Here is a 227,976-nt window from a genome sequence, read left to right on the forward strand (position 1 = left end):
CGCCACCGCACCCCCTACAGCGAACACACCGCCTGGGCACACCGCCAAAACACCCAAGCCGCTTGACAACTTACGGACCTGGGATGTCTAGCCCGGCTCGATCGGCTCGCCGACAATCGCCGGGTGAGGAACCGTGACGTCACCAGTTCGTGGGTAGGTGTCGAACTCGCCATTGCCGGAACCGGGGCGATGTGGCCAGATCGAACAGTGTCCAGAGCGGTTCCACCGTGTCGGGATGCTCTGGGTTCTGCCACGGATCATCCGGTGGTGCGAACATGAGCTCGCTTGCCCAGTGCAGCCGAATCGTGCCGTCGGGCGAGCGCTTGAAGACGGTCAGCAGCGGTACCGGGTGGCCGGCAGCGCTGTCGCCGCCGTAGTCACTCCGAAAATTGGAGTTCGCCGCCGACAGCACCCGGGTGTGTCGCCACCCCCTGTCGTGTGCGAACGCCGCTACTCGCTCGATGGGGGCCTTGGCAACGATCGCCAAATTGCCGCCCAAACCGTCGAAGTGGGGCGTCGTGCTGTCCCACATGTCGATCAGCGCGGTGCACGACGGACACGGTCCTTCGTCTGTGGGCAGTTCCGAGAAGATCCCGCTTGTCGGTCTGGGCCGGGCATCTCCCGGGTGACGCGGGAACATGTAGTGATAAAGCATCAGTGTGTCGTTATCGCCGAACAGCTCGGACATACGCACTGTCGTTGCGGCACCGTCGTCGCCGATTCGATCGAACACGTAATCTTCGGGGACCTCGCCGCCGGGCGGAAGTGATTTCCGTTGCGCCGCAACGGACTCCATCAGCTGCTGGAGATCGGCCTCCCGCTGAAGCAGCGCCTCACGCGCCTCGCGATACTCCCGCGACTCATTCGGAAAAGCTGTAGACATACGGACCTCCTAGACCGGCATGCCATTGACTTCACCCTGCTCTGGACACTACTCGATGCCTCCTCGCTCCCTGCCGCGTGGCACCGCTCAGCGCGGCATCGGATGTTCCGGGGGCTGGGATAGCTGATCGCGGGCACAGCACTGCCCCGCCGATCACGATCGGCGGGGCAGTGCTGCGGAGGTGCTCGAGGGGCTCGAAACCGAAGGTTCAGTGGGGAATCGGGAAGTTGGCGCGGAATACGCCGTGTGGGTCGCGGGCCTGCTTGAGCTTTCGCAGCCGGTCCAAGGTGCCGGTGTCGAAAACCTCTGCGACACTGTCGCCGGCGGACAGGACGGTATACGGTTTGCGGCCGCTGACCCGCGCGCCCAGATCGGCGATGATGCGCTTCTGAGTGGCGTGTACCGCGGCAACCGTGTCGGGGTCCGAGCCGGTCGCCTGCAGAAACAGCGCGTAGGGCTCCGCGAACGGCGGAACCGCGCCTCGGGTGGGCTCGGCGAGCGCACCTCCCAGCTGCCGGATCTGGATGGCCATCATTGGATCGATCGGCTCGTGCAGCAGAATCTCGGCGGCGGTCTCGTCCAGTGCGGTCAGTAGCTCGGTCCGCAGCAGTCCGGGGCCTGGGGCGGTGGGCTCGTTGACGATGGCGCCCAACTCGGCCGGGGACAATTCCCGGCGCGTGTCCGCGAGGATGCCGTCGATCGTGTCCAGCCGTCGCAGCAGGTCCCGTCCACGTGCCGGCTCGCCCAGGTAGGCGGCGGCGATCGCGATTACCGGCGGAGCCTGCGGCAGCTCCAGCCGATTGAGCCAGACCGTGAGCTCGGCCGGTGCGTGATCGGTGATGTCCTGGAAGGCTGCACGGACCGCCTCGGTCTGCTCGGCCGGCCAGGCGATCAGGCCACCGAACAAGGCCGGCGCCGCGAACAGATCGAGCTCCATTGCCGTCACCAGTGCGAAATCCCCGCCGCCGCCACGCAATGCCCAGAACAAATCCGGGTCGGACTCCGCGGTGACCCGGGCCTGATGACCGTCGGCATCGACGATGTCGAAGGCCCGGACGCTGTCGGCCGCCCAACCGTATTTGCGGCCGAACCACGACAATCCGCCACCGAGGGTATAGCCGACAACGCTGACCACCGGGGAGCTTCCGGCCAGCCCGGTCAAGCCGTGCGGGGCGGCCGCCGCCTGCAGCTGGCCCCAATTGGTTCCCGCGCCGACGCGTGCACGTCGCCGCGCCGGATCCACCTCGACCCGATCGAGCCCGCGCGTGCGCACCAGGATGGTGCCGGCGGTATCACCGGAAGCGCCGTGGCCGTTGGGCTGCGCGGTCACCGACAGGCCCGCGTCACGCGCGTACCCGACCACGGCGGCCATATCCTCCGCGTCCTCGACGTGCACGACGGCCGCGACCGGCTGGTCGATATTCAGATTCCACGGTGTTCGTGCCGCATCGAACTCCTCGTCACCCGGCAGCAGTACCCGTCCGCGCACGGCAGATCGCAATGTGTTGTGGGACATTTGGATTCCTTTCGCTAAAAAATGGTCACCGCGTCGTGCCCGAGGCACTGGACGGAGCCTGGGCCCGGGTGGCCGGGTCGGTGGCAGGGGAGATGGGTGTGGGCATCGGAAAGGCCGCTTCGATATGGGCGGCCGCAGTCAGCGCGCGGCGCTCGGCGAATGGGGCGGTGATCAACTGGACCCCGATGGGAAGACCCTCGGCCGAGACGCCCGCGGGGACCGTGACGGCGGGCAGGGCCAGGTAGTCGGCGGCGATCGTGAGGCGGTGCGCCGCATACATGGTCGCGACCTGTGCGGTGCCGCCGAGGTCGTAGCCGACCGGCCAGGGCAGTTCGTCCGAGACCGGGCCGAGCACGATCGGATGCTCCGCGAGGAAGCGGGACCAGGCCACGCGGCGGGTGAGGCGCTCACCCAGCGCGGTCATGTAGCCCGCTAGATCCAGCGGCGGGAACAGGTCGATCGCCGCGTCCACGAAGGTGTTCAGTCCGGCGCTGCCGACTCGCCGCATGGCGTCGCGGCGCTGGACCACCACCTCGGTGGAGACCAATCGGCCGTAGTCGGCCGCCACCTCGCCCAAGTGCGGCGGATCCAGTTCGGCCACCGGATATCCCGCACGTTCGAGGGCGTCGGCGCAGCCGAGCAGCGCGGACCGCACCTGCGGATCGATATCGTCACCGAGCGTGACGGCGACCGCGGGCAGGGCGGTATCGGTCGCGTCACGCACCGGAATCCATCCGGGATCGCGCGGGTCAGCACTGTCGCTGAGGACCTCGAAGGCGGTCGTCAGATCGCGCACGGTGCGCGCCAACGGCCCTGGTGCCGCGAACAATTGGTTCGTCGGTGCGGGTGCGGCGCCGGGCAGGCTCGAGGCCACCGCCACCCGGCCGGGCGTGGTGCGCAGGGAGGCGACTCCACAGAACGCGGCGGGTATCCGCAGCGAACCGCCGAAGTCGGTGCCCAGGCCGAGGGGCGTCATGCCCGTGGCTACCGCGGCGGCGTCACCGCCGCTGGAACCGCCCGGGCTGCGGGTCGGGTACCACGGATTCACCGTCGGGCCCGCCCCGTCGTTGTCGGTGTGCCAGCGAGTGGCGAAGTCCGGCATGTTCGTTCGCCCGATGACAATCGCCCCGGCTCGCCGCAGTGCGGACACCGCGGGTGCGTCCGCCGTCGCGACCGCCTGTCCGAAGGCCGCCACGCCCCAGGTGGTCGGGCTGCCCGCGACATCGAGGTTGTTCTTGACGGTGACCGGAACCCCGTGCAGCGGCCCGGTCGGCACCCTGCGGTCGGCCGCGGCCGCCTCCGCGCGCGCGGTCTCCGCGAATACCGTAGTGAGCGCACCGATTTCGGAATCGACCTGCTCGATGCGTTCGAGATGCGCCTCGACGACCTGGGCCGCGGTGACCTCGCCCTCGGCGATCAGCGCCGCCAGCGAGACCGCGTCCCGCGTCCACAGCGCGTCGTCCCGGCCGGTCATCACGATGCCTCCCGTTCGGCGAATACCGCTGCGGTGCGCGGTGTTCGGCGGTCGCCGATGGATTTGCCGAGGGTGATGAAGAAGACGATCAGCCCGGCGGTCAGCAGGATGTGGCCCAGACCCGCGCAGAGCGCGATCGCCTCATTGCTGCTGCTGCCCAGCACGGTGAGGGTGCCGTGCAGCGTCATGACCGCGATGGTGATGGCCAGGCCGATGTTGTACAGCCAGAAGAACCAGGCGTACAGGCTTTTCCGGGCGCTGAGCGTGAACTGCTTCTCCAGGGGCAGCACGATGAGGAAGAACAGCATGCCCAGCGCCAGCACATGGGTGTGCACGACACCGAGCTCCGTCTGCCCGGTGAAATGTTCGGCCTTGGTGATCTCGCGGTAGTAGAACCCGGAGATCAGGCCGATGATCATGTATATGTGAGCGGTATTGACCAGCGTTTTCATCGGGTTCATCGGGCGCTCACCGGTTTTCACGGCGCAGCAGCAGCGCGCCGCTGGCGGCCACCAGGGCGGCGGTGAAGCCGTGCACCTTCAGGGCGGTGGCGGTGGAGCCGCGGCGCACCAGGATGGTGAGCATGTCGCCGGTCGGGATGAGGGCGAGGCTGAGCACGGTGACGCCGACGGCGCGGCGCTGCCCGGCCGCGAGCAGGGCGAGCGGAATCAAGCCGGTGACCACATCGCGGACGCCTTTGACGTTCAGGAAGCCGTCGGCCTCAACGTGCGGCCACTCGGTGAAGCCGAACCCCGAGGCCATTCGCTGCGGGGCGAGCAGATAACCGCCGCCGACGGACATGATGAACCCGGCGCCCAGTACGGCGCCGGCCGTGCCGAGACGTTCGCCGAGCCGGCGGGAACCACGCACGGAAACAGCTGATTCCGTGTTCGGGGGGACGGACATGAGCACTCCTGGATCGGTGGGATACGAGTCCCGAGCATCCAGTGCGGTCCGTACCGTTCGCTGACGGTCGTTGTCAGCGAACTGTGCGCAGCAGTTCGAGCACCGCCTCGTCCGGAAGCCGGGCGCCCGCCAGGAATTCCGCGCTCAGGCGCACGGGCCCGAGCGCCGCTTCCGCCTGGTCGAGCGCCCGCCGCCGGAACGGGCCGATGCGGATCACCCCGGCCCTCCGGTTGATCCGGTCGGTGGCACCGAGAATGCGGGCCGCGCGCCCCGGGGCGCCCTTCGCCAGGGCGACCAGGGCATAACCGATACCGACCTCGGCCAGCAGCGCCGCCGAGGTCTGGGCGGCCAGATCGCGGGGCAGGGCCAGCTCGCGCAGCGCGTCGTCCGGCCGCCCCGCCGCGACCAGGGTCGCCGCGTGCGCGGTGCTCACGAAGACCGGGTTCACGAAACGGACGGTGTCGTGGCGTCCGGCGGGCGGCGGGGCGGCGGGGAGCGGATGCTCGGACATCCGCCGGTACAGGTCCATCGCGCGGTCGTTGTCGCGGCGCAGATGGGCCAGGTGCGCCTGCGTCCCCACCAGGAAACGCCCGGGTGCGGGGATGATGTGCGGGGTGATCAGGGCCTCGGCCCGCTCGAGATATGTTGCCGCGCCGCCGGTATCGCCGCCGACCAGGTGCATCTCCGCCGCGAAGAGCAGCACGCCCATGCGCTCACCGGCGCCCAGGTCGGCACTGAGCAGTTCCAGCGCGCTCGCGATCAGCGGTCGGGCGCTGTCCAGGCCGAGCATCCGGGTCCGGTAGCTGGCCAGGGAGATCAGGGCGCGGCTGTGTGAGCGGGTGTCACCGTGCGCGCTCAGGCAGGTCAGCGCCGCCTCCAGGGTGGGCAGGGCGCGGGCCGGATGGTCGCCGCCGAGTTCATCGAAACCTTTTGCTATCAGCGCATTTCCGCGTAGCCATGGATCGCCGGAGGTGGTGCACGCGGTCAACAGGCTGTCGTCGTCGGCGAGCAGGTCACGCAGCGCCAGGATGAGCACGAACATCGGGTGCGGGGGCCGATCCTCGGTGAGGGCCGCGCGGGTCAGCCGCTCGAATTGCCCCGTGCTCTCCCGGATTTGGCCCCACCAGATGTTGGTGAAGTACGCGGGCAGCTCCTCGGCGTATCGGCAGGCCAGATAGGCCCCGGTGCACCCCGGCGGCGGTGTGTCGCCGAGCAGGGCGAGGACCTCGCGGCGGCGTTCGGAGATGTCGCCGTGCAACCCGCGTAGCAGCCAATACCAGACGAGATTCGCGTACAGGCGAACCGCACGCTCACCGTCACCGACGTCCAGCGCCCAGCGCAGCCCGCTTTCGCAATTGCCGTGTTCGGCGATCAGCCGCGCGAGCCAATCGGGCTGTGCGGCAGTGCGTAATCCGTGGGCGGCGGCGTCGGTGAATTCCAGGAAGCAGTCGGCGTGGACGCGGGCGACCTCGTCCGCCTCGCCGGCCGCGGTCAATTCCGCGGTCGCGTAGGCCCGGATGGTCTCGACCATTCGGTAGCGCTGTCCATCGAAGTCCACCAACGACTTCGTCACCAGTGAGGTGACCGTGTCGATGGCGTCCGGACCGCACACCCGGGTGATGGCGTCCAAGGTCGCGCCGCCCGCGAATATCGAAAAACGCCGGGCCGCAGCGGCTTCCGCAGCCGTGAGCAGTTCCCAGCTCCAAGCGACGGCCGCGTGCAAGGTGCGATGGCGCGGGACCGCATGGCGAGTGCTGTTGGTGAGCAGCCGGAAGCGATCGGTGAGCCGCGCGCTGAGGTCCGGCAGCGGCAGGGTCCGCAGGCGGGCGGCGGCCAGTTCGATGGCCAGCGGCATGCCGTCCAGGCTGCGCACGATGGCGCGGATATCCGCGGAATTGCTTTCGGACAGCGCGAAATCCGGCAGTGCCGCGGTGGCGCGGTCGATGAACAGCCGGACCGCGGGCGATGCGGTGGCCGTCAGGAAATCCGCGTCGGCTTCGGGCAGGTCCAAGGTCCGGACCGGATACAGTCGTTCGCCCTCCACGCCGATCGGCTCCCGGCTCGTGGTGAGCACCCGCAGCAGGGGCAGCCGCAGCAACAGATCGTCGATCAGGCGCGCGGTCGCCTCCACGACATGCTCACAGTTGTCGAGTACCAACAGCATTCGGCGGCCGGACAGCGTCCGCTCCAGTACTTCGGCCCACTCCGTGGACAGTTCGTCGGGTCGCTCGAACTGTGCGAGCGCGTTCGCGATCGCCACTCCGACCGCGGTCACGGCAGGCCGGTCGGCTCGTTCTCGCTCGAGTGCGGCCAGTTCGACGAAGGCGTAACCATCCGCCCAGTCCATGGCGTGCGCCCCAACCGTCTCGGCGGCCAACCGGGTCTTTCCCACGCCCCCGGTACCCGACAGTGTCACCAGTCGGGCCTCGCGCAACGCCTGCCGCACACCTTCCACGTCGCGTCCGCGTCCGACGAAGCTGGTGTACCGCCGGGGCAGCAGCCGCACGGACACCTTCGATGCCCCGGTGGTTCGGGATGCTGCCGCAACTCCCGTACGACCCGATCCGCGCGCCGTTTCGAAGGCAGGTCCGTCGACTGCGGGATCAGTGGTTGTCGTGTGAATTTCGGCCAGGGCCGAGCGCAGTACCTCGGCGGGCGGCGTGCCGAGCTCCTCACGTAACAGGGCCTCGGTTCGTTGAAACTGCTGTATCGCCTCGGACTTTCGTCCCGCTGCTGCCAGCGCCCGCACCAGTCGCGCGGCCAGCGTCTCCCGGAACGGATGTGCCGCGACTTCCGTGCGGAGCTCACCCAGTACCTCGCCGCCTCGACCCAAGGCTCGCAAGGCGTCCGCTCGCAGTTCGACTGCTTCGAGCCGCTGCTCGGTCAATCGCAGTGCCGCGGCGCGCAATACCTCCGATTCCCCCACATCGATCAACGGCTCCCCGCGCCACAACGCGAGCGCGGTATCGAAGCACGCGATGGCTCGTTCGGCCTCCCCGGCCGCGAGCAATGCCCGCCCCGCCACGACCTCACGCGTGAACCGATGCACATCGACGTCCTCTGGCGCCAGTTCGAGCACATACCCGCCCCCGTCACTCCGCACCACCCCCGGCGCCGCTGCGCGCAACCGACTCGCCAAGGTCTGCAACGCATTCCCGGTCCCCGCCGGCGGGTCCTCCCCCCACACCCCGTCCACCAGTCGCGCCACCGGCACCACTCGCCCGGCTTCGAGCGCCAGCAACCCCAGCAATGCCCGCACCCGCGGCCCCCCGACTGACGCCCTCGTCCCGTCCGTGGCCTCCACCACCACCGGACCCAATAGCCCTACCAGCATGAATCGTCCATCTCACGATCGATCCTGCGTGGCGTCGGGCCTCTCGTCAACCTGGGCCAACCCGGGTCCTTGCCGCATCGCGGCCATCGAACCAGCTCAGGCGGAAGCCGACGATGGCCGACGGTCGCGAGGACCGGATCGGTGTCGGCGCCGGGGATTTCGGGGCCGTTGCGGGAGGCGCGATTCACAATCGAAGTCCCTCACCGTGACTGCGCTGCCCGCCCCCGCCGGCAGCATGCCACAGAAGATCGACGAACCTGGCGGGTGTGGTCTGCTCGCCAGTTTGTCCGGAGGCAGCAGCTACCGACCAGCTGGATGACCGATCTCCATGGAGGACAGTAGCTTCCACTGCTCCACCGGGATGGTGAACGGCTCGGCGGGCAGAGCCTGCAGGCAGACGTGGTCGGCGCCGGCGGCGAGGTGGGCCGCGACCCGCCGGTCTACTTCGTCCTGGCCGACGGCGACCAGGGCGTCGAGAAGCCGATCGCTGCCGGTTCCGGCGAGATCGGCGTCGGTGAATCCGAGCCGGCGCCAGCTGTCACGGTATCCGGGATTGGACAGGTACGCACCGACATGCGCCCGGGCTCGGGTGCGGGCGCTGTCGTCGTCGATTCCGACCACGACAGCCTGCTCGACCACGAGTGCGCGCTCCGGACCGAGAATTTCGCGAGCCTGCGAAGTGTGTTCGGGCGGAACAAGATAGGTGATCGCACCGTTGGCGCGGTCCGCGGCCAACCGCAGGGCGCGCGGGCCGAGTGCGGCCAGCACCCGGGGCAGCGGGCCGGGGTCGGGTAGCCCGAGCCGACCCCGCAGGGCGTCGGGCTGGTCGAGCTCGTCGAGGTATTCGCCCAGTGCGGCCAGTGGTTTGCGGTACTCCAGCCCGAGGACTTCCTCCACCACAAGGGGATTCGACGTCCCGAGGCCGAAGAGGAATCGGCCGGGGTGCGCGTCGAGCACCGCCCGCGCCGAGGCGCGCATCCAGTGGGGATGCCGGCCGTAGATCACCGCGATCCCGGTACCCACCACCAGCGACCGGGTCGCGGCGAGCAGCCCGGCGGCGGTGACGAACGGGTCGTGCGCGAGCCCCTCGCTGAGCCAGATCGCGCCCAGTCCCGTCGCCTCGAGTTCGGCGGCCAGTTCGGCGACCATCGTGGGTGGTTGTAGATCGAGGCCGTTCACCCAGAGTCCGGTGCGCGGCATGTTCGGTGGAAGAGTCACGGTCAACCTCGGTGATCTATGATTTGGAATACCGTTCCGAATATATGGAATGGTATTCCGTTTGAGCAAGGAGTAGTTCGTGAGCGATGCTGACTCGCCCCCGCCGGGCGGTGTGCGGGCCGATGCCAGGCGCAGCCGGGCACGCGTGCTCGAGGCCGCGCGCGCCACCTTCGCTACCGAGGGTGTTGCGGTGTCGTTCAACGAGATCGCGCGCAGTGCCGGGGTCGGCGCGGCCACGCTGTACCGGCATTTCCCGAAGCGGGAGGACCTCATTGCCGCAGTGGTCGGCGAGAGCCTGGGTGAGGTGACTGCGCTGGCGGAATCCCTGTGTGCCGAAACCGATCTCGAGGACGTGCTGCGGCAATGGCTGGTCGCGCTGGTGTCACACATTCGTCGGGTCCGCGGGCTGTCGGAGGAGATCGTGCGCGCGCTCGAGACCCCAGGGAATCCGCTGGCGCCGCACTGTGAAGCGGCCATGGTTGCTGCGGAGGGCCTGTTGTCGAAGGCGCAGCGGGCGGGGTACGCGCGGGCGGGGGTCGCCGTCGACGACCTGGTCCGCATGGCGACGGCCATCGCATGGACCGGCGACCGATCGGCCGATGACGCGTCCGTCGACCGCCTGCTCGATCTGGTTCTGTGCGGAGTCCTCACCCGGCCGATCGCCCAGAACAATGCAGAGGTGGTGGGCTCCACGGAAACTCGTGACCGTGGAACCCGGGGATAGTGGTGCAGATGCCCGGGATCCGGCGGCCACGCCAACGCCGCTGATAATCCAGCAGTTCGAGCATTTCCGCAGATTCCGTCGCGCACTACCGCACGATGACGCCGGAATCCGCCGGGACCGGGCCTGCCGGTCTACGGTGCGCGTGGCCCGGTCATCGAACCAATCGGCGAGAGCTCTGGAGGATCTCACACATGCGCTGATCGAGTCTCTCTATCTTCATCCCGCAAAGCTCGAGCGTATGAAACCTGCATCGAAGAGGCCCAAGTCCTAACCGAAGTGGCTGGCCCGTTTCAACGACCATGACGGCGGTGAGCTCCCGCAGGAGTCGACCGCCGTCAGTGCTCGGGGCAGCCGTACATGCGGCCAGGGTCTACTTCTTCACCGCCGCCACCGCCTTGTAGTAGGCGGTGGCGGTGCCGCACATTGCCGAGCCGAGGGTGACGGCCAGATCCCAGTGGCCGCTGAGTTCACCCGTCACCAGGGTGACCAGGGCGGCGGCCAGCAGCACCGGCAGCGGGTACCGGGGCTCACCTTGAGGCTGGGCGGCGATCAAGACAATCACGGTGCGTTTCAAGGGATCTCCCCCTGTCGGTGGCCCCAGTGCCGGGTGGCGGTGGGACCTGAACGCCACGAACAGTCACAGCCGGAGATTTTCGTGTGGCAGATTCTTTCGAGCAGCCCAAATGCGTTCTGCAACAGGCTGATCAGCGTGCGCTACGGAATCCCAAAACGTCCGGTGTCGTCCTCGGCCGCCGCGGTCGCGAGGCCTTCGACAAGTTCAGGTGGCGCGCGAAATGGTGTGCGCCTCACCGTTGTGCGAAAGCGGCGGAGTCGGGTTCCAGTAGCGATCGCTGAAAATCCAACGGAGTCCACGTAGCGCCTGGTCGGATGGGGTGTGGTGACGTCATCGGGTCATCTTGCCGAGGTGCCGGTAGATGGTGGGGCGGGTGGCACCGAACTCGGCAGCAATCTGGCCGACGGTATAGCGACGCTTACCTTGCTCGTCGAGTTCGTCGTACATCTGCCGGGCTGGCGGTGGCCGAGTTTCGCTTTCTGGCCACCAGTACATTCTCGGGCGCGAGCGGCGGCCAGCCCGCCGCGAGTGCGTTCGGACATCAGGGCATGCTCGAACTTGGCTATCGCGCCGGGGATTTGGAAGAACATGCGGCCGACGGCGGTCGAGGTATCGATGCCCTGGCTGTGCGCCTGCAGGGGTTGAGGTGGTTCCCCAACAACACCCGTGCCTGCGAGCGGTGCAGAGCCGCGCTCGAGTGAACTGACGCACCCGGCGAATGAGACATGCTTGTCGGCGACGTCACTTTTCGCCGATATCAACGGATCTCGGCCGCACCGACCGACGTCACAGTTCGCCGATGGCTGACGTCGGAATTCACCGGCATAGCCGGATGCGACTTTCCCGCATCCAACGATGTTCGACGTAGCCGCTGATCAGGCCCGACGGAAGGTTGGCTCGGTCCGCTCTCATCAGGTGCGAGAGAGTCGCATCCAATGCGAACTCGTAGGTGCCATGTCCGCAGACCTTCGTTCGTGAGACAGCTTCGGGGGCAGCGGTTTTCCGCAGCAACGTCACGCGCTCGGGGGTTCGCGACACATCCCGTGGCCATGCTCACGACCAGGCCGAACCGTCATATCCGTTGTTTTCCCGCGATTACTACCGGAACCCCACTACGGGCGGTGACGGCGACCACGGTCAGGTCGGCGTGTGCTCGATCAATGCGGTGAGCGCGGCGCGCAGGTCGGGGCGGGCCGCATCGGAATACAGTTCGGTGAGCGCGATCTCGGCCACCATGGCGATGACCAGGTGCGCCACCGCGGGCGGGTCCGCCCAGCCCAGCTGCTCGATATCGGGCGCGATCGCCGCGGCGACCAGCTGATTGCGGGCGGTCACCTCGTCGAGCAGATCGGCCTCGGTGCGGGACTGGGCGAGAAAGGCTTTGGTGCCCCGGGTGGCGAGGCAGGCGTCGAGGCAGGCGGTGAGGCCGGCGCACAGTCGCTCGCGGCCGGGCGCGAGGTCGCCGACGGCGGCGAGGACGAGACCGGTCAGCTCGTCGTGATGCCGGCGGTGCAGGGCGATGACATAGCTGCGCCGATCCGGTCCCGACCGCAGCGGCGGGCGCCATGGCGAGCTTCAGCTGTGGTGGTTTGCCGTCTACCCAGATAGCCGGAGTGCCTGATCCGCGATCTCCGTTCGATGCTTCTTCGGGAGCATCGACGGTCCGCATCTACGTGGTCACAACGCGCCGCGACCGCACACCTGACTATCAGCGCCCACCCGATCCCATATCCTCCACACGATCGCGGCCCGCCGATGACGATGCCGCGCCTACCGCCGTTCCGAGTTGCCCATCATGACCCGCGTAGGAGGACCGAGCATGGGCGTTTTCAGGTATCGGGTAGCGCATGCGCTGGGATTTCGCCCATGGGAAGTAGCGGCCCGGCAGCGCGATGTATCCCACATACTGGCCGCCGAATTCGACCAGGAGCAGGCAGGAGCACAGCCGCCCTCCGGGACCGCCTTGGATCTCGGCTGCGGCACCGGCGGGCACGCCGTGGAACTGGCCCGCCGCGGCTGGCGGGTCACCGGGGTCGACATCGTGCCGAAGGCGATCCGGCTCGCTACCAGGCGCGCCCGCGCCGCCGGCGTCGATGCCCGCTTCCTGGAAGGCGATATCACCGCTCTCCCGGCCGAGGTCGGCACGGGATACCGGCTGATTCTGGACTTCGGTGTCTTCCACGGCCTCACCGACCCCGAACGGCACACCATGGCCCGGCAGGTGGACACCGTCGCCGCCGCAGACGCAACCCTGCTCATGGTCGCGTTCGAACTGGGCCGCCATGGCCCACTGCCCCGCGGCGCCGCACCGGCGGACATCACGGCCGCATTCCCAGGTTGGACAATCATCGACGACGTGCCCCTACTGAAGGTGGCGGCCAGGATGGTCCACCTCTATCGGCTGCGCCGCACCGAGGTTCCGGGGTGTCGGTAAGAATCGCCCCGCGAGCACCGTTGAAGTGCCCTGGCCAGCGCCCGCTCGGTGCTCTCCGGCATGTTCCGCTACGCCGTCCGCCGGGGCGCGCGGGAGGTCAATCCGGTTCGCGAGGTGGAACTGCCACAGAACCTGGAAGCCAAGGGGCGCACCGGGGGAGCGCGCGACATCACCGTGGATGAACTGCGGTTCATCCTCACCGCTGTCCGGGCGCGAAAACTCACCAAGAAGGAACGTGAGCGGGCAAAGCCACTCGAGGCTTACACCCCGCCCACCGTCGCCGACTATTGCGCCGGCGCAGACCTTGCCGACTGGGTGACCCTGTTGGCGGCCACCGGACTCCGCCGCAGCCAGGTGCTCGCACTCTTGTGGTCTGACATCGATCTCAACGACAAGACCTTGCGGACGACGGGGAAGGTCGTCCATGTCGCGGGGCAAGGACTGGCCCGGATCGTGCGGGAGGCCGACCCGAAAAACCGGAAGGGCCGAATTGCGTTGCCGGAGTTTGCGGTCGTCATTCTCACCAAGCGCAAGCAGGTGCTCGCGGAACGCAAGCGGACACGTCCGCCCGCCGAGCCTGCCGAATACGACCTGGTGTTTCCTCCACGCGATGGACGATGAGGGATCCGGACAACGTCCAAGACCAATGGCAGCGGGTTCGCGAAGCGCTCGGCATTCCCGATGACATCACCGTGCACAGCTTCCGCGGTGCCGTGGCGACGATCCTGGACGACGCCGGCCTGTCCACGCGCGTCGCAGCCGATGTTCTCGGGCACGCCGACCCGTTGATGACCCAGCGCCGGTACATGGCCCGGGGGCGGGTGCATCCGGCGGCGGCCGTCGCACTGCACAACGTGGTCAGCGACGAGTGAATTAGTTGGGAGTTTGTTGGGGGTACGGTCCCGGTTTGCGGGTCGTTCGATGCGGGTATTGGTGTAACTGCCAGCGTTGTCGCTGGTCAGTCACCCCTTGTGCGCCCCCGGCAGGAATCGAACCTGCGACCTAGGGATTAGAAGTTCCTAACCTCGAAACCCTGTGCTGAACTGCATTTTTGCGGCTCGTGTCGAAGTAAATCGCTACAGTTCCTAGCTGTAGTACGGTTCGTTGGACAGCGTTCGGGATCAGGTGAAGTACGGCCTACTTCCATCCCTGAGTCCTTCGCTGATTCGCAGCGCGATGGATGGGTGGATGTTCAGCTTTGGCAGCAGCTGAGGCTCGACCCACCTGACGTCCGTGGATTCACTGCTCGTGCGGAGTCCGCCGCCGATGGATTCGGCATTGAAGCAGATCGAGAACTCTTGCCTCACTTCGCCGTCGGTGTAGGCGATGACGTGACCAGGATTTGAGAACACTCCGATCAGTGCGGTCACCTGAACATCGATCCCGGTCTCTTCCCTAACTTCTCTCACGACAGCCTCGGAAATGGTCTCGCCGGCCTCAACCCCTCCGCCCGGAATCGAGTAGAGACCGTTGTCGGCTCTGCAGATCATCAGAACTCGGCCCCGATCGTCCCGTACGAGGGCGCTGACCGCTACCTTGATGCTGTTCGGGATAGGTGCATTGGGATCGTGGAAGTAGTCGGTCCTGGGCACTGATGAACCTCTTCGCTACTGGGAAGGTGCGACCGGGTCTTCGGGCCGCGGCTACCTCGACCCGGATACGCAGGATGTGCTCTTCAGACGCTCTGCAACTTACCCGTAGGCAACACGCGTGAATGCTGCTGCAGGGGCGGGTGCTTACTCGGGAAGCAGGCGGCGGCCGAACCCGGCGTCAACCAGTCGGCTGAATGATTTCCGCACCTCGTCGGGCATCTCCTGATCGATCGCCCATCCCTTAGCGGCATAAACCCAGATGCGCTGTGTGTCGCCGACGAGCATGTTGATCACGCGGTCGACGTCACCGATGCTCTTGATGTAGTCATCGAGGGGTAGCGGGCGCGATGCGCAGATCACATCGATTTTGGGCCAACGCTTCCTGCAGATGGCGTAGCTCCGGCGCTGTTGGTAAGGACGGCAAATTAGCACCGCGGATCGGACGGGGCCTAGGTCCGTGCGACCTTCAAGTAGTGCTCGGGTGAAGTCGATGTTCTCGCCCGTGTTGGTTGCTTCAGTCTCGATCAGGATCACATCGTCCGGAACGCCAAGTTCGACTGCCCGCTCGCGGAAGTGCACCGCCTCGCCGCGTGGAAACAGATCGATCGTGCCAGGGGCGTTGGCGCCAGTAAACACGATCAGCGGGAACATGCCCTGGTCGTACAGCTCCGCGGTGTAAGTGGCTACACCGGAGTCATGGCTGCCCAAGCCGATCCCGACGTCCACGGGTCGAAGCTCGTGGTGCATTTGGCTGTAGTCCCAGAGGGTCTCGACCTCGGATCGAAGTTCCTCTGGGAGTGTCGTCGTTGGCATTCCAATCCTCTAGTCGGGGAGCTTGAAGTCGTAAGTCCAGGCGAACCGAGACGCCGCGTGTACTCCGCGGGCAAACTCGATGAGAAGGTCATGCGCTGTGTACGTCCGTCGCTTCAGGATCATCACTGGTTCGCCTGAGGGCAATTCGAGGGTATCGATCTCATCGGGTGTTGGCATGCGTGCGAACACGGTCTCTGTCATGTGGTCGGGTTCGTAGCCTTGCAATGTAAGCACCGCAAATCCGCCGCCAGGGCCTGCTGGGCCAGGTGCCGGATCCACAAGTGGAGTGCCTGCGACATGCTCCGGGATGTAGTAGCTCGTGAGCGTGTGGGTCGGTTGACCTGAATCCCGAACCAGCCGGGAGCGCTCATAGACAGGCGATCCGGGTTCTAGCCCGAAGGCTTCGGCTACTTCGGCGTCAGCTTCGACCAAGGCAACCGTCTGGGTTTGGTCTGTCCGATTCCATGGTCGTCCGGAAGCTTCACGGTCGGCGATGAAGGCGACTGTGTCGCCGTACTTCCACTTCTTCTTCGAGTAGCGTTCCGCGCCGAGTCTGCGCATTGGCGGCCGCTCGCGAACTACGGTTCCGCGCCGGCGGATGGGCGTGACCAAGCCTTCGGCCTCAAGCATGCCGACTGCTTGCCGGATCGTTTTGATGTTGACGCCGTATCGCTCGGCCAACTCTTCTTGCTTGGGAAGCGTTGTGCCAGGCGAGTATTCGCCCTGGCTGATGGCATCGCGCAAGTTTGCCGCTACGTCTCGGTATCCGCTCATCCTTGGATCGCTCTCTAGTCGCTGAGTCGCGGTGGTGCTTCGTCATTAGAAGTAGCCATATTCTATCAATCCATATTTTCGGTCAAGTAAGACCGGCTCTATCGCGGACTCCGACCTGCTCTGCTCCAATAGAGGTGGTTCTAATGAACACCTACCGCTAGGTGCTTAGGCCATCCACAACGCGGAGATGGCATGCATTTCCGCTCTTTTCCACCAAGGAGTGAGTTCGTTGACTACAACCGACCGACCGTCGTTCGACCCCCGTCGTGTGCGGAACCTCATCAGCCTCAAGACGGCCGCTGAGCTTGTCGAAGTGGATTCCAAGACGATCAAGAATTGGATCAAGGCTGGTGTTCTGCAGGGCTTTCGAGTGAACGACCGCCTTTGGCGCGTCAACCGCGATGAGGTTCTTGCTCTGGCGCGGCCCGTGCTGCCCGAGTCGGCTGACGGTGTGGCATGAGCGCCCCGAACGACCGAGTGCTTCAGGCCCGGATCGCAGCTCACGTGTCGTGGGCGCAAACCGGGGATCGTACGGCACGTACTGCCAAAGCTCGGCAGGCCCTCGTGAGCAAGTTCGAGCGCGAGGTCGATCCGGATGGGGTGTTGCCTCCCGACGAACGCGCCCGGCGTGCTGAGCACGCCCGAAAGGCTCACTACACGCGGTTGGCGCTTCGCTCGGCGCAGGCGCGTCGGCGGCGGTGCCGCAACCGCCGGGAGGGGGAAGCATGATGCGCGATTTCTTGGGCAATCACGTGTCGCAGGTGGACGAGTACGGGTCCGCGGTCGATGTCGACGGGATTCGTGTGGGTACGTCGGTGTGGGGTTCGTTTCGGGTCGGCTACTTCGAGAACGTCGACAGGATCTGTGTCGACGTCTTGGACGGCCATCCCGGCCGGGGTCGCATGTCGATGCAGCTGACGCTGGAACAGGCGATGCTGCTGCGTGACCTGGTGGACGCCGGTATTGCCGATGCGCTGGCCGCGCAGGCGATTACGGAGCCTGTTTCGGTTGCGCCTGAGCATGATTCGGCGACCGATGCCGGGGCGGTGAAGTGATGAACCGGCTGACCTTGTTCCCGTTCGTTTTCGTCGGGATCGTGATCGCCTTCTACGCCGCGCCCGGATTCGTCTTCAGCGTGATCGTCAGCGCGTTTCTGATCGTGTTCGGCGTGCGGTGGTTCGTCCGCTCCGCGAGCGCGTCTCGCCGGCGGGGGGTGTGGCGATGATCGAGCCGGTTGTTCGTACGGATGTGGCGGTGGTGCGCGGCATCGGGTTTGGGATGGCGTTGCTGCCGTTGGGTTTTCGGTTGATGCTGCTGGCCGGCGCGCTGCTGGTGGCGATGGCCGGATGCACCGGTGCGTGGATCCAGCAGCAGCACTACGTGCCGTCGCCGAACGTCTGTCGCGCCGATGAGGTTGGTGTCCGCACCGACTGCATCCCCCGCGCGCAGCTCACCCTGGTGCCCGATCAGGCGGGGGCTCAGCGATGAGGCCCGTACCGCCGGAATTTGCCGAGCAGATCGCTGAACTCGACAAGGCGCGGGAAGCCGCATTCGCTGCACTGCGAGCGGCCAACGCCCGCGGCCTGACCGGGCGCGACGTCGACGCGATGGTCACCGCGATGGAGGAGATCGAAGCGCGGTGCGAAGAACTGCGCCGACGCTACTTTCCCCGCCGTCACAAGCTGGTCCTTACCTGCGGTGTCGCGATGCTCATGTCGAAGTCTTACCGGCGTGCCGAGATCGTGTGGGATCGCTCGCCCCGGGTTGCGGGGGCGCAGTGATGAGCGAGGGCATTCCGACCTACCAATGGCGCACCGCCCCAGCGCATCTGCGGACGCGTCGCCAGCTTGCTGCCGAGGGTTTGCGCCCGAATGGGCAGGACATCGCGGGCAAGCTGCCCTACCGGCGGCGAGGCCGCGAGTACGTGGCGCACCTGTTCGACGTCGGACTGGCCGCGCCGAAACGGCCGGCGACCGAGGCCCAGTTGACGGCACTGGCCAAAGCGACTCGCGAGCACCAGCTTCGGGCCGCCGAGCGCCACGGCGTCGACCGCAGCGAGTTCGAGCAGGACACCGAGCCGGGCTCGGCGTGGGAATCCACCAGCGCGCTGGCGGGATACGCGGGCTCGGGCAATGCCCTGGCCGATGCGGTGACCCGCAGTGCCGAGCGAGACGGGATGGACCGATGAGCATTCAACTTTTGCCGCGGGACATGGCTGGTTTGACGATCACTGCCGAGCAGTGGGGCGGCCCGCGGGATGTGATCGCCGAGATGTTGGGCGTGAGTCTCAACCGCGGCTACCGGATCACCGCGAAATGGGAAGCGGCGGGCATGATCAGCCCCAAGCGGGTGCGCCCGGTCCCGGGGCCGTCGTGGGTGTTTCCCACGAAAGGCGCCGCTTCAGCGCTGCTGGGCCGGTCGGTGCGGTATTGGGTGCCGACACCGAAAATGGCGGCCCATACCAAGGCGGCGTTCCAGTTGCGGCTGGCGTTGACCGGGATGGATCTGGAGCGCTGGATCTCCGAGCGCACCTTGCGCGCCGAGGCCCCGATCGTCGCGGCCGGGCAGCCGCGCCCGCATATCCACGATGGCCGCTACTACGACAGTGCGGGTGATCTGTGGGCGGTCGAGGTCGAGCTGACCGCGAAAAACATTGCCGAAGCCCGGTCTTCGGTCGTGCGGGCGCGGCTGACTGCCGAGCGGGCTGGTTGTGCCGGGCTGACCTACTACTGCCGCGGCGAGGCGGTGAAGACCGTGGTCCGCAGTGCGGCAGCGGGTCTGGATCTGTCCAGTGGCCCGAAGTTGACGCTGGTCGATCTGGACGAGTTCCTTGCCGCCAAGAAGGCCGAATCCTGCTCTGCCGCTGCGCGACCCGGGCTCCGGGTGATCGCGGGCGGAGCCGCTGATCACGAAACCACCCAGGTCACGAACCGGAACGAAGGAAAGGCGGTCGGATCATGACCTGCACTCCGATGATCACCCCGCAAGACTGCGGACCCACCACAACACCTACTACCGATCCCGTGCCGGCGTCGCCGACGACGGAGCAGCCCGGCATCCACGTGCATCCGGAGATGCCGCCGATCGGGATCAAGCATGATCCGCTGGGCTGGCTGCCGGATTTCTCGGCCTGGCATTGGGACAGCGTCGGCCAGCACGCCCTGCTGGGCGCGGCGTGCCTGGTGACCGTGCTGATCGGCATGGTCGCGATCGTGGCCCCGGCGACGCTGTTGGGCTGGAAACCGGCCCGGCTGCGGAACTGGATGTTCGCGTCGGTGTTGGCGATGCCCGGCGCTGCCGCGCTGTGGGCGTGGGACGTGTTCGCGCCGGTCCGCGATTTCGGTCAGGCCGCGCACGAATGGCTGGCCGGTCAGTTCGTGGGCGGGATGTTCGGGATGGCCCCGTTGCTGATCCCGGCGGCGTGGATGGTCGCGACCCTGTTCTACACCAACCGGCGGGTGCAGCTGGCCACGGTCGGGCTGAGGAGCCCGGCGCGGACCGAGCGGGCGTTGTATGTCCAGGCGCAGCGTGAGCAGGGTGCCGCGGCGCGGCTGTCGCGCCGGCGGCTGCCGTACACGACGGGTGGTTTGAACCCGGAGCTGGTGATCGGGCGGTTGTCGCTGGAAACCGATCAGGCGCCGCCGTCGAGCGTAATGCGGGCCCTGGTGGGCCGCAACGAGACTCGGCTGATTCTGCCGTGGATCAATGTGGCCGAGCACATGACCACGGTCGCTTCCAGCGGTTCGGGTAAGACGACGTTGATGCTGCGGGTGCTGTTCAGCTGGTTCGTGACCACGTGGACGCGGCATCGGCAGTGGTGGCGCCACGACCGGCCGGGTCGGCCGCTGGTGATCGTCGTGGACTGCAACGGCGGCCCGGAGTCGCGCAAGGTCGCCGCCCGGATGCAGAAGTGGTTCTCGGCGTTGGGTGTTCGTCCCGACCGGATCGGGACCTTCCCCTTCGACGTGGCGCTGCGCATGTGGCCGCGTGCGGACTTCGATGCGTTGCCGGTCAAGGTCCAGCGGGTGATCGTGGACGATCTGCGGTCGGTGTTGTCGGCGATGGTCTCTGGTGGTTCGACGCCGACGACCGACACCGAGAAGTACTTCCACGAGATCCGCGAGACCCTGATCCACCTGATCGTGGACGCCCCGGCTCGGGTCGATCTGATCAACGGTGTGCCGACACCGGTCGGGCACAACCCGCCGCGCAGCTGGCTGGAGTTCTTGTCCCGCTTCGATGTTGCGAAGCTGTCGAAGCTGTGGGGCGGCCAAGCCGGGGTGACGCCGTGGTCGGGCGTGATGGGCGTGGACATGGAGATCGCGTCCACGATCGACGGCAAGCAGCCGGTCATGAACTCGGCGCGCGCCGAATTCGCGAACCTGTACCGGTCACTGGGTTCGGCGTTCGACGGTGAGAAGGAGCTGACCGACTTCGATCTGATCTACATCGTGCTGGAGGGCGTGAAGACTCCCGACCGGGCTCGTGCCCAGTTCGGTGCTCTGGGAACGATGTTGGAGCAGTTGGCCGACAAGCAGCACGGCCGCACCTCGCTGATGGTCGTGGACGAGTTCTCGGCGGTCTCCGATGGCAAGACCCGCGCGGTGAAGTGGGTCGAGCGGCTGCGGAAGGCCGGGATCGGGTCGTGGTGGATCGCACAGTCCTGGCAGGGCCTGGGCCACGACGACGACAACCGCGCCGCATTGGTTGCCGCGGCGTCGGGCGGCAGCCTTCTGGGCCGTTCCACCGACCCGGAAACCCTGTCCAAGGTCTATGGCACCCGCCCGAAGTTCGAGCTGTCCCGCAAGCTGATCGGCGGCAACCAGCACGGTGACGAGGGCAACGTCCAGCCCTCGGACCAGTACCTGCTGCCCCCGAACCGGATGCGCGCCATGGCCAAAGGCGATGTCGTGCAGGTCTCCGGCGGTCGCGCCCGCTGGGGCCGGGTGAGCCCGCTCGATGACAACGAGCTCAAGAACGTGCGCGCGCTGCCGGGCATCGCCGACTTCGCCGAACTCGCCCCGGCCGGCGCGGATCAGCTGGCCGCGGTCATCGATCTGAACAAGCGCCGACCGGCCTGAAACCCACTACACGAGAAGGAGCTACGCAGATGTCTTCCCTGAACCCGATCGAGCCCGAGGACCACGGCGAGGAGCTGGGCGGGCGTAGCGCCGCCGAGCAGGCGCACGAGCAGCAGGTCCTCGAAGCGCTCACCGCCGACATGCAAGGCAGCACCGCCGCGCAGCTGGCCGCGCAGATGGTGCCGGTAGTCCCGGACGGCGGAACGGTCGGCCGCACCGTCGCCCCGCACGTCTCGCGGATCACGAAAACCCGTGAGAGCCTGCGGATCTGGGGCCCGGCCGTGGCGACCACGGTCACGGCGACCATGGCGGTGGCGGTGCTGCCGCTGCCGGGTCCGTTGTCGCTGTATGTGCTGGCGCTGGCCGCGTTCGCGTGGTGGCACTGCGCCGGGCGCCCCGGGCCCGTCGACTCGGTGCGCATGCTCGCGGGCGTCGCCGCCGGGAACTACGCCGGGCTGCGCGAGTGGGTGACCCGCCTGTCCGAGCGGCGTGGCGCCTACGAGGCCCGCCGCACCTCCACAGACCCCGGATCGCAGTAGCGGATCCGGTCCCTCAATAACACCGATTGGAAGGAAAACACCATGAACAACAACGACTTCCGCGCCGCCGCACTCGGCATCACGGGCGGGGTGATCGCGACCTTCGCGACCATCACGTTCCTCGACAACGACATGGATACCCGGATCCTCGACGCCATCGGCCGCTGGCGGATGACCCCGCGCGAGCGCGACGAATACGACCGGATCCGCCGCGGCCAGGCCGAGACGTACGCCGCCGAGGCCCGCAAGACCGAGGAGGAACAGGCCGAGATCCGCGCCAAGTTCCGCCCCGGCCTGCTCAGTCTGCAGGGCAAATTCGCCGTGCAGATGCCCTTGTCGGAGCTGTCGATCCGCGACCTGATCAGCGAAATCCGCTACGCCAAGACCCGCAAGCGCGAGGAGATCGCCGATGGCGACGGCACGTACGTGTTCGGCGAGGCCGAAGTATGGGGCCCGCAGGTCGATGCCCTGCGCAGCGAATTCCAGAGCCGCCACATCGAGGACATGTCGCTGCTGGACCGCACCCGTTACAACGCCGCCTACAAGTACGTGAGCAGCCACCGAGACGAATGGCCGCCTGTGCCGGCGCGCCGCACCACCACCGCCGGGATGGCACAGACCTCCGCCGCAGGCGAGCCGTCGACGTCGTACCCGTCGTACCCGGATTTCTCCGGCCCCGCTGCCCTGGCCGACGCCACCACTGAGGAGTAGAAACCCATGTCCGACAACGGGAATCCCGTCGACGAGATCGTCGGCGAGGCACGCAAATTCAGCGTCGCGATGATGGCCGCGATGAAGCGGCACACCCAGGCCGGCAACTGGCTCGAACGCCGCAGGGCGCGCAAGGAAATCAGCCGGGTGCTCCGGGCCGAGCAGCGCGAGCAGGCACAGGCCCGCACCGACAATCTGACCTGGACCAACCAGGCCGTGGACCGCTACCGCGCCCATGTGCAGGTTGTCGCGGCCCGTGCCGCGGATCCGAGTGTGGATCACGACCGGCGTGCTCGTGACGCCGTGGCTCTGGCCCGGCATCGTGATGAGCTGGCCGGGCAGTTCGTGAGCAACGGCCATTTGACCCGCACCGAGCAGGGCATCGCCCTCGACGGTCTGGACGCGGTGACGGTGTTCCCGGAGTACGAGACCGGTGACCTGTTCAGCCGTGCCCACAAGGTCAAGGGCGTGGAAGCGCTGCACTACCGGGCGCGGGTGGCCCGCGAGACGGTCAGCATGCGCGAGCGCGCCGAGACCGAGAGGGTCGCCTGGGAAGCGAGCGTGGACGCCGCGCGCCGCGCGAACTGGGAACAGTCCGAGCTTGCTCGTATCGAGAACGCTCAGCCGGATCAGCACCGCTACGCCGGAGAGCTGACCTGGACCGATGCGCAGGGCGGCGTGACCATGGCCGAGCGGCAGTGGTTCCCGACCGAGCATGTCGCCACCGAGTGGATCGGCCGCAGCATCGATCACTCGCTGTGGACCGAGGGCACCACCGTGCAGGTCCGGACCGTCGACAGGCACAACGCCGCAACGCAATACAGCGAGCGGGGTCGTCCCGAGGTCGTGGCCGATCAGCTGGCCGCCCGCGAGGCCATGTTGCGGGAGCGGACGCTGGCCGGGCAGGTTCACCGCGATCACGCGCCGGCGCGGGCCCGCGAGGCCGGGCAGGAGTCCGGCCGGCGGATCCACTCCATCGGCGAATCCGGCCGGGTGTGGACCGCCGACGAAGCTGGATGGTTCGGATCCCATGCACCGAACACCGTCGCCGGGTTCGAGGCGAAGTTCGCAGAGGTCCAGCGGCGCGCTTTTCACGACATCAGCGAGGGCTTGGGCTGGTCGGAAGAGATCGAGCACGCCCGTTTCGGTCTCGATCACAGCGACGCTCTCGACCCGCAGGCGCGTGCACGGGCTCGGGAGATCCTGACCGTCACCGAGACCGAAGCCAAGCTCGGGCAACGACCCGACCGGGATCTGTGGCAGGCCGTGATCGATCCCGCCGAGTTCGACCGCTGGAGCGGCCTGGGGGAGCGGGGCACCCGGGAAAAGCAGCACCAGCAGCCGAGCCAGCAGCAGGCCGCGCGTCCGGCGCCCGCGAACACGCGAGAGGTACCGGACTGGGCCGAGGGTGTGGCCGGGCAGATCAACGAGCTGGCAGACCAGCGAGACACCCTCCTGGAACAGACCAAGCAGCTCACCCAGATCACCGAGGACCTCACCGCCGAGCGTGACCGGCTGCGCGGAGAGCGTGACGAGGCGGTGCGCAAGCTCGCCGAGCGCACGCCGGCGTCCGAGCGGTTCGGCAGCCCGGAACGCCAGGCCGAGCAGGCCAAAGCGGCGGCGCGACAGTCGGCAGGCTCTGCGCTGGCCGACTACCAGCACGGTAGCGCCCTGGCCGATGCCCTCGCCCGCAACGGACACGACCGGGAAGGGATGGAGCGGTGAGCGCCGACGTCGCGGGGCCGACCATGCCGGGCGAGGCACCGCCCGACATGGACCCGGCGACGCGGCGCAGTCAGTCGCAGGCACGCGATCTGGCTGGCCACTACGGATGGCCCGACATCACCACAACAACCAATCGAGAGGACACCGAACCGATGAACGACACTACCCACCCCGACCACACCGCCGAGCCGAACGAGACCGAGTCCGAGACCGAGCAGCAGATGCGCGCGGACTTCATGCACGCCTGGGACAGCCTCTCGCGTGACCCGGAGGAGTACGACCCCGCCGACGCCGTCGACTACGCCGAGTACTCCGGTCCCTGGGTCAGCAATGAGCACTGGCGAGACGAGTGGGACTACCTGTGGGACGCAACGCATCGCTGGCGCGAGAACCCGGCCGCCGCGGTGACGGCGCTACGCGCGTCGCTCGACGACAAGCTGACGCCGAGCCAGCGTCGTAGCGAACTGCAAGCCTGCTACATCGCCGAGCACGGCATCGAGTGCAATGAGTCCGGGTTGTTGACCTCGCACTACGTGACCCGGGTCCAGGACCGCGCCGAATCGGCCGCGGGTGCGCCGTCGCCGCTGGCCGACTACCAGGCCGGTAACGCGCTGGCCGCGCACCTGGCGAACTCCGAGCGCGACGGGTTCGAGCGGTGAGCGTCCCGGCCATCGAGGCGACCATGCCCGCCGAGAGCTTCGGCGCGCACGATCTGGTCACGCGGCCGGCGGGTCCACGGTCCCCGGTCCGGACGGCCTGCACCACGGTGCCGACGTCCACGAGCACGGTCCGGCCGTCGCCGGAAGCTCTGGGCGCCACCGACCTCGAAGCGCGGCTGATCGCAGCGCACGAGCGGACCGCCGAGTTGGAGGAGCTGCTGGCCGCGGCGGTCGCGGGCCTCGACGCTGCCGAGCATCAGGCCGCGCAGCTGCAAGACCGTAACCGGGAGTTGGCCAGCGATCTGGACAACGCGCTGGATCAGCTGGCCGGGCATGCCCTGCACGCCGAGCAGGAACGACTGATCCGCCCGCCGGCGTGGAGCCCGTGGACCGCGTCGGCCGACCGGGAGGGATACGACCGATGAACTCGTCAACCACTGTCCAGCCTGTCCACCGGGTGTCCAGCGGGCGGTTCGACCTTGCCGAGCTGACCGCTTTGGCGATGACGATCGTCATCGGTGCGGGCGCGTTCGCGTGGTCGTTCGCCGCGCTGACCGAGCTGGCTGTGATGGCCGGAATCACGCCGCGTCTAGCGTGGGCCGGGCCGATTTTCGTCGACGGCGCGATTGTCCAGTCCGCGGTCGCGCTGGTTTCGTTGCAGCGCCGCGCCCGCCAGGCCGTTGTGATCCCGAAAGCTACGCGCTGGTTCTTCTGGGGTGAGTTGTTCTCCGCCGAGCTGATCAGCGTGGTCGGAAACGGCTTGCACGCTGCGGAATCCGGGCATCGAGTGCTGCCCGCGACCATCGCGGCATTCGTCGCGGGCGCGGCACCGCTGTTCGGATTGGCGGCCACGCACGGCCTGACCGCGCTGATCGAGGTTCCGCGCAACCCGCAACCGGAGCCCGAGCCGGAGTTGACGCCGGTTTACGCCGACTCCACACGGCTGGACAGCGACTGGACAGGACTGGACAGCGACCGGACAGCGCTGGACGGCGGGCAGACAGTGACCGCCGAGACGGTGGACACCGATCCGGTGGCCGAACGCGATGCGGAGATCCTGCGCCGGCATGCGGCGGGTGAATCGATGCGCGCGATCGGCGCCGCGGTCGGGCTGTCGCATTCCCGGGTCGGGCAGATCATCGCCGCCGCCGACGCGCCCGACGACGGTGGGGAGGTGCTGAGCCTGGTTCGCTGACCGATCGCCCGGTGGTGCGGGAGGGTGTGCGGCGGTCCCTCCCGCGTCCAGGGCACACCAGTGTCGCCGGGCGGCGATGGCCGAGACGGCCACCCCGGACCCGCGAGCCTCTACCGCCACACAGGCACAGCCCTACGGGGCAGGCAGCAAGCCCTGCCCTCCTCAGTTCCCTTCCACCTCACACTCTTTGGAGGACACCATGACCAATGCACTGACCGACCTGGACCAGATCAACGCCGAGCTGATGGGCGCGGGTGCCCGGAACCCGTTCGGCAAGGACGTGCAGCCCGGCGACGGGGTGACCGGCGAGATCGTCTCGGTCGTGCGCCGCCACCGCCACAACAGCGCGGGTCAGCCCCTGTTCTGGGTCAACCGGAAACCCACGGTCGCCACCGGCGGTGACCCGGTGGTCGATTCGCAGCTGATCGTCGAGACCGACGCCCGCGATGACGAGCAGGACGACGGCCTGCGCGCGATCACCCTCGACCGGGACGTGCAGCGCGCGATCAGCGCGGGTGTGCGCCGCGCCCGCGCCGGCGGATTGGCGATCGGCGGCCGGATCGAGGGCCTGCTCTACGTCGGCCCGGTCGAGGGCGGCGGCTACGGCCGCATCTACGACCTCGGCGCCTACATCGCACCCGCCGCCTAGCGAACCCAACCACCAGAGCCCCCGGCCCGTGATGAACGGACCGGGGGCTTCGTCGTGAGCACAACCTCTCAGCGTTTGGCTACAGCGTCGCAGGGCCGGTGGAGGCACTGTGCGCCGTCTGTACGCGGTGACGCACGGCGCGTGCAGACCGATGGCCCAGGGCCAGGGCCTATCGGCATCGAGAGTGACCACCTTGGCCCGTCTGGCCGCTATGTATTCGCTGAGTCGGTCAGATTTGTACTCGGGTCAGGCTACCGCTGAGCTGGGTCCGTACCCTATCGCCGAGTTTGAGGTATCTGTCGTCGATCGGGCTGTCTGCGATGCGTTCGCCCCAGACAATGTGTTGCTGCAATGTGATCGGGAATGGTGACGATGCCACATTGCGTCTCCAGCGTGCCAAGATCTCGATCGGGCTGCGTCCGAATCGCTGGGCGATTCCGGTGAGCAGATGCAGCTCGCTGATCGTGACGAGGGCAGGGGGAAGGACATTTTGGGTGCGTAGGCCTGGCACATTGCGCGCGCGGCGGACAACTTCGTAGTCGACGAGTGCCGTGTAGGGCAAACCAACATCGGGCACGGCGACAAGTGGGACGAACTGGGTCCGATCACCGACAGTGAAGCAGCCTGGAACTCCACCGTTGTCACGCAATCCGTTGATCGTCGCGGCGAGCTGCATGAATTTGGTGTGGCCAGCGTTTGGAACGTCGCCGATAAGGTTGAGTCCAAGGTCTCGCTTGAATTCTTCGGCTGTTCCAGTTCGTTCGGCGAAGGGCTGGTGCAGTGGGCGGTTGTTCGCGTCTATTAGGACGCAGGTTGCCCCATCTGAGATAGCCCAGTCGCAAGTGGATGGAGTCTCCGGCCCATCGCGCAGTGCTGCGCGGAGCGCGCGGGCATCCGCGACGGCGGGACGAGTGTTTCCCGGCGTGGCCGCGGCCATCCGCTTCAACTCGTCACCGACACGTACCTCGAAGACATCGGCGACCGCCTGCTCGAAGTGCAGCGCACCACGAGCTGGAGGGGTGCGGTGGCCGCCAAGTTTGGTGAACACATCCCAGAACAACAGGCCGCCGAAGATGCGCATCTTGACGAACTGAGGCTTGAGCAGCAGCAGCTGACCATCTTCGAGCCGTGCGAACGGAAACCGCTGCAGCGTATAGCGCAGCCAGTGTGTGACCTGCTGACGAGCCTGCGCGCGAGTGAGGTGCCGACGCAGACTCGGCAGATCTGCTGCTGCTTCTCGGACGATGAATTCAACGGCCGCGCGGTCGGCGCCGAGTGCAACCAAGTCGTCCGGATGGTGGGCAACACGGCCATTTCGAGCTCGGTCGAGAAGAAGGAGACCGAGGGCGAGCACGTCGTCGAAGTCGACGCCGAAGGCTGCGGTGAACACCGCTGCTGGATTGGGTTCGGTCACCAGTTCAGGGGGCGTCGTCGGCCATCCCCGGCGCCAGGTGTCGTGAGTGTGCGCGAGCAGCGCCGGCAGGCTGTCGCAGCGCTCGAATGACATGGTGGCGACCTCGTCCACTGTTGTCTCAATTCGCTCGGCGTCTACGGCTTCCTGGCCGATTCGCTCGAAGTACTCGTTGACGTTCTTGAACGCGTCAGGCCCGATCTCGTCGATGCGGCCCAAGTCGGGATGCCGGTCAGGCTGGTCGTGCTCCTGGTTGATGCCGAGAATGCAGCGAAGCAGATCATCGTTTGTAACCGGGCCCGCTGTCTCGTCCGACGAGCCGAATTCGACGATTTCGTTGATGCACTGCACAAGAGCGCGCTGGCTGAACACACCGTGCCCGGGATTCTGCAACTGAGCAAGAACTCGGTGCGCGAGTGGGGTATCGACCGCGCGGATCCAGGCCTTCTCCGCGTCCGAATGTTTGTTCCGCTCGGCGGCGAAGTCGATAGTCGCCTGCAAATCGGCGAGTCGTTTCAGCGTGGCTTCAGCCGCCGCGGCCGCCCAGATTGTGGTTCGTTCGTCGCGGTCGACGGTTGTATCGAGGACGTTGGTTGCTAGGACCGCGTGACCGGTCGCTGACATCGCTGCAACAAGGGTCTGCATCGGATGCATGCACATCCCCTTTCCCCTAGCCGATTTGGGTTGCTCGGCTCCGCGCCGAACAGCTCGCGGAGTCTAGTCGTGAGCCCCGACATCACCAACAGCCCTCCACCAGATGCGTGACAAGGCAACCGCTTTCGTCGGTCACTCATGCGAACGGATCACTCGGCATCTCGGTGGTTCAGCCGGATGCGTCTCGCCGATCAGCGTTAACGTGGCCAGCTGCTCGTGACCCCGGCGTGTCGGATCGTCCCCGATTGTTCCCCGGCCCCTTCCCTCGAAGGCTTTCTGTGCCCGGACTGCGGGTTGCTCAAGGGTGGCCGTAGGCCATCGCCGTAGGCGACGCGACGCAGGAGCGCCCTTGAACAACCTGCGGGCCGGGCACACACTGTCCGGCCGAGGAAGGGGTCCTCTCGTGTTACGGCATCGGCTGTCCGGCAGCCGATCCCGCAAGCTCGCAGGCGCGAAAAACCCGCGACTCCCGCGCACATCAGGCGCACCAAGATGGTGCGGGTTTTTCGCGCCCCCGAACCACTACACCAACCCTCCCTGAGCTGGGCGTTAAGGGCATGATTTCTGCTCACTCCCCACCCCACCCAGTTCCACATCTCATCGCCCACTTCGTGATCAACGAGATGTGGAACTGGGTGGGGTGGGGAGCAATCAGAAATCAAAAAGATCAAGTAGGGGAGGGTTGGTGTGGTGGTGAAGAGAGAAAAGACAAAGGAAGTGGTTGCGTTGGGGCAGGTATCGGAAAGTTTGCGAGTGGGTTGTGTTGGGAGACGGTGGTTGTGGTGGTGTCGTGTGCATCGGCTGCGGTCTAGGGCACGCGGCTGTGCGTGATGGGCGGCTGGTGTAGCGCGTGTGGCGGTGAGTGTGTGTGGATGCGCGGGCGGTGGCCCGCGGAAGGGCTCGCACAGCCTGGCGGCCGTGTGCCTCTGGGCGATGGCGCCGCATTGTGTTCCCACGCCCCTCACGCCTCAAAGGCGTTCCTACGTCGCGTCGGCAAGCCGATGGCTCAAGCGCCACCCCCAGGGGCAGACAAGAACGCCGGCGCTCCGGTCTACGCCCGCGCTGGGTATATCACCTCATCGGTTCGATCCTGCGGGCGCCAACTTATCTGGCACACGGGACATTGCACAGGTGCGACAATGAGATTCGGGTTCGGGTCGATGATTTCTACAGGTCCGGTGGACGCTGCGATATTTCCTCGGCGGGAGATGAGAGTCCGTCAGTGAGCGATGCCATCAACAGCGGATCCGGCACGCTCGGATATGTATGGTTTGTTCGCGTCAGATCTTCGAGGCGGGCCAGCGCGGTGGGTGGATCCTTCAGCACGTGTTGGTTGGCTTCCAGGGCACGGATTTCCGCCACCGAGAGGGAGCGGGCGATCATGCTGGTGGTGCCATCGCCAGCTGTGGTCTTGATGACCAGGATCGATCCGATCAGCAGTGCTGCGTTGTCGATGCCGCTGACCGCCTGGGCGAGTCGCAGCGTTGCATCAGCTTGGTTCACGTTCACCTGGCTCATCGGCCCCTGCAGGGTCTTGACCTCGATGGCCTGTTCGAGCTTCTGAAGCCGCTGCTGTACGTCGGGGTTGTTCATCGCGTCTTTGGACCGCACCTTGAAACGGGCGAACCACGATCCGTACAGCGGCGGTCCCTTCGGATCCAACTTGAGGCCGTAGGTGTCGAGCACGTCGATCACCGCGTCGAGCACGGACCGGATCTTCGACTCGTCGTTCGTGTCGAGATAGATGACACACTCACTCGCTGGGGGTGGTGAGTCGACCTCGAAATTTACGGCGGTGCGCCACCTGTCAGTTCCGTTTCCGTCATGCAGAATAAGGGGGCCGACGTTGTCGCCGCCGATGTTGATCTGTTTTTGGCGGTCAGTGTCGGGGAGGTCGACCTGGCCAGCAGTTGAATCCGGCAGCAGCACATCGCGACCCGCACTGCGGACTACGTTATAGTCACCGTGGACAACAACACTCTCACCGGGCGAAACGGTGATCTCTACATCGCCGTTTATTGTGCTGTCGACGGCCCGCAGTCCTTCCCCAGTGAACTTGACTTGGACGATATGCAGTGCCCCGGCCTCCACCCACTGCAGATCGACACCAGCCAGCATCTGAGGCGCGTGTTGCTGCACTTCTCGCAGGACGGCAATTGCGGCCTCCACTAGCTCCACATCAGAACCCGCGCCGGCATCATCGAGTTCCCCGGCCAACGCCTTCCGCTCAGTCGGCGAGTCTGGTCGCAGGTGCACGTTCTCCAGGTCCACGCTGCTGTATCTGCTGGAGATCAAGCGCATCAGCGCGAAATACGTCTCACGCACCGATTTGCGTACCGTGCCGGTATCAACGGCCAGCGTACCGGTGGTCACCGCCAGTGCCACTGCCGTCGTCCCCGTATTGTCCACCGGATCGATCCTCCCCATCGTCGCCGCGTTCCCCGCTGTCTGAACCCAGCGGGCACAACAGAATCTAGCCCCGATGCGCTGCTTAGGTGTGCCATCTCATGAGGTTGGTTCGTGGAGCGCAGGCTGGCGCCGTAGTCCGGTTGTGTAGTGCTGGCGGGGTATCGCGAGCTGCGCTCGCGTCTGCGTTCCGCTCGGCTTGTCGTGGTGGGGCACCTCTCCGCTCGGCCTGTTCTGGGGCTATCACACGGGTACCGGCCATCAAGGGCGCCTGCGGCGTCGGCAAGCCGATGGCGCAAGCGCCACCCTTGACGACCGGAACCCGTGTGATCGAGACGCCCCAGGCCGAGCGGAGAGGAACCCCACCACGACCGGCACGTGCTCCACTCCGGAGATCCGCAGCCTGACGGCTGCGCGCGGGGGCGCTGCCCACCGGACCCCCGCCCTCGCCGGGAGCAGGCCTTCACAGAGAGGGGAGGGGAGCGCATGCGCGAGCCGTGTGGTCTACCGCAGCATTCAGACAACCACGATCATTGCTACGGCGGAACGTCCGCTGATCAAGGGCAACTCGGTAGCATCGTGACAGCAACGCTGTGGCCGGGGTTCTCGTGGCAATGGCGATTGTTGCCCACACGGCCACCAATTCGCGGCGAAAAGTCCGCCACTCGACCCACTCAAAAGCGCTGATAGACATGCAGATTGGGCCGTACCGGTCGGCAGTGGTTTACAACGATACGTGGTCCCAATCGAACGGTGCGCCGGCGGGCGTGCCCGATTGATGGGTAGTCATCAACGTGCGTTGATCCATATGCATCAACGCATTGGTATTGCGAAATAGGTTGAAGCTCAGCCATTTTGATGAGTAATTCTCAAATTGGGCCGCTTCGAGCAACGGACAGGATCGGAAAGGCTGGGCGGGCTGGGAGCCGAGTCCGGTCGAATGTCCCTTTAGCCTGAACCGAATCAGCCGGCGCCCCAACCGCGGAGCCGGAATCGCTGACATCGGCAGCAGTCACCGCCAAACGAGCTGCCGCACAGCTTCGCCGCTTGCCGCGAAGATCCTGCTACCAGACTTCACGAGCCTTGGAGCCGACGTCGTTGTCGGCTCACTACCCCTTCAGCTGCTCCCACGCTCACCACAGCGGTGGGTCTCCCCGCCTCCTCATCGGCTCAATTGTCTCGCTCCAGGAATCCGTATCAAGGGCGCTCCTACGTCGCGTCGGCAAGCCGATGGGCCTTCGCCCACCCTTGACCCGACTTCCTTCCACAGAGGGCGGCCAGTATGAGGAAGCAGGGAGAAGAATAGCCGTGGATTGGACCTGCGCGGCCAGAATTACACACGCAAGCCATTGTTGAATCCGCCGAGATCTCCGTAGTGGAAATCGACTTTGAGCCAGCGTTGAGGTTAGCTGATAAGCGACTCCCAGGGCTCTCGGTACCTCCGAGCCCATGGGCCTCGGCTGGGATCAAGGGTGGCCATGAAATTACCGACTACCCGCTTTTCGAAATCGGCCAAATCTGGTTGGTCGCCCTCGTTGAAATGTGTCGAGACTCTTTGTCGAAGATAGTTCGGCAGCCACTTTCCTTTTAGGAGTGTGTGACTCTTCCCTTGTGCATAGATGCGATATACTCGGGATCGAATGTCGGACTCAAGCTTGGAAAATTCTGCATTATCTAAGCCGGAGCTTTGGTGTATCTGGTTTCGGACGGAGTCAATGTGCTTGATATCGTCACTCGATACCGTGCTCCTGGAGTAATTTGCCCTAGAGCCGATCCCCAGCATATGTGACAGCAGGCAGAGAATAATCCATTCGCGCCACTCCAGGGCTACATCGCGATGCCATTCGCCTAGGGCTTTCGACAGTGTTTCAGACTCTGCGGGGGTAATTCCTGCTGTTATGCAGAGCGCACTCTTCGGATCGCCGTTGATCAGGATGTCTGCTTCGACATCGTATGCGCGTGAATAGAATACGTGGCGATGTCTCTTCAGTCCTCCGCATATATTCTGTGCATCTCGATCCAGCATGAATACCGCCGCCTTGGGGCCGGTGGAAGTTATCTGAATCAAATGATTTCGAACCCTCATGCTCTCAAAGACTTGTAGGATACTGTCCTTGCCTCCGCCGGTATAGATCGATTCGATTTTTGCGACCTCGTAGTTGCCCGCCAAAACCTTGCTGGATTCAGCGATCAGTCCGTAGTACGCTTTATCGTGCCGTTTCCCCTCGACAACGATATACAAGGACTTCGGGCTCATGAGAACTAAGCGGCTAAATGCCTTCGGTGACCAAGCGGGCTTGCTCAGAGCTCTATTACGCAACGATCCTCCAGTTCAGCCATGATCTCCGGGGAGTGTGTCGCCATTATTAGCTGCGCCCCAGGGTTCACGGTCCTCATGCACTCGATAAGCTTGTTTTGCCATGCGACATGCATTGAGAGCTCGGGCTCATCGACAAGTATGCAATTGTCTCGCGCGTCAAGACACTCAAGCAGGATGACAAGTAGCTGGCGCTCACCACTTGAGAGGTGCCTCAGTGGAATATTGGATCCATTAACGGCGACGGTGATCCCCTCATCGCCGAACGTTACTTCGCGACCCTTGGTGAAGAACTCGCTAATCATCTTTTCAAGGCGCCGCTGAGGCTCAAGGAGCCCTGCAACTTCTTGCTCAACCTTCTGTAGCCGTTGAACGATATCCGGCAGAATGCTGTCCTCGTTGTATCTCCGTTGGAATTCGTTGAAATCCTTGAAAGCAAAACCGCCGATTCGAGGGTTGGTGCGCTCGCTAAAGAAGCTATTAACCAGGGAATAGGCTTGTCCGACATCGAGCGGCTCGATCGTCTTGTCGCGTTTCGTCACGCCGCGCAGAGCGACTTCCAACACGGCTGCTAGAGCATGATCCTGAGCCATCCGGATTTCTCTATTGGAGCGGTACCTCCAATCGGCCCACCGCTGCTCGATGCCTTCGACGAATGCCTCATCCATGTCCATATGCGGACCGTTTTTCGAGGGAACCCTCCTGCGGGGAGTGCGGGGCGGCGTACTCAGAATTCTTGAAATTGGAAGCCATCGGTGGCCGAAACGGTTAATCGAGCCTGGCAGCTCAGGTTTTGTCGTCCACTTTTTTGGCTGCGCTAGCGAAAGGTGATGGATTACGTCTCCCGTTTCCGGGTCGTAGTAGTCTTCGAGATCTTCGTTGTTGTCCCTCAGCTCTCTTTTGGTAATCTCTCGAACAATCGTCTTCGCGTGATTGTCGCTATAGAATTCTACTCGTGCCGACCTGAATGCGACGCCGCGTAAAGCGTCTGTATCGTTGTACAACGCGCTGTGAAGGATTTTCAGCATTGATGTCTTACCCGACCCATTTGGGCCCCAGAAAACATTGACATCTTCGTTCAGGTCATGGTGCACAACGTCGCGTCGGCCTGATAGACCCTTTATCGTGAACGAGGTAACCCGCGTCATGAAGCTCCATTCCAAACTCGGTGTATCGCTTGGCGCATTGGGATAGGCGTAGCGTGCAGCTACTGTAGCTGAATGAGAAGGGGTTACTATGACACCATGCCCATACCAGATAGGGGTGCGGCTGTGCCTGATCCTGTCTCAACTGTATTTTTGCGGCTGCAAAGGGAGTACTGCAAACTGCCTGTACCTCCTTCGGTCCCCTTGCGGACGCATGCTTGCCTGCCGTCTTGATGCATGACATAACGTAGATTCTGGGAGCCGTCAAGTGGTGTATGGTCAAGATGCGAGATATTGGCACGGTATGTCATAGAGGCACTGGCGCCTCTTGTTTTCGATCCCCGCAAAATTAATGGATTCGAACCGATATTATCGGGCTACGATGTCCGCGGAGATGGCCGATAGGGGCCGAGATCACTAAGATCTACGCAGGCTACCGGGTCAGCCCAACTAGTCGAGAATGTTCCTTCTTTAGGGCGTCGAAGGTATCAGCGACATCCTTGTCAAAATCACGTGGCCAATCGGTTCTTGAGTGCCAGCAGTATTCAATACCCTCGTCCTTCCAACGCTGATGCACAGTTCGCCAACTGTTGTAGTGCTCCATGAACCCCAGATACGACGGCGGCATGGTCTCACCAACGATGAGGTGGGTATGACTGGAAAGCAAGGTTTGAATCTTCAGGTTGCGAGGCATGAAATCGTTGTCAACCCAATACAGCCATGTAGCAAGCTCATCAGCACTCCATGGGTCATCATCTCGGAAGATGGCCCGTCGCCCGAGATTGGACTCAAGATCGCCAAGGCTTGACTTCCCCTCAAGCACCAAGAATGCCAAAGGTCCATATAGCTCTGCCAACTGCGTCTCAACGATGCTCAAATGGCTAGCTAGTCGCTGCTTCTCCGTTTCGGCACGCAGCGCGAGTACATGAGTGACGAACCATCCAATTCCTGTCACAGTCGCCGCAATCACCGCGACGAGGACTGTCACATTCAATCTGATGCCTCCCTCCAAGCGAGCGTCTCCAAATCTAAGCATCATCGAGGAACCCGCGAGCGAGGACAGGCCGACGACACCTCTGACGACAACGTTGACGACAGTCCGCTAACCACCGCAGCCGCAACGCCATCTGCCCGTGGACCAGATCGCGCCTGATCGCCCACCGAGCCCATGACTACGGATCGGATGGTCCCCGGACTCGGAGCGTGTGCCTCGATCAGCCCAGAGTCCGCAACCACTGCGCAGGAGTGTCTAGTACACCCAATCTTGCCGACGATGCCAGCGGCCATTCCTCCGCTCAGATGCCCTATCCCTTTGCGTGCCAACGCTGCTCGTCACGCGCAAAGATCGAGAATGGCGGACGAACTATCCGTTCGAGTTCCATTGCGGGGATGCGCTGGAATTCCTTGCCGCCCACGGTCACGAGTTCGACGCGATCCATTCCAGCCCGCCGTGTCAGGCGTCGTGCACCCTGACCGCCGACTTCCATCGTGGTTCCTGGAGAGGGTCAATAGCCACTAACTACTTCGACCTGAAGAACCCTATTGAGTAATAGGGCGGCTGGTTGGCGGGGTTGTTGTGGCCGGGTGTTGTTGGTTGACGGTCACGCCGCCAGGGCGGGTGATCTTGACCAGGTTTTGGGTGAAGATGCCGTGCCCGGTCCTGCATCGACACCGCCCGGAAGCTGCTGGAACTCACGGCCCTATACCGGTGGGTGTTCCATTTCGAGCAGCTGGAGTTCCCCCGAACAATTCCTCCACTGCCTCTAGATGATGTCGTCCGGCGGGGGCAGCAACGGGTACGGCCGGGTGCGGTTCTGCTCCTCGCGCTTCGCTCGGCACTGCGGGCACATCATGGACATGTAGCCCTCGCCGGCCGGGCGTTCGCCGCAGATCTGGCACATTGTCTGATCATCCGACACGCGCAGATCATAAGCGACCGCTCGGCTATTATTCGCACATGGGTTCGAATGACCGGCGTGTCTGGTATCTGCACCCGGACGGCTACGCCATCGACAACGACCACCTGGTCCAGACTCCGCACGGGTGGGTTCTCCCGACGCCGATCTTCTGCTCGGGCCCGGAACGCCACGTACTCGCGGCGAGCCGGTCGACATTCGGATGGACCGCGTGCCGCCTCGCGGGATGCTCCCGCGGTCATCTCGTCCATACCTGCGGCCGCTGCGGTGCCCATGTGTATCAGCCCGAACTCGGCCCGGGCTGTAGCCCGTTGGCGTTCGACGGCCGGGACGGTGTCAGCGATGGCATCTGACCACCTGCTCGCCGCGGTCCTGGACGTCCTCGCCGAGGTCGATCCGGCCGAGGTGTTCGACGGACGCGACGTGCTGCGTGCGGTCCGGCCGGCGGTCGACCCGGCGCCGGACCTGGACGAGGTCGACGAGGTGCTCGCGCTGCTCGCCCTGCCGATGCTCGGCGGCGTCGTCGCGGTGTGCGACGGCGTCTATCGGACCGGGGCGGCGGCCGAGATCGTGATCGCGAGGTTGCGGCGGCTCGCTGAGGCCGTGCGCGTGGTCGACGACGAGGATCTGGCCGACCGGTATTGAACGCGCCGAAAGGTATTGCGGCGCTGCCGACGCCGACCGGGCGGGGCCGGCCAGCGCTGTCCGCACCGAAGTCCGCCCGGCATGGTGGTGATGATCATGATCCGGATTTGATGGAATCGCCACTGGTGCACGGGGTCGGTCGGGTCGAGCCCCGCATGCTGCAGGCGCTGGCTCCGTTCGTCGTTCATGGTTGGTTTGACGTCTGTTAGAGCTGGTCGCCGAGTCTCGCCTTCCGATGTGCATCCTGTGCGCGGGTTTCAGCTGTCGCGCGGGCGTACCGTCCGATCATCTGCCGGGATCGCCAGCCCGCCAGCATCATGAGGTCCTGCTCTTGGCCGCCGTTGGCCAGCCAGTTGTGTGCGAAGAAATGCCGCAACTGATGGGGGTGGATGTGGCCGATACCGGCTTGTTCGGCCCGCCGATCGAGCATCTGCTGGATGCCCGAGCCGGTCATTCTGCCCCGCTTGCCCAGCCAGAGGGCGGGGTTGTCGTTGACGGCCTGGGGGTGTTGGGCGCGCGCACGAAGGTAGCGCCGCAGGGCGATCCGGGTCTTGTCGCCGAAGGGCAATGTCCGCGGGCGGCGGCCCTTGCCGGTGACCAGCGCGGTGTTTTCCTGGAAGTCGAGAGCGTCGAGGTCGAGCGGTGCGATTTCATTGATCCGGGGTCCGATGTCGGCCATGAGACGGATGATCGCGCTGTCACGGCGGGCCTCGAAATCGGTTCCCTCACATGCAGACAGCAGCTTCCGGAGCGACTCGATCGGCGGGACTGGGATCGGCTTCTCGGGGACGAGCGGCGGGTTCATTTTGTCGAACGGGTTGGCGGTGAGGATCGCCTCGATCTCGAGGTATCGGCAGAACTGCTGGAGACTGCGGTACTGCCGGTGGGCGTACTCGGGGGTGACCGGCCGGCCTGTCCGCTTGTTCGTGCGGTTCAGCGTGTCTTCGATATAGGCGCCGATGTTGTCGCGGGTCAGTGCCGCGGCCGTCGGGGCAATCGGCGGGTCCTGGGCACCGAGGAAGGCGACGAAGTATCCGACGTCGCGGCTGTAGGTGTCGATGGTGCCCTTGGACTTGTTGGTCCGGCGTAGTTCGGTCTTGAAGTCCTCGAGGAGTTCGGCGATGTCATCCAGATCCGGCCCCATGTCCGGATTCTACTCGGAAGAGTTCCTAGGTGTTTGAGCGTTGTGCGGGCTGGGAATCTCTGAACTCGGCGAAGTCTTCGCTGTTCAGAGCACCCAAGCGCCCCCGGCAGGAATCGAACCTGCGACCTAGGGATTAGAAGGCCCTTGCTCTATCCAACTGAGCTACGGAGGCAGTGCGGGCATCGGCGGTGATGCGGGCTCCAAACACCTTGACCGAAATCGATCTCGGTGTCCAGCGCGTTAAGTATAGCGAGCGTCCAGATCAGCAAAGCTGGGTCGCGTAGCAACTGTTCGGCGCGTCGGGGCGGTTGTGCAGACCGGAGGACCGGAAACCCCAGGGGAGTCTGGACGGGCGCTCCGAACTACGCTGGGCCCATGTCGTCAGTGCAGGACCCGCCCGCAGGATCGGATGTTTCGGCGAATCGGTCGGGTTCGGGGGTGACGTTCGCGGCGATCACGGCACTGGGTGGAGCGGCGACCGCGCTGGTGGCAGCGCTGGTCGTGGCGTTGTCCGCGGCGCAGGCGCTGACCCTGCTGGGCATTCCGGATCCGGGACCGCTGACCACCTACGGGCTGCCGGCGGTGCGGGCGGTCGCGGATTTCTCGGCGGCGCTGACCGTCGGGTCGCTGCTGTTCGCCGCGTTCTTCGTGCCGCCGCAGCGCAGCGGGCTGCTCGACGTGGGCGGGTATCGGGCGTTGCGGCGCGCCGGGAACGCGGCGCTGGCTTGGGCGGTCGCGGCGGCGTTGCTGGTGCCGTTGACCCTGTCGGACACCACCGGGCAACCGCTGCAGGATTCGCTGCGGCCCGAGGAGGTGTGGCGCGCCGCGGACAAGGTCGATGTGGCCGGGTCGTGGCGATTCACCGTGTTCATGGTGGTGGTGCTGGCCATCGGCTGCCGGGTGGCGCTGCGCTGGGGCTGGACGCCGGTACTGCTGTGGCTGTCGGTGCTGTCGCTGCTGCCGGTCGCCCTGACCGGGCATTCCTCGTCGGGCGGCGCGCACGATCTGGCCACCAACAGCCTGATCCTGCACCTGGTTTCGGCCTGCTTCTGGGTGGGCGGCCTGTTCGCGGTGCTGGCCTACGCACTGCGGGACGGCAGACACACCGCGCTCGCCGTGCGCCGGTTCTCGAAAGTGGCGACTGTCTCATTCGTGGTCATCGCGATCAGCGGTGTGATCAACGCCTATGTCCGGGTGCCGCTGTCGGATCTGTTCAGCACCACCTACGGCAAGCTTGTGCTGGCCAAGGCCGCCGCGCTGATCCTGCTCGGCATTGTGGGGTTCCTGCAGCGGCAGCGCGCCATCCCGGATCTGGAGAAGGATCCGCAGGATCGCGGCGCGCTCATTCGCTTCGCGGGCGTCGAGGCGCTGATCTTCGCGGCCACCGTCGGCCTGGCCGCGGGCCTGGGCCGCACTCCGCCGCCGGACCTGCGCACGGTGCCCACGCCGACCGAGGTGGAGATCGGCTACAACCTGGCCGGCCCGCCGAATATCGAGCGGCTGCTGTTCGACTGGCGTTTCGACCTCGTCTTCGGGACCCTCGCGCTCGTATTGGCCGTGGTCTACGTGCTGGGTGTGCTGCGGCTGCGCAAGCGCGGCGATTCCTGGCCGGTCGGCCGGACCATTGCCTGGCTCGCGGGTTGCGCCACCCTGCTGATCGCCACCAGTTCCGGTGTCGGCCGCTACGCCCCGGCCATGTTCAGCGTGCACATGGCCCAGCACATGATGCTGTCCATGCTGGCCCCGATCCTGTTCGCGCTGGGCGGCCCGGTGCTGCTGGCGCTGCGGGCGATTCAACCGGCCGGTCGGGACGCACCGCCCGGGCCGCGCGAGTGGATCCTGGCGGCCGTGCACAATCCGGTGTCGCGCTTCATGACGCAGCCCGTGGTGGCCTCGGTGTTCTTCGTGGCCGGTTTCTACGCGCTGTACCTGGGCGGCATCTTCGACAAGTTCGTCGGCACGCACGGCGCGCACCTGGTGATGAATGTGCACTTCCTGCTCAGCGGATACCTCTTCTACTGGGTGGTGATCGGCATCGATCCGAAGCCGCGCCCGGTGGAGCCGCTCACCAAGCTGGGCATGGTGTTCGGTTCGCTGCCGTTCCACGCCTTCTTCGGCATCGCGCTGATGAGCATGGATACCGTGATGGGCGGCTGGTTCTATCGCGGTCTGGGCCTGTCCTGGAACCATGATCTGCTCGCCGATCAGCACACCGGCGGTAGCCTCGCCTGGGCCAGCGGTGAAGTACCGCTGGTGGTGGTGATGCTGGCGCTGCTCATCCAGTGGTCGCGCAGCGACAAACGCCTGGCGAACCGGCTCGATCGCAAGGCCGAACGTGACGACGACGCGGACCTGACGGCGTACAACGCCATGTTCGCCGAGCTCGCCCGGCGTGACGGAGAGGTGCGCAAGTGAACGACGTCGCCATGGCGACCCGGAAAGTCAAGCGGCTCTACCGATCCGATGTGCGGCAGGCCCGCCGCCTGCTGCGCGGTCACACCCGCAAGACCCCCGTCTTCCACACCGACATCCTGGGCCCGCGCGGCCCGGTCCCGGTGACCCTCAAGCTGGAACACCTCCAGCACGGCGGCACCTTCAAGGTGCGCGGCTGTCTCAACGCGCTGTTGCAGGCGCGCGGCGACAAGACCCATGTGGTGCTGGCCTCGGCCGGCAATGCCGGGATCGCGGCGGCGCTGGCGAGCGCGTTGCGCGGAATGTCGTGCACCGTGGTGGTTCCCGAGTCGGCCTCGCACACCAAGGTGGCGGCCATGTGGTCGCACGGCGCCGAAGTGCTGTGGCACGGAACGACTTACGCCGAGGCGCACCGGTACGCCCGCCAGCTCGCCGCCGAGCGCGGCGCCATGCAGCTGCACGCCTACGATCTGCCCGAGATCGTGGCGGGCGCCGGTGTGGTCGGGCTCGAGATCGAGGAGCAGGTGCGGGGCAGGCCGCCCGTGCTGGTCGCGGTCGGTGGCGGCGGTCTGGTCGCCGGTGTCGCGGCGGCGCTGGGGCTGCGTGGCCGGGTGATCGGGGTCGAGCCGCAGGGCGCGCCGACCCTGCACTCGGCGCTGGCGGCCGGGCACCCGGTGGATGTCGAGGTCTCGAGCGTGGCCTCGGATTCCCTGGGCGCGAACCGGATCGGCGATATCGCCATGGAGGTGGCGCAGCGCTACGCGGTGCGTTCCATCCTGGTCAGCGACGATGCCATCGTGATGGCGCGCGAGTATCTGTGGCGCGAGTTCCGCATCGTGGTGGAGCCGGCCGGTGCCACGGCGGTGGCGGCGATCCAGAGCGGCGCGTACGTGCCGGCGCCGGGGGAACGGCCGGTGATCGTGCTGTGCGGGGCCAATACCGACCTGGCGACGCTGTAGCGCGCCGCGAACCTATCCACATCCCGCGAGTTGTCCACACTCGCCGATTCGGTCCTGTCGCCGCCCGCGCCCGCGCGGGAACCTTGAGGTCGACGGCAGGCACAGGCTCGAATCGACAAGGGGGAGTGCAATGTACGAGGCGAACACCGCGGTGATCGGCCGGATCGTCACCCATCCGGTGCGGCGCGCGCTGCAGAACGGTGAACAGCTGTTGAGTTTCCGGTTGGCCAGTACTGCTCGCCGCTACGATCAGGGCGCGGGGGACTGGGTGGACGGTGGCACCCTCTACCTCACCGTAAACTGTTGGCGACGGGGGATCATCGAAGGAGTCGAGGCGTCACTGCAGCGAGGTGATCCGATCATCGCGTACGGGCAGCTGCGCTCGAACGAGTACACCACCCGAGATGGCGCGGAGCGCACCGACCTCGAGATGCGGGCCCTGGCGTTGGGTCCCGACCTGGGTCGTTGCACCGCCCCGGTGGTGCGCAAAACCTTCGGTCGAACCGACCGGACCGAACCCGTGGAACGGCTGTCCGTGGATGCGGACACTGCCGGAGAACCCGCTACTACACACAGTTAGGCTTGCCGATATGGCTGAGTTCATTTACCAGATGGTGAAGGTGCGAAAGGCGCATGGCGACAAGGTCGTGCTCGACAATGTGACCTTGAACTTCCTTCCCGGCGCCAAGATCGGTGTCGTCGGCCCGAACGGCGCGGGTAAGTCCAGTGTGCTGAAGATCATGGCGGGACTGGACCAGCCGAACAACGGCGATGCCTGGCTCGCGCCGGGCGCGACGGTCGGCATCCTGCAGCAGGAGCCGCCGCTGAACGAAGAGAAGACCGTGCGCGGCAACGTCGAGGAGGGCCTCGGCGAGATCAAGGTGAAGCTGGACCGCTTCAACGAGATCGCCGAGCTCATGGCGACCGACTACTCCGATGAGCTGATGGAGGAGATGGGCAAGCTCCAGGAGGAGCTCGACCACGCCGACGCGTGGGATGTCGACTCCCAGCTCGAGCAGGCCATGGACGCGCTGCGCTGCCCGCCGCCGGACGAGCCGGTCACCAACCTCTCCGGTGGTGAGCGCCGTCGCGTCGCGCTGTGCAAGCTGCTGCTGAGCAAGCCCGACCTGCTGCTGCTCGACGAGCCCACCAACCACCTCGACGCCGAGTCGGTGCTGTGGCTGGAGCAGTTCCTCGCCAGCTACCCGGGCGCGGTGCTGGCCGTCACCCACGACCGGTACTTCCTGGACAATGTGGCGCAGTGGATCCTCGAGCTGGACCGCGGCCGCACCTTCCCCTACGAGGGCAACTACTCCACCTACCTGGAGAAGAAGGCCGAGCGCCTCGAGGTGCAGGGCAAGAAGGACCAGAAGCTGCAGAAGCGCCTGAAGGAGGAGCTGGCCTGGGTCCGCTCCGGCGCCAAGGCGCGGCAGGCCAAGAACAAGGCGCGTCTGGGCCGCTACGAGGAAATGGCCGCCGAGGCCGAGAAGATGCGCAAGTTGGACTTCGAGGAGATCCAGATCCCGGCCGGTCCGCGCCTGGGCAATGTGGTCGTCGAGGTCGACCACCTGGACAAGGGTTTCGGCGACCGGCAGCTGATCAAGGATCTGTCGTTCACCCTGCCGCGCAACGGCATTGTCGGCGTCATCGGCCCGAACGGTGTCGGTAAGTCGACGCTGTTCAAGACCATCGTCGGTCTGGAGCAGTCGGACAGCGGCGCGGTGCGGGTCGGCGAGACGGTCAAGCTGAGCTACGTCGACCAGGGCCGCTCCGGCATCGACCCGAACAAGACGGTCTGGCAGGTGGTCTCCGACGGGCTGGACTTCATCCAGGTCGGCAATCAGGAAATGCCTTCCCGCGCTTACGTTTCGGCGTTCGGCTTCAAGGGTCCGGATCAGCAGAAGCCGGCCGGTGTGCTCTCCGGTGGTGAGCGCAACCGCCTGAACCTGGCGCTGACCCTCAAGCAGGGCGGCAACCTGATCCTGCTCGACGAGCCCACCAACGACCTCGATGTCGAGACTCTGAGCTCGCTCGAGAACGCGCTGGAGAACTTCGCCGGCTGCTCGGTGGTCATCTCCCACGACCGCTGGTTCCTCGACCGCACCTGTACCCACATCCTGGCGTGGGAGGGCACCGAGGACAACCCGGCCTCCTGGTTCTGGTTCGAGGGCAACTTCGAGGCCTACGAGGCCAACAAGATCGAGCGCCTGGGTCCGGAAGCGGCGCGCCCGCACCGCGTAACCCACCGCAAGCTGACCCGCGGATAACGGGCCACCCCAACCGAATTCACCGCCGCCCTCACCCGCTGACCCGGGTGAGGTAGCCGGATCACGTCCGTCATCGGTCCGCTACCGAGCGCTGGATTCCGTACGGTCCATCGAAGAATGGCCGATTGATCACCGTTTCGTCGGGCCGAAGACGTTTGCCGGACGGTTCGCGGCCCGCTGGATGGCGGGCCGTGACCGGCCAGATGAACGGTTATCGAATAGCGAACTCAGCGGTTTCGCATTCGCAGTTGTGCGTGAAAACTGTTTTGGTGCAAGGTTTGTCGTATGCGACCTGGCGATATCGGACGAAGTCGGCGACGGCCGAACCGTCCGGTTCGTCCGTATGATTAGACGCGGCGCGGCATTGAGAGGAATTCAGCCCGGCAGTTCTTGCGCCCAGCTACTCTCGCATCGGCGTCACTTTGTTACGGAACCGAATCCGAGGAGTTGGCGAAATGACGGTCTCGTCCGAATTGTCCAGCGCGGCCTGGGCTGCAAGTTTGCCCGCGTCTCTGCGGGGCAATCTCGTATCCCTCGAGGAGGCGTACTTCCGCCACGTCGACGCCGGCGATGCTGACTGCGCGATCCCCGCGACATCCACTCACATCTTCCGCTGCCATCTGGATCTCGGCATCCAGCGCACCCCCGGCACCGCGAATGTTCGTGTGTACCATGCGGATGACGAGGCCGGGCTCGGCGTCGCCATCCAGCTCGTGACCGATGACATGCCACTGCTGGTCGAATCCGTGACCTCCTCGCTGAGCCGGATCGGCGTCAGTGTCAGTGAGGTCGTGCACCCCATCTTCGAGGTGACCCGAGACGCCGCGGGCCGCCTGAAGACGGCGGTGCCGCACGAGGTCGACGCCAATGGCGCCACGGGCCTGCCCGAGTCCTGGATGCACGTGCAGCTGCACCCCGCCACCAGCCGCGCCCAGCTCGAGCAGATCGAGACGGCACTGCCCGACGTGCTCACCGACGTGCGCCGGGTCATCGAGGACACCGAGGCCATGCGCGAGGCGCAGGAGCGGGTCGCCGCCGAGCTCGACACCGCGGCCACCGCGGGCAGATCCGCCTTTCCCACAACGGATCTCACCGACTGCGCCAATCTGTTGCGCTGGCTGGCCGACGGCCACTTCACCGTGCTGGGCTACGCCCGCTACGAGCGCAGCACCGTGGACGGTCAGGCCAAGTCCATCATCGTGCCGGAGACCAGCCTCGGCGTGCTGCGCCCCAATGTCGGTACCGACTTCCGGGTCCCCGACAACAGCGGCGACCAGCCGCTGCTCATGCTGACCCAGGGCCTCGTCCCGGCCACCGTGCACCGCGCGGTCTACCCGTACTTCGTCGGCGTGGCCGAGATCGACGACTCCGGTGTCGTCACGGGCGAGCACCTGTTCATCGGCGTCTTCACCGTCACCGCCCTGCACGCGAACGTGCTCGACATCCCCGTCATCGACCGCCGGGTGCGCTCCATCATCGAGTCCAGCGGCTTCGACCTGGACTCCTTCTCCGGCCAGGAGATGCTGGAGGTCATCCAGGCCTTCCCGCGCACCGAGCTGTTCTCCTCCGAAGGCGAGGCACTGCGCCGCACCGCCAGCGCGGTGCTGAATGTCGGTATGCGCCGCCAGGTTCGGCTGTTCATGCGCATGGACGGCTACGGCCGCTTCGTGGCCTGCATGGTGTATCTGCCGCGTGACCGCTACACCACCCGCGTCCGCCTGGAGATGCAGGACATCCTGGTGCGCGAGCTGGGCGGCGTATCCATCGACTATTCGGCACGCGTGTCCGAAAGTGACCTCGCCAGTGTGTATTTCACGGTCCGGCTGCCCGATCAGGGCATCGTGGCCGATACCGGCGAGCCCAACCGGCTGCGCATCCAGCACCTGCTCGCCGAGGCCAGCCGCACCTGGGACGACCACCTGCGCGATGTGGTGGCCAACTCCACCGTGCTCGACCCGGCGGTGGCGCAGCGCTACGCCGAGTCGCTGCCGGAGAGCTACAAGGAGGACTTCGAGCCCACCCGTGCCGTGGCCGACATCCTGCGGCTGCAGCGGCTGCCCGACGGGGGCATCGACCAGCACCTGTACCGCTGGTCCGACTCCGACCCGGGCTCTTGGCGTTTCACGCTCTACATCGGTGGTGGCGGCGGCATCTCGCTGAGCCAGGTGCTCCCGCTGCTGCAGAGCCTCGGCGTGGAGGTGATCGACGAGCGCCCGCACCACGTCGAGCGCGATCAGGGTCCGGAGCAGTGGATCTACGACTTCGGCCTGCTGGCCCGTCCCGAGCTGCTGCGCAGCGCCCTGGACCGGAACATGGACGCCGAACTGGTGGAGTCCGTGAGCCGGCTCGACGTGCTCGACGCCCAGGTGCGCGGTTTACGCGAACGCTTCACCGAGGCGTTCGCAGCGCTCTGGTACGGCCGCGCCGAGGCCGACGGCCTCAATGAGCTGGTGCTGCGCGCCGGCCTGCACTGGCGCGGCGTCGCGATCCTGCGCGCCTACTCGAAGTACCTGCAGCAGGCCGGATTCCAGTACAGCCAGGCCGCCATCACGCGCGTGCTGCTGGCCTATCCGGAGGCGGCGAGCATGTTCGTCGAGCTGTTCACCGCGCTCTTCGATCCGGACTCGGCCAATCCCGACCACGCCACCGAGCTGGAGGCCGCGGTCCGCCACCGCATCGACGAGGTGGTGAGCATGGACGCCGACCGCATCCTGCGCGCCATCCTCGGCCTGATCAAGGCCACCCTGCGCACCAACTACTACGTCACCGACGCCGAGGGCACTGTGCGGGACTACCTGTCGTTCAAGGTGGAACCGCAGGAGATCACCGAATTGCCCAAGCCCAGGCCGCAATTCGAGATCTTCGTCTACTCCCCGCGGGTGGAGGGCGTGCACCTGCGCTTCGGCCCGGTGGCGCGCGGCGGCCTGCGCTGGTCGGACCGCCTGGAGGACTTCCGCACCGAGGTCCTGGGTCTGGTCAAGGCGCAGGCGGTGAAGAACGCGGTGATCGTGCCGGTCGGCGCCAAGGGCGGTTTCGTGGTCAAGCAGCCGCCGGCCGCGACCGCCGATCCGGTCGCCGATCGGCAGGCGCTGCAGGCCGAGGGCATCGCCTGCTACCGCACCTTCATTTCCGGCCTGCTCGACGTCACCGACAATGTCGATCGCGCCACCGGCGCGGTGCTGCCGCCCGAGCGGGTGCTGCGCCGTGACGCCGACGACACCTACCTCGTGGTCGCCGCCGACAAGGGCACCGCTTCCTTCTCCGATATCGCCAATGATGTTGCCCTGCAGTATGGTTTCTGGCTCGGCGACGCCTTCGCCTCCGGCGGTTCGGTGGGCTACGACCACAAGGCCATGGGCATCACCGCCAAGGGCGCGTGGGAGAGCGTGAAGCGGCACTTCGCCGAGATGGATATCGACACCCAGTCGCAGGACTTCACGGTGGTCGGCATCGGCGACATGTCCGGTGACGTGTTCGGCAACGGCATGCTGCTCTCGCGCCACATCCGGCTGGTCGCGGCCTTCGACCACCGCCACATCTTCCTGGACCCGAACCCCGATGCCGCAACGTCTTTCGCCGAGCGAGAGCGCATGTTCGCGCTGCCGCGCTCGTCCTGGGCCGACTACGACCGGTCCCTGATCAGCGAGGGCGGCGGGGTCTACGACCGCACGGTGAAGGCCATCCCGGTCAGCGACCAGGTCCGCGAGGTGCTCGGCCTGGCCGCCGACGTCGTCTCGCTGTCGCCGCCGGAGATGATCCGCGCCATCCTGCAGTCCCCCGTGCAACTGCTGTGGAACGGCGGCATCGGTACCTACATCAAGGCCAGCACCGAGACCAATGCCGAGGTGGGCGACAAGTCCAATGACGCGGTCCGGGTGAACGCGAACGCCTTGCGGGTCAAGGTGATCGGCGAGGGCGGCAACCTCGGCGTCACCGCCCTGGGCCGCATCGAGTTCTGCCGCCACGACGGCAAGATGAACACCGACGCGCTGGACAATTCCGCCGGTGTGGACTGCTCCGACCACGAGGTCAATATCAAGGTCCTGCTCGACGGCGTGGTCTCCTCCGGCGAGCTGCCCGAGGTCGAGCGCAATCCGCTGCTGGCCTCCATGACCGACGAGGTTTCCGCACTCGTGCTGCAGGACAACGTCTCCCAGAACATCCTTATGGGTATGTCCCGGGCCGAGGCCCCGCACATGCTCAATGTGCACCAGCGCGTCATCGAGGATCTCGAGGAACGCCGTGGCCTGGACCGCGAGCTCGAGGCGCTGCCGAGCGACGCGCAGATGAAGTATCGCGCCGAGGAGGGCACCGGCCTCACCTCGCCGGAGCTGTCGAATCTCATGGCGCACGTGAAGCTTTCGTTCAAGGCCGATCTGCTGGCCAGCGATCTGCCCGATATGGCGTACTTCTCCGCACGGTTGCCGCTGTACTTCCCGACCCCGCTGCGCACCCGCTTCGGTGTGGCCATCAAGCGTCATCGCCTGCGCCGGGAGATCACCGCCACGATGCTGGTGAACGAGGTGGTCGACCTGGGCGGCATCACCTATGCCTTCCGCCTGGGCGAGGAGATCGGGGCCTCGGCCTCCGACGCGGTCCGCGCCTTCACCGCGGCGACCCAGATCTTCGATCTGCACTCGGTGTGGGGTCGTATTCGCGCCGCGGAGATCTCCACGGGGATGAAAGACGTGCTGGAGCTGGAGACCAAGCGCACCCTGGACCGGGCGTCGCGCTGGTTGCTCAACAACCGCCCGCAGCCGGTCGCGGTGGGCGCGGAGATCCATCGTTACGCGCAGGGTGTGCGTACGCTCTCGCCCAAGGTGCCGGGCTGGCTGCGCGGTCACCATATCGACAGTCTCAATGCGCAGTCCCAGGCGATCGTCGAGCAGGGCGCGCCCTCGGAGCTGGCCACCGAGGTGTTCGGCCTGCTGAACCAGTTCCCGCTGCTGGATGTGCTCGATATCGCCGACATCACCGATCGCAGCGGTGAGGAGGTGGGCGCGCTGTACTACGCGCTCAACGATCACCTCAAGATCGACTGGCTGTTGCAGGCGGTCAGCCACCTCGAGCGCGGTGATCGCTGGCACGCGCTGGCCCGGCTCGCGCTGCGCGATGACATGTACGGCTCGCTGCGCTCGCTCACCCTCGACGTGCTCTCCGGCGGTGACCCGGAGGAGACGGCCGAGGAGAAGATTGCATACTGGGAGTCCAAGAACCAGTCCCGGCTGGGCCGTGCGCGCTCTGCCCTGTCGGAACTGTTCGAGTCCGGAACCCACGATCTGGCCACGCTGTCGGTTGCGGCGCGGCAGGTGCGCAGCATGGTGAGTGGGGTGGGTGCGCAATCGGAGGTACCGCGTTGACGAGTGTCGGTTCGCTGAACGGCCAGGCGAAGACGGCAGCACCGAGTCCGGGGGAGTCCCCGGTCTCGGCCGAGCCGAAGCGTTTCCACACCACGGTGGAGGTGCGCTGGTCGGATATGGACGCCTTCCAGCACATCAACCATGCCCGCATGGTCACCCTGCTGGAGGAGGCCCGCATCCCGTGGCTGTTCCTGGATGAGCGACCGACGGTTGCGCTGCGGTCCGGCTGTGTGCTGGCCGATCTGCGGGTGCAGTACAAGGGCCAGCTCCGCCACGAGGATTCGCCGCTGGACGTGTCCATGTGGATCGACCGGTTGCGCGCGGTGGACTTCACCGTCGGCTACGAGGTGCGCGCGGCCGGTGCCGCCCCGGACTCCCCGCCGGCGGTGATCGCCTCCACCCAGCTGGCCGCCTTCGACATCGACACCCAGCGCCTACGCCGCCTCACCGCCGAGGAACGCAACTACCTCGCGCAGTGGCTGGCCGACTGACCGAGAACGACCGTTGTCGGGACAGTTGACCCTGCACGTTCCGGATCCCGCGGAACGCGAGAACCTGGCCACCTTCATCACGCACGCCCTTCGGCTCGACCCGGCGGCCGTCATCCGGCTGCGCCGGCGCGGGGACCGCTACGTCTCCGCCTGGGCGACCACCGGATTCGAGGCGCTGGCGGTGCGCACGGTGGTGGCCGACCTCGGGATGGACGATGTGTCCGTCGGCGCGGACGCCGTCCTCGCCGGGCTGCGCGGGCCGGACGCGGGCGCCGCGTTCGGGCTCGGCTATGCCATGGACTCCGCCTGGCGCGCCGCGCTGCCGCCGGAGGTGGGCTTCGTCCATGTGGAGGACGTGCCCGCCCGCAAACTCGTCGAATTGGCCGAGCGCGGAGCCGAATTGGCGCAGGAGCACGGCAGCCAGCACGGCCCGCCGGCCGCCCTGCTGGATCAGACGGTGCTGACCGTGTCCGGTGGCGGCGAGCAGGTCGAGGTGCCCATGCGGGTGGTGTTCGCCCTCGCCGCCATGGATTTCATTCCGCACGGCGGCGAGAAGACCGACTCCCGCCGCATCCCGGTGGACGAGATCGTGCGGGTGCGTGCGGCTCGTACCTGGCTGCGCCTGGACGCCCGCTACGGTTCGGTGGCCCGCCGTCGTGGCCCCGCCCTGCCGTTGCTCCCGCGCTGAGGCTCTGCCGTTGCTCCGGCACTGGGGCTCTGCCGTTGCTCCGGCACTGAGGCTCTGCCGCCCTTCCGGCACCGAGTCCCGGCCCGAACCCGCCCCCAATGCGCGGGGCACTGAATATCCTGGCTCGTAAGGTTTTTCGAGCCCGGATACGTTCGAGTCGGGCCGAACGCAACCAGGGAGGGGCCATCATCATGACGATCCTGAGGTGCATTCTCGCGGGTGTGGCGCTGGGCATCGCCCTGCTGGCTCCGGCCTTCGCGCCCGCCGTGGGCGGCTGACGCGACAGCCGGTCCGCCGGCCATCGGAATCGCGATGGCCGGCATAGCCGCAATGATTGGTCGCTCCGCCCCGTGCCGATTACCTTGGCGGCATGAGCGATGCCGCGATCGTGACCGAGTGGATCGACCTGAAGGTCGGCGACGCCGTGATGAGCGCCTATGTGGCCCGTCCGGCGGAACCGGGTGAGTATCCCGGAGTCGTTGTGGGACACGAGATCTACGGCCAGCACGCCACGGCGCGAGCGGCCGCCGACCGCCTGGCGTCTCTGGGCGTCATTGCCGTCCTGCCGGACCTGTTCCACCGCGTCGCGCCACGCGCTGAGCTGGAATTGCACGTCGACCGGGAACGCGGCCTGGAACTGCTGCGCACCCTGACCCGTCCCGGGGTGGTCGACGATGTCTCGGCCTGTCTCGACGAATTGCGCGGCCGCGGCGCGGTCTCGCTGAACATGGTCGGCTTCAGTGCGGGCGGGCACGTCGCCTACTACGCCGCCACTCAACTCCCGCTGGCCGCCACCGCCGCGTTCTACCCGGGTTGGCTCACCAATACCGATATCCCGCTGTCCACACCCGAACCCACCATCGAAGCCACCCCCGGCATCACGGGCCGGGTCGTGTTGTTCTTCGGCGGTGAGGATCCGCTGATCGACGCCGAGGCTCGCGACGAACTCGAAGAGGCGCTGAGCACGGCCAATATCCAGCACGAGATCGTGGTCTACGACGACGCCCCGCACGGCTTCCTTTTCCCCGGCCGCGATTGGTACCGGCCCGAGGTCGCCGAGGATTCCTGGGCCCGGCTCGCGGACCTGCTGCGCGGCTAGCGGATTCGGCGCATCGAAGGTTCGCTCCTCACCAGACACCGAGGACTCGCTCCTCAGTGCACGCCGAGCATCCGCAGCCCCGCCGTGACCACCGCCGCGGAGAGGATCACCACCAGCAGCGGCGCGCGCTTCCACGCCAGCCCCGCCGCGACCAGCACACCCGCGGGCAGCGCCCACCCGAATTGGCCGCTGCCCGTGGGCACCAGCGTGGTGACCGCCAGTGCGGTGAGCAGCACGACCGACGCGATCTCCAGCAGCCGGATGGTGCGCGGCGAAATCTTGACTCGGCTGCGCAACAGCGGCCCGGCGAACCGGAATGCGAAGGTGCCCATGGCCAATGCCATGGCACCCACCAGGAGAGTCTTGGTCATCGGCGCGCGCTCCTGGAGCCGAGCCGTCGAAAGATCGCCCGCATCATACGGTTCCAGCCGCAGCGGTGGTGCTCTCGGTCCTCGCCGCCTGATCCGCGTTCGCGGTGGTGGTGGCTTCGCCCGCGCCCGCGCGGCGCACGACCAGCAGTACCGCGGTCAGCGCGAGCAGTACCGGCAGCCCCGCGCCCAGGAACGGCGTGGTCGCCGCGGCGACCACCGCGCCGGCCAGAGCTGCTGTGCGGGTGAGAGGTTCGCGCAGGGCGGGCAGCACCAGCGAGAACAGTACGGCCGGGAAGACGGCGTCCAGACCGAACGCATTGGGGTCGGGCACCACCGCGCCGAGCATGGCGCCGAGCGCCGCGCCCAGCGGCCACGCGGCCAGCACCGAGAGCCCGCACACCCAGTAGGCGGCGCGCCGCCGATCCCGATCCGGCTGGGCCAGGGCCATGGCCACCGATTCGTCGTTCATGACGTGGGTGCCCAGCAGCCGCCGCCAGCCGGTGCCGACCACATCGGGCACGGACAGTCCATAGGGCAGGTGCCGGGCGTTGACCAGCAGTCCCGCCAGCACGGCGGCGACCAGCCCGCCGCCGGCGGTGAGAATGCCGATGAAGACGAATTCCGAGCCGCCGGCCACGACGGCGACGCTCATGAGCACCGGCAGCCAGCCGGGCAGTCCGGAGGTCACCGCGGTAGCGCCGTAGGATACGCCGATCATGGCGACTGCCAGGCAGATCGCCGCGATACCTGTGAGCACACCCCGATCGAGTGTTCGCCATGTCGAACGCATGTTTTCTATAATGAACACAAACGGCCAGGTTCGTCAAAGGGACGTGCCGACATCCCGGTACTGTGAACGCCACCATGACCCAGCAGTCCGACCGCTCCGAGCCCGTGTCTGCCCAGCAGGTGCCCGAGTCTGCCCCGCAGGCGCCGACGTCCCCGCAGCAGGCGCCCGCGTCGCCGCAGGAGGCGATCGCCGCCGCTCTGCGCCGGGAGCGGGCTCGCTCCGGACTCTCGCTGACCGAGGTCGCCCGTCGCGCCGGGATCGCCAAATCCACACTGTCCCAACTGGAATCGGGCTCCGGCAACCCCAGCATCGAAACGCTGTGGGCGCTCTGCCTCGCCCTCGACATCCAGTTCTCGCGGCTGCTGGATCCTCCGACCCCGCAGGTTCAGGTGATCCGCGCGGGTGAGGGCCCGGTCCTCGCCTCGGCGCGGTCCGAGTACCGGACCACCCTGCTCGCGGCCTCCCCGCCTGCGGCTCGCCGTGACGTCTACCGCGTCACCGCCGAACCCGGCCACCCCCGTGACTCCGCCCCGCACTCCCGCGGCGTCGTTGAGCACATCGTGCTGTGCGCCGGTCGCGCCAAGGTCGGGCTCGCCGAGGATCCGGTGGAACTCGGGCCCGGCGACTACATCTGCTACCCCGGCGATCTGCCGCACGTCTTCGAGGCCCTCGAGCCGGGCACCTGGGCCCTGCTGGTCAGCGAATACAGCTGATCCGCGAATCCGGCTGCGGCGCAGCTGATCTCACTGACCGGCCACCCACCAGGCGGACAGCAGATGCACGGCCGCCAATCCGACGCAGGTGGCCGCCATCGGCCAGTTGCGCCGTCCCGCACCGATAACCGCGTCGCCGATCTGAGCCAGTCCGGCGACCACCAGAATCGGCGCCAGTCCGCTACGGGCCCGACCGCGAGCAGGATCAGCATCACGATACTCAGCGGCACCGCCCGCGCCCCGTACGCATACGCGAAAAACAGTGTGCCCGTATTGATCTGGCCACCGTCCGGCACCGCCATCGCGGGCCGTGCCATGCCCACCACGCTGGAGACTCCCGAGATCAAGGCGACCGCCGCGTTGGCGATGGCGATTCCGGTGTACGCGTCCATTTCCTTCACTCCCTAAATCATTCAGAGTCTGAATGTTTCGAGGGAAGTATCATCTGACCCGTGAACGATGTCAAGAAGCCGACCGGACTCCCGAAGACCGTCTCATTCCGGCTGGGCACGGTGGGTTCGGTGGTCGCCGACCGCTTTGCCGCGCGCATCGAAACCCTCGATCTCAAGCCCAAGCACGCGGGGCTGATGACCGCGCTGAGCCACGGCGAGGCCGCGTCACAGCAGGAATTGGCGGGCCGGCTCGGCGTCGCGCCGAGCCTGGTGGTGGCGCTGGCCGATCATCTGGAACGACTCGGCGCGATCGAGCGCGTGCGTGATCCCGGGGACCGGCGCCGGCAGGTGCTGACGCTCACCGGGCACGGCTACGCGCTACTGGCGGAATGCGAAAAGGCCGCGCGAGAACTCGACGAGGAACTCACCGCCGGGCTGACCGCGAAGGAGCGCACGGCCTTCCTGCGCGCGCTCGGCGTACTGGCCGCCGAAGCCGGTCTGCCCACGGGGGAGTGACGCGTCAGGCCGCGCCCTCGCCGAGGTACTGCAACCACATCGGATCCAGTTCCGAGCTGGCCGACAGCAACCGCCAGTGCGGACCCTTCGGCGCGACCATCGGATGGTGCAGCGTCCAGCCCAGTTCGCTCAGGAGCTTGTCGGCCTTGCGGTGATTGCAGGGGGCGCAGGACGCGACGCAGTTCTCCCACGAGTGGGCGCCGCCGCGGCTGCGCGGAATGACGTGATCGATGGTTTCGGCCTTGCCGCCGCAATAGGCGCAGCGGTAGCGGTCGCGATGCATGAGGGCGGCTCGGGTCATGGGTACCCGTGCCCGGTAGGGTACGCGCACGTAGTTGCGTAGTCGGATGACCGAGGGGAGCGCCACCGAGGTGCCGGCGGAATGCACGACCGGACCCTCCGGATTGTCGTGCACGGTGTCGGCCTTGTCGCAGATCAGCAGCACGATGGCGCGACGTGCAGACAGGGCGGTGAGCGGCTCGTACGTGGCGTTCAGCAGCAGCACGCGGCGTTTGGCCCAGGCGGGAACGGGTGCTGCGGTGGGCGGATGATGCGCGTGCTCGCGGTGGTCGCCCGGATGGGCGGGCTCGGGATGAGCGCCCAGGTGATGCTCGGAATGAGAATGTTCGGACAGCAAGTGCAGCGGAGTAGCCCCCGACCCACGATTGTGGACGTCGGCGGGCTGGAGTTGTCGATGGGTCCGCGCCTCGTGTCGGGCGCCGTGCCGCTGCTTCATGGGCCATACCCCGGTTTCGTATTCGTCCGATTGTGTGGTATCTCGGCAGACTGCCACCCAGTTGACCATGACTTGCCGCATATTGCACGGTGATTTCGCACATTGTCGGGCACATTCGGATGAACGGGACGTGACAATCGTGCACGCGGGCCGGCCGGGCGTCGAGAAACGCTGTTCCGAGCTGCGAACGGTGTGCTGAGGGGGCGTCGATCGGCCGTATCGAGGGTGCACCCGGGCCGGACGTCGCGGGAGTGGGCACAATGGGGACGTGACTTCCGGCGAGCAGACTGCAACCTCCTTCTATCAAGCCGTGGGCGGCGAGAAGACGTTCCATCGGATCGTCGCGGCGTTCTACCGCGAGGTGGCGCAGGACGAGGTGTTGCGGCCGCTGTATCCGGAGCAGGATCTGGGCCCGGCCGAGCGACGCCTGCGGATGTTCCTGGAGCAGTACTGGGGCGGGCCGCGGACCTACTCCGACGAGCGCGGGCATCCGCGCCTGCGGATGCGGCACATGCCGTTCAAGGTCGGGCCGATCGAGCGGGACGCGTGGCTGCGGGCCATGCGCATCGCGGTGGCGGAGATCGAGCCGGAGGTGCTCGACGATGCGCACCGGCAGCAGCTGCTCGACTACTTCGAGATGGCCGCGAATTCGCTGATTAACTCGCCTTTTTGAGTTCGATCCGCAGAAATACCAGCGCCTCACAGTGTTTCCGGGCGCCCGCAGCTGTCCGCTGATCATTTGCTGAAACTGGACAAGTCCATTCGACGTGACCGCGAAAGTCACTGTGCTTTGGCACCATTACGGCTGTGACTGATTTTTCCGCCGCAGCCGGGGGCGGGGCCGGTCCGGCTCCGTGGTGGCGATCGGCTGTGTTCTACCAGGTGTACCCGCGTTCCTTCGCCGATTCCGGCGGTGACGGTGTCGGTGATCTGGGTGGACTGCGTGACCGTTTGGGCTATCTCGAGCTACTCGGGGTGGACGCGCTGTGGATCTGCCCGGTGATGCGCTCGCCCATGGCCGACGGCGGCTACGACGTGTCGGACCCGCGCGATATCGACCCGCTGTTCGGCGGCCTCGGGGCGCTGGACGAGATCATCGCCGAGGCGCACGACCGGGCCATGCGGGTGACCATGGACCTGGTGCCCAACCACACCAGCGATCAGCATCCGTGGTTCCAGGCGGCGCTGGCGACGGGGCCGGGGAGTCCGGAGCGGGCGCGGTACTTCTTCCGCGACGGCCGCGGGCCGGACGGCGCTGTGCCGCCGAACAACTGGCCGAGCATCTTCGGTGGTCCGGCCTGGACCCGGGTGATCGAACCGGACGGTAGACCGGGGCAGTGGTACCTGCACATCTTCGCCGCCGAACAACCCGACCTGAATTGGGAAAACCCTGAGGTCGCAGCCGATTTCGAACAAACCCTGAGGTTCTGGCTGGACCGCGGCGTCGACGGTTTCCGGATCGACGTGGCGCACGGCATGGCCAAACCCCCGGGCCTGCCCGATATGGAGCGCGTCGACACACGGATGCTCCACCTCGAGGACGACGATCCGCGTTTCAACAACCCCGGTGCGCACGACATCCACCGGCGGATCCGGAAGGTGATGGACGAGTATCCGCACGCGGTCGCCATCGGCGAGGTGTGGGTCGACGACAACAGCCGCTTCGGCGAATACGTCCGGCCCGACGAACTGCACCTGGCCTTCAATTTCCGGCTCGCCCAGACGCCCTTCCGGCCGGATCGGATCCGCGCGGCCGTGGACAATTCGCTGCGCGCGGTGGCCGGGGTCGGCGCGACGCCCACCTGGACGCTGTCCAACCACGACATCGAGCGCGAGGTCACCCGCTACGGCGGCGGGCCCGTCGGGCAGGCGCGGGCGCGGGCCATGATCCTGCTGGAGCTGGCGCTGCCGGGCAGCGTATTCGTCTACAACGGAGCCGAATTGGGGCTGGCCAATGTGGACGACCTCCCCGAGTGGGCGCTGCAGGACCCCACCTGGGAACGCTCCGGGCACACCGAGCGCGGCCGGGACGGCTGCCGGGTGCCGCTGCCGTGGGAGGGGGAGTCGCCGCCGTTCGGGTTCACGACGGGAGTGCCGTGGCTGCCCATGCCGCCGGAGTGGGCGGCGCTGACCGTGGAGGCGCAGCTGGAGCGACTGGATTCCATGCTGTCGCTGTACCGGATGGCGATCGAATTGCGGGCCGTCCGGCCGGAATTCGGGGGGTTCGAGCTGGAGTGGTACGCGAGTCCGCCCGGCTGCCTCGCATTCCGGCGCGAGGGCGGTCTGCTATGCGTGCTCAATGCCACCGATGCGCCGATCCTGCTCCCCGCGGGTGAGGTGCTGCTGGCGAGCGCGGCGATCAATCCGCGGCGGGAACTTCCGGCGAACTCGACGGCCTGGCTGGTCTGAAAGGGGTTTGTTACGACACGGCCGCACTAACCCTTACCGGTCGTAGTAGGCACACGGGCATCGACTACCGTTGGGCCGTGAGCATTCTCCAGACAGTGCTGATCTACGTCGGCATCCCGGTCGCGATCTATCTGGTGATCGCCGGATTGTCGTTCCTCGGCAAGCCGCTGCCCGGCAAGAAGCCGGCACACTACGAACTCGGTGCGAAGTGGACCCAGCCCCCGGTGCTGTGGAGCGCGACCGACGAGGTGACCGGATCCGGCCACCACGACACTGCTGATTCGCATGGTGACCATGCGGCTATCGAATCCGCCCACGCGGAGCTGATCGGAGGCCGGGCAAGTGGCAAGTTCTAATTGGCCCGTGGTGGACGAGGCCGACCTACCCCACGGTTACGCGATCACCACGAGTGGACGCGTCTCCGGTGTGCACGAGGCCGGCGACGTCTTCAAGGAAGCGCCGTTCAACGACCGCGAGCGGCTGCTCATGGACAATGCGCTCACCGACGCCACCCGTGCCACCAAGGTGCGCTTCAACGTCTACATCGGTGACCTGGGCTCCGACTCGGCGGCCGGCGTGGACGCCCTGTTCCCCTCCACCCCCGAGGCCGCCCGCTCGGTGCTCATCGCGGTGGACCCGAACACCAACTCTGTCGAGGTGCGCTCCGGCCGCGATGTCGCCGAACGCGCCAACGACCGCGTCTGCCAGCTCGGCGCCACCGCCGCCACCAGCTCCTTCCGCCAGGGCGAGCTGATCGACGGCCTGGTCTCGGCCGTGCGTGTGATGGCCGCCGCCATCGGGCGGGTCTAGCCGACTCTCGGCTCTTCTCGGGGGCTTCGCCCCCTGAAACCCCAAGGGACGTTTGGGGGCTCAGCCCCCAAACCCCGAGGGGTGAAGATCGCGCACCGACCCCCGCACGCCCCGACCGACATTTCGCCCTGAGCAGATCGGGGCGCGGGGGCGGGGTGGGGGAATTTACGCTCGGGAGATGGCCGAGCATCCGCGTTTGCAAGCAATTCCCGGTGGTCTCGACGAAGGGGCCGGGGTGGTGCGACGTGCGGCGTGTTCGGCGCCGGTGCGCGAGCCGCTGTGGCGGGAGGCACTCGGCGGTCAGTTGCGCTCACTTCGGCTGGAGCGGGGGGAGAAGCTGACGGAAACGGCTGGGCGAGCCGGTATTTCGCCGCAGTATCTGTCCGAGGTCGAACGGGGGCGCAAGGAGCCGTCCAGCGAGATGATCGCGGCCTTGGCGGGGGCTCTGGGCACCAGCTTGGGTTCGCTCACACGGCAGGTGGCCGAGGACCTGCTTCGCGCCCGTCCCGCCCCGGCCCGGCACCCGGCCATCTCGCCGCTGGCGATCTCCCCCGTTCTGCTGGCCGCCTGATCCACGAGCATGCGTTGGCGCACCTGCCTTTTCGGCGTTGTGCGTGTACCAGCGCATGCTCGCCGGCGTTCAGGCGCGGGGGCCGAGGAGATGGTCGGCCAGGCCGTAGTCGAGCGCCGTTTGCGCGGTGAAGACCCGGTCCCGGTCGGTGTCGCGGCGCAGGGTTTCCGCGGACTGGCCGGTGTGGGTGGCGAGGATGGTTTCGATCTGGGCGCGCATGCGGACGATTTCGTCGGCCTGCAGGATCAGGTCGGGGATGGTGCCCTGACCTCGAATCGCGGGCTGGTGCAGGACGATTCGAGAGTGCGGGAGGACATTGCGGCGGCCCTTCGCGCCGCCGGCCAGCAGCACGGCGCCCACCGCGATCGCCTGGCCGACGCAGGTGGTCACCACAGGGGACTGAATGTGCTGCATGGTGTCGTAGACCGCGAGCATGGCCGGCAGGTCGCCGCCCTCGCAGTTGATGTAGAGGTTGATGTCCTGGCCGGGGCTTTCCGCGTCCAGGTGGAGGAGCTGGGCGATCAGGGCATTCGCGACACCGGAGTCGATGGGCGTGCCGAGATAGACGATGCGTTCGGTGAGCAGATGCGAGTAGACGTCCATGATCCGCTCGCCGCGCGGGTCGCGGGCGATCACATTCGGAATCGTGTAGCTGCTCATGCCGAGATCCCCAGCTTCTGGCGTTGCGGGACGACCTGGTGGAAGGAGTCCACGATGCCGTCGATGAAGCCGTACTCGCGGGCCTGCGTCGCGGTGAACCAGCGGTCGTGCAGGGAGTCCTCGAAGACCTGGGCGTAGGGCTGGCCGGTGTCGGCGGCGATCAGGCCGAGGACGGTCTGCACGGTGTAGCGCAGGTCGTCGGCCTGCACCTCCACCTCGACGGCACTGCCGCCGATGCCCGCCGAACCCTGGTGCATGAGGATGCGGGCGTGCGGCAGGGCGTAGCGGTGCCCGGGTGTCCCCGCCGACAGCAGGAATTGTCCCGCGCTGCAGGCCAATCCGAGGGCCAGTGTGGACACCGTGCCCGGCACCAGCCGCATGACGTCGCGGATGGCGAGCATGGCGGGCACGGACCCGCCGGGCGAGTGGATCCACAGCGAGATGTCGGCCTCGGGATCCTCGGCCGCCAGCGTGAGCAGCTGGGTCATGAGCAGCGTGCCGTTGTCGTCGTCGAGCGGCCCGTCCAGTACGAGCACCCGGCGGGCGAAGAGCTGTTCCCTGGTGTGCCAGTTGAACATCGGAGTCTTGTTCTCTGCCATGCCTTCACGGTGCCGCAGCGGATCGCCGGAAGTCCTGCCGCGCTGCTGTGGGCGGATCCGCCCACAGCAGCGTCTGCCGGGCTAGTGCCGGTGGCAGGTATCGGCGACGCGGTCGAACTTGGCGCGCACGGGTTCGCTGCCGGGGGCGTGGTCGTGGCGGATCTGTTCGATGCGGTCCTCGACGTCGGGGTACTGGGACACGATGCGGAAGAAGGACTCGGGCCGGGCCTCGGGCGGCAGCTGGTACATCACGGCGAGCCCGGAGGTGAGTTCCGGGTGGCCGTCGATGAGCCGGGCCAGCACCGGATCCTGATCGTTGAGAGTGGTGTCGATCTGGGCCCAGCTGCAGGTGGAACGGGTGAGCGAGTCATCGTCGTCGGCGGCCGCCACGCCGGTGCCGGAAAGCACTGCGGCGGAGCAGATTCCGGTGACGGCGAGAGCGGCGGCGGCGTGACGGGTCCAGGATGTCATGGTGGGTGGCCTCATTCGGTCGGGATGGCTTGCGGCACCGATCATGTCGGACTCCGGGCCCGCGGACCCCGTCCGGCGGGGGTTCTTCAGCGACTCTTCAGTCGCGGCCCCGCACCGCCGACAGCCCCTCCCGAATGGATTCGGGAGGGGCTGTCGGCGGTCGAAATATGCTGCCGTGCAGTGCTTTCTAGCTGCGGTCGAAGGCCCGGGCGCGCAGCGAGCGCTCGATGCCCGCCTTGCCCTCCACCACCAGGCGGCGCAGCGCCGGCGGGTGTTCACCGGCGAGGAACTTGTCGGCCACCGCGACGGCCTCCTCGGTGACGGCCCAGTGCGGGTACAGCCCCACCACGACCGTCTGGGCGACCTCGCTGGAGCGCCGCTCCCACACCGACGCGATCTCGGCGAAGTAGCGCTCCACGTACGGGGCCAGCAGCGCGCCCTGGCCCGCCGGGGCGAAACCGGTGACGATGGCACGCGCGGTGATGTTCGGCACCGTGTCGTCGACCATGACGGTGTCCCACGCCGATTCCTTGACCGCCGCCTGCGGGCGGGCGGTGGCCGCGGCCGCGGCCTGGCGGCGGCCCGCGGCGGTGTCGTCGCGCGTGAGTTCCGCGTCGATGACCGGGGTTTCGATGCCGTCGGCGTCGATGGCCCCCGCGGCCGCGAGCGCCTGGGTGATGCGCCAGCGCAGGTCGGTGTCGACGGTCAGGCCCGGCAGGCCGACACCCTCCGGGGCATCGGCGTGCAGCCGGCGCAGCACCTCGATGTGCTGTGGCGAGAGCAGCGCGCCGGTCAGCGCGTTGACGAACGCCAGTTGGTGGTCCGAACCCGCACCGGCGGCGCGGGCCAGTTCCAGCAGGCGGTCGGCGTAGGCGGGCCAGCCCTCGGCGCGCGCCCACTCGGGGTTGGCGTAGGCGCCGAGCGCGGTGCCGGCCTGCATGAGCAGCCGCTGGACGACACCGATCTCGGTTTCCGCGCCGACGCCGCGCTGCACCAGCGCCACGAAGTCGCGGGCCTTCATCTCGGCCTGCCGGGTCATCTCCCAGGCGGCCGACCAGGCCAGCGTGCGGGGCAGCGGCTCGGCGATATCGGCGATGCGCGCCACCACCGTGTCGAGTGAGCCGGCGTCCAGGCGGACCGAGCAGTAGGTGAGGTCGTCGTCGTTGACCAGCACCAGCTTGCCGCGGCCGACGCCGACCAGCTCGGGCACCTCGGTGCGCTCGGCCGGATCGATGTCGAGCTCGACGCGCTTGGTGCGCACCAGCTTTCCGTCCTGGTCGTCGTAGACGCCGATGGCCAGGCGGTGCACGCGGCGCTCACCGGCGCCGGGCTCCGCGCCCTGCTGGACGACCGCGAAGGACGCGAAGTTGCCGTCCGAGTCCACGGTGAAGTCCGGGCGCACGATGTTCAGGCCGGTGGTCTTGAGCCACTGCGCGCCCCAGTCGGACAGGTCGCGGCCGGACGCCTTCTCCAGCGCGCCCACCAGGTCGTCGAAGGTGGCGTTGCCGTAGGCGTGTTCGGTGAAGTAGTCGCGCAGACCGGCCAGGAACGGCTCCTCACCGACGTAGGCCACCAGCTGCTTGAGCACGGAAGCGCCCTTGGCGTAGGTGATGCCGTCGAAGTTCACCTCGACCGCGGCCAGGTCCGGGATGTCGGCGGCGATCGGGTGGGTCGAGGGCAGCTGGTCCTGCCGGTACGCCCACGACTTCTCGACATTGGCGAAAGTGGTCCAGGCATTGGTGTATTCGGTCGCGCCGACCTGGCACAACACCGAGGCGAAGGTGGCGAACGACTCGTTCAGCCACAGGTCGTCCCACCACTTCATGGTGACCAGGTCGCCGAACCACATGTGCGCCATCTCGTGCAGCACGGTCTCGCAGCGGCGCTCGTAGGAGGCGCGAGTCACCTTGGAGCGGAAGACGTAGTCCTCGAGGAAGGTGACCGCGCCCGCGTTCTCCATGGCGCCCGCGTTGAATTCGGGCACGAACAGCTGGTCGTACTTGCCGAAGGCATAGGGCACACCGAAATTGGTGTGGTAGAAGCCGAAGCCCTGCTTGGTCTCGGTGAAAAGCCGTTCGGCGTCCATGAATTCGGCCAGCGAGGCGCGGCAGTAGATGCCGAGCGGGATCTCGCCGTGCGAATCGCTGTAGGAGTCGGTCCACTTGGCGTACGGACCGGCGATGAGCGCGACCAGGTAGGTGCTCATGCGCGGGGTGGTGGCGAAGGTGTGGCGGACCACGGTGCCGATGGTGTGGGTGTCGGCGACCGCGCCGTTGGAGATGACCTCCCAGTCCTCGGGCGCGGTGACGATCACGTCGTAGGTGGCCTTGAGGTCGGGCTGGTCGAAGCAGGCGAACATGCGCTTGCAGTCGGCGGTTTCGAACTGCGAGTACAGGTAGACCTTGTTGTCGGTGGGGTCGACGAAGCGGTGCAGGCCCTCACCGGTGTTCGAGTACTGGCCGTCGGCCTCGATGACGAGCTCGTTGTTCGCGGCCAGGTTCGGCAGGGTGAGGCCCTGCTCCTCGTCGTAGCCGCTCACATCCAGGGCCACGCCGTTGAGCACGGCCGAGCGCACACCCGCGCCCACGAAGTCGATGAAGGTCTGCGCACCCGGGGTCGCGGTGAAGGTCACGGTGGACTTCGAGTGGAAGGTCTCACGGCGCGGCTCTTCGGCACCGGTGGGCTGTCCGGTCAGGTCCAGTTCGACCCGATAGTTCTCCACCTGGACCGTCGCGGCGCGTTCGATCGCCTGCTCGCGGGTGAGATTCGGTGCGGACAAGGGGGCTCCTTAGCTCTCGGAGAACTTCTGCCGTGCAGGTGCACCCGGCTCGCTGAGCGGCGCTGCCCAGGGCTCGGTGCGGGATGCGATGCGCCCGCGCGAGGCATCGAGCGGACCGAACAATTCTCCACTCGCGACCCGGCGCGGACACGACGTTCCCCACAATGCCACGTCCCGCCTACCCGTGGCGTGGGCCCGCGCGGGCCGGTCGTTCCCGGCCCGTGCGGGCCGGTTGCTCCAGGTCGACTGCGATCGGGCGTTCGACCGGGCGTCGAGGCGGACGGTGCCCGTCGGTAAGCTCTGCGGCGGCAGCAATCGCCCAGCACGAGGAGGACCGTTGAAGCACATCCACGCCGGTAAGGTGCGCGACCTGTACGAGGACGGCGATTCGCTGATCCTGGTCGCATCCGACCGGGTGTCGGTGTACGACGTGGTGCTGCCGACCCGGATTCCGGACAAGGGCGCGCTGCTCACCCAGCTGTCCAACTGGTGGTTCGGGTTCTTCTCCGACGTGCCGAACCACATTCTGTCCACCACCGACGTGCCCGCCGAGTTCGCGGGCCGCGGGGTGCGGGTCAAGCCGCTGAAGATGCTGAAGGTGGAGTGCATCGCGCGCGGCTACCTGACCGGCGGCGGCCTGGCCGAATACCAGCGCTCCGGAACCGTGTCCGGTATCGCGCTGCCGCCCGGCCTGCGTGACGGCGACAAGCTGCCCGAACCGATCTTCACCCCCACCACCAAGGCCGACGCCGGGCACGACGAGCCCATCAGCTTCGCGGACGTGGTGAACCAGGAGGGCAAGGAGGTCGCCGAGCAGCTGCGCGACCTGACCCTGGAGATCTATGCCCGGGGCGCCGAGCACGCCGCCGCGCGCGGGGTCATCATCGCCGACACGAAGATCGAACTCGGCTGGGACGGCGACGTTCTCACCGTCGGCGACGAGGTGCTGACCTCGGACTCCTCCCGCTTCTGGCCCGCCGACGACTACGAGCCCGGCCGCCCGCAGAAGTCGTTCGACAAGCAGTTCGTGCGCGACTGGTCCACCTCCACCGGGTGGAACAAGGAGTACCCGGGCCCGGAGATTCCGGCCGAGGTGATCGAGGTGACCCGCCAGAAGTACGTCGCGGCCTACGAGCTCATCACCGGCAATACCTGGAGCGGCGTTCAAGGCTAGGCCGGAACCGCTTCGGCGGCAAGGAAGTTCGTGACGAATGCGTCGGCCCGGCCCTCCAGCTCGGCGCACTGGGTCACGCGTTCCGCGCCGACGGTGGCCGCGTCGATGAGGAGCTGCCCGTCGGCGTCGAGGCGCTGGCGGCGCTCCTCCGCATCGGGGAGCAGACCGACGGCGGAGTACGAGAATCCGCAGTAGTTGGCGATTCCCATATTGAGCTGGCCCTCCAGCGCCTGCTGCATGAAGTCGACGGTCGGATCGCCGGCGGCGACGCCGCCCAGGCCGAGCCACAGCATGCGCTTGCCCGCCAGGCGAGGCTTGCTGCGGCCGTACGAGAATCCGTAGTTCCACACCCGATCGATCCAGCCCTTGAGCAGCGCGGGGACGCTCGCCCAGTAGACGGGGAAGACGGCGATCACGACGTCGGCGGCCAGGATGCGGTCCATGTGTTCGTGGACCTCGGGGGAGTAGGTCTTCTCGCGGTTGCCCCAGTCGGGCTGGTCGGCCTCGGTCATCCGCGGGTCGAAGCCCTCGGCCCGCAGATCCAGCAGGTCGACGCGGTATCCGGCGGACTCCAGCCGGGCGACGGTCCGGCGGGCGATATACGCAGTGAGGGAATCGGATCGGTGGTGAGCGATCACCACGAGGGCGGTCTGCTGACGGGTATCGTTGTGCGACAAGGGATTTCCTCCTGGATCGGCGTCGATGTCGCGTTCCGGTGTTCCCAGTACACCCGCCTCGGCGTGGACGATCCATAGACAAAGCGCTCCGCTGGATAGGAATTCGTCTAGCCTCGATCGGGTGGATCCCATGAGCAAGCTGCTGAGCGGTATTCGCGCCGAGGGTTCGGTCGTGACGCACGCCGTGATGCCCGCGCCCTGGACCATCTGCTTCGCTGACCACGCTCCGTTGACCATGATCACGGTCCTGCGCGGCGGCGGCACCCTGCGCACGCCCGACGGCGGCAGCAGGCCGCTCGCGGTCGGCGATACCGCGCTGGTGCGTGGACCGCAGACCTTCCACCTGGTGTCGGAGGGGTTCCAGGCCCCGAAGGACGCCGCGGGACTGGAGACTCCGGAGGATTGCCGGGACGGGAAGCCCGCCGAATACGAGATCTCCTGCTTCACCGGCGATTCCGCGTGCACCGCCGAGGAGCTGTCCGGAATCCATTGGGGCAGTGCGGCGAATGCCACCGCCCTGATGGTCGGTGCCTACCGCACCTCGGCTCGCCGGCACGAACGCCTGCTGCATTCGCTCCCGCCCGTCCTGGTCGTCACCGACGACTTCGACACATGCGGCTGGATCGAATCCGCCGCGGCCTCCGCCGTCGATCAGAGCGCCGGTTCGCAGGCCATGGTGGACCGCCTCCTCGACTGGAGCCTGGTCTGCACCCTCCGCAGCTGGTTCGACCAGGCCGGGCCCGCCGCCCCGGGCTGGTTCCGCGGCCTGTCCGACCCGATCGTGGGACCGGCCCTGACCGCCATCCACACCACCCCCGGCGCACCCTGGACCGTGGCCGGCCTCGCCGCCGAATCCCGGGTCTCCCGTTCACTTTTCGCCAAGCGCTTCACGGCCGTCGTGGGCCGGCCGCCGCTGGCCTACCTGACCGAATCCCGCATGCACGAGGCCGAGGAACTCCTCACCGCCACCGATCTCACCATCGCGCAGATCGCCAAATCCCTCGGCTACGCCGACCCTTTCGGCTTCTCCGCCGCCTTCAAACGCCACCGCGGCCAGAGCCCCACCGCCTTCCGCGCCACCGCCGCCTGACCTGCCGCCGGTCGGTCACTGGCGGCGGAGGCGGGCGGCGCGGATGGTGAGGTAGTCGCGTTCGGGGAGGCTGGTGGTGTGGCGGGCGGCGGCGGTGTAGGCGGCGATGGCTTCGTCGGGGTCGCCGGCCATTTCGTGGAGGTGGCCGCGGACGGCGTCGAGGCGGTGGTTGCCCGCGAGCGAGTCGGTGAGGGTGTCGGTGAGGTCCAGGCCCGCCTGGGGGCCGTGGACCATGGCGGTGGCGACCGCGCGGTTGAGGGTCACCATCGGGTTGGCGGACTGGCGTTCGAGGGCGTTGTACAGCAGCAGGATCCGGGGCCAGTCGGTGTCCTCGGGGCGCAGCGCCTGGGCGTGCAGGGCGGCGATGGCGGCCTGGATCTGGTACGGGCCGATGAGGCCGCTGCGCACCGCCGCGGTCGCCAGCCGCACGCCCTCGATGATCATTTCGCGATCCCAGAGGCCGCGATCCTGTTCGGCGAGCGGGATCAGCTCGCCGCGGCTTCCGGTGCGCGCCGCCCGCCGGGCATCGGTCAGCAGCAGCAATGCGAGCAACCCGGTGACCTCCGGATCATCCGGCAGGACGCGGGACAGGGCCCGCGCCAACCGAATCGCCTCGCTCGACAGATCGCCCCGCCGCAGTCGCTCGCCACCGCTGGTGTGCCCCTCGGTGTAGATCAGATAGAGCACCCGCAGCACACTGCCGAGCCGCTCATTCCATTCTTCCCGTTGCCCGTTCGACCCCGCGGGCATGGCGAAGGGCCGCTCCTCGGCTGCCAGACGCTTCTTGGCGCGCGTAATCCGCTGCGCCATGGTCCTTTCCGGTAGCAGGAAGGCGCGCGCGATCTCCTCGGTGGTGAGCCCGCCCACCGCCCGCAGCGTCAGTGCGATCGCACTCGCCGGCGACAGGGCCGGATGGCAGCACAGGAAGAACAGCGTCAGCGTGTCGTCGCGATCCTCGGCGATGACCGCGTCGGCCGGATCAGGGGCGGCGGCACCGAGTCGTTCGGGATCGCGGATGGCGTTGGCGGCCTCGCGGTTTCGGCGGGCCGACTCGGCGCGGATGGTGTCGATGAGACGCCGCGCGCCGACCTGGATGAGCCAGCCGCGCGGGTTGTCGGGCAGGCCGTCGGCAGGCCACTGGGTGGCGGCGGCGAGCAGGGCCTCCTGGAGGGCGTCCTCGGCGGCGTCGAAGTCGCCGTAGCGGCGGATCAGGGTGCCGAGGACCTGCGGCGCGAGGTCGCGCAGCAGGTCCTCGATCACGGTGTCCGGCATCAGAGATCGGCGGCGGGGGCGCTCATGATCGGGCGGATCTCGATGTACTCGCCGATCGGCTTGCCGCCGGGGCCGGGCGCGGCCGATGCCTTGGCCGCGATCTCGAGCGCGCGGTCCGGGCTGTCGACATCGACGATCCAGAACCCGGCCAGGAACTCCTTGGTCTCGGGGAAGGGGCCGTCGGTGACCACCGGCGCGGAACGGCCGTCGGACGTGACGGTGCGCGCCTGGCCCGGGTCGGCGAGGCCCTGGGCGTCGACGAGTTCGCCGGACTTGGCCAGCTCCTCGCCTAGGGCGCGCTGGAAGTCGATGTGGGCCTGGATCTCCTCGGGCGCCCACTCGTTGATCGGGGTGTCGCAGTAGGCGGCGGCGGAGTAGGTCTTGATCAGGATGTACTTCACGATCGGCTCCTTTCGTCGGTGCACCCTTGCGGGTGCTCTCGTCCAGAGGTCGGAGCCCAGTACGCCGGGACGACGTACTCCGTACTCCGGATTATGTGAGGGTCGTCACAGCTCCTCGGGGTTCACGGCCTCGCCGCTCAGGATCAGCTTCTTGATCTTGTCCTGTACATCCCAGATGTTCACGTTCATCCCGGCCAGCACCCGGTTTCCCGAGTCCAGCCAGTACGCCACGAACTCGCGCTTGCCGAGGTCGCCGCGCACCACCACGCGCGCCTGCTGCCCTCGCGCCACGTACCCGGTGTACTCCATGCCGAGGTCGTATTGGTCGGTGAAGAAGTAGGGCAGCCGGTCGTACACGGCGGGCTTGCCCAGCATGGTCAGGGCTGCCACCGCGGGCTGGTTGAGCGCATTCGCCCAGTGCTCCACCCGGATTCGCTGCCCCAGCACCGGATGCTGCTGATCGGCGATGTCACCGACCGCGACGATATCCGGGTCGCTGGTCGCCAGGCTCTCGTCGACCAGGACACCGCCGCCGACCGCCAGTCCGGCATCGGCGGCCAGCTCGATATTGGGCCGCGCACCCACCGCGACCAGCACCGCGTCCGCCTCGATGGGGGTGCCGTCGTCGAGCCGCACCCCGGTGGCCCGGCCGTCGGCGGTGGTGATCTCGCCGACCTTCACCCCGAGCCGCAGATCCACCCCGTGCGCGCGGTGCAGATCGGCGAACACCGCGCCCATCTCGGCCCCGAGCGCGGCCTGTAACGGTACCGATTCCGCCTCCAGCACAGTCACTTCCACGCCAGCGGCGCGTGCGGCGGCGGTCACCTCGAGCCCGATCCACCCCCCGCCGATGACGGCGAGCCGCCGCGCGGAGCCGAACATCGCGAGCAGGGCGTCGGACTCCTCGATGGTGCGCAGCACGTGCACCCCCTCGGCGTCCGCGCCGGGCATCCGCAGCAGCCGCGGCCGCGAACCGGTGGCCAGCGCCAGCTTGTCGTAGGGCAGTGTCGTACCGTCCGGCAGCGCAATGGTTTTGGTGCCGCGATCCAGCGCGGTGACGGTGGTGCCGGGCATCATCTCGATATGGTGGTCGCGATACCACTGCGCCGGATCCACGGTGAAGTCGCTGAGTGCCTGCTTGCCCAGCAGATGGTCCTTGGACAGCGGCGGCCGCTCGTACGGCAGATGATCCTCCGCGCTGACGAGCGTGACCGAACCATCGAAATCATTGGCCCGCAAGGCTTCCGCGAGCTTTGCGGCGGCCAGGCCACCGCCCGCGATGACGAACCTGGATGTGGTCATGCCGAAACCTCCCTGCTAGTACGGTCGGGACCGCCGTCGATGAGGCCGATAGTCCGACCCTAGCCCGGGTGGAGTCGGGCGGAGCGGAAATATCGGCAACAATCGGGGTTGTTGCGCATTGAGTACGGCCCTGCCCTCGGCCGTCGATCGACTGCGAAAGGATTTCCCTGTGAGCGACACCAAGAAGGACCGGGTCGACTTCTGGTTCGACCCGCTGTGCCCGTGGTGCTGGATCACCTCCCGCTGGATCCTCGAGGTCGAGCAGGTACGCGATATCGAGACGCACTTCCACGTGATGAGCCTGTCCGTGCTGAACGAAGGCCGCGAGGGCCTGCCCCCGCAGTACGAGGAGCTGCTCGCGACCGGTTGGGGCCCGGTGCGGGTCGCCATCGCGGCGGCCCAGGCGCACGGCGACAAGGTGCTGGCCCCGCTCTACACCGCCATGGGCACCCGCCTGCACAACCGCCGCGCCGAGTACGAGCGCGAGGACGGCTCCCGCGCGGACCTGCTCGCCCAGATCATCGCCGAGTCGCTGGCCGAGGTGGGCCTGCCTGCCGACCTGGCCGAGGCCGCCAAGGGCACCGACTTCGACGAGGCCCTGCGCGCCTCGCACCACGCCGGCATGGACAAGGTCGGCCCGGATGTCGGCACGCCGACCATCCACATCAATGACGTCGCCTTCTTCGGGCCGGTGCTGTCGCGCATCCCGCGCGGGGAGGAGGCGGGCAAGCTGTGGGACGGCGCGGTCGCGCTGGCTGCTTACCCGCACTTCTTCGAGCTCAAGCGGACCCGCACCGAGGATCCCGTCTTCGACTGAGCTCACCCGCCTCCCCGGGTCTTCAGCGCACGGCTGGGAGCCGTTCACCCGCGGGCACGCGTGCCTGTGGCAGAGCAGCAAGCCGATTCCGGCGGTACCCGGGGAGGTGCCCTCGCCTCACGAAATCAGTTGTGCCGTCACCTATTTGGAGACGTCGCCCGATCTTCGCTGTCGCGAGACATCATTGCGGCCGGTACTCGTGATATGTGGTGGTATCGCCGTATCCGGGCGGCGGACCGCCGTATCCGCCCGGGTACGGCGGCTGGTACCCGCCATAGGGCGGGGCCGCGACCGGACGCTGCGGCACGTCGGGCCGCCAGAACAGCTTGCCGTGGCGGCTGCGGTCGCGCAGCGCCCACATGCGCCAGGTCAGTACCGGATGACTGGACATGGCGTTCACGATCCAGACGAAGAAGCCCTTCTCCTGGGCCGCCCGGTCGGCCATCTCGTCGAAACCGACCAGATTGTTCAGGTACTTGCCGCCCGCGAGCGTCTGCATGGCCGGGGGCGCACCCTGCGGCCGGTTGCAGAAGCCGTGATTGTCGGCGGTGTACTCCTGGGAGCGGATCAGCGAGCTGCCCAGGATCGGCAGGAACGGCGCCATGAACATGCCCAGCTGCCGCCAGTACGAGACGTGCCCGGCCGCGATGTGCCCGACCTCGTGGCCGACGATGAAGGCCAGCGCCTCGGGATTGCGTGCCGCGCCGCCGATTTCGAACAGATCGCTGTACACCACCACGTAGCGGCGGAAGCCGTGCCCGGAGGCGAACGCATTGATCTGGCCGTTGCCCAGCACCACGTAGGCATCGGGCACCTTCGGCATGCCGAACCGGGCCGCGGCCTCCTGCACCATGCGATAGCCCTCGGGGAACTGGGTCGGCGACATCTTCACGCCGTTCACCCGCTGGGTCGCGTAGTTCAGGCCACGGCCCAGGTAGACGAGCAGCGGCGCGAACACCAGGGCCAGCACCAGCTGACCGGCATAGCCGGACACCAGCAGCAGTAGCGCGAACAGATACGCCAGCACGGTGGCCAGGATCACGATCACCAGCAGCGGGATCTCCCAGCTGTGCCGTGCCGGCATCCCGAACGGGGACAGGCCCCGGGTCTGCTGCACCACCGGCGGCGGGGGCGGCGAATACGGTTGCTGCGGAGCCCATCCCGGCGGGCCGAGCCGCGGATCCCATCCGGTCGTGCCGGTTACGGGGTTCCAGGCCGGAGCGCTTCCGGGTCCCGGTAGGCCGCCAGCGGATTGCCCCCCGTAGGCGTTCGGCGTTTGTGAACTGTCGTCGGACGTCATGCCTGGATAGTACGTTTCACCGGCGTCGACGCGCGGTCGTCGCTGCGGGGCCGCGCACGCGACGGGCTGCCCGGGTGAGAGCCCCGTGCGGACCGGGGGCGGGCGTGCTGACAGAATCGCAGCCATGCGCGTATACCTGGGTGCCGACCATGCCGGCTTCGAACTGAAGAACCACGTCAAGGCTCACCTCGAGGGCCAGGGCCACGATGTCGTCGATTGTGGCGCGCTGGAATACGACGCCCTCGACGACTACCCGGCCTTCTGCATCGAGGCCGCCCGCCGCGTGGTCGCCGAGCCGGGTTCGCTGGGCTTCGTCTTCGGCGGCTCCGGCAATGGCGAGCAGATCGCCGCCAACAAGGTGCCCGGCGCCCGCTGCGCCCTGGGCTGGAGTGTGGAGACCGCGCAGCTCGCCCGCCAGCACAACAACGCCCAGCTGCTGGGCATCGGCGGCCGCATGCACAGCACCGAGGAAGCCCTCGCCATCGTGGACGCCTTCATGACCACCCCGTGGTCCAACGAGGAGCGCCACCAGCGTCGCATCGACATCCTCGCCGAGTACGAGAAGACCGGCGTGCCCCCGGCCCTCCCGAACTGACCTGTGCCCGAAGGTCATACGCTGCACCGCCTGGCGAAGCTGCACCACAAGCGCTTCGCCGGCGGTCAGGTCCGAGTCTCCAGCCCGCAGGGGCGATTCGCCGAAGGCGCGGCGCTGATCGACGGCCGGGTGCTGACCCGCGCCGAGGCGTGGGGCAAACACCTGCTCCACCACTATGATTCGGGCGTCACCCTGCACATCCACCTGGGGCTGTACGGCAAGTTCACCGAATCCGCTGTGCCCATGGACGATCCGGTCGGCGAGGTCCGCATGCGCCTGATCGGTGGCGGCCGCACCGGCGACCTGCACGGCACCGACCTGCGCGGCCCCACCGCGTGCGAGATCCTGCTCGACCCCGAGGTCGAAGCGCTCACCTCCCGCCTGGGTCCCGACCCGCTGCGCCGAGACGCCGAACCCGACCGCGCCTGGGACCGCATCCGCCGCTCCCAGCGGCCGATCGGCGCGCTGCTCATGGATCAGAAGATCCTGGCCGGGGTCGGCAATGTCTACCGCGCGGAAGTCCTCTTCCGCCACGGCATCTCGCCCGATCGTCCGGGAACCCAGCTCTCTTACGAAGAGTGGCAGGCGATCTGGTCCGACCTGGTCGACCTGATGAAGGTGGGCGTGCGCCGCGGCAAGATCGTGGTGGTCCGCCCCGAAGACGACCACGGCGCACCGGCTTACGCCAAGGACAAGCCGCGAACCTACGTTTACCGGAGGGCGGGAGACCCGTGCCGTCTGTGTGGCACCACCGTCCTGCACTCGGTGCTGGATGCTCGAAACCTGTTCTGGTGCCCCACCTGTCAGCCCCGCTGAACCCGTCGCGGACCGGAGCGGCACGACCGTCTCGGGTTGGATCCGAATTGGCGTGCCCGCAGACGCACGCTCATGCCGAGATCCCTGCAGTTCGTGGTTATGCGCCGATCGCCGGCGCGAGGATCTGTTCGCACCATTCGCGGAAGGTTGTCGGGCTCGTGGTTGCGGCGGTACGGGGCACGGCGTCGTCGAGGCCGTTGTTCTTGGCGTGCATCATGTCGACGTAGGCGGTCGCGATCGGGTCGCCGATGCCGCGCGCGCTCAGGGTGGCGCGGAAGTCGTCGAGAGATTGCTGCTGGTAACGGATTCGGCGGCCGAATACCTCGGACATGGTGTGCGCCATCTCGTTCGGTGTCAGGTCCTGCGGACCCAGTACCGGGACCTCGCCGGTTCCCGTCCAGGAGCGGTCGAGCAGCAGGCGGGCGGCCGCCGCGGCGATATCGCGGGTGGCGACCATCCGCGTCGGGCGGTCGGCGGCCTCGGTGCCGGTGAACACGCCGTCGTCCCGGATCGAAACCGCCTGCCACAGTAGGTTGTCCATGAACGACGGGTTCGCCAGTGCGCGGTAGGCCACGCCCGTGCTCGCGATGAGATCGTCCAGCGCCAGCGATGCCGTCACGTGGCCGGCCCGACCCGCGAGGGGAGTGCCCCGCCCGAGCGACGAGACGCCGACGACGTGCCCGACCCCGTGGGTGGTGAATGCCTTCGCGGCGGCGTGCGTGAATCCGGTGAACACGTCGTCCAGGCTCGCCGCGTACAGGTCGGGCGGGGCCAGCCAGAACACCGCGTCCGCGCCGGCGAAGGCCCGGTCCACGACATCGGCATCGCCGTGCGATCCGGTGACGATGTCGACGCGGGTGCGGATCGCCTCCGGGAGCTTCCCGGGATCGCGCACGATGACGCGCAATTCTTCACTGCGAGTGGATGTTTCGAGGAGGCGGTCCAGCAGCTGGCGGCCGATCTGGCCGGTGGGGGAGGTGATGACGATCATGCTTCGAGTCTGGTGACGGTTCGTCGCGGCGTCCAAGACCCTTTCCGCGGATTGATACCGTGAGGGTATGGATCTGGATCTGCGCAAGCTCCGCTACTTCGCCGCGGTGGCCGAGCATCGGCACTTCGGCCGGGCGGCGGAGAAGCTCTACATCGCCCAGCCCGTGCTGAGCCGTCAGATCAAGGCTTTCGAGCAGGAATTGGATTGCGCGCTGCTCGTGCGGACCACCCGCACCGTGGAGTTGACCGCCGCCGGACAGCAGCTCTACGAGGAGGCGCAGGGGATTCTCGCCGCCGTGGACGCGGCGGTGCGGCGAGTACACGACGCCGACCACGGCGTGCGACGCCTGGTGGTCGCCTTCTCGGCCGGACTGTACGTCTCGGAGGCGATCCGGGAATTCGCGACACGGCACCCGGAGGTCGAAACCGATGTCGTGCCCGCGCGCTGGTGGGAGCCGGACGCGCCGCTACGGGACGGCCGAGCCCAGATCGGTTACCTCCGAAGGCCTTTCAACGAATCCGGACTGCGCACCATCCCCGTCGGCCACGACCCCCGGGTCGCCTGCATGCCCGCCACCCATCCGCTGGCTGCGCGCCGGGAACTCACCCTGGCCGATCTCGACGGCGAGCGAATGCTCGACACCCCGAAACGCCGCACCGCCTCACTGGAAGAAAAGTTCGAGCTGATCGCCTCCGGCCACGGCATGGCCCTCGTCCCCCGCAGTGTCGCCCGTGCCTACGTCCGCCCCGACCTCGTCCACCGCCCCGTCACCGACGCCCCCAGCGCCGAAACCTGCCTGGCAGTCGCCTCGGGCCATCACGACAAGCTCCTCCGCGAATTCCTCGACATCGCCACCGCAACCCTGCGGTCCTGAACCACAGACGAATGACCTTGGGATCGGGAGTGTGAAGAATGAATATTTCAATCCGCGTGGCTATCTGCGTACAGTACTGTTCGTAGAGTTTGCCGGCGGGTCAATTGGAGTTCCAGCATGAGCGCGTACATCACGGCCACCGGCCGGTTCCTTCCGGGAGATCCGGTGCCCAACAACGAGATCGAGGATTATCTCGGGTCCGTGGGCCGGGCGTCCTCCGCGCTGCGGGAACGGACCCTGGAGAACTGCGGTATCAAGACGCGCTACTACGCGATCGACAAGAAGCAGCAGACGGTCGTCTCGAACGCGGAGATGGCGGCCGCGGCCGTGCGCGCCGCGGTCGAGCGCGCCGGACTGGGCGGCGACGATATCGAACTGCTCACGGCCGCGACCACCGTCGGGGATGTGATCGCTCCCGGGTTCGCCAGCATGGTGCACGGCGAGCTGGGCTACGGGCCGCTGGAAATCGCGACCGCCCAGGGCATCTGCAGCTCCGGGATGATGGCGCTCAAGAATGCCTACCTCCAGGTGGCGATCGGCGAGAAGCGCACGGCGGTCACCGTCGCCAGTGAACTCGCCTCCCGCGGCCTGAAGAGCTCCCGGTACCAGGAGCTCGATTCCGACCGCGGGGCCATCCCGATGGAGGCCGCCTTCCTGCGGTACATGCTCTCCGATGGCGCCGGCGCGGCGGTCATCCAGGACCGGCCCGCGGCTTCCGGGGTCAGCCTGCGCATCGACTGGATCACGCTGACCTCGTACGCCAATACCGAGAAGACGTGCATGTTCATCGGCACCGGCGACAGCACGGTCGTCAAGAGCTGGATGGACTATCCGGCCACCGCGGACGCCGCCGCCGACGGCGCGCTGCATCTGCGGCAGCGGCTCACCATGCTGCCGCACCTGGTGCGGGTCGGCGTGGACGAGTACGAACGCCTCTGTGACATGGGCAAATTCGATCCCGAGCAGGTGACGTGGTTCCCCGCGCACTACTCGAGCGAACGGATGAAGACCATCCTGCTGGACGAGCTCGAGCGCCGCGGCATCTGGGCCGGCCGCCCCGAAATGTGGTTCAGCAACCTGACCCGGGTCGGAAACATCGGCAGCGCTTCCATTTTCGTCATACTCGACGAGATGATGACCGAGGGCATGATCGAGCCGGGCGACACCCTGCTGTGCATGGTGCCCGAATCCGGCCGGTTCGCGGTCTCTTTCATGCATCTGACCGCGGTGTCGGCGCCGGACGCCGGATAGCGGCGGCTATGCGGTCCGATCGAGGGCGGCGCTGGCCCGCACGGCCCGCAGCCTGAGCAGCTGGCCGACACCGACGGCGAGCAGGGCTGCGGTGGCGATGATGTAGATGTCGCCCGGAATGTGCTGCCACCACGACCACGCGAGTTCCTGATGCTTGCCATTGGGGACGATGCCCGGGCCGATCAGGAAGAACAGTGCGAAGGCGCTGGTCACCGCGAACGGGGTGACACGTGGATTCGTGGTGGTCCAGACGGCGGCCGTGATCAGGGCGGGCGCCACCCAGACCCAGTGATGGGTCCAGGACACCGGCGAGATCAGCAGCAGGACCGCGGCATTCACGAGCAACGCGGTCACCGAGAGAATGGTTACCGGGCCCGCCGGACCAGCCGAGTCCGCGGTGCGGCGTTCGAGGCCGACCAGGTGGTGCATCAGGGCGGCGCCCGCGCCGACCGCCACCACGGCCAGGCCCAGCCAGACCGCGGTGGCCGCGGGATTCGTCAGTCCGAGACGGAAGACCATGCCCTTGAGGGATTGGTTGCCGACATAGTCGGGGGAGCCGATGCGGTTGGTGTCGGCGATGGCGTGCAGCCAGTAGTCGCGCGATTCCCTTGGGAACAGTACGAATCCGGCCCCGATCACGCCCGCCGCGGTGGCGGCCGCCGTGCCTGCGGCCTTCCAGTCGCGGCGGATGAGGAAGTACAGGACGAAGGCGGCAGGCGTCAGCTTGGTGACCGCGGCGACGCCGATCAGGACGCCCCGCGGCCAGCGGGGCTTCTCGGTCAGGCAGTCGAGGGCGACAGCGGCCATGAGAACGAGGTTGATCTGCCCGAACCACAGTGTGGTGCGGACGGGTTCGACCGCCAGCATGAGTACGACCGCGGTCACACTGAGCGTCAGTTTCGTGCGCGGGTCCAGGTCCGGGCGGACGCGGGAGAGCACCAGCCAGATGGTGGCGCCCAGGCAGGCCAGCGAACTGGCGGTCACCATGAATTCGGCCAGCCACAGCGGCATGACGGCGAGCGGGATCATCAGCACCGCCGCGGACGGCGGATAGGTGAACGGCAGGTCGGTGTGGCCCGCTACCGGCAGGGTGGGGCCGTACAGGGTGCCGTGCTCCAGCCAGCCCCGGGTGTCGACCCGGTACACCTGCAGGTCGAGGAAACCGTGCATGGCGGAGAAGATCGCCGTGATCGCCACCGACACCAGGATTCCGATCACGATCGGAATGCGGGGCAGGCCCGGGCGGCCCTCCGACTTCAGATTGCGCAGCAAGCTACGTTGCCCCGCCCGCGTAGTGATCATCAGGGAGACAGTAACCCTTTCGGCTGGTGCGCAGGATGTCCGGATTGCATTGGGAGACTGGTTAATCGATGGCAAATCCATCGATCGGGGTTCGGCCGCCCCAGTGCGCCAACCGGCTGCCCGGACGCGCGAACCAGGTCGCGTAGAAGAGGAAGGATACGGCGGCCAGTGCGCCCAGCACGACGCCCCCTGCGGGTACCGGATACTGCGCCATGGTCGCCGCCAGGAACCGATAGGACAGTAATAGACCGGCGAGCACCGCCGTGCCGAGCGACACGATCCGGGCCCGGGACAGGTCCCAGCCGCGCTCCGGATCCCGCAGCGCCGACTCCACCGTCAGGCACAGCACCGCGCCGGCCACCAGATCGCTGCCGTAGTGGTAGCCGAAGCCGAGCGTCGCGAGCAGCGTGCACACCAGCCAGAAGGCGCCGGCCCAGCGCAGCCAGCGCGGCGCGGTGCGGGAGTGGATGAACAGGGCCGTGGCCCAGGCGGTGTGCATGGAGGGCATGCAGTTGCGGGCGGTCTCGGAGTCGAACAGCATCGGCTGCGGATCGTGGGTCAGCGCGGGCCAGACCTGCGGCCAGTCGCCGATCTCCAGGCCGTGGCCGAGCGGGCCGTAGGCGAAGACCGGACCGACGACGGGGAAGAGCACATAGCCGAGTGGGCCGATCACGCCCAGCACCAGGAAGGTTCGCACCAGGTGGTGCCGCGGCCACGCACTCGTCGAGACATGGCGCAGCTGCCAGACCGCGACGACCACCGCCGCCACCGGCAGCTGGATGTAGACCACGTGCAGCACGTGCGAGGGCACCGGGCCCAACGCCTCGAGCGCGCGGCCGACCAGCCACGCCGGTTCGCCCAGCGCCTGGTCGGCCAGCTGGACGTACTGATCGAGCACGCGGGGTCCGGCGACGATGCTGACCATCAGCCAGGTGTCGGCGAGCTTGGAGGCCATGACCAGCAGCACGCCGAAGGCGATGGCCTGCAGGGCGGTTCGGCGACGCTCGCCCTCCCAGCGGAGCACGACCACGGTCAGGGCGGTCAGGGCCAGCGTCGGTCCGGTGCCGATCGATATGTGCCAGCCGCAGGCCGCTTGCAGGGCCAAGGTCAACAGGTCCAGCACCGCGGCGGCAACCAGGCTGACGACCCGGACCCGGGTGGGCACCCCGATGCACGCCAGCCCCAGTCCGGCCCATGACACGGCCGCCGACTGCGGGTTCGCGAAGTAGTCGTCGATCAGGCTGCGGAGCGGGCCCATCACCCCGTGCGCCGACGCCCATACCTGCGCGACGGTCAGCAACACCACCGCCACGCCCAGCCCGGCGGCCGGGAGGAGCCGAGAACGAGTCCCGGTGCCGGACAGCACCGAGCTGGAAACGTTCATCTTGTGGTCGACCAGCACTGTAAATCGATAACACAGCGCAAACGGAGGCACAACATCCGGTTACCGGAATCCCATTTTCCGGCGGGTCCGGCGTGTGCGATGCCATAGTGTCGCCCGCCGATCGCGCGGCGCGTGATCGGGGAGTTCGCCGCCGGTTCGGGCGACGCCACGGGTTGATCGGCAGGGCTGCCCGTTCACCCGGGACGGGTCCGGATGCAGCAGCATCGTGGATCGATCGCCGGTGAACGGATTCCGGCGAACATCGAGGTGGCGCTGACCACGCAGGGCGCGAGGGCCGTAACGCGCTGCGCCGCACGGCCATTGCCCGCAGTGAGCGGTGACATCCATGGTGGTGCGAATCGAAAGATGGTCGGGGTGACAGGATTTGAACCTGCGACCCTCCGCTCCCAAAGCGGGCACATCTTCCCAGGTCGGAGCCTTTTCGCGCATGACCCGTGCGATCCATGTGCAACAAGTCCCGCTGTCAGCGCATGAAAATGCCCGGTGGCAGAATCGCGGCATCGCCGTGGGCCGCTAGCTCACTGAGCCGTTTGGCGATCTCCCGATCTCGCCCAGCGACCGCGTGCATGTACCGCGAGGCCGCTGCGTCGGATGCGTGGCCGGCGCGCTTCTTCAGATCGGCGAGGGTCGCGCCTGATGCGGCCGACAGCGACTGCCCAGTGTGCCGGAGATCATGGAACGAGCCAGCAAACCCGACCCGCTTCTTGGCTCTGCCGAACGCTTGCGAGATCGCGTTGCCACGCATGGGCAGACCATCGCGGCCGACGAAGAACCGCTCGGATCCGGCCCACTTCTCGCTGTGCTCGCGCAGATACGGCGTCAGGTGCGGCGGGACAGCGATCGGCCGCACCCCGGCGGAAGTCTTCGGCGGCTTGTCGAACTTGACCGGGCTCTCCAGCAACTCCACCCGGTTCTGGAAGACCCACACGATTCCGGCGGCCACATCCACATCGGTGGTCCGCAGCGCGCACAGTTCTCCGCGCCGGATCTCGCACCAGGCAGCCAGCAACACAGCCGCCCGGTACCGCGGGGCGATCGCGTCGACCAGCTCCTCCACCTTGCCCGGGGTCGCGATCGGCCGCTCCTTTGCCCGGTCCGAGCCCGCACCCCGGATCTTGCATGGGTTCTCCCGAATCGCTTTCTCCCGCAGCGCGTTGTTCATCACCGCGCGCAGGAAGCGGTAGGACTGCGCAATCGAGGTCCGGCCGCCGGAACCCGCCATCGCTTCGGCGTACCACTGCCGAACAACCGCCGGCGTGATCGCGATCAACGGCATGCTCTGAAGCATCGCCATGTGCAGGCGCAGATTGCGCAGGCACGTCTCCTCCCAGCGCGGTCCGATATCCGGGCTGTCGCGCAGATACGCCTTCGCGTAGTCCTGGAACCTCTGGCGCCCGAGCGCCTCATCGAGCCAGGTACCCCGACTGATGTCGTTCTCCACCTGCACCAGCCACCGATCCGCATCGGTGCGTGTGCGGAACGTATGGGGCGCATTCTGACGCTCACCATTCGGGGCAGGGAAGGACGCCTGGAAGCGCCCCGAAGGCAACTTGCGGATGGAACCGAACCGGCGCCGCCCCATCAGGCCACCACCCGTCCACCACTCCAGCGCACCCGTATCGGTTCGACGCACCCGACTTGTGCGTACGCGTCGAGATCTGCCAGCTTGAACCGCAGATGTCCACCGATCTTGTAGAAGCGCACTCGCCGCTCAGCAACCAGTCGACGGATGAACCGAACCCCGGTCCCGAGATATGCGGCCGCCCCCTCCACGTCCACATAGCCTTCGTCCTTGATCATGCTGCTTCCTCCCCGCCACCGAAGTCCGGTCCGCCGTCGACGTCCACCACAACCGGAGGACTGAAAGATGGTTGGAGCCCAGGTGATTCGGTTACGGCCATCCGGGCTTCCAGGTATTCCTTCTGCCACGCCGAGCGGCGCGAGATCTCGCCGAGGATGAGGTGCTCACGTGGTGGGACGTCCAGATCGCCCGGTTCGACGAGGCGGATCACCCAGTTCTTGGAGCGTTCGGCCTTGGCGATGCCGACCGCGGCGAGCAGTTGCCGAACGAATTCGATCCTGTCGGCTTTGTGATCGGGCAGGGTCTTGTTGGACCAGTACCGCGAGACCAGCACCCGACGACCGCGCAGGCCGAGGGTGTCCCGTCGGTGGGCCTTGCCCTTGCAGCGACCGGGCTGGGTCTTGGCGCTGGCGCCGCGGGGCGCGATGCCGTAGCGCAGCCACACACCGCACTTCTCCGAGCACGGAGTCCGCTGCATCTCCTCATGCAGACGCTCGTAGTGGCGGCGGGTCCGTTCGTTCGGGGGCTCCAGGACTTCGGCGATGGACTTGGTCAGGTACTTGGTCAGGTAGCCGATCAGCTTGTTCGCGTCATCACCGCCGATGACGCCCTTGGCCTTGCCTGGGCGGACCGGGCCTTGTTCGCCGTCCGGGTCGGTGTCGCCGATGTCTTTGCGGTCGACCTGGACACCCCAGCGGACGACGTGCGCGGGTTCGAGTTCGTCCATCTCGTCCATGAGCGCTTGCGCGTCGTCGAAGGTGGGCAGCACGTACCCGTTGTCCGGGTCGACAAAAGCGCCGGCGGTCGGATCCCAGACCGGCATCCGGTCATCGGAGTACTGCTCATGGTCGAAGTGCGGCCACCACTGGCTGTGGTACGTCGCAGCGATCACCTGATTGATCAAGGCGTGCGGGTCAGTGCCACGCACGGCGATATGGGCGTGCGGGGCACCACGACGCTGAGGCTCGATCGCCGCGTAGTACTGCACATCCCTGCCAGCGGCACGGCGCCAGTTCTGGATGAAGCGATCGAACAGCTTGGGGAAGAACATCGCGTCCCGCGCGGCCCGGCGGTAGTCGTAGGTCTCCGGGTCCACCGGAGAACCATCTCCCACCACCTCACCACGCTTGTTCAGCGTGCCGTCACGATGGCAGTGGCCATAAGAGGGCATGGTGACCGTGAGGAAGATAGATGGCTGATGCTTGCCCGCGAACTTGCGGCCGAGGGTGGTCTTCTCGATCTTCTTGCGGGGCAGGTTCGGAACGTCCTGGCGCCGCTTGGTCGAACGGGTCCGGCGAGCCTTGGGCATGGCATCGATGGGCTTGATCCGGCCGGAGATGCCCGAAGCTCTCAGCTCACGATCCAGATCAGCGATCACCTCGCGGAAACCTTCAGCTTCCTCCTCGTTACCCTTTTCGCGTGCTGCCTGGTAGTAGCTGAGGAGGTCGGCGCGGGCGGTCACCAGCTCTTGCTGATACTCGCTGGGGGTGTTGCGCTCGCGGATCGGCTCCTCTGGCAGGTGCCAGCCTTCTTTGCACTGGGTGAACCGCAGCGCGCGAGCCTTGGCGGCACAGCTGGGGCAGTCCGAGGCGCGAGTCGATTTGCACGCTCCGCCAACGTATGTCGACTGTCCCGTGTCGGGATCGAAGGCGCGCATGGGGATCGGGCGTTTGCACACGCCGTACTTCTCCGCAGCCGCTTCGGCGATATCGACCATGTTCGGCAGGGCGCGCCGTTCCGCAGCCGTCTGACGGACGGGGGCGGATTCGGCCGGCGCGGTCGTGGGCTGTTCGGTGGTGGTCATCAGGCCACGTCCTTCCAGCCGAGGGCGGTCCGGTCGATGGGCAGCGGAATCGGGGCGGCGAGCGAATCGCGATGGCGGAATACCAGTTCCACGACCGCGGGACCGACGTCGACGGGTCGGCATTCCAGGGCGCCGAACGCATGAGCCAGCCGGACCGCGCGGAGGTGGTAGTCCTCCGGGGACTGACCCGGCAGCATCCGGACTTGGACACGATCGATGTACGCGCCGATCGCGACGTTGCGGATGCTGGGCACGTACAGGGCGTCCGCGTCCCCGTCTGTGAGCTTGCATGCGGTCATCAGGCGAGTCCAGCGACGCCGGTAGCGGAACCAGCGCAGGAACCGTGTCCGAGCCCGAGCAGTGATGCAATGCCGGAAAGAGTTGGGCCACTTCATTTTCCAGGCTGTCAGTGCGATTAGTCCGGCGACGGCGACCGCTACGCCCGCAGGCCAGCCGAGCAGGATCGCGGCAGCGATGGCCAGGGCGATCGGGGCGGAGACCATCGGGAACAGCACCGCCCACCAGGCGATGACGAAGGCCCCGGTGAGTACCCACAGGATCAGGTGGCCGAGGGCGGTGAGAACGGCGTCGGTGAGGTCGGTTTCGCCGGAGTGGCGGGCATGGCGAGCGGGCTGGGCGGTCATTTGCGGGTCTCCTGTTCGGCCGGCGCGGTCAGTTCGGCGTAGACGCGGACACCGCCGTGCCGATTCGGGTACTTGTGGTCGTCCACGACCAGGCGGAAGGCGTGGGAGCCGATCAGGTCGGCGAGGACGCGGGTGATGTCGGCGAGGTCGCCGGACAGGCGCAGCTGCACGGTGTTCATGCCGCGTCCTGTCCGCCGAAGTCGTCGGTGTCGCGGATCTCGAAGTCGGCCAGGTTGATCGGGCGCGGACGCGGGCGGTAGCGCTGGGCGATCCACTCGCAGTCCGCTTCGGTCACCTCGTAGACACGGGCGCGGCGGAAACCGGCCTTGCCGTCCTCCTGCACGTAGCAGACACCCGGAGTGGTGTGGGGAATCTCGTCGCAGAACGAGCCCCGGTCCTTGGCGCCCTGGCCGTGGATCATGGTCACCTGGGTCGGTTCGGCCATCCGCAGCCCGATCCGGTAGGGCAGCAACTGCCGTTGCGGCACATTCTCTTTCGACGGATCGATGACCGTCTCGATCACCGAGAACAGCGGCGCGCGACCCTGCGACAGCAACAGCCCGTGAGCACGCTTGAACTTGGCCATCAACTCCGGTTCGGAGAACGCCGACAAGGTCGCCGCCTCATCGATGATCGTCACGACCAGCGGGTTATCCGGCGTCGGAACCGGTTTGGACTGCTTGGCAGCCCGGTAGCCCAGTGCCGCCTCCTGCATGTCGCGGACAGTGCCCTCCAGCTGGGCGATCATGTCCTCGGGAGTGGTGCACTGGAAGTCGACGCACAGGTCTTCGAGCCAGCCCAGGCCCATGCCGCCCTTGGGATCGATCGCGCGCAGTTCGACACGGCCGGATTCGATGGCAGGACCCATGCCATTGATCAGGGCACCGAGGAAACCCGTCTTACCCGACCCGGTCTCGCCACCGACCAGCACATGCCGTCCCTGCACGGGCACCGTCCAGGGGGTCAGGTCTTCGAAGACGCCGACGGGTACGGCTGTGAGGTCCACATCATCGGGGACCGCCAACGGCATCGTTGCCGAGGCAGCGAGAGTGTCGAACACCCTCACCTCCAGCCGTATCCACCCCTGATGGGGCTGGGACGCGGTGACTTTCGCGCCCATCATTTGCGAGAACCGGTCGAGGGTGTCCTCGTTCATCCAGTCCCGCCGGGTCTGGCCAGGCAGCATCAGGAAATCTGCCTCGATGCCGTAGAGGGTGTAATCCCAGCCGTCCAGCGTGGGAATGCCCGTTTCCGGGGAGCCGAGTCCGGCCGCGGTGAACATGACCGTGCGCTGATCGCCATCGGCGAGCATGAGCACCGCGGGCCGCAGCTCCACCGGGGCAGCGTCGAGAACCTCGGCCAACGACATCGGTCGCGGACTCGGCTTGCCGTGCCAGGGACCGGGAGTGATCCACGCGGCGACACCGAGAGCGCTCACGGCGGGGACAGCGATCTGGGCGAATGAGGACAGCAACATGACAACCCCCTACGGGAACAAGGACTTGAAAGATGGAGTGAGAGAGGCGATTACGCGGGGCGGACCGGGACGACCGGGCGGGCGACCGGCATCGTGACCGGCATCGGCCGGACTTGTATCGGGCGTGGCGGAGGTGGAGCCACGGCCACCGAGACCGCGACCATGGGTGGATCGGCCGGTGCGTATTCGATCGCCGCCGGTTCCTCGATGACGACCGCCGTGGCCGGAACCATGGGCGTCGCAGCCGATTCGGCCGGCGGAACCTTGGAGACCAGAGCCGCGGGCTGCTCAGCCGGGGCGCGGAACATGGAGCCGATGAGCAGGACCAGGCCGTGGACGTCGGCGAACACGGCGATCGGGGCGACCGCGACCACCAACACGCTGCCCCAGGTCGGCAAGGGATGATCCCGCAGGACCGAGTGCAGGCCGTTCCCGGCGATACTCACCACGGTGCCGACGATCAGGACGCGGGAGAACCATCGCCGCACAGCGTCATCGGTGGCAGCCAGCGCCAACGCCGCAGCGATGGCCGTAGTGATGTCGATGACCACCGGGAACAGCCAGGCATCCCCGGCAGGGATCGCGGCCGTCACCGCGAGTTCACGCAGGCCGACGAAGGAGAGACGGAAGGCCGCCAACCCCACGGCGAGGATGGCGGCCACGGCCAGCCCGAGAACGAGCAGGTTGGCCGTGACCTTGGTGAGCATCAGTGATCACCACCGCTCGAACTCGCAGAACGGCGGGCACAGGGTCGCCGGGTCCGGTGTCGGCATCGGAGTATCCGAGGTCCGGGCCGGTTCATCGCAGAACATGACGCACGGCTTGCCGGTCGGGTCCGACACCAACACCGCTGTCGGCGCAGGCCCATCCGGGTCGGAGTGATGGCCGAAGACCAGCAGCACCACCGCAGCCGGGGCGATCATCACCGGAGCCACCAGCGCGACGCCGATCCCGAACGCACCGCGGGCGAACCTGGTCCGCGTGGCCGAAGGCTGGGCAATAGTGTTGTGCGCCATCACTATTCACCATCCTCGACCGTGTCGTAGGGCGGCGGGACCTCGCAGCCGCAGGGCTCCAAGGTGATGTCGCGGAACGGAATCGGCTCCAGCGGAGCACCCTGGGCAATACGACCGTCGACGACCGCAGCAGCAAGCATGTCGGAGAGCTCCTGCGCCATGTTCAGGCTCATCAGCAGGGTCGGCATGGTCCCGTCGCAGTGATGACCACCGAAGGTCAGCACCACGTCGTTGCAGCGCGCGCCCTCACGACAGCCGAACCGGACGCCGGGAGAACCCCACGCCTGCAACCGGATCGGATCCAGCGCACCATGTCTGCACGCTCCCGGATGATCCACGAAATCCAGGACCAGGGAGTCATCGCGGGGAACCCAGTAGTTCTCGCGCTTCACCATCGAATCCAGCACCGGGCGAGAAGGCTCGACCGGGTGACCTTCGTGACGGACGTAGTCCTCCACAGTCAGCTTGGTGTACCGCGAAACAATCGCTTGCCACAGCCTCATCACGCCGCCTCCTGTCCGGGCTGTGCCCCCTGATACATCGAGGCCAACCCGGTGGAGGCCACGAACTCCAGGCGCTTCCAAGCAGTGCGCTTGGTCGGCAGGGTCGCCTTCGACGAGGGCAGCCACACCGAGGCCACCACGCCATCGGTCATGTCCTGACGCAGCGCCCATGCCGCACAACTGGCCAGCACCGGGCAGTGCTCACACACCCGCTGAGCCGCGAGTGCCTGATTGCGCGAGTTGGGGAAGAACAGTTCCGTCTCCAGCCCGGCGCATGCACGATCCGGCGACAGGCGAGGGTCGGAGAGGCTGCCGGCCACGGACTTTCGCGTCATCACAGCTCCCCCTCCAGCGCGTCGAACAGCTCCATCTGGCCCTCACAGACCCAGGTGGACGGAACGGTCCGACCGATCTTCTTGTCGCGACGGCCGCGCGAGGGCTTCACACCCTGATCGGCCGGGACGTTCTCCGCCTTGCGGGTCTTCTTGGCGCGCACACGCTGTTCCGAGGTGGTCATCACTGCACCGCCTTCGGATCGAAGGACGTACCCGCCTGCACCTGCGCAACATGCTCGGCCAAAGCCTGAGCCAAACCCTGAATCAGCGATTCAACGTCCTCGATGAACATCCGCACGAACATGGCGTTCTCGCCGAACCGCACCCAGATCTCCGGGCGGTACCCGTGCAAATCCCCGGCGGGGTCAACGCCCAGAACCTTCAGAGCTTCCAGCGGAACGCCGGGCCGGTACTCGACCTTGGTGAACTCGGCCACGTAATCGAAGTTGACGAACGGCATCACGCCACCGCCTTCGAGTCGGTCGCCGAATCCTTCAGTGCCACAGCGTGTTCGACCAGCGCGACCGCCAAGCCCTCCATCAGGGCGCAAGCGTCGGCGATCTCCAGCCGGAGCGAGCCGTTGTTGAAATCGACCGCCACCGTTGCGGGAAGCTCGATCCCATGCTTGTCGTTCGAGCCGTAGAGGAAGGTGTAGCTGGGCTTGTATCGGACGCCCTCGAACTCGTCCTCACGCTGATTGGCGTAGACGGTCACCGACATCACGCAACCGCCTTATCGGCACGGGTCGGGCGCGAGGCCGGAACGTCGGCCGGCGGCATCTTCGACCCCGAGTTGTCGCCCTTGATCCCGGTCGCGCGGTAGATGTAGCCGAGGTACTTGAACTCGCCCTGACCCATCACCCGCGGTTCGCAGGTCAAGCCCTCCAACTCGATGAAGCGGATGCCCGTGTTCGGGGCGATCTCCTCCGTCGAGGGAACCGGCTGCACCGGAGCCCGGAAGATGACCTCGAAGCTCGCGCGCTTGCCCTTCTCCTCACTCGGATCCGACACGGTGACCTTCCACAGCGGCAGCATCGTGCCCTTGCCCGTCTTCGGGTCGTAGTCGATCGCCTGCTCCGGCACCGCGGTTCGGTCCGGGTTGTACTTGATGACCTGCGTGACCTGACTCAGCATCAACAGCTGGTTCGGGAACACGTCGTTGTGCTGTGCCGGGAACTCGTGACCCTTGGAAACACCCACGTTAATCGCTCCTATTGTTCTGCTGTCCTCCATAGGACAACTCCTATATAGAACAGCAGATCTCATGCTCGGGGTCAAGACCTACAGAGGACATGAGATGATGAGTTCAACAGGCGAGAGAGGAGCGGTCATGCCCGCTAAGTACGAGCTAATTGCAGACGAGCTTCGGCGACACATTCAGACCGGCGAGCTACGTCCTGGCGATCGAGTCCCCGGTGAAGCTGCGCTGATCGAGCAGTACAAGGTCAGCATCCCCACCGTTCGCCAAGCTCTCGCCGTCCTGCGCACCGAAGGGCTGATCGAGGCCAAACATGGAGTCGGGACCTTCGTTCGAGCGCCGCGCGTCAAGGTCCGTCGAACTGATGAGCGATATCAGTGGGAGAAGAACCGGGTACGTGAGCCCGAGTCGGTCCGGCGCACGAATGGTGCGACCGAGCAGGACTCCGGCTTGTCAATGCCTGGTCTCGTGTTCGATGCTCACTACGAAGTGATCTACGCCGATGACGGACTCGCGGATGCATTCGAAGTGCCGGCGGGCACGAAAGTCCTGCAACGGGACTACCGAACCCGCCCGCGAGCCGAAGAAGCCCCGCTGAATATGAGCCGCTCCTACCTCCTGTACGACCTCGCCTCTGCCAATCCGGACCTGCTTGATGTCGACAACGAACCCTGGCCAGGAGGCACACAACACCAGCTCTTCACCCTGGGGATCGAAGTGGACCACATCACCGAAGAGATCGAGACCCGCCCGCCAACCGCTCTTGAAGCGGACGAACTGGGTATGGCGCGAGAAGGAACCGCAGTCTTCTCGATTCGGAAGCGAACACTCGACGTGACCGGGCGAGTGGTCGAAGTTGTAGACGTCATTCTTCCTGGAGACCGGAGCCAACTGGTCTTCACCACCTACCTCACAAGATGGCAAAAATGAACCGTGAAGCCTCGAATCGTGAATCGGAGAACCGTCTAATGCTGATTTCAGTCATTACGCCCTGCTATCAGTCCCGGGAAGACTTCCTCGCGGCTGCCTACAAATCCCTTGTGTCGCAAGAACTTCCTGCAGGCTGGGACTGGGAATGGCTGGTGCAGGCCGACGGCGAAAACGAACCGCTGCCCTTGCCTGATGTGGCTCTCGCCGACCCGCGCGTCAAACCAGCTCGCGGCCTATCTGGCGGTCCAGCGGTGGCGCGAAACCTCGCCTTGGCCCGATCTGTAGGCGAACTGATTGCCGTTCTCGATGCTGACGACACTCTTACCCCGGGAGCCCTCGCCCGCAACATCGACGCCCTTACCGATCGCCCAGCGTGCGGGTGGGCCGTCAGTCGTGCACTGGACCTCCTGCCAGATGGAAGCCTGGTTCGCCCGGCGGGTGAGCCGACCAACGTAAGCCCGTTCATTCCCCGCGGATGGATTTTCGAGTACTGGTCGGAACATGACTATGACCTGCCCGTCCACCCTGCAACGCTGTGCATCCGACGAGAGTGGCTGATGGCGATGGGCGGTTGGATGGCCATGCCGCATGCCGAGGACGCAGGTCTTCTTCTTGCTGTCCAGGCAGTTGTTCCCGGTCTCTATATCCGGGAAGTTGGCCTGCACTACCGGAAGCATGAAGACCAGATCACCAAGTCGTTGACACGAGAGACGAGGCCCGAGCGGCTGGGCATCATTGCCGAGCGTGTTCACGCCATCGGGAAACTGCTCGTCCGCCCTGTTCCCAAGTGGGAGCCAGGTGACCGCGTGGGCGGTGACCGCTACATCCCGTAGTGTCGTCTTGCCTTCATGGCAAAGGCTGGGAATCCCGGTTCGATCATCGAATTCGGTTGATTCCCAGCCTTTTTCATGAGGACATCTAAGGTGAAGACCTCGAAGGCAAACACAGGATCCCGCCAGGATCAATCTGGTGGACAGCGTATCCGGCCCGGCAGCGTAGAAGTTCCTCCGTGCCATCGGTGTTCACCAGAAGGTAGTCCCGGCTGGTGCCATTGGGCGCGAGGACGTAGTAGCCCGGTCGCAGACGGTTTGCCATCTTCGGAGTGTCGCACGACTGGAATCGGCTGTCCTGAGATCGATTTCAGCCGAATCGCTGTCCGCGAACTCGATCGCACGATCGATCCGGTGCCGAGGCGATCGGCATCCCACCGTCCCCGGCTTCGTGGGTTCGCCAGCGTTCGCGTCGCGTCTCGTTGCCGAATTTGCCTCTATGGTCTCAAGAGGCGGCGCTTCGCGCCGCCCAGCGGCGCCGCCACGCGGCGCCGCACAACCGCCTGCTCCGCAGGCTGCGCAGGCGGGTGCGTCGGGCGCGTCGGCGCCGCTTTGGCGACGGGGTATCACCGCCACCTCAGCCTCTTTGCCTGATCTCTGCATCGACGAAGCAGTGTGGTCGTTCCCGGAGCCGTACCCGACTGGCTCTCCCGCGACCTCGAATCCGATCCGCCGGCACCAGCTCTCGGCCTGGCTGTGGTCCGGTCTACCGAACCGCGGTGCAGGGGGCCCACTTCCTCATGCCGAAATCGTCTCGCTCCACTCGCCCGAGTCAAGGACCACCTCCGGTGTCCGCTACGCGGTGGCTTCGCCATCCTGGACACGACCGAGCTCCACTGAGGGCGGCAGGTATGAGGATGAGGGAGAAGAGCAGTCAGGGCGGATAGCCGACCTGGCCAAGGCGCAGGTCAACGCTGTCAGCAGCCGCTACAACCAGTGGTGAAGGTGCGCATAGATCGAAATGCCCACCCCGGCAACAGTCGTCACCAATCCTCCGATTACGGTGGAGCCGAGTGGATGGCGGAGGATGCTCAGCCGCTGCCGAACTATCGGTTCAGCGCTCGGTGGCACCGAGGGCAGTCCCGATACCGGCACGGCAGGCACGCTCGCCCAATTTGCGGCCTCGCACTTCCCCAGCTCGAGGTCAAGCCGGTTCTTCACGCGCTCCATAAATCCGAAGGTCGCGTCCTTGTCAGGCCCCGTAACCCGTACGCTGAAATGTTGCTTCCCCCTGGCCTGGAGCTGTGTCGTGAGGTAGACGCCCACCGACGTGCCTGAGCCAAAACTGTCGCCGTACCGCCACGAAATCGTGTGGGGCTGCTCGCCCACACGCCCAGCAGCCGCTTCAATGTCGTCTGCGCTCAACGTAGTCGTATCAGTCTGGAGTCTGTAGCCATCGCTGCGTTTGAGCTTCGGCTCTGCCTCCATCAAGCGGCCAAGGGCAGAGTCCATCGCCCGCGACAGCACGATCAAATCTGGCGCGTGCGTGGTCCACACCATGCTGCGCTCAACCGACACCGTTCCTCCGAACTACCAGCGGTCATCATCCGTGCGATCTATGTGCGACTAGCTACGGCAACGAGCGGTAAATCCCGGTCAGTTGCGGGCACGCCTGACGTGCGCGTCGCCCTACTGGCCAGGGGATATCCTCTTTGCCCCAGTCGGGGTGACAGGATTTGAACCTGCGACCCTCCGCTCCCAAAGCGGATGCGCTACCAAGCTGCGCTACACCCCGTTGCGCGTCGGACTCGACGCTCCCGCTGAACGGGAAAGAGCGGGTGACGGGAATCGAACCCGCACCATCAGCTTGGAAGGCTGAGGTTCTACCATTGAACTACACCCGCAGCGACCGCATCCATGGATGCTGTGTGCGTTGAGCACTGTACCGAACCTCACTCCTGGAATGCCAATCAGGTGCCGTTGCCGCATGTCGCGGCCCGTAGGGCGAGTCGTTCGGCGAGTCGCCGAAACCCGCCGAAATTGGGTGTAACACCGGGGCCTCACCAGCGATGAGACATCCGATCGCCATTCGCGAGGCACCGGGAACCTGTTCTGAATCAGGGGTTTTCGATGTCGGGTGGCTTGCTAGGATCCTTTTTGTCCGGACGGGGGTATCTGGAAAGGGGGCGGTGAGCATGCACCACTGGTGTGGCCGACCGCGTAGTAGTGAGTTCGATCCGAAGGGCGTGACCGGCGTGGCGGCCGGTCCTGGCATCTCGTACGTCGGGTGAGCGCGCATGTCCATCCGTCTCGACACCCGAACCTCCGCCATTGTGGCGGCGACCATCCGCGAATGGGTGCGGGCAGTGCACCCCGGCGCGAGCAGTTCCGCGCTGGGCCAGGCGCCCGCGGTTCCCTCCGATGAACTCGAGCGCATCTTCGGCCGGATCATCGACGATCTGCTGGAATTGGCCGGGTCCGAACCGTTTCCGGTACAGGCCGCCCGCCGCATCGGCCGCAGTCTGGCCGAATCGCCGTTCGACCGCACCCGCATGCTCGCCCCCGCCAGCCGCGCGCTGCTGGGGCTCTCGCCGGGCCAGCGCGGTTCGCTGATCGCCACCCGCTGGTCGTTCATCGCCAGCCAGGCCATCGACGCCTACGCCGAGGCGCTGCAGCAGCGCGCCCTGGCCCAGCAGGAACGCAGTCTCTCGGAGGCGGTGTCGGTGCGGGTGCAGGAGATCGCGGCACTGCAGACCCGGCTGCGGCACGAGGCCACGCACGACGCTCTCACCGATCTGGCCAATCGCTCACTGCTGCAGGAGCGGGTCCGGGTGATGTCCACCGATCCGGCGCGCGGGGTGGGTCTGCTGCTCATCGATCTGGACGACTTCAAGGTGATCAACGACACCTACGGCCACACGGTCGGCGACGAGGTACTGGTCACCATCGCCCAGCGGCTGCGCTCGACCTGCCCGCCCGACACCGTGATCTCGCGCTACGGCGGCGACGAATTCGTGGTCGCGCTGCCGTCCCGCCGCAATACCCTGGGCGAGCTGGCCATGCGGGTGCTGGCCGCGCTGTGCGAGCCGGTGCCCACGGCGGCCGGTTCGGTCCCGGCGTCGGCGAGTGTGGGTACGGCGTTCTGTCCACCCGGACGGGAGTGCGACTTCTCGGATCTGCTGCGCAGCGCCGACCGAGCCATGTATTCGGCGAAAACGGCGGGCAAACGTCAGTTCGCGGTGTCGGAGCTAGACGAAGAGGAGGTTGATCCAGGTCGCCGCAACTCGCATTTTGCCGCGGTGGCTGGATAATTCGGGGTTTAGGGAAGCTCACAGCGAGTAGCAACAGTTCGGCGAATTCTGCCGCGTAGGCTGGTCGCGTGGCTACGGTCGTCGTTCTGCTCATCGTCATGGTGGTTGTCCTGCTTGCTGTGGTGGCAGTCAACCGCGCGCAGCAATCGCGTTCCAACACCCTGCTCGAGGATGCCAAGGCCGATGCGCGCCGGGTGATCGAGCGTCTCGGCGGGCAGGTATACAACCTCGTCGGCACCGACGACGCGTCGAAGCAGGCCCTCGCCGATGCGGGGGAGCGGTTCAATGCCGCGGGCTCGCAGATCGAGCAGGCCACCACGCCCGCGCAGGCCCGGCTCGCGAAAGAGACGGCGCTCGAAGGGCTTTACTACGTGGGGGCCGCGCGGTCGGCCATGGGCCTGGACCCCGGTCCGGCCGTTCCGGAGCTCGACGGCCAGCGCAGTGCCGGCCGGGTCACCGAGGACCGCGCCATCGAATACGACGGGCGGCGCGTCGAGGCCTCGCCCACGCCGTCGGCCTCCACTCCGAACTATTACCCGGGCGGTCGCGTCGCCGGCCGTCCCGTTCCGGCCGGTTGGTACTCCGAGCCGTGGTGGAAGACCGCGCTGGTCGTCGGTGCCTGGGGCGTCGGCTCGGCGGTGCTGTTCAACGCCCTCTTCAGCGGCATGTCCGGGGTCGGGTACGACTCGGCCGCCTTCGAAAGCGGTTACGGCGACGGCTATCAGGCCGGGCTGGACGCCGCCGACGGCGGATATGCCGACGGCGGCTACGACCAGAACGCCTCGGACCCCGGCTACGACCAGGGCGGCTATGACCAGGGTGGCTACGACCCCGGGGCCGACCTGGGCGGCCAGGACTTCGGCGACTACGGCAATTTCGGCGGCTTCGACAGCGACTTCTGACGCCTCGGGACCGGAATCAGTGCCGGGTCTCGGCCCGGGTCGCGTCCAGGAAGACGCGGATCGCGCTGGTCAGCTGTTCGGGCTGATCCTCGGGGGAGAAGGTGCGCGAATCGTGGATCCATTCGATGCGGGCGTCGGGGAATTCGGCGGCCAGGCGTTCGGCGTAGCGGTCCGGGAAGAAGCGGTCGCCCGCCGACCAGGCCAGTAGCACCGGCTTCTTGAAATCGGCGAAAGTCTTTGCGGCGGCGAGGGTGTACTGGCTGTCCAGGCCGCCGATGGCGCGGCGGACGTCCGCACGGATGGCCTTGGTGCCGACCGGCAGGGCGTACGAGTCGCTGACCGCGCGGTCGATCGGGCCGCGGGCCAGCCAGCCGTAGGCGATGGGCAGGCGGCGAACGGCGCGGATGCGCAGACTCAGGGCCAGCGAGGCGAGCGCCCCCGGAGTGCGGGCGGCCAGGCCGACGTAGTCGAAGAACGGCGGCGGGAAGTTCTCGTAGGCGTCGCAGGAGGTCAGCACCAGGCGGGCGACGAGGTCCGGGCGGGCGGCCACGACCAGCTGGCTCACCGCGCCGCCGGAGTCGTTGCCCACCAGGGTGACCGGGCCGAGGTCGAGTTTCTCGATGGCCTGGATGACCAGCTGGGCCAGGCCGGGGGCGCTCAGGTCGGCGCCGGGCATGGCGGTGGTGTGCGAACCGAAGGGCAGATCGATTGCCACGCAGCGGAATTCGCCGGCCAGCGCCGGAACGACCCGGCGCCACAGGTTGGCATTGACCAGCAGTCCGTGCACGAAGACGACGGGATCGCCGCTGCCGCTGTCGAAGACGGTCAGCGTGCCCTGCGGCAGGGTGAGCTCGCGGCGGGCGCCGAGGGCGGGGTCGCGCCAGGCGGCGCGGGATTCGGGGGAGATGGTGTGCGTCATCTGGATGACTCCTCTAGGAGCAGTGACGGTGAAGACGGTTTCAAACTAACAAACAGGCTGCCTGTTTTCAATGGTTTCGCGTTACGATCCAGGCACCGAGCCAGAAAGGTGTCGATGATCAGGCAAGCCGAACGATCCGAGTCGACCCGCGCGAATCTGATGGCCGCCGCGCGCGAGCTCTTCGCCGAGCGCGGCTACGCGGCGGTCAGCACCCCCGAGATCGTGGAGCGCGCCGGCAGCTCCCGCGGCGCGCTGTATCACCAGTTCAAGGACAAGAAGGACCTGTTCCGCGCCGTCTACGAACAGGTGCAGCAGGAGATCCTCCAGCAGGTCGCCGAGACCATGGCCGAGGCCCCGCCGACGGACACCATGGCCGTTCTCGAAGCCGGGCTGCACAACTTCCTGCTCTCCTGCGTCGACCCCGAACGCGTCCGCATCACCCTCATCGACGCGCCGTCGGTGCTCGGCTGGCAGGAGTGGCGCGCGGTCGACGAGAAGTACGGCCTGGGCCTGGTCGTCGCGGGCCTCGAATCCGGTATCCAGGCCGGCATCCTGCGCGCCGACCTCGACGTCCGTCCCCTGGCCCTGATGATCCTCTCCGCCCTCGGCGAGGCCGCCATGTTCATCGCCAATGCCGACGATCCCGAAACCGCCCGCGCGCAAACCGAACCCGCGGTGCTGGCCTTGATCAACGGTCTACGGGTCTAGACGCCGAATCGCGCGACACGCCCCGGGATCCGAGCCTGCGGCCCCAGAATCGATGGGATGACGGACCTGGCGCTCACCCCGCAACGCCGAGCCGAACTGGTCGCCCTGCTCGGCGACGAGCCGCGGCTGCGCACCGAATTCCCCAGGGTCGCAGACTATCTCGACACCGCCTCCCGCCTGCCCGGCACCGGCGACGAACGCGCCGACGCGGCCTTCGACCTCCGACTGGTCCACCACCTGACCGGCGACAGCTCGGCAAACCCGTACTGGGACATAGTCGGACCGTCCGTCTCCACGGTCGCGGGCCGCCGCGTGGTCGACGGCGGCCGCGCCACCGGCAGCACCAGACTCGGCTTCGCTCAGACGATCCTGCAATCCGCCTACGCCTACGCCATCCCCGCCCCGGAAACCATCGCCTGGATCACCACCCTCTGCGCCGGCCGCCCACTGACCGAAATCGGTGCCGGCCGCGGCTATTGGGCCGCCCAACCGCCGGCCGCGAACACCACACCCTGCTCCTGTGCTGGCCCCCCGGCTGGGGCAATCACATGGCCTCCACGGCTCTCGCCGACTTCACGACCGCCGGCGGCACCCACCTCATCTACCTGGGCGAACCCCGAGGCGGCAGAACGGCCGACACCGCCTTCTTCGACACCCTCGCCTCCACCTGGCACCTGGATTCCGAAGACCCCCACTACGTCTCATGGTGGAACCTCACCGACACCGCCCAATCCTGGACCCGCCCCTGACCCACCACTCCGAGATCGGAGCCTCATGCTCTTCCCGTAGGCGATCCGCCGCTTCAAGGGGAGGCAGACCCGGCAATCCCTGCGGTGGCAGCATTGGAGGGCAGTAGGGCTGGAATTGGGCCGCGCTGCTTCGAATCTTCGCCGTCGTAGGGCGTGGCGACGATAGGCACGTCGAACCGCTGTGGGACCTGGATCCGACCGAAGGAGGGGCAGGAAGATGAGAACCATGCAGTCTGTGGTCGCCGACACGGTGGGCGAACCGTCCGAGGTTCTGCACCTGCAGACCCGCCCCGTTCCGGAGCCTGGTCCCGGCGAGGTCCGGATCCGGGTGGCGGCTGCACCCGTTCATGCCAGCGACCTGCATACCGTCCGCGGCAGATACGGATTCGCGCCGGAATTCCCCACCGTGCCCGGAATCGAATCCGTGGGTGTGATCGACGAACTCGGTAGCGGCACAGACGGTCTGACCGTCGGGCAACGCGTCATTACGGTCGGAGTCAGGGGAACGTGGCAGGAGTATGTCGTTGCCGATGCCGAGCGGGTCTTGCCCGTTCCCGTCGGCATGAGTGATTCCACGGCCGCCCAGATTCTCAGCAATCCGCTCACCGCCGTGATCCTGACCGGTGATGAACTCGATGTTCGACCGGGTGAATGGCTCTTGCAGACGGCGGCCGGTTCAACCGTGGGCCAGTCGGTCATCCAGCTCGGCGTGCACATCGGCTTCAAGACCCTCAATGTGGTCCGCCGCCGATCCGCGGTCGAGGACATCCTCGCGTTGGGCGGCACCGCGGTGATCTGCACGGAGGACGAGGACCTGCGCGAACGGGTGGCCGACATAGCGGGCCACGACGGGGTGTCCAAGGCGATCGACTGTGTCAGTGGTCAGGTGGGTGCGGACGTGTCGCGCGCGCTGGCACCGCACGGTGAGCTGGTCGTCTTCGGTGCGCTGTCCACGCACCGCCAAACCGATCCCGACAAACTCACCATCCCCGTCCTCGCGCGCTCGCTGATCTACGAAACCAAGACCGTTCGGGGGTTCTGGCTCTTCCGCTGGTTCACCGAGACCCCGAAGGATCGGATGGCCGCAACGATCGACCGGACACTTCGACTCGCCGGCAGCGGCGCGCTGCGGGTGCCGGAGGGCCGGCCGATTCTCGTCGAAAAGTTCAGCGAAGCTGTCTATCTGGCCGAAGCTCCCGCACACGGGGGCAAACCGCTGCTGGTGTTCGAACCGTAGTTCACCTTCCTGGCGTCTGCGTGTTCTTTCCACTCGCGCCGCCGCTGCGAGCTTCGATGGCCTTGATGGACTTCTCGAACGGCTTTCCCAGGACGCGGGTGCCGAACAGTCCGAGCACCATCGCGAGCAGCCGTCCCTTGAGGTTCTTGCCGTCGCGGACCACGACGGCGTCCACGTCGGTCATGCCGGTGGGCAGCTGCGTGATGGTGTAGGTGTGGCCCGAGGCGCCACCCCACAGGTTGGAGTCGGTGGTCGTCATCACCACGTGATGGGGGTCGCTCCAGTCGTAGTGCAGGCGTTCCCAGATGCCGCTCGAGCCCTCCGTGACATCAGCGTCATGGGGGCCTTCGTGATGCACCTCGAGGTAGCTGTCCGCGCTGTTGCCGAAGAGTTCGTGCCGGCCCGGCCCGAAGTCTGTGAGGCCGGCCAGGAACTGCTCAGGCGTCGCGGTGGTCGTCTTGTGGAGATGGATCGTGGTCATGGCGCACGCCTTCCTTGACACTCGAATGATCCGCTCCGGTTCTGAAGACCGGGGTCGGTGACCCACATCCAGAACACCACTCGTTCGAGCGTCACGGAAGAGGTCTGCTCGACCCGATCCTGCGAGTCCACCATCACCCGGTGATGACGACTGTCCCCCGGGTGGCTGCAGTGCGATCGCGGGAAGCGTGGATAAGCCTGTGCCCCAGTCGCTCTCATAGCGACTGCGGCTTTGTCTCCTCGGTCCGAAAGGTCTGATTTCATCAGTTCTTCTCGGCGACACCCGGCCCGAGAGACAAATATCCTCAGGTTGCCGGTGGGTAGCCTGTGCCACATGTCCGATGAGCTGTGGGGTGTCGTACCGGACGAGCTGCGTGAACTGACGGCCTCGCGAGAACGGCTACACGATCTGGTCGAGGCGGTGTACACGGTGGTCTCGGACCTGGATGTGGATCTGGTGCTGCGGCAGCTGGTGACCGCGGCGGTCCGGCTGGTCGGTGCCCAGTACGGCGCACTGGGTTTGCTCGAACCCGAGAACGGGAGCGGTGAACGGCAGCTGGCGCAATTCGTCCCGGTCGGTATGGACGAGGAGACGATTCGCCGGATCGGGCACTGGCCGCACGGCCGGGGCGTGCTCGACGCGATGCTGTCCGGGGAGCACCCGGTCCGGCTGGCCGACCTCACCAAGAGTCCCGCCTTCGAGGGCTGGCCCGACGGGCATCCGCCCATGCGCAGCTTCCTCGGGGTGCCCGTGCGCTATCGCGGCACGGTCCTGGGCGACCTGTACCTGACGAACAAACGCGGCGGCGCGTTCAGTGACGAGGACGAACGGATCATCGAGGCGCTGGCCGTCATCGCGGCGGTGAAGATCGTCAATGTGCGCATGTACGACCAGGTGCAGCGCGACACCGTACGCCGCCGGCATGACTCGGCCAGGATCGCCGTGCTGGCGGAGCGCGATCGCATCGCCCGCGACCTGCACGACTCCGTGATCCAGCGCATCCACGCCTCGGGCCAGGCCCTGCAGGGCGCGCTCCGGATGAACCCGGCGCCCGAGATCGGGGAGCGGCTCGCCCGCGTGGCGGCCGACCTGGACGGCACCATCCAGGACATCCGCGCCACCCTCTTCGCGCTGCCTCCGACCACCGGTGGGCAGGGTGGATTGCGCAGCGAGATCACCGAATTGGTGTCCACCGCCGCCCGCCACCTCGGCTGCACACCGAGCCTGCGGCAGGACGGTCCCCTCGACACCCGGGTGCCGCCGGAGACCGGGCGGCAGGCGCTGGCCGTACTGCGTGAGTCACTGTCGAATGTGGCGCGCCACGCCGAGGCCACCCGCATCGACGTGGACGTCACCGCAGCCCGGGGTGAACTGCGAATCTCGGTGGCGGACAACGGTATCGGCGTGGGCGACGCGCCCCGGCGGGGCGGGCTGCGCAAGATCGCCGAACGCGCCACCGATCTCGCCGGCGCGCTCGAACTCGGGCCGGGTCTGGACGGGTACGGCACCACGCTGGTCTGGCGGGTGCCGATTCCACAGGTCTGAGCCGGCGGCAGCTTCCGGCCGGGTGCGTCAGTTACCAGGCTGCGCAGCCGCCGGGGTCGTGGTCTTGTCCGCCCACTTGGTGGTGCCGTCGGCGGCCTGCAGGGTGGACAGCAGATCGATGCCCGAGGCGATGAGGGTCGGGCCGCCGAGGACGATGGTGCCGATGATGCCGCCCGCCGCGGCGCCGGTGGTCAGGCCCGGGAGACAGCCCGCCACCAGGGTGACGATGCAGCCGATGGTCGCGCCGATGGCGGTGCCCACGAAGGTGCCGATGGTGGTGGCCAGGCTGAACTGGGTGGTGAAGCTGCTCAGCGCGCGGTCGTTCTCCACCTGCGAGGCAACCGGTTTCACGACCAGCGGCTGCGACACCGACACCCCGGCCGGTTTGTCGGGAGTGAGGGCCAGCACGGTGCCGTTCTTCTGCACCTCGGACTTGACCGGAATATCGATGGGTCCCAGATGGAATTTCAGCGGCAGCGTGAGCAGCACCTTGCCGTCGGCGTCCTTCACGTTCACCACGTCGGCGGGCTTGGCCGCCGGGTCCGAATCGGGGGCCGCCGGCGCGGAATCCTCGGCCGCCTGCGACAGCTCGAAGGTGCCGCCCTCGAGCGTGGTGACGACGGTCTTGTCCACCAGCTTCGCCGAGTACACCAGGCCGGGGGCCGCGGGCTCGGCGTTCGCCGCGCCGGTTGCCACCGAAAGTGCGGTGGCCTGGGTCACGAGTGCGCCGATCACCAGAGTGGCAGTCGCGCAGGTGTTGCGGAACTCCATGCGGTATCCAATCCGTCAACGGGTGTGGGCCGTCCGAACCCAGGAGCTTAATGGAATTCGATGGTGCCGAACAGGTTTCGGGCGCAGGACACCGCGCGGGAAATATTCGTCCGTTATCGGGAAAATATCCCTAACGTCCGGATTGCCGCAGTGTCGCTCACAGTAACGCCCGCGGTGTGCGCCCGCGCGCCGATTCGGCAAACTCCTTGCCATGAGCCTCAGATTCAGCGCCGGAGTCCTGCTGTTCCGCCGCACCACCGGCCTCGAAGTTCTGATCGGGCACATGGGCGGACCGTTGTGGGCGAAGAAGGACGCCGCCGCCTGGTCCATCCCGAAGGGCGAGTACGAGCCCACCGAGGAGCAGCCCCGCGACGCCGCCCGCCGCGAATTCGGCGAAGAACTCGGCCTGCCCGTGCCCGATGGCGAATGGATTCCGCTCGGCGACGTCCAGTACGGCAGCGGAAGCAGCAAGAAGCAGGTCACGGTCTGGGCTGTCGAGGGCGACCTGGATCCGGAACAGGTGGTGCCGGGCACGTTCGAAATGGAATGGCCGCCACGATCCGGGCGAATCGCCGAATTCCCCGAAATCGACCGGGTCGCCTGGTTCGACCTGGACACCGCCCACGAGAAACTCGGCAAGGGCCAGCGCCCCTACCTCGACCGCCTGCGCGAGCACCTCGCCGGCGCGTAGCCCGGCATACCGCGTTCGCGGTATGCCGAAAGTCCACGTCCGGACGACGACGGCTACCCGGTCCCGGCGGCAGGGTGGTTGTTACTGCGAACAGCTAATCGCCACCGTTCGGAAAGGACGTCGATGACCCATACACAGCTCGCCGGGAGCCAGCCCGTGGTCCGGACCTGTCCGTTCAGCCCGCCCGGGGAATACCGGGAATTGCGCGAGCAGGATCCGGTCGCGCACGTCACCCTGCCGGACGGCATCGACGGCTGGCTGATCACGCGATACGCCGACGTGCGGGCCGTGCTGTCCGACCCGCGTTTCAGCTCGAGGCGCCGCGGTGTCACCGGCAATCACCGCGGCTCGCAAGAGATTCCGCCGCCTCCGCCGGGCTGGTTCATCTTCATGGACGCGCCGGAGCACAGCCGCCTGCGCAAGATGCTCACCGGCCAGTTCACCGTGCGGCGCATGCGTGAGCTGGCCCCGGCGGTGGAGCGGATCGTCGCCGATCACCTGGACGCCATGGCGGCGGCCACCGGTCCGGTCGACCTCGTGCAGGACTTCGCGCTGCCGATTCCCTCGCTGGTCATCTGCGAGCTGCTCGGGGTGCCGTACGCCGATCGTGCGGAGTTCCAGCACAATTCGGCCACGCTGCTGCGGCTCGGCGCACCCGCCGAGGAGGTGGCGCAGGCCCAGCTGGAACTGAACCAGCTGATCCATCGCCTCGCCGTCCAGAAGCGGACCGAGCCCGCCGACGACATCCTCAGCGCCCTGGTCCGGGACGGGGACCTCACCGATGAGGAGCTGGCGGGCATCGGCGTGCTGTTGCTGGTCGCCGGGCACGAGACCACGGCCAACATGATCGCCCTGAGCACCCTGTGCCTGCTGCGCGACCCCGCCCAGCTGGCCCTGCTGCGCGCCGAGCCCGAGCATGCCGACGCCGTGGTGGAGGAGCTGCTGCGCTTCCTGAGTGTCATCCAATTCGGTATCCGCCGAACGGCTCTGGAGGATGTCGAGGTGGGCGGTCAGCTGATCCCGGCGGGCGGCACGGTGGTCGCGCACCTGCCCGCGGCCAACCGCGACCCGGAGCTGTTCCCCGACGATCCGGAAAGCCTGGACCTGCTGCGCCCCCATCGGCCGCACGTGGCGTTCGGCTTCGGTATCCATCAGTGCATCGGCCAGCAGCTGGCCCGGCTGGAGCTGCGCATCGCGCTGACCGCCCTGTTCGAACGCTTCCCGGAGCTGCGGCTCGCGGTGCCGCTGGAGGCGGTTCCGATGCGCGACGAGATGGTCGTCTACGGCGTCCACGAGCTGCCGGTGGCCTGGTAGGAGCGGGGATATTCCATGAAGATCCACATCGACGAGAACAGATGCTGTGGTGGCGGTCAGTGCGTGGTGGCCGCACCGGAGGTGTTCGATCAGCGCGACGAGGACGGCGTTGTCCTGCTGCTCGATCCCCGCCCGGCCGAGGAGCTGCTGCCGCAGGTGCTCGATGCCGCCGCGCGCTGCCCGGCCCTGGCCATCCGGGTGGAGCAGTAGTGCCCGGCCCCGATCACCTTGTGGTGGTGGGCGCTTCGGCCGCCGGTCTGAGCGCGGCCGAGGCCCTGCGGCGCGAGGGCTTCACCGGCACGCTCACCCTGATCGGTGAGGAGACCCACGCGCCCTATGATCGGCCGCCGCTGTCGAAACAGCTGCTCACCGGTGACCGGCAGCCGCCGGAGATCGAGCTCCGCGACGATGCGGCGCTCGAGCGGCTCGATCTGGAACTGCGATCGGGTTGCCGCGCAACAGGTCTGGACACCGATGCGCGCACCGTCACCCTCGCCGGCGGCGACCGGGTGCGCTACGACGGCCTGATCATCGCGACCGGCCTGCGCCCCCGGCGCCTGCCCTTCGGGCACGACCTGGCCGGAATGCACGTGCTGCGGACCCTCGACGACGCCCTCGCCCTGCGCGCGGAACTGGCGGCGGGGCCGCGGGTGGTGGTGCTCGGCGCGGGCTTTCTCGGCAGCGAGATCGCCGCGTCCGCACGGGAACTCGGGGTGGACGTCACCCTCGTGGACGCCGAGCCCGCGCCGCTGATCCGCCAGTTCGGTGCCGAGGTCGCGGACCTGGTGGCTGCTACGCATCGCGACCACGGCGTGCGAATGCGGATGGGCCGCAAGGTTTCCGATATCGAGGGCGCGGACGGCCGGGTCACCGCCGTGGTGCTCGACGACGGGACCCGGCTGGCGGCCGATGTCGTGGTGGTCGCCATCGGCTCGGTGCCCGCTGTCGACTGGCTGGCCGGATCCGGTGTTCCGGTCGGCGACGGGGTGCTCTGCGACGAATACTGCCGGGCCGCGCCGGGCGTGTACGCCGCCGGTGATGTCGCCAACTGGCCGCATCCGGGCCTCGGCGCGCGGGTCCGGTTCGAGCAGCGCACCAACGCGGGCGAGCAGGCCATGGCCGCGGCTTGCAATCTGCTCGCCGAACCGGTGCGGGAAACACCCTATGCGCCAACACCTTTCGGCTGGACCGACCACTACGACAGCAAGATCCAGATCCACGGCTGGTGTCCCGCCGGCGCCCGGACCGAGATCGTCGCGGGAGACCCCCGCGAGCGCAAGTTCGTCGCGCTCTACCGCATCGGCGACCGGGTCGTCGGGGCGGTGGGCTGGAACAGCGCCCGCACCCTGCGGGAATACCGTGGCCGCGTCACCGCGCCGGGTCACGCCGATGCGTGCGGCGGGTAGGTACCTTGACGACGTGCGGATGATCGCCCGGCTGCGGTGCTGGCTGCGAGTCCGGCCGTGGGCGGCCGACCTCGCGGTCGCGATCGGATGCTTCCTGGTCGCCACCCCCGTGGCCGCGAGCATGGCGTATCTGCGGCACAGCCCGATGGACCGGGCGGTCAGCGGGCTCGCGCTCACCTGTGTGCCGCTGCTGGTCCGCAGCCGGTGGCCGATCCCGGTGGTCGCCGCCACCGTGCTCGTGGAAGTCACTCGCTACCTGGTGATTCCGTACTCCACTCCGCCGCCCGCGGCTACCGCGGTTGCGCTGTTCACGGTGGCGAACCGGATGGATCGGCGCACCGCCTGGCTGGCCGGCGTGTGTGCCGCGGTGCCGCTGGTCGCCGCCATCCTCATTTCACAGCCGAGTCCGGCGGATCTGCCCCAGGCGCTGTCCCAGATCGCCTGGACCCTGCTCGGTGTCGCCGCGGGTGATGCGGTGCGCAGCCATCGGAAGCTGCTGGCGGCGGCCCTCGAACGGGCCGAAACCGCCGAACGTGACCGGGAGGCGGAGGCCGCCCGCCGGGTCGCCGAGGAACGCCTGCGGATCGCCCGGGAGCTGCACGACGTGGTCGCCCACCACATCACGCTGGTGAACGCGCAGGCCACTGTCGCGCACCATCTGATGCGCACCGATCCGGACCACGCCTACGAGGCGCTGGAACGCATTCGCGACACCAGCCGGACCGCCCTCGACGACCTCCGCGCGACCGTCGGAGTGCTGCGCGCGGAGGACGATTCGGGGCATCCGCGCGCCCCCTCACCCGGCCTCGGGGAGCTGACCGAGCTGGTGGAGTCCTTCCGGCACGCCGGGCTGGACGTCACCGTCGAGCGTTCCGGGGATCCGTTCGAGCTGTCCTCGCTGACCGACCTCACCGCCTACCGAATCATTCAGGAGGCGTTGACCAATACCCGCAAGCACGCCGGGGTGCGGACCGCGCGGGTGCGGCTGGACTATCGACCCGACCGGGTGCGGATCACCGTCGAGGACGACGGCCGCCGGCACGCGGAGACCGGCACCGGCTACGGGATGATCGGCATGCGGGAACGCGTGAAGGCCGTGGGCGGCACGCTCGATGCGGGCCCGGGCCCGCACGGTGGTTTCCGGGTGGACGCCCAACTGCCGCATCGCAACGGCCGAAAGGGCGGGTCATGACGATTCGGGTAGTGCTGGCCGACGACCAGGCGCTCCTGCGCGACACCTTCCGCATGCTCATCGACTCCACCGAGGACATGCGGGTGGTCGGCGAGGCCGCCACCGGCCGCGAAGCGGTCGAACTCGCCCGCACCCACCGGGCCGACGTCGTGCTCATGGACATTCGCATGCCCGAGCTGGACGGCCTGGCCGCGACCCGGCTGATCAGTGCGGACGAGGACCTCGCCGGCGTGAAGGTGCTGGTGCTCACCACGTTCGAGTACGAGGAGCACGTCGTCGAGGCCCTGCACGCCGGGGCGAGCGGATTCCTCGGCAAGGGGATGAACGCCGACGAACTGCTCGCCGCGATCCGCACGGTCGTCGCCGGCGACGCCCTGCTGTCGCCCACCGCGACCAAGGCGCTGATCGGCCGCTTCCTGGCCCAGCCGGACCCGGTGCGCTGGGAGCCGCCGCCCGCACTGGCGGCACTCACCCCGCGCGAACGCGAGGTGGTCACGCTGGTCGCGCTGGGCCTGTCCAACGACGAGATCGCCGAACGACTGTTCATCACCGCCCTCACCGCCAAGACCCACGTCAATCGCGCCATGGCCAAACTCGATGCGCGCGACCGGGCCCAGCTCGTCGTCATCGCCTACCGCACCGGCCTGGTGCGCCCCGACACTCCGAGCTGAACCGGGCAGTCTTCCAGTCGGCTACAGCCGAGGGTCGACCGGCTCGGTCTCCAGGGCCAGGATCGCGAATACCGCCTCGTGGACGCGCCACAGCGGCTCCCGGGCCACGAAGCGGTCCAGGGCCTCCAGGCCCAGGGCGTACTCGCGCAGCGCCATGGAGCGCTTGCCGCCGAGGCCGCGGGAGCGGAGGCGGTGCAGCTGGTCGGGGCGCAGGTACTCCGGGCCGTAGATGATCCGGAGGTATTCCGGGCCACGGCATTTCACGCCCGGCTGCACCGGCCGCCCGCTGCGGGTGCCGGTGCCGGACACCAGCGAGCCGAGCGGCTTCACCACCATGCCCTCGCCGCCGGCCGCGGTGAGCTCGGTCCACCACGCCGTCGCGGCAGCCTCGGCCTCCGGAGAGGCGAGGTCGACCGGGCGGCGGCCGGTCGGGGTGAAGAACTCCGGGTCCGCGGCGACCAGGCGGTCGATGCGCTCCAGGTGCCAGTTGTGCTCGCGCCCTGCGTAATTCGCGCCGGAGGCGGCCAGCAACTGGAACGGGGCCAGGCGCACGCCGTCGAGGCCGTCGGTGGGCCAGCAGTAGCGGCCGTAGGCGGCGGTGAAGGCGTCGGCGTCGGCCCGGCGAGCTCCGGTCCGCGCGGCGAGATCGCCTGCGTCCAAACCTCGTTCGACCGCGGCCGCCAGCACCTCGCCGGCCCGGCCGAGCGAGGCCCGGGCTGCCGCGCCGACCGCGGCGTACTGGTTGCGCAGCAGCCCCAGCGCCTTGGCCGACCACGGCAGCAGCTCGGTGTCCAGCAGCAGCCAGTCGGTGCCCAGTTCCTCGAACAGCCCGGCGGTTTCGGCCGCCGCCCGCACCCGGGCCAGCAGCGATTCGGTGCGCGCCGGATCGTCGAAGAACGGGCGGCCGGTGCGGGTGTACACCGCGCCGGTGCTGCCGTCCTCGACGCCGAACCGGTCCCGCGCCGCCTCGGCCGACCGCGAAACCACCACGACCGCACGCGAACCCATGTGTTTCTCTTCGCACACCACGGTGTCCACGCCCTCGGAGCGGTAGTACTCGAAGGCCTGGGCCGGGTGCTCGAGATAGCCGTCCAGGGTGGAGGTGGCGCACGGCGACATGGTCGGCGGCAGGTACACCAGCCAGCGCGGGTCCACGGCGAAGCGGCTCATCACCTCGAGCGCGGCGCTCGCGGCGTTCTCCTGCACGGTGACCCGGCCGAGATGGCGGGTCTCCACCACCCGCCGGCCCAGCACGTCGTCCAGGTCGAGCACGCCCGGATCCCGCTGCACCACCGCCTCCCCGGTGGCGAAGGTGGCCGCCGCGAGCGGGCGCACCGGCTCGAACCAGACCTGTTCGGCCGGCACCGACACCGGCTCCCGCTCCGGGTAGCGCAGCGCGGTCAGACGGCCGCCGAACACCGCGCCGGTATCCAGGCACAGGGTGTTGTTCACCCACACCAGTTCGGTCATCGGCGTGTGGCCGTAGAGCACCAGCGCCTGGCCGCGGTAGTCGTTGGCCCACGGGTACCGCACCGGCAGCCCGTATTCGTCTGTCTCGCCGGTGGATTCGCCGTACATGGCGAACTCGCGTACCCGGCCCGAGGTACGGCCCTGGTACTGCTCCTTCAGACCGGCATGCGCGACCACCAGCTTGCCGCCGTCGAGCACATAGTGGCTCACCAGGCCGCGCATGAATTCCTGTGCGGTCTTGCGGAATTCGGCGTCCTCGGCCTCCAGCTGCGCGAGCGACTCGGCCAGGCCGTGCGCCACCGTGACGCGGCGGCCGTCGAGCGCGCGCACCAGCTTGAACTCGTGGTTTCCGGTGACGCACAGGGCGTTTCCCGATCCTGCCATGCCCATCACCAGCCGCAGCACGCCGGGCGTATCCGGCCCGCGATCGACCAGGTCGCCGACGAACACCGCGGTGCGACCCTCGGGGTGCCGCGCGTCGACCGCCCGTCCCTCCGTGTCCCGGGCGATGACATAGCCGAGTTCGCCCAGCAGCGTCTCCAGCTCGCTCCGGCAGCCGTGCACGTCACCGATCACATCGAAAGGCCCGGTGAGATCGGTCTTGTCGTTCCACAGGCGCTCGTCCGCGATGGTGGCGGCCTCGATCTCCTCGACGCCCCTCAGCACGTGCACCTTGCGGAAACCCTCGCGCTCCAGGAACTTCAGCGAACGCCGCAGATCGCGCTGGTGGCGCCCCACCACGTGCGGCCCCAGATCCGCGCGATCCACCCGCAGCGCATTGCGCTGCACGCACACCGCCTCCGGCACGTCCAGCACGATCGCCACCGGCAGGACATCGTGCGCCCGCGCCAGCTCCACCAGCGCCTGCCGCGCCTTGGGCTGCACATTGGTGGCGTCGATGACGGTGCGCAGCCCGCGCCGCAGGCGCACGCCCGCCACGTGGTGCAGCAGCTCGAACGCCTCGGCCGTCACCGACTGATCGGCCTCGTCATCGCTCACCAGCCCCCGGTAGGCGTCCGATGACAGCACCGCCGTCGACCGGAAGTGCTTGTGCGCGAACGTGGATTTCCCGGAGCCGCTGCTGCCGACCAACACGACCAGCGACAGCACCGGAACCGACAGCTCTGCCATCACGCGACTCCTTTCTCATCGCCGTTCTTCCCGTCCTGTTTGGTGAACACAGCCATCTGCGTCGACGCCCCCACTTCCGCATCCTCGGGCCCGATCGGCTCGAACCGCACGGCATACCCGTACGTCCCACCGACCCGGTCCGCCCAGTCCGCGAATTCTGCCCGGCTCCACTCGAATCGGTGATCCGAATGCCGGAACGCGCCCGCGTCGAGCCCGTCGTAGCGTACGTTGTACTCGCTGTTCGGCGTCGTCACGACCACGGCGCCCGGAGCGGCAGCCCCGAACACCGCGTGCTCCAGCGCCTGCAACCGCGGCGCGTCCACATGCTCGATCACCTCCATGAGCACCGCCGCGTCATAACCCCGCAAAGCGGCGTCGGTATACGTCAGCGCCCCCTGCCGCAGCGTCACCCGCCGCGACTGCCACTCCGGCACCCGCCGCAGCCGCCGCGCCGCGATCTTCAACTCGCGCATCGACACGTCGATCCCGACGATCTCCGTGAACGCCCGGTCCGCCACCAGCTCCAGCAGCAACGCCCCCTGCCCGCACCCGAGATCGAGCACCCGGCTCGCCCCGGCCGACAGCAGCGCCCGATGCACGGCCGCCCGCCGCAATACCGCCAGCGATGGGCCGCGTTCGCCGGCCTCCGCGGAACAGGAAGCCTCCGCCCGCGGATCGGTCGCCGGAACCGGATCACCGGTCCCACCGGAGGCCAGGCCGAGGTCGGTTGCCTGCGCTGATATCAGCTCCGTTGCGGCCGAGGAGACTTCGCCGCCGAGGTCGGGCGCGGGCGGCGTGGTCTCGATACCGGCCCCCTCGTCGTCGGTATCGTGCTCGATCGCGCCGAGTTCCTCCGGGTCGGCGTCGTCCAGCTCGGCGAGGCGGGCGAGGGCGGCGCGGACCAGGATGTGGCGGCGGGTGAGGTAGCGGCGGGTGATCCACTCGCGTTCGGGGTGGGTGGTGAGCCAGCCCTCGCCGAAGCGGAGGAGTTTGTCGATTTCGGCGGAGTCGAGCCAGTAGTGCTTGCTGCCGTCGAGGACGGGCAGCAGGACATAGAGGTGCGACAGCGCGTCGGACAGGCGCTGCGTTCCGGTGAGTTCGAGCCGCAGGTAATGGGAATCGCCCCAGTCCGGGAAGGCCGGGTCCAGGGGGAGGGGAGTGGCCACGACGGTCCAGCCCAGGGGCGCGAAGACCCGCTCGGCGTACTCGGCCCCGCCCTTGCAGGGGACGGCCGGGAGCTCGATGCGCAGCGGGAGCGCGGTCTCGGCCAGCTCGGGACGCTGCTTGCAGCGGCCGTGCAAGGCGGTGCCGAACACCGTCGAAATGGCCACGGACACCAGCGAAGACGCCGCGTACGGGCGATCGTTCACATACTGCCCCAGGCTGAATTCGGGGGTGCCCTTGGACTTTCCCCGCACCAGCCGGACCGGATCGATCTCCAGCAGCAGCGCGGCCGTGCACCGGTCGTCGCCCGCCTCCGGGTAGAGCACGTGCGCGATGCCGTAGGACTGCTCGAAAGTCTGTATGCGCGAAGGATTCTTGTGCAGCAGGTACCCCAGATCGGAGGCCGGCCAGGCGGCGCCCTCGGGTCGCGTACAAGAAATCGTCAACAGCATCCTGAGATGCTCCCGTAGGCCGAGAGCGCCCGCAAATACATTTCCGTCTCGACCTGCGCCGATAGTCGCGACGGGGGCGGACCCCTCAGTGTAGGGGGCTTGCTGGGGAGCGCGATCGCGCTCACACTCGAAAACAGGTGTCCGGGGGAGGTTTTCGTCGGCGATCCGAGGGGCCGGGACGAAACACCATTCGGGCTCACCGTGATCGGAGAGCTGGGACCCGGGCGGGGAGCTGTGCGACAGGCGGTGGCGGCATGCACCGATTCGATTCGACCCGTCGGCGTGTCCACGCCGGATCGCTCGTGGCGGTCGCGGCACTGGTCAGTGCCTGCGCGATCGCCGGGGCACCACGGGCGGCGACGCCGCAGGTGGGGGCACTGGATCTCGGCGGCTACAGCGGGCGGCCGCTCGTCGCGCCGGCGGTGGCCGGGGAAGCCTATGGGCGGCTGATGGAATCGGTGCGGATGGCGGACGCCGTCATCGCGCCGAGCGCCGTCGATCCGACCCTCGCACAGACCGCGGCCATCCCGGTACCCACCCCGGAGGACGCCGTCGGAATCCTCGCCGACGCCACCCGCGCCACCCTGGCCGCACACGGCATGCTGGCCGGATTCAGCATCGGCGGCACCGACGATCCGACCGGCATCCCGGAGATCGGCACGGCCCGTTCGGTGCGGCTCACCGTCCTGCGCATGCGGGACAATATGGCGGCCATCGACGCGGCCCGCGAGATAGATGGGCGCGACTTCGACGTCAACCACGACAATGTCGTCGTCCCATTCTCCGAATACTTTGCGACACATGGTCATTGGCGCACCTTCGTGCCGACGATGGCGGTCACCCTCGCCCACGGCCCGTTCGTGGTGACGCTGTTCGTCACCCATCCGGCCACGGATCTGGCGGCCCTGAAGCAGCTGGCCGAGGCCACCTTCGACGCCGAACTGCCGAAGCTGGACGCCTTCACGCCGACACCGGCCGAGGAACTGTCAGCGCTCCCACTGGATCCCGGCGGCATGCTGAGCCGCCTGCTGCCCGCCGACCCCGGGAAATGGCCCTATCCCGAGCTCTTTCACGACGTGCAGCAACCCATCGCCGGTTGGGGCGGACACCGCAGCGCACGCGGCATCGTCTACGGCCCCGTCCTCGCCGAGCTGTGGGTCGACAGGTCCGGCGCGGACCCGCGCATCCCGGTCGAGAGCATCGCCGTCACGGATTCGGCCCGGCTGCTGCGCTTCCCCGACGCCGTGGCCGCCCGGCACGCGCTGAACCGACTGTCCGAGCCCAGTGCCGGCGGGTCCGTCACGACCCCGCCGGCCGGCGTCCCGGACGCGGTCTGCCTGCGGGGTCCCGGCTCGAATCCCGCAGCGCGCGAGAGCGAATACACCTGCCTCGTCCTGGACGGCCGCTACTTGGCGCAGGTCTCGGCCCTGACCGAGCAACTCGTCCACCGCATGGCCGTGGCACAGTACGCGCTGCTGGTCGCCGATCGCTGAGCCCGCGGATCGCCGATTCGGCATCCGCTCGGCCGCGTCCTCCCCGGCGAAGAACGATCCCGGCGTGTAGGTTCGGCGCGGCGTCGCAATCCGTGCGGCAATCCGGACTGACGGACAGGAGCGGGAATGCGCTTGGTGGGCAAGGTCGGTGTGATCGGTGCGGTCGCGGCCGCCACGGTGCTGGCCGCGGGGTGCGGCAGCAGCAGTGACAACAAGGCGGCGTCGACCACCACTGCCAAGGCCACGCCCAGCGCGGCCGTCGCCACCACGACCCAGAGCAAGGGCCGCGAGTGCACGGCCGACGACATCAAGGTCGACGGCGGCTTCGGGCAGGCTCCCAAGATCACCATCCCGGACGACTGCGACCCGCCCAAGCAGCTCATCGTCAAGGATCTGGTCGCGGGCAGCGGCCCGGCCGCCAAGGCCGGGGATCAGCTGACCATGAACTACACGCTGGTCACCTGGTCCGACAAGAAGGTCCTCGACTCGTCCTTCACCCGCGGTGAGCCCTTCGAGCTGCCGCTGGGCGCTGGCGAGGTCATCAAGGGCTGGGACCAGGGCCTGGTCGGCGTCCAGCAGGGCGCCCGCCGGCTGCTCATCGTCCCGCCGGACCTCGGCTACGGCGCGGGCGGCCACGGCATGAAACCGTACGAGACGCTGGTCTTCGTCACCGACGCCGTCAAGGTCGGTAGCTAGACCCGAACCCCGGGTACCAGGGCGACCGGTCGACCGACCGGCGTCGCGATGCCCCGTGCAGCGACCGGTTACACGGCCCGAGGGGCCGTCAACTAACCTGGTCGGGATGCGTTCGGGGGGAACCTAGACGTCAACCATGAACTACGAACAAGGAGCATGTCCGTGAAGAGCACCGTCGAGCAGCTGAGCCCGACTCGGGTCCGCATCAATGTCGAGGTGCCCTTCGAGGAGCTGAAGCCGGACTTCGACCGCGCCTACAAGGCTCTCGCGCAGCAGGTCCGGATCCCGGGCTTCCGTCCGGGCAAGGCGCCGGCCAAGCTTCTCGAGGCCCGTATCGGCCGCGGCGCCGTGCTGGAGCAGGTCGTCAACGATGTGCTGCCCAAGCGCTACAGCGAGGCTGTCATCGCCACCGAGGCCAAGGTCATCGGCCAGCCGGAAATCGAGATCACCAAGATCGAGGACGGCGAGGAGCTGGCCTTCACCGCCGAGGTCGACATCCGCCCGGAGATCACCCTGCCGGAGTTCTCCTCCATCGCCGTCTCGGTCGACCCGATCGAGATCACCGACGAGGACATCGACGAGCAGCTGCAGTCGCTGCGTCAGCGCTTCGGCACCCTGAAGTCGGTCGAGCGCGCCATCGAGAACGGCGACTTCGTCTCCATCGACCTGTCCGCCACCGTCGACGGCGAGACCGTCGAGGAGGCCTCCACCACCGGCCTGTCCCACGAGGTCGGCTCCGGCCAGCTCATCGAGGGCCTGGACGAGGCCCTGATCGGCCTGAAGGAGGGCGAGTCCAAGGACTTCACCTCCACGCTGGTCGCCGGTGAGCACGCCGGCAAGGAATCCGTCATCACCGTGACCGTGCAGTCGGTCAAGGAGCGCGAGCTGCCCGAGGCCGACGACGAGTTCGCCCAGCTGGCAAGCGAATTCGACACCATCGACGAGCTGAAGGAAGACCTGAAGACCCGCGTCGAGCGCGTCAAGAAGGTCCAGCAGGCCGGCGAGATCCGCGACAAGGTGCTCGAGCAGCTGCTCGAGACCGTCGAGATCCCGCTGCCCGAGGGTGTCGTCAAGGCCGAGGTCGACGCCGTCGAGCACGACGCCGTCCACGGCTTCGACCACGACGAGGCCAAGCTGGCCGAGGCCCTCGAGGCCCAGGGCTCCTCCCTCGAGGAGTTCAAGAAGGACACCAAGGAAGCCGCCGAGAAGTCGGTCAAGACCCAGCTGCTGCTGGACGCTGTCGCCGAGGCCGAGAACACCCAGGTCGGCCAGGACGAGCTGTACGAGCGGATCATCTTCCAGGCGCAGCGCTACGGCATGTCGCCGGATCAGTTCATCCAGCAGATCCAGCAGGCCGGTCAGCTGGGCGCGGTCTTCGCCGACGTGCGCCGCGGCAAGGCCCTCGCCGGTGTCGTGGTCCAGGCCGTCGTCACCGACACCGCCGGCAACGTCGTGGACACCGCCGAGATGTTCGGCAACCCGGCCGAGGAGGCCGAGGAGGTTTCCGCCGAGGAGCTCGCCACCGTCGCCGACGCGACCGAGGCCGCCGAGGCCGAGGCCGAGTAAACAAATGCCGGCGCCCCGGTGTCCGGGGTCTCGGGTGACACCCCGAGAACCCCGAACGCGGGAACGTGAGGTGTTGACGTAAGTTTGCGCTGTGAGCGAAGCAGGGCGGTACCGGGAGTTCGGTGCCGCCCTGCTTCGTTAGGGTTTGTGTCAGCGAATCAGTAGGGGCTTGTTAACCGAGCCATTGAGAGAGGGCAGGTATCCGTGACAAATCATCAGGCAGGGGTGCGCATGACATCCGCGACTGCTGGTCTGAACCTCAGTGATTCGGTGTACGAGCGCCTGCTGCGCGAGCGCATCATCTTCCTGGGAACTCAGGTCGACGACGACATCGCCAACAAGCTGTGCGCGCAGATTCTTCTGCTGTCGGCCGAGGATCCGACCAAGGACATCTCGCTCTACATCAACTCCCCGGGCGGTTCGGTGACCGCGGGCATGGCCATCTACGACACCATGCAGTTCGCCGAATGCGACATCCGCACGGTCGGTATGGGCCTGGCCGCCTCCATGGGGCAGTTCCTGCTCGCCGCCGGCACCAAGGGCAAGCGCTACGCGCTGCCGCACGCGCGGATCATGATGCACCAGCCCTCCGCTGGACTGGGTGGTTCGGCCGCTGACATCGCCATCCAGGCCGAGCAGTTCGCCTACACCAAGCGCGAACTCAACGAGCTGCAGGCTCAGCACACCGGCAAGTCCATCGAGCAGGTGACCGCCGACGCCGACCGCGACCGCTGGTTCACCGCCGCCGAGGCGCTCGACTACGGGTTCATCGACCACGTGGTCACCCACGCGAGCCAGACGAACGGCAGCAGCAGCAAATAGTTCCGCAGCCCATTACACAGACTTTGGAGTGACGCGTATGTCCAACATGATCGATCCGCGGGCCGCGGGCATCACCTTCGCCGCCGCCGGCAACCTGCCTCAGTCGCGCTACATCCTGCCGCAGTTCACCGAGCAGACCAGCTTCGGCCAGAAGGTCTCGGACCCGTACAACAAGCTCTTCGAGGAGCGGATCATCTTCCTGGGCAACCAGGTTGACGATGTGTCGGCCAACGACATCATGGCCCAGCTGCTGGTGCTCGAGTCGATGGATCCGGACCGCGACATCACCATGTACATCAACTCGCCCGGTGGTTCCTTCACCGCGCTGATGGCCATCTACGACACCATGCAGTACGTGCGCGCCGACGTCGCCACCGTCTGCCTGGGCCAGGCCGCCTCGGCCGCGGCCGTGCTGCTCGCCGCCGGTGCCCCCGGCAAGCGTGCCGCGCTGCCCAACGCCCGCGTCCTGATCCACCAGCCGTCCACCTCGGGCGGCATCCAGGGCCAGGTCTCCGACCTCGAGATCCAGGCCGCCGAGATCGAGCGCATGCGTCGCCTCATGGAGACCACCCTGGCGCGCCACACCGGCAAGGACGCGGACACCATCCGCAAGGACACCGACCGGGACAAGATCCTGACCGCCGACGAGGCGCAGGAGTACGGGATCGTCGACCAGGTTTTCCAGTACCGCAAGCTCAGCGCCCAGAAGTGAGCTGGGCGGGTGGCGGGGTTCTGTGTGTCCCAGGGCGTCCCCGCCACCCCGGCAGGGGTGAGCCCACGCACATGTCCGACGAGAAACGTGCCCAAGTTGTCGACCTCGGTCAGCCGAAGCGGGTACGGTCACTCTAGGGACCTTTGCTCGTGGTTGTCGGCTCTGCCTCTGCATCCAACACAGGTGCTCGTAATGGGCACTGTGGATACACACAGCCGAATTGCCGGATCCGCAAACTCAGGGGTCACGGCTTACGCTCGAAGAAGGCAGCTCGCCGGCAGCCGGGGACAGACGGTTGCACGCGGACAAGGAAGTAGGGACCCAGGAGATGGCGCGCATCGGTGATGGCGGCGATCTGTTGAAGTGCTCGTTCTGCGGAAAGAGCCAGAAGCAGGTCAAGAAGCTCATTGCGGGACCGGGGGTGTACATCTGCGACGAGTGCATCGACCTCTGCAATGAGATCATCGAGGAAGAGCTCGCCGAATCCAGCGAGGTCAAGCTCGACGAATTGCCCAAACCCGCGGAAATCCGGGATTTCCTGGAGCAGTACGTGATCGGGCAGGACGCCGCGAAGCGAACCCTCGCAGTGGCGGTCTACAACCACTACAAGCGGATTCAGGCCGGCGACAAGGGCCGCGACTCCCGGGGTGAACCGGTCGAGCTGGCCAAGTCCAACATCCTCATGCTCGGCCCGACGGGCTGTGGCAAGACCTACCTGGCGCAGACGCTGGCCAAGATGCTGAACGTGCCGTTCGCCATCGCGGACGCCACCGCGCTCACCGAGGCCGGTTATGTCGGTGAGGATGTCGAGAACATCCTGCTGAAGCTGATCCAGGCCGCCGACTACGACGTGAAGCGCGCCGAGACCGGCATCATCTACATCGACGAGGTCGACAAGATCGCCCGCAAGTCGGAGAATCCGTCCATCACCCGTGACGTGTCCGGTGAGGGCGTGCAGCAGGCGCTGCTGAAGATCCTGGAGGGCACGCAGGCGTCGGTGCCGCCGCAGGGCGGCCGCAAGCACCCGCACCAGGAGTTCATCCAGATCGACACCACCAATGTGCTGTTCATCGTGGCGGGCGCGTTCGCCGGTCTGGAGAAGATCGTCCAGGATCGAGTCGGCAAGCGCGGCATCGGTTTCGGCGCGGAGGTCCGGTCCAAGGCCGAGATCGACACCGCCGACCACTTCGCCGACGTGATGCCCGAGGACCTGATCAAGTTCGGTCTGATCCCCGAGTTCATCGGCCGCCTCCCCGTCGTCGCCTCGGTCACCAACCTGGACAAGGAATCCCTGGTCCGCATCCTGGCCGAGCCGAAGAACGCCCTGGTGAAGCAGTACGTGCGCCTGTTCGAAATGGATGGCGTGGACCTGGAGTTCACCCAGGACGCCCTGGAAGCCGTTGCGGATCAGGCGATCCTGCGCGGCACCGGCGCCCGCGGCCTGCGCGCCATCATGGAGGAGGTACTCCTCCCGGTCATGTACGACATCCCCAGCCGCGACGATGTCGCCAAGGTGGTCGTCACTGCCGACACGGTGAACGACAACGTCCTCCCGACCATCGTCCCGCGCAAGCGCCAGACCCCGGAGCGCCGCGAGAAGTCGGCGTAAGGCCCTTCCACAAGCAAAGAAACCGGCTCCGCGAGAATCCCTCTCGCGGAGCCGGTTTCGTTCTCTCGCCACGCGGCCGCGCAGGAGTTACCTGCTCGAGCTGATCAGCGTGGAAGGTAGACGCGCGGACAACCTTGTGGCACCGAGTGCTTGATAGACCCTGCCGAGGGTGACGAACTGGGTGACCGACAGTCCCATGTGCGTTCTCCTGTGGGCTGTCCGTTACCGGAAAGCCAGGGAGTCGGTGACGGTCGGTGGAGCCGATCGCGCCCGTCGCGAGGATCGCCGTTGATCCCCCGTGGTTCGCCGTTGAACCTTTACTCCGTTACTTCAGAAATCGGTGTGGCTGGGTCACCTGTTACGACGGGGTGACGTCGCTGATTTCATCGGCATCGGGGGAAGGGAATTTCGCGGCGGGCGGGGTCAGCGGCGGGGGAATTTGAAGGTGAAGGGGGCGGGCTCGGGGACCGGGAAACGCTCGCGCGGGGCGACGAGCAGAATGGCCAGGCCGAGGGCGGGCATGGCCAGGGCCGCCAGCAGTTCGAGGGTGAAGTTGAGTCCGCTCAGTGTCGCCGGGCGGTGGAAGGCGTGGTAGATGAAGTGCGGCACGCCGAAGACCAGCCACGCCAGCCCGGTGACTCGGGCGATGACGCTGTCGCGGTAGTAGAGCGCGGCGCCGGAGATGGCGCCCAGGGCCAGGAAGAAGGCGCCCACGTCACTGGCCAGGTGATGGTTGTACGGGCCGTCGGCGCGCACCCAGTGCAGGCCGAATCCGGGGAAGCTGGTGTAGAACGATTCGGGCGCCACGACGGCCCACAGGCCGGTGATCACCCCCGTGGCGGTGAGCACGCCGAGCATGATGAGCAGGGCGATCCAGCGCCGCCGGTTGATCTCCAGCCGCATGCTGACCCGCACCCCGTCACCGGTGCCGCGCAACGAGATCCGCACAGGCCCTCCCGCCCTCGCCGAATCACTGTGCTGCCACCGTAATTCGGGGAGCGGGAGGGGACAACCCCGTGGGTCAGATCTGCTCCATCTTCATGTCGTCCGGACCCCAGTAGGCCTTCATGCTGATGATCTTGCCCTCGTCGTTCAGCTCCATCACATCGATGGGCGAGAGGGTCATGCGGTGCCCGTTGGCCACGGTGACGAGGGTGAAGGACGCCGCCACCTTGTTGCCCGCCACCTTGACGGTGTGCAGTTCGGTCTCGCGGTCGAGGTTCTCCAGGGCCTTGTACATCTCGCCGATGGCTTCGTGGCCGCGGCGCTCCGGCGTCCCGATCGGATCCTCGATCACCGCGTCCTCGGCGTACAGGTCCACGATCGCCGACGTGGGCCCGGTGGCCACCAGCTTCACGTACTGCTCGACCACATCGCGGGGCTGCGCTGCCATGGATGACTCCCATCAAGAATTGAAACGTGTTCTATTGCGGAGAGTAACAGCCGGAACGCGCAAAAGAACCCCGCTGCCTCACCCTGCGGAACGGGCGACGATCACATCGCCAGACGGTCCTCACCGGTGTACACATTCATGGTTTCGCCGCGCAGGAAGCCGACCAGGGTGAGGCCGGCGTCGGCGGCGAGATCCACGGCCAGCGAGCTGGGGGCGGACACCGCGCCCATGACCGGAATGCCCGCCATGATGGCCTTCTGCACCAGCTCGAAGGAGGCTCGGCCGCTGACAATGAGGACGAGATCGTGTGCGGGGAGCCGATTCTCGCGGATCGCCCAGCCGACCAGCTTGTCCACGGCATTGTGCCGGCCGATGTCCTCGCGCACGGCCAGCGCTTCGCCCTCGGGGGTGAACAGGCCTGCGGCGTGCAGCCCGCCGGTGGCGTCGAAAACCTGCTGGCGGGAACGCAGTTCGTCGGGCAGCTTGGCGAGGGTGTGCACGTCGACGCGGGGCGAATCCGCGGGCATGGCGTGCCGGATCCGGGTGCGCACCTCGTCGAGGGCGGTCTTGCCGCACAATCCGCAGGAACTGTTGGTCAGAAAGGGCCTGGGCTGCACCGGGACCGGGGTCCGGAGCTGGATGTCCAGCACGTTGTAGGTGTTCTGCCCGTTCTCGTCGGTGCCGGCGCAGTAGCGGGCGCTGACGATGTCCTCGGCCGAGTCGATGATGCCCTCGGCGTACAGGAAGCCGTGCACGAGGTCGATATCCGCGCCGGGGGTGCGCATGGTGATCGTCAGCGACTGCCCGCCCGTGCGGATTTCGAGCGGTTCCTCCACGGCCAGGGTGTCGGGCCGGGTGACGGTGCCGCTGGGCGAGATGCGCAGGGTGCGGCGGCGCGCGGTGACCCTGCTCATGCGACCGTGTGGGTGTGGCGTTCCAGGCGGATGGTGACCGCCTTGGAAACGGGCGTATTGGAGCGCCGGGCGACGTGGTCCAGCGGGATCAGGGGGTTGGTCTCCGGGTAGTAGGCGGCGGCATTGCCGCGCGGCGTCGGGTAGGCGACCAGGCGGAAGGCGGTGACGCTGCGCTCGGTGCCGTCGTCGAACTCGGAGATGACGTCCACCAGATCGTCCTCGGCGAAACCGAGGGCGGCGATGTCCTCCGGATGGACCAGCACCACGCGCCGCCCGTTGTGGATGCCGCGGTAGCGGTCGTCGAGGCCGTAGATGGTGGTGTTGTACTGGTCGTGGCTGCGCAGGGTCTGCAGGATGAGCCGGCCCTCGGGGACCGGCAGCCAGTGCAGGTCGTTGACCGCGAAATTGGCCTTGCCGGTGGCGGTCCGGAATTCGCGGGCGTCGCGTGGCGGGTGCGGGAGCTGGAAGCCGTTGCGGCCGCGCACTTTCCGGTTGTAGTCGGCGCAACCGGGTACCACCCGGGCGATGGCGTCGCGGATCTTGTCGTAGTCGCGCCGGAACTCGCCCCACGGCACGGAGTGGCCCGGACCGAACACGGCCTCGCCCAGCTCGCACACGATGGCGACCTCGCTGCGCAGCTGGTCGCTCACCGGGTCCAGCCGGCCGGTGGACAGGTGCACCATGGACATCGAGTCCTCGACCGAAACCTGCTGGCGCACACCGTCCTGCAGGTCCGCGTCGGTGCGGCCCAGGGTGGGCAGGATCAGGGCGGTGCGCCCGTGCACCACGTGGCTGCGGTTGAGTTTGGTCGACACCTGCACGGTCAGTGCGCAATTGCGCAGGGCGGCCTCGGTGACCTCGGTGTCGGGGGTGGCGGAGACGAAGTTGCCGCCCATGCCGAAGAACACCGTGCCGCGGCCGTCGCGCATGGCCCGGATGGCATTGACGGTGTCCCAGCCGTGTTCGCGCGGGCTGGTGATGCCGAATTCACGGTCCAGGGCGTCGAGGAAGGCGTCGGGCATCTTCTCCCAGATGCCCATGGTGCGGTCGCCCTGCACATTGGAGTGGCCGCGCACCGGGCACACGCCCGCGCCGGGCTTGCCGATCATGCCGCGCAGCAACAGCAGGTTGGTGGCCTCCTCGATGGTGGCGACGCCGTGCACCTGCTGGGTGAGGCCCATGGCCCAGCAGATGATGGTGGCCTTCGATTCGGCCAGCAGCTTCGCGGTGCGGTCCAGGTCTGCGCGGCGCAGGCCGGTGGCCTGCTCGACGATGCCGAGATCGACCGCGCGCATCTGTTTTTCGTATTCGGCGAAGCTCGCGGTGTGCGTATCGACGAAGGCGCGGTCCACGACCGTGCCGGGCGCGCGGTCCTCGGCCTCGAACAGCAGCTTGGCCAGGCCCTGGAACAGGGCCATATCGCCGCCGAGGCGGATCTGCAGGAGATCGTCGGCGATGGTGATGCCGCCGGTGAAGCCCTTGACGGTCTGCGGGTCCTTGAAGCCGATGAGCCCGGTCTCCGGCAACGGGTTGACCGCGATCACGGTGGCCCCGTGCGCCTTCGCCTCGCCGAGCGCGGACAGCATGCGCGGATGGTTGGTGCCGGGGTTCTGCCCGGCCACGATGATGAGGTCGGCCTTCGAGAAGTCGTCGATGGTGACCGAGCCCTTGCCGATGCCGATCGAGGCGGTGAGCGCGGTGCCCGAGGATTCATGGCACATGTTGGAGCAGTCGGGCAGGTTGTTGGTGCCGAAGCTGCGGACCAGCAACTGGTAGAGGAATGCGGTCTCGTTGGCGGTGCGGCCGGAGGTGTAGAAGACGGCCTCGTCGGGGGAGTCCAGGCCGCGCAGGGTGTCGGCGATGAGCCGGTAGGCCTCGTCCCAGCCGATCGGGGAGTAGTGGGTGTCGCCCTCGCGCAGCACCATCGGGTGGGTGAGGCGGCCCTGCCGGCCGAGCCAGTAGCCGGACTTGCCGGCCAGGTCCTCGAGGGAGTGCTGGGCGAAGAACGCCGGGGTGACGGTGCGCAGGGTCGCCTCCTCGGCGACGGCCTTGGCGCCGTTCTCGCAGAACTCCGCGGGGCGACGCCGACCGGTTGGTTCCGGCCAGGCACAGCCCGGACAGTCGAACCCGTGCCGCTGATTCACCCGGGCCAGCGTGCGCGCGGTGCGCACCACGCCCATCTCCTCGACGGCGCGCTCCAGTGCGACGGTGACCGCCTTGACGCCCGCGGCCTCGGTCTTCGGTGCGGTGACGGTCAGCGCGGACTCGTCGATGTCGCTCTTCGGCGCGGCACGATACATGGTCCCGATTGTCCTCTCCAGCGCGATGGGGCGTCCCAGTCGGTACCCGCATCGTAGGGCGCGAAACGCGCGAGCCAGCGGACTGGTCGGTCTCGGGTGTGAACGCGGGTGATCACTACCGCGATAGACAAGGCAGCGGGCACGTGGATGGCCTTACCATCGAACAAGCGAGGTCACGCCGAATGAAGACATGTGCGCATTCTGCTCGGCGTGCCGGTGGGGACCGGCATGCGAAACTGGCCCGCGCGGTGAGACTTTCACCCCGGACCCTACACCTTGTTCTGCTGTTCGTGGCGGCCATCGCGCTCGCACTGCCGGCCGGCATCGGCTGGGCGAATCCGGGTGCCACCCAACCCGTTCCGCTCACCACCGTCTCCGTCCCGGCGCCGCAGGAGCGCGCACCGGTGAAAGTTCCTCCCAGCACGCCGAATCCGCCGCCGGTCATCACCCAGCAGCCGGGCAACGACTGCACCTACACCGATTGCACCGGCACCCACGATGGCCCGCCCGGCCACGGCAACGGCAAGACGAATCCCGGCGGTCAGTGCGGCGACTCGTGCGACAGCGGCGGCGACCCCGGCTGTGGCTGGACCACCTGCACCCAGCCGCAGTACTGCCCAGACGGGTCGGTGAAACCCTCCAGCGGGGTGTGCCCGTCGGCGCAACCGCAGTATTGCCCGGATGGCTCGGTGAAACCCGCGAGCGGAGTCTGTCCGTCCGCTCAGCCGCAGTACTGTCCGGATGGTTCGGTCAAGCCTGCGGGCGGGGTGTGTCCTTCGGCGCAGCCGCAGTACTGTCCGGATGGTTCGGTGAAACCTGCGAGCGGAGTCTGTCCGTCCGCTCAGCCGCAGTATTGCCCGGATGGTTCGGTCAAGCCTGCGGGCGGGGTGTGTCCTTCGGCGCAGCCGCAGTACTGCCCCGACGGCTCGGTGAAACCCTCCAGCGGGGTGTGCCCCTCCGCGCAGCCGCAGTATTGCCCCGATGGTTCGGTCGAGCCGTCGAGCGGGGTGTGTCCGTCTGCGCAGCCGCAGTATTGTCCGGACGGTTCGGTCAAGCCTGCGAACGGAGCTTGCGTCACTGCCGTCATACCTCCTGGCACCACGCCGGGCGGGAATCAGCCGCAGCCGCAACCCAATCCGGTGCCGACCACGCCGGTGCTGACGACCGCCGCGCCGCCACCGGCCACCACCGAGGCGGTTCCGCCGAGTTCGGAAGCCAAGCCGCCCGCCTCGACCACTCCCGTTCCCGCGCAGACCTCCGGGCTTTCCCTCGAGCCGCCCGCGGTGGCGCCCGGGGCGCCGGTGCAGGCCAGCGGCACCGGCTGTGATCCCGGTGCCAACGTGACGCTGTCGATCGGCGGGACCACCGCCGCCGACACCACGGCGCGGGCCGACGGCGGCTTCGCGGCCACCCTCGCCACCGGCGGCACCGATATCGGCCAGCACGAGGTGACCGCCGAGTGCGGGCGAAAGCTGGCCGCGCCCTTGGACATCGTGCTGGTCAGCCAGGTCGGCGGCGGCGCGGCGACGATGACGGTGCTGCTGTTCTTCCTGCTCGTCGGCGGCTGGTTCTACGGCCACCGCCTGATCTCCCATCTCCCGGCACGGAGGCTCCGATGACCAGTCGCACACCCGCGCCGCACCAGGTGCAGCCGCCCAGCTTGCCGGAATTCCGGTGCGCGAGTGACCGATGCGTCCGGTGGGAACGCGATACCGGATGGGACGACGGCCGGCCGGCCGCCGAGCGACCCGCCGAACCTGTTGGCGCCGAGGGGGAATCGCGGCCGGCCGCGCGTGCCCGCAGCCACCGGGCGATCGGCGGGACCGTGCTCGGCGCCCTGCTCATGGTCGCCCTCGTGGTCGTGGCGGTCGTCTTCGTGGCCGGACCAGCCCGCGCCGCCACCGGGGTGAGCGCGACCGCGACCCTCGACGGCCGGGCCATTGCCGGTGCCGATGCCGGGAATCCGGTGCGCCTGGATCCCAAGCGGGTGGCGCAGGTCGTCGTCGAGGTGACCAATGGGACCGCGAATCCGGTGTCGGTCCGGCGGGTCGATCTCGCCGGGCACGTGCTCGGCCTGAACTTCTATTCGTATTCCACGACAGTCGAATTGACGGTCGCGGCGGGCAAGACCGAGAAGCTCACCTACCGTTTGGATCCGGCCGGGCTGGACGGGCAGGCGACCGGGCTCATCGGCTCCGACCTCACGCTCATCGGTGCGGACGGCAAGCCGCTCACCGCGGTGCACACCGTCGTCGATGTGCGGGGTTCGCTCGCGTCGGTGTACGGGCTGTTCGGCATCATCATCGCGGTCCTGACCGCCCTGGCCATTGCCGACGCGGCACTGACCGTTGCGCGCCACCGCCTCTCGGCCAATCGCTGGCAGCGCGGCCTGCGCCTGCTCGCGCCCGCCCTTGGCATCGGCCTGATGATCGGGTTCACCGGTTCGGTGGCGCGCTGGTGGGTGCCGGGCACCGCCCTGTGGCTCGCCCTGGCGGGTGCCACCGCCGCCCTCTTCTTCGTGGCCGGTTACCTCTCGCCGACCCCGCGGCAGTCCGACGATCTCGGCCTCGACCCCGAAGATCTCGCCGCCGCGAAGGAACTCGATGCCAATGCCGGCGCGGCAGGCCCCAATCCGCCCTATGGCGGCACCTTCCGCGACCTCGGTGCGGTAGGAATCCCGGGCGGCACCTACCCGGACCTGGACGTTCGTGCTCAATCAGACTCTGGCGCAACGGAGTTCGTGCCGTATCACCCGCCCGGCGGACCAGGCTCGGAAGAGGCCGTGGCGCAGGCCGGTCCCGCCGGGACCCCGGGTGCGATGCGGGTCTTCCCGGGCGGACCCGCTTCCGATCCGATTCCCGGCGGTTACCCGAGCGGTGAGACGACCCGGATCGCGCGTCCGGGAATCGGGGGCGGCCGATATCCGGGCGGTGGGCCGCTGGCGTCGGCCATGCAGCCCGACGCAGCTGAAAGCGCTACTGCGGCAACGAATTCGCCGGGCTCGGCGAGCCTGCCCGAGATGCAAGACGGAAGCGGTCCACATGCCACGGGGTCGGGCGGGCTGCCGACAGTCAGTAGACCGGGCGGCGAAGGATTCCGGTACTCGGCGGCGGGCGTGGATGATTCGACGGTCGGATATCCCGGCGGGGTGCAGCGGCCGCGGTCCGGGGCCGGGCTCGGGGAGACGACGATCGGGCGGGATCCCGCCGGTGGAAAGGACGACCCGGGACCGGCAGTCCGGGCGGCGGATCCGGGGGACGAGCCGACACTGCGCAGCGGGCCCGGCGCACCGGGCTTCCGGCCGGAGGGGGCGGGCCGATGAGCGTGGGGAATACCGGCACCGCCGAGCTGGCCCGGGTGCGGGCGGCGCTGCCGGGGTACGAGGTCGGCGGGCAGATCGGGCGTGGCGGCTGCGGGGTGGTGCTGGCCGGCGTGCATCGCGGATTGCACCGGCGGGTCGCGATCAAGCAGATTCCGCCGCAGTTCGCCGACGATATGCAGGTGCGGCGGCGGTTCGTCGACGAGGCGCGGATGATGGCGGCGCTCGACCACCCGCACGTGGTGCCGGTCTACGACTACATCGAGCACGACGACCTGTGCCTGCTGGTGCTGGAGTACCTGCCCGGCGGCACCGTCGAGAACCGTTTCATCACAGCGGGATTCGAGGCGACCGCGGCGGTGGCGGTGGCACTGTCGTGCGCGGCCGGGCTCGATGCCGCGCATCGCAGCGGCATCCTGCACCGGGATGTGAAGCCGTCCAACCTCATGTTCGCGGCCAATGGCGCGCTCAAACTCACCGACTTCGGGATCGCCAAGATCGTCGGCGGCGCGGACACACTGGTGACGCGGGCGGGCGAGATCATCGGCACGCCCTCGTACATCGCGCCGGAACAGGTGCGCGGCCAAGGGCTTTCACCCGCGACCGACGTCTACGCCCTCGCCACCATGCTCTACCAGCTGCTCTCCGGCGTACTGCCCTTCCCGCCCGGACCCGACGCCCTGTCCCTGCTGTTCGCCCACGCCTACGGCGAGCCGATCCCCCTGACCGAGGTGGCCCCGTTCGTCCCCCAGCCCATCGCGGAGGCGGTCATGCGCGGCCTGGCCTCCGACCCCGCCGACCGCTACGACACCGCCGAAACCTTCGGCGTCGCCATCGCCGAGCCCGCCGCCCACTTCTGGGGCGCGAATTGGCTCACCCCCGTGGGCATTCCGGTCATCGGCGCGGACACCATCGTGGCCGCCGCCACCGGCAGCGCCCGCGGCCCGCGCACCCCCGGCCCCTTCACTCCACAGACCCCACCCCCGAGACCCGGCCCCAACGATCCCTACACCCCGCCGCCCGGCGCGATGGCCCCACCGCCCGGCGCGGTGATCCACGACCGTGGCTCCGGGTCGATAACACCTCCGCCACAACCGATTCGCCCGCAACGCCCGCCGAACGCACCCACTGCCGACTCGGTGTTACGGGAAGACCTGCGGCGGACCCCCGGCGGGTCCGCCACCCCGCAAGGATCGCCGTCAGACCCGAGCGCGGGGCAGGGTAGCGCTGTGCCGCCACCCGCCGACCCCCGCTCGGAACCGACACGGCGAGCCGACCGAGGCGTGTCGGCAGCCGCCTCGCGCGGCGGGGCCGCTGCACCCCAGCGACAGGGTGGAGCCGGAATGCCCGCCGGACACGGGTTCGGCAGTGGCTCAGCTGGATTCGGTCATGGAAGCGGTCCGCGACCGGGCGGCGGGTTCGGGCCGGGTGGAGGTCCAGGACCACGTGGAGGTTCCGGGGTGGTTGGCGGTTTCGAGCCGAGGCAGGATCCCGGACCGGGTGGGGGTTTCGGGCCCGGGGCTTCCGCGCCGATGGAGCGGATACGGCCGCGTGAGCCGATTCAGCGTGGTGGGGTGCGGCTGGCGGAGGTGGATCGGGCGGATCTGGTGCCGGTGCAGCGGGTGGTCACGCTGCCGTCGCCTCGGGTGCCGTTGCTGGTGGCGGCGTTGTTGGTGGTGGTGACGGGGGTGGTTGCGGTGCTCGGGGTGGGTGGGCCGGGGCGGAATGTGCCGCCTGCGGGGATGATTCGGATCGGCGGGATGGATCCCGCCTCGGGGATTGTGGATCTCGATCTGTCCAAGCCGGTGCCGATCACGGTCAGCGGGGTGGACGCAGATGAGGCGAAGCTGTCGGTGGATGTGCTGGGTGTGCGGGCCGGGGGACAGGGTGCGGCTTTGCCGGGCGGGTCGGGGGAGTTGTCCGCGCCGGTGAACCAGTACGTGCTCGCGGGTCGGCTGACCGGTGAATTGTCGCTGTCCCGTGCGGGTTCCGAGACGGCCACCTATCGGTTCGGGGTGCGGACGCGGCAGCGGGCCACGACCACAGCGACGGCCGTCGGAATCCTGCTGCTCCTGCTGTTCGCCGCCGCATACGCCGAATCGAACGCCCGCACGCTGCGGCGCGGCAGTGCCCGCTTCGCCGCGACCGTCGGGCTGGCGATCAGCGCGGGACTGCTCGGGATCGCGGCGGCCGGGGCGGCGTGGGTGCTGCTCGGCCGCGAACCCACCCTGCCGGGCGTGATCGTGTGCGCCGCAGGCGGTGTCGCGGCCGGACTGGTCCTGGCCGTCGGCTGCCGCCGGGTCGGCAAGCGGTACCGCTATCTGCGGGTGCAACTGCTCCGGGAGCGCGCCTGACCTCGAGGCAGCGCGGCGGTAATGGTTAACCGGGATTCCGGCGATATACGCACGAGCGCAGCGAGATCGACGACTGCGCCGGAGAAGGGGCGCGAACATGGCGGGGCGGCCGGTCATCGAGATTCGGGAATGGGGACGGCCCGCACGGCGGCGGCTGCTGGACGGGCCCATCGTCTTCGGGCGCGACGGTAGTCACGAGGTGCTGGCCGACGGCGGGGTCTCGCGGCAGCACCTGCGGCTGGTGCCCACCCCGACGGCCCTGTCCGTGGTCGACCTGGGCAGCCGCAACGGCACCACCGTCAACGGCGTGGCCCTGACCGGTCGGCGCGAACTCGTCACCGGTGACGTGGTGCGCCTGGGCCGCAGCGAGATCCTGGTGCTGCACACCCCGACCGGCGAACCGGACGAGCAAGTCCCCTCCGAGACCGTGCTCGGTCCGTCGGGCGCGATACCCCGCCCGCCCGGCGGCGAGCCGACACCCGCGCGCTGGGTGGCCCTCGCCAACCGGATCCTCGGCCTCGACCCGACCGGCGAGCGAAACCTGTTCCCCGCCTTCACCGAACTGCCGAGCCGGATACCGCTGCCGGTCTGGCAGGCGGCGCGCTTCCTGAGCATCACCGCCTACCTGGCGCTCATCGTCACGCTGTTCGTGCGGCCCGCGGGCGGCCTGTTCGTCTTCTTCAGAATCGTCGTCCCGCTGCTGCCCGGACTGTTCCTCATCGCACCGGGCCTGTGGCGCAACACCTGTCCGCTGGCCGCCACCAATCAGCTGCCGCGGCTGTTACGCTTCACCCGCGCGCTCACGCCGCCGGCCTGGCTGCAGCAGCGCGGCTATCTGATCGCGGTCGCCCTGTTCTTCGGCATCGCCGGATCGCGCCTCGCGGGCCTGGACCGCAGCGGCGTCGCCACGGGTCTCGTGCTGTCCGCGGTCCTGCTGGCCGCATTCACCGGAGGTGTCGTGTTCAAGGGCAAGAGCGGCTGGTGCAGCAGCATCTGCCCGCTGTTCCCGCTGCAGCGCGCCTACGGGCAGACGCCGTTCGTCACCATCGCCAACAATCACTGCCGCCCGTGCGTGGGCTGCGCCAAGAACTGCTTCGACTTCAAGCCGCGCGCCGCCTACCAGGCCGATATGGCCGATCCGGACCGTGGCTGGAGCGCGCCGCGCAAGCTGTTCGCCGCCGCGCTGCCCGGATTCGTGCTCGGGTTCATGGTGCTGGCCGGATATCCGGGAGTGCCGGTGCCGCAACGGTATCTGACGCTGGGCCTGGTCCTGCTGGTCGCGGTGGGCGTCTACTTCGCCGTCGAGGCGCTGACCGGGGTGAGCCCGGCCATGCTGTCGTCGGTGTACGCGGTGGTGGCCCTCAACGGCTTCTACTGGTTCGCGGGACCGGTGCTGCTCGGCTCGTTCACCACCATCACCGGTGTCGGCGGCGTGGCCTGGCTGCGCTGGCCGATCAGCTTTTTCGTACTGGCCGCGACCCTGCTGTTCCTGGCCCGCACCCGGGTCAGCGAACTCCAGTACGCGCTCAGCACCGGCGCCCGCACCGAACCCGTCCTGCTGCCCTTCCCGCGGCCGCGCACCGACGACGACAATGCCACCGCCCCAGCGGCTTCGGTGGACTTCGACGGCCGGACCGTGGCCGCCGAACTCGGCGTGAGCCTCCTCGACCTCGCCGAGCAGGCGAACCTGCCCCTGGAGTCGGGCTGCCGCATGGGCGTCTGCGGCGCCGACCCGGTCGCAGTCCTCGCGGGTGGCGAGCAGCTCTGCGAACCGACGGGCGATGAACGGAACACCCTGCGCCGGTTGGGATTCGCCGACAACACCCGCATGGCGTGCTGTGCCCGCCTGAACGGCGACGGTGTCCGGGTCTCGCTCACCCCCGAGCCCGGGCGCGGCACCGGCGACCGCCCCGCCCACTTCGATCGCTCCCTGATGAGCCTGGTCGTCATCGGCACCGGCATCGCGGGCGTCACCGCCGCCGACTTCCTGCGCCGCGGCCATCCCGACTGCGAAATCCACCTGGTCGGCCGGGAATCCCACGACTTCTACAACCGCATGGGCATCTCCCGCCTCATACCCGGCCGGTCCGCCATGCAGGGCCTGCACCTGCTGCCCGAACAGTGGTACGAGGACCACCGCATCACGCCATGGCTCAATACCCTTGCCACACACCTGGATCCGCGGACACAGCGGGTCCACCTCGGCACCGGCGACGTCCTGCCCTACGACCGGCTCATCCTCGCGACGGGTGCGTCCGCCGCGCTGCCCGAGATCGCCGGACTGCACCGGCCCGGCAGCTTCGTGCTGCGCGAGGCGGGGGACGCCATGACCATTCGCGCCTACGCCCAGCAGCGATCCTGCGTCCGCGCCGTGGTCGCCGGCGGTGGTCTGCTCGGTCTCGAGGCCGCATATGCCCTGCACCAGTTGGGATTACGCGTCACCGTGCTGGAGCGCGGCCCGCGGCTGCTCGGCAAGCAGCTCGATCCGCGGGCATCGGCCATCGTGCTGGACCACTTCACCCGGGCCGGGATCGAGGTCCGGCACCGGGCCGAGACCACTGCGCTGACAGCCGATTCCAGGGCGGTCGCACCCGGCAGTCCGCGCGGGCCCGGCCGGGACTCCGATCCGGTCCGGTCCGTGGTCCTGAAGGACGGGACGGTGCTGCCGTGCGAGGTATTCCTCACCGCCACCGGCATCCGCCCCAATACCGACCTGGCCGCCCGCGCCGGAATCCCGGTCCGGCGGGGCATTCTCGTGGACGACCGCATGCGCACCGCCGTGCCGCACGTGTACGCGGCCGGAGACGTGGCCGAACACCGCGACCGCGTGCTCGGCCTGTGGCCCATCGCCGCCGAACAGGCGCAGGCCGCGGCGGTGAACGCGCTCGGCGGCGATCAGGTGCTGACCGCGGAGACGCCCGCCACCATCCTCAAGGGAGTCGGCCTGGAGCTGTTCAGCATCGGGCAGGTCGAGCCGGGACAGCGCGACGAGGTGATCGTGGTGGACGAATCACCCCGGCGGTCCTATCGGCGGCTGGTCATTTCCGGCGACCGCGTGGTCGGGGCGATCGTGCTCGGCCATCACCCCACCGATGTGGCCGCCGCGCAGCAGGCCGTCCGCGCCCGGAAGGCGATACCGGGGGCGGCCCGGAATGCCCTACAGCGAGGGGACTGGTCCGCATTGCAGTAGTGCGGGATGTCCTGCGCAGTAGCAACCTGGTCGGCACTGCGACCTACGGGGCCGCCTGCGCCGTGCGATAGGTGAGGATCCGCTCGCCGATGCGCAGGCTCCACCCGGCCTTCAACTCCGTCGGCCGCTGCCCCACCCGAACCCAGTCCGCCGCACCGGGAGCCGCCACGAAGGTACCGCCCGGCGTCCCCGCGTCCCGCACGTACACCAGGCCGTTCTCGACGAACACCCGCGCGTGCACCCGCGACACGTGCCGATCCCGCGCGATCACGATGGGTGAGGCCACCGCCCGCCGCACCGCCTCGTCGATCATCGGGTCCCGCCCGATCACATACGGGCGATCCAGCGGATACACCGCGCCCTCGGTGCTGGTGAGCGCCCCACCTGCCGCAGCCATGGCAGAGGTCGTGGGCGGCTGCGGCCCGGCGGTGGCGCGGGTTCCGGGCTCGCCGATGTCTTCGGCGCCCGGGCTGTACGCCGCGGTCGGTGGTTGATCCTCCGGGGCGGGGCGATCCTTTCGCCCGGCCGGACGGCCGGAATCGGGTCCGGAGTCGGCCTGTGCCTCGATCCGCACCCGCTTGTCGAGCGCCGGCGCAGGCTGATCCGGACCGGAGTCACCCGCGAGCCGTGAGCCCGGAGCCGGAGTCGTGGCGGCATTGCGGGGATTCACGGGTTCGGCGGCGGGCTCCGGCGGATTCGGAGAAACCTGCTGTCCGGCAGCAGATTCCGCGCTCGGGGCCGGGATGGGTCCTGAGAAACGCGTATGGGAGGGCGTCGGGGTCGGGGCCCGGCGGGTGAGGTCGGCGACCGGAGGGGACTCCGGCGCGGCTTTCGGCGGGGTCTCGCCGGCGCGCGGGGCCGTCAGTCCCGAGACCGGGGCGTGCAGGACGAAACCGCCGCCCACCACGACTCCGGCACGCAGATCGGTGTGCGGCAGTTCGCTGCCCGCGCCGTCGGCGACCACGGTGAGCCGCCGGATCGGATCGCGCACGATTTCGTCGGCCCAGGTCAGGGCGCGTTCCCCGGACAGCAGGCGGGCGCCCTCGGGCCCGTCGACCGCGGCGGTCACCGCGCCGCGCAGCAGGATCAGGATCCCGCCCGCCGTCGGCGCGACCACCCCGAAGGCCGGCGGCTGTGCGGAACTGCTGGTGAACACGGTCGCCGCCAGCCGCTGCGCGATCGCCACACCGGGATCCGCGGCGCTCGCCGCGGTCTCAGCGGCACCGATAATCCGTTCCGTGGACGGACTTTCACCGTGCAGGAAAATGACCACATTCCCGAAGCGGGCGACCAGTCCTGCCCCAGGTATCAACCCGACCGTCGTCGGAATCCGACCCATCCGCGCCTCCCTCTCCCGGCGCCCACAACATCGCAGCCAAGCATAGGACCGTTCCGCGGCGCGGGCATACGGCCGATCCCGACGGGGCGACCGGCGACACGCGTCGACCGGTTTGCGGGAATGCCGCCCCTGGCCGGGATCCGGGCGCGAGGATCGAGGCATCGTGCCGGTGCATCCGGCTCCGGCGTCACCGATGAGGACCGAACCATGAGGGGCACGATCATCAGGACCACCACCGCCGCCGCGATCGGCTGCGCCACGCTCGCGACCGTCGCCGGACTGGCCGCGCCCGCCGGCGCGACCGCGACCCGGGTCGGCATCGACCCGGGCATCAGCTTCGGCTCGGCCACCAACTACGGCACCGGCTGCAGCTACGACATCGACGGCATCGTCGACGACCCGGTCACCCCGGTCGTCTTCTACGACAACGGGATTCCCTTCGCCTACGCCACTCCCTCCGGCGCGCTGGCCCAGACCCGGTGGACGCCCGTCACCGCCGGACCGCACCGCCTGCAGGTCTGGCAGCACCGCCCCGACGGGCAGGACGTCTTCCCGTACGTCGACATCCAGGTCGGCAACGGCCTGCCGACCGGCTCCGGCTGCGGCGTCGCCAACTAGGCACCACCGAACGGAACAATTCTCTCGGCGGTGGGCTGCCCGGCCCTACTCGAAGGCGGCCTGTGCGGCCGGTTCCGCGGCCTTGCGATCCTCGGCGACCAGGCCGATCCGGGTGCGCCGGTCGAGCAGGTCGGAGACGTCCAGCGCGCCCTCGGCCGCGACCGCGAAGGCGAATTCGGCTGCTGTGACGTCCATGCCGGGCGCCACCTCGGCCGCCAGGGCCGAATCCTGTTCCGCTAGCGCGAGCACCTCGGCGGCCTCGCTGCCGTAGCGCTCGACCAGGCGCGGCGGGGCCTGGATGGCATCGCGGGCCGCGCCGGACACCGCGCCCACCAGGGGCAGGCTGCGGGTGCGGCACGGTGCGGCGGCCAGGTGCGCATGCGCCACCGCGGCATCCACCGCGTCCTCGGCCATCTTCCGGTAGGTGGTGAGCTTGCCGCCCACCACGGTGATGACGCCGGTGGGGGAGGTGAGCACGGCGTGCTCACGCGAGATGTCGGCGGTGCTGTCGTCGCCGGTGCGCAGCAGCGGCCGCAGGCCAGCGAAGCTGCCGCGAATATCGCTGCGGCGCAACGGCTCCCGCAGCACCGTGTTCACGGTGTCGAGCAGGAAGTCGATCTCGCCGTCGGTGGCGTGCGGGACGTCCGGCACCGGGCCGGGGGCCTCCTCGTCGGTGAGACCCAGATAGACCCGGTTGTGCGCGGCCGGGAACGCGAAGATGAAACGACTGGTGCTGCCCGGAATCGGCACGGTCAGCGAGGCGGTGAGGCCGCCGAACGCGGCGGCGTCGAACACCAGGTGCGTGCCGCGCGAGGGCCGCAGTTCGATGCTCGGATCCACCTGATCGGCCCACACCCCGGTGGCGTTCACGACGGAACGCGCTGTCACGTCCAGGGTTTCGCCGGTGAGTGTGTCGGTCAGCGTGGCCTTCCCGCCGGTGACATTCATGGCCTCGACCCGGGTCAGTACCGTCGCACCCTCCCGGGCGGCCGTGCGGGCGATGGCCACCACCAGCCGCGCGTCGTCCACCAGCTGCCCGTCCCAGGCCAGCAGTCCACCGCGCAGCCCGGCCCGGCGAACGGTCGGGGCCAGCCGCAGCGCCTCGGCGGCCGCCACCCGCCGCGACCGCGGCAGCACCGAAGCCGGGGTCCCCGCCGCCCGGCGCAGCACGTCGCCGGCCAGGAAGCCGGTGCGCACCAGCATCTTCTGCGCCGCACCGATACTCGGAAGCAAGGGCACCACCTGCGGTAGCGCCCGGGTCAGATGCGGCGCGGTGCGGGTGAGCAGGATGTCGCGCTCGACCGCGCTCTCGTGCGCGATCCCGACCCCGCCGCTGGCCAGATACCGCAGCCCGCCGTGCACCAGCTTGGAACTCCAGCGGCTGGTGCCGAACGCGAAGTCGTGCTTCTCCACCAGTACCGTCCGCAACCCGCGCGCAGCGGCATCGAGCGCGACACCCACACCGGTGATGCCGCCACCGATCACCAGCACGTCGATGGTCGCGTCGTCACCGAGTGCCGACAGCTCCCGCCGCCGCCGTGCCGCGTTGAGCGACGAGCCGGGCCGAGCCGTATTCGAAGTCATGGGAAGGCCTTTCGATCAGTGCCGCTGTCGGTTGTCGTGAATGTGGAGCTACTCGGTCCCCGGCGAGGTGCCGGTGGGGGTCAGGTAGCCGTGCAGGGCGTAGGCGAGTTCGGTGTCGAGGTGGTCGCCGTCCAGAACCGGCGCGAAGGCGGTCGCCGACTGGACCGCGGACTGGGCCATCAGCAGCAGCATGGCGGCCAGCTGCCCGGGATCCCCGGCGCGAATCGAGTTGTCGGCCTGGCCTTCTCGGATGGCGTCGGCGAACAGGTCGATGAGGGCGCGCTGATTGCGGCCCAGCCGCTCGAACACGTAGGTCAGCATGATGTCGGTGTCGGCGCGGAAGATCTTGGCGAACAGGGGATTCCGGCGCATCACCGCGCCGCCGCCGACAATGGCCCCGACCAGCCGCTCGCGCGCGCTGCCCGTGCTGGGCGCGGTGTCGGTGATGATCTCGCGCAGTTCCCGCACCAGCAGGTCCGCCACCAGGGACCCGGTATCGGGCCAGCGGCGGTACACCGTCGGCCGGCTGACGCCGGCGCGGCGGGCCACCTCGGTCAGGGTGGTGCGCCGGACGCCGAATTCGGCCACGCAGGCGCGTGCCGCGTCGAGGATGGCCCGATCGACGGCGGAGGATGGTTCGGTCGAACTCATGGTTGCCACCACCGGAGAGTAGTTGTCGTTACTGCTTGACATTCTATGTCAGACTGTAACGCATGGTCGACACACAAGCAGCTGCCGCGTCCACGGAAAACCCGGGCGAGCCGCAGGTTCGCGCGAGTATGGTGTGGGACGCCTGGGGCTCCCCGTCCGGACACAAACCACTGTCCGAGCAGATTCGGGGACTGCTCGCACAGGTTTTCGGGGTGTCCGGTGAGCCGGTGACCCGTCGCGATGAGGGCGACGTGCCGCTGCGCGCCTCGGCGCTCACGCCGGAACAGCACGCCGGGCTCGTCGCGGTGGTCGGAGCCGAGCACCTGTCGATCGACCATCGCGACCGCCTGCTGCACGCCGGCGGCAAATCCACTCCCGACCTGCTGCGCCGCCGCGCCGCCGGCGAACAGGACGCGCCCGACGCCGTCGTCTTCCCCGCCGATCACGACCAGGTCCTCGCGCTGCTGAAGTACTGCTCCGCCACGGGCATCGCGGTCGTGCCCTTCGGTGGCGGCACCAGCGTGGTCGGCGGCCTGGATCCCGCGCGCGGCCGCTTCCCGGCCGTCGTCGCCCTCGATCTGCGCCGCCTCGACAGCCTCACCGACGTCGATCCGGTCAGCGGCACCGCCACCCTGGGGGCGGGCCTGTCCGGCCCGCAGGCCGAGGAACTGCTTGCCCGCCAGGGCCTTTCGCTCGGCCACTTCCCGCAGAGCTTCGAATACGCCACCATCGGCGGCTTCGCGGCCACCCGCTCCTCGGGCCAGGCCTCGGCCGGCTACGGCCGCTTCGACGACATGATCCAGCGGCTCCGGATCGCCACGCCCGCAGGCGATCTCGACCTCGGCCGCGCGCCCGCCTCGGCCGCCGGGCCCGACCTGCGCGAACTGTTCTCCGGTTCGGAGGGCACCCTCGGCATCATCACCGGCGTCACCCTGTGCGTGCACCCGGTCCCGGAGACCACCGGCTACCAGGCCTGGTCGTTCCCCGACTTCGCCACCGGCGCCAATGCGCTGCGCACCGTCATCCAGGCCGGCGCCGCCCCCACCGTCATGCGCCTGTCCGACGAGGCCGAGACCGGCCTGAACCTGGCCCGCGCCGGGGACATCGGCGGCGCGCCCGTCGGCGGCTGCCTCGCGGTCACCACCTTCGAGGGCACGGCCGCGCACGTGGCCGCCCGCAGTGCCGAGGCCGCCGCCCTGCTGGCCGCCGCCGGCGGCACCGCGCTCGGCGAAACAGCCGCACGGGAATGGGAACACGGCCGCTTCGCCGCGCCCTACCTGCGCGATGCGCTGCTGGACGTGGGCGTGCTCTGCGAGACCCTCGAAACCGCCACCAGCTGGGCCGATCTCGCCAACCTCAAGGCGAAGGTGACCTCGGCGCTGACCGATTCGCTCACCGCCCAGGGCACCCCCGCGCTGGTCATGTGCCACATCTCGCACACCTACCCGACCGGCGCGTCGCTGTACTTCACCGTCGTCGGCAAGCAGGCCGCGGACCCGATCGCGCAGTGGGCCGTCGCCAAGCGTGCCGCGGGCGACGCCATCGTGGCCGCGGGCGGCACCATCACCCACCACCACGCGGTGGGCGCCGACCATCGGCCGTGGATGACCGACGAGATCGGCGATCTGGGTGTGCAGGTGCTGCGCGCGGTGAAGAACGCCGTCGACCCCGCCGGAATCCTCAACCCTGGGAAGCTGATTCCGTGACAACGATCCGCTCCATCGCCCTGGTGACCAATCCGCTGTCCGGTCACGGCAAGGGCGCGCTGGTCGCCGTGGAGGCGGCCAACCGCTTCGCCGCCCGCGGCGTCCAGGTCACCGAGATCCGCGGCGAGTCGGCCGCCGAGAGCGAACGGCTGGTGCGCAAGGCGCTGGCCGACCCGGACGCCCGCCCCGACGCCGTGGTGGCGGCGGGCGGCGACGGACTGGTCGGCGTGGTGCTGCAGGCCCTGGTCGGCACCGGCGTCCCCCTCGGCCTGATCCCCGGCGGCACCGGCAACGACCTCGCCCGCGAACTCGGCGTCCCCGACGACACCGACGCCGCGGTGGCCACGGTCGTGGGCGGGCGGACCCGCGCCATCGATCTCGGCACCGTGGAAACCGAGGAGTCGGGCCGCGCCCTCTGGTTCGCCACCGTCACCGGCACCGGCCTCGACGCGCGAGTCACTCTGCGCGCCAACGCTCTCCGCTGGCCCAACGGCCCGCTGCGCTACACCGTCGCCGCCCTGCTCGAACTCGCGGGCAAGCTGGCCGTGCCCTATCGCATCGAACTGACCGGCTCACCCGACCATCCGGACGGCACCGTCCTGGAACTGGACGCGGTCATGGTCGCCGTCGGCAATACCCGCACCTACGGCGGCGGCATGCTCATCTGCCCCGACGCGCTCATCGACGACGGCCTGCTGGACCTGACCGTGGTCGGGGCCATGTCCCGGCTGGAGATGCTGCGCCTGCTCCCGACCCTGTCCTCCGGCAAGCCCATCGACCATCCCGCCGCGGCCCGGTACCAGGCCCGGGAGATCCGCCTGACCGCTCCCGGTGCGCCCGCCACCGCCGACGGCGACCCGGCCGGACTGCTCCCCGCGCACTTCCGCGCCGCCCGGGGCGCCCTGGACGTGCTGGTCCCCTGACCCCTGCCGTACCGCCCGACCCCGTCCGGTCGATCCGGCAAAAGCAGTGCGCCCCATGTCTTTCGGCATGGGGCGCATTTGTCATATGGGGTCGGAGGAAGGCGGGCTGGAATTGTCACCAGACCTGAAAGACGCCCAAACCTTTCGGGCTCAGCACCACATCCACCGAGCCGTCGGGATGCGCCGCGGCCTCACCGACGACCGCGGGCATATCCGCGAACACGGCATGGCCGTTCTCTATGAGAGTCGAATCGGGTTGCAGCCCCAAGATCACGGCATTATGCGGCGCATACCGGTCGATCAGCGCCGGAATCGGGCTCTCGGCCAGGGCCTGCGTCTCACCGTGATCGAGCTCCACCCCCGCCGCGCTGCTCTGCGGAATCACGAACGGGGTTGCGGCGGAAGCGGTTCCGGCCCCGGCCGATCCGGCCAGACCGAGCCCCGCGCAGGCGGCCGCGGCAAGAGCAAAGGTTCGAACACGCATGATGACTCGCTTTCCAGCGGCGGGAGAGATGTCCTGCGGAGCTGTATCGATTACTGCGGTGAACTGTGACGGCTGGATTCAGCCGGGTAGCCAGAACACATCACCGCAGGTAACCATGGCAAGGCTCGAGTGATTTATGCCACTCCAGCTTGCAAAAGTGATTCAGCTCACATGCGCTGACCGGGCAAATGCGACAGGCGGTCGGAGCGCCGACTAGGACGGGCGTGCGATGAGCAGGTGTCCAGAAATCGGCTTCCGCGGCAGCAACTGGTGATCAACGGTCAGCCCGGCCCGCTCCAGCGCATCCTGCACCTCGGCGACCGGGCGGAGGGTGAATCCGTATGGGGCGAAAGGCATTTTCGCCATGGCGTCCGGGTCGCCGATGCCGATCACCAAGCGGCCCTCGGGGGCGAGGACACGTGCCAGCTCGGTGCAGGCGCGATCCAGATCCGGCACGAAATAGATGGTGTTGCAGGTGATCACGGCATCCAGGGCGGCGTCCGGGAACGGGAGCTCGGTGAGGGAGCCCTCGGCCAGGCGCAGACGGTCGGACGAGACGTCGGCCGCGAACTCCGATCGGGCCCGCGCCAGCATGTCGGGAGAGAGCTCGACACCGGTCACCGTGCCGGACCCGATCCGGCCCAGTAGCAGGGTCAGCCCGATGCCCCCGCCGAATCCGATATCGGCGGCCGCGTCACCGGCGGCCACCTCGGTCGCCGCCACCGCGGCCTCGATCATCGGCCGGTTACCGCGATTGAGAAGGCGCGCCAAGCCCTTGCCCAGCACTCCGTGCGGATTTCCCAGCTGCCCGGCGACCGTCGACATCACCCGCGAGACAATCGGATTCATGCTCGACAGGTTACCCGCCGGTCGCTCCGCCGGGACCTCGCAATGCGCTTGTCACGACGCGAAAACAATGCGGCGGACGCAACGTCGATGCAACGAAATCTGGTCTACCCTGGCCCATTTGGGCCAGAACCTGAGAATTGCCTTTGGATCCGGGAAGGAGGCCCGAAACGGCGGTAGGCTGACCACCGAGGGCGAGGCTTCCGGTGTCCCTCATCCGTCGGAAGCCTCGCCCTTCGGCTATCCATCCGGGCTCCCTGCGGCGGTAAATCAGGCCTAGGAAAAACCCGGTCGTTCGGCGATAATCCCAGCCCTTAGAATCGACCGGTGACCAGCGCAGCCTCTGAGAACCCGCGTAATCGTGCCGATGCCCTCCCCAAGAGCTGGAACCCCAGCGATGTCGAGGCCGACCTGTACGAGCGCTGGGTAGCCGCCGGTTACTTCACCGCCGACCCGGGCAGCGCCAAGCCCGCCTACTCGATCGTGCTGCCCCCGCCGAACGTCACCGGCACCCTGCACATGGGCCACGCTCTCGACCACACCCTCATGGACCTGCTCACCCGCCGCAAGCGCATGCAGGGCTTCGAGGTGCTGTGGCTGCCCGGCATGGACCACGCGGGCATCGCCACGCAGACCGTGGTTGAGAAGCAGCTCGCCGTCGACGGCAAGACCAAGGAAGATTTCGGCCGCGAACTGTTCGTCGACAAGGTCTGGGACTGGAAGCGCGAATCCGGCGGCCAGATCCAGGGCCAGATGCGTCGCCTCGGCGACGGCGTGGACTGGAGCCGCGACCGCTTCACCATGGACGACGGGCTCTCCCGCGCCGTGCAGACCATCTTCAAGCGCCTCTACGACGCGGGCCTCATCTACCGCGCCGAGCGCCTGGTGAACTGGTCGCCGGTGCTGCAGACCGGCATCTCCGACCTCGAGGTGGACCACAAGGAGGTCGAGGGCGAACTCGTCTCCCTGCGCTACGGCTCGCTGAACGACGATGAGCCGCACGTGATCGTGGCCACCACCCGGGTGGAGACGATGCTGGGTGACACGGCCGTCGCGGTGCATCCGGACGACGAGCGGTACCAGGCCCTCATCGGCACCACGGTCTACCACCCGATCACCGGCCGCCAGATCCCCATCGTCGCCGACGACTACGTGGACCCCGAATTCGGTTCCGGCGCGGTCAAGATCACCCCGGCGCACGACCCCAACGACTTCGAGCTCGGCCTGCGCCACAACCTGCCCATGCCCACCATCATGGACAAGACCGGCAAGATCGCCGACAGCGGAACCGAATTCGACGGCATGGACCGCTTCGAGGCCCGGCTCAAGATCCGCGAGCGGCTCGAGGCCGAGGGCCGCGTGGTCGGGCGCAAGTATCCCTACATCCACCAGGTCGGCCACTCCGAGCGCTCCGGCGAACCCATCGAACCCCGCCTGTCCATGCAGTGGTGGGTGAAGGTCGAGGGCATCGCCAAGGCCGCCGGTGACGCGGTCCGCAACGGCGACGTCAAGATCCACCCCGCCAGCCAGGAACCGCGCTGGTTCGAGTGGGTCGACAACATGCACGACTGGAACATCTCGCGCCAGCTGTGGTGGGGTCACCGCATCCCGATCTGGTACGGCCCCGAGGGCGAGATCGTCTGCGTCGGACCCGACGAGCAGGCCCCCGAGGGCTACGTCCAGGACCCGGACGTGCTCGACACCTGGTTCTCCTCGGGCCTGTGGCCCTTCTCCACCATGGGCTGGCCGGACGCGACGACCGAGCTGAGCAAGTTCTATCCGACCAGCGTGCTGGTCACCGGCTACGACATCCTCTTCTTCTGGGTCGCCCGGATGATGATGTTCGGCATGTTCGTCTCCGACGACTCGGTGCTCACCGTCGGCAAGGACCCGAACCAGAAGCAGGTCCCGTTCCAGGACGTGTTCCTGCACGGCCTGATTCGCGACGAGTTCGGCAAGAAGATGTCCAAGTCGCGCGGCAACGGCATCGACCCGCTGGACTGGATCAACGAATACGGCGCCGACGCAACCCGATTCACCCTCGCCCGCGGCGCGCAGCCCGGTGGCGACCTCTCGGTCGGCACCCCGCACGTGACGGCCTCGCGCAGCTTCATCACCAAGCTGTTCAACGCCACCAAGTTCGCGCTCATGAACGGCGCGCAGCCGGGCGAACTGCCCGCGCGCGAGAGCCTCACCGACACCGACCGCTGGATCCTGGACCGCCTCGACGAGGTCGTCACCGAAGTCGATGCGGCCCTGGACCGTTACGAGTTCAGCAAGGCCCTCGAAGGTCTGTACCACTTCGCGTGGGACGAATTCTGCAGCTGGTACCTGGAATTGGCGAAGGTGCAGTTCGCCGAGTCCGAGGAGCGCGCGGCGAGCACCCGCCTGGTGCTCGGCACCGTCCTGGACGCCGTGCTGCGCCTGCTGCATCCCGCCGTCCCGTTCGTCACCGAGACGCTGTGGCAGGCCCTCACCGACGGCGCCGAGGGCGAGTCCATCGTCATCTCCGCCTGGCCGGCCGTCTCCGGCGCCACCGCCGACGCGGTTGCGGCCCGCCGGGTTTCGGACACCCAGAAGCTGATCACCGAGATCCGCCGCTTCCGCTCCGACCAGGGCCTGGCCGACAGCCAGAAGGTGGCCGCCAAGCTCAACGGCATCGACACCGCCGACCTGCTCGCCCAGGAGGCCGGTATCGCCAACCTGGCCAAGCTCACCCCGGCCGGTGACGGCTTCGCCGCCACCGCCTCGCTCGAGGTGCGCCTGAGCACCGCCACGGTGACCGTCGAGATCGACACCTCCGGCACGGTCGACCTCGACGCCGAGCGCCGCCGTCTGGAGAAGGACCTCGCCGCCGCCCAGAAGGAACTGGCCGGCACCACCGGCAAGCTCGGCAACGAGGCGTTCCTGGCCAAGGCCCCCGAGGACGTGGTCGCGAAGATCAAGGCGCGCAAGGAGATCGCCGAGGGCGACGTCGAGCGGATCACCGCCCGCCTCGCCGAGATCGCCAAGCTGGCGGCCCAGTGAACGACGAACCGGAGCGTCAGTACGCCGAGGGAGCCCCGCTGAGCAGCGGCACCTCGCCGGTGGACCTGGCCGAGATGGCGCTGGTCGAGGCCGAACTCGACCAGCGCTGGCCGGAAACCAAGATCGAGCCGTCGCTCACCCGCATCGCGACGCTGATGGACCTGCTGGGCTCGCCCCAGCAGTCCTATCCGGCCATCCACGTCGCCGGCACCAACGGCAAGACGTCGGTCACCCGCATGATCGACTCGCTGCTCACCGCGCTGCACCGGCGCACCGGGCGCATCACCAGCCCGCACCTGCAGCTGGCCACCGAGCGCATCGCCATCGACAACGCGCCCATCACGCCCGGGCGCTATGTCGAGATCTACCGCGAACTGCTGCCGTACGTGGAGATGATCGACGCGCAGTCGAAAGCCGTAGGCGGCCCGGCCATGTCGAAGTTCGAGGTGCTGACCGGAATGGCCTACGCGGCCTTCGCCGAAGCGCCCGTGGACGTGGCCGTGGTGGAAACCGGGATGGGCGGTCGCTGGGACGCCACCAATGTGATCGACGGCCAGGTCGCAGTCATCACCCCGATCGGGTTGGACCACATCGACTATCTCGGCCCCGACCTCACCTCCATCGCGGGGGAGAAGGCCGGGATCATCAAGCAGGCCCCCGCCGACGAACTCGTCCCGCGCGACACCGTCGCCGTCATCGCCCAGCAGGAACCCGAGGCCATGGAGGTGCTGCTGCGCCGCGCGGTCGAGGTCGACGCGGCGGTCGCCCGCGAGGGCGCGGAGTTCCAGGTGCTGTCGCGTCGCGTCGCCATCGGCGGCCAGATGCTGGAGCTGCAGGGGCTCGGCGGCGTCTACGACGAGATCTTCCTGCCCATGCACGGCGAGCACCAGGCCCGCAACGCGGTGCTGGCGCTGGCCGCGGTCGAGGCGTTCTTCGGCGCGGGCGCGTCCCGGCAGCTCGACATCGACTCCGTACGAGCCGGATTCGCGGCCGCCGTCAGCCCCGGCCGGATGGAGCGCATGCGCAGTGCGCCCACCATCTTCATCGACGCCGCCCACAACCCGCACGGTGCCGCGGCCCTGGCGGCCACGCTGACCAGTGAATTCGAGTTCCGCAAACTGGTCGGCGTGATCGCGGTGCTGGGCGACAAGGACGCCGGCGGCATCCTCGACGCCCTGGAACCGGTCTTCGACGAGATCGTCGTCACCGAGAACGGCTCCCCGCGCGCCCTGCCCGTCGACGACCTGGCCAACCTCGCGGTCCAGCGCTTCGGCGACGAACGCGTGGCCGTCGCCCACGACCTGGCCGACGCCATCGAGACCGCCATCGCCCTAGCCGAGGGTGGGGAGGACGGCGAACTGGTCTCCGGTGCGGGCATAGTCATCACCGGCTCGGTCGTCACCGCCGGGGCCGCCCGCAGCCTGTTCGGAAAGGATCCCGCATGACCTCCGACGCCACGCCCGACGTCCCGCCGCCCGCCACCGACCCGTGGAAGGGCCTGCGCGGCGTCATGGCCGGCACCCTGGTCCTCGAGGCCATCACCGTGCTGCTGGCGCTGCCGGTGATCGGCGCGGTCGGCGGCGGCCTGCGCTGGTGGTCCGTCCTCTACGTGGTCGGCCTGGCCGTGGTCATGTTCCTGGGCGCCGGCCTGCAGCGCCGGCCCTGGGCCATCCCGTTCAACCTGACCCTGCAGGCGGCACTGCTGCTCGGCGGCTTCATCCACCTGTCGATCCTGGTGATCGGCGTGGTCTTCGTCGCCGTCTGGGCCTTCATCCTGTTCCTGCGCTCCGATGTGCAGAAACGGATGAACGCGGGCCAGCTGCCCAGCCAGCGCATGTCCGGAGCCTGAATACTTCCCGACAATCCACGCAGACCGGGGCCTCCACCCGGTCTGCGTTTTTCCTGCTGAGTGGCCGCCGGTTAAGGTTGCGGCGTGACTGAGCAGACGTTGGTACTCATCAAGCCCGACGGCGTGGCCCGCGGCCTCGTCGGGGAGATCATCACCCGGATCGAGCGCAAGGGTCTGAAGATCGCGGCGCTGAAGCTCGTGAACGTCTCGCCCGAGCTGGCCGCCGTGCACTACGCCGAGCATGCCGAGCGCCCGTTCTTCGGATCGCTCATCGAATTCATCACTTCCGGCCCGGTGGTCGCGGCCGTGCTCGAGGGCCCGCGCGCCATCACCGCGTTCCGTCAGATCGCGGGTGGCACCGACCCGGTCGAGAAGGCCGTCCCCGGCAGCATCCGCGGCGACTACGCTCTCGAGACCCAGTACAACCTCGTGCACGGCTCCGACTCGCCCGAGTCCGCCAAGCGCGAGATCTCGCTCTGGTTCCCGGAATTCGCGCTCTGAACCCGTGCGGGGCACCGCTCCCCGCACACACTCGATAGGTCTGGGGGAGACCCCGAAGGCAGAGGCAGCCGTCCGCCCCTGCGCCCCGGAAGGCAGGCGCGGGCGGGCGGCCCTCCGCCGCACACCGGTCGGATGCGGCGCGGTCCGCGTGAGGCTCGCGAGACCCGCTCCGGGCCGCGCGGGCACGACGCCCCGGCGTGGTGTGGGATACTGGCTCTGGAAGTGACCGACGCCGGCCGTTTGCGGCAGGTGCCGATCACCTTCGAATTGACACCGCGGAGCGACGGACGATCATCGCTGCCGCCGACGGCTTCCAAGACTCGGCCGCCGGGCAGGCACGCTGGATGAACGCTCGTGACACGGAGTTGAGCCAAACCAAACCAGGCGCCACGTGACCTGTTAGCCCGAACGACGAGATATTGGTGATAACGGGGCACGCGGCGCGAAGACTTACGATCTCGCGCCCCTGGGCGTGAGGCCAACAAGACAGCGCCCCCGCGTCGGCCGCGTCGCTCCTCGGAGGAACGCGCCCGGGGGCCCCGAGGAGATTTCGTGGCCGATCAAGAGCCGCTGGAAGCATCGCAGAGCAACGGTCAAGGGGAGGGCGCTCAGATCACCCCGGCTGCCGAACAATTGCCGGAACGGATCCGAGTGCACGCACTGGCGAAGCTGCTGGGCACTACCAGCAAACGTATTCTGGCCCACCTGACCGAGATGGGCGCGCAGGCGCGAAGCCCGCAATCGAGTCTGGACCGCACCGTCGCCGAAACCGTCCGCGACGCCTTCGGCCCGCGTGACGTCGAGCTCGTCGAACCTGCCCCGGCCGGGCCCGAGCCGATCGCCGAGGCCACCGTCGACGCGGCCATCGCCGCCGGCGACGACCGGGCGGCCGACGAGATCGCCGCCGAGGAGGTGGAGGCCGTCGAGGACACCGCGGGCGCCGCGCCCGCGGTCAAGCAGACCACCCTGTTCGCGAGCCCGTTCCAGGCCAAGCCGCTGCTCGAGGAGCCGGTCCAGTACCAGCCGTCCGCCGTGGTGGCCGCGCCGCTGTTCCAGGCGCCGGATGCCGCGGCGGCCGAGGACGCCCGCCGCCAGCGCCGCGCCGAGCGCGCCGGTCGCAAGGCCCGGGCCGAGGAGCAGGTCGCCGAGGAGCAGGAGCTCGAGGCCAAGGCCGTCACCGAGGAAGCCGCGTCCGAGGACACCGAGGACGAGGGCGAGTGGGACGGCGACCAGGACCGCGACCAGCGCGGTGAAGGCACCTCGCGGCGTCGCCGCCGGGGTCGCCGGGGTCGCGGCCGCGGTCGTGGCGAACAGCACGGCGACAACGACACCGATGAGGCCGAGGGCGACGAGCAGCCCGAGGGCGAGGCCGACGAGTCGGCCGAATCCGCCGACACCGACGTCGCCGAGGACGAGGACGAGGGCGCGGCCGTGCCCGAGGGCTCGAGCAGCCGTCGCCGCCGTCGCCGTCGCCGCCGCAAGGGCGGAGACGACAACGAGCCCGAGGCCGCCGACGACGATCCGCCGAACACCGTCGTGCACGAGCGCGAGCCGCGCAGCAAGCGCCGCGCCGCGCAGGTGGACGAGGTGCAGGGCATCAGCGGTTCGACCCGCCTGGAGGCCAAGCGCCAGCGCCGCCGGGACGGTCGCGAGGCCGGCCGCCGGCGTCCGCCCATCCTGACCGAGTCGGAGTTCCTGGCCCGCCGCGAAGCGGTGGACCGGGTGATGGTGGTGCGCGAGAAGCACTTCTCCGAGCACCCCACCTCCACTACCCAGGTCGCCGTGCTCGAGGACAACATCCTGGTCGAGCACTTCGTGACCTCCACGGGGTCGGCGTCCATGGTCGGCAATGTGTACCTGGGCAAGGTGCAGAACGTGCTGCCGTCGATGGAGGCGGCGTTCGTCGACATCGGCCGCGGCCGCAACGGCGTGCTGTACGCGGGTGAGGTGAACTGGGAGGCCGCCGGTCTGGGCGGCAAGGAGCGCAAGATCGAGCAGGCGCTGCGGCCCGGTGACACCGTGCTGGTGCAGGTCTCGAAGGATCCGGTGGGCCACAAGGGCGCCCGCCTGACCACGCAGATCAGCCTGGCCGGTCGCTTCCTGGTGTACGTGCCGGGCGGTACCTCGACCGGTATCTCCCGCAAGCTGCCCGACACCGAGCGCAAGCGGCTCAAGGAGATCCTCCGCGACATCGTGCCGCAGGACGCGGGCGTCATCATCCGCACCGCGTCGGAGGGTGTCTCCGAGGCCGAGCTGGCCCGCGACGTGGAACGGCTGCAGGCGACCTGGCGCACCATCGAGGAGCAGTCCAAGAACGGCTCGGGCGCGCCCAAGACCCTGTACGAAGAGCCGGACCTGCTGGTCAAGGTGGTCCGCGACCTGTTCAACGAGGACTTCTCCAAGCTGGTCATCGAGGGCGAGCGCGCCTGGACCACAGTGGAGAACTACGTCCGCACGGTCGCCCCGGACATGCTGGCCCGGGTCGAGCGCCACGAGAACAACGGCGTGGACGTGTTCGGTTCCCTGCGCATCGACGAGCAGTTGGCCAAGGCGCTCGACCGCAAGGTGTGGCTGCCCTCCGGCGGCACCCTGGTGATCGACCGCACCGAGGCCATGACCGTCATCGACGTCAACACCGGCAAGTTCACCGGGTCGGGCGGGTCGAATCTCGAAGAGACCGTGACCCGCAACAACCTGGAGGCGGCCGAGGAGATCGTGCGCCAGATGCGGCTGCGCGATATCGGCGGCATGATCGTCGTCGACTTCATCGACATGGTCCTGGAGTCGAACCGGGATCTGGTGCTGCGCCGCCTCACCGAGGCGCTGGGCCGGGACCGCACCCGCCACCAGGTGTCCGAGGTCACCTCGCTGGGCCTGGTCCAGATGACCCGCAAGAAGCTGGGCACCGGCCTGGTCGAGGCGTTCTCCACCACCTGCGAGACCTGCCACGGCCGCGGCATCCTGGTGCACAACTACCCCGTCGAGTCGTCGGCTCCGGCCGGGGATAGCGGCGAGGGTGTGAGCCGTCGCGAGGGTTCGCGCCGTCGCCGCAAGGACCGCAGCGCGGCCGCCGCCGAGGCCCCGGCCGTCGAGCCGGTGGTCGAGGAGAAGGCCGAGGAGCACGAGGTCAAGGCCGAGCAGGCCGCGGCCAAGCGCGCCCACCCGGTCGCCGTGGCCATGGCCGCGCACGCCGCCGAGGAGGCCGTGCACGCGGCGGACGAGGACGCCCTCGCGGCCGCCGATGCCGCGAATGTGGTGCTGGCCGAGGGTGAATCGGTGAGCGTGGCCGATGTCGCGGCCGCCGAGTCCGTCATCGTCCGCGAGGCCGAGAACGCCGCCGCCGAGGCCGCCCTGGCCGAACGCGCGGTGTCCGAGATCGAGACCGCCACCGAGGAGGCGGCGGTCGAGACCGCGCCGGCCACCAACGGCACCGCGCCCGCGGTGGACACCAGCGTGGTCGAGTCCGAGCCCGTGGCAACGGAATCGCCGATCGCAGAGGCCCACGCGGCCGTCGCCGCCGTGGCCGCCGCGGAAGCGCAGCCCGGTCGTCGTCCCACCCGTCGCCGGGTGGCGCGCACGGCCTCGGCCCCGGCCGCCGACAGCCAGGGCGCGGTGTTCGTGCTCTCCAGCGCGGATCAGTCCGACAAGCCGGGCTTCAACCTGGACGACCTGGCTCCCGCCGCGGTGCCGCCGCGGTCCCGCCCGCGTCGCCGGGCCGCGGGCCGTCCCGCCGGTGCGCCGGAGGGTGAGAACTAGCCGGCTCCCGTCAGCCGACCCGTGGCCCCGCCGAATTCCGGCGGGGCCACGGCCTTTTCGGGCGGTGACGAACACCATCGGTGGTGGGCGGCGGCCCGGTTTGGAGGGGGTCGGCGGTGTCCTGTAGTCTTGGTCAGTCGCTGCCCCCTGCGACGGCACTCTGTTGTGACTAGTGCTGTGAGTGGGCCAGGTTCGGTTCGGTAGAACCAAAGGCCCGAGGCGGCGGTGAAAACCACCAGACCAGTCTGCGGCGGTTTCCGGTGCGAACCGGACGACCGGCCGTGTGAGCAGAGTGCCGAGCAACTCGCGCACTTGTAAAGAAAGAAGGGCAGCCGACCGATGGCAACGTACGCAATCGTCAAGACCGGCGGAAAGCAGTACAAGGTCGCGGTCGGTGACCTGGTGAAGGTCGAGAAGATCGAGGGTGAGCCGGGCACTGCGGTGTCCCTGGCGCCGGTGCTGGTCGTTGACGGCGCCGAGCTGACCACCGATGCTGACAAGCTGGCGAAGGTTTCCGTGTCCGCCGAGGTCGTCGAACAGACCAAGGGCCCGAAGATCCGCATCCACAAGTTCAAGAACAAGACCGGCTACCACAAGCGTCAGGGCCACCGTCAGAAGCTGACGGTCCTGAAGGTCACCGGCATCAAGTAATCCGACTTGGGGTTCGCACCCCGGCACGAGGAGTTCTGAAATGGCACATAAGAAGGGTGCATCCAGCTCGCGCAATGGTCGCGATTCGAATGCCCAGCGGCTCGGTGTGAAGCGCTTCGGCGGTCAGACCGTCAAGGCCGGCGAGATCCTGGTTCGTCAGCGCGGCACGCACTTCCACCCCGGCGTCAACGTCGGCCGTGGCGGCGACGACACGCTGTTCGCCCTCGAGGCGGGCGCGGTGCAGTTCGGCACCAAGCGTGGCCGCAAGACCGTCAACATCGTGGTTCCGGAGCCGGTGAACGCCTGACCGGCGCACCGGAGTTCTCTCCATACACTTCCGAAGCGGGTCAGGGTTTGGATTAACCCTGGCCCGCTTTGCTGTTTACAGCAGCACCACACCGCCGATGCTCACAGGTTCGCGGCGCGTCTCGTTCTGGACTGACGGAGCGGGGGAGCGAAGCGGAGGAGCGGAGGAGCGAAGAACGAGACCTTCAGCGCCGCGAACCAGCCCGGAGCGCAGCGGAGGGCAAATTAGACAGAGTCGACTAGTCCTGAAGGAGGATGATCACCGATATGTCCAAATTCATCGACCGTGTCGTTTTGCACGTGCGCGCGGGCAAGGGTGGGCACGGGTGTGCCTCGGTGCGGCGTGAGAAGTTCATGCCCCTGGGTGGCCCGGATGGCGGCAATGGGGGCAATGGCGGGGACGTGATCCTCGAGGTCGACCCCAATGTGCACACGCTGCTCGACTTCCACTTCCACCCGCATGCCAAGGGCGGCAACGGCAAGCCCGGTGAGGGCGGCAACCGCAATGGCAAGCAGGGCGAGGGGCTGCTGCTGAAGGTGCCGGACGGCACCGTCGTCATGAGCACCGACGGTGAGGTGCTGGCCGACCTGATCGGGGTGGGTTCGACGTACGTGGCGGCCCGGGGCGGCCGCGGCGGGCTGGGCAATGCCGCGCTGGTGTCCAAGTCGCGCAAGGCGCCCGGGTTCGCGCTGCTCGGCGAGGACGGCCAGGAGCGCGAGCTGGTGCTCGAGCTGAAGTCGGTGGCGGATGTGGGCCTGGTGGGCTTCCCGTCGGCCGGCAAGTCGTCGCTGGTGTCGGTGCTGTCGGCGGCCAAGCCGAAGATCGCGGACTACCCGTTCACCACGCTGGTGCCGAACCTCGGTGTGGTGCTGTCGGGTGACACCACTTTCACCGTGGCCGATGTGCCCGGCCTGATCCCGGGCGCGAGCGAGGGCCGCGGCCTGGGCCTGGATTTCCTGCGGCATCTGGAGCGCTGCGCGGTGCTGGCCCACGTGGTGGACTGCGCGACGCTGGAGCCGGGCCGTGACCCGGTGTCGGATGTGGACGCGCTGGAGGCCGAGCTGGCCGCGTATCAGCCCGCGCTGGTGGGCGACGCCGGTCTGGGTGATCTGGCGGATCGCCCGCGCGTGGTCATCCTGAACAAGGCCGATATCCCGGATGCCGACGAGCTGGCCGAGTTCGTGCTGCCGGAGTTCGAGAAGCGCGGCTGGCCGGTCTACAAGATCTCGGCGGTGAGCCGGGAAGGCTTGCGGCCGTTGACCTTCGCGCTCGCGGAGATGGTCGCCGAGTACCGGGCGGCGCATCCGAAGGCGGAGCCGAAGCGGCAGATCATCCGACCGGTCGCCAAGGGCGACAGCGGTTTCCGGGTCATTCAGGATCCCGAGGTCGAGGGCGGCTTCATCGTCATCGGCGAGCGGCCCGAGCGGTGGGTGCACCAGACCCAGTTCGACAATGACGAGGCCGTGGGCTACCTGGCCGACCGGCTGGCCCGCCTCGGTGTCGAGGACGAGTTGGTCAAGCTCGGCGCGGAGCCGGGTGCGTCGGTCACCATCGCGGATTACTGCTTCGATTGGGAGCCTTCGATTTCCGCCGGTGTGGAGACCCTGATGACCCGCCGCGGCGTGGACCCGCGCCTGGATCAGACCGAACGCATCGGCGCCGCCGAGCGCAAGCACGCCTCGCGTGTGCGCCGCGGCCTGGTGACCGAGGACGACGAGTAATACAGTGCCGCAGGGCCGTTCGCGACGGAGCGGGCGGCCGGTGCGGGCGGGCAACGGATTCGGGTGCGACGGCGCTGCGGCGCCGCGGGCGAATTGAGGTGTGGTGCAAGTGGGTTCGAGCGGCACTCAGGTGACGGGACAGGGCGCTGGACTCGGGGAGCGCAGTGCTGGATCTGGAGAGCGCAGTGCTGGATCCGGAGAGCTCAGTGCGGCGCGGCAGGCGATCGCGTCGGCGCGCAGTGTAGTGGTGAAGATCGGCTCGTCGGCGCTTACCTCCCTGGAGGGCGGCCTCGATACCGGCCGGCTGGACCGGCTGGCCGATGCGGTCGAGGCCCGTATGCGCGCGGGATCGGATCTGGTGGTGGTGTCCTCGGGCGCCATCGGCGCGGGCATGGCTCCGCTCGGATTGTCCAAGCGCCCAAGGGATCTCGCCACCAAGCAGGCCGCCGCGAGTGTCGGGCAGCTGGCACTGGCGCACGCCTGGGGCACCTCCTTCGCCCGCTACGATCGCGTCGTCGGCCAGGTGCTGTTGAGCGCGGGCGACTTCGGCCGCCGTGAACCGCATCGCAATGCCCAGCGCACCCTGGACCGCCTGCGCTCACTGCACGCCATCGCGGTGGTGAACGAGAACGACACTGTCGCAACGGAAGAGATCCGGTTCGGCGACAATGACCGGCTGGCGGCGCTGGTGGCCCACCTGGTCGGCGCGGATGCCCTGATCCTGCTGTCGGATGTCGACGGCCTCTACGACGGCGATCCGCGTAAGGGTTCGGCGAACTTCATTCCCGAGGTGCGCAGCAGCGCCGATCTGGACGGCGTCATCGCCGGATCCGGTGGCGCGCTGGGCACCGGCGGTATGGCCTCGAAGCTGTCGGCGGCCCGCCTGGCCGCGGACGCCGGCGTGCCGGTGCTGCTGGCCGCGGCTTCGGATGCGGCGGCGGCGCTTTCGGGCGCGACCGTGGGCACCGCCTTCGCCGCGCGTCCGGTGCGGCTCTCGGCTCGCAAGTTCTGGGTCCGGCACGCGGCCGACGCCCGGGGTGCGGTGCATCTGGACGCGGGTGCGGTCGCGGCCGTGTCGGAGCGCCGCCACTCGCTGCTGGCGGCGGGCATCACCGAGGTGGCGGGTCACTTCTATGCCGGTGACGTCGTCGATCTGATCGCGCCCGACGGCCGGCTCGTCGCCCGCGGCGTGGCCGCCTATGACAGCGACGAATTGGAGACCATGAAGGGCCGTTCCACGACCGCCCTCCCCGACAGCATGCAGCGCCCGGTCGTGCATGCCGACGATCTGGTGAAGGTCTAGCCACGGTCCTGGTGAAGGTCTGGTTTCGCCCGCGGCACACGAAGGCGAAGTGCCGGTTACGGGCGAATTGCATTGGGGGAGAGGCGAAGTAACGCCACGAACCGGTCGGTTGGTCGCTCGGGCGAGGGGCAGGGGGAGGGCGGGGGAAGGGCAGTGGGCGGGACGGCCCGGAGGTTCATGCTTGAGGAGCACCCGGTGCCGCATCGAGATGTGCCCTTCGCCGATAGCGGTCGCCTGGATCCGGCGCGGTCCGCCCTTGCCGCGCCGGGCTCGCGGTCCGGTGATCGCCCGCGGCTCCGGGTGCGCCGCACCGCCCGTGGAGGTAGGTATGTACGTAACGCAACCTGATAGCACAGAGCTGTGGCGGGCGAGCGGACGTGACACGAGTTTCGAGGAGAGGTTCGCCGAACGCCCACTACTGCCCGATTGGCATGAACTGCTGGCCGCCTTCTGCGGCCACATCGGTGATCAGCCCGAGGACCACGCGGTCACCCGCTGGGCCCGGGCGCTGGCCGAACTGCACCTGCAGCGGCGGGAACAGTCCGGCGATGCGGGCGGGATCGACGAGTTACGCGCTCAACTGGTCTCGTTCATCGACGAGTGGGTGACGAGCCGGGCGCTGCCGAGGGGTGCAGCGCGGGCCGAATCCCTCGGGGCCGTGGTGGATGCCATGGCGGCCGCCCATGTGCGCGCCGTGCATCTGCTCCGGACGGCCGAGAACGTATCGGACGAACAAGTACACGCCGCCTGGTTCCTACTGGCGCAGATGGCGGACGGCTGGACCGATCGGGCCGCAGGGGTTGTCGGCCCGAGAATCCGCCGCTCCGCCTGAAGTGCCGGTGCGGCAACCGCATCCGGGTGGCGGGAGGCCCGCGCCGGGCGTGTGACCTTGCACCGCACACGCCGCGCGGGTGCCTCACTGATCGGGCGGGCAGGCCCGATCACCACGCCGGATGGGCCTCGATCACGCAGTCGGGGGCGGCGGTCGCGGTCACCCCGGTGAGCACGAATCCGCTGCGGGAGAGCAGGTTTCCGAATTCGGTCTGGGTGCGTTCCCGGCCGCCCGGGGTCTGGATCAGCATCTCCAGGTCGATGATCTTGCCCGGGTGGGGGCGGTGGTGTTGCGGCATGACCATTTCGATGATGAGCAGGCGCGCCTCGGATTCCATGGCGACGCGGATGGTGCGCAGGATGCGTTCGGCATCCTCGTCCGACCAGTCGTGCAGGATGTGTTTGAGCAGGTAGGCGTCGGCGCCCTTGGGGACCGAGTCGAAGAAGCTGCCCGGCTCGAAGGTCAGACGGCCGGTCAGGCCCGGCATCCGGAGCTTTTCCTCGAGGCCTTCCTGCACGCGGGGCAGGTCGAAGACGGTGCCGCGCATGGACGGGTGGCGTTGCAGGATGTCGACGAGCAGGCTGCCGCGCCCGCCGCCGACATCCACGATCGAGCCGAATCGGCCGAAGTCGAAGGCGGCCTGCAACGGCTCGTTGGACAGACTGCTGACACTGGTCATGGCGCGGTCGAAGATCTCCCCGGCCTCGGGGTGTTTGTCGGCGAACTCGAAGAACTCCATGCCTTCCAGCTCGGGCCAGAGTGATCCGCCGGACCGGACCGAGCCGCTGAGGTGCGTCCAGTGCTTGCGATGCAGATCGGCCCCGAAGAACAGGAGCAGATCCCGCAGCGTGACCGGCGCATCCGAGCACAGCGCCTGCGACATGCCGGTCAGCTCGTACGCGCCGTCCCGGCGCTGGGCGAACACGCCCGCACTGATCAGCAGGCGCATGAGCCGCCGCAGCGCGTCCTCGTTCGCGCCGACCGCCGCCGCGAGGTCGGCAGGCTGCCTGGGGCCCTCGGCGAGCGCGTCGGCGATGCCCAGCTCGGCCGCCGCGCAGGTGGCCTGACTGAGATATCCGGCCGTGGCCAGTTCCAGGAGCGCGATATGCCCGGGAACCAGCCGCCGATGCAGGGCATACATGCCGTCGCGGAGCCAGGTGATGGCGCGCAGCAACGGCAAAGGTGGAGCTTTGAGTGATGCGGACGCCATGTTGAACTCCCCAGGATCGTTCGGCGACTGCGGGATTTGCCTGAGCCTACGCGCTGCGTCCCTGGTGGGCAGTGGTTTCCGTGACGGCCGGGCAATCGGCCCGGCGTGGCGCGGGTCAGGCGGCGGTGAAGGCGGCGGCGTTCTCGCGGGCCCACTGCGCGAAGGTGCGGCCCGGGACGCCCAGCAGGGTGTCGGTGGTGTCGGCCGGGGTCTCGGGCTGCTCGGTGGTGAGCGCCCAGATGGTCAGCAGGGCGTCCACGATGTACGGCGGCATGGTTTGCGACAGCTGTGCCTGCGCCTGCTCCGGGGTGATGGTGACGATCGGGATCTCCCGGCCGATGGCCTCCGACAGCGCGGCGATCTGCGCGCGGAAGCTGATCGCCTCGGGGCCGGTGAGACTGACTGTGCGGCCGCGCAATTCGGGGCCGGTGAGGGCGGCGACGGCGATATCGGCGATATCCAGCGGGTGGATCATGGCCAGGGCGGCGTCCGGGTAGGCGTGCTCGATGGGCTGTCCCGCCGAGACGGCCGGGATCCAGCCGAAGGCATTGCTGTCGAATCCGCCCGGTCGCAGCGTGGTGGTGGCGAGAGTCGAAGCGGCGAGCGCCTTTTCGACCGCCAGGTGGCTGGCGCCGATTGGGTTGGAAGCGGCGTCGGGGGAGTCGACCGCGGAGGACGACAGCAGTACGACATGCTCGATCCCGGCCTGCTCGGCAGCCCGCACGAAGGTGGTCGCGGTGCCGGGGTCGGCGTAGAGGAAGACCTGGCGCACGTTTTCCAGTGCGGCGGTGAGGCTTTCGGGATCGTCGCCGCGCAGTGCGACGACCTCGATTCCGGCGGGGAGGTCGAGGGCGGACGGGTCCTTGCTGGCCGCGCGGACGGGCAGACCCCGGGCGTGCAGGGTGGTGAGGACGGCGCGGCCGATCTGGCCGCGGGCGCCGGTAATGAGGATGGTCATGGCGTACTCCGATCGAGTGAGAATCCATGCAGATGGGCAAATGCATGCTGTCATGCACACATTTGCGAGTCAACACATATGTTCGCGAATGCATGCAGATACGATGTGCCCATGACCCAGGACGACCGCACCCCCGACGAGCTGCTCGATGCCATCGGACCGGCATTCGGCAAGCTCCGCCGCGGTGTCCTCCAGGAGGTCGAAGACCCCATCAGCACCAAGGATTCGACCCGCGCCCTGCTGCTGGGCATGGTGCTCGGCTGCCCTCAGGGCATCGGCCAGGACCCCCGCGAGCCCGGGCAGGAGATAACGGTCGGCGGTATCGCCGCGGGTATGTGCGTCGATCCCTCGGTGGCCAGCCGCATGGTCACTGACAGCATCAAGGCGGGCTACCTGCGGCGCGTCCCCTCCCAGCTGGACGGCCGCCGCGCGGTCCTCGAGCTGAGCGAGCAGGGCCTCGAGTTCATGCGCACCTTCCGTCGCCGGCAGCGTGCCGCGTACGAATACATCACCGCCGAATGGCCCGAACAGGACCGCCTCGAATTCGCCCGCTTGATGCTCCGCTATGTCGACGCCATCGACGACCTCAAGAACCGCCGCCCGCCCGCCGACGCCTGAGCTCGCGGGGTGATCAGGACGGGGTGGCCAGCGCGAAGGGGAGGACGGCGGCGGCGCCCGCGGCGCGGAGCATACGGGCGGCCATGGTGAAGGTCCAGCCGGTGTCGGTCAGGGTGTCGACCAGCAGGATGCGCTCCGCCTCCCCGCGCTTGCCATCGACCGCGCTGAGATCCGGTGTCTCCCAGGCATTGTGGAGGGCGGCCACGCGGTGGGCCGAGTTGGCGGCGGAGACCGGTGGCAGGTCGGGGCGCAGGTGGAGGACGCCGAGGTCCGCTAGGCGGCCGACCTCGGCGAGGCGGGCGGCCAGTGAGCGGGTCAGGATCGGGTGCGCGCCGGAGTCCAGAGCCATGACGGCGGTGGGGCGCTGGGCCCAATTCCATTCGCGCAGCACGGTGGTGCAGGCGCGGAAGACCTCGTCGGGGATCGGGGCGTCGGGGCCGTCGAGGAGTGGGCGCAGGCGCTGACCCCAGCCGAGGTTGCTGAGGCGGCCCAGGACGCGGCCGGTCTCGGGACCGTCGGTGATCTTGCCGGACAACGGGATTCCGAGTTTGGCCAGGCCGGTGGGCCACTGCTTGCGGGGCGCGAGATCGATGCCGGGGCGGTCCAGGCGGGTGCGGATATCGGCCAGGTCGGCGGCGTCGACGGCGATGTCCAGGCGGGTGCCGGTGCAGTTGTCGCAGCGGCCGCAGCGGGCGTCCGCGGTGAGGCCGGGATCGTCGAGTTGCCTGCGCAGGAACGTCATCCGGCACTCGGCGGTGGACTCGTAGTCGATCATGGCCTGCTGCTCGGCCTCGCGCGCCACACTGAGCCGCTCGTAGCGTTCGGTGTCGTAGGCCCAGGGCTGACCGGTGCCCAGCCAGCCGCCGCGCACCCGGCGCACCGCGCCGTCCACGTCCAGCACCTTGAGCACCATCTCCAGGCGGGAGCGGTTGAGCTCGACCAGCGGTTCCAGGGCGGCGGTGGACAGCGGCCGGTCGGTGTCGAGGGCGGCGAGCACGGAGCGCACGATGTGCTCGCGCGGGAAGGCCACCGACGCGAAGTAACTCCAGATCTGCCGGTCCTCGTGGCCGGGCAGCAGCACCACCTCGGCCCGCTCGGTGCCGCGGCCCGCACGGCCCACCTGCTGGTAGTAGGAGATGGGGGAGGAGGGCGCGCCGAGGTGCACGACGAAGCCGAGATCAGGCTTGTCGAAACCCATTCCGAGCGCGGAGGTGGCGATGAGCGCCTTCACCTCGTTGTTCAGCAGCGCGGCCTCGAGGGCTTCCCGTTCGGTGGGGTCGGTCTGCCCGGTATAGGCGGCGACGTGGTGTCCGTGCGAGTTGAGAACGTCGGCGAGATCGTGGGCCGCGGCCACCGTGAGCGTGTAGACGATGCCGGAGCCCGGCAGTTCGTGCAGCCGCCGGCTGAGCCAGGCCGTGCGCTGCACCGCATCGGGGATGCGCACCACCGACAGATGCAGGGACTCCCGGTCCAGACTGCCGCGCAAAACCAATGTGTCCGTGCCGATCTGGGTCGCCACATCGGTCACCACCCGGTCGTTGGCGGTGGCCGTGGTCGCCAGGACCGGCACCTCGGACCCGAGATCGGCGATGAGCGTGCGGATCCGCCGATAGTCCGGCCGGAAGTCGTGGCCCCAGTCGGACACACAGTGCGCCTCGTCGATCACCACCAGCCCCGCGTCCGCGGCCAGCTTCGGCAGCACGGAATCGCGGAAGTCCGGGTTGTTCAAGCGCTCCGGACTCACCAGCAGCACATCGACATCCCGGGCCGCCACCCGCGCGTGGATCTCGTCCCACTCGGTGACATTCCCCGAATTGATGGTCGCCGCGACGACTCCCGCGCGTTCGGCCGCCGCGACCTGGTTGCGCATCAGGGCCAGCAGCGGCGACACGATCACCGTCGGCCCCCGCCCCTGCGCCCGCAGCAGCTTCGCGGAGATGAAGTACACCGCCGACTTGCCCCACCCGGTGCGCTGCACCACCAGTGCCCGCCGCCGCTGCACTACGAGCGCCTCGATCGCGATCCACTGATCCTCGCGCAGCCGCGCCTGCGGCCCGGCCAGCTCCCGCAGCAGCGACTCGGCGTCCTCCCGCAGGCCGCCCGCGCGAACCGGCTCCGAGGCCGCCGATCGGGGGTCGGCGGTATCGGGCGACGGCCGGGACGTGCCGGTCGTCGCTGAGGCCGAAGGGTCGGTGGCGGGCGAGGCGGCTGGGTCGGTCGAGGTCACGCGCTCCATGGTGCCCCACCGCACCGACACCACCTGCCCCCTGCCCGAATTTTCGACCGACTTCGCACCCCTTGCGTGCCACCCGCGCGCGCGACCCGTGCAAATACTCCGAACCGGACAAACGTCTGCCCTGTACGACACCGGTGGAGACCGCCTTGGTTGCGGTGGGGTCAAGATCGCGCGGAATCCCGTGCGCGGACGGACAATAGGATTCCGGGCACGAAGGGCGTCCGGGGGTGCGCAGGGAGACGCAGATGCCGGAGAAGTTTCCGTCGCCCGCGGGGTGGACTCCGCCGGGTACAGAGTTTCGCAGTAGTGGAGGTGTTTCGCGGACGGTGACCGGAGCGCTGGTGGGGTTGATCCTGACCCCCGTCGGCATCGTCCTCGCCGCCCGCGGCGCGGCCGGGACCAGGCAGTGGACGATCCTCGGGGACTTCGCCGACCGCGTCGGCTCGACCGTCGAGATCCTCATTGCCGCGGTGGTGTTCCTGCTGGTGGCGGCCCTGGCCGCCTATTCGCCGGCGGGCACCATCATCGCCGGGCTGGTGTGGGGGGTGCTGCCCGGGATCATCCATTTCATCTTCCCGGACGACACCTTCCGCCTGATCGGCGATCTGCCGGTGTCCGACGACATGCACATCGCGCTGTTCCAGTGGCTGCAAACGGGATTCCCGCTCATCGTGGGCATCCTGCTGGTGGGTGCGGGTGCAGCGGCGACCTTCCGCCGCCGCTGACCCCGGTCAACCCTTCACGCACAGCACCTGCCGCAGCGTGGCGACAATGTCGACCAGGTCGGACTGGGCCGCGATGACCTGGTCGATGTCCTTGTAGGCCGCGGGGATCTCGTCGATCACCCCGGCGTCCTTGCGGGACTCCACGCCCTCGGTCTGTGCGACCAGGTCGGCCACGGTGAACTGGCGCTTGGCCGCATTGCGGCTCATCCGCCGGCCCGCGCCGTGCGACGCCGACTGGAACGAGGCCGGATTCCCCTTGCCTCGCACCACATATGAGCGCGTACCCATAGATCCCGGAATCAGCGCCAGGTCGCCCGCGCCCGCGCGCACCGCGCCCTTGCGGGTGACCAGCATGGGGATCCCGTCGATGACCTCCTCCGCCACATAGTTGTGGTGGCAGGAGATCGGATCGTCGAATCGCACGTCCAGACCGTGGAATTCGTCGCGTACTGCCTTGCAGACGAGGGCGAGCATGACGGCGCGGTTGCGCGCCGCGTACTCCTGCGCCCAGGTCAGGTCATGGCGGTAGGCGTCCATTTCCGGTGTCCCGGACAGGAATACCGCCAGGTCGCGATCCGGCAGATCCGCATTGTGCGGCAGTCTGCGGGCCACGGTCATGTGTCGCTCGGCGAGTTCCTTGCCGATATTGCGGCTTCCGGAGTGCAGCAGGATCCACACGCGCTGCTCGGTGTCGATGCACAGCTCCTGGAAGTGGTTGCCGCCGCCCAGCGTTCCCATCTGCTTGTGTGCCTTGGACTCGCGTGCCTGCACGGCCGGATCCAGTGAATCGAACGCCTTCCAGAAGCGGTCCCACCCCGCGCGCAGGGTGGTGCCCGCCGCGCGCTGACCGAAAACCTCTGCGTTCAACCGGTTCACGTTCACCGGGTCGTGGTGGGCCGCGAATCCCACCGGCAGCACCGCCTCGATTCGTGATCGCAGCGAGTGCAGGTTGTCGGGCAGGTCGGCCGCGGTCAGCGAAGTGAGCACGGCCTCCATTCCACAACCGATGTCCACCCCGACCGCCGCGGGCGCGACCGCGTCCTTCATGGCGATGACCGAGCCGACCGTCGCGCCCTTGCCCAGGTGCACGTCCGGCATCACCCGTACCCCGTACACCCACTTCAGTTGCGCGATATTCCGCAGCTGCTGCAGCGCGGCCGGTTCGACCTCGTGCTCGTGGGCCCACATGAGCGTCTGCGCCCGAGTACCGCGCAGCTCGACGGGAAACATGGGACTTTCCTTCCTCTCGACTGCCGTCCACGGTAGGTCCACCGCCCGTCCCGGTGCACCGTATTTATCCGGCGGTCAGGGTTCGACGAAATCCGCGGCGAGGCCGCACAGCTTCCAGGCGCCGTTGCGCCGGACCATGGTGCCGGTGTAATCGATGTCCTTGAAGTAGCTGCGGTATTTCTCGGGGACGTTTGTGAAGGTTTCGTGGAATGCGAAGGTGGCGGAGTTCGGGTCGTTTTGGGTGACTCCGGTGACGGTGTTCGTGTAGCCGGCGTTCTTCACTTCCGCACCGAGTGATTTGTCGAATTGCGGGGTGTATTGGAAGACGATCTGGTCGATGGTGTCGGCTGTTTCGGGGCAGACCAGGGAACGGAAGCCCTCCCAGTCGCGAGCATTGGAGGTGGCCGCGACGGCCGTGGCCGCATTCACCAATTCCGGGTCGAGGGTGGTTGGATCGCCGGGAGTGACCGTTTTGTCCGGCGCATTGAACACCACCGGCGCGGGCAGCGGCGTGTATCCACTTGCGGTGAGATCGGCGTCCATGGCGCGCCGCCAGCTGCCGTCGTCGATCATCATGCGGATGACCGTGGTGATGCGGCTCTGCAATTCGAGATCACCCTTGCGCACGCCGACCCCGTAGCGCTCGCGGGTGAAGCGGTGCCCGACCACGCGCAGCACGCCCGGGTGTTCGTGGGCGTATCCGGCCAGAATGACGTCGTCGGTGGTGACGGCGTCGATGGTGCCCGCGATCAGGTCGGCGACGCACTCCGCGTAGGTGTCGCGGGTGGCGAGCTTCACGTTCTGGGCGAAGCTGCGCCGGATCTTGTCCGCGGAGGTCGAGCCCTCGGCGGTGCAGACGGTGCGTCCGTCCAGGTCCTCGGGCTGGTCGATGGCGCGTTCGCTCTGCCGCACCAGCAGGTCCTGCCCGGCCAGCAGGTAGGGCCCGGCGAAGGAGACCAGTTGCTGGCGGGCGGCGGTGATGGAGTAGGAGGCGACGATGAAATCGACTGCGCCCGAGTTCAACAGGTCCTCGCGCTGATCGGTGCGGGCCTCGCGCCAGGTGATGTGGTCGGGGGTGACGCCGAGCTTGTCGGCGATGTAGACGGCGGTGTCGACATCGAAGCCGTGGGGTTTGCCGTCGGGTCCCTCGACCGACAGCCCGGGTTGATCGAATTTGATGCCGATGGTCAGCGTCCGCGGTGGCGCCGACCGCGGCGCGTCGTCGGGTTTCGGAGTGTTACCGCAGGCTGCGAGTGCCAGTCCGGTCATAACCGCGACGGCGCGGATCGCACGCTTCATCGAATCCGATCTCCTGTCGTCAACTCGTGCGGATGAACGTCGAAGAACAGCCCCGGGCCGAGGTGCCGGAGAGGCAACCGGTCAGCACATGGTGCATCAAATCATCCGAGTTGAGAAAACGTGCGGACATCGCCGAACTGGACGCGCGATTCGCCCGCGCTTCAGGCAATTCCGCAATATTTCAGCGATTATTGCCCCAGGTTTGCGAACGGCTGGACGGGCTGGTCTCCGTTTGTTCCGGCCGGTCAGCGCGAGGTGCGTAATCCGTCGGTCATCACGGCGAAGGTGCGCTCGCGCAGTCCCGGGGTCGCGCTCGTGTCGTGTGCGGCGAGGAAGATGCCCTTGATGATGGTGAGCAGGTCACCGACGCTGATGTCGGGCCGCACCGCGCCCGCCTGCTGGGCGCGGGAGAGCAGGGTCCCCAGTGCTGTTTCGAGGTCGCGCGAGACCGTGCGCGGGTATTCACCGCCGTTGGCGCGCAACGCGTCCGCGAGGTCGCGTTTGACGCCGCCCTGCAGGACCAGCTTCTCCAGGAATTCGAAGAACGCCGTCCCCGGATCGTCGGCGATGGTCAGGTCGCGGGCGTGTGCGGTGATCTTCTCGACCTGATCCAGGATGGCGGCCTCGAAAAGCGCCTCCTTGGTGGGGAAGTGGCGGTACACCGTGCCCGCCCCGACGCCGGCCCGCCGGGCGATCTCGTCGAGCGGCACCGAAAGGCCTTCGGCGGCAAAGGCTTCCTGGGCGGCGGCCAGCACCCGCTCGCGATTGCGGCGCGCATCGGCGCGCAGGGGTCGATCCGTCACTCCGACAGCCTACCCACCCGTTGACAAACGGGGCGCACGCCCCGAATACTAACCGGGTCCAACGTTCCGTTTTTGGAGGCAGTCGTGTCCACTTCCGTCGAAACCCCTCGTGACCTTGTTGAACAGCTGTTTCAGAGCCTGCCCTCGCGCGATGCCGACCGGTTCGTCGCGCTCTTCGATCCGGATGCCGTATTCGAGATCCCGTTCCTGATTCCCGGTGAGCCCACCCGCATCGAGGGCCGGGAGGCGATCCGCGAGTACCTGGCCTCCCGCTGGTCGGGAATGCCGAGTCTGGAGCTGCACGGCATCCGTCCGGTCGTTCACGAGACCGGCGATCCGGAACTGTTCATCACCGAGGTCGATATCGACATCACCCGCCCGGGGCAGCCGCGCGCCTGGATCCGCAGCTCTGTCAATGTGATTCGCGTGCAGAACGGCCTGGTCACGCTCTTCCGTGACTACATGGACACCGGTCGGATCCTGACCATGCGGCAGGCGCTGCAGGGTTGAGCGTGTGATATCGATTACCCACCCGATCGTCGACGAACAGTTAGCGCATTAACTATTATTGCCCTAACCAAGACGATCGAGGAGGGCTGACCGGTGGAGTTGGAGGTCGAGGACCCGCTGCGGCTGGACCGGCAGGTGTGCTTCGCGCTGGCGGTGGCCAATCGGGCGGTGCTGGCGGTGTATCGGCCGCTGCTCGAGCCCATGGGCCTGACGCACCCGCAGTATCTGGTGATGCTGGCCCTGTGGGGTGAGGCGCCGATGTCGGTCAAGGACATCGGCGAGGCCATCCAACTCGACTCACCGACGCTCTCGCCGCTGCTGAAGCGGCTGGAGACGGCCGGGCTCATCACTCGCCGGCGCGACAGTCACGACGAGCGCAATCTGGTCGTGGATCTGACCGAGGCCGGGCGCGAACTGCGCAGGGAGGCGGAGCGGATTCCGCCGGCGGTGGTGGCGCGGCTGGGGGTGAGCCTGGCGGATCTCGAGGAGCTGCGCGAGGTGCTGAACCGGGTCAACGCCGCGGCGCGGCGGTCGGTCTTGGCGGATGGCGAGCAGGCCGGATCGACGAAGGGAAACCGGAAATGAAGCGCCCCAACCCTGTTCAGTGGCTCGGCTACTCGTGCGGGCGCGTGCTGCCCGAGGATCTGCACGAGTGGGTGCGCAACGACCTCACCGGACCCTGGGCGGTGCCGCGGCACCTCGTGCGGCAGCTGGTGCCGCTGGTCCCGGTGTTCGCGCTGGCATTCCTGCTGCCGGGTGAGCTGTGGCTGAAGCTGGCGGTGATCCTGCTGGGTCTGCTGCTGGCGCTGTTCTACATCGTGGCCTACATGCCGATGAACCGGGCGCACCGCCTGGTGAAGCACGGCTTCCCCGAGGACCTGGAGAATCCGGCGCGGGCGGCTCGCCGGGCCGCCGAACGCGCGGCCTACGAGGCCCAGTACCCGCACTGAGCCTCGAAAACCGGTGCTACTGCCCGCTTTCGGTGCAGGTGCTCGCAACGACGTGGGCGGCGCGGGGTTGCGCGCTGCCCAGGTCGGGGAACTGGGGAGCGCTCTGGCCGAGCCCGTTCACCGCGTTCTGTTCGGCCTCGTCGAGGCTCGCGCCCTGGGCCCAGCCCCAGGTGCCGTCCGCGCCCTGGGCGACCACGCCGCAGCCGCCGGTGAAGCGGAGCACGATCTCGCAGTCGTAGTTGGCGCAGTCGCGGATGGCGGCGGCGTCGGCGGTCACCTTGGTGGTGCCGATGTCGGCCACCGCGGCGTTCTTCAACCGGGACAGCGCCAGCGTGCCGAAGGACTGGGGTGCGGCCCCGGCGGATCCCGCCAGGGTCGCGGTGAGGGTGATGGCCGCGGTGAGAGCGGCTGCCCCCGTGGCGAATCGGGCGTGATTCGTCGCCGAGGGAGTGAGGCGTGCGACCGGCAAGAGAATTCCTGACGTTTCAGATGTGTGAACGCAGGTGATGCTAACCGGTCGGCCCGTGAACCCGAGGGGAATTTCAGACGACGGGTGTGCGGGCCAGCGCCCGGCGCAGCGCGCTGAACGCGGTCGCATTGGCGCGCTGGGTTTCTCGCAGATGGAAGGCCATCGACATGAACCCGTGCACGGTGCCGTTCCAGCGGTGGATCTCGGTCTCGACGCCCGCCTCGCGCAGCCGCTGCCCGTAGGCCTCGCCCTCGTCGCGCAGCGGATCGAATTCGGCGGTGGCGATGTGGGCGGGCGGGAGTCCGGTCAGGTCCGCGATGGTGGGATTGGCGTAGGGGTCGGACTTGTCGGTGTCCGAGAACAGGTACTGCTCCCAGTACCACCGAATGTGGGCCGCGGTGGTGAAGTAGCCCTCGGCGTTCTCGGTGTGCGACGGGCGGTCGCAGTTCGGGTCCAGCAGCGGGTACATGAGCAGCTGGAAGGCGATGTCGGGACCGCCGTTGTCGCGGGCGGTGATGGCGGCGACGGTGGCGAGGTTGCCGCCCGCGCTGTCCCCGGCCACCGCGATGCGATCGGGATCCCCGCCCAGGGATTCGGCGTGGTCGGCGACCCAGCGCAGGACGGCGTAGGCATCGTCGGCCGCGGCCGGGAAGCGGGCCTCCGGGGCGCGGCGGTAGTCGACCGAGACCACGATGACCCCGGCCTCATTGGCCATGGTGCGGCAGAACCGATCGTGGGAGTCCAGGCTGCACAGCACGAATCCGCCGCCGTGGTAGAAGACCACCACGGCCGGAACGGGTTCGGCGTCCAGCGGCCGGTACAGGCGCACCGGCACCTCCGGCGCGTTCTCGGGCCCCGGCACCAGCCATTCCTCCACTCCCGCAACGGGAATCGGCTCGACGGCGGCGGCGGGGCGGGCGGCCAGGAAGGCCCGCGCTTCGGCGGCGTCGAGCACCTCGGTGCCCAGCGCCGGGAACGCCGCGGTGGCGGCGTCGACGAAGGTCTGCCATTCGGGGGACAGGGTCATTGCGGGCCTTCCTGGATCGCGCTGTCTTACTGCATGTTCCGCGGGATGAACTTGCCCGCGGCGAGACCGCCGTCGACGGTCACCTCGGCGCCGGTGACGTAGGCGGAGGCGTCGGAGGCGAGGAAGGCGACCAGTTCGGCGACCTCCTCGGGCAGGCCGGTGCGCTCCAGCGGCAGGGTCGGGAAGCTGCCGGGGCCGGTGGTCAGGTAGGGCACCATCGGGGTGGCGATCGGGCCGGGATGCACGGAGTTGACCCGGATCTGGGCCGGACCCAGCTCCAGGGCGGCGATCTTGGACAGGCCGCGCAGACCCCACTTGGAGGAACCGTAGGCGCTGTGGTTCATCAGGCCCTCGAGCCCGGCCTGCGAGGAGATGTTCACGATGGAGCCGCCGCCGGCCGCGGTCATGGCGGGCAGCACGGCCTTGATGCCGTGGAAGGCGCCGATCAGGTTGACCTTCAGGATGCGTTCCAGCTCTTCGGCGGTGGTCTCGGTGAGCGGCTTCATGATGTAGATGGCCGCATTGTTCACCAGCACATCCAGCTTGCCGAAGGTGTCCACGGCGACCTTGACCGCGGCGTCCCAGCTCTCGGCGTCGGTGACGTCGTGGCGCACGAAACGTGCGGCGTCGCCGAGGGATTCGGCGAGTTCCTTGCCTTCGGTCTCGAGCACGTCGGTGATGACCACCTTGGCGCCGCGCTCCACGAACAGTCGCGCCTCGGCCGCACCCTGGCCGCGGGCGGCGCCGGTGATCAGGGCGACTTTGCCTGTCAGATCAGCCATTTCGACTTCTTTCTGTGTCATCTACTTGTCGGTCGTCTATCGGTTACGACGGTGTTATCGGGTACGGAAGTGGGGGATGACCTTCTCGCCCCACTGGCGGATGGTTTCCAGGCATGCGTCCTGGGGCACGGTGCCCATCTGGATCAGGCACAGGATCTCGTCGGCCCCGGCCGCCTGCAGCCGTTCGACGTAGGCGATGGCGTCGTCGGCGGTGCCGTAGGCGTGCTCGGTGTTGAAGATGGCGGTGGATCCGGTCTTCACCGGGATCTTGGCCTCGTGCAGGTAGGCGACGTGTTCGTCGGCGACCTGCCGCATCTTGGCGATCTCGTCGACGGCCGGGTCCACGGCCTCGTCGGGGACCGGGCCCGCGCCGTAGTAGTACTTGATGGACTGGGCGAAGAAGCGCTGGCCGCGCGCGCCGATCTGCTGTGCCTGCTCCCGATCGTCGAGGACGATGGTCGGGCACAGCGCCGCGAAATGATCGTTGACAACGGTGGAGACGAAGCGGTCGCCGGTGCGGGCCGCGATGGCCTCGTCGTAGATGCCGCGCAGTTCGGCGATCTCCTCGATGCCCGCGAAACCCAGGACCAGTGCGCCGATTCCGTACTCGGCGGCCAGCTTCAGGGTGTCCTTCTTGGTGCAGGCCATGAACAGCGGCGGATGCGGGCGCTGCACCGGGCGCGGCAGCAGGTGGTGGGGGTCGATGTCCAAAAGCTCGCCGTGGTACTCGAATTCGCCTTCGGGGTCCTGCCAGGCGGCCGCGATCATGCGCAGCGATTCCTCGACCTCCTGATAGGTGCGGTCGGGATCGACTCCGCACATGGAGGTTTCGACGGCGGTCGCGCCGCGACCGGCGCCCAGGTTCAGGCGGCCGCCGGAGAGCACGTCGAGCATGGCCGCGCGTTCAGCGGTGCGTACCGGATGATTGAAGCCGAACGGCATGCACACCACGCCGTGCCCGATGCGCACCCGCGAGGTCTTGGCGGCCACCCAGGTCAGGAAGATCTCCGGCGCGCTCATGTGCGCGTACCACTTGAGCCCGTGATGCTCGACCGCCCACACCGCGTCGAAGCCGACCTGATCCGCGAGCAGGGCCTGCTCGACGCAATCGCGCAGGACCTGGGCCTCGTGCGCGGCGGTGGGGTCGGTCATCTGCGCTTCGAAGATCATCGAGAACTTCATCCGGGGCTCCTTGCCGCGACGCTGCCTCACCCGTCCGGGCGCTTATGCCTAACCGGAATACAACTGCACCCATAGCCTCAGGTCATGGGTCTGTCTCAGTGGCCGGGACCACATCGTGCCGGGGTTCCGCATCGGGACTTAGCGTCGGTTGACGAGCAGAGGAAGGGATGGAATCGGTGGGACAGCTGGACGGCAAGGTGGCACTGGTGACGGGTGGTGCCCGGGGCATGGGAGCGGAGCACGTGCGCCGCTTCGTGGCCGAGGGCGCCAAGGTCGTGTTCGGTGATGTGCTGGACGACGAGGGCAAGGCGCTGGCCGCCGAGCTGGGTGCCGCCGTCCACTACGTGCACCACGACATCACCAGCGAAAGCGACTGGCAGGCAGCGGTTTCCGCGGCCATCACCACGTTCGGCAAGCTGGATGTGCTGATCAACAATGCCGGCATCCTGCGGTTCAAGCGCATCGTGGAGATGAGCCTGGACGAGTTCAACACCATCATGAACATCAACGTCACCGGCGCTTTCCTCGGCATCAAGACGGCCGCGCCCGCGCTCACCGCCGCCGGCGGCGGGTCCATCGTGAACGTCTCCTCGGTCGAGGGCTTCGTCGGTGCGGCCGGTCTCTCCGCCTACAGCGCGAGCAAATTCGCGCTGCGCGGGCTCACCAAGTCCGCCGCCCGGGAACTGGGGCACTCGGGTATCCGGGTGAACTCGATTCATCCCGGCGGCATCGCCACCCCTATGACCGCGTCCGTCGCGGGCGCGTCCGGGGTGGACGGCAACACCTTCTTCTCCGAATTGCCCATTCCGCGCTGGGGTCAGCCGGTCGAGGTCTCCGAGGTGGCGTTGTTCCTGGCCTCGGACGCCTCGAGCTATTGCACCGGAGGCGAATTCGTCGTCGACGGCGGCATGCTGACCAGCTGCGGCTACTAAGGAACGAGATTCATGGAATTCGAATTCGACGTCGTTGTGGTGGGTTCCGGCGCGGCGGGCATGACCGCCGCGCTGACCGCCGCCTACCGGGGCCTGTCGGTGACCCTCATCGAGAAGAGCCGCCTGTTCGGCGGCTCGACCGCGCGCTCCGGCGGCGGTATCTGGGTGCCCAACAACCCGGTGCTGCAGGCCGCGGGCGTGCCGGACAGCCCGGAGCTGGCCCGCACCTACCTGAAAGCCGTTGTCGGCGACCGGGTTCCGGAGGCCAAGCAGCGGGCGTTCCTGGAGCAGGGCCCGGAGATGTTCCGCTACATCGGCGCTCGCTCCAAGCACTGGGACTTCGCCTACGACCGCGGCTACTCCGACTACCACCCGGAGTTCCCGGGCGGTCTCGCGCAGGGCCGCAGCATCGAGCCCAAGCCGATCGACGGCCGCCTGCTCGGCGGGGATCTGCACAAGATCAACCAGCCGACCATGTCCGCGCCCAAGGGCATCGCCATCACGGTCAAGGATTTCCACGACCTGAACATGATCGCGCGCACCTGGACCGGCAAGAAGACCGCCATGAAGGTCGGCGCGCAGACCGCGCTCAACCTGATCAAGGGCGCCAAGCCGCTCAGCCTGGGCAAGGCCCTCGCCGCCCGGCTGTGGCTGTCGCTGCGCGACGCGGGCGTGCCGGTGTGGCTGAACACGCCGCTCACCGACCTGATCGTCGAGGGCGACGCCGTGGTCGGCATTCGCGCCGAGCACGAGGGCCGGCCGGTCACCATCAAGGCGCGCCGCGGCGTGGTGCTGGCCGCGGGCGGCTTCGAGCACAACCTGGAGATGCGCAAGCAGTACATCGACGGGCCGCAGAACACCGGCTGGACCGTCGGCGCGACCGAGAATGTCGGCGAGGGCATCGTGGCGGGCCAGAAGGCGGGCGCCGCAGTGGATCTCATGGACGACGCCTGGTGGGGTCCGTCCGTGCGCAACCCCGGGGGCCCGCCGTTCTTCATGCTGGCCGAGCGCTCGCAGCCGGGCGCCATCGTGGTCAATGCCAAGGGTGAGCGCTTCGTCAACGAGTCCGCGCCGTATGTGAACGTCGTGCACACCATGTACGAGGAGGAGAAGAAGGTGCCGGGCAGCATTCCGGCGCACTTCATCTTCGATCAGAACTTCCGCGACCGGTACCTGTTCCTGGGTAACTTCCCCAAGCGGCCGCTGCCCCAGAAGTACTTCGACGCGGGAATCATCAAGCAGGCCGACACCCTGGCCGAGTTGGCGGACAAGCTGGGTATCCCGGCGAACAAGCTGGCGGCCACCGTCGAGCGCTTCAACGTCTTCGCCCGCAAGGGCCGCGACGAGGACTTCCTGCGCGGCGACTCGGCCTACGACCGCTACTACGGCGACCCGACCGTCAAGCCCAACCCGACCCTGGCCCCGCTCGAGCGCGGCCCGTTCTACGCGGTCGAGATGGTGCCGGGCGACCTGGGCACCAAGGGCGGCCTGGTCACCGACGAGCACGCCCGCGTGCTGAACGACCAGGGCGAGGTCATCCACGGCCTGTACGCGGCGGGCAACAACTCCGCCGCCGTCATGGGCAACGACTACGCCGGCGCGGGCGCCACCATCGGACCCGCCATGGTGTTCGGCTACATTGCGGCCAACCACCTGGCCGACGCGGAATCCGAAGCGGCACAGGAGAACTGACATGGGACGGGTTGATTCGAAGGTCGTCGTCGTCACCGGCGGTGCGCGCGGCATGGGCGCGGCCTTCGCCCGCAAGCTCGCGGCCGAGGGCGCGCGGGTGGTGATCACCGACGTGCTCACCGAGGCCGGCCAGGCCGTCGCGGCCGAAATCGGTGACGCCGCACGGTTCCTCCCGCTCGACGTGACCGACGAGACGGCCTGGAACGACGTGGTCGCGCAGACCGAGGCCGCGTTCGGCCCGGTCTCGGGCCTGGTCAACAATGCGGGCATCGTGCACGTCGACCCGATCGAGAAGCTCTCGGAGGCCGACTACCGCAAGGTGATCGACGTCAACCAGGTCGGCGTGTTCCTGGGCATGAAGGCCGTGATCGGGTCCATGCGCCGGGCCGGTGTGGGTTCCATCGTGAACATCTCCTCGACCGGTGGGCTCATCGGTTACTCCAACATCCTGGGTTACGTGGCCTCCAAGTGGGCCGTGCGCGGCATGACCAAAACGGCCGCACAGGAATTCGCGGCCGACAATGTCCGCGTCAACTCCGTGCACCCGGGCATCGTGGCGACCGAGATGGTCGCGGCCTCCGAGCGATCGGCGAACATCGCGGCCAATCAGCCCATCGCCCGCCCGGCCACCCCCGAGGAACTCGCCAACATGGTGCTGTTCCTCATCTCCGACGACTCCTCCTACAGCACCGGCGCGGAATTCATCGCCGACGGCGGCTTCACCACCCAGTAACAACTCCGCTGCGAGACAAGGAAACACCCATGAAGGACTTCCACGGCAAAGTCGCCGTAATCACCGGTGCGGGAGCGGGCATCGGCCGGGCGCTGGCCCTGGAGCTGGCCCGGAACGGCGCGCAGCTGGCGCTGTCCGGGCGCAATCTCGACAATGTCGCGGAGACCGTGGCGCTGTGCGAGAAGGAGGGCGCCAAGGCCCGCGCCTACAAGCTGGACGTGACCGATCGGGCGGCCGTGTACGCGCACGCCGACGAGGTGGTCGCGGATTTCGGCAAGGTCAATGTCGTCGTCAACAATGCGGGCGTCTCGCTGACCGCCAATATCGAGGAAGTCTCCTGGGAAGACCTGGAGTGGATCTTCGGCATCAACTACTGGGGCACCCTGCACGGCGTGAAGGCGTTCCTGCCGCACGTGATCGCCTCCGGTGACGGGCACATCGCCAATGTCTCCAGCATGTTCGGCCTGGTGGCCTGCCCCAGCCAGGGCGGCTACAGCTCCTCCAAGTACGCCATGCACGCCATCAGCGACGCACTGCGCCAGGAGATGATCATCGCCGGCTACAACGTGGGCGTCTCCAGCATCCACCCCGGCATGATCAAGACCGAGATCGCCTGGAAGGCCCGCGCCGCCGCCACCCGCGACCGCGACGACCTGGCCGCCAACTTCGACCGCCTGGCCCAGACCAGCCCCGAGGACTGCGCCAAGACCATCGTCAACGGCATCCGGAAGAACAAGCCGCTCATCCTGATCGGCAAGGATGCCAAGGCCATGAACATCATGCGCCGCCTGCTCGGCTCGGGCTACATGAAGCCCCTCACCGCCCAGATGCGCAAGGAGATCTGAGGTAGCTCTCGCGGCTCCCATGCCCCGGTGCGTTCCGCACCGGGGCACGGACCGAGGGGTGCTGAGTAGTGCCCTGGTGAGCTGTCCGGTTGGGCTCGGACCGAGCCGATCGAGTTGCCGGGGCATCCAGGCTGTCCACACCCATTGCTGCCCAGGCACATTGGCGCTCGAGCGCAGTGGCGCTCAAGCATATTGGCGCCGACCGCTGCCGATCGGCCCGGCTGCTCGGCAGGCGGTCTACCGCCGACCTTTCAGTGATAACGGTGAACAAGTCGTCATCGCCGCGGCGGCTCGCCTTGTCCGGCCGCGCCCGCGTCAGCCCTGCACCGTACGGTGCGGGGCCAGCTGTCGTTGCGTGAATTGACTGCTCTGACCTGGGATTTCGTTGGTCTCGGTGAGCGGGACCGGGGCGATTTGTGACCCCGCTAACACGCCACGATCGGAGGGTGGCCCAGTGGCGGGTCGTACCCGGAAGGACGGAGGCGGCCGATGCGCATCGGCATGCTCATGCCATATCTCGAGGGTCTGGTGACCTCGGGCGGATTTCTGCGGGAGTTCGCGGCGGCGGCGGAGGAATGCGGGCTGGATTCGATCTGGACCGTGGAACACGTTGTGGTGGCACAGGATTACGAGCCGCTGTACCCGTATTCGCCCGACGGACGGATGCCGGGCGGGGATCTCGGGGTGCCGATGACGGATCCGCTGGAGACGCTGGCGTTCGTGGCGGCGGCGTCGAGCACCCTGAAGCTGGGCACCGCCATGGTGGTGGCGCCGCTGCACAGCCCGGTGGTGCTGGCCAAGCGGGCCGCCACCATCGATCGGCAGTCGGGCGGGCGGTTGCTGCTCGGGCTCGGAATCGGCTGGCAGAAAGAGGAATACGCGGCGATCGGGGTGCCGTTCGAGGATCGTGGCGGACGCCTGGACGACTGCATCGGGGCCATGCGGGCGCTGTGGACGGAGTCCCCGGCCACCTATCAGGGCAAGCACGTGTCGTTCGAGAAGCAGTTCTGCCTGCCGCAGCCCGAACGGTCGATTCCGATCGTGCTGGGCGGCAACAGCGCTCCGGCGGTACGGCGCGCGGCCCGGGTCGGGGACGGCTGGTTCCCGTACACCATCTCGTCCGAGGATTTCGCGCGCGGGGCGGACCGGATTCGTGAGTTGTCGCGGGAGGCGGGACGTGCCGAGGACGCGGTCGAGATGACCATCTGGCCGGGCTCCTTCGATTTCACGCGCGAGTTCGACCCCGGCTACGTGCGCCCCTATGTCACGGCGGGCGCGAGCCGCGTTGTGCTCACCCCGCCCATGTTCGGCCCGGAGTCCCTGCTCAACGGCGTGGAAAACCTTGCGGCCTACGTGGATCGGTATCGCAACGAGGTGGAGGCGAAGCTGTGAATCCCGCGACGGCTGTCCGCGTTGTCGACCGCATCGTCCTGCCCGCCAACCGTGCGGAGGACTGGCTGACCCGCTGGCGCAGCGACTATCTGCCGGGGGCCACCGCCCGCGGACTGCGTTCGCCCCAGGTGCTGCACGAGCACACCGGCGCGGATTCGGTTGCCGTGCAGATCATCTGGGAACTGCCCGGCATCTACGACTTCTACGGCATGCGGGGCGCGGCCGCCGCCGATCCCGCCGTCTCGGCCTTCTGGTCGGACACCGACGCGGTCGCGCTGACGCGGGAGCGGCACGTCCTGGCGGTACAGGAGGAACTGTCATGAGCCGCTGGGTGATTCTCACCGCCCCGCCCGCCGGAGACGACGCGGACGGGCAGCTCGCCGCGCAGGCCACGGCGGCGACCGCGACACCCGGGGTCACGCACTGCTCGGCCGGTGTCGATCTGCCCGGCAGCACGGGCGGACTCGGCGCGGTCTGGGATCTGGCCGCCGACTCGGCGCCCGCGACCGTCCTGCCCGTTCTGCCCGCCACCGCCGATGTGGTGCCACTGGCCCCGGTGAACGCCCGCGTGGTGCGGCTGGATTCCGCCCGCCGCATCAAGCGCACCCTGCTGCTCACGGTGCGGTCCGGCACGGCTCCGGATACGGTGGCGCGCTTCGAATCCGACCTGATGGCCATGCCCGCGCACATCTCGGCCATCCGGTCCTGGTCGCTGAGCCGGGTGCCGGGCCACGGCCGCTGGACCCATGTGTGGGAGCAGGAGTTCGCCGACCCGGACGGGCTCAATGGCGATTACCTGCTGCATCCCTACCACTGGACGCACGTGGATCGCTGGTTCGACGGCGAGATCCCGGATTCCATCGTGGAACCGGCGATCGCGCACCTGTACCGCTGGGCCGACGGCCCGGTGCTGGGGAACTGAGCGGTGGCCGAACTGATCAGCTGGGATCGCGCAGCTGCTGTTTGAGCACCTTGCCGCCGGCATTGCGCGGGAGGTCGTCGACGAAGACGATCTCCCGCGGCACCTTGTAGCCGGCCAGGCGCGAGCGCGACCACTCGATGAGGGTGGCCGGATCGGTCGCGGCCCCGTCGGCGGGCACCACGACGGCGCGGCCGACCTCGCCGAGCCGCTCGTCGGGGATGCCGATCACCGCGACATCGCGAATATCCGGGTGCTGCAGCAGGACTCGCTCGATCTCGGCCGGGTAGGCGTTGAAGCCGCCGACGATGAACATGTCCTTGAGCCGGTCGGTGATGCGCAGGTAGCCGTCGTGGTCGAGGGTGCCGACATCGCCGGTGTGCAGGTAGCCGTCCGCGTCGATGGCGGCGGCGGTGGCCTCGGGATCGTCGAGGTAGCCGAGCATGACATTCGGGCCCTTGACGGTGATCTCGCCGGGTTTGCCCGGCGCCACCGGTGTGCCGTCGCGGTCGAGGATGCGGATCTCACTGCCGGACAGGGTCTTTCCGACCGTGCCCGCGACCAGTTCGGTGGGGGCGTCGGGCGGGCAGATGGAGACGACGCCGATGGATTCGGTGAGGCCGTAGGCGGTGAAGACGTAGGGGACGCGCAGATCCTCGCGAATGCGCCGCACCAGTTCGGTGGGGATGGTCGCGCCGCCGGTCCCAGCCAGGCGCAGCGAGCCCAGTAGGTGCTGATCGTGCTCGGCGGCCAGCAGGTCGCTGAAAAGCGTTGGCGGCCCGGCCAGCACGGTGATCCGCTCGCTCTCGATGAGCTGCAGCGCCCGGGCGGCGTCGAAGCGCTCCATCGGAACCATGGTGGCGGTGCGCAGCAGGCAGGCCAGGATGCCGGCCTTGTACCCGAAGGTGTGCGAGAACGGGTTCACCAGCAGATACCGGTCGCGCGGGCGCAGCGTCACCGCGTCGGCCCACTGCGCGAGCACCTCCAGGGTCTGCCGGTGCGTGGCGAGCACGCCCTTGGGTGCGCCGGTGGTGCCGGAGGTGAACAGGATGTCGGACACCGACTCCGGATCCACCTGGGCGCTGCGCTCGACCGCGGACTGCGGCTCGATCACGGTGCCGGGAGCCAGAAATCCTGCCCAGGAGCTGATGTCCCAGTCGGCCGCGTTCTCGCCGCGGGCGTCGTCGAGCAGGATGACATGTTCCAGATCCGGTAGGGGACGGCCGGATTCGGCCAGCATGGCCGGATAGTCCGCGCCCAGGAACTCCTGGACCGTGCACACCGCCTTGACGTGGCTGCGGGTCAGCACCTCAGCGGTCTCCGCGCCACGCAGCCGGGTGCTGATCGGCACCAGAGTCGCTCCCGCACCGAGCATTCCGAGCGCGGTCACGATCCAGCGCACGCTGTTGGGGGCCCACATTCCCACCCGGTCACCGGGTTCGAGCCCCGACGCCATGGCCGCCCGGGTCACCGCGGCGACATCCTCGGCGAGTTCGGCGAATGTCAGCCGCCCCGCCGGCCCGGCAATGGCCACCGCCTCCGGATAGCGCCGCGCCCGGTCCGCCACCAGCGCCGGAATGGTCGTCACGGGCCCGGCCGCGGAGCTGCCGCCCGAGTGCCGCCGATCCATCCGCCCATCCTGCCCCAACCCGCAGTCCGCGTAGCCCATTTTCGAAGTGCCATCCCGCTGACCGGGCGTGCTGGCAGTACCGCCTCCCCGAAACTTCAGCGCACGGTTTGGGAGCCGTTGCCGGTTTCGCGCGCGTGCCGGCGGTCAGGAGCGCCACCGATTTTGGGGGTCCCCGGGGAGTTACCCCGGTCGGCGCGAGATCAGTTGTCGCGTTGGGCAACGGGCCGGGTGTGAGTGTCGGTCCTTTCATTCCGCTGATCGGGATGGGAGTTGGGTGTGGGCGCGCTCACCCGGCACGCTCGTTGAAGTGGTCCCGTAGGGGGACGGGATGGATATTGCCCGGCAGGCCGCTCGAGCAGCGGCGGAGCGCTGGAGTGCGAATGAATCCAGGACCTCGAAGGAGTGACATGACGGCCGGAACGGAGCTTGCGCAGCGTCTGGACCTTGCGGCGGGCGCGACCGTTGTCGAACTCGACGGCGCGTGCGGACTGTCGCGAGAGAAGATCGGCGGCAAGGCGTGGAGCATCGACCACATGCGGGCCCTCGGTCTGCCGGTGCCGCCCGCGTTCGTCATCACCACCGACGGCTGGGCCGACTACACGCGACGCGGCGCCATCGCCGATGAGATCTGGGCGCAGGTGCTCGACGGCATCGCCATGATCGAGCGCGGCACCGGCCGTCGCTTCGGGTCGGCGGAGCGCCCGCTGCTGGTGTCGGTGCGCTCGGGTGCGGCCATCTCGATGCCCGGCATGATGGACACCGTCCTGAACCTCGGCATGACCGACGCGGTGCAGCAGGCGCTGGCCGTGGAGACCAGCAATCCGACCTACGCGCAGGACACCCGGCAGCGCTTCGTGCATCAGTACCGCGAGACCGTGCTCGGCGACGCGAACGGCGCGGTCCCGGCCGATCCGTGGGACCAGCTGCGCGGTGCGATCGAGGCCGTGTTCCGGTCCTGGGATTCCGCGCGCGCCAAGACCTATCGCGCCAACCGCGGCGTGCCCGACACCCTGGGCACCGCGGTCACCGTGCAGGCCATGGTGTTCGGCAACCTCGACGAATTGTCCGGCACCGGTGTGCTTTTCAGCCGCAACCCCAATACCGGCGACGGCCCCGTCTACGGCGAGTGGCTGGTCGGCGGGCAGGGCGAGGACGTGGTGTCCGGCCGCCTGACCCCGCGCCCGCTCGACGAGCTGGCCGCCACCCAGCCCGCGGTGCACGAGCGGCTGATCGCCGCCGCCCAGCTGCTCGAGCACGACGGCCGCGATCTGCAGGACGTGGAGTTCACCGTCGAATCCGGCACGCTGTGGCTGCTGCAGTCGCGTCCGGCCAAGCGCTCGGCGCGGGCCGCGGTGCGTACCGCGGTCGCCATGGTCGAGGAGGGGCTGATCAGCGCCGACGAGGCCCTGGACCGGGTCACCGCCGACCAGGTGCGCGAGGTGCTGCGCCCCGCCTCCGGCGACACCGGCGGTCAGGAGCCCCTCGCCCGCGGCGAATCCGCCTGTCCCGGACTGGCTTCCGGCGTCGTCGTGACCGATCCCGACGAGGCCGAGGCGCGCGCCGAGGCAGGCGAGGACGTCATCCTGGTGCGTCCCACCACCAGCCCCGACGATCTGCACGGCATGATCGCCGCGCGGGCCATCGTCACCGAATTGGGCGGCACCACTTCGCATGCCGCGCTGGTCAGCCGGGAACTCGGCCGCCCGTGCGTGGTCGGCTGCGGGCCCGGCGTGGTCGCCGCGCTGACCGGCAAATCCGTCACGGTCGACGGCGGCGCCGGGCTGGTGCTGCCCGGCGAGGTCGTCGCCAAGCCGGTCGAGCAGGCCGTCCTCGACGATGTGCGTCAGCTCGCCCAGTGGGCGGGAGTGACCGGCGAGCAGCTCGCCGACCGGCTCGAAAACCGCGCTGTCGCATCGGAAGACGCCGAGGCCGCCACCGAGAACGCCGAGCAGGAAGAGGTTTCCGTGAACGCTCCCGTCACCGAGCTGGCCGTGCTGCGGCTGGTCGGCATCAAGGGCCGGGTGAACGCCGACAATGTGGCCGCCAGCCTGTTCGCCGACACCGCCGAGATCGCCTCCTGCTGTGAGGGTTTGGTGACCGCGGGCTACTGCGCCACCACCCCGGCCGGCTTCCGCATCACCCCCGAGGGCCGCCCGCGCCTGGAGCAGCTGCTGGCCGAGGAGCGCGCGACCGTCGACGCGGCCGCCATGACCGCCGCCTACGACGAGTTCTGCGTCTTCAACGGCGACCTCAAGGTCATCATCACCGACTGGCAGATGAAGGACCCGGCTACGGTCAACGATCACGCCGACGCCGAGTACGACGCCTCGGTGCTGGGCCGGCTCAACGAGACTCACCAGCGCCTGCGCCCGCTCATCGGCCGCCTGGGCGGGCTCGCCCCACGCCTGTCCCGCTACCTGGACCGCCTCGACCGCGCCGTCGAGCGCATCGCCGAGGGCGACCACACCTACGTGGCCCGGCCCATCATGGACAGCTACCACACCGTCTGGTTCGAGCTGCACGAAGACCTGATCGGCCTGTGCGGCCTGACCCGCGCGGAAGAAGCGGCGGCCGGCCGTGCCCACTGAGCCTGTTGTGACCACCGAGCCCGTCGTGACCACTGATTCCATGCCCTCCCGCTGGATCGACTTCGCCCAGATCGACAATGTGCGCGACCTGGGCGGGCTCCCCGTAACCGGCGGCGGCACCACACGTTTCGGCATCGTGCTGCGCTCCTCCACGCTGCAGCAGGCCACCTGCGACGACCTGTCGCACCTGGTCGAGAAGCTGGGCCTGCGCACGGTTATCGACCTGCGCCTGCCCGACGAGGTGGAGCGCGAGGGCTACGGGCTGATCGCCGACTCCGGTCTGCGCATCGCCAACCTGCCGATCCGCAAGTCGCCGCAATCCTCGCTGGCCGCACGGGATCTGGTCCCCGACAAGACCCGCGTCGACCTGACCGAGCTGTACGGTCAGCTGCTCGGCGGCAGTGGTGAGCACATCGTCGAGGCGGTTCGCCTCATCGTCGATCCGGACAGCCATTCGGTGCTGTTCCATTGCGCCGCAGGCAAAGACCGCACCGGCGTGCTCGCCGCGGTCCTGCTGGACGCGGTCGGGGTCCCCGCCGAGACGATCGCCCACGACTACGCCCTCACCAACGAGCGCATCCAGAAGGTCCGCGACCGACTCGACGCGCTCCCGTCCTACGAGGGCCTGCCGCAGACCAATACGGGCATCCTGGCCGTCTCCCCGGAGGTCATGCTCGGCTTCCTGAAGAACCTGCATGCCGAGCACGGCGGGGCCGCCAACTGGCTACTCGCCAACGGACTTTCGGAGTCCGAACTCCAGCGGCTCCGCGAGGTTCTGGTCGTCGCCTAGGCCTTCAGGTCCCGGTCGCTACCTCAGGTCCCGGTCGTTCCAGCCTCCGGCAGCAGCGACCGGACCCCCGCCGGGAGGCCGCCGCTCGCGGCAGCCTCCCGGACGAAACTCTCCAGCGTCGCCCGGAACGCCCCGGCGGCGTGCGTGGGTGTGACGTCCTTGCGATGGGCGAGCGCGACCGTCCGATGCAGCCCGTGGGATTCGCGCCCGCCGTCGCCCGACAGCGGAATCCCGCGCAGCCCGGGCCGTCCGGCCAGCACCGTGGACGGGACGACCGCGATCCCGAGTCCCACCTCCACGAACCGCAGCACGGCATCCATCTCGCCGCCCTCGACCGCGAAGCGGGGTTCGAACCCCGCCTCCCGGCAGGCCCCGATCGTCGCCTCCCGCAGGTCGTAGCCCGGCCGGAACATCACCAGCGGCCGGTCCCGCAGATCCGTGATCCGCAGGTGCGAGCGCTGGGGCAGCGAACTGTCGCCGACCCTGGCGGTGACCACCAGATCCTCGCGCAGAATCGGCGTGGTGGCCAGCGGGGTGTCCTCGCCCAGCGGCAGGATCACCAGCGCCGAATCGAGTGCGCCCCTGGTCAATTGCCGCACCAGATCCCGCGACCCGCCCTCCTCCACCAGCAGCCTGATCCCCGGATACGCGTCGTGATACCGCCGCAGCGCATCGGCCAGCAGCCCCGAACACAGCGACGGCGTCGCCCCGAGCCGAACTCGCCCCCGCCGCAGCCCCGCAAGCTCCTGCACCTCCAGCCGCGCAGTATCCACATCCGCCAGAATCCGGGTAGCCAACGGCAACAACGCCTCACCCGCCGGAGTCAGCGTGATATTCCCGCGCGCCCGGCTGAACAGCGAAGCCCCGAGCTCGCTCTCCAGCGTCCGAATCTGCTTCGACAACGACGGCTGCGCAACCCCCAGCGCATCGGCCGCCCTGGTGAAATGCCTGGCCTGCGCCACAGCCAAAAAGTACGACAACTGCTGCAACTGCACAGTCGATAGCCTAGAACTATGAACTCCGCCATTCCGATTCCGAGTCGATGATCACGAACACTCGTGCTCTCGAGCGGGGGCCGGTGGCGTATCGGGCGTGAGGTCGCTGCGTGGTGCGGACGGCGGACGGCCGTTGATCGAGAAGACCGCAATTTCCCATTCCGGCGGCCCCGTCCACGCCGTACTCTCGAATGGCATTGCCTCATGAGCGAGAAACCAACCGGTTACGAATTCAGGAGGTCGACATGCGAACCCAGGACAAGATCAGCACGGGAATGTTCCGTATCGATCTGGGCAGATTCTTCATGGAACAGGCTCGCAGCGTGGTGTCAGGTCTCGGCGATGGACGGGATGACGACCAGCCGGAGGCCGAGCAGCGTGAGGTGACCATTACCCGGAGCCCGGACAAGAACGAGGTATTCGACCGCTGGATCCGGCAGTCGCTGAAGGACCCCTACGGCGCGAGAGCGAACATCACGATCACCGAACTGGACGACCATGGGGAGCCCGTTCTGGCGATCAGTCTGATAAATGCCTGGACTCGCTCGTGGAACGTTCCCTCGCTCGAGTCCGGCAACGCTGGGTCGGCGAAGGAGACCGTCACTCTCTCCTGCGACAGGATGAAAATCGAGCAGTTCTAGCCTGCGGCGTACCTACCGTCGCATGAGCTGTGCGAGGTCACGAACTCGACGATCAGATACCAGCCGGCGGTCTCGACCTCCACGAGGCCGCCGAGCTGGGGTCTTCGCAACACCTCGAATACGCTTCCGGCGATTCTTGATTCGAATAATCGCTGATGTGGGAGGGTGCGGCCCATGCTGATCGAATACGGGGTGTGGGTTACGCGATTGGCGCTCGCCGTGGTGTTCGGGTTGTCGGCCTGGGGGAAACTGGCCGATCGCGCCGGTACGCGGCAGGCGGTGGGGGAGTTCGAGGTGCCGGTGCGGTGGGTGCCCGCCGTGGCGTGGGGGCTGCCGGTCGCCGAGGCGGTGTTGGCGGTCGGCGTCGTCCTGCCGTGGACGGCCGCCGCGGCGGCAGTCGGCGCGCTGCTCCTGCTGACGGTCTTCACGGTGGTCATGGTCGGCTTGTTGCGGCGCGGCAAGCGCCCCTCGTGCTCATGCTTCGGCGCGGCGAATACGACGCCGATCGGTGCGCGCAGCATCGTGCGCAACGGTGTGCTGATGGTGCTCGCGGCGTCGGTCGTGTGGGGCGGGTTGGCCCGTCCCTCGGTGCCCGCCGGACTGGCTGCCGATGCCGCGACCGGGCTCGCGCTCGGCGCGCTGCTGTGCGGGGTCCTGGCGTGGCTGGTCGGCCAGGTCGGCGCGCTGCGGCGCCGGCTGGACGAGCAGGCGCTCTCGACGCTGGGCGCCGAGGGCCTGCCGGTCGGCTCGGTCGCCCCGGAGTTCGAGTTGCTCGACCTCGCGGGCGCCCGCACGAACCTCGCGGACCTGCTCTCGGGGGGCCGGGCAGTGCTGCTGGTGTTCGTGCACCCGGGCTGTGAGATGTGCGCCGCGCTGGCCCGTGAGCTGCCGCGGTGGCGGGCGCGCACGGCCATGACCATGGTCGTCGTCGGGAACGGCGATGCCGATGAGCAGGCCGTTTGGGGTGCCGAACAGGGTCTGGGCGAGATCCCGTCGCTGGTCCAGCAGGGCAACGAGGCGGCGCTGCGATATCGCGTCCGCGGTACACCGTCGGCTGTGCTGATCGACGCCGAGGGCCGGGTCGCCGCGCCCGTTGCGCGGGGCGCTATCGCGATCCGTGAGTTGATTTTCGCCGGGAGATCGATCCGAGCCCAGCTTTCCTCTCGAAGCAACGGCCACCACGCCGCTAACCAGGGCCGGAACTGACCCCTCGGTCCGGTTACCTCCGCCGGAAACCGGCGGGAAGTCCAAATCTATTGCCGCACAGAGAATTTCGTGTACACAGCGCTCTCGCGCCGATACGATGCTGAGTGCATCGATGCAGAACCGCGTACGAATCCCATCCACTACTTCTGGCAGGGAGATGTCATGGCGGACTTCGCATTCACCGATTACTCCGGCAAGGAATTCATCATCCGGCTCAATGACCCGCAGCGCATCGCGGAAGCACGTCGGGTCCTGTCCGGCGAGGAGCAGATGTCGATCCATGTCATGGGCCGCATCAGGAAGCGGGTGGCAGACTACAACCCGGGTTGGAGCTTCCACCTCGACCCGGACACGATCAGCTTCTTCACTGTGGCGATCGAGGTCTGCGACTCGGCTATCTCCTACGTCGAGGAAAACCTGGACGAGGCTTGCGGCGCTTTCCTGCCGGGTTGCTTCTGGTGTCCGTGGTCGTCCCGACTCACCCGAGAGATCCGCTGATCGCGACGCCGTCGGCGGCGGACCCCGGCCGAGTGCTCTCGGCCGGGGTTCACTGGTTCAGTCTCCGTGTGACATCGTTCACGGGCCGCATTCACTACTTGCAGTAGTAATTCCGGTTGCAGCTCGGTGCATAGGCCAGGGTCATGGAGACCAGAGCGTTGGGGACTTGGACCGGGGGCGCGGCGCGGACGTAGTTTCCGCTGGTGGCTGTCGTAATACCTGAGCTCTACCGGACGACGGTGGGCAAGAAGGCCGTGATGGCGGTGACCGGGGGCATTCTGGTGCTTTTCCTCATCGCCCACATGGCCGGGAATCTCAAAGTGTTTCTGGGGGCGTCGGATTTCAATCACTATGCCGAGTGGTTGCGGACGGTTGGTGAGCCCGCGGTGCCTCGGCGGGGGCTGTTGTCGGCTGTGGAGGTCGTGCTCGCGGTGAGCGTGATCCTGCACATGTGGTCGGCGGTCTCGCTTGCGCGTACGGCGCGGCGCGCCAGGCCGGTCGGGTACGCGGCGAAGAAGAAGTCGCATGCGCAGGGTTATGCCGTTCACACCATGCGGTGGGGCGGCGTGATCATCGCGCTGTATCTCGTCTGGCATCTGCTGGATCTGACCTTCGGCGCGGTGAATCCTCTGGGCCGCAAGGCGACTCCGTATGAGAAGGTGGTCGCCGACTTCGCGCCGTCCCACTGGTACGTCACCCTCTTCTACGTTGTCGCCGTGGTCATGGTGGGTCTGCACCTGCGGCACGGCATTCGCAGTGCCGCCCGGACCCTGGGTCTGGCCGGGGCTCGCGGCTACGACCTGCTCGCGGCCGCCGTCTCGATCCTGCTGGTCGCCGGTTTCCTGGCCGTCCCGATCGCTGTCTCCTTCGGATGGGTGAAATAGCCATGAACGACAGTCTTTTCCGCACCGGCGAGCCCATCGCCGACACCAGAGCGCCGGGCGGGCCGATCGCCGAGCGCTGGACCACCCGTAAGTTCGAGGCCAAGCTGGTCAATCCCGCGAACAAGCGCAAGAAGACGGTCATCGTCATCGGCACCGGGCTGGCCGGCGGCTCGGCGGGGGCCACGCTGGGGGAGCAGGGCTATCGCGTGATCCAGTTCTGTTTCCAGGATTCGCCGCGGCGGGCGCACTCGATCGCCGCGCAGGGCGGGATCAATGCCGCCAAGAATTACCGCAACGACGGTGACAGCGTGCACCGGCTGTTCTACGACACGGTCAAGGGCGGCGACTACCGGTCGCGCGAGTCGAATGTGCACCGGCTGGCGGAGATCTCGACGCAGATCATCGATCAGTGTGTGGCGCAGGGTGTTCCGTTCGCCCGAGAGTACGGCGGCCTGCTCGACAATCGGTCGTTCGGCGGCGCGCAGGTCTCGCGCACCTTCTACGCCCGCGGCCAGACGGGGCAGCAGCTACTGCTGGGCGCGTATCAGGCGCTGCTGCGGCAGGTCGACGCGGGCACCGTGGAACTGCATGCGCGGCACGAGATGCTCGACCTGATCATGGTGGACGGGGTGGCGCGGGGCGTGGTCGTGCGCGACCTGGTCACCGGCGCGATCCGGTCCTACACGGCCGACGCCGTGGTGCTGGCCTCCGGCGGGTACGGCAACGTCTACTTCCTGTCGACCAATGCCATGGGCTCGAATGTCACGGCCTCGTGGCGGGCGCACAAGCACGGCGCGTACTTCGCCAATCCCTGCTTCACACAGATTCATCCGACCTGCATTCCGGTCTCGGGTGAACACCAGTCGAAGTTGACGCTCATGTCGGAGTCACTGCGCAACGACGGCCGGGTGTGGGTGCCCGAAAACATTGGGGACCAACGCAAGCCCGGCGATGTGCCCGAGCACGAGCGCGACTACTACCTGGAACGCATCTATCCGGCATTCGGCAATCTGGTGCCGCGCGACATCGCCTCCCGCGCGGCCAAGAACGTCTGCGACGAGGGGCGCGGGGTCGGGCCGGGCGGGCTCGGCGTCTATCTCGATTTCGCCGACGCCATCGGGCGGCTCGGCGTCGATGCGGTGAAAGCCAAGTACGGCAACCTTTTCACGATGTACGAACGGATCACGGGCGAGAACCCGTACGAGATGCCCATGCGCATCTACCCCGCCGTGCACTACACCATGGGCGGGCTGTGGGTGGACTACGACCTGCAATCCACCATTCCGGGACTGTTCGTGATCGGGGAGGCCAATTTCTCCGACCACGGCGCCAACCGGCTCGGGGCCTCGGCGCTCATGCAGGGCCTGGCCGACGGGTATTTCGTCCTGCCGGCCACCCTCGGCGACTATCTCGCCCGCGGTCCGGTCGGGGAGGTGCCGGCCGCCGCGATCGCGGCCGCCGAGGCCCGGGTCACCGCGATGATCGACAGACTCCTGTCCATCCGGGGCGACCGCACCGTCGACTCCTTCCACCGCGAGCTCGGCCACCTCATGTGGGAGTACTGCGGCATGGAACGGACCGAGGCGGGACTGCGCAAGGCGCTGGCCCTGATTCCCGCACTGCGCGCGGAGTTCTGGGAGCGCGTCAACGTGCCGGGCTCCGGGGACGACCTCAACCAGTCGCTGGAGCGCGCGGGCCGGGTGGCCGACTTCCTCGAACTGGCCGAGCTCATGGTCATCGATGCCCTGCACCGCACCGAATCGGCGGGCGGCCACTTCCGGGCCGAGTCGCAGACCGAGGACGGTGAGGCCCGCCGCGACGACGAGAACTTCTCCTATGTCGCCGCGTGGGAATGGAACCAGGACGAGCCACCGACGCTGCACCGGGAAGCGCTGAGCTTCGAGTACGTCCAGCCCAGCACGCGGTCCTACAAGTAAGAACGGAATCGAGAATGAAACTCACCCTGCGTATCTGGCGGCAGCGGAATTCCCGCGACAAGGGCGGGATGGTCGACTACGGCGTGGAGGTCTCGCCCGACGCGTCGTTCCTGGAAATGCTCGACGTCCTCAACGAACGGCTCACCGGCGCCGGTGAGGAGCCGATCGCCTTCGACCACGACTGCCGCGAGGGCATCTGCGGCGCGTGCTCACTCGTCATCGACGGCACTCCGCACGGCCCGGAGCAGGCCACCACCACCTGCCAGCTCCACATGCGGAAGTTCGCCGACGGCGACACGATCACCGTGGAACCGTGGCGGGCCAAGGCTTTTCCCGTCATCAAGGACCTGATGGTCGACCGCTCGGCATTCGACCGGATCATCCGGGCGGGCGGCTACATCACCGCGCCGACCGGCGCCGCACCCGAGGCCCACTCGATCCCGGTCCCGAAACCCGACGCCGACCTGGCCTTCCAGGCTGCCGAATGCATCGGCTGCGGCGCGTGCGTGGCCGCCTGCCCCAATGGTTCGGCCATGCTCTTCACCGCCGCCAAGGTCACCCACCTCGGCCTCCTGCCGCAGGGACAGCCGGAGCGCCACTCCCGCGTCGTCGGCATGCTTGGAGCCCATGACGATGCGGGCTTCGGCGGCTGCACCAACACCGGCGAATGCACCCTGGCCTGCCCGAAGGAAATCCCGCAGGACGTCATCGGCCGCCTGAACAGGGACTTCCTCCGCGCTGCGAGAAAGGCCCGCTGATCCCCTGATGTGGCCACGCCGGAGAGAGATCCGATCAGCGCGCCTCGATCATGATCTTGCCTTCTTCACCGGGCACAACGAGCGGGAGCAGGCGTTCGGCCTCGTCGCGGACAGCGGCCCCGGTGGCACGGGTGAGGGAATGCCAGGGCGTGATCCGAATCGTGGAACCGTCCAGATCCCAACGGCCGTGAACGAATCCGTCGACGAGATACATGGGCACGCCGCCCGAGGCGATCTTGGCGATGCGGGCGCGGTCGGCGTCGCTGATGATGCGGCTGCGGTCGCGGTGGCCGAGGCAGGCATTGTCGAAGGCGGGGAGGAAGCGGACGGGGGCGGGGAGTTCGGGGTCGGCGATCGGGGCGTCCGGGAGGTCGAAGAGTTCGCGGCCCGAGTCATCGTGCAGGACACGGAGTTCCGGGCGCAGGCGGGCGATCACCGCTGCCAGGCGGGTGACGCCCGCGAACTCCTGGATGTCGGCGGCGGTGGCCGGGCCGTAGGCGGCCAGGTAACGGCGGATGAGGGCTTCCGGGCGCGGGCCGTCGGCCAGGGGCGCGCCGATCGCCTCCGCGGCCGGCGACACCGAGACCGAGCGGCCGCGCCACGCGCCCCACACACCCGCCGCGGGATCATGTACCAGCGGGTGGATGATGCCGAGCGCGTGCACCAGGGCGCGCGGTTCACGGCCCGGGAAGCGTTCGGACAGCCGCTTGCCCAGGTCGCGGCGGGAAATGGTGGTGCCGGTCAGCAGTTCCGTTCCGGCCGAGGCCAATTCGGCGATATCGAGGCCGTCGACCGCATCCCGGAGATACACCGAGCGGAGCGTGGGCTCGATCGCCGGGCGGACCGTCGGGTACAGCCAGCGGTAGTCCTGGGCGTCCGTCAGGTGGACGGTCCGGCGAATCGTGGTGGCGCGCACCACGGTTCGATCACGCAGCAGCGCGCTCAAATCTTCGTGGCGGAAATCGGTGAGGCGCGACCACAGCCCCACATACGGCCAGTTCGGTTCCTGCGCCTGCACCGCGACCAGATGCCGGACCAGCTCGGCGGCGGGGATGGCGACCCGTTCGTTCAACTTCTGACGCAGCAGCAGCGTGCGGTTTAGGGTTCGCAGCGAGAGTTCCGGCATGGGTCCATTGTCGAATTGAACTAGGACAGATCAGGTCCTATATGGAGGACGGGCGGTTATGGGCACGGTGACGGCGGGGGAGTTCCGGCACATCTACGACCCCAGCGGGCCGGATCAGTGCTGGTACATCAACGATCACACCCTGATCCAGGACGCCGGCGGGCGCTGGCACCTGTTCGGCATCACCCATCCCGAGCCCGCCGACCCCTTCGACGAGACCGAGTTCGCGCACGCCACCGCCGACGACCCGCACGGCCCGTGGACCAAGTATCCGGCCGCGCTGACGGTGGACCGCGAGCGCGGCGAGACCCACCTGTGGGCCCCCTTCGTGGTGCGCGACGGCGACACCTACTTCATGTTCTTCGACGGCGGCGGAACCGACCGCACCGCAACGGGTATGGGCCTGGCCACCTCCACCGACCTGTTCCACTGGACCCGGCATCCGGGCGGCCCGGTCTTCCGCGACGGCTACGACGCCCGCGACCCCATGGTGCTGCAGGTGGCCGGGCAGTGGGTCATGTACTACTGCGCGACCAGCGCCCCCACCGGCGGCAACCACGTCGTCGCCTACCGCACCAGCCCGGACCTGGTGCACTGGAGCGAGCGCCGCATCGCCTACACCGACCCGGCGACCGGAACCGGCGCGGGCAATACCGAATCGCCGTTCGTGCTCCGCCACGCCGGCGCCTGGTATCTGCTGATCGGTCCGCGCCCCGGCTATGTCGGCACCGAGATCTTCCGCGGCGACAACCCTTTTCACTTCGACGCGTCCGGCCGCGTGGGGCACGTGCCCGCCCACGCGGCGGAGGTGATCACCCACGAGGACGCCCTCTGGATCACCCACGCGGGCTGGGCGCAGGGCGGAGTCGCGCTGGCCCGCTTGCACTTCCCACGCTGAGGAAGCCCGGCCCGCGTTCACCCCGAAAATCCGATTTCGGGCGTGGCGTGCGGCCTGAACTGGAATTCTGAACGGAGTCGAGAGTCCACCCAGTGCGGGGAGGCAGGCAGTATGGCCCGAATCGGCGTGATCAGTCTTTCCGACGGCCGCGACTATGTGCACGGCGGCATCGTCGGATTCATCCGGACCGCGGAGGACCGGCTCGTCACCGAGCTGACCGCGGCCGGGCACACCGTGATTCGCGGTGTGCAACCCATCGGCGGCAACGACCAGGCGGTGCGGGTGGCCCGGCAGGTGGAGGCGGCCGGGGTGGACCTGACCGTGCTGCACTACGCGGTGTGGGCGTTCCCGCACTTCACCATGCTGGTCGCGGGCGCGCTGCGCGGGCCGCTGCTGCTGCTGTCCAATATCGACCCGGTGCAGCCGGGCATGGTGGGCATGCTGGCTGCGGGCGGCGCGCTGGATCAGATCGGCCGCGCGCACGCCCGGCTGTGGGGCGATCCCGCGGATCCGGACCTGATCGCGGCCATCGGGGAACGCGCTCGCGGTGCGGCGGCGGTGGCCGGCCTGCGGGGCAGCACCTTCGGGCGCATCGGCGGGCGGCCCATGGGCATGAACACCGCGGTCGCCAATACCGATCAGTGGCAGCGGGCGTTCGGCATCGATGTCGAGGAGATCGACCAGTGGGAGATCGTGCGCCGGGCCGAACTCGCCGACGCCGGTGAGGCCCGGGCGGCGCGAGAATGGCTGGAGCGCAATACCGCCGGGGTCCACTACGACGGCGGCAAGCTGACGCCTGAGCTGCTGGAACGGCAGCTGCGCTCGTACCTGGCCATGCGGGATCTGATCGCGGAATGGCGGCTGGATTTCTCCGGCATCAAGGGACAGCCGGAGCTCACCCAGTACTTCGCCACCATGGACATCACCGAGGCGTTCCTCAACGACCCCTACGACTGGAACGGGCCCAAACAGCCCCACGTGTGCGCCACCGAGGCGGATATGGACGGGGCGCTCACCATGCAGCTGCTCAAGCAGATCGCGGGCACGCCGGTGCTCTTCGCCGATGTCCGGCACTATCACGCCGACCGCGACATCTGGGATCTGTGCAATTCCGGCCAGCATGCCACCTGGTACGCGGCGCGCAGCGACGATCCGGCCGAGAATCTGGCCCGGGTGCACCTGTATCCGGAGGTGTTCTTCTTCCCGGCCGGCGGCGCGTCGGTGCATCACCTGGCCGCGCCCGGGCAGATGACGCTGGCCCGGCTCACCCGCCGCGACGGCGCCTACCGCATGCAGCTGATGCTCGGCGAGTTCGAGACCTACGACCCGGCCACCAACGAATCGCTGATGAAACAGTCCACCTGGGAGTGGCCGCACGCCTTCGCCCGCCTGGACGCCGACGCCGGGGACTTCCTGTCCCGCTTCGGCGCCAATCACATTCACGCCGTGCCGGGCGACCAGCGCGCCACCGTCCGCGCGGCCTGCGAACTGCTCGACGTCACGCTCGACGAGTTCAGCCGGGCGAGCTGACATGTTCCTCGGCATCGATATCGGTACCTCCGGATCCAAGGGCGTCCTGGTCGACCACGCGGGCACGGTCGCGATGAGAGCCGAACGACCGCACCGGGTTTCGACGCCGCGCCCGGGCTGGGTGGAGCACGACGCGGAGACCGTCTGGTGGGCCGACTTCGCGGCCATCGCCCGCGAACTGGTGGCGGCCGCCGACGGCGAACCCCTCGAGGGGCTCGCGGTGAGCGGCATCGGGCCGTGCCTGCTGCCCGCCGACGCCGCCGGCCGTCCGCTGCGGCCCGCCATCCTCTACGGGGTCGACACGCGCGCCGGCGACGAAATCGAGGAACTGAACGCGGAATTGGGCGCACAGACCGTGCTGGAGCGCTGCGGCTCGCCGCTCACCAGTCAGGCGGTCGGGCCGAAGCTGCGCTGGCTCATCCGCCACGAGCCGCAGGTGTGGCGGGCCACCCGGATGCTGTTGATGGCGAGCTCGTTTCTGGTCCATCGCCTCACCGGCCGCTACGTCCTGGACCATCAATCCGCCAGCCAGTGCGTGCCCATGTACGACCTGATGGCCCGCGACTGGGCCGTGGACTGGGCCGAATCCGTCGCACCCGGCCTGCGACTACCCGAATTGGCCTGGCCCACCGAGATAGTCGGCCGGGTCACCGCCGAGGCCGCCGCGGCCACCGGCCTGCCCGCCGGGCTGCCGGTCACCACCGGCACCATCGACGCCTGGGCCGAGGCCGCCGGTGTCGGCGTCCGGGCCCCCGGCGACTGCATGATCATGTACGGCACCACCATGTTCCTCATCCAGGTGCTGACCGGCCCCCGCCCCCAGCCCGGCCTGTGGACCACCTGCGGAACCTGGCCCGGCACTTACACGTCCGCCGCCGGCATGGCCACCTCCGGCGCGATCACCGACTGGCTGCGCACCCTCACCGGCGGCGATTTCTCCGAACTCGTCGACGAGGCAGCCCACGTTCCGCCCGGCAGCCGCGGGCTGCTGGTGCTGCCCTACTTCGCGGGTGAACGCACGCCCCTGTTCGATCCGGACGCCCGCGGCGTGATCGCCGGTCTCACCGTCACCCACCAGCGCGCCGACCTCTACCGCGCGGTCCTCGAGGGCATCGGCTACGGCGTGCGGCACAACCTCGAGGCCATGGCCGCCGCGGGGGCTCCCGCCACCCGGCTGGTGGCCGTGGGCGGCGGCACCAAGGGCGGGCTGTGGACCCGCATCGTTTCCGACATCACCGGCCTGCCCCAGCAGCTTCCGGCCGACACGGTCGGTGCGGCCCTGGGCGACGCCCTGCTCGCCGCCGAATCCCTGGGCCTGGACACCGCCGCCTGGAACCCGATCATCACCACGGTCGAACCCGACCCGTCGGTCACCGCCCACTACGCCCCGTACTACCGCCACTACCGATCCCTTTACGACGCAACGAGAGCCACCGCCCACTTCCTCGCCCGGGAGCAACACCGCGCCGCCCCGTGACACCCGCTAGGGTCCGGCGGGGAAGGGCAGGTGGATGACTCGATATCACCGCATCGCGGCGCAGGACCTCGGCCGCCTCGGGGCGCTCAGCGACGGAATCTTCGCTGTGGCAATGACATTGCTGGTGCTGGATCTGCACGTGCCCGCGGGCGAGGCGTGGCACGAGCGCTCGCTGTGGAGTGCGGGCGCGGTCTCCGACGAGCAACTGGTCTGGCATGCCCTCACCCACGTGGGCCCGCAGTTCCTCATCTGCCTGCTGGGTTTCCTCACCCTCGGCATGTTCTGGATCGGCCAGCAGACCCAGCTCAACCTCATGGACCGGGCGGACCGCTCGCTCACCTGGATCCACCTCATGTTCCTGTTCGGAATCTGCCTGGTGCCCTTCGCCACCGCGCTGCTGGCCGCCTTCCCCCAGTCCCGCCTGGCCCTGCTGGTGTACTGGGCCGACCTGCTGTATCTGGGCCTGGTCCAGCTCGCCGCGCTCCGCTATGCGCGTCGCGCCGGTCTGCTCGCCGAGCACACCGGACCCGAGGACCTGACGGCCATCCGCCGCCGCATCGGCATCGTGCAACTGCTGTATGCGGCGGCGGTGGCCCTCTGCCCGACCAGCACCTACCTGAGCATCGGGCTGATCATCGCACTCCAGGTGAATTCGGCTGTCTCCCCGCCGATTCGCCCGTTCGATCGTTTCTGAGGGCTACTGCGAGGCGGCGAATCCGGCGCGCAGATCGGCGAGGATGTCGTCGATGCCCTCGATTCCCACGGCCAGGCGGACCAGGCCGGGGGTGACGCCCGCCGCGAGCTGCTCCTCGGGGGTCAGCTGGGAGTGGGTGGTGGAGGCGGGGTGGATGACGAGGGAGCGGACGTCGCCGATATTGGCGACGTGGCTGTGCAGGGTGAGGGCTTCGACGAAGCGCTTGCCCGCGTCGACCCCGCCGGCCAGCTCGAAGCCGATGATGGCGCCGACGCCCCTGGGGGCCAGCTGCTTTCCGCGTTCGTACCACGGTGACGACGGCAGGCCCGCATACGAGACGGCCGTGACCTCGGGTCGCTCGGTGAGGAATTCGGCCACCGCCCGGGCATTGGCGACGTGCCGCTCGAGGCGCAGGCTGAGGGTCTCCAGGCCCTGGCTGATGAGGAAGGCGTTGAACGGCGAGATGGCCGAGCCCAGATCACGCAGCAGCTGCACCCGCGCCTTGAGCGCGTAGGCGGGTGCGCCGAGATCGGCGTAGACCACACCGTGGTAGCTCGGGTCGGGCTCGGTGAATCCGGGGAAACGGCCACTGCGCCAATCGAAGGCGCCGCCGTCCACGATCACGCCCGCGATGGCCGCGGGCCTCCGGTGGGTTGGGGACGTGTTCCTACTGGGTGACGAGGGTGGTCTCGGCCACGGCCCGGCCGGTCGCCTCGACGATGTCGTTCAACGGAGTGCTCAGCTCGGTTGTCATACCGCGTGAAGCTACGACCCGGCCACCGGTACCGACGATGGTTACGCTCGCCGTGAGCGCAATCGCGGCCGGTCGCACGGCCCCGGAGCTACCCGCCGGTCATGTGATGGTTGCCAACTGGTCAACCGTTCGGCAGACAGGGTTGCGCGGGGGTGGTATGAATTCGCGGTGGCATGGACTTTGCGGCTCAGCGAGGACGAAGAAGCTGCGCTGAGTGCGCAGGCGGCGACGGAGGGGCGGTCGAAACACGACATTGCCCGGGACGCCATCCGGACCTACATCACCCGGCACCAGACCTGGGACGACTATCTGTCCGACGGTCCGGTCGTTTACGGGTAGTAGGTGTCGCGTATCTCGGTGTAGCGCTGGCGAATAGCGGTGCCGATCCCCACTGCCAGAGCATGGAATTCGGTGCCCGCGGGGGCGGGCCAGCGGGGCGGGCGGGGACCGCCGCGCAGGGCCCAGGCGGCTTGGCGGGCCGCGCCGAGGGCGACGTATTCGCTCGGATTGGGCACCGTGACGGTGCGGCCGAAGATGGTGGCGGCGGCATGCGCGATGAGGCGGGACCGGGATGCCCCGCCGATCAACAGGATTCGATTCGGCACCGTCGGCAGGCGGTCCAGGGCCTCGGCGATATTGCAGAGCATGCCCTCGATGGCGGCGCGGGCCAGATGGTGCGGACGCATGGTGTGCGGGCGCAGGCCGTGCAGGCTGCCGGTGGCGTAGGGCAGATTCGGGGTCCGCTCACCCGCGAGATAGGGGAGCAGGGTGAGACCGTCCGCGCCCGCGGGCGACTGGGCGGCCAGCACCTCCAGGCCGGACACATCGATGCCCAGCAGCATCGCGGTCGCGTCCAGCACCCGGGCGGCATTGAGCGTGCACACCAGCGGCAGGAACGCCCCGGTGGCGTCGGCGAACCCGTTCACCGCGCCGGAGGGATCGGCGCTGGGGTGCGTGGCGCGGGTGAAGACGGTGCCGCTGGTCCCGAGCGAGACCACCACATCCCCCTCCGCGATGCCCAAACCCAGTGCGGCGGCGGCATTGTCGCCGGTGCCGGCCGCCACCAGCCGCCCGCCCGGCGTGTGCCCGGCGATCTCGGCGGGCGCCAGCACCCGCGGCAGCGCGGGACTGCGGCCGCGGAAGGCCAGCGCCAGCAGATCCGGGCGGTAGGCGCCCGCGGCCGGTGACCAGTACCCGGTGCCGGAGGCGTCACCCCGATCGGTGGTCGGCTCGGTGGCCGGATCACCGCCGCGCAGCTGCCAGGTCAGATAGTCGTGCGGCAGCAGGACCCGGACCGTCCGGTCGGCCAGCTCGGGTTCGTGATCGGCGAACCAGCGCAGCTTGGCCACCGTGTGCGCGGCCAGCGGCACACTCCCTACCGCGTCCGCCCACGCTTGCGGCCCGCCCAGCTCGTCCACCAGCTGCGTCGCCGCCTCCGCGGACCGGGTGTCGTTCCACAGCAACGCATCCCGCACTGGATGCCCGGCCGCGTCCAGCGCCACCAGTCCGTGCTGCTGCCCGGCCACCGCGATGGCCTCCACATCGCGCATCATGCGATCACACGCCGCCCGCAGTGCCTCCCACCACATGAGCGGCGGCACCTCGGTCCCGTCGTAGTGCGGAATCTGGCGGTGCCGCAATATCGTTCCGGTATCGGCATCGCACACCACGATCTTGCAGGACTGAGTGGACGAGTCCACTCCGGCAACGACCGTCATTGGCCAGCCACCACCCTCTATCGTGCCGCTGCCCGTCCGGGATGCAGCTGGATCTTGCGTCCGGTGCCCGCGCGGAAGGTCTGCAGGGCATCGCCGAATTCGTCGAGTGCGAAGTCGTGGGTGATCACGGTGTCGGCGTCGATGACGCCCTCACCGAGCAGGTCCACGGCCCGTCCGAAACTGTGCAGCACGGCCATGGAGCCGACGATGGTGATCTCGTCGTTGTAGACGCGGAACGGCGAGATGCTCGCCCGCGCCGCCGCCGGCGCCACCCCGAACTGCTGGTAGGTGCCGCCGCGCCGCACCCGGGACAGCCCGTCCTCGATCGCGGCCACCGTTCCGCTGCAATCGATCACGATCTCCCAGCCCTCGGGCCGGTCCATGTCCTCGGCGGACACGGTGGCCGCGTCCGCGCCCAGCGTGCGCGCGGTGGCCAGCCGGTCGGCATTGGTGTCCACCATCGACACCGAGGCCGCGCCGGCCGCGATGGCCAGCTGCAGCATGAGCAGCCCCATGGTGCCCGCGCCGTAGATCAGGTAGTGCGATCCGAGTCGCCGTGGCAGCACGTCGAATCCGTGCACCGCGCACGAGAGTGGTTCCACCAGTGCGCCGTGCGCGGGCGGCACATGCCCGGGCAGCCGATAACAGTTGGCGGCGGGCACTTTCACGTACTCGGCCATGGCGCCGTCCACGGTGTCGCCGATGGCGCCCCAGTTCTCGCAGAGATTGCCGCGCCCGATCGCGCAGTAGTGACAGCGCCCGCAGAACAGCGAGGGATCCACCGCCACCCGGTCACCGGCCCGCACCCCGGCCGCGTCCGCGCCGAGCGCCACCACCTCCCCGGCGAATTCGTGGCCCGGCACGATCGGATAGGGCGTGGGCGGGAATTCGCCCTCCACGATATGGATATCGGTACCGCATATCCCGACCGCATCCACCCGGATCACTACCTCACCGGTGCCCGGAGTAGGATCCGGCACGGATTCGACCGAGAACTGTCCGGGCTTCTCGACCACCAAGGCGCGCATAGCAATAACCATGCACCCGCGTGCCACCCGCTCGACGCGTTTTACGCAATAGCAATCGCAATCTTTCTGTTTTCCCGCAATCGTTACGGGGACACGCGGGGGATCAGGGGAGGGCGTGATACCAGAAGGCGGTGGAGGCCACATGCGCCTGGTCCAGCGGTAGGTAGTGGCCGTCCGCGCGCCAGCCCAGCGCCTGCACGGTGGCGCGCAGGCCGTGGTCGAAACAGATTGGGTCGGGAATGTGCCAGCGGTACATGCCGAATCGCTGGTTCGGTTCGTAGATTCGATGCGGCGGCAACACCTGCGGCATGCCCAGATAGGGGGTGGAGTAGGGTTGATAAGCGCCGTCGAGCTCGAAATTCCAGGCCCCGCCGAAATAGTCCTCGGTGCCGGTCCCGCACAGGGTGGGGAATTCGGTGTCGTCGTCGAGATAGAACTTCAGCTCGCCCTCGCCCCACCAGCCCGCCGCCCGCGGCTGCACGGCCAGATACGTCCCGGCATACCGTCCGGGACCGCCGTCGATCTCGACGATCGGATGCTCCGCCGGGTTGCCCAGCGGATCGGAGCAGCGCCACCGGGCGTGCAGATACCCGGCGGCGCCGGGTAACTCCTCCTCCAGATAGGTGATCTGGTAGTACACCGGCGCGGCCCGCTCGGACCCGTTGTGCAGGGTGATGAGCGCGCGAGTGTGGAAGGGCATGGGCCAGTAGCTGTTCAGCCCGCCGGCGGGCGCGACCACCACCATGGCGGAATTGATCAGCGCCAGCTGATCCCAGCCGTTGCAGAAGAAGTCGCCCAGCGGCACCGCGACGCCCGGTTCGGGCGAACCGTCCCAATACATCTGGAGGGTGAAGTCGCGCAGCAGCGCGCGATCGGTGGTGAGCCACAGGTGCCGGATCACGCCGGGCCCGGAAAGGTCGGCGAGCGTGGCGGTTTCGCCGGGCGGCAGATCGATGGACGGCGACACCTTCCACCCGCGTCCCAGCCCCGCGGCCGCGAAGGCCCCGGTTCCGGAGATGGCGCGCCCGCCCCCGCCGGCCTCGCCGGTGGGGTTCTCCGCGCTCACGGAGCGGGTGCGCCGCCCGTCCAGCTGCCAGATCTCGTGCACCATGCGAATTTTCGCATGTCGATCACGAATGTGAAGCGGACATGCGGCGGACATGCGAATGCCGACGCCGTCCCACACACGGCGCCGGCATCCCGGGAACTGCTTACTTACCGACCAGCTTGGACTTCAGCGCGGCGACGGTCGCGTCGTCGACGCCCAGGCCCTGCGACAGGAAGTTGTCGAAGGAGCCGAAGCTCTGCTGGACCGCGTCGAAGGAGGCGTCCAGGTAGTCGCGGTCCACGCCGAGCACCGGCTCGAACAGCGACGGATCGGTGACCAGGCCCTTGGCGACCAGGCCGTCCAGCGTGGCCTTGTTCGACGCGGCCAGGTTGTCGTTGGACGCCAGGTAGTTGTTGTAGATCTGGCCCTTCGGCGCGCCCAGGGCGCTCAGCAGGATGGCCGACATCCAGCCGGTGCGGTCCTTACCGGCGGTGCAGTGGAACAGCACCGGGCCGTTGGCGTTGGCGATCTCCTTGACCGCGGCGCTGAACTGCGAGCGCGCGGTCGGGTCGGTGACCATCCACTTGTAGTAGTCGACCATGTACTGATGGCCCTTGCCGTCACCGAGCAACTGCTGCTGCACGGCCGGGCCGCCCTGCACGGCCTTGGCGAAGAACAGGTAGAAGTCGTTGTTCGGGTCGTAGACCGGCAGCGACTTCTCCGGGATGGAGGCCGGCAGCTTGTCCGGGTTCTGGCCGCGCTCGGTCGGGCTGCGGAAGTCGATGATCTCGACGATGCCCGCCGACACCAGCTGCTGCTGCTCGGCGTCGCTCAGCTTGTTCAGCGCGTCGGAGCGGAAGACCGAACCGTCCTTGACCTTCCCCCCGCCGCCCTGTGTCGGGATGCCACTCAGGTCCCGGGCATTCGGCGCGGACGGCAGGTCCAGTGACGCGCCCTTGGGCGTTTGTAGCACCGGGACGGGCGCCGCGAGCGCCGGGGTGACGGCGATCGGGGTGAGGGCGATGAGCGCGGCGGCTACACCGGTGAGTGTGCCGCGTACGGCGCGCGAGATCGTCACTAGGGGGTTCCTTTCGGTCACGGACCGGGTGGTGGGGTGTCCCGGTCCGGGCTTCTGACGCGGGCCCGGCTGCCGGATACGGCGCGGGCCCCGCGGGTCCGGGCATGACCGACCGGCCTCGGGCGCGAGCGCGGGAGCGCGCCCGAGGCACGGTGCGGTTGCCGGCCGAGCTATTCCGCGTCGGCCAGCAGCGTGATGGTTCCGGCGGCGCCGTCGACCCGGACGCGCTGGCCGTCCTGGAGCGCCGTGCTGGCGGTCTTGGTGTCGACGACGCAGGGGACGCCGAACTCGCGGGCCACGATGGCGGCGTGCGAGGCCGAGCCGCCGATGTCGGTGACCACCGCACCCGCGTAGCCGAACATGGCGGTGTGGCCGGTGTCGGTCACCGCGGCCACCAGGATGTCGCCCGGCTCGATGTCGTCGTCGAGGGTCAGCACGCGCTTGACGGTGCCCTCCACCACGCCCGGGCTCACGCCCAGGCCGGAGATGGTGTCGCCGACCGCGATCGCGCCGGAGATCTCCTCCGGAGCCCACGGGCCGTTGACCACATCGGGCATCCGGATGGCCTGGAAGCGGGTGCGCTCGGCGCGGCGGCGCGCCACCCGCTCCTGCAGATCGGCCGGGGCCCAGAGGATTTCGTCGAGGTTCAGGAACGCCGAATCCTCGATCGCGGTGAGCTTGCCCGCGTGCACCAGGCGCGCGGCCCGCTCCTGGGTGGCCAGGCGCAGGCAGTGGGTGACCCGCACGACGGCGTCGCGGGCGCGCTCGCGGTAGACGGTCGCGCCGACGGCCATCTTGGCGGTGCGGCTGGTCGGCTCCGGCACCGGTTCGCGGTGCGGCGCGGGCATTTCCGCGGCCCGCCCGGCGGCGGTGACCAGCAGCTCGGGGCGGTCGCCGAAGGTGGCGTTGATGAGCTCGCACTCGCCCGGGCCGCGGTGGCCGATCCGGGCCAGCTCCTGGTCGAGGGCCTGCGAGAACTCCGGCGACTTCTCGCGGGCGGCCGCCACGTCACCGGTCTTGGCCAGCGTCTGCAGTCCGGCGTCCTTGCGGCACAGGGCCGCCAGCCGCTCCACGGCCAGCATGGTCTTGGCCGACTCCAGGCGGTTCAGGTCGATCTTGACCTCGCCCTTGTGGGCGGCGGTGGCCGCGCCGGTCATCATGACGCCGATGGAGGCCGCCTGCCACGCCTGGTTGAGGCGGTCGCGCCAGAGCAGGGCGCGGGCGTGCAGCTGCTCGTCGGTGAGCTCCGAGATCTGGTCGCGGGTCATCGCTTCCGCGTGCGAGGCGGCATTGATGTGCTCGGCGGTCTTGCTGAAGCCGAGCGCGGTGGCGGCGACCCGGCCCATGGCCTTGAAGGTGCCGGCGCGGGCGGCCAGGCCGGCCGGCATGGCCGGGCGGCCCTTGGGGTGCAGTTCGACATCGCCGATGGTGCCGTAGACGTCGCGGCGCACGCTCTCCTCGTCCCAGCCGGGCATGTTCTGCGCGGAGAAGACGCCGATGGAGGCGTTGATGTACACGCTGTGGCCGAGCACGCTGGTCACGCGGGACACCCAGTGCTCCAGCGCGATTCCCTCGATGGCGATCATGTGGCCCATGGCCTCGTTGCCGAGCCGGATGGCGCCCGCCTGCAGATCGATGGTCAGCGGGGTGAGCGGGCCGGGCAGCGCCTCGGAGGTGTTGGTGGCGGTGTAGACCGGGATGCGGTCGTCGACCATGTCGTCGAACTCGCCCTGCAGGCCTTCGGGCGCAGCCGATTTCAGCGCGTAGCCGTCGGAGGTCGGGGCGTTCTGGGGTACCACGTGGGTGGGCAGCGGAATCGAGCCACGGCGAGCGCGGATGCCGGAGCCGCCGCTCTTGCGGCCGTGCAGGGCGCGCGCCACGTCGGCGATCACCTCGGTGGCGGTCCAGCCGTAGCGGAAGCCCCAGTCCTCGCGGGCGGCGCTCGCGTCCACCGGGGTCTGCGACGCCGACGACTTGGGCAGCCACGCACCGTATTTCACGCCCGCGTCGGCGAGAATGCGCTTCACCTCGGCGCTCGACACGTTGCCGGGCGCGGCCAGCTCGACCACGCCGCCGCGCTGCGACAGCGCCGCCAGCACCAGGAAGCGCTCCAGGTCGTCGTAGTGCAGCACCTGGATGCTGCCCTTGCCGGCGCCGGTCAGGCTCTCCAGCGCGCGCCAGCTGCCGCGGTCGATGCGCCGGCCGGCCACCAGCGCGGTGCGCACGATGAGCGCGTCCGCGCCGGAGCCGGTCACGATCTTCTCGACACTCGAATCGCCGCCCGCCGCAACGGGAACCACGAGGCGCGTACCGGAATCCTTGGCCGCCTGGGCGATTGCCGCCACCGCCGGACCTGCCAGGTGCACGATCGCGTCGACTCCGGCCACGGCCCGCGCGCAGACCTGGGCGTCGGACAGATCGCCGACGATCACCTCGACCCGCGGGTCCACGTAGCGGTGCCGCTGCCGGTCCAGGCCGACCACCTCGTGGCCGGCCGCCAGCAGCATGCGCGCCACGGCACGGCCGCTCGGCTCGGTGACACCGGTGACCAGAATCCGCATTGACTCTCCTCCTCGTGCAGGCATCCCCAACCACAGTGACGCCGTTCACACACCATCCCCAGTGCAACGGGTGGTGACGGGTCACAGTCCCGGTCAACGGGATCGGTGAATCGCTCAGCAAGATGGGGCGCTAAGTGACGGCGGTCGGAGCGGGACCGTCGAGGCATGACAGTGCGGAATCCGGTCACGCCGCGGGCGGCCGGCGAGGTGAGCCACTACGACATCGAGACCGATGTGCTGGTCGTCGGGTACGGCGCGGCGGGCGCCTCGGCGGCCTACGAGGCGGCCTACGCGGGTGCAAGGGTGCTGGTGGTGGACCGGTCCGGCGGTCCGGGCGGCGCGTCGGCCATGTCGGGCGGCGAGATCTATCTGGGCGGCGGCACCCCGATCCAGGTGGCCTGCGGTTACGACGACACCCCCGAGGCGATGGCGGCCTTCCTGAAGGCGGCGCTCGGCGCGGGTGCGGACGCGGCCAAGATCGACGAGTACTGCGCCGGCAGCGTCGAGCACTTCCACTGGCTGGTCGACCGCGGCGTGCCGTTCAAGCCGACCATGTGGGACGCCCCCACCTGGGTGCCGCCCACCGACGACGGGCTCATGTGGCTGGGCGAGAACAGCTGGCCCTTCACCGAACTGGCGCACCCGGCCCCGCGCGGGCACCGGCCCACCGCCAATGACTTCGGCGGCAAGCTGCTGATGGAGTGCCTGGCCGCCGCGGCCGAATCCGCCGGCGCCACCGCACTGTTCGACACCCACGTCGGCACCCTGATCGTGGACGGCGACGGTGTCGTGGTCGGAGCGGTCGCGCGGCGGTACGGCAAGGAGATCACCATCCGCGCCCGGCGCGGCATCGTGCTCACCACCGGCGGTTTCGTCGACAACGACGACATGCTCGCCGCCCACGCGCCGCAACTGCTGGGCCACACCAAGGTCAGCGCGGGCACCGACGACGGTTCCGGCATCCGCATGGCCCAGGCCCTCGGCGCGGCCGTGCGCCACATGTCCGCCGGTCAGGTCGGCATGTCCCTCATTCCCGGGCTGGCCGCGCGCGGCCTGGTGGTCAATGCCCTCGGCCGCCGCTTCATCAACGAGGACACCTACCCCGGCCGCATCGGCCAGCACGCGCTCTACCGCCAGAACATGGGCGGCAGCTGGGCGGGCGACGACACCGCCGTCTGGGTCGTCGTCGACGAGGACGGCTTCGACGACGTCCCCGAGCCTCAGCGCTGGGGCGTGCGGCCCACCCACGTCGCCGAGACGCCCGCCGAACTGGAAGAGCTGACCGGCCTGCCGGCGGGCTCGCTGACCGCGGCCATCACCCGCTACAACGAATTCGCCCGGCAGGGAACCGATCTCGACCACCACAAGTCGCCCCGCTGGCTGCGCGAACTGACCCCGCCGTTCGCCGCCATCGACGTCAAGGCCGGCGTGCGCCCGCCGTCGGAGGCCGGTGACCGCCGTGGCACCGGCGCCTCCGTCTTCACCCTCGGCGGCCTCCACACCGACCTGGACGGCCACGTCCTCGACATCGACGGCCGCCCCATCTCCGGCCTCTACGCCGCCGGTCGAGCCGCCAACGGCCTGCACGGCTTCGGCTACATCTCCGGCACCTCCCTCGGCGACGGCACCTTCTTCGGCCGCCGCGCGGGCACCGCGGCCGCCCGCCGCGCATAGCCGATCGCCTTCTGCCGACACTCTCGGCCCGGCGGCAGGGCACGGAAGCCACTGCGGAACAGGGTTCCGGCGGCGTAACGGGCCAGCCGCTCCAGGATCGAGGCGAGAAGGCTTCGAGGCGGCCCAGCAGCCGGGACTCGCAGGCGATGAGGGTGACACCGCTCGCATCGGGCCGAGGGCCATGGCTGCCGCCGCGCCGGCACCGCCGCCGCTCGGCGTCTGTGGTCGCTGCCCCTTGTTCGCAGTGGCGATTCGGCGGCCGGGTTGCTGCCGCGTCGGGTGAGTTGTGGTTGGCGATGGCCCTTTTGCCACCGAGAACAGGTTCTAGACTCGCCCGCTATGGAAATTCACATGCGGCAGCTGCGGTATTTCGTTGCGGTGGCGGAGGAGCTGAGCTTCACGCGCGCCGCGCAGCGGTTGCATGTGGCGCAGCAGGGGCTGAGCGCGCAGATCCGGCAGCTGGAGAAGGCGCTGGATCTGGTGCTGTTCACGCGGACCACCCGCAGCGTCGAGCTCACCGCGGCGGGGGCGGCCCTCCTCGAAGGTGTCCGAAGTGCTTTGACCACACTGGAAATGGCGGTCGAGCAGGCGCGGGTGGCGCAGCGGCGGGAGTCGGATCGGCTGGTGCTCGGCTATCTGGAGGGCGCGGCGCTCACCCTCACCGAGCCGATCCTCGCGGCCTTCCGTGCACAGCACCCCGGGGTGACGGTCGACATGCGGCAGTTCACCTACGAGGAGCCCGCGGCCGGACTGGAGAGCGGGACCGTCGACGTGGCCTTCGTGCGACTCCCGTTCCGCGCGGCCGGAATCCGCTTCGAGCCCCTGTTCGCCGAGCCGCTGGTGGCGCTGGTGCCCGCCGCGCACCGGCTGGCGGAACTGCCCGAGGTGCGGGTGCGGGACCTGCTCGACGAGCCGCTGCTCGGGGCGGCCACCACCGATCCGGAGTGGAATGCCTTCTGGGAGTTGCACGATCACCGCGACGGGCGGCCCGCCCCGGTGGTGTCCCGGTCGAGTTCGCTGCTCGAGGAGCTGCACAAGGTCGCGGTGGGGGTCGGCGTCGTGCTGACGGTGGCGTCGGCGCGGTGGATGCCCTTTCCCCGGGTCCGGGTGCTGCCGATCGCGGACGCCCCGCACAACCAGGTGACGGTCGGCTGGCGCGTCGACCACGAGACGCCGCTGGTGCGGTCGTTCGTGGACATCGCGCGCCGTGTTCGCGACGCCAACCCCGACCTGGTCGCGCGCCTGGAACAACCCGATCTCGACGACTGCACCCTGCCGCAGCATCTGTGATTGACAACCGGCGCTTGTCAATGGCTGGGAAATAGCTGTTTCACACCGGTTCCTCTGCGCCCTAATGTGTTTCCGCGTGGGCGGTCAACGCGGGGGTGCGGCGTCCACCGGCGAGCCCGCCCAAGGCTCGCGACTGCCTCATTTACCCGGTGAGGCGATCTCGGATAGCCGGCACCGCCGGGCGACGGACTGAGCCCCCGTTGTCCGGGCGGTGCCGGCGCCCGTGCCCGCGCGTGTCGCTGCCGTGCGGCCGCCGTCCGGCGACCAGACTCGAGGGCATGACGGCGGACGGACAGCAGGGTGACGAGCACGGGGACGACGCCCGCGACGCGGTAACCGGGCGCGGCGAAGCGACCGAACCCCAGCCGCCCGTATCTCAGCCTGCGGCCGAGCCGGAGCAGCCGACCGAGCCCGAGCAGCCGATCGAGCCCGCCGAGACGACCGAACGTGATGAGACGACCGAACGTGACGAGCCAACCGGGCGTGACGAGACAACCGGGCGTGATGAGACAACCGGGCGTGACGAGACGACAGCGCGCGAAGAGCTGACCGCGACTGGTAAGTCGACCGACACGGGTGGGACGAATGGGCAGGCCGCAGGCACGGCACGGCCGGCATCGCTGCGTTCACGTGTATGGGCGGTCGCGGATCGTGCGGAGCGGGCCGTCAATCCGAGCTATCCGGGGTTGGTGGTGGCCTGGATCTTCTTCCTCTGGGCGGTGTCGCCCTCACTGCTGCCGCGTACCTGGCTGTTCGAGGGTCTGGTGTGCGGGATCAGCGCCGCCATCGGATACGGCGTGGGTGGCGTGCTGGAGTGGGCCTTCAAGAAGTGGGTGCGGCCACGGCTGCCGGAGTCGGCGGAGGGCCTGGCCAAGCTGTGGCATCCGAGTGAGACGACGCTGGCGGTCAGCAAGGCCGTGATCGTGGTCGGGACCATCGTCGGCGCGGCCCTGGTGCTGGCCAGGTCGGCGCGCTGGCAGCGTGATCTCGAAGTGCTGATGGGGATGACGCCGACCACCACCTCGAGCTACCTGCGCGCCGAACTGGTGGCGGCGGCGACCCTCGCGCTGGTGATCGTGTCGTATCGCCTGGTGCGGTGGCTGATCCGGCTGATCGTGCGGCTGCTCAACATCGAATGGCGGGTGCCGAGGGACATCGCCTACCCGGGCGCGGTGATCGTGGTCGCGGTGGTCGCGGTGCTGCTGTTCCAGGGTGTGCTGGCGAAAGCCTTCTTCTCCGTGGCGAATTCGGCGTTCAGCCTGCGCAACGGCAAGACCTCGGCAAGCGCCGTCCAGCCGCAGCTGCCCGAAAGGTCCGGCAGCCCACAGTCACTGGCGCCGTGGGACACCCTCGGGTCGGAGGGCCGCTGGTTCGTCGCCACCGCGCCGACCGCGGACCGGATCGCTCAGGTCACGGGAAGGCCCGCGCGCGAACCGATTCGGGTGTACGCGGGCCTGGACTCGGCGAACACGCAGCAGGACATCGCCGACCTGGTGGTGCGGGAACTGGATCGCACCCACGCCTTCGAGCGCAAGGTGCTGGTCGTGGTCACCACCACCGGAACCGGCTGGGTGGACTCCACCACCGCCTCGTCCATCGAGTACATGTACGGCGGTGACACCGCCATCGCCGCCACCCAGTACTCCTACCTGCCGAGCGTGCTGTCGTTCCTGTCCGACCGCCAGAAGGCCACCGAGTCCGGGAATGCGGTGATCCACGCCGTCCATGAGCGCTGGGCGCAGCTGCCGCCGGGACAGCGTCCGAAACTACTGGTGTACGGGGAGAGTCTGGGCTCGCAGGGCTCCGAGGGCGCCTTCACCGGGCTCGACGACATCCGCACCATGGTCGACGGTGTGCTGTGGGTCGGCCCGCCCAACTCCAACCGGATCTGGCATCAGCTCGAGCAGCGCCGCGATCCGGGAACGCCGGAGATCCTGCCCATCTACGCCGACGGCCTGATCGTCCGCTTCGCCGCCACCGCACCGGAACTGGGCCGCCCGGACCGGACGTGGTTCGACCCGCGCGTGGTGTATCTGCAGCACGCCTCCGACCCGATCGTCTGGTGGTCGCCGGATCTGCTGTTCACACAACCGGATTGGCTGAAGGAACCGCGCGGTGCGGACGTCTCCAAGTCCATCCGCTGGTGGCCGATCGTCACCTTCTGGCAGATCAGCGCGGACCTGGCCAACGCCCAGGGCGTCCCGTCGGGCCACGGCCACCGCTACGGCGACCTGCCCCTGGACGGCTGGGTCGCGGTGGCCCAGCCGCAGGACTGGAACCCGGACCTGGAACGCAGCATCCGCAAGGCCCTCGACGAGGACATCACCTGGGAATACGCCCACAAATAGCCGCTGTACGGCGATCGGTCCGTATCCAGCGGAACCTGGGTTCCGATCATCGGGACTATTTCGGATCGAAACACCGCGTTGGCCATAGCTTCGAGGGCAGGAAACTCTGGCACGAGGAGGAACGCCCGCATGACTAACAAGGTGCTCGATCGGGTCCGCGATCTGCTGCCCGCGATCCGGGAACGCGCGGTTCAGGCCGAGGAGCAGCGGCGGGTGCCCGACGCCAGCATTGCCGAGCTCACCGAGGCCGGCGTGTTCCGCATGCTCCAGCCGGCCCGCTTCGGCGGCCTGGAGGAGTCGCCGGTCGCCTTCTACGAGGTGATCCGCACCATCGCCACCGTCTGCCCGTCCACCGCCTGGGTGTCCTCGGTGCTGGGCGCGCACCCGTGGCAGCTGGCCCTGTTCGAGGATCAGGCCCAGCAGGACGTGTGGGCCGCCGACCCCGACACCCTGGTGTCCTCCTCCTACGCGCCGACCGGCAAGCTGACCCAGGTCGAGGGCGGCTACGAGATCTCGGGCCGCTGGGCCTTCTCCTCGGGCTGCGACCACGGCCAGTGGGTGTTCCTGGGCGCGCTGGTGCCGACCGAGACCGGCATGGACTACTACACGGTCCTGGTGCCGCGCACCGACTACCGCATCGAGGACACCTGGAACGTGTCGGGCCTGTCCGGCACCGGTTCCAACGACATCGTCATCGAGAAGGCCTTCGTACCGGCCCACCGCGCCTACTCGGCCGCGGACCAGGCCAACCTGGTCGGTCCCGGCCAGCAGGTGAATACCTCTCCGCTGTACAAGATTTCGTTCGGCGCGCTGTTCTCCAACACCATCACCGCCCCGATCATCGGCGCGGCCCAGGGCGCGTACGAGGCCCACATCGAGCGCCAGCGCGAGCGGGTGCGGCTGTCCTACGGCGGGCAGAAGGTGTCGGAGGATCCCTTCGCCCACGTCCGGATCGCCCGTGCCGCTTCGGAAATCGACGCCGCCGTGCTCCAGATGGAGCGCAATATGGGCGAGCAGCTGCGCTACGCGCAGGCCGGTGAGGAGATCCCGTTCGAGCTGCGCCTGGCCACCCGCCGCGATCAGGTGCGCGGCACCGAGCGCGCGCTCGAGGCGATCGACCTGCTGTTCAAGAACTCCGGCGGCCACGCCATCCGCCGCCCGAACATCATCGAGCGCAACTGGCGTGACGCGCACGCCGGCAGCGTGCACGTGATCAACGATGTGGAGCGGGCCCTGGCCATGTACGGCAAGGGCGCCATGGGCCTCGAGGTCGCGGATCGGATGCTCTGATGACCCTGACCGCGGAGAACACCACCCGCTGGGTGACGGTCGACGGCCACAAGCTCCGCTATCACGAGGCCGGCGAGGGCCCGGCGCTGGTGCTGCTGCACGGCTCCGGCGCGGGCGTCTCCGGCTGGGCCAACTTCGGCGACAACCTGCCGGTGCTGGCGCAGCACTTCCGCTGCCTGATCCTGGATCAGCCCGGCTTCGGCGAGAGCGGCCGCCCGGAGGTGTACGAGCGCAATTACCTGCGCATCGCCGCCGACGCGGTGATCGGGCTGCTCGACGAGCTGGGCATTGAGAAGGCGCACGTACTCGGCAATTCCATGGGCGGCACGGTCGCGACCCTGCTCGCGCTCGAGCACCCGGGTCGCGTCGATCGCGTGGTGCTGATGGCGCCCGGCGGCGTCGGCGTGAACGTGCTCGGACCCGAACCGTCCGAGGGCATTACGCGGCTCATGGAGTTCAACGCCAACCCCACCGACGAGAAGGCCATGGGCTTCCTGCGGGCCATGGTCTACAACCAGGCCACGCTCACCGAGGAACTGGTGGCCAAGCGCCTGAAGGCCGCGGCCGATCCGAAGGCCCAGGCCGCCCTGCGCGACGCCTACGCCACCTTCTACAACCCCAAGCTGGCCGAGCCGGTCCCGCTGTGGGCGCGGTTGAAGGGCATCACGCAGGAGGTGCTCATCCTGTGGGGCCGCGATGACCGGGTCACCCCGGTGGAGGGCTCGCTCTTCGCCGCCCGGCAGCTGCCGAACGCGGACCTGCGCACCTTCGCCCGCTGCGGCCACTGGGTCATGGTGGAGCGCAAGGACGCCTTCGAGCGGTCCGTGGTCGACTTCCTGAACAACGGCCTGTAGCAAGCGGTTTCCGATGATTCGGGGGTGGGATTTCCCACCCCCGAACTCGTTTTCCCGGTTTCGGCCCGGCGCTACAGTCCGAGCATGACGTGGACAGCCCCGGACATCACCCGGTCCGCCCAGGTGCTCGTCGGCGACGAGCGGGCCATGCTGCACTCCCTGCTCACCCGCGGCCGCGAGATCCTGCTCTGGAAATGCCAGGGGCTCACCGGCGCCCAGCTCGCGACCCGGAGCGTGGCGCCGTCCACCATGTCCCTGCTGGGCCTGATCCGGCACATGACCGAGGTGGAACGCGGCTGGTTCCGCAAGCGGGCCGCGGGGGAGCCGGTCGGCTACCTCTACTCCAGCGATCCGGGCCAGGGCGCCGACTTCGACGACACCATTCCCGAGCAGGCCGAGGCCGACTACGCCCGATTCCTCGAGGAAATTGCCGTGTGCGACAAGGCCATAGCCGATCTTCCCCTCGACCACACCGTTATCCATCCGCGCACCGGCACCGACCTCTCCCTGCGCTGGATCTACCTGCACATGATCGAGGAGTACGGCCGCCACGCCGGCCATGCCGACCTGCTGCGCGAACGCATCGACGGGGCCACCGGCTACCAGTAGCCCGGGTTTGCCCGACACGCGCACGATCCGAATGTGCCTTCGGCTGCGGCAGATTCGGGCCGCGTGCGGGTAGCGGATCTACAGATTGTGTTCGTGCGCCCAGGCGGCCAGCTGCGTGCGGGAGGTGAGCCCGAGCTTGGTGAGGATGTGCTCGACGTGGGTCTCGGCCGTACGGACCGAGATGACCAGGTCGGCGGCGATGCGCTTGTTGCTGTGACCGGCCGCGACCAGGCGGGCCACATCCTTCTGACGGCGCGTCAGCACACTGGTTTCCGACAGGGTCGCGGTGGCCGCCCGCGGAGCGCGCTTCAGGGCGGGCGGCGGCGCAACGGGTTCCGGCTCGGCGGCGGTGCGGCCGAGCGCGTAGTCGATGGCCTCCTCCAGCGGCAGGCTCGCGCCCGCGCCGAACGCGGTGCGGAACGCCTCCTCGCCCAGCGCGTCCCGGACCTTGAGCCGCTCCTTCTCACCGACCGCGACGGTGATGGTGTGGGCCAGCCGAATCGTGCTGCGCTGCAGGGATTCCGCCGCACCCAGCAGGCGGGCGGCCCGCTCGTGGTCGCCGTCCGCCGAGACCGTCCAGGCCAGCCCCTCGAAGGCCGACGACAGCCAGATACAGCGCTCGAACAGGGCCAGCTCCTCGATGGCGCGGCCGTGGAATTCGGCGGCGGCCTCGAGTTCGCCGCGCCGCCAGTGGTCGATCCCGACCGTCCACAGCGCCAGCCCGCCCAGCAGGTGCGAACCGCTGTCGGTGGTGAGTTCCAGGAAGCGCTGGGCCAATTCGGTGCGCCCCGGCGCCTCCAGCACCATGGCCGCCATGAAAGAGAAGGCGTGCGAGTCCATTTCGATGGCGTGCTGGCCGTGCGTGGCCGCCAGCTCGATGGCGCTCCGCCCCAGCTCCAGTGAGCGTTCGCGGTCGCTGGAGGCGAAGGCCAGCAGCGACTGGTCCAGCGCCACCTCGGCCATGATGTCGGTATCACCCAGGGCGGCAGCCAATTCCATGCACTCGCTCACCAGCCGCGCCGCCGACTCCTGATCACCCAGCAGGGCGGCCAGCGAGGCGGCCGAGGACAGCGCCTTGGCCCGCTCGGCGGTCCGCTCCGGATTGCGGGCCAGCGAATCGGTGAGCCAGCGGTAGCCCTCGGACAGGAAGCGATTGTGCTCCCAGAACGGGCGCAGCACGGTCACGGTGGCCATGGTGCGCAGCGGCTCGTCCTCCAGGCCCGTGCGCAGGGCGGCACGCAGATTCGCGTGCTCGCGGCTCAGCTCCCGGAACCACTCCACGTCTTCCGCGGTCCAGTACGCGGTCTGCCCGCGCATGGCCAGCTGCCGGTAGTGCTCGCGGTGCCGCGCCCGAACCTGCTGGTCCGTACCGCGCTCGGCGAGCCGGTCGGCGGCGAACTGACGGATCGGCTCCAGCATGGAGTACCGGGCGACATCCCCGTCGAAGCGCAGCATCACCACCGACTTGTCCACCAGCCCCGTCAGCGCCTCCATCAGCGACGCGGACCCCAGCTCGCACACCGCCTCCGCGGCGTCGATGTCGAAACCGCCCGCGAACACCGAAAGCTGTTCCCACAGGGCCTGTTCCGCCGCGGTGCACAGGTCGTAGCTCCAGCGGATCGCGCCCTCGATGGTCTGCTGGCGCTGCGGCGCGGTGCGCGGCCCGGCGCTGAGCAGCCCGATGGTGTCGTCGAGACGGTCCAGAATCTGCTCCGGCGTGAACATGCGCAGCCGCAGCGCCGCCAGCTCCAGCGCGAGCGGCATGCCCTCGAGGCGGCGGCAGATCTCCGCCACCACCGGCCGGTTGCCGGGGCCGGCCTGGAAGCCCGGGTTGGCGGCGCTGGCGCGCTCGATGAACAGCTGCAGCGCGTCGCTGTCCTCACCGGCGGTCTGGGGCACGGTCAGCGGCGGCACCGGCATGACCTGTTCGCCCGGTATCCCGAGCACCTCGCGGCTGGTGGCCAGCACCCGCACATCCGGTGTGGTGGCGATGATCCGGCCGACCAGCGCGGCGCACGCCTCGATCAGATGCTCACAGTTGTCCAGAATGAGCAGCAGCCGCTTGTCGGCCAGGAATTCGGTGAGCCGGGGCAGCGGCGCGGTGGATTCGTCGCGCAGGTTCAACGCCTCGGTGACACTCAGGGTGACCAGCGCCGGATCCTGCACATCGGCCAGCTCGACCAGCCATACGCCGTCGGGGAACGCGCGCGCGACGAGGTGCCCGATCTGTCGTGACAGGCGGGTCTTTCCCATGCCGCCCGGACCCAGCAGGGTGAGCACCCGGGTGGTGGGCAGCAGGCGCTTCGCAGTAGCCAGCTCTTCGCGGCGGCCGACGAAGCTAGTTACCTCTTCGGGGAGGTTTCCATTGACACGCCGCGCCATGGCGTCAAACCTATGTGATTTGCCGCATTCTGTGCCAGCAAGCACGCATAAACGCAGCTCGCGGCCGCTGCTGATGTGTGCGGCGATACACTCGGCCGGGTGCCGAGCCGAACGCACCGAGCCCGCCTGGCGGACGTCCACGAATTGGCGGCCGGTATGCCGCACGTGACCATCGAGCACGGGCCCGCGGGCAACCCCGTCTACCAGGTCGGCCGCAAGTCCTTCGTCTACTTCCGGACCCCGCGCCCCGACGCCGCCGACCCGGAGACCGGGGAGCGGTACGACGACGTCATCATCTTCTGGGTGCCGTCGGAAGACGACAAGCTGGCCCTCACCCAGGACCCGGATTCACCGTTCTTCACGACCCCGCACTTCCAGGGGCATCTCTCGGTCCTGGTGCGCGGCAGCCGAATTCCCGAACTCGGCCTGCAGGAGCTCACCGAAGTCGTGCAGGACGCCTGGCTTTCGCGCGCCTCGGCGACCAGGGCACGACGGTGGCTGGCCGAAAACGCGCCGGGTACAGGGAAATCCGGCTGAGGCTCAGGCCGGGGAGGTCGCCGGGGTCAGTGCGCCGCGCAGGACGTCGATGATCAGCTTGCGCGCCTCGGTGCCTTCGGGGGTCGGCGTCAGGGGATAGACGTGGACCAGTTCGGGCGCCTCGTGATAGTCGACCTCGACACCCGCGGCCCGAGCCTTACCCACCATGATCCGGGTGTCGGGCACGAGGATGTCGCGGGTGCCGCAGAAGACGGTGAGCGGGCCGAGTCCGGTGAAGTCGGCGAACAGCGGGCTGACCCGCGGGTCGGTGATCGAGAGCGGGCCGCGCCAGTGGTCGCCGAGGATCAGGCCGCCATCGCGTCCGAGCCAGGGATCCTCGGACTGGACGGTCAGGATCTCCGGATTGCTCAGGCTCAGGTCCAGGGCGGGTGAAATCAACACTGTCCGAGGCACTGCCGGTTGCTGCTCGTCGCGGAGCAGGACTGCCGTAGACAACGCGATCTGGCCGCCCGCCGAATCTCCCGCCAAGCAGACCTCGCCGTACTGGTCTCGATTGGCGCGAACAAGATTCGCGAAGGCGGGGATCACCTGATCGGCGGTGCCGTAGGGGATGAGCGGATAGATCGGCACCGTGACCGTCGTGGCCGCTTCGGCCGCGATATCGGCGGCCAGCTGCCAATGCTGCCGGGCGACCTCATTGACCCAGCCGCCGCCGTGGCAGTACACGACATTGCCTCGGGCGCGGCCGGATCGGGGCGTGAGGGTGTAGATCGGCCAGCCGTTCTCCCGGCGCACCTCGATGGTCACATCCGCACGCAACAGGCGCGGCGGGCCGTACGCCTGAGGCCGGAGGCTGCGCTCCCGAATGTGCTCGCGCGCACCCTCGGCGCTGATGAACGGCCGATTGGCCCGGACGACCCGCAGATACGCGGGCACCGCCCGACTGAGCAAGCTGGGCATCAGCGCCTCCCGTGCGGTAGTCCGTCTCCGGCCTCGACCATACCGAATCGGACCAATGCCCTAGCGGTGTTCGATGACCGCGCCGGTGAGGAAGGCGGACATGGCGGCGGCGACGGCATCCGGCTGATCGAGCATCGACAGGACGTAGGCATCGTCGATCTCCACCAGGCGCGCCTTGGGAATCAGCTCGGCCAGGCGGCGGCCGTGCTCGCGCGGCATCACCTTGCCGGCCGACGACCACAGGATCAGGGCCTCGCCCCGGAAGTCGCGCAGCGCTTCGGTATTCGCGATGAGCTCGGCTTTGTTGCGGCGGGATCGGGCGTAGGCGAGCAGATCACGCCGAATCCGCTTGTCCCGCAGGCCGGGATCGGTCCAGCCGCGAATGATCTCGTCGCTGAGCGGATAGCGTGCCATCCAGCCGAACAGCAGCGGTGAGGAGCGCAGCCACCGGACGCGTAACTGCTTGAGCGCCATCGTGATTCCGCCGGGCAACGCCGCGCCCACGATAGCGGTCTTGCCCGGCAGACCGGGTGGGAAGTTGGCGAAGGCCTCGCAGGGCAGCACGATCAACCGGCCGACACGCTCGTCTAGGCCGTAGGCGGTGAGGAAGAGCCCGCCGCCCCAGTCGCTGTGCACCAGGGTGACGTCGCGCAGGTCCAGGGCGGCAAGGAAATCCGCGATCAGCTGATTGAGCCCGCGCAAGGTCAGGTCCGTGCCCTCGCGCAAGGGCTCCGGATGCGACCCGAGCGGCAGATCCGGCAACACGTACCGGAAGCCCGCGGGCAGCTTGCCGATCACCTCGTCCCACACCGTGTGGTTCATCAGCAGTCCGTGCAACAGCACCACCGGTGGCCCCTCACCCCGCTCGGCGTAGTGCACCCGTCCCGCACTCAGTTCGACGGCCGGCATGATATCTCCCCTCTAGAGCATACGCTCTAGTGCGTTTGCTCTAGTCTGGACGGGTGAGCGAGAAGCTGTCAACCACCACCCGGGATCGCCTGGTCACCGCCGTCGCCGAACTCATGCGGGTCCAGGGCTACAGCGCGATCACCGTCAAACAGATCACCTCGGCGTCGGGCGCCCCGATGGGCTCGCTCTACCACCACTTCCCCGCCGGAAAGTCGGCCATCGCCGCCGAGGCCCTCCGTGTCTCGGGCGCCGCCTACATTCAGCTGCTGCCACTCCTGATGGACGCCCACGACGACCTCCGCGAAGCCGTCCCGGCCGCCTTCGCCGCCGCCGCGGAAACCATCGAGCAGGCCGGCTGGATGAACATGTGCCCGGTCGGCACCGTGGCCGGGGAAGTGGCCGACAGCGAACCCGGAATCCGTGACGTGGCAGCGGAAGTCATGAACTCCTGGATCGACGAGGGCACAGGCTATTTCATCCGCCGTGGTCTGGAAGCGGCCGACGCCCGGGAACTGATGATTGCGATTATCGGTGCGCTGGAAGGGGCTTTCATTCTCAGTCGGACCCTGCGATCGACAGAGCCGCTATTGGCCGCCGGTAAAACGATGGGTGCCCGTGTCTCGGAAATTGTGAAAAGGCAAGGGATACTGGACATTTCGGGTTCCTAGCATGACCATTCGGCGGTAAAATCAATGCATGAATTCGACAGGGGTGACACTCGACGCATGCGGTATAGCCGAATTGGCAGCCGCCGTCGAAACCCTGTCGAATTCCGTCCTGCACGGCAACCTCACCCCGTTCTCCGACGCTGATGTCGTCGAGTTGATGCAGCGCCTGGAAACCTGCAAACGCCAACTGTCCGCGTTGGATTCACGCCTGATCATCGAAGCTGCGAATCGCTCCTTGCCTGAAACCAGCGGAGCCGGGGAACTGGTGCCGTTCCTGCGCCAGACATTGGGATTGTCGAGGTACGACGCGTCGGTGCGGGTGAAGATCACCCGCCAGTGCGGAGAGTTCTTCAACCCACGGGTCATCTGCGTCCGGCTGCGTTGGCGGCGACCGCCGAAGCGTTTGAGGCAGGCGACATCTCGCGTGATCATGTTCGCAACATCATCGACGTGATGAACCACCTCCCCGCCGACATCCCCGCCGAGACGCGCGCCGAGGCCGAAGACATCCTCGTCGGCCACTCGCGGATCGGGTGGCCCGATGACCTGCCCAAGATCGGCCGCGACATCCTTGCCCGTGTCGACCCGGACGGCAAGGTCGTCTCCGACGCCGACCGCCGTCGCCGCCGGGGCCTGATCCTGGGTCGTCCCGGGGTGGATGGCATGTCGTGGATCGAGGGCTGGATCACCCCCGAACTGCGGGCGCTGTTGGATGCGGTGTTCGCGAAGCTGGCGCGTCCGGGTATGTGCAACATCGACGACACCGACAGCGTCGCCGCCACGGTCAAAGTCGTCGATTCCAAGGTGTTGGAGGCGGCCGCCCGCCGCGACCGCCGTGATGCCGGTCAGCGCACCCACGACGCGTTGTTCGCGCTGCTGCAGCCCGGAGTCGACCCGGCCAAGCTGGGTTCGCATCGTGGTTTGCCGGTGCAGGCCATCCTGACCATGTCCGTCGCTGATCTCGAGCGTGGGACCGGGGTCGCGACCACCGCCTCCGGTGGGCACGTCTCCATCGACGAGGCATTGAAGATGGCCGAGGGCACCCGCCCGGTGCTGGCGGTCCTCGACGCCGACGGGCTGCCGCTGTACCTGGGCCGCTGCGAGCGACTGGCCACTCCCGCCCAACGGTTGGCCCTTATCGCTCGCGACAAGGGCTGCACCCGACCGGGATGCGATGCGCCCGCATCGATGTGCGCGGTGCACCACATCACCGACTGGGCCAAGGGCGGCCCCACGGATCTGACCAACCTGACCATGGTGTGCGATCACTGCCACGCACTGGTCAACGACAGTCCCGACGGCTGGAAAACCGTTGTCATGGGCAAAGATTCCCCTTACAGGGGGCGGACCGGGTGGATTGCCCCGAAACGTCTCGACCCCACCGGCACTCCGCGCGTGAACGACAGACATCACGTGGGGCAGCAGGTCGCCGCTGCCATCGATTCCAGTTGCCGGAGGTGGGGTTCACGGGCTGCATGATTCCCGGCTGCTCGTGTCGAGCTGGCGTGCGCAGGGACGGGGAAGTGTGGTCGTCTCGCCTGCCCTACCGGACTCGAGCTGACGCCAGGTTGACAGCCGCCACCCGCCGATCCCGGCCCACGGACTGCACCCATCACCTTTCACAGACAAACCCACCGCCAACTACCCACCAATCACCGAACCACCCACGGCCACAGTGATAATCCCGCCACCACCACTGCGACCTGCACCTGCGTCGACAATCTCAACGACCGGCGCGATCACTCCTCCGACCGCCACCGTCACCAATGATCGGCGGTCACGGCGAAGGGTGAAGCCCACCAGGCGATAGTCCGATCTCGGACAGCACACCCCGCCTCAAACCCTCACCCCGACATCGACCCTCCCACGCTCACCACACCATCGCCTGCCTGAAGGTCGATCCTTTGGCTTCACAACCGATCCGCACTGTCCCCCAACGAGCCCAAGCCATCACGTGGCGACACCAACCCCGTGATCCGAGCGAATACCTCCTGCAGCAACCCCACATGCGGCTTCAAAGGTGAGGGGGCTGGAAGGTGCAGGCGCGGACGTGAGCCCGACCCCTCCCTTCTCCAGGCATCTTTTGTCTTTTGGTTTTTGGGTTTTGCCTTTCGGGCTTGACCTGAACCTTGGTCGAGGTTGGAGAGTGGGGTCATGCCGACCGAAACCACACTCAGTGCAGCCCCTTTCGATGCCACTACGATCGACACCCTCGCGCAGTCGCTGTCAGCCGCGACCGTGGTCGGGATCGGCGAGTCGACGCGTTTCGCTCAGGAGACGTTCGCGCTTCGCGACGAGTTGTTCCGGAATCTGGTCGCGCACCACGGATTCCGTACGCTCGCTGTCCAGGACAGCGCCGATGTCGGCGAGACCCTGGATGCCTACGTGCGGGAGGGCACGGGGACGGCGGTGTCGGCTCTCGAACTGGCCTGGCGTCCCTGGCGTACCGCGGAGATGGCTGCGGCACTGACCTGGATTCGTGAGTTCAACGAGGCCCACCCCGGCGATCAAGTGCGCGTCATCGGCGTCAAGCCGGCCCAGGCCAAGCCGGAGGATTACGACGCCGTGCTCGATGCGGTCCGGACCCAGGCTCCGGATCATGTGGCCGATCTCGCTGCCCATCTGGAGCCCATCCGTACCGCCCACACGCTGGACGAGCACGTCCAACGTGCCCGAGGCGTCCACCCGGGCCGCCCGTTCCTCGACCACGCCCGCGACGCCTCGACGCTCCTCGCCTCGATCCCGGACATCAGCGAAACCGTCCGGGCCCGAATGGCTCTGATCGAGGACTTCCACCGCCACAGCGTCGCGGGCCGCGGCAGCTACGCGGGTGAAGCCGAACTGTGGGCCTCCTCGATCATCGGCCACTACCAGCGCACCGGACTGCGAACCGTGTACTGGGACGGCATATCGCATGTCTCCGCCGATGATGCGGCCCTGGGTCTGGCCCGGGACCAGGTCTCCCAATCCAGTGTCGGCAGCGTTCTCCGTGAGCATTTCGGACGCGACTATGCCCCGGTGGCCATCGGCTTCCACCACGGCAATGTCGGTGTGGCCGAGATCCCCGCCCCCGCACCGGATTTCCTGGATGCGACGCTGGGTGAGATGGGCCTTCCGCAACTCTGGCTCGACATGCGCACCGCCCCGATCGCAGCCCCCGCCAAGATGCGCGTGATCAGCGGCGTCTACGACCCCGTCCGGGATGCGGACGAGCACTTGGCGATTCGCGACCTGTCGAAGGCCTTCGACATTCTCGTCCACATCCGGGAGGTGACCCCGGTCCACTGGCTGCCGTGAATCCCACGGCCATCCGATACGTCCCCGTCACATACGCTGCCGCGGTGAGCGAAGACCTGAGTGAAGACGTCCGGCACCCGACGGAAGAGCAACGGCGGCAACGCAATGCGGAGGCCAACCAGTGGTGGGCGCGGAACTACGGACGCCGCGTGGAACTCGGTAGCTTCGGTCAGGCCATGTCGGTATTGCTGGCCGCCGAACTCGATACGTGGTCCCGGACCGAGATCGACGGCGTCTACGCGAAATTGGGGTGGGAATCGACCGGCGACGCAGCTGCGCTGACTGCGGAAGGCGCAGCGCTCGTCGCGGTCGAGACGCCGCATTCGATCACGGCGCCGGGCTTCGGATACGGGGAGATCAAACAGCTCCTGCTGTCGTACCCCTGTCCGCCCGCGCTGGTCGATCACGTGTTCACGACCGCGCTGGCCGAGTGCATCGGCATCCTCGGCGAACCGGATCTGGTGGGCGGCCCCGGCGCCCTGGCGATCTGGCTGCGCCCCGACGAGATCGTGACGCTGGGCCGATCGATCCGCCCGATCGAGGTGAGCCTGCGGGTCGAGCCGCGCGGGCCGCGTACGGTGGAGCGCGAATTCGACTGGGAATACGACGAAGACCACCGGCCCACCGAGTGCTGGCTGGCGTGGCCGGACGAGTCGCGGCGCACGGAGGTCGGCGCCCTCGGCTACAAGGAGCCCGACGCACCGACCCTCGACGAACTCGACGACCACATCGACCGGTTGTTCCTCTCCCTGGCGGTGGATCTCCCGGTCCTGCATCCCCTGGTGCCGCACGCGATCTGGGTTCTCACCCTGGCCGACGAGCCGGAGTGGGTGGCGCAGGGCTTCTTCGCCTCCAACGCCCAGTCCCGCCTGGAGGTGCGCGAGGAGGGCGGGGTGCGCGGCCAGATGTTCAACCACGGTGTCGCCTCGGCGCGGCAGATCGCGGCGGAGACGAAGGCGGCGATCCATCGGTCGGGCGCGAAATATCCGTCGGACTTGCGGTTTCAGGCGTGGCTGTCGCCCTCGAAGCCCGGGCTGCAGGCCTTCCGGCTCGGATTGCAGTGGGACGAGTGGGAACCGGAGGACACCTGACGCCCGCGCTACCCCGGGATGCGGCTACCCGACCGCGGGGATATGGGGGAGCTGATGGCTCATCCGATCGCGCTTGGTCGCGAGGTAGTGCACATTGTGCTCGGTCGGCTGGGTCTGCAGGGGGATCCGCGCGTGCACCGCGATGCCATTGGCCTGCAAGCCCGACTGCTTCGCCGGGTTGTTGCTCAGCAGGCGCACCGACCGCACACCCAGATCGGCGAGGATGCGGGCGGCGGCGCCGTAATCGCGGGCGTCGATGGGCAGGCCCAGGCGGACGTTCGCGTCCACGGTGTCCGCGCCCGCGTCCTGGAGTTCGTAGGCGCGGAGCTTGTTGAGCAGGCCGATGCCCCGGCCCTCCTGACCGCGCAGGTAGACGATGACGCCGCGCCCGGCCTCGGCGACGGCCTCCAGGGCGGCGTCGAGTTGCTCGCCGCAGTCGCAGCGCAGCGAGCCGAAGGCGTCGCCGGTGAGGCATTCGGAATGCACTCGGGCGAGCGTGTTCTCGCCCGACGGATCGCCCTGGACGAGGGCGAGGTGTTCCGCGCCGGTGTGGGCGTCGGAGTAGCCGTAGACGCGGAAGTCGCCGAAGCGGGTGGGCAGCCGGGTCTCGACCTCGCGGATGATGCCGTGCTCCAGCTGCTTCCGATGCGCGATCAGGTCGGCGATGGAGACGAGTGGGATACCCCATTCCCGCGCCATGACCAGCAGCTCGGGCAGCCGCGCCATGCTGCCGTCGTCGGTGACGACCTCGGCGATGACACCGGCCGGACGCAGCCCGGCCAGCCGCATCAGATCGACGGCGGCCTCGGTGTGGCCCGGACGGCCCAGCACGCCACGGGGATTCGCGCGCAGCGGGAACACGTGCCCGGGCCGGGAGAGCTGGGCCGCGGTGGTGCGCGGGTCGGCCAGCAGGCGCATGGTGCAGGCGCGGTCGGCGGCCGAAATGCCGGTGCTGACACCGGAAACGGCATCCACCGAGACGGTGTAGGCGGTGCCCTTGGGATCCTCGTTGATCGAGGTCATCGGCGGCAGCTGGAGGCGGTCGCAGTCCTCGCCGGCCATCGGCACGCAGAGCACCCCGCTGGTGTGCCGCACCAGGAACGCGATGTTCTCCGCGGTCGCGTGCTCGGCGGCCAGGATCAGATCGCCTTCGTTCTCGCGGTTCTCGTCGTCCACGACCAGCACCATGCCGCCGCGGGCCACCGCCGCCACCGCGGCTGCGATCGAGTCGAGTTCACCGGTCATCGTCGACCACCTCCTCCGGCCGCACGGGCTGGCGACCTATTTCCAATCGAAATATGACGAGTGCGGAACAACGAGGTGAGGTCCCGCTCAGCGGTCAGGAAAGTGCGGTCAGTGCACGCTTCGGGTCATAGTGGTGACGGAGTTTTCCAGTACGCCACAACGGCCCGGAGGCGAATCGCCACCGGGCCGTTGTTCATTCGGTTGTCAGTGCCTCACACGAGTGTCAATGCGCGGCACCACCGGTGGCCGGGGTCCGGCCGTGCTTCATGATGAGCGCTCCGATCAGTGCCACCGCGGCCGAGATGGCCACGAAGTAGAAGCTGATCTCGTAGCCCTTGTCGGCGTAGAGCAGCGGGATGTCCTTGGTGACCGGCGCCTGGCCCGCCACCGACACCACTGCCTTGACCGGATTCGCGGTCAGGAACGCGGTGGCCACCGCGAGGCCGATACCGGCGCCCATGGCCTGCATGACGCCCAGCATGCCCGCACTGATGCCCTGCTGTTCCGCCGGAACGCCTTCCACTATCAGGTTCGGCGTGGATGCGTAGTACAGCGCGAACGCGATGCCGTACACCGCGCTGATCAGCGCCTGCGTCTGCCAGCCGTGCGAGAGCGCCGCATAGGCCAGGCCGCCGCCGACGAAGATGACCAGTGCCGTCACCAGTGGCCAGCGGGCGCCCGAGCGGCGGATCCACAGGCCGCCCAGGAAGCCGAAGATCATGGCGATCAACGATTGTGCGAGGGTCACGTGGGTGGCGTACTTCAGCAGCGAGAAGTTGTCGCCGTAGCTGTAGCCCGGCTGCAGATCCACCTTGACCATGTCCGGCGGCAAGTGCTGGTACACCATCTCCGGCGGGACCTGCGCGTTCACGACCTCCGGTGTCACCTGCGCATTCACCGTGTCCGTCAGCTTCTTGACCACATCCGGCGGCAGGTCCATGCCCGGCGGCAGCGCAGCCTTGGCCTGTGCCTCGGCCGCGGCGAGCCCCTGCGCTCGTGCCTGAGTGAGAGCCTGGGCCTGTGCCTGGGCCAGGGCGCCGGCCTTCACCTGATCCCAGGTGGCGTCCTTGACCTGCGACACGACCTGATCGGACGGTGGCGACTGGGTCATGTAGCCGGTCGCGTAGGACTGGTAGCCGATCATGAACGAGGCCAGCAGGCCGATGAACAGCACCACGCTGACGCGCGGGTTGAACAGCAGCTTGATGTCCATGATCGGTTGCTTGGCACGCATTTCCACGATCGGGAACAGGGCCAGCAGCACCAGGCCGCCGATCAGCCACGCCAGCGTGGAGGGCTTGGTCCAGCCCCAGTCCTGGCCCTTGTCCAGGTACAGCAGGGTGAGGGTGGCGCCCGCGCCGAGCAGCACCGCGCCGACGATGTCCAGGCGCTGCGGGGTGCGCAGCTTCGACTCCGGCACCACGATGATCAGCAGCGGAATCATGATCACGGTGAAGACGAACAGGAACCAGAACAGTCCGCGCCAGCTGTAGTGATCGGTGATGTAGCCGCCGATCAGCGGACCGGCGAGGGCGGATACGCCCAGACCCGTGGAGGCGATGCCGAGGCCGACGGGAACCAGCCTGCGCGGCATCAGGTCCCGGATCAGGCCGTAGGACACCACGGTCGTCGCGATGGCCGTCGCCTCCAGCGCGCGGCCCACGAGGAACACCGCCCAGTTGCTGGTGACGGCGCACAGGGCCGTGCCGATGAGGAACAGCACACCGCAGACCAGGAACATCTTCTTCTTGCCCCAGATGTCGCTGAGCTTGCCGATCAGCGGGGACACGGCGGCGCCGAAGATGCCGAAGACGATGATGGCCCAGTTGATGTTCGCGCCCTGGTCGGGGAAGGTGGGCGCGATCTGTCGCAGTGCCGACGCGACCATGACGTACTGCATCGGGGAGACCTCGGTGAACAGCACGATGACCGCGAGGACCGACCAGATCCTCAGATTCGAGGCGCCGTCGAGGCGCCCGGATTCGTTCGGCGCGGGACTCGGTGGTGCCGCGGTGTCGACGGAGGTGGCTCTGTCGTCGTTCAAGGACATGTGGCGTCCTCCAGGGTGGGTAGTAACACGATCGTGTGAACCGTGTCACGGCCACTGGGCGCCGACTATCACCAAGTCCGTTCAGTGGGAATCGCTGGAATTCTGCTTCTTCGCAGGCTTCCGGCGGCTACGCTGTCTCGCCAATTTGTCCAAATCCGCCAGCAGTTCCTCGGCGAATTCCTTTTCGGCCTCGTAATGCTTGACGCACCAGCGCAATACCGCGCTGGGATATGCCCAGTCCGGATTCACATCCGCGCCCTCGGCGTCGGCCTGTGCACGCCGCCGCATGGTCTCGGTGTATTCGATGTGCTGGGTGAGGATCTCGCGCATGCGCTCGGGCTCGGCCAGGTGCCCCAGCCAGGCCCGCAGCATCACACTGTGCTTGAGGACGGGGGCCTCGACGGGGGAGTGGTTGACCCAGTTCGACGCTGCTTCGCGCCCGCTCTCGGTAATGGCATACATGCGTTTGCCGCGCATGCCGTCCTCGGACACCACGGTCCGGGAGATCGCGTAGCCGTGCTTTTCCAAACGCTTGAGCTCGGCGTAGATCTGGCTGAACGACGGACTCCAATAGAAGAACTGCAGACTCCAGTCGGCCCATTTCTTCAGGTCGTATCCGGACAGTTCTTCGGCGTGCGAGAGCATTCCGAGAACCGCCCACGCCGTTGTGGGAAGTTCCGGAATCGCCTGCGCCTCTTCGGCAGGCACGCCATCGGTCATGATCGAACTGTATCGCCCCCGCATGCCCTGGCTCCGCTCAACGCCAGTGGGCGCGACGCGGGAACAGGGTGCGGCCGGCCTCGTGCGCGACCTCGAGCACGACGCGGGCCAGCCGGTCGTAGCTCATGCCGTCGGCGCGCCCGGACAGCGACAGCGCGGCGGGCGCGGTGCCGCGGCCCCGCAGCGGCGCTGCGACACAGGCGATTCCGGCGACGGCCTCCTCGCGGTCGATGGCCACGCCCTGCCGCATGCGGATCTGCTGCAGCTCGCGCGAGAGCGCCTCGGGCTCGCAGATGGTGCGCGGGGTCAGGCGCGGCAGCCGGGTGCGCAGCGCGGCCTCGGCGATGTTCGGCTCCAGGCAGGCGAGCATCGCCTTGCCGAGCGCGGTGGCGTGCGCGGGCATCCGGCCACCCAGGCGGGTGGGCAGGCTGGCGGCGAAGCGGCCGCCGGCCTTGTCCAGGTAGACCACGTCGCGGCCGTCGAGGACGGCCAGGTGTCCGACCATGCCGGTGCGCTGGCTCAGCTCGTGCAGCAGCGGGGACACGGCGTCGCGAATCTCGTTGTGGTCGGCGGTGAGTCCGCCGAGCTCGAGTGCGCGCATGCCCAGCCGGTAGCCGCCCGAGGTGTGGGCCAGCCAGCGCAGCTTGATCATCTGGTCGAGGATCCGGTGCACGGTGGACCGCGGCAGCCCGGTGCGCTCGACCAGGCCGAGCAGCGTGAGGGTGGGGGTGGATGCGTCGAATGCGTCCAGGATCAAGGTCATCCGCTCGATCATCGAGACGGGAACTTCAGCGCTGGCGCGAGATTCCTTGGCGCGCATGGGGTTGTGTGGGTGTCGAGTCTCCGCCGGGGGCAGCATGGTGACGGACATATGTACCTCCGTTGGTTCATATCCAGTCTAGGACTATTCCGATTAGGCATGTACCTAGTTCGGAGCTTGTGCTACCCATCACAGTGCCTCGTGCCACAACCTGCGGAATCGGGAGAACTACGTAAAACCTACGCATCCGTGTCCCGATCACCGAACCACGGAGTTGACGCCTCCTGCGCGCGACCTGCTGTCATGACTGCTAGCTATATTTCGGATCGAAATAAGGAGGCGCCGGTGCTTACTGGTGTCAATGTGCCCGGCGGCCGGACACCGGCCATCGACGCGACGGCATTCAAGACCGTTCTCGGCAGGTTCTGCTCGGGAGTCACCGTGATCACCGCCCTTGACGAGGACGAACCCCTCGGCTTCGCGTGCCAGTCGTTCGCATCGCTGTCCATCGACCCGCCGCTGGTGAGCTTCTTCCCGGCGCGGACCTCGAGCACCTGGCCGAGGATCCGTGCGGTGGGCCGGTTCTGCGTGAACATCCTGGCCGACGATCAGGCCGAGATCTGCCGTCAGCTCGGGCGTCCGGGTGCCGACAAGTTCGCGGGCGTGGAGTGGACCGCCTCGGAGAACGGCTCGCCCTTGCTCGCCGGGGCCATGGCCTCCATCGACTGCGAGCTGTACGACGAAGCCGACGGCGGCGACCACACCATCGTCATCGGCCGCGTGACCTGCTTGAATGAGCATTCCGAGGCGAAGCCGCTGCTGTTCTATCGCGCGGCGTTCGGTCGTCTCGACACGCAGTAGGCACGGTCGTCCCGAACATCAGTGGGCGTAGTCGTCCCGGCCATCGGCCGGCGCGGTCGTCTCGTCCATCAGTAGTCACAGCCCGGCCAGTGAGACTGCGCTGTCGTCGCCGTCACATCGGCCGCAACCATCGAAGCAAGGCAAGGGAGAGGAATTCACATGACCACCATGGACGGTGAGGTGCGGGTCATCGACGCGGGCAAGCCCCCGGCGCGATTCGCGCGCGGTTGGCACTGCCTGGGTCTGGCCGACTCCTTCCGCGATGGAAAGCCGCACACCGTCAAGGCTTTCGGCACCGAGATCGTGGTGTTCGCGGCCGAGGACGGCACCCTCAACGTGCTGAACGCGTACTGCCCCCACATGGGTGGCAACCTGGCCGACGGCACCGTCAAGGGCGACTCCATCGCCTGCCCGTTCCACGACTGGCGCTGGAACGGCAAGGGCAAGTGCAGCGGCATCCCGTACGCGCGCCGCGTGCCCCCGCTGGCCCGCACCAAGGCGTGGCCGACCATGGTCGAGAACAAGATGCTGTTCGTCTGGAACGACCCGGAGGGCAAGCAGCCGCCGGCCGAGCTGGCGATCCCGCGCATCGACGCCGCCTTCGACGACGAGTGGACCGACTGGACCTGGAACTCGATGATCGTCGACGCCAACTGCCGCGAGGTCGTCGACAATGTCGTGGACATGGCTCACTTCTTCTACGTGCACTACGGCTTCCCGACCTTCTTCAAGAACGTCTTCGAGGGCCACACCGCCAGCCAGTACATGACCTCCGTGTCGCGTGAGGACATGATGGGCGAGACCGCCAAGGCGCTGGGCGGCAAGAACGTCCTGCAGTCGGAGGCCTCCTACTACGGGCCCTCCTACATGATCGACTACCTGAAGAGCGAGAGCCCGAACGGGCTGGTCGTCGAGGGCTACCTGATCAACTGCCACTACCCGATCAACGAGAACCAGTTCGTGCTCATGTACGGCGCGATCGCCAAGAAGCCGGAGGGTGTGCCCGCCGCGCAGGCGCAGGAGATCGCCGAGAAGTTCGTGGGCGGCCTGGGCAAGGGCTTCGAGCAGGACGCGGCCATCTGGAAGCGCAAGTCGCGCATCAACAATCCGCTGCTGTGCGAGGAGGACGGGCCGGTCTACCAGCTGCGTCGCTGGTACGAGCAGTTCTACGTGGACACGGCCGAGGTCAAGGACGAGATGACCGACCGCTTCGAGTACGAGGTGGACACCACCCGCGCGGTCACCGCGTGGGAGGCCGAGGTTGCCGACAATATCGCCAAGCGCGAAGCCGCCGTTGCGAGCAACGTCTCCGACGCAGTGGCACAGGGCTGAGAGACGCTGCCATGGACAAGGTTTCGTGCCGGTCCTGCGGGACCTGCGTGCTGGTGGAGAAGTACAGCGACCAGCACACCAGCGTGCAGTGGAACAGGGACGCGCAGGCCGCCTGCACGGAACTCGCGGACACCAGACTGCGAGCTCACACGTGCCCGGCGCTGCGGGCCAGCATCGACGAGGCCGTCGCCTCGGGTGCGTTGACCGTCAGCACGCGTGACGTGGACGTGCGCACTCGCGGGCGAACTCTGGCCTGAGTGGAGTCGCCGGCTGCGGTCGGCGTTCTCCGGGTGGGCCTCCCGACATCGTCGGCGGTCGGCCCCGAGTAGCGGATACCCCTCCGGGACGGGGTCGAAACTGACAGCACAGGAATGGAACTGGTGGAACGGATGACGGTCACGGACTTCGAGGTGGACGCGGCTGTGGAAGCCGCGCAGGTGAGCGGGATCACATCGGTGCGGATCGTGCGCGTGGTGCGCGAGACGGCCGACGCGGTGTCGCTCGAGCTGGCGCCGGACGCCGCGCACGCCGACCGGTTCTCGTATCGTCCGGGACAGTTCCTGACCCTGCGCATCCCGAGCGATCTCACCGGGTCGGTGAGCCGCTGCTACTCGCTGTCGAGCGCGCCGCACGAGGGCGGTCCGCTGAAGGTCACCGTGAAGCGGACCGTCGACGGCTACGGCTCGAACTGGCTGTGCGACAACGCCACCGAGGGCCTGACCCTGGACGTGCTGCCGCCCGCCGGCATCTTCACCCCGGATTCGCTGGACACCGACCTGCTGCTGTTCGCCGGCGGCAGCGGTGTCACGCCGGTGCTGTCCATCCTGAAATCCGTGCTGGCGCAGGGCTCCGGCCACTGCACGCTGATTTACGCCAACCAGCACGAGAATTCGGTTATCTTCGCCGAGGAGCTCGCGGAACTGGCTGCCGCGCACCCGGATCGACTCCTGGTGCTGCACTGGCTGCAGTCGGTGCAGGGCTTGCCGAGCGTGGCCGGTCTGGCCGCGATGGCGCGTCCATGGGCGGGCCGGGAGGTTTTCGTCTGCGGTCCCGGTCCGTTCATGGACGCGGTCGCGGCGGCCATGGCCGAGCTCGGCGCGGACCGCAAGCGCGTCCACTCGGAGAAGTTCGTCTCGCTGTCCGGCAACCCGTTCGAGATCGACACGGCCGCAACCGAGGTGGTGGCCGACGACGGTGACGCCGCCCTCGCGCGGGTCGAGCTCGACGGCGAGAACCACGAGCTGACCTGGCCGCGGCAGCAGACCCTGCTCGACACCATGCTCGCCAAGGGCCTGGACGCCCCGTACTCGTGCAAGGAGGGCGCGTGCAGCGCCTGCGTGTGCCGGGTGGTCTCCGGCGAGGTGAGCATGCGCCGCAATGAAATCCTGGAGGACGAGGACATCGCCGACGGCTATGTGCTCGCCTGCCAGGCCGTTCCGGTCACCGACGACGTCACCGTCACCTATTCCTGATATCCCGAATCTCCCGAGGAGTATCACCATGGCTGCCTTCGCCTCGCTCGGCTACGTGCGCGCCCAGATCGCCGATGTGGACGCCTGGCGCGCATTCGCCTTCGACACCATCGGTTTCGCCGAGGGCTCCGGCCCGAACGCCGATTCGGTGTACCTGCGCGTCGACGAGCACACCTACCGGCTCGAGCTGGTGCCCGGCGACCGCGACGCGGTCATCGCCGTCGGCTGGCAGGTCGCCGACCGGCGCTCGCTGGAGCTGGTGCGCGAGATCCTGGAGAAGGCCGGCGTCGCGATCACCACGCTGACGCCGGCCGAGGCCGCCAACCGGCACGTCGAGGAGGCCATCGCCTTCGTCGATCCGTCCGGGTTCACCATCGAGGTCTTCCACGGCCCGCTGCTGGACCACAGCCCGGTGGTCGGCAAGTTCGGCAACCGGTTCGTCACCGGGGACCTCGGTCTGGGCCACGTGGTGCTGCCGGTGCGCGATATCGAAGAGGCGCGCAAGTTCTACACCGAGGTGCTGGGCTTCGCCTCCCGCGGCTCGTTCCGGGTGGGCCCGCCCGAGCATCCGATCTGGATCCGCTTCATGGGCGTCAATGCCCGCCATCACAGCCTGGCGCTCATCCCGGGCTCGCGCCCGGACGGCCCGGGCATCGTGCACGTCATGATCGAGGTGGACTCGCTCGACGATGTGGGCCGCGCCCTGGACCGCGTGAACAAGGCGGGCTACCACCTGTCCTCCACGCTGGGCCGCCACACCAACGACAAGATGATCTCCTTCTACGTCCGCACGCCGGGCAACTGGGATCTCGAATTCGGTTGCGAGGGCATGCTCGTCGGCGACGACTACGTCGCCGAGGAGATGACCGCCGACAGCTACTGGGGCCACGAGTGGGCTAGGGGCTGACCCACCCGCACCCGCGCTCCCGGCACGGAAGGACAGTGACATGCGTGCGGTCGTCATGCGGAATCGGAAACTCGTGGTCGACGAGGTGCCCGAACCGGTCCCGGGACCCGGGCAGGTGCTGGTCGAGACGATCGCCTGCGGGATCTGCGGATCCGACAAGCAGGCGCTCGACCACACCGACGAGTTCCTGCAGGCCTCGCGCGACAGCGGCGTGCCGACCTTCCTGTTCGATCCGCACCGGGACCTGGTGCTGGGCCACGAGCTGGCCGCCCGGGTCATCGGCGCCGGACCGGACACGCCGTTCGTGGCGGGGCAGCACGTGGTCGCGCTGCCCTGGGCGCTGGACGCCGCGGGCGGGATCCACGGAGTCGGATACTCCAACGAGTTTCCGGGCGGCTTCGGCGAGCGCATGGTGTTGCAGGCCATGGCGCTCGAGCCCATTCCCGATCATGTGCCGCCGCATGTCGCCGCCCTGACCGAGCCGCTGGCGGTCGGGTTCGGCAATGTGGCGCGCACCGGCATCGGGCCGGACGGGACCGGGATCGTGATCGGTTGCGGGCCGGTCGGTCTGGGTGCGGTGGCCGCGCTGGCCGAGCGCGGCGTCGCACCCATCGTGGCCTCGGATCCGTCGAAGCTGCGCCGCGAGGCCGCGCTGCGGCTGGGCGCGCACCGGGTGGTGGATCCGGCCGTCGAGGATCCGGTCGAGGTGTGGCAGGAGCTGTCCGCGCCGGGGCAGAAGCTGCACGTGTGGGTGTGCGCCTCGGTGCCGGGATTGCTCAACGACCTCATGTACAAGGTTCCGCGCGAGACGGCCATCCTGCAGATCGGCGCGGTCATGACCGACGACGTCATCCGGCCCATCGTCGGCATCTACAAGGACATCTCGCTCCAGATGTGCATGGTGTACCCGCACGAGGAGTACGCGAAGACCCTGCGCCGCATCGCCGATGGCACCGTGGACGCCGCCTCGCTCATCACCGATCAGGTGGGGCTGGACGGGGTCGCGGGCGCCATCGAGTCACTGCGCAATCCCGACGATCACATTCAGATCCTGGTCCGTCCCGGAATGTGAGCGCGCACCAGCCGGCAGAAGTCGACCGGGTGCAGGCCGTCCGCGCGCTGCCAGAGGGCGGCGTCGACAGCGGTGTGCTGCGAAATATGTTCGGCCACAGTGAATCCGTGCCGATCGAGCAGCGCCGTCACGGACTCGGGTGAGAAGAAGCTGAGCAGCGGCTCACCCTGTTCGGCGGTGGCGGCGAGCGCGAATTCGGCGAAGACACGGCCGGATTCGTCACGCAGCTCCGGTAACAGCGCGTACTCCATCACCAATTCGGTGCCGGGCGCCCAGCCCGACAGCGTGTCCAGGGTGGCGCCGATCGCCGATTCGGTCAGATACATGGTGACGCCCAGCCAGCTCACCAGGGCGGGCCGATTCGGGTCGAAGCCGTGCGCGGCCAATTCCGCGGCCAGGTCGTCGCGTTCGAAATCGACGCCGACGAATTCGACCGTGTCGACGCCGATTCCGGCGGCTGCGAGCAATTCCCGCTTCCACGCCTGGGTGGCGGGATGGTCCACCTCGTAGACCGCGACCCGCCCCGCCAGGGGCGAGCGGTAGGCGAAGGTGTCCAGGCCCGCGCCGAGGATCACGTACTGCTCGAACTCGCCGGCCGCCAGCCGGGCCTCGGTGTAGTGACTGCGGGCGCTGACCTGGGATCTGGTGCCACTGAGCACCGGGTGATCGCCGGACTCCCGGTGATAGGAGATGAGTTCGGCGGCCCGCTCGCCCAGCAGCGTCTCGGCCACGGTGTCCTGGAACAGATGCGGTGGGCGATCCACGATCAGATGCGCGGCGCGTCCGGCCGCCGCCATCATCGCGGTCCGGCTCGGGCCCCTGTTGTCCGTCGAGCCGTTGTCCATCGAATTCTCCCTCCACGTAAGGATGCGCGGCAGCCCATTATCGGTAATCGCTACCGCGAGACCCGATGGTAGACAGGAGAATTCGATTTCGCTTTCACCATATCACACGGAAATAAATTCCCGATTACGGTGAAATGCCGTCGGACTATCGATCGGTGAAGGTGATCCGGACCGTCACCGGATCGCTCTCCAGCGCCGCGAAGAAGCCGCGGGTGAACGGGGCCAGCGCCGGATGCGGGGCGAAGGTGCGGGCGCGGGCCACCACATCGTCGTCGGGGAGCAGCGCGGCGGTGCCGGTGCGCCAGTTATCACCCTGGCGGACACGGACATTCGGGTTGGCCGTGAGGTTCAGGCCCCAGCCCGACCGCAGGCCGTGCTGGCAGATGGCCCACGCGCCCTCGTCGTCGAACAGCAGCGACACCGGCACGCGGCGCGGCTGCCCGGACTTGCGGCCGACGGTTTCGATCTCGCTGGCGAAGGCGGTGCGGATGCCGATCCGGTCCAGGGCGCGGACGGTCGGGTTCATCACGTAGCGGCCCACGGCGCGCTCGGTGCGGAACTTGCGGGCCGCCCGGTCGGCGGTGGTGCGCGGGGCGGCGGATCGCTTGCTGCGGAAGGCGTCGAAGCCGTTGCGG

Annotated in this window: 218 protein-coding genes, 3 tRNA genes and 1 pseudogene (1 of these 222 only partly in view); 125 read left to right on the forward strand and 97 right to left on the reverse strand. The window is 68.3% G+C overall.

The window, feature by feature from the left end; all coding sequences use genetic code 11:
• Positions 1-139 precede the first annotated feature (139 nt).
• The 7 genes from ACFXIV_RS28410 to ACFXIV_RS28440 all read right to left on the reverse strand — a co-directional run bounded on the left by ACFXIV_RS28410 (position 140) and on the right by ACFXIV_RS28440 (position 9,331).
• The gene (locus tag ACFXIV_RS28410) at positions 140-883 is read right to left on the reverse strand and encodes a DUF899 family protein (RefSeq protein ID WP_379399017.1); all 744 of its coding nucleotides are present in this window, start codon (positions 881-883) and stop codon (positions 140-142) included.
• Positions 884-1,091: 208 nt separating this feature from the next.
• A complete protein-coding gene (locus tag ACFXIV_RS28415; RefSeq protein ID WP_379399016.1) occupies positions 1,092-2,399 on the reverse strand; it encodes an FAD-binding oxidoreductase in 1,308 nt (435 codons plus the stop codon).
• 25 nt (positions 2,400-2,424) lie between these two features.
• Positions 2,425-3,873, reverse strand: coding sequence for an amidase (locus tag ACFXIV_RS28420; protein ID WP_379399015.1), 1,449 nt, complete (start codon positions 3,871-3,873; stop codon positions 2,425-2,427).
• Positions 3,873-4,334: a DUF2871 domain-containing protein gene (locus ACFXIV_RS28425; RefSeq protein WP_379399014.1), complete on the reverse strand. Its 462-nt coding sequence runs from the start codon at positions 4,332-4,334 to the stop codon at positions 3,873-3,875. The genes ACFXIV_RS28420 and ACFXIV_RS28425 overlap by 1 nt, the downstream gene beginning before the upstream one ends.
• Before the next feature lie 7 nt (positions 4,335-4,341).
• On the reverse strand, positions 4,342-4,779 hold the full coding sequence (locus ACFXIV_RS28430) for a DUF4267 domain-containing protein (RefSeq protein WP_379399013.1): 438 nt from the start codon (positions 4,777-4,779) through the stop codon (positions 4,342-4,344).
• Positions 4,780-4,852: 73 nt separating this feature from the next.
• The gene (locus ACFXIV_RS28435; protein WP_379399012.1) at positions 4,853-8,038 is read right to left on the reverse strand and encodes a BTAD domain-containing putative transcriptional regulator; all 3,186 of its coding nucleotides are present in this window, start codon (positions 8,036-8,038) and stop codon (positions 4,853-4,855) included.
• Between the two features lie 375 nt (positions 8,039-8,413).
• Positions 8,414-9,331 carry a TIGR03620 family F420-dependent LLM class oxidoreductase gene (locus ACFXIV_RS28440; protein WP_379399011.1) on the reverse strand — a complete coding sequence of 306 codons (918 nt, stop codon included), beginning with the start codon at positions 9,329-9,331 and terminating at the stop codon, positions 8,414-8,416.
• 79 nt (positions 9,332-9,410) lie between these two features.
• On the opposite strand from ACFXIV_RS28440, the gene ACFXIV_RS28445 reads away from it, so the two are divergent.
• The gene (locus ACFXIV_RS28445) at positions 9,411-10,055 is read left to right on the forward strand and encodes a TetR/AcrR family transcriptional regulator (RefSeq protein WP_379399010.1); all 645 of its coding nucleotides are present in this window, start codon (positions 9,411-9,413) and stop codon (positions 10,053-10,055) included.
• 370 nt (positions 10,056-10,425) lie between these two features.
• On the opposite strand, the gene ACFXIV_RS28450 is transcribed toward ACFXIV_RS28445, so the two are convergent.
• Both ACFXIV_RS28450 and ACFXIV_RS28455 read right to left on the reverse strand, forming a co-directional pair.
• On the reverse strand, positions 10,426-10,629 hold the full coding sequence (locus tag ACFXIV_RS28450) for a hypothetical protein (RefSeq protein WP_379399009.1): 204 nt from the start codon (positions 10,627-10,629) through the stop codon (positions 10,426-10,428).
• Positions 10,630-10,967: 338 nt separating this feature from the next.
• Entirely contained in the window at positions 10,968-11,207 is a 240-nt protein-coding gene (locus ACFXIV_RS28455; protein WP_379399036.1) for a hypothetical protein, read from the reverse strand.
• Between ACFXIV_RS28455 and ACFXIV_RS28460 the strand changes: the two genes are divergently transcribed.
• Entirely contained in the window at positions 11,091-11,330 is a 240-nt protein-coding gene (locus ACFXIV_RS28460; protein WP_379399037.1) for a hypothetical protein, read from the forward strand. The genes ACFXIV_RS28455 and ACFXIV_RS28460 overlap by 117 nt on opposite strands.
• Before the next feature lie 436 nt (positions 11,331-11,766).
• Here ACFXIV_RS28460 and ACFXIV_RS28465 read toward each other — a convergent pair whose 3' ends face one another.
• Positions 11,767-11,964 (reverse strand): hypothetical protein, encoded by a 198-nt coding sequence (locus tag ACFXIV_RS28465; protein WP_379399008.1) that lies wholly within the window; start codon positions 11,962-11,964, stop codon positions 11,767-11,769.
• Positions 11,965-12,448: 484 nt separating this feature from the next.
• Between ACFXIV_RS28465 and ACFXIV_RS28470 the strand changes: the two genes are divergently transcribed.
• Genes ACFXIV_RS28470 through ACFXIV_RS28480 form a run of 3 tightly spaced genes read left to right on the forward strand, consistent with a single transcriptional unit; the run spans position 12,449 to position 13,935 of the window.
• Entirely contained in the window at positions 12,449-13,063 is a 615-nt protein-coding gene (locus ACFXIV_RS28470; protein WP_379399007.1) for a class I SAM-dependent methyltransferase, read from the forward strand.
• Between the two features lie 60 nt (positions 13,064-13,123).
• Positions 13,124-13,684 (forward strand): hypothetical protein, encoded by a 561-nt coding sequence (locus tag ACFXIV_RS28475; protein WP_379399006.1) that lies wholly within the window; start codon positions 13,124-13,126, stop codon positions 13,682-13,684.
• Positions 13,681-13,935, forward strand: a complete 255-nt coding sequence (locus ACFXIV_RS28480; RefSeq protein ID WP_379399005.1) for a tyrosine-type recombinase/integrase — start codon at positions 13,681-13,683, stop codon at positions 13,933-13,935. Before ACFXIV_RS28475 ends, ACFXIV_RS28480 begins: the two co-directional genes overlap by 4 nt.
• A 249-nt stretch (positions 13,936-14,184) precedes the next feature.
• Here the strand turns inward: ACFXIV_RS28480 and ACFXIV_RS28485 are convergent, their stop codons facing one another.
• From ACFXIV_RS28485 to ACFXIV_RS28495, 3 genes are all read right to left on the reverse strand, one after another.
• On the reverse strand, positions 14,185-14,655 hold the full coding sequence (locus tag ACFXIV_RS28485) for an NUDIX hydrolase (RefSeq protein WP_379399004.1): 471 nt from the start codon (positions 14,653-14,655) through the stop codon (positions 14,185-14,187).
• A gap of 144 nt (positions 14,656-14,799) precedes the next feature.
• Complete coding sequence (locus tag ACFXIV_RS28490; protein ID WP_379399003.1) at positions 14,800-15,381, reverse strand: YdcF family protein; 582 nt, start codon at positions 15,379-15,381, stop codon at positions 14,800-14,802.
• A 96-nt stretch (positions 15,382-15,477) separates the two neighbouring features.
• Positions 15,478-16,242 (reverse strand): GntR family transcriptional regulator, encoded by a 765-nt coding sequence (locus ACFXIV_RS28495; RefSeq protein WP_379399002.1) that lies wholly within the window; start codon positions 16,240-16,242, stop codon positions 15,478-15,480.
• A gap of 229 nt (positions 16,243-16,471) precedes the next feature.
• On the opposite strand from ACFXIV_RS28495, the gene ACFXIV_RS28500 reads away from it, so the two are divergent.
• From ACFXIV_RS28500 to ACFXIV_RS28570, 15 genes are all read left to right on the forward strand, one after another.
• Positions 16,472-16,702 carry a helix-turn-helix domain-containing protein gene (locus tag ACFXIV_RS28500; protein WP_379399001.1) on the forward strand — a complete coding sequence of 77 codons (231 nt, stop codon included), beginning with the start codon at positions 16,472-16,474 and terminating at the stop codon, positions 16,700-16,702.
• 268 nt (positions 16,703-16,970) lie between these two features.
• Positions 16,971-17,297, forward strand: a complete 327-nt coding sequence (locus ACFXIV_RS28505) for a hypothetical protein (protein ID WP_379421347.1) — start codon at positions 16,971-16,973, stop codon at positions 17,295-17,297.
• Positions 17,297-17,467, forward strand: a complete 171-nt coding sequence (locus ACFXIV_RS28510; RefSeq protein ID WP_379398999.1) for a hypothetical protein — start codon at positions 17,297-17,299, stop codon at positions 17,465-17,467. The genes ACFXIV_RS28505 and ACFXIV_RS28510 overlap by 1 nt, the downstream gene beginning before the upstream one ends.
• Positions 17,464-17,730, forward strand: a complete 267-nt coding sequence (locus tag ACFXIV_RS28515; protein WP_379398998.1) for a hypothetical protein — start codon at positions 17,464-17,466, stop codon at positions 17,728-17,730. Before ACFXIV_RS28510 ends, ACFXIV_RS28515 begins: the two co-directional genes overlap by 4 nt.
• On the forward strand, positions 17,727-18,023 hold the full coding sequence (locus ACFXIV_RS28520; protein ID WP_379398997.1) for a hypothetical protein: 297 nt from the start codon (positions 17,727-17,729) through the stop codon (positions 18,021-18,023). Before ACFXIV_RS28515 ends, ACFXIV_RS28520 begins: the two co-directional genes overlap by 4 nt.
• A complete protein-coding gene (locus tag ACFXIV_RS28525; RefSeq protein WP_379398996.1) occupies positions 18,023-18,430 on the forward strand; it encodes an RRQRL motif-containing zinc-binding protein in 408 nt (135 codons plus the stop codon). Before ACFXIV_RS28520 ends, ACFXIV_RS28525 begins: the two co-directional genes overlap by 1 nt.
• A complete protein-coding gene (locus tag ACFXIV_RS28530; RefSeq protein ID WP_379398995.1) occupies positions 18,427-19,203 on the forward strand; it encodes a hypothetical protein in 777 nt (258 codons plus the stop codon). Before ACFXIV_RS28525 ends, ACFXIV_RS28530 begins: the two co-directional genes overlap by 4 nt.
• Positions 19,200-21,323: a hypothetical protein gene (locus tag ACFXIV_RS28535; protein ID WP_379398994.1), complete on the forward strand. Its 2,124-nt coding sequence runs from the start codon at positions 19,200-19,202 to the stop codon at positions 21,321-21,323. Before ACFXIV_RS28530 ends, ACFXIV_RS28535 begins: the two co-directional genes overlap by 4 nt.
• 29 nt (positions 21,324-21,352) lie before the next feature.
• Positions 21,353-21,862, forward strand: a complete 510-nt coding sequence (locus tag ACFXIV_RS28540) for a hypothetical protein (protein WP_379398993.1) — start codon at positions 21,353-21,355, stop codon at positions 21,860-21,862.
• 42 nt (positions 21,863-21,904) lie between these two features.
• A complete protein-coding gene (locus ACFXIV_RS28545) occupies positions 21,905-22,573 on the forward strand; it encodes a hypothetical protein (RefSeq protein ID WP_379398992.1) in 669 nt (222 codons plus the stop codon).
• A 6-nt stretch (positions 22,574-22,579) separates the two neighbouring features.
• Entirely contained in the window at positions 22,580-24,298 is a 1,719-nt protein-coding gene (locus ACFXIV_RS28550) for a hypothetical protein (protein ID WP_379398991.1), read from the forward strand.
• Positions 24,295-24,957, forward strand: coding sequence for a hypothetical protein (locus tag ACFXIV_RS28555; protein WP_379398990.1), 663 nt, complete (start codon positions 24,295-24,297; stop codon positions 24,955-24,957). Before ACFXIV_RS28550 ends, ACFXIV_RS28555 begins: the two co-directional genes overlap by 4 nt.
• The gene (locus tag ACFXIV_RS28560) at positions 24,954-25,382 is read left to right on the forward strand and encodes a hypothetical protein (protein WP_379398989.1); all 429 of its coding nucleotides are present in this window, start codon (positions 24,954-24,956) and stop codon (positions 25,380-25,382) included. Before ACFXIV_RS28555 ends, ACFXIV_RS28560 begins: the two co-directional genes overlap by 4 nt.
• Positions 25,379-26,152: a DUF2637 domain-containing protein gene (locus ACFXIV_RS28565; RefSeq protein WP_379398988.1), complete on the forward strand. Its 774-nt coding sequence runs from the start codon at positions 25,379-25,381 to the stop codon at positions 26,150-26,152. Before ACFXIV_RS28560 ends, ACFXIV_RS28565 begins: the two co-directional genes overlap by 4 nt.
• 199 nt (positions 26,153-26,351) lie before the next feature.
• Positions 26,352-26,801, forward strand: a complete 450-nt coding sequence (locus ACFXIV_RS28570; RefSeq protein WP_379398987.1) for a hypothetical protein — start codon at positions 26,352-26,354, stop codon at positions 26,799-26,801.
• Positions 26,802-27,030: 229 nt separating this feature from the next.
• On the opposite strand, the gene ACFXIV_RS28575 is transcribed toward ACFXIV_RS28570, so the two are convergent.
• The 6 genes from ACFXIV_RS28575 to ACFXIV_RS28600 form a co-directional block, all read right to left on the reverse strand.
• Positions 27,031-28,866 (reverse strand): hypothetical protein, encoded by a 1,836-nt coding sequence (locus ACFXIV_RS28575; protein ID WP_379398986.1) that lies wholly within the window; start codon positions 28,864-28,866, stop codon positions 27,031-27,033.
• A gap of 1,167 nt (positions 28,867-30,033) precedes the next feature.
• Positions 30,034-31,275 carry a hypothetical protein gene (locus ACFXIV_RS28580; protein ID WP_379398985.1) on the reverse strand — a complete coding sequence of 414 codons (1,242 nt, stop codon included), beginning with the start codon at positions 31,273-31,275 and terminating at the stop codon, positions 30,034-30,036.
• 1,402 nt (positions 31,276-32,677) lie between these two features.
• Positions 32,678-33,529: a hypothetical protein gene (locus ACFXIV_RS28585; protein WP_379398984.1), complete on the reverse strand. Its 852-nt coding sequence runs from the start codon at positions 33,527-33,529 to the stop codon at positions 32,678-32,680.
• Positions 33,530-33,573: 44 nt separating this feature from the next.
• Positions 33,574-34,737, reverse strand: a complete 1,164-nt coding sequence (locus ACFXIV_RS28590) for an AAA family ATPase (protein ID WP_379398983.1) — start codon at positions 34,735-34,737, stop codon at positions 33,574-33,576.
• Positions 34,738-35,167: 430 nt separating this feature from the next.
• Positions 35,168-35,728, reverse strand: coding sequence for a hypothetical protein (locus ACFXIV_RS28595; RefSeq protein WP_379398982.1), 561 nt, complete (start codon positions 35,726-35,728; stop codon positions 35,168-35,170).
• Between the two features lie 769 nt (positions 35,729-36,497).
• A complete protein-coding gene (locus tag ACFXIV_RS28600) occupies positions 36,498-36,653 on the reverse strand; it encodes a hypothetical protein (protein ID WP_379398981.1) in 156 nt (51 codons plus the stop codon).
• A 38-nt stretch (positions 36,654-36,691) separates the two neighbouring features.
• On the opposite strand from ACFXIV_RS28600, the gene ACFXIV_RS28605 reads away from it, so the two are divergent.
• Positions 36,692-37,003, forward strand: a complete 312-nt coding sequence (locus ACFXIV_RS28605; protein ID WP_379398980.1) for a hypothetical protein — start codon at positions 36,692-36,694, stop codon at positions 37,001-37,003.
• Positions 36,993-37,295, forward strand: coding sequence for a hypothetical protein (locus tag ACFXIV_RS28610; protein WP_379398979.1), 303 nt, complete (start codon positions 36,993-36,995; stop codon positions 37,293-37,295). The genes ACFXIV_RS28605 and ACFXIV_RS28610 overlap by 11 nt, the downstream gene beginning before the upstream one ends.
• 205 nt (positions 37,296-37,500) lie before the next feature.
• On the opposite strand, the gene ACFXIV_RS28615 is transcribed toward ACFXIV_RS28610, so the two are convergent.
• Positions 37,501-38,439, reverse strand: a complete 939-nt coding sequence (locus tag ACFXIV_RS28615; protein WP_379398978.1) for a tyrosine-type recombinase/integrase — start codon at positions 38,437-38,439, stop codon at positions 37,501-37,503.
• Positions 38,440-38,537: 98 nt separating this feature from the next.
• Positions 38,538-38,611: transfer RNA gene (locus ACFXIV_RS28620), tRNA-Arg, on the reverse strand.
• Between the two features lie 203 nt (positions 38,612-38,814).
• On the opposite strand from ACFXIV_RS28620, the gene ACFXIV_RS28625 reads away from it, so the two are divergent.
• The 8 genes from ACFXIV_RS28625 (at position 38,815) to ACFXIV_RS28660 (ending at position 51,715) form a co-directional block, all read left to right on the forward strand.
• Positions 38,815-40,854, forward strand: a complete 2,040-nt coding sequence (locus tag ACFXIV_RS28625; protein ID WP_379398977.1) for a cytochrome c oxidase assembly protein — start codon at positions 38,815-38,817, stop codon at positions 40,852-40,854.
• Between the two features lie 11 nt (positions 40,855-40,865).
• Positions 40,866-41,810: a threonine/serine dehydratase gene (locus tag ACFXIV_RS28630; RefSeq protein ID WP_379399035.1), complete on the forward strand. Its 945-nt coding sequence runs from the start codon at positions 40,866-40,868 to the stop codon at positions 41,808-41,810.
• 130 nt (positions 41,811-41,940) lie between these two features.
• Positions 41,941-42,390 (forward strand): single-stranded DNA-binding protein, encoded by a 450-nt coding sequence (locus tag ACFXIV_RS28635; protein WP_354834641.1) that lies wholly within the window; start codon positions 41,941-41,943, stop codon positions 42,388-42,390.
• 10 nt (positions 42,391-42,400) lie between these two features.
• Positions 42,401-44,077, forward strand: coding sequence for an energy-dependent translational throttle protein EttA (gene ettA / locus ACFXIV_RS28640; RefSeq protein WP_379398976.1), 1,677 nt, complete (start codon positions 42,401-42,403; stop codon positions 44,075-44,077).
• A gap of 455 nt (positions 44,078-44,532) precedes the next feature.
• Positions 44,533-49,437, forward strand: a complete 4,905-nt coding sequence (locus tag ACFXIV_RS28645; protein WP_379398975.1) for an NAD-glutamate dehydrogenase — start codon at positions 44,533-44,535, stop codon at positions 49,435-49,437.
• 95 nt (positions 49,438-49,532) lie between these two features.
• The gene (locus ACFXIV_RS28650) at positions 49,533-49,928 is read left to right on the forward strand and encodes an acyl-CoA thioesterase (protein WP_379399034.1); all 396 of its coding nucleotides are present in this window, start codon (positions 49,533-49,535) and stop codon (positions 49,926-49,928) included.
• 13 nt (positions 49,929-49,941) lie between these two features.
• Entirely contained in the window at positions 49,942-50,616 is a 675-nt protein-coding gene (locus ACFXIV_RS28655) for a hypothetical protein (RefSeq protein ID WP_379398974.1), read from the forward strand.
• 370 nt (positions 50,617-50,986) lie between these two features.
• Positions 50,987-51,715, forward strand: coding sequence for a dienelactone hydrolase family protein (locus ACFXIV_RS28660; RefSeq protein ID WP_379398973.1), 729 nt, complete (start codon positions 50,987-50,989; stop codon positions 51,713-51,715).
• Between the two features lie 53 nt (positions 51,716-51,768).
• Here ACFXIV_RS28660 and ACFXIV_RS28665 read toward each other — a convergent pair whose 3' ends face one another.
• Together ACFXIV_RS28665 and ACFXIV_RS28670 are read right to left on the reverse strand one after the other, a co-directional pair.
• Entirely contained in the window at positions 51,769-52,086 is a 318-nt protein-coding gene (locus ACFXIV_RS28665) for an AzlD domain-containing protein (protein WP_379382633.1), read from the reverse strand.
• A 43-nt stretch (positions 52,087-52,129) separates the two neighbouring features.
• Positions 52,130-52,876, reverse strand: a complete 747-nt coding sequence (locus tag ACFXIV_RS28670) for an AzlC family ABC transporter permease (protein ID WP_379398972.1) — start codon at positions 52,874-52,876, stop codon at positions 52,130-52,132.
• Positions 52,877-52,950: 74 nt separating this feature from the next.
• Here ACFXIV_RS28670 and ACFXIV_RS28675 point away from each other — a divergent pair, with 74 nt between their 5' ends.
• The gene (locus tag ACFXIV_RS28675) at positions 52,951-53,589 is read left to right on the forward strand and encodes a helix-turn-helix domain-containing protein (RefSeq protein ID WP_379398971.1); all 639 of its coding nucleotides are present in this window, start codon (positions 52,951-52,953) and stop codon (positions 53,587-53,589) included.
• 30 nt (positions 53,590-53,619) lie between these two features.
• Here the strand turns inward: ACFXIV_RS28675 and ACFXIV_RS28680 are convergent, their stop codons facing one another.
• Complete coding sequence (locus ACFXIV_RS28680) at positions 53,620-53,751, reverse strand: hypothetical protein (RefSeq protein ID WP_379398970.1); 132 nt, start codon at positions 53,749-53,751, stop codon at positions 53,620-53,622.
• Between the two features lie 111 nt (positions 53,752-53,862).
• On the opposite strand from ACFXIV_RS28680, the gene ACFXIV_RS28685 reads away from it, so the two are divergent.
• Both ACFXIV_RS28685 and ACFXIV_RS28690 read left to right on the forward strand, forming a co-directional pair.
• Complete coding sequence (locus ACFXIV_RS28685) at positions 53,863-53,997, forward strand: hypothetical protein (RefSeq protein WP_379398969.1); 135 nt, start codon at positions 53,863-53,865, stop codon at positions 53,995-53,997.
• A 44-nt stretch (positions 53,998-54,041) separates the two neighbouring features.
• Positions 54,042-54,497, forward strand: a complete 456-nt coding sequence (locus tag ACFXIV_RS28690) for a MarR family winged helix-turn-helix transcriptional regulator (protein ID WP_379398968.1) — start codon at positions 54,042-54,044, stop codon at positions 54,495-54,497.
• A gap of 4 nt (positions 54,498-54,501) precedes the next feature.
• Here ACFXIV_RS28690 and ACFXIV_RS28695 read toward each other — a convergent pair whose 3' ends face one another.
• A complete protein-coding gene (locus tag ACFXIV_RS28695) occupies positions 54,502-55,233 on the reverse strand; it encodes an HNH endonuclease (protein WP_354834668.1) in 732 nt (243 codons plus the stop codon).
• 268 nt (positions 55,234-55,501) lie between these two features.
• On the opposite strand from ACFXIV_RS28695, the gene ACFXIV_RS28700 reads away from it, so the two are divergent.
• The 5 genes from ACFXIV_RS28700 (at position 55,502) to ACFXIV_RS28720 (ending at position 59,023) form a co-directional block, all read left to right on the forward strand.
• Entirely contained in the window at positions 55,502-55,906 is a 405-nt protein-coding gene (locus ACFXIV_RS28700) for a globin (RefSeq protein ID WP_379398967.1), read from the forward strand.
• A 134-nt stretch (positions 55,907-56,040) separates the two neighbouring features.
• Entirely contained in the window at positions 56,041-57,642 is a 1,602-nt protein-coding gene (locus tag ACFXIV_RS28705; protein ID WP_379398966.1) for a glycoside hydrolase family 13 protein, read from the forward strand.
• A gap of 77 nt (positions 57,643-57,719) precedes the next feature.
• On the forward strand, positions 57,720-57,998 hold the full coding sequence (locus ACFXIV_RS28710) for a hypothetical protein (RefSeq protein WP_379398965.1): 279 nt from the start codon (positions 57,720-57,722) through the stop codon (positions 57,996-57,998).
• 10 nt (positions 57,999-58,008) lie between these two features.
• A complete protein-coding gene (locus ACFXIV_RS28715; RefSeq protein WP_379399033.1) occupies positions 58,009-58,452 on the forward strand; it encodes a DUF5130 domain-containing protein in 444 nt (147 codons plus the stop codon).
• 178 nt (positions 58,453-58,630) lie between these two features.
• Positions 58,631-59,023 (forward strand): helix-turn-helix domain-containing protein, encoded by a 393-nt coding sequence (locus tag ACFXIV_RS28720; protein ID WP_379398964.1) that lies wholly within the window; start codon positions 58,631-58,633, stop codon positions 59,021-59,023.
• Positions 59,024-59,092: 69 nt separating this feature from the next.
• On the opposite strand, the gene ACFXIV_RS28725 is transcribed toward ACFXIV_RS28720, so the two are convergent.
• From ACFXIV_RS28725 to pepN, 4 genes are all read right to left on the reverse strand, one after another.
• The gene (locus tag ACFXIV_RS28725; protein WP_379398963.1) at positions 59,093-59,683 is read right to left on the reverse strand and encodes a ClpP family protease; all 591 of its coding nucleotides are present in this window, start codon (positions 59,681-59,683) and stop codon (positions 59,093-59,095) included.
• Positions 59,680-60,282, reverse strand: a complete 603-nt coding sequence (locus ACFXIV_RS28730) for a ClpP family protease (protein WP_379398962.1) — start codon at positions 60,280-60,282, stop codon at positions 59,680-59,682. The genes ACFXIV_RS28725 and ACFXIV_RS28730 overlap by 4 nt, the downstream gene beginning before the upstream one ends.
• A gap of 81 nt (positions 60,283-60,363) precedes the next feature.
• Positions 60,364-60,753: a hemophore-related protein gene (locus ACFXIV_RS28735; RefSeq protein ID WP_354834689.1), complete on the reverse strand. Its 390-nt coding sequence runs from the start codon at positions 60,751-60,753 to the stop codon at positions 60,364-60,366.
• Between the two features lie 187 nt (positions 60,754-60,940).
• A complete protein-coding gene (gene pepN / locus ACFXIV_RS28740; protein WP_379398961.1) occupies positions 60,941-63,532 on the reverse strand; it encodes an aminopeptidase N in 2,592 nt (863 codons plus the stop codon).
• Positions 63,533-63,869: 337 nt separating this feature from the next.
• On the opposite strand from pepN, the gene ACFXIV_RS28745 reads away from it, so the two are divergent.
• Positions 63,870-64,706 carry a phosphoribosylaminoimidazolesuccinocarboxamide synthase gene (locus ACFXIV_RS28745; RefSeq protein ID WP_379398960.1) on the forward strand — a complete coding sequence of 279 codons (837 nt, stop codon included), beginning with the start codon at positions 63,870-63,872 and terminating at the stop codon, positions 64,704-64,706.
• On the opposite strand, the gene ACFXIV_RS28750 is transcribed toward ACFXIV_RS28745, so the two are convergent.
• Entirely contained in the window at positions 64,703-65,383 is a 681-nt protein-coding gene (locus ACFXIV_RS28750) for an NAD(P)H oxidoreductase (RefSeq protein WP_379398959.1), read from the reverse strand. The genes ACFXIV_RS28745 and ACFXIV_RS28750 overlap by 4 nt on opposite strands.
• A gap of 130 nt (positions 65,384-65,513) precedes the next feature.
• Between ACFXIV_RS28750 and ACFXIV_RS28755 the strand changes: the two genes are divergently transcribed.
• Entirely contained in the window at positions 65,514-66,473 is a 960-nt protein-coding gene (locus tag ACFXIV_RS28755; RefSeq protein ID WP_379398958.1) for an AraC family transcriptional regulator, read from the forward strand.
• 15 nt (positions 66,474-66,488) lie between these two features.
• Here the strand turns inward: ACFXIV_RS28755 and ACFXIV_RS28760 are convergent, their stop codons facing one another.
• From ACFXIV_RS28760 to ACFXIV_RS28770, 3 genes are all read right to left on the reverse strand, one after another.
• Positions 66,489-67,745, reverse strand: coding sequence for an RNA polymerase sigma factor (locus ACFXIV_RS28760; protein WP_379398957.1), 1,257 nt, complete (start codon positions 67,743-67,745; stop codon positions 66,489-66,491).
• Positions 67,745-68,146 carry a YciI family protein gene (locus tag ACFXIV_RS28765; protein WP_354834706.1) on the reverse strand — a complete coding sequence of 134 codons (402 nt, stop codon included), beginning with the start codon at positions 68,144-68,146 and terminating at the stop codon, positions 67,745-67,747. Before ACFXIV_RS28765 ends, ACFXIV_RS28760 begins: the two co-directional genes overlap by 1 nt.
• 105 nt (positions 68,147-68,251) lie before the next feature.
• Complete coding sequence (locus ACFXIV_RS28770) at positions 68,252-69,448, reverse strand: NAD(P)/FAD-dependent oxidoreductase (RefSeq protein WP_379398956.1); 1,197 nt, start codon at positions 69,446-69,448, stop codon at positions 68,252-68,254.
• A gap of 169 nt (positions 69,449-69,617) precedes the next feature.
• On the opposite strand from ACFXIV_RS28770, the gene ACFXIV_RS28775 reads away from it, so the two are divergent.
• A complete protein-coding gene (locus ACFXIV_RS28775; RefSeq protein ID WP_379398955.1) occupies positions 69,618-70,265 on the forward strand; it encodes a DsbA family protein in 648 nt (215 codons plus the stop codon).
• A gap of 181 nt (positions 70,266-70,446) precedes the next feature.
• Here the strand turns inward: ACFXIV_RS28775 and ACFXIV_RS28780 are convergent, their stop codons facing one another.
• Positions 70,447-71,565 (reverse strand): M48 family metallopeptidase, encoded by a 1,119-nt coding sequence (locus tag ACFXIV_RS28780; protein ID WP_379398954.1) that lies wholly within the window; start codon positions 71,563-71,565, stop codon positions 70,447-70,449.
• Between the two features lie 124 nt (positions 71,566-71,689).
• Between ACFXIV_RS28780 and ACFXIV_RS28785 the strand changes: the two genes are divergently transcribed.
• Together ACFXIV_RS28785 and ACFXIV_RS28790 are read left to right on the forward strand one after the other, a co-directional pair.
• On the forward strand, positions 71,690-72,160 hold the full coding sequence (locus ACFXIV_RS28785) for a ribose-5-phosphate isomerase (RefSeq protein WP_040860227.1): 471 nt from the start codon (positions 71,690-71,692) through the stop codon (positions 72,158-72,160).
• Between the two features lie 3 nt (positions 72,161-72,163).
• The gene (locus tag ACFXIV_RS28790; RefSeq protein WP_379398953.1) at positions 72,164-72,976 is read left to right on the forward strand and encodes an Fpg/Nei family DNA glycosylase; all 813 of its coding nucleotides are present in this window, start codon (positions 72,164-72,166) and stop codon (positions 72,974-72,976) included.
• Between the two features lie 97 nt (positions 72,977-73,073).
• Here ACFXIV_RS28790 and ACFXIV_RS28795 read toward each other — a convergent pair whose 3' ends face one another.
• On the reverse strand, positions 73,074-73,967 hold the full coding sequence (locus ACFXIV_RS28795) for an NAD(P)H-binding protein (protein WP_379398952.1): 894 nt from the start codon (positions 73,965-73,967) through the stop codon (positions 73,074-73,076).
• Positions 73,968-74,034: 67 nt separating this feature from the next.
• Here ACFXIV_RS28795 and ACFXIV_RS28800 point away from each other — a divergent pair, with 67 nt between their 5' ends.
• The gene (locus ACFXIV_RS28800) at positions 74,035-74,841 is read left to right on the forward strand and encodes a LysR family transcriptional regulator (RefSeq protein ID WP_379398951.1); all 807 of its coding nucleotides are present in this window, start codon (positions 74,035-74,037) and stop codon (positions 74,839-74,841) included.
• A 117-nt stretch (positions 74,842-74,958) separates the two neighbouring features.
• Positions 74,959-76,092 (forward strand): 3-oxoacyl-[acyl-carrier-protein] synthase III C-terminal domain-containing protein, encoded by a 1,134-nt coding sequence (locus ACFXIV_RS28805; protein ID WP_379398950.1) that lies wholly within the window; start codon positions 74,959-74,961, stop codon positions 76,090-76,092.
• Between the two features lie 6 nt (positions 76,093-76,098).
• Here ACFXIV_RS28805 and ACFXIV_RS28810 read toward each other — a convergent pair whose 3' ends face one another.
• The 16 genes from ACFXIV_RS28810 to ACFXIV_RS28885 all read right to left on the reverse strand — a co-directional run bounded on the left by ACFXIV_RS28810 (position 76,099) and on the right by ACFXIV_RS28885 (position 87,578).
• A complete protein-coding gene (locus ACFXIV_RS28810; protein ID WP_379398949.1) occupies positions 76,099-77,394 on the reverse strand; it encodes a glycosyltransferase 87 family protein in 1,296 nt (431 codons plus the stop codon).
• Between the two features lie 61 nt (positions 77,395-77,455).
• A complete protein-coding gene (locus ACFXIV_RS28815) occupies positions 77,456-78,778 on the reverse strand; it encodes a phosphatase PAP2 family protein (RefSeq protein WP_379399032.1) in 1,323 nt (440 codons plus the stop codon).
• Positions 78,779-79,262: 484 nt separating this feature from the next.
• Complete coding sequence (xerC, locus tag ACFXIV_RS28820; RefSeq protein ID WP_379398948.1) at positions 79,263-80,381, reverse strand: tyrosine recombinase XerC; 1,119 nt, start codon at positions 80,379-80,381, stop codon at positions 79,263-79,265.
• Positions 80,381-80,599, reverse strand: a complete 219-nt coding sequence (locus tag ACFXIV_RS28825; RefSeq protein ID WP_379398947.1) for an excisionase family DNA-binding protein — start codon at positions 80,597-80,599, stop codon at positions 80,381-80,383. Before ACFXIV_RS28825 ends, xerC begins: the two co-directional genes overlap by 1 nt.
• The gene (locus ACFXIV_RS28830) at positions 80,596-82,404 is read right to left on the reverse strand and encodes a replication initiator (RefSeq protein ID WP_379398946.1); all 1,809 of its coding nucleotides are present in this window, start codon (positions 82,402-82,404) and stop codon (positions 80,596-80,598) included. Before ACFXIV_RS28830 ends, ACFXIV_RS28825 begins: the two co-directional genes overlap by 4 nt.
• Entirely contained in the window at positions 82,404-83,048 is a 645-nt protein-coding gene (locus tag ACFXIV_RS28835; protein ID WP_379398945.1) for a hypothetical protein, read from the reverse strand. The genes ACFXIV_RS28830 and ACFXIV_RS28835 overlap by 1 nt, the downstream gene beginning before the upstream one ends.
• On the reverse strand, positions 83,045-83,227 hold the full coding sequence (locus tag ACFXIV_RS28840; RefSeq protein ID WP_379398944.1) for a hypothetical protein: 183 nt from the start codon (positions 83,225-83,227) through the stop codon (positions 83,045-83,047). The genes ACFXIV_RS28835 and ACFXIV_RS28840 overlap by 4 nt, the downstream gene beginning before the upstream one ends.
• A complete protein-coding gene (locus tag ACFXIV_RS28845; protein WP_379398943.1) occupies positions 83,224-84,525 on the reverse strand; it encodes an FtsK/SpoIIIE domain-containing protein in 1,302 nt (433 codons plus the stop codon). Before ACFXIV_RS28845 ends, ACFXIV_RS28840 begins: the two co-directional genes overlap by 4 nt.
• A 50-nt stretch (positions 84,526-84,575) precedes the next feature.
• The gene (locus ACFXIV_RS28850) at positions 84,576-85,232 is read right to left on the reverse strand and encodes a DUF2637 domain-containing protein (RefSeq protein ID WP_379398942.1); all 657 of its coding nucleotides are present in this window, start codon (positions 85,230-85,232) and stop codon (positions 84,576-84,578) included.
• A gap of 6 nt (positions 85,233-85,238) precedes the next feature.
• Entirely contained in the window at positions 85,239-85,541 is a 303-nt protein-coding gene (locus ACFXIV_RS28855) for a hypothetical protein (protein WP_379398941.1), read from the reverse strand.
• Between the two features lie 2 nt (positions 85,542-85,543).
• Entirely contained in the window at positions 85,544-86,044 is a 501-nt protein-coding gene (locus tag ACFXIV_RS28860) for a hypothetical protein (RefSeq protein ID WP_379398940.1), read from the reverse strand.
• Positions 86,044-86,379, reverse strand: a complete 336-nt coding sequence (locus ACFXIV_RS28865; RefSeq protein ID WP_379398939.1) for a WhiB family transcriptional regulator — start codon at positions 86,377-86,379, stop codon at positions 86,044-86,046. The genes ACFXIV_RS28860 and ACFXIV_RS28865 overlap by 1 nt, the downstream gene beginning before the upstream one ends.
• The gene (locus ACFXIV_RS28870; protein ID WP_379398938.1) at positions 86,379-86,561 is read right to left on the reverse strand and encodes a hypothetical protein; all 183 of its coding nucleotides are present in this window, start codon (positions 86,559-86,561) and stop codon (positions 86,379-86,381) included. Before ACFXIV_RS28870 ends, ACFXIV_RS28865 begins: the two co-directional genes overlap by 1 nt.
• Positions 86,561-86,842 (reverse strand): hypothetical protein, encoded by a 282-nt coding sequence (locus ACFXIV_RS28875; RefSeq protein WP_379398937.1) that lies wholly within the window; start codon positions 86,840-86,842, stop codon positions 86,561-86,563. The genes ACFXIV_RS28870 and ACFXIV_RS28875 overlap by 1 nt, the downstream gene beginning before the upstream one ends.
• On the reverse strand, positions 86,839-87,099 hold the full coding sequence (locus ACFXIV_RS28880) for a hypothetical protein (RefSeq protein WP_379398936.1): 261 nt from the start codon (positions 87,097-87,099) through the stop codon (positions 86,839-86,841). The genes ACFXIV_RS28875 and ACFXIV_RS28880 overlap by 4 nt, the downstream gene beginning before the upstream one ends.
• Positions 87,099-87,578, reverse strand: coding sequence for a hypothetical protein (locus ACFXIV_RS28885; RefSeq protein ID WP_379398935.1), 480 nt, complete (start codon positions 87,576-87,578; stop codon positions 87,099-87,101). The genes ACFXIV_RS28880 and ACFXIV_RS28885 overlap by 1 nt, the downstream gene beginning before the upstream one ends.
• 130 nt (positions 87,579-87,708) lie before the next feature.
• Here ACFXIV_RS28885 and ACFXIV_RS28890 point away from each other — a divergent pair, with 130 nt between their 5' ends.
• Entirely contained in the window at positions 87,709-88,506 is a 798-nt protein-coding gene (locus tag ACFXIV_RS28890) for a GntR family transcriptional regulator (protein WP_379398934.1), read from the forward strand.
• Complete coding sequence (locus ACFXIV_RS28895) at positions 88,503-89,339, forward strand: glycosyltransferase family 2 protein (RefSeq protein ID WP_379398933.1); 837 nt, start codon at positions 88,503-88,505, stop codon at positions 89,337-89,339. The genes ACFXIV_RS28890 and ACFXIV_RS28895 overlap by 4 nt, the downstream gene beginning before the upstream one ends.
• A gap of 924 nt (positions 89,340-90,263) precedes the next feature.
• Here ACFXIV_RS28895 and ACFXIV_RS28900 read toward each other — a convergent pair.
• The 3 genes from ACFXIV_RS28900 to ACFXIV_RS28910 form a co-directional block, all read right to left on the reverse strand.
• Positions 90,264-90,854 carry a hypothetical protein gene (locus ACFXIV_RS28900; protein ID WP_379398932.1) on the reverse strand — a complete coding sequence of 197 codons (591 nt, stop codon included), beginning with the start codon at positions 90,852-90,854 and terminating at the stop codon, positions 90,264-90,266.
• 143 nt (positions 90,855-90,997) lie between these two features.
• Positions 90,998-91,071 (reverse strand) — tRNA-Pro (locus tag ACFXIV_RS28905).
• Positions 91,072-91,109: 38 nt separating this feature from the next.
• A tRNA-Gly gene (locus tag ACFXIV_RS28910) sits at positions 91,110-91,180 on the reverse strand.
• Between the two features lie 393 nt (positions 91,181-91,573).
• Between ACFXIV_RS28910 and ACFXIV_RS28915 the strand changes: the two genes are divergently transcribed.
• On the forward strand, positions 91,574-92,587 hold the full coding sequence (locus tag ACFXIV_RS28915; protein WP_379398931.1) for a diguanylate cyclase domain-containing protein: 1,014 nt from the start codon (positions 91,574-91,576) through the stop codon (positions 92,585-92,587).
• A 98-nt stretch (positions 92,588-92,685) separates the two neighbouring features.
• Positions 92,686-93,489, forward strand: a complete 804-nt coding sequence (locus ACFXIV_RS28920) for a DUF1542 domain-containing protein (RefSeq protein ID WP_379399031.1) — start codon at positions 92,686-92,688, stop codon at positions 93,487-93,489.
• A gap of 16 nt (positions 93,490-93,505) precedes the next feature.
• On the opposite strand, the gene ACFXIV_RS28925 is transcribed toward ACFXIV_RS28920, so the two are convergent.
• Positions 93,506-94,408, reverse strand: coding sequence for an alpha/beta fold hydrolase (locus ACFXIV_RS28925; protein ID WP_379398930.1), 903 nt, complete (start codon positions 94,406-94,408; stop codon positions 93,506-93,508).
• Between the two features lie 114 nt (positions 94,409-94,522).
• On the opposite strand from ACFXIV_RS28925, the gene ACFXIV_RS28930 reads away from it, so the two are divergent.
• The 3 genes from ACFXIV_RS28930 (at position 94,523) to ACFXIV_RS28940 (ending at position 97,102) form a co-directional block, all read left to right on the forward strand.
• On the forward strand, positions 94,523-95,116 hold the full coding sequence (locus ACFXIV_RS28930; RefSeq protein WP_354834734.1) for a TetR/AcrR family transcriptional regulator: 594 nt from the start codon (positions 94,523-94,525) through the stop codon (positions 95,114-95,116).
• Between the two features lie 548 nt (positions 95,117-95,664).
• The gene (locus ACFXIV_RS28935) at positions 95,665-95,865 is read left to right on the forward strand and encodes a hypothetical protein (RefSeq protein ID WP_379421348.1); all 201 of its coding nucleotides are present in this window, start codon (positions 95,665-95,667) and stop codon (positions 95,863-95,865) included.
• A gap of 217 nt (positions 95,866-96,082) precedes the next feature.
• Entirely contained in the window at positions 96,083-97,102 is a 1,020-nt protein-coding gene (locus ACFXIV_RS28940; protein ID WP_379398928.1) for a zinc-dependent alcohol dehydrogenase family protein, read from the forward strand.
• Position 97,103: 1 nt separating this feature from the next.
• On the opposite strand, the gene ACFXIV_RS28945 is transcribed toward ACFXIV_RS28940, so the two are convergent.
• Positions 97,104-97,583 carry a hypothetical protein gene (locus ACFXIV_RS28945; protein ID WP_379398927.1) on the reverse strand — a complete coding sequence of 160 codons (480 nt, stop codon included), beginning with the start codon at positions 97,581-97,583 and terminating at the stop codon, positions 97,104-97,106.
• Positions 97,584-97,916: 333 nt separating this feature from the next.
• On the opposite strand from ACFXIV_RS28945, the gene ACFXIV_RS28950 reads away from it, so the two are divergent.
• Positions 97,917-99,128 (forward strand): GAF domain-containing protein, encoded by a 1,212-nt coding sequence (locus tag ACFXIV_RS28950; protein WP_379398926.1) that lies wholly within the window; start codon positions 97,917-97,919, stop codon positions 99,126-99,128.
• Between the two features lie 27 nt (positions 99,129-99,155).
• Here the strand turns inward: ACFXIV_RS28950 and ACFXIV_RS28955 are convergent, their stop codons facing one another.
• The gene (locus tag ACFXIV_RS28955; protein ID WP_379398925.1) at positions 99,156-99,899 is read right to left on the reverse strand and encodes a hypothetical protein; all 744 of its coding nucleotides are present in this window, start codon (positions 99,897-99,899) and stop codon (positions 99,156-99,158) included.
• Positions 99,900-100,110: 211 nt separating this feature from the next.
• Between ACFXIV_RS28955 and ACFXIV_RS28960 the strand changes: the two genes are divergently transcribed.
• The 6 genes from ACFXIV_RS28960 (at position 100,111) to ACFXIV_RS28985 (ending at position 105,173) form a co-directional block, all read left to right on the forward strand.
• On the forward strand, positions 100,111-100,590 hold the full coding sequence (locus ACFXIV_RS28960; RefSeq protein ID WP_379398924.1) for an NUDIX domain-containing protein: 480 nt from the start codon (positions 100,111-100,113) through the stop codon (positions 100,588-100,590).
• Between the two features lie 123 nt (positions 100,591-100,713).
• Positions 100,714-101,904, forward strand: a complete 1,191-nt coding sequence (locus ACFXIV_RS28965) for a cytochrome P450 (protein ID WP_379398923.1) — start codon at positions 100,714-100,716, stop codon at positions 101,902-101,904.
• 15 nt (positions 101,905-101,919) lie between these two features.
• Entirely contained in the window at positions 101,920-102,114 is a 195-nt protein-coding gene (locus ACFXIV_RS28970; protein ID WP_379398922.1) for a ferredoxin, read from the forward strand.
• Positions 102,114-103,310 carry an NAD(P)/FAD-dependent oxidoreductase gene (locus ACFXIV_RS28975; RefSeq protein ID WP_379398921.1) on the forward strand — a complete coding sequence of 399 codons (1,197 nt, stop codon included), beginning with the start codon at positions 102,114-102,116 and terminating at the stop codon, positions 103,308-103,310. Before ACFXIV_RS28970 ends, ACFXIV_RS28975 begins: the two co-directional genes overlap by 1 nt.
• A gap of 19 nt (positions 103,311-103,329) precedes the next feature.
• Positions 103,330-104,502: a sensor histidine kinase gene (locus ACFXIV_RS28980; RefSeq protein WP_379399030.1), complete on the forward strand. Its 1,173-nt coding sequence runs from the start codon at positions 103,330-103,332 to the stop codon at positions 104,500-104,502.
• Positions 104,499-105,173: a response regulator gene (locus tag ACFXIV_RS28985; protein ID WP_379382568.1), complete on the forward strand. Its 675-nt coding sequence runs from the start codon at positions 104,499-104,501 to the stop codon at positions 105,171-105,173. Before ACFXIV_RS28980 ends, ACFXIV_RS28985 begins: the two co-directional genes overlap by 4 nt.
• 21 nt (positions 105,174-105,194) lie before the next feature.
• Here ACFXIV_RS28985 and ACFXIV_RS28990 read toward each other — a convergent pair whose 3' ends face one another.
• Together ACFXIV_RS28990 and ACFXIV_RS28995 are read right to left on the reverse strand one after the other, a co-directional pair.
• Positions 105,195-107,774 carry a polynucleotide kinase-phosphatase gene (locus ACFXIV_RS28990; protein WP_379398920.1) on the reverse strand — a complete coding sequence of 860 codons (2,580 nt, stop codon included), beginning with the start codon at positions 107,772-107,774 and terminating at the stop codon, positions 105,195-105,197.
• Positions 107,774-109,390, reverse strand: a complete 1,617-nt coding sequence (locus ACFXIV_RS28995) for a 3' terminal RNA ribose 2'-O-methyltransferase Hen1 (protein WP_379398919.1) — start codon at positions 109,388-109,390, stop codon at positions 107,774-107,776. Before ACFXIV_RS28995 ends, ACFXIV_RS28990 begins: the two co-directional genes overlap by 1 nt.
• A 254-nt stretch (positions 109,391-109,644) precedes the next feature.
• Between ACFXIV_RS28995 and ACFXIV_RS29000 the strand changes: the two genes are divergently transcribed.
• The 6 genes from ACFXIV_RS29000 (at position 109,645) to clpX (ending at position 116,288) form a co-directional block, all read left to right on the forward strand.
• A complete protein-coding gene (locus ACFXIV_RS29000; protein WP_379398918.1) occupies positions 109,645-110,883 on the forward strand; it encodes a hypothetical protein in 1,239 nt (412 codons plus the stop codon).
• Between the two features lie 126 nt (positions 110,884-111,009).
• Positions 111,010-111,579, forward strand: coding sequence for an FKBP-type peptidyl-prolyl cis-trans isomerase (locus tag ACFXIV_RS29005; RefSeq protein WP_379382560.1), 570 nt, complete (start codon positions 111,010-111,012; stop codon positions 111,577-111,579).
• 162 nt (positions 111,580-111,741) lie between these two features.
• The gene (tig, locus tag ACFXIV_RS29010; protein WP_379398917.1) at positions 111,742-113,145 is read left to right on the forward strand and encodes a trigger factor; all 1,404 of its coding nucleotides are present in this window, start codon (positions 111,742-111,744) and stop codon (positions 113,143-113,145) included.
• A 231-nt stretch (positions 113,146-113,376) separates the two neighbouring features.
• Positions 113,377-113,967: an ATP-dependent Clp protease proteolytic subunit gene (locus tag ACFXIV_RS29015; RefSeq protein WP_379382556.1), complete on the forward strand. Its 591-nt coding sequence runs from the start codon at positions 113,377-113,379 to the stop codon at positions 113,965-113,967.
• Positions 113,968-114,004: 37 nt separating this feature from the next.
• Positions 114,005-114,679 carry an ATP-dependent Clp protease proteolytic subunit gene (locus tag ACFXIV_RS29020; RefSeq protein ID WP_354834779.1) on the forward strand — a complete coding sequence of 225 codons (675 nt, stop codon included), beginning with the start codon at positions 114,005-114,007 and terminating at the stop codon, positions 114,677-114,679.
• Between the two features lie 328 nt (positions 114,680-115,007).
• Positions 115,008-116,288, forward strand: a complete 1,281-nt coding sequence (gene clpX, locus ACFXIV_RS29025; protein WP_379398916.1) for an ATP-dependent Clp protease ATP-binding subunit ClpX — start codon at positions 115,008-115,010, stop codon at positions 116,286-116,288.
• Between the two features lie 423 nt (positions 116,289-116,711).
• Here clpX and ACFXIV_RS29030 read toward each other — a convergent pair whose 3' ends face one another.
• The 4 genes from ACFXIV_RS29030 to ACFXIV_RS29045 form a co-directional block, all read right to left on the reverse strand.
• Positions 116,712-117,236 carry a hypothetical protein gene (locus ACFXIV_RS29030; protein WP_379398915.1) on the reverse strand — a complete coding sequence of 175 codons (525 nt, stop codon included), beginning with the start codon at positions 117,234-117,236 and terminating at the stop codon, positions 116,712-116,714.
• 73 nt (positions 117,237-117,309) lie between these two features.
• Positions 117,310-117,681: a nuclear transport factor 2 family protein gene (locus tag ACFXIV_RS29035; RefSeq protein WP_379398914.1), complete on the reverse strand. Its 372-nt coding sequence runs from the start codon at positions 117,679-117,681 to the stop codon at positions 117,310-117,312.
• Positions 117,682-117,782: 101 nt separating this feature from the next.
• Positions 117,783-118,595, reverse strand: coding sequence for a formate dehydrogenase accessory sulfurtransferase FdhD (fdhD, locus tag ACFXIV_RS29040; protein ID WP_379398913.1), 813 nt, complete (start codon positions 118,593-118,595; stop codon positions 117,783-117,785).
• Positions 118,592-120,895 carry an FdhF/YdeP family oxidoreductase gene (locus ACFXIV_RS29045; RefSeq protein ID WP_379398912.1) on the reverse strand — a complete coding sequence of 768 codons (2,304 nt, stop codon included), beginning with the start codon at positions 120,893-120,895 and terminating at the stop codon, positions 118,592-118,594. The genes fdhD and ACFXIV_RS29045 overlap by 4 nt, the downstream gene beginning before the upstream one ends.
• A gap of 290 nt (positions 120,896-121,185) precedes the next feature.
• Between ACFXIV_RS29045 and ACFXIV_RS29050 the strand changes: the two genes are divergently transcribed.
• From ACFXIV_RS29050 to ACFXIV_RS29065, 4 genes are all read left to right on the forward strand, one after another.
• Complete coding sequence (locus tag ACFXIV_RS29050; RefSeq protein ID WP_379398911.1) at positions 121,186-122,514, forward strand: hypothetical protein; 1,329 nt, start codon at positions 121,186-121,188, stop codon at positions 122,512-122,514.
• Positions 122,511-124,217 (forward strand): hypothetical protein, encoded by a 1,707-nt coding sequence (locus ACFXIV_RS29055; protein ID WP_379398910.1) that lies wholly within the window; start codon positions 122,511-122,513, stop codon positions 124,215-124,217. The genes ACFXIV_RS29050 and ACFXIV_RS29055 overlap by 4 nt, the downstream gene beginning before the upstream one ends.
• Complete coding sequence (locus tag ACFXIV_RS29060; RefSeq protein ID WP_379398909.1) at positions 124,214-126,568, forward strand: serine/threonine-protein kinase; 2,355 nt, start codon at positions 124,214-124,216, stop codon at positions 126,566-126,568. The genes ACFXIV_RS29055 and ACFXIV_RS29060 overlap by 4 nt, the downstream gene beginning before the upstream one ends.
• Positions 126,569-126,665: 97 nt before the next feature.
• Positions 126,666-129,758, forward strand: coding sequence for an FAD-dependent oxidoreductase (locus tag ACFXIV_RS29065; protein WP_379398908.1), 3,093 nt, complete (start codon positions 126,666-126,668; stop codon positions 129,756-129,758).
• A gap of 43 nt (positions 129,759-129,801) precedes the next feature.
• Here the strand turns inward: ACFXIV_RS29065 and ACFXIV_RS29070 are convergent, their stop codons facing one another.
• On the reverse strand, positions 129,802-131,097 hold the full coding sequence (locus ACFXIV_RS29070; protein ID WP_379398907.1) for an FHA domain-containing protein: 1,296 nt from the start codon (positions 131,095-131,097) through the stop codon (positions 129,802-129,804).
• A 207-nt stretch (positions 131,098-131,304) separates the two neighbouring features.
• Between ACFXIV_RS29070 and ACFXIV_RS29075 the strand changes: the two genes are divergently transcribed.
• Entirely contained in the window at positions 131,305-131,715 is a 411-nt protein-coding gene (locus tag ACFXIV_RS29075) for a hypothetical protein (protein WP_379398906.1), read from the forward strand.
• 45 nt (positions 131,716-131,760) lie between these two features.
• On the opposite strand, the gene ACFXIV_RS29080 is transcribed toward ACFXIV_RS29075, so the two are convergent.
• Together ACFXIV_RS29080 and ACFXIV_RS29085 are read right to left on the reverse strand one after the other, a co-directional pair.
• Positions 131,761-133,299 (reverse strand): glycerol-3-phosphate dehydrogenase/oxidase, encoded by a 1,539-nt coding sequence (locus tag ACFXIV_RS29080; RefSeq protein WP_379398905.1) that lies wholly within the window; start codon positions 133,297-133,299, stop codon positions 131,761-131,763.
• Positions 133,300-133,347: 48 nt separating this feature from the next.
• Positions 133,348-133,950, reverse strand: coding sequence for a TetR/AcrR family transcriptional regulator (locus ACFXIV_RS29085; RefSeq protein WP_379382530.1), 603 nt, complete (start codon positions 133,948-133,950; stop codon positions 133,348-133,350).
• Positions 133,951-134,078: 128 nt separating this feature from the next.
• Between ACFXIV_RS29085 and ACFXIV_RS29090 the strand changes: the two genes are divergently transcribed.
• Complete coding sequence (locus ACFXIV_RS29090) at positions 134,079-135,656, forward strand: FAD-binding oxidoreductase (RefSeq protein ID WP_379399029.1); 1,578 nt, start codon at positions 134,079-134,081, stop codon at positions 135,654-135,656.
• Positions 135,653-136,579, forward strand: coding sequence for a diacylglycerol/lipid kinase family protein (locus ACFXIV_RS29095; RefSeq protein WP_379398904.1), 927 nt, complete (start codon positions 135,653-135,655; stop codon positions 136,577-136,579). The genes ACFXIV_RS29090 and ACFXIV_RS29095 overlap by 4 nt, the downstream gene beginning before the upstream one ends.
• Positions 136,580-136,694: 115 nt before the next feature.
• Here the strand turns inward: ACFXIV_RS29095 and ACFXIV_RS29100 are convergent, their stop codons facing one another.
• A complete protein-coding gene (locus tag ACFXIV_RS29100) occupies positions 136,695-137,063 on the reverse strand; it encodes a hypothetical protein (RefSeq protein ID WP_379398903.1) in 369 nt (122 codons plus the stop codon).
• 213 nt (positions 137,064-137,276) lie between these two features.
• A complete protein-coding gene (locus ACFXIV_RS29105) occupies positions 137,277-137,912 on the reverse strand; it encodes a class I SAM-dependent methyltransferase (protein ID WP_379398902.1) in 636 nt (211 codons plus the stop codon).
• 324 nt (positions 137,913-138,236) lie between these two features.
• Between ACFXIV_RS29105 and ACFXIV_RS29110 the strand changes: the two genes are divergently transcribed.
• The 10 genes from ACFXIV_RS29110 (at position 138,237) to ACFXIV_RS29155 (ending at position 151,856) form a co-directional block, all read left to right on the forward strand.
• A complete protein-coding gene (locus ACFXIV_RS29110; RefSeq protein ID WP_379398901.1) occupies positions 138,237-140,936 on the forward strand; it encodes a valine--tRNA ligase in 2,700 nt (899 codons plus the stop codon).
• A 74-nt stretch (positions 140,937-141,010) separates the two neighbouring features.
• Positions 141,011-142,381, forward strand: a complete 1,371-nt coding sequence (locus ACFXIV_RS29115; protein ID WP_379399028.1) for a bifunctional folylpolyglutamate synthase/dihydrofolate synthase — start codon at positions 141,011-141,013, stop codon at positions 142,379-142,381.
• Entirely contained in the window at positions 142,378-142,785 is a 408-nt protein-coding gene (locus ACFXIV_RS29120) for a DUF4233 domain-containing protein (protein WP_379398900.1), read from the forward strand. The genes ACFXIV_RS29115 and ACFXIV_RS29120 overlap by 4 nt, the downstream gene beginning before the upstream one ends.
• A gap of 84 nt (positions 142,786-142,869) precedes the next feature.
• Complete coding sequence (ndk, locus tag ACFXIV_RS29125; protein WP_354834836.1) at positions 142,870-143,286, forward strand: nucleoside-diphosphate kinase; 417 nt, start codon at positions 142,870-142,872, stop codon at positions 143,284-143,286.
• 552 nt (positions 143,287-143,838) lie between these two features.
• Complete coding sequence (locus ACFXIV_RS29130; RefSeq protein ID WP_379398899.1) at positions 143,839-147,042, forward strand: translation initiation factor IF-2 N-terminal domain-containing protein; 3,204 nt, start codon at positions 143,839-143,841, stop codon at positions 147,040-147,042.
• Between the two features lie 339 nt (positions 147,043-147,381).
• Positions 147,382-147,693: a 50S ribosomal protein L21 gene (gene rplU, locus ACFXIV_RS29135; protein ID WP_157354916.1), complete on the forward strand. Its 312-nt coding sequence runs from the start codon at positions 147,382-147,384 to the stop codon at positions 147,691-147,693.
• Between the two features lie 40 nt (positions 147,694-147,733).
• Positions 147,734-148,000, forward strand: coding sequence for a 50S ribosomal protein L27 (gene rpmA, locus ACFXIV_RS29140; RefSeq protein ID WP_040806195.1), 267 nt, complete (start codon positions 147,734-147,736; stop codon positions 147,998-148,000).
• 266 nt (positions 148,001-148,266) lie between these two features.
• Entirely contained in the window at positions 148,267-149,721 is a 1,455-nt protein-coding gene (gene obgE / locus ACFXIV_RS29145) for a GTPase ObgE (protein WP_379398898.1), read from the forward strand.
• Positions 149,722-149,965: 244 nt separating this feature from the next.
• Complete coding sequence (gene proB, locus ACFXIV_RS29150; protein WP_379399027.1) at positions 149,966-151,024, forward strand: glutamate 5-kinase; 1,059 nt, start codon at positions 149,966-149,968, stop codon at positions 151,022-151,024.
• A 328-nt stretch (positions 151,025-151,352) separates the two neighbouring features.
• Entirely contained in the window at positions 151,353-151,856 is a 504-nt protein-coding gene (locus tag ACFXIV_RS29155) for a DUF4254 domain-containing protein (protein WP_379398897.1), read from the forward strand.
• A gap of 109 nt (positions 151,857-151,965) precedes the next feature.
• On the opposite strand, the gene ACFXIV_RS29160 is transcribed toward ACFXIV_RS29155, so the two are convergent.
• Both ACFXIV_RS29160 and ACFXIV_RS29165 read right to left on the reverse strand, forming a co-directional pair.
• Complete coding sequence (locus ACFXIV_RS29160; protein ID WP_379398896.1) at positions 151,966-153,066, reverse strand: methyltransferase; 1,101 nt, start codon at positions 153,064-153,066, stop codon at positions 151,966-151,968.
• Between the two features lie 115 nt (positions 153,067-153,181).
• Positions 153,182-154,024: an NAD(P)H-binding protein gene (locus ACFXIV_RS29165; RefSeq protein ID WP_379398895.1), complete on the reverse strand. Its 843-nt coding sequence runs from the start codon at positions 154,022-154,024 to the stop codon at positions 153,182-153,184.
• 111 nt (positions 154,025-154,135) lie between these two features.
• Between ACFXIV_RS29165 and ACFXIV_RS29170 the strand changes: the two genes are divergently transcribed.
• Entirely contained in the window at positions 154,136-154,642 is a 507-nt protein-coding gene (locus ACFXIV_RS29170) for a MarR family winged helix-turn-helix transcriptional regulator (protein ID WP_379398894.1), read from the forward strand.
• 13 nt (positions 154,643-154,655) lie between these two features.
• On the opposite strand, the gene ACFXIV_RS29175 is transcribed toward ACFXIV_RS29170, so the two are convergent.
• Positions 154,656-156,737, reverse strand: coding sequence for a RecQ family ATP-dependent DNA helicase (locus ACFXIV_RS29175; protein ID WP_379399026.1), 2,082 nt, complete (start codon positions 156,735-156,737; stop codon positions 154,656-154,658).
• 467 nt (positions 156,738-157,204) lie between these two features.
• Here ACFXIV_RS29175 and ACFXIV_RS29180 point away from each other — a divergent pair, with 467 nt between their 5' ends.
• Positions 157,205-157,603: a hypothetical protein gene (locus ACFXIV_RS29180; RefSeq protein ID WP_354834858.1), complete on the forward strand. Its 399-nt coding sequence runs from the start codon at positions 157,205-157,207 to the stop codon at positions 157,601-157,603.
• A gap of 6 nt (positions 157,604-157,609) precedes the next feature.
• Here ACFXIV_RS29180 and ACFXIV_RS29185 read toward each other — a convergent pair whose 3' ends face one another.
• The 3 genes from ACFXIV_RS29185 to ACFXIV_RS29195 form a co-directional block, all read right to left on the reverse strand.
• On the reverse strand, positions 157,610-158,833 hold the full coding sequence (locus ACFXIV_RS29185; RefSeq protein ID WP_379398893.1) for an RtcB family protein: 1,224 nt from the start codon (positions 158,831-158,833) through the stop codon (positions 157,610-157,612).
• A 75-nt stretch (positions 158,834-158,908) separates the two neighbouring features.
• Positions 158,909-160,132, reverse strand: a complete 1,224-nt coding sequence (locus tag ACFXIV_RS29190; RefSeq protein WP_379398892.1) for a glutamate ABC transporter substrate-binding protein — start codon at positions 160,130-160,132, stop codon at positions 158,909-158,911.
• A 245-nt stretch (positions 160,133-160,377) separates the two neighbouring features.
• Positions 160,378-160,935 (reverse strand): TetR/AcrR family transcriptional regulator, encoded by a 558-nt coding sequence (locus ACFXIV_RS29195; RefSeq protein WP_379398891.1) that lies wholly within the window; start codon positions 160,933-160,935, stop codon positions 160,378-160,380.
• Between the two features lie 84 nt (positions 160,936-161,019).
• On the opposite strand from ACFXIV_RS29195, the gene ACFXIV_RS29200 reads away from it, so the two are divergent.
• The 3 genes from ACFXIV_RS29200 to ACFXIV_RS29210 all read left to right on the forward strand — a co-directional run bounded on the left by ACFXIV_RS29200 (position 161,020) and on the right by ACFXIV_RS29210 (position 162,395).
• On the forward strand, positions 161,020-161,445 hold the full coding sequence (locus tag ACFXIV_RS29200; protein ID WP_379398890.1) for a nuclear transport factor 2 family protein: 426 nt from the start codon (positions 161,020-161,022) through the stop codon (positions 161,443-161,445).
• Between the two features lie 99 nt (positions 161,446-161,544).
• Positions 161,545-162,030: a MarR family winged helix-turn-helix transcriptional regulator gene (locus ACFXIV_RS29205; protein ID WP_379399025.1), complete on the forward strand. Its 486-nt coding sequence runs from the start codon at positions 161,545-161,547 to the stop codon at positions 162,028-162,030.
• Positions 162,027-162,395, forward strand: coding sequence for a DUF5313 family protein (locus ACFXIV_RS29210; protein ID WP_354834872.1), 369 nt, complete (start codon positions 162,027-162,029; stop codon positions 162,393-162,395). Before ACFXIV_RS29205 ends, ACFXIV_RS29210 begins: the two co-directional genes overlap by 4 nt.
• A 16-nt stretch (positions 162,396-162,411) precedes the next feature.
• On the opposite strand, the gene ACFXIV_RS29215 is transcribed toward ACFXIV_RS29210, so the two are convergent.
• The 4 genes from ACFXIV_RS29215 to ACFXIV_RS29230 form a co-directional block, all read right to left on the reverse strand.
• Positions 162,412-162,864, reverse strand: a complete 453-nt coding sequence (locus tag ACFXIV_RS29215) for a DUF4189 domain-containing protein (RefSeq protein WP_379398889.1) — start codon at positions 162,862-162,864, stop codon at positions 162,412-162,414.
• Positions 162,865-162,937: 73 nt separating this feature from the next.
• On the reverse strand, positions 162,938-163,891 hold the full coding sequence (locus ACFXIV_RS29220) for an alpha/beta hydrolase (protein WP_379398888.1): 954 nt from the start codon (positions 163,889-163,891) through the stop codon (positions 162,938-162,940).
• 26 nt (positions 163,892-163,917) lie between these two features.
• Complete coding sequence (locus ACFXIV_RS29225; RefSeq protein ID WP_354834881.1) at positions 163,918-164,673, reverse strand: glucose 1-dehydrogenase; 756 nt, start codon at positions 164,671-164,673, stop codon at positions 163,918-163,920.
• A 54-nt stretch (positions 164,674-164,727) separates the two neighbouring features.
• The gene (locus ACFXIV_RS29230; RefSeq protein WP_379398887.1) at positions 164,728-165,855 is read right to left on the reverse strand and encodes an LLM class flavin-dependent oxidoreductase; all 1,128 of its coding nucleotides are present in this window, start codon (positions 165,853-165,855) and stop codon (positions 164,728-164,730) included.
• 167 nt (positions 165,856-166,022) lie between these two features.
• Here ACFXIV_RS29230 and ACFXIV_RS29235 point away from each other — a divergent pair, with 167 nt between their 5' ends.
• The 7 genes from ACFXIV_RS29235 (at position 166,023) to ACFXIV_RS29265 (ending at position 172,371) form a co-directional block, all read left to right on the forward strand.
• Positions 166,023-166,787, forward strand: a complete 765-nt coding sequence (locus ACFXIV_RS29235) for a glucose 1-dehydrogenase (RefSeq protein ID WP_379421349.1) — start codon at positions 166,023-166,025, stop codon at positions 166,785-166,787.
• Positions 166,788-166,799: 12 nt separating this feature from the next.
• Positions 166,800-168,479, forward strand: coding sequence for a 3-oxosteroid 1-dehydrogenase (gene kstD, locus ACFXIV_RS29240; protein WP_379398885.1), 1,680 nt, complete (start codon positions 166,800-166,802; stop codon positions 168,477-168,479).
• Between the two features lies 1 nt (position 168,480).
• Positions 168,481-169,212 carry a glucose 1-dehydrogenase gene (locus tag ACFXIV_RS29245; protein WP_379398884.1) on the forward strand — a complete coding sequence of 244 codons (732 nt, stop codon included), beginning with the start codon at positions 168,481-168,483 and terminating at the stop codon, positions 169,210-169,212.
• A gap of 29 nt (positions 169,213-169,241) precedes the next feature.
• Entirely contained in the window at positions 169,242-170,057 is an 816-nt protein-coding gene (locus tag ACFXIV_RS29250) for an SDR family NAD(P)-dependent oxidoreductase (protein WP_379382484.1), read from the forward strand.
• 489 nt (positions 170,058-170,546) lie between these two features.
• Entirely contained in the window at positions 170,547-171,449 is a 903-nt protein-coding gene (locus tag ACFXIV_RS29255; protein ID WP_379382483.1) for an LLM class F420-dependent oxidoreductase, read from the forward strand.
• On the forward strand, positions 171,446-171,772 hold the full coding sequence (locus tag ACFXIV_RS29260; protein WP_379398883.1) for a hypothetical protein: 327 nt from the start codon (positions 171,446-171,448) through the stop codon (positions 171,770-171,772). The genes ACFXIV_RS29255 and ACFXIV_RS29260 overlap by 4 nt, the downstream gene beginning before the upstream one ends.
• Positions 171,769-172,371 (forward strand): Dabb family protein, encoded by a 603-nt coding sequence (locus ACFXIV_RS29265; protein WP_379398882.1) that lies wholly within the window; start codon positions 171,769-171,771, stop codon positions 172,369-172,371. Before ACFXIV_RS29260 ends, ACFXIV_RS29265 begins: the two co-directional genes overlap by 4 nt.
• A 16-nt stretch (positions 172,372-172,387) precedes the next feature.
• On the opposite strand, the gene ACFXIV_RS29270 is transcribed toward ACFXIV_RS29265, so the two are convergent.
• On the reverse strand, positions 172,388-173,998 hold the full coding sequence (locus ACFXIV_RS29270; protein ID WP_379398881.1) for a FadD3 family acyl-CoA ligase: 1,611 nt from the start codon (positions 173,996-173,998) through the stop codon (positions 172,388-172,390).
• A 407-nt stretch (positions 173,999-174,405) separates the two neighbouring features.
• Between ACFXIV_RS29270 and ACFXIV_RS29275 the strand changes: the two genes are divergently transcribed.
• Together ACFXIV_RS29275 and ACFXIV_RS29280 are read left to right on the forward strand one after the other, a co-directional pair.
• On the forward strand, positions 174,406-176,586 hold the full coding sequence (locus ACFXIV_RS29275; RefSeq protein WP_379398880.1) for a pyruvate, phosphate dikinase: 2,181 nt from the start codon (positions 174,406-174,408) through the stop codon (positions 176,584-176,586).
• Positions 176,587-176,611: 25 nt separating this feature from the next.
• Positions 176,612-177,376, forward strand: coding sequence for a tyrosine-protein phosphatase (locus tag ACFXIV_RS29280; protein WP_379398879.1), 765 nt, complete (start codon positions 176,612-176,614; stop codon positions 177,374-177,376).
• Positions 177,377-177,399: 23 nt separating this feature from the next.
• Here ACFXIV_RS29280 and ACFXIV_RS29285 read toward each other — a convergent pair whose 3' ends face one another.
• Complete coding sequence (locus ACFXIV_RS29285; protein WP_379398878.1) at positions 177,400-178,371, reverse strand: LysR family transcriptional regulator; 972 nt, start codon at positions 178,369-178,371, stop codon at positions 177,400-177,402.
• Positions 178,372-178,616: 245 nt separating this feature from the next.
• Between ACFXIV_RS29285 and ACFXIV_RS29290 the strand changes: the two genes are divergently transcribed.
• From ACFXIV_RS29290 to ACFXIV_RS29315, 6 genes are all read left to right on the forward strand, one after another.
• Positions 178,617-179,012, forward strand: a complete 396-nt coding sequence (locus ACFXIV_RS29290) for a phage tail protein (protein ID WP_379398877.1) — start codon at positions 178,617-178,619, stop codon at positions 179,010-179,012.
• Between the two features lie 174 nt (positions 179,013-179,186).
• Positions 179,187-180,218 carry a TlpA family protein disulfide reductase gene (locus ACFXIV_RS29295; protein ID WP_379398876.1) on the forward strand — a complete coding sequence of 344 codons (1,032 nt, stop codon included), beginning with the start codon at positions 179,187-179,189 and terminating at the stop codon, positions 180,216-180,218.
• A 69-nt stretch (positions 180,219-180,287) separates the two neighbouring features.
• Positions 180,288-180,716: a calmodulin gene (locus tag ACFXIV_RS29300; protein ID WP_379398875.1), complete on the forward strand. Its 429-nt coding sequence runs from the start codon at positions 180,288-180,290 to the stop codon at positions 180,714-180,716.
• 203 nt (positions 180,717-180,919) lie between these two features.
• Positions 180,920-181,600, forward strand: a complete 681-nt coding sequence (locus ACFXIV_RS29305) for a succinate dehydrogenase cytochrome b subunit (RefSeq protein WP_379398874.1) — start codon at positions 180,920-180,922, stop codon at positions 181,598-181,600.
• Between the two features lie 2 nt (positions 181,601-181,602).
• Complete coding sequence (locus ACFXIV_RS29310) at positions 181,603-183,537, forward strand: fumarate reductase/succinate dehydrogenase flavoprotein subunit (RefSeq protein WP_379398873.1); 1,935 nt, start codon at positions 181,603-181,605, stop codon at positions 183,535-183,537.
• Between the two features lie 14 nt (positions 183,538-183,551).
• Positions 183,552-184,295, forward strand: coding sequence for a succinate dehydrogenase/fumarate reductase iron-sulfur subunit (locus tag ACFXIV_RS29315; RefSeq protein ID WP_379398872.1), 744 nt, complete (start codon positions 183,552-183,554; stop codon positions 184,293-184,295).
• A 34-nt stretch (positions 184,296-184,329) separates the two neighbouring features.
• On the opposite strand, the gene ACFXIV_RS29320 is transcribed toward ACFXIV_RS29315, so the two are convergent.
• Positions 184,330-185,421, reverse strand: a complete 1,092-nt coding sequence (locus ACFXIV_RS29320; protein WP_379398871.1) for a winged helix DNA-binding domain-containing protein — start codon at positions 185,419-185,421, stop codon at positions 184,330-184,332.
• A 58-nt stretch (positions 185,422-185,479) separates the two neighbouring features.
• On the opposite strand from ACFXIV_RS29320, the gene ACFXIV_RS29325 reads away from it, so the two are divergent.
• The 4 genes from ACFXIV_RS29325 to ACFXIV_RS29340 all read left to right on the forward strand — a co-directional run bounded on the left by ACFXIV_RS29325 (position 185,480) and on the right by ACFXIV_RS29340 (position 190,020).
• Complete coding sequence (locus ACFXIV_RS29325) at positions 185,480-186,319, forward strand: glycosyl hydrolase family 32 (protein WP_379398870.1); 840 nt, start codon at positions 185,480-185,482, stop codon at positions 186,317-186,319.
• A gap of 111 nt (positions 186,320-186,430) precedes the next feature.
• On the forward strand, positions 186,431-187,849 hold the full coding sequence (locus ACFXIV_RS29330) for an L-fucose/L-arabinose isomerase family protein (protein WP_379398869.1): 1,419 nt from the start codon (positions 186,431-186,433) through the stop codon (positions 187,847-187,849).
• Position 187,850: 1 nt separating this feature from the next.
• Complete coding sequence (locus ACFXIV_RS29335) at positions 187,851-189,326, forward strand: FGGY-family carbohydrate kinase (RefSeq protein WP_379398868.1); 1,476 nt, start codon at positions 187,851-187,853, stop codon at positions 189,324-189,326.
• 34 nt (positions 189,327-189,360) lie between these two features.
• Positions 189,361-190,020, forward strand: coding sequence for a TMEM175 family protein (locus ACFXIV_RS29340; protein ID WP_379398867.1), 660 nt, complete (start codon positions 189,361-189,363; stop codon positions 190,018-190,020).
• A 3-nt stretch (positions 190,021-190,023) separates the two neighbouring features.
• Here the strand turns inward: ACFXIV_RS29340 and ACFXIV_RS29345 are convergent.
• Together ACFXIV_RS29345 and ACFXIV_RS29350 are read right to left on the reverse strand one after the other, a co-directional pair.
• Positions 190,024-190,659: pseudogene (locus ACFXIV_RS29345) on the reverse strand (PLP-dependent transferase); the annotation flags it as partial.
• A 28-nt stretch (positions 190,660-190,687) separates the two neighbouring features.
• The gene (locus tag ACFXIV_RS29350; protein ID WP_379421350.1) at positions 190,688-190,852 is read right to left on the reverse strand and encodes a hypothetical protein; all 165 of its coding nucleotides are present in this window, start codon (positions 190,850-190,852) and stop codon (positions 190,688-190,690) included.
• Positions 190,853-190,942: 90 nt separating this feature from the next.
• Here ACFXIV_RS29350 and ACFXIV_RS29355 point away from each other — a divergent pair, with 90 nt between their 5' ends.
• Positions 190,943-191,113: a ribbon-helix-helix protein, CopG family gene (locus ACFXIV_RS29355; protein ID WP_379398866.1), complete on the forward strand. Its 171-nt coding sequence runs from the start codon at positions 190,943-190,945 to the stop codon at positions 191,111-191,113.
• Here ACFXIV_RS29355 and xylB read toward each other — a convergent pair.
• From xylB to ACFXIV_RS29380, 5 genes are all read right to left on the reverse strand, one after another.
• Complete coding sequence (gene xylB, locus ACFXIV_RS29360) at positions 191,104-192,492, reverse strand: xylulokinase (RefSeq protein ID WP_379398865.1); 1,389 nt, start codon at positions 192,490-192,492, stop codon at positions 191,104-191,106. The genes ACFXIV_RS29355 and xylB overlap by 10 nt on opposite strands.
• Before the next feature lie 17 nt (positions 192,493-192,509).
• A complete protein-coding gene (locus ACFXIV_RS29365) occupies positions 192,510-193,520 on the reverse strand; it encodes a zinc-dependent alcohol dehydrogenase family protein (protein WP_379398864.1) in 1,011 nt (336 codons plus the stop codon).
• Between the two features lie 103 nt (positions 193,521-193,623).
• Entirely contained in the window at positions 193,624-194,628 is a 1,005-nt protein-coding gene (locus ACFXIV_RS29370) for a glycoside hydrolase family 172 protein (protein WP_379421351.1), read from the reverse strand.
• 103 nt (positions 194,629-194,731) lie between these two features.
• Positions 194,732-195,646 (reverse strand): tyrosine-protein phosphatase, encoded by a 915-nt coding sequence (locus ACFXIV_RS29375; protein WP_354834944.1) that lies wholly within the window; start codon positions 195,644-195,646, stop codon positions 194,732-194,734.
• Between the two features lie 170 nt (positions 195,647-195,816).
• Positions 195,817-198,207, reverse strand: coding sequence for a PEP-utilizing enzyme (locus tag ACFXIV_RS29380; protein ID WP_379398862.1), 2,391 nt, complete (start codon positions 198,205-198,207; stop codon positions 195,817-195,819).
• A gap of 165 nt (positions 198,208-198,372) precedes the next feature.
• Between ACFXIV_RS29380 and ACFXIV_RS29385 the strand changes: the two genes are divergently transcribed.
• The 6 genes from ACFXIV_RS29385 to ACFXIV_RS29410 all read left to right on the forward strand — a co-directional run bounded on the left by ACFXIV_RS29385 (position 198,373) and on the right by ACFXIV_RS29410 (position 206,272).
• Positions 198,373-199,881, forward strand: coding sequence for an FAD-dependent oxidoreductase (locus tag ACFXIV_RS29385; protein WP_379398861.1), 1,509 nt, complete (start codon positions 198,373-198,375; stop codon positions 199,879-199,881).
• A gap of 339 nt (positions 199,882-200,220) precedes the next feature.
• The gene (locus ACFXIV_RS29390; RefSeq protein ID WP_379398860.1) at positions 200,221-201,171 is read left to right on the forward strand and encodes a LysR family transcriptional regulator; all 951 of its coding nucleotides are present in this window, start codon (positions 200,221-200,223) and stop codon (positions 201,169-201,171) included.
• Positions 201,172-201,449: 278 nt separating this feature from the next.
• Positions 201,450-203,519 carry an alpha/beta-hydrolase family protein gene (locus tag ACFXIV_RS29395; protein ID WP_379398859.1) on the forward strand — a complete coding sequence of 690 codons (2,070 nt, stop codon included), beginning with the start codon at positions 201,450-201,452 and terminating at the stop codon, positions 203,517-203,519.
• A gap of 129 nt (positions 203,520-203,648) precedes the next feature.
• Positions 203,649-204,809, forward strand: coding sequence for a 3-hydroxy-9,10-secoandrosta-1,3,5(10)-triene-9,17-dione monooxygenase oxygenase subunit (gene hsaA, locus ACFXIV_RS29400; RefSeq protein WP_379398858.1), 1,161 nt, complete (start codon positions 203,649-203,651; stop codon positions 204,807-204,809).
• Entirely contained in the window at positions 204,809-205,663 is an 855-nt protein-coding gene (locus ACFXIV_RS29405) for an alpha/beta fold hydrolase (protein WP_379398857.1), read from the forward strand. The genes hsaA and ACFXIV_RS29405 overlap by 1 nt, the downstream gene beginning before the upstream one ends.
• Before the next feature lie 84 nt (positions 205,664-205,747).
• Positions 205,748-206,272 (forward strand): DinB family protein, encoded by a 525-nt coding sequence (locus tag ACFXIV_RS29410; protein WP_379398856.1) that lies wholly within the window; start codon positions 205,748-205,750, stop codon positions 206,270-206,272.
• Between the two features lie 78 nt (positions 206,273-206,350).
• Here the strand turns inward: ACFXIV_RS29410 and ACFXIV_RS29415 are convergent, their stop codons facing one another.
• The gene (locus tag ACFXIV_RS29415; protein ID WP_379398855.1) at positions 206,351-208,654 is read right to left on the reverse strand and encodes a LuxR C-terminal-related transcriptional regulator; all 2,304 of its coding nucleotides are present in this window, start codon (positions 208,652-208,654) and stop codon (positions 206,351-206,353) included.
• A gap of 156 nt (positions 208,655-208,810) precedes the next feature.
• Here ACFXIV_RS29415 and ACFXIV_RS29420 point away from each other — a divergent pair, with 156 nt between their 5' ends.
• Positions 208,811-209,191, forward strand: a complete 381-nt coding sequence (locus ACFXIV_RS29420; RefSeq protein ID WP_379399024.1) for a hypothetical protein — start codon at positions 208,811-208,813, stop codon at positions 209,189-209,191.
• Positions 209,192-209,194: 3 nt separating this feature from the next.
• On the opposite strand, the gene ACFXIV_RS29425 is transcribed toward ACFXIV_RS29420, so the two are convergent.
• Both ACFXIV_RS29425 and ACFXIV_RS29430 read right to left on the reverse strand, forming a co-directional pair.
• Positions 209,195-210,112, reverse strand: coding sequence for an alpha/beta hydrolase fold domain-containing protein (locus tag ACFXIV_RS29425; protein WP_379398854.1), 918 nt, complete (start codon positions 210,110-210,112; stop codon positions 209,195-209,197).
• 60 nt (positions 210,113-210,172) lie between these two features.
• Positions 210,173-211,021, reverse strand: a complete 849-nt coding sequence (locus ACFXIV_RS29430; RefSeq protein WP_379398853.1) for an alpha/beta fold hydrolase — start codon at positions 211,019-211,021, stop codon at positions 210,173-210,175.
• A gap of 53 nt (positions 211,022-211,074) precedes the next feature.
• Here ACFXIV_RS29430 and ACFXIV_RS29435 point away from each other — a divergent pair, with 53 nt between their 5' ends.
• The 5 genes from ACFXIV_RS29435 to ACFXIV_RS29455 all read left to right on the forward strand — a co-directional run bounded on the left by ACFXIV_RS29435 (position 211,075) and on the right by ACFXIV_RS29455 (position 216,077).
• Positions 211,075-211,689 (forward strand): TetR/AcrR family transcriptional regulator, encoded by a 615-nt coding sequence (locus tag ACFXIV_RS29435; RefSeq protein WP_379398852.1) that lies wholly within the window; start codon positions 211,075-211,077, stop codon positions 211,687-211,689.
• A gap of 73 nt (positions 211,690-211,762) precedes the next feature.
• Positions 211,763-212,143 carry a hypothetical protein gene (locus ACFXIV_RS29440; protein WP_379398851.1) on the forward strand — a complete coding sequence of 127 codons (381 nt, stop codon included), beginning with the start codon at positions 211,763-211,765 and terminating at the stop codon, positions 212,141-212,143.
• Complete coding sequence (locus ACFXIV_RS29445; protein ID WP_379398850.1) at positions 212,026-213,168, forward strand: DUF222 domain-containing protein; 1,143 nt, start codon at positions 212,026-212,028, stop codon at positions 213,166-213,168. The genes ACFXIV_RS29440 and ACFXIV_RS29445 overlap by 118 nt, the downstream gene beginning before the upstream one ends.
• A 675-nt stretch (positions 213,169-213,843) precedes the next feature.
• Entirely contained in the window at positions 213,844-214,986 is a 1,143-nt protein-coding gene (locus tag ACFXIV_RS29450) for an erythromycin esterase family protein (protein WP_379398849.1), read from the forward strand.
• A 44-nt stretch (positions 214,987-215,030) separates the two neighbouring features.
• The gene (locus ACFXIV_RS29455; protein ID WP_379398848.1) at positions 215,031-216,077 is read left to right on the forward strand and encodes a hypothetical protein; all 1,047 of its coding nucleotides are present in this window, start codon (positions 215,031-215,033) and stop codon (positions 216,075-216,077) included.
• A 24-nt stretch (positions 216,078-216,101) separates the two neighbouring features.
• Here the strand turns inward: ACFXIV_RS29455 and ACFXIV_RS29460 are convergent, their stop codons facing one another.
• From ACFXIV_RS29460 to ACFXIV_RS29475, 4 genes are all read right to left on the reverse strand, one after another.
• On the reverse strand, positions 216,102-217,322 hold the full coding sequence (locus ACFXIV_RS29460; RefSeq protein WP_379398847.1) for a bifunctional 3,4-dihydroxy-2-butanone-4-phosphate synthase/GTP cyclohydrolase II: 1,221 nt from the start codon (positions 217,320-217,322) through the stop codon (positions 216,102-216,104).
• A 223-nt stretch (positions 217,323-217,545) separates the two neighbouring features.
• Positions 217,546-219,372: an MFS transporter gene (locus tag ACFXIV_RS29465; RefSeq protein ID WP_379398846.1), complete on the reverse strand. Its 1,827-nt coding sequence runs from the start codon at positions 219,370-219,372 to the stop codon at positions 217,546-217,548.
• An 81-nt stretch (positions 219,373-219,453) separates the two neighbouring features.
• Positions 219,454-220,092, reverse strand: coding sequence for a PadR family transcriptional regulator (locus ACFXIV_RS29470; protein WP_379398845.1), 639 nt, complete (start codon positions 220,090-220,092; stop codon positions 219,454-219,456).
• Between the two features lie 37 nt (positions 220,093-220,129).
• On the reverse strand, positions 220,130-220,963 hold the full coding sequence (locus tag ACFXIV_RS29475; protein WP_354834982.1) for an IclR family transcriptional regulator: 834 nt from the start codon (positions 220,961-220,963) through the stop codon (positions 220,130-220,132).
• 234 nt (positions 220,964-221,197) lie between these two features.
• On the opposite strand from ACFXIV_RS29475, the gene ACFXIV_RS29480 reads away from it, so the two are divergent.
• The 6 genes from ACFXIV_RS29480 to ACFXIV_RS29505 all read left to right on the forward strand — a co-directional run bounded on the left by ACFXIV_RS29480 (position 221,198) and on the right by ACFXIV_RS29505 (position 226,496).
• Positions 221,198-221,713 (forward strand): flavin reductase family protein, encoded by a 516-nt coding sequence (locus ACFXIV_RS29480; RefSeq protein ID WP_379398844.1) that lies wholly within the window; start codon positions 221,198-221,200, stop codon positions 221,711-221,713.
• Between the two features lie 159 nt (positions 221,714-221,872).
• Complete coding sequence (locus ACFXIV_RS29485) at positions 221,873-223,045, forward strand: Rieske 2Fe-2S domain-containing protein (RefSeq protein ID WP_379398843.1); 1,173 nt, start codon at positions 221,873-221,875, stop codon at positions 223,043-223,045.
• A gap of 11 nt (positions 223,046-223,056) precedes the next feature.
• Entirely contained in the window at positions 223,057-223,302 is a 246-nt protein-coding gene (locus tag ACFXIV_RS29490) for a hypothetical protein (protein WP_379398842.1), read from the forward strand.
• 132 nt (positions 223,303-223,434) lie between these two features.
• Positions 223,435-224,517 (forward strand): 2Fe-2S iron-sulfur cluster-binding protein, encoded by a 1,083-nt coding sequence (locus tag ACFXIV_RS29495; protein ID WP_379398841.1) that lies wholly within the window; start codon positions 223,435-223,437, stop codon positions 224,515-224,517.
• Between the two features lie 28 nt (positions 224,518-224,545).
• Entirely contained in the window at positions 224,546-225,424 is an 879-nt protein-coding gene (locus ACFXIV_RS29500; protein WP_379398840.1) for a VOC family protein, read from the forward strand.
• 40 nt (positions 225,425-225,464) lie between these two features.
• On the forward strand, positions 225,465-226,496 hold the full coding sequence (locus tag ACFXIV_RS29505; RefSeq protein WP_379398839.1) for a zinc-binding dehydrogenase: 1,032 nt from the start codon (positions 225,465-225,467) through the stop codon (positions 226,494-226,496).
• Here ACFXIV_RS29505 and ACFXIV_RS29510 read toward each other — a convergent pair.
• Together ACFXIV_RS29510 and ACFXIV_RS29515 are read right to left on the reverse strand one after the other, a co-directional pair.
• The gene (locus ACFXIV_RS29510; RefSeq protein WP_379398838.1) at positions 226,469-227,341 is read right to left on the reverse strand and encodes a class I SAM-dependent methyltransferase; all 873 of its coding nucleotides are present in this window, start codon (positions 227,339-227,341) and stop codon (positions 226,469-226,471) included. The two genes, ACFXIV_RS29505 and ACFXIV_RS29510, sit on opposite strands and share 28 nt — an antisense overlap.
• 145 nt (positions 227,342-227,486) lie before the next feature.
• Positions 227,487-227,976, reverse strand: partial view of a nitroreductase family deazaflavin-dependent oxidoreductase gene (locus tag ACFXIV_RS29515; RefSeq protein ID WP_379398837.1) — the 3' end only. Its footprint extends 1,235 nt past the window's final position; only the last 490 of its 1,725 coding nucleotides appear in the window; its start codon lies off the right edge, out of view — the gene reads right to left on this strand; it ends in the stop codon at positions 227,487-227,489.

The sequence above is a fragment of the Nocardia sp. NPDC059236 genome, assembly GCF_042754085.1.
Taxonomy (GTDB): Bacteria; Actinomycetota; Actinomycetes; order Mycobacteriales; family Mycobacteriaceae; genus Nocardia.

Coding starts and splice junctions, on each gene's coding strand:
- ACFXIV_RS28410 (WP_379399017.1), bottom strand. CDS start 883: ATGTCTACAGCTTTTCCGAATGAGTCGCGGGAGTATCGCGAGGCGCGT.
- ACFXIV_RS28415 (WP_379399016.1), bottom strand. CDS start 2,399: ATGTCCCACAACACATTGCGATCTGCCGTGCGCGGACGGGTACTGCTG.
- ACFXIV_RS28420 (WP_379399015.1), bottom strand. CDS start 3,873: ATGACCGGCCGGGACGACGCGCTGTGGACGCGGGACGCGGTCTCGCTG.
- ACFXIV_RS28425 (WP_379399014.1), bottom strand. CDS start 4,334: ATGAACCCGATGAAAACGCTGGTCAATACCGCTCACATATACATGATC.
- ACFXIV_RS28430 (WP_379399013.1), bottom strand. CDS start 4,779: ATGTCCGTCCCCCCGAACACGGAATCAGCTGTTTCCGTGCGTGGTTCC.
- ACFXIV_RS28470 (WP_379399007.1), top strand. CDS start 12,449: ATGGGCGTTTTCAGGTATCGGGTAGCGCATGCGCTGGGATTTCGCCCA.
- ACFXIV_RS28475 (WP_379399006.1), top strand. CDS start 13,124: ATGTTCCGCTACGCCGTCCGCCGGGGCGCGCGGGAGGTCAATCCGGTT.
- ACFXIV_RS28480 (WP_379399005.1), top strand. CDS start 13,681: ATGAGGGATCCGGACAACGTCCAAGACCAATGGCAGCGGGTTCGCGAA.
- ACFXIV_RS28495 (WP_379399002.1), bottom strand. CDS start 16,242: ATGAGCGGATACCGAGACGTAGCGGCAAACTTGCGCGATGCCATCAGC.
- ACFXIV_RS28505 (WP_379421347.1), top strand. CDS start 16,971: ATGCGCGATTTCTTGGGCAATCACGTGTCGCAGGTGGACGAGTACGGG.
- ACFXIV_RS28510 (WP_379398999.1), top strand. CDS start 17,297: ATGAACCGGCTGACCTTGTTCCCGTTCGTTTTCGTCGGGATCGTGATC.
- ACFXIV_RS28515 (WP_379398998.1), top strand. CDS start 17,464: ATGATCGAGCCGGTTGTTCGTACGGATGTGGCGGTGGTGCGCGGCATC.
- ACFXIV_RS28520 (WP_379398997.1), top strand. CDS start 17,727: ATGAGGCCCGTACCGCCGGAATTTGCCGAGCAGATCGCTGAACTCGAC.
- ACFXIV_RS28525 (WP_379398996.1), top strand. CDS start 18,023: ATGAGCGAGGGCATTCCGACCTACCAATGGCGCACCGCCCCAGCGCAT.
- ACFXIV_RS28530 (WP_379398995.1), top strand. CDS start 18,427: ATGAGCATTCAACTTTTGCCGCGGGACATGGCTGGTTTGACGATCACT.
- ACFXIV_RS28535 (WP_379398994.1), top strand. CDS start 19,200: ATGACCTGCACTCCGATGATCACCCCGCAAGACTGCGGACCCACCACA.
- ACFXIV_RS28540 (WP_379398993.1), top strand. CDS start 21,353: ATGTCTTCCCTGAACCCGATCGAGCCCGAGGACCACGGCGAGGAGCTG.
- ACFXIV_RS28545 (WP_379398992.1), top strand. CDS start 21,905: ATGAACAACAACGACTTCCGCGCCGCCGCACTCGGCATCACGGGCGGG.
- ACFXIV_RS28550 (WP_379398991.1), top strand. CDS start 22,580: ATGTCCGACAACGGGAATCCCGTCGACGAGATCGTCGGCGAGGCACGC.
- ACFXIV_RS28565 (WP_379398988.1), top strand. CDS start 25,379: ATGAACTCGTCAACCACTGTCCAGCCTGTCCACCGGGTGTCCAGCGGG.
- ACFXIV_RS28570 (WP_379398987.1), top strand. CDS start 26,352: ATGACCAATGCACTGACCGACCTGGACCAGATCAACGCCGAGCTGATG.
- ACFXIV_RS28575 (WP_379398986.1), bottom strand. CDS start 28,866: ATGCATCCGATGCAGACCCTTGTTGCAGCGATGTCAGCGACCGGTCAC.
- ACFXIV_RS28585 (WP_379398984.1), bottom strand. CDS start 33,529: ATGAGCCCGAAGTCCTTGTATATCGTTGTCGAGGGGAAACGGCACGAT.
- ACFXIV_RS28590 (WP_379398983.1), bottom strand. CDS start 34,737: ATGACGCGGGTTACCTCGTTCACGATAAAGGGTCTATCAGGCCGACGC.
- ACFXIV_RS28605 (WP_379398980.1), top strand. CDS start 36,692: ATGGGTTCGAATGACCGGCGTGTCTGGTATCTGCACCCGGACGGCTAC.
- ACFXIV_RS28610 (WP_379398979.1), top strand. CDS start 36,993: ATGGCATCTGACCACCTGCTCGCCGCGGTCCTGGACGTCCTCGCCGAG.
- ACFXIV_RS28615 (WP_379398978.1), bottom strand. CDS start 38,439: ATGGGGCCGGATCTGGATGACATCGCCGAACTCCTCGAGGACTTCAAG.
- ACFXIV_RS28625 (WP_379398977.1), top strand. CDS start 38,815: ATGTCGTCAGTGCAGGACCCGCCCGCAGGATCGGATGTTTCGGCGAAT.
- ACFXIV_RS28630 (WP_379399035.1), top strand. CDS start 40,866: ATGGCGACCCGGAAAGTCAAGCGGCTCTACCGATCCGATGTGCGGCAG.
- ACFXIV_RS28635 (WP_354834641.1), top strand. CDS start 41,941: ATGTACGAGGCGAACACCGCGGTGATCGGCCGGATCGTCACCCATCCG.
- ettA (WP_379398976.1), top strand. CDS start 42,401: ATGGCTGAGTTCATTTACCAGATGGTGAAGGTGCGAAAGGCGCATGGC.
- ACFXIV_RS28645 (WP_379398975.1), top strand. CDS start 44,533: ATGACGGTCTCGTCCGAATTGTCCAGCGCGGCCTGGGCTGCAAGTTTG.
- ACFXIV_RS28660 (WP_379398973.1), top strand. CDS start 50,987: ATGAGCGATGCCGCGATCGTGACCGAGTGGATCGACCTGAAGGTCGGC.
- ACFXIV_RS28665 (WP_379382633.1), bottom strand. CDS start 52,086: ATGACCAAGACTCTCCTGGTGGGTGCCATGGCATTGGCCATGGGCACC.
- ACFXIV_RS28670 (WP_379398972.1), bottom strand. CDS start 52,876: ATGCGTTCGACATGGCGAACACTCGATCGGGGTGTGCTCACAGGTATC.
- ACFXIV_RS28675 (WP_379398971.1), top strand. CDS start 52,951: ATGACCCAGCAGTCCGACCGCTCCGAGCCCGTGTCTGCCCAGCAGGTG.
- ACFXIV_RS28695 (WP_354834668.1), bottom strand. CDS start 55,233: ATGAAGCAGCGGCACGGCGCCCGACACGAGGCGCGGACCCATCGACAA.
- ACFXIV_RS28720 (WP_379398964.1), top strand. CDS start 58,631: ATGGCCGAGCATCCGCGTTTGCAAGCAATTCCCGGTGGTCTCGACGAA.
- ACFXIV_RS28725 (WP_379398963.1), bottom strand. CDS start 59,683: ATGAGCAGCTACACGATTCCGAATGTGATCGCCCGCGACCCGCGCGGC.
- ACFXIV_RS28730 (WP_379398962.1), bottom strand. CDS start 60,282: ATGGCAGAGAACAAGACTCCGATGTTCAACTGGCACACCAGGGAACAG.
- ACFXIV_RS28735 (WP_354834689.1), bottom strand. CDS start 60,753: ATGACATCCTGGACCCGTCACGCCGCCGCCGCTCTCGCCGTCACCGGA.
- ACFXIV_RS28755 (WP_379398958.1), top strand. CDS start 65,514: ATGAGCAAGCTGCTGAGCGGTATTCGCGCCGAGGGTTCGGTCGTGACG.
- ACFXIV_RS28760 (WP_379398957.1), bottom strand. CDS start 67,745: ATGCCGGACACCGTGATCGAGGACCTGCTGCGCGACCTCGCGCCGCAG.
- ACFXIV_RS28770 (WP_379398956.1), bottom strand. CDS start 69,448: ATGACCACATCCAGGTTCGTCATCGCGGGCGGTGGCCTGGCCGCCGCA.
- ACFXIV_RS28780 (WP_379398954.1), bottom strand. CDS start 71,565: ATGACGTCCGACGACAGTTCACAAACGCCGAACGCCTACGGGGGGCAA.
- ACFXIV_RS28785 (WP_040860227.1), top strand. CDS start 71,690: ATGCGCGTATACCTGGGTGCCGACCATGCCGGCTTCGAACTGAAGAAC.
- ACFXIV_RS28795 (WP_379398952.1), bottom strand. CDS start 73,967: ATGATCGTCATCACCTCCCCCACCGGCCAGATCGGCCGCCAGCTGCTG.
- ACFXIV_RS28800 (WP_379398951.1), top strand. CDS start 74,035: ATGGATCTGGATCTGCGCAAGCTCCGCTACTTCGCCGCGGTGGCCGAG.
- ACFXIV_RS28805 (WP_379398950.1), top strand. CDS start 74,959: ATGAGCGCGTACATCACGGCCACCGGCCGGTTCCTTCCGGGAGATCCG.
- ACFXIV_RS28810 (WP_379398949.1), bottom strand. CDS start 77,394: ATGATCACTACGCGGGCGGGGCAACGTAGCTTGCTGCGCAATCTGAAG.
- ACFXIV_RS28815 (WP_379399032.1), bottom strand. CDS start 78,778: ATGAACGTTTCCAGCTCGGTGCTGTCCGGCACCGGGACTCGTTCTCGG.
- xerC (WP_379398948.1), bottom strand. CDS start 80,381: ATGGGGCGGCGCCGGTTCGGTTCCATCCGCAAGTTGCCTTCGGGGCGC.
- ACFXIV_RS28825 (WP_379398947.1), bottom strand. CDS start 80,599: ATGATCAAGGACGAAGGCTATGTGGACGTGGAGGGGGCGGCCGCATAT.
- ACFXIV_RS28830 (WP_379398946.1), bottom strand. CDS start 82,404: ATGACCACCACCGAACAGCCCACGACCGCGCCGGCCGAATCCGCCCCC.
- ACFXIV_RS28835 (WP_379398945.1), bottom strand. CDS start 83,048: ATGACCGCCCAGCCCGCTCGCCATGCCCGCCACTCCGGCGAAACCGAC.
- ACFXIV_RS28840 (WP_379398944.1), bottom strand. CDS start 83,227: ATGAACACCGTGCAGCTGCGCCTGTCCGGCGACCTCGCCGACATCACC.
- ACFXIV_RS28845 (WP_379398943.1), bottom strand. CDS start 84,525: ATGTTGCTGTCCTCATTCGCCCAGATCGCTGTCCCCGCCGTGAGCGCT.
- ACFXIV_RS28850 (WP_379398942.1), bottom strand. CDS start 85,232: ATGCTCACCAAGGTCACGGCCAACCTGCTCGTTCTCGGGCTGGCCGTG.
- ACFXIV_RS28855 (WP_379398941.1), bottom strand. CDS start 85,541: ATGGCGCACAACACTATTGCCCAGCCTTCGGCCACGCGGACCAGGTTC.
- ACFXIV_RS28860 (WP_379398940.1), bottom strand. CDS start 86,044: ATGAGGCTGTGGCAAGCGATTGTTTCGCGGTACACCAAGCTGACTGTG.
- ACFXIV_RS28865 (WP_379398939.1), bottom strand. CDS start 86,379: ATGACGCGAAAGTCCGTGGCCGGCAGCCTCTCCGACCCTCGCCTGTCG.
- ACFXIV_RS28870 (WP_379398938.1), bottom strand. CDS start 86,561: ATGACCACCTCGGAACAGCGTGTGCGCGCCAAGAAGACCCGCAAGGCG.
- ACFXIV_RS28880 (WP_379398936.1), bottom strand. CDS start 87,099: ATGTCGGTGACCGTCTACGCCAATCAGCGTGAGGACGAGTTCGAGGGC.
- ACFXIV_RS28890 (WP_379398934.1), top strand. CDS start 87,709: ATGCCCGCTAAGTACGAGCTAATTGCAGACGAGCTTCGGCGACACATT.
- ACFXIV_RS28895 (WP_379398933.1), top strand. CDS start 88,503: ATGAACCGTGAAGCCTCGAATCGTGAATCGGAGAACCGTCTAATGCTG.
- ACFXIV_RS28915 (WP_379398931.1), top strand. CDS start 91,574: ATGTCCATCCGTCTCGACACCCGAACCTCCGCCATTGTGGCGGCGACC.
- ACFXIV_RS28920 (WP_379399031.1), top strand. CDS start 92,686: ATGGTGGTTGTCCTGCTTGCTGTGGTGGCAGTCAACCGCGCGCAGCAA.
- ACFXIV_RS28925 (WP_379398930.1), bottom strand. CDS start 94,408: ATGACGCACACCATCTCCCCCGAATCCCGCGCCGCCTGGCGCGACCCC.
- ACFXIV_RS28930 (WP_354834734.1), top strand. CDS start 94,523: ATGATCAGGCAAGCCGAACGATCCGAGTCGACCCGCGCGAATCTGATG.
- ACFXIV_RS28935 (WP_379421348.1), top strand. CDS start 95,665: ATGGCCTCCACGGCTCTCGCCGACTTCACGACCGCCGGCGGCACCCAC.
- ACFXIV_RS28940 (WP_379398928.1), top strand. CDS start 96,083: ATGAGAACCATGCAGTCTGTGGTCGCCGACACGGTGGGCGAACCGTCC.
- ACFXIV_RS28945 (WP_379398927.1), bottom strand. CDS start 97,583: ATGACCACGATCCATCTCCACAAGACGACCACCGCGACGCCTGAGCAG.
- ACFXIV_RS28950 (WP_379398926.1), top strand. CDS start 97,917: ATGTCCGATGAGCTGTGGGGTGTCGTACCGGACGAGCTGCGTGAACTG.
- ACFXIV_RS28955 (WP_379398925.1), bottom strand. CDS start 99,899: ATGGAGTTCCGCAACACCTGCGCGACTGCCACTCTGGTGATCGGCGCA.
- ACFXIV_RS28960 (WP_379398924.1), top strand. CDS start 100,111: ATGAGCCTCAGATTCAGCGCCGGAGTCCTGCTGTTCCGCCGCACCACC.
- ACFXIV_RS28965 (WP_379398923.1), top strand. CDS start 100,714: ATGACCCATACACAGCTCGCCGGGAGCCAGCCCGTGGTCCGGACCTGT.
- ACFXIV_RS28970 (WP_379398922.1), top strand. CDS start 101,920: ATGAAGATCCACATCGACGAGAACAGATGCTGTGGTGGCGGTCAGTGC.
- ACFXIV_RS28980 (WP_379399030.1), top strand. CDS start 103,330: ATGATCGCCCGGCTGCGGTGCTGGCTGCGAGTCCGGCCGTGGGCGGCC.
- ACFXIV_RS28985 (WP_379382568.1), top strand. CDS start 104,499: ATGACGATTCGGGTAGTGCTGGCCGACGACCAGGCGCTCCTGCGCGAC.
- ACFXIV_RS28990 (WP_379398920.1), bottom strand. CDS start 107,774: ATGGCAGAGCTGTCGGTTCCGGTGCTGTCGCTGGTCGTGTTGGTCGGC.
- ACFXIV_RS28995 (WP_379398919.1), bottom strand. CDS start 109,390: ATGCTGTTGACGATTTCTTGTACGCGACCCGAGGGCGCCGCCTGGCCG.
- ACFXIV_RS29000 (WP_379398918.1), top strand. CDS start 109,645: ATGCACCGATTCGATTCGACCCGTCGGCGTGTCCACGCCGGATCGCTC.
- ACFXIV_RS29005 (WP_379382560.1), top strand. CDS start 111,010: ATGCGCTTGGTGGGCAAGGTCGGTGTGATCGGTGCGGTCGCGGCCGCC.
- ACFXIV_RS29015 (WP_379382556.1), top strand. CDS start 113,377: ATGACATCCGCGACTGCTGGTCTGAACCTCAGTGATTCGGTGTACGAG.
- ACFXIV_RS29020 (WP_354834779.1), top strand. CDS start 114,005: ATGTCCAACATGATCGATCCGCGGGCCGCGGGCATCACCTTCGCCGCC.
- clpX (WP_379398916.1), top strand. CDS start 115,008: ATGGCGCGCATCGGTGATGGCGGCGATCTGTTGAAGTGCTCGTTCTGC.
- ACFXIV_RS29035 (WP_379398914.1), bottom strand. CDS start 117,681: ATGGCAGCGCAGCCCCGCGATGTGGTCGAGCAGTACGTGAAGCTGGTG.
- fdhD (WP_379398913.1), bottom strand. CDS start 118,595: ATGAGCAGGGTCACCGCGCGCCGCCGCACCCTGCGCATCTCGCCCAGC.
- ACFXIV_RS29045 (WP_379398912.1), bottom strand. CDS start 120,895: ATGTATCGTGCCGCGCCGAAGAGCGACATCGACGAGTCCGCGCTGACC.
- ACFXIV_RS29055 (WP_379398910.1), top strand. CDS start 122,511: ATGACCAGTCGCACACCCGCGCCGCACCAGGTGCAGCCGCCCAGCTTG.
- ACFXIV_RS29060 (WP_379398909.1), top strand. CDS start 124,214: ATGAGCGTGGGGAATACCGGCACCGCCGAGCTGGCCCGGGTGCGGGCG.
- ACFXIV_RS29065 (WP_379398908.1), top strand. CDS start 126,666: ATGGCGGGGCGGCCGGTCATCGAGATTCGGGAATGGGGACGGCCCGCA.
- ACFXIV_RS29070 (WP_379398907.1), bottom strand. CDS start 131,097: ATGGGTCGGATTCCGACGACGGTCGGGTTGATACCTGGGGCAGGACTG.
- ACFXIV_RS29075 (WP_379398906.1), top strand. CDS start 131,305: ATGAGGGGCACGATCATCAGGACCACCACCGCCGCCGCGATCGGCTGC.
- ACFXIV_RS29080 (WP_379398905.1), bottom strand. CDS start 133,299: ATGACTTCGAATACGGCTCGGCCCGGCTCGTCGCTCAACGCGGCACGG.
- ACFXIV_RS29085 (WP_379382530.1), bottom strand. CDS start 133,950: ATGAGTTCGACCGAACCATCCTCCGCCGTCGATCGGGCCATCCTCGAC.
- ACFXIV_RS29090 (WP_379399029.1), top strand. CDS start 134,079: ATGGTGTGGGACGCCTGGGGCTCCCCGTCCGGACACAAACCACTGTCC.
- ACFXIV_RS29100 (WP_379398903.1), bottom strand. CDS start 137,063: ATGCGTGTTCGAACCTTTGCTCTTGCCGCGGCCGCCTGCGCGGGGCTC.
- ACFXIV_RS29105 (WP_379398902.1), bottom strand. CDS start 137,912: ATGAATCCGATTGTCTCGCGGGTGATGTCGACGGTCGCCGGGCAGCTG.
- ACFXIV_RS29115 (WP_379399028.1), top strand. CDS start 141,011: ATGGCGCTGGTCGAGGCCGAACTCGACCAGCGCTGGCCGGAAACCAAG.
- ACFXIV_RS29120 (WP_379398900.1), top strand. CDS start 142,378: ATGACCTCCGACGCCACGCCCGACGTCCCGCCGCCCGCCACCGACCCG.
- rplU (WP_157354916.1), top strand. CDS start 147,382: ATGGCAACGTACGCAATCGTCAAGACCGGCGGAAAGCAGTACAAGGTC.
- rpmA (WP_040806195.1), top strand. CDS start 147,734: ATGGCACATAAGAAGGGTGCATCCAGCTCGCGCAATGGTCGCGATTCG.
- obgE (WP_379398898.1), top strand. CDS start 148,267: ATGTCCAAATTCATCGACCGTGTCGTTTTGCACGTGCGCGCGGGCAAG.
- ACFXIV_RS29155 (WP_379398897.1), top strand. CDS start 151,353: ATGTACGTAACGCAACCTGATAGCACAGAGCTGTGGCGGGCGAGCGGA.
- ACFXIV_RS29160 (WP_379398896.1), bottom strand. CDS start 153,066: ATGGCGTCCGCATCACTCAAAGCTCCACCTTTGCCGTTGCTGCGCGCC.
- ACFXIV_RS29165 (WP_379398895.1), bottom strand. CDS start 154,024: ATGACCATCCTCATTACCGGCGCCCGCGGCCAGATCGGCCGCGCCGTC.
- ACFXIV_RS29170 (WP_379398894.1), top strand. CDS start 154,136: ATGACCCAGGACGACCGCACCCCCGACGAGCTGCTCGATGCCATCGGA.
- ACFXIV_RS29185 (WP_379398893.1), bottom strand. CDS start 158,833: ATGTTTCCCGTCGAGCTGCGCGGTACTCGGGCGCAGACGCTCATGTGG.
- ACFXIV_RS29190 (WP_379398892.1), bottom strand. CDS start 160,132: ATGAAGCGTGCGATCCGCGCCGTCGCGGTTATGACCGGACTGGCACTC.
- ACFXIV_RS29210 (WP_354834872.1), top strand. CDS start 162,027: ATGAAGCGCCCCAACCCTGTTCAGTGGCTCGGCTACTCGTGCGGGCGC.
- ACFXIV_RS29220 (WP_379398888.1), bottom strand. CDS start 163,891: ATGACCCTGTCCCCCGAATGGCAGACCTTCGTCGACGCCGCCACCGCG.
- ACFXIV_RS29225 (WP_354834881.1), bottom strand. CDS start 164,673: ATGGCTGATCTGACAGGCAAAGTCGCCCTGATCACCGGCGCCGCCCGC.
- ACFXIV_RS29230 (WP_379398887.1), bottom strand. CDS start 165,855: ATGAAGTTCTCGATGATCTTCGAAGCGCAGATGACCGACCCCACCGCC.
- ACFXIV_RS29235 (WP_379421349.1), top strand. CDS start 166,023: ATGGAATCGGTGGGACAGCTGGACGGCAAGGTGGCACTGGTGACGGGT.
- kstD (WP_379398885.1), top strand. CDS start 166,800: ATGGAATTCGAATTCGACGTCGTTGTGGTGGGTTCCGGCGCGGCGGGC.
- ACFXIV_RS29245 (WP_379398884.1), top strand. CDS start 168,481: ATGGGACGGGTTGATTCGAAGGTCGTCGTCGTCACCGGCGGTGCGCGC.
- ACFXIV_RS29250 (WP_379382484.1), top strand. CDS start 169,242: ATGAAGGACTTCCACGGCAAAGTCGCCGTAATCACCGGTGCGGGAGCG.
- ACFXIV_RS29255 (WP_379382483.1), top strand. CDS start 170,547: ATGCGCATCGGCATGCTCATGCCATATCTCGAGGGTCTGGTGACCTCG.
- ACFXIV_RS29265 (WP_379398882.1), top strand. CDS start 171,769: ATGAGCCGCTGGGTGATTCTCACCGCCCCGCCCGCCGGAGACGACGCG.
- ACFXIV_RS29270 (WP_379398881.1), bottom strand. CDS start 173,998: ATGGATCGGCGGCACTCGGGCGGCAGCTCCGCGGCCGGGCCCGTGACG.
- ACFXIV_RS29275 (WP_379398880.1), top strand. CDS start 174,406: ATGACGGCCGGAACGGAGCTTGCGCAGCGTCTGGACCTTGCGGCGGGC.
- ACFXIV_RS29290 (WP_379398877.1), top strand. CDS start 178,617: ATGCGAACCCAGGACAAGATCAGCACGGGAATGTTCCGTATCGATCTG.
- ACFXIV_RS29295 (WP_379398876.1), top strand. CDS start 179,187: ATGCTGATCGAATACGGGGTGTGGGTTACGCGATTGGCGCTCGCCGTG.
- ACFXIV_RS29310 (WP_379398873.1), top strand. CDS start 181,603: ATGAACGACAGTCTTTTCCGCACCGGCGAGCCCATCGCCGACACCAGA.
- ACFXIV_RS29315 (WP_379398872.1), top strand. CDS start 183,552: ATGAAACTCACCCTGCGTATCTGGCGGCAGCGGAATTCCCGCGACAAG.
- ACFXIV_RS29320 (WP_379398871.1), bottom strand. CDS start 185,421: ATGCCGGAACTCTCGCTGCGAACCCTAAACCGCACGCTGCTGCTGCGT.
- ACFXIV_RS29325 (WP_379398870.1), top strand. CDS start 185,480: ATGGGCACGGTGACGGCGGGGGAGTTCCGGCACATCTACGACCCCAGC.
- ACFXIV_RS29330 (WP_379398869.1), top strand. CDS start 186,431: ATGGCCCGAATCGGCGTGATCAGTCTTTCCGACGGCCGCGACTATGTG.
- ACFXIV_RS29335 (WP_379398868.1), top strand. CDS start 187,851: ATGTTCCTCGGCATCGATATCGGTACCTCCGGATCCAAGGGCGTCCTG.
- ACFXIV_RS29340 (WP_379398867.1), top strand. CDS start 189,361: ATGACTCGATATCACCGCATCGCGGCGCAGGACCTCGGCCGCCTCGGG.
- xylB (WP_379398865.1), bottom strand. CDS start 192,492: ATGACGGTCGTTGCCGGAGTGGACTCGTCCACTCAGTCCTGCAAGATC.
- ACFXIV_RS29365 (WP_379398864.1), bottom strand. CDS start 193,520: ATGCGCGCCTTGGTGGTCGAGAAGCCCGGACAGTTCTCGGTCGAATCC.
- ACFXIV_RS29380 (WP_379398862.1), bottom strand. CDS start 198,207: ATGCGGATTCTGGTCACCGGTGTCACCGAGCCGAGCGGCCGTGCCGTG.
- ACFXIV_RS29385 (WP_379398861.1), top strand. CDS start 198,373: ATGACAGTGCGGAATCCGGTCACGCCGCGGGCGGCCGGCGAGGTGAGC.
- ACFXIV_RS29390 (WP_379398860.1), top strand. CDS start 200,221: ATGGAAATTCACATGCGGCAGCTGCGGTATTTCGTTGCGGTGGCGGAG.
- ACFXIV_RS29395 (WP_379398859.1), top strand. CDS start 201,450: ATGACGGCGGACGGACAGCAGGGTGACGAGCACGGGGACGACGCCCGC.
- hsaA (WP_379398858.1), top strand. CDS start 203,649: ATGACTAACAAGGTGCTCGATCGGGTCCGCGATCTGCTGCCCGCGATC.
- ACFXIV_RS29405 (WP_379398857.1), top strand. CDS start 204,809: ATGACCCTGACCGCGGAGAACACCACCCGCTGGGTGACGGTCGACGGC.
- ACFXIV_RS29410 (WP_379398856.1), top strand. CDS start 205,748: ATGACGTGGACAGCCCCGGACATCACCCGGTCCGCCCAGGTGCTCGTC.
- ACFXIV_RS29415 (WP_379398855.1), bottom strand. CDS start 208,654: ATGGCGCGGCGTGTCAATGGAAACCTCCCCGAAGAGGTAACTAGCTTC.
- ACFXIV_RS29420 (WP_379399024.1), top strand. CDS start 208,811: ATGCCGCACGTGACCATCGAGCACGGGCCCGCGGGCAACCCCGTCTAC.
- ACFXIV_RS29425 (WP_379398854.1), bottom strand. CDS start 210,112: ATGCCCAGCTTGCTCAGTCGGGCGGTGCCCGCGTATCTGCGGGTCGTC.
- ACFXIV_RS29430 (WP_379398853.1), bottom strand. CDS start 211,021: ATGCCGGCCGTCGAACTGAGTGCGGGACGGGTGCACTACGCCGAGCGG.
- ACFXIV_RS29450 (WP_379398849.1), top strand. CDS start 213,844: ATGCCGACCGAAACCACACTCAGTGCAGCCCCTTTCGATGCCACTACG.
- ACFXIV_RS29460 (WP_379398847.1), bottom strand. CDS start 217,322: ATGACCGGTGAACTCGACTCGATCGCAGCCGCGGTGGCGGCGGTGGCC.
- ACFXIV_RS29465 (WP_379398846.1), bottom strand. CDS start 219,372: ATGTCCTTGAACGACGACAGAGCCACCTCCGTCGACACCGCGGCACCA.
- ACFXIV_RS29470 (WP_379398845.1), bottom strand. CDS start 220,092: ATGACCGATGGCGTGCCTGCCGAAGAGGCGCAGGCGATTCCGGAACTT.
- ACFXIV_RS29475 (WP_354834982.1), bottom strand. CDS start 220,963: ATGTCCGTCACCATGCTGCCCCCGGCGGAGACTCGACACCCACACAAC.
- ACFXIV_RS29485 (WP_379398843.1), top strand. CDS start 221,873: ATGACCACCATGGACGGTGAGGTGCGGGTCATCGACGCGGGCAAGCCC.
- ACFXIV_RS29490 (WP_379398842.1), top strand. CDS start 223,057: ATGGACAAGGTTTCGTGCCGGTCCTGCGGGACCTGCGTGCTGGTGGAG.
- ACFXIV_RS29495 (WP_379398841.1), top strand. CDS start 223,435: ATGACGGTCACGGACTTCGAGGTGGACGCGGCTGTGGAAGCCGCGCAG.
- ACFXIV_RS29500 (WP_379398840.1), top strand. CDS start 224,546: ATGGCTGCCTTCGCCTCGCTCGGCTACGTGCGCGCCCAGATCGCCGAT.
- ACFXIV_RS29505 (WP_379398839.1), top strand. CDS start 225,465: ATGCGTGCGGTCGTCATGCGGAATCGGAAACTCGTGGTCGACGAGGTG.
- ACFXIV_RS29510 (WP_379398838.1), bottom strand. CDS start 227,341: ATGGACAACGGCTCGACGGACAACAGGGGCCCGAGCCGGACCGCGATG.